The sequence below is a fragment of the Celeribacter sp. HF31 genome (genome assembly GCF_011806455.1).
GTDB lineage: Bacteria > Pseudomonadota > Alphaproteobacteria > Rhodobacterales > Rhodobacteraceae > Celeribacter.
This window is the reverse complement of the sequence record NZ_JAATOT010000003.1, coordinates 1-222,114: the sequence shown is the minus strand read 5'-3', so window position 1 is coordinate 222,114 and position 222,114 is coordinate 1. Positions and strand designations below refer to the sequence as shown.

The 222,114-nt window shown below is 59.9% G+C and carries 228 protein-coding genes, 1 tRNA gene and 3 pseudogenes (1 of these 232 only partly in view); 130 read left to right on the top strand and 102 right to left on the bottom strand.

What is annotated here, in order from left to right; all coding sequences use genetic code 11:
- From HCZ23_RS07305 to HCZ23_RS07275, 7 genes are all read right to left on the bottom strand, one after another.
- Positions 1-2,183, bottom strand: the 5' portion of a protein-coding gene (locus HCZ23_RS07305) for a M10 family metallopeptidase C-terminal domain-containing protein (protein WP_167601065.1). Its footprint begins 427 nt before the window's first position; 2,183 of the gene's 2,610 nt are visible here — the first part of the coding sequence; it begins with the start codon at positions 2,181-2,183; its stop codon lies beyond the left edge, outside the window.
- 231 nt (positions 2,184-2,414) lie between these two features.
- Positions 2,415-2,834: a hypothetical protein gene (locus HCZ23_RS07300; RefSeq protein WP_167601064.1), complete on the bottom strand. Its 420-nt coding sequence runs from the start codon at positions 2,832-2,834 to the stop codon at positions 2,415-2,417.
- A gap of 37 nt (positions 2,835-2,871) precedes the next feature.
- On the bottom strand, positions 2,872-3,777 hold the full coding sequence (locus tag HCZ23_RS07295) for a rhodanese-related sulfurtransferase (protein ID WP_167601063.1): 906 nt from the start codon (positions 3,775-3,777) through the stop codon (positions 2,872-2,874).
- Between the two features lie 60 nt (positions 3,778-3,837).
- Positions 3,838-4,761 (bottom strand): ornithine cyclodeaminase family protein, encoded by a 924-nt coding sequence (locus HCZ23_RS07290; protein ID WP_167601062.1) that lies wholly within the window; start codon positions 4,759-4,761, stop codon positions 3,838-3,840.
- Positions 4,762-4,787: 26 nt separating this feature from the next.
- Entirely contained in the window at positions 4,788-6,047 is a 1,260-nt protein-coding gene (locus HCZ23_RS07285) for an FAD-dependent oxidoreductase (protein WP_167601061.1), read from the bottom strand.
- A gap of 3 nt (positions 6,048-6,050) precedes the next feature.
- Positions 6,051-6,659 (bottom strand): helix-turn-helix domain-containing protein, encoded by a 609-nt coding sequence (locus HCZ23_RS07280; RefSeq protein WP_167601060.1) that lies wholly within the window; start codon positions 6,657-6,659, stop codon positions 6,051-6,053.
- A 72-nt stretch (positions 6,660-6,731) separates the two neighbouring features.
- Positions 6,732-7,346 carry a TetR/AcrR family transcriptional regulator gene (locus HCZ23_RS07275; RefSeq protein ID WP_167601059.1) on the bottom strand — a complete coding sequence of 205 codons (615 nt, stop codon included), beginning with the start codon at positions 7,344-7,346 and terminating at the stop codon, positions 6,732-6,734.
- Positions 7,347-7,455: 109 nt separating this feature from the next.
- On the opposite strand from HCZ23_RS07275, the gene HCZ23_RS07270 reads away from it, so the two are divergent.
- The 3 genes from HCZ23_RS07270 to HCZ23_RS07260 all read left to right on the top strand — a co-directional run bounded on the left by HCZ23_RS07270 (position 7,456) and on the right by HCZ23_RS07260 (position 9,515).
- On the top strand, positions 7,456-8,133 hold the full coding sequence (locus tag HCZ23_RS07270; protein WP_167601058.1) for a PspA/IM30 family protein: 678 nt from the start codon (positions 7,456-7,458) through the stop codon (positions 8,131-8,133).
- Positions 8,134-8,189: 56 nt separating this feature from the next.
- Positions 8,190-8,474, top strand: coding sequence for a YiaA/YiaB family inner membrane protein (locus HCZ23_RS07265; protein WP_167601057.1), 285 nt, complete (start codon positions 8,190-8,192; stop codon positions 8,472-8,474).
- Between the two features lie 63 nt (positions 8,475-8,537).
- A complete protein-coding gene (locus HCZ23_RS07260) occupies positions 8,538-9,515 on the top strand; it encodes a DUF4105 domain-containing protein (protein ID WP_167601056.1) in 978 nt (325 codons plus the stop codon).
- A gap of 48 nt (positions 9,516-9,563) precedes the next feature.
- On the opposite strand, the gene HCZ23_RS07255 is transcribed toward HCZ23_RS07260, so the two are convergent.
- Complete coding sequence (locus tag HCZ23_RS07255) at positions 9,564-9,893, bottom strand: hypothetical protein (protein WP_167601055.1); 330 nt, start codon at positions 9,891-9,893, stop codon at positions 9,564-9,566.
- A gap of 411 nt (positions 9,894-10,304) precedes the next feature.
- Here HCZ23_RS07255 and HCZ23_RS07250 point away from each other — a divergent pair, with 411 nt between their 5' ends.
- The 8 genes from HCZ23_RS07250 (at position 10,305) to HCZ23_RS07215 (ending at position 19,693) form a co-directional block, all read left to right on the top strand.
- Entirely contained in the window at positions 10,305-12,020 is a 1,716-nt protein-coding gene (locus HCZ23_RS07250) for a glycerol-3-phosphate dehydrogenase/oxidase (protein WP_167601054.1), read from the top strand.
- Positions 12,017-13,510, top strand: a complete 1,494-nt coding sequence (locus tag HCZ23_RS07245; RefSeq protein ID WP_167601053.1) for an FGGY-family carbohydrate kinase — start codon at positions 12,017-12,019, stop codon at positions 13,508-13,510. The genes HCZ23_RS07250 and HCZ23_RS07245 overlap by 4 nt, the downstream gene beginning before the upstream one ends.
- A gap of 47 nt (positions 13,511-13,557) precedes the next feature.
- Positions 13,558-14,844: a sugar ABC transporter substrate-binding protein gene (locus HCZ23_RS07240; RefSeq protein ID WP_167601052.1), complete on the top strand. Its 1,287-nt coding sequence runs from the start codon at positions 13,558-13,560 to the stop codon at positions 14,842-14,844.
- 99 nt (positions 14,845-14,943) lie between these two features.
- Positions 14,944-15,816, top strand: coding sequence for a carbohydrate ABC transporter permease (locus tag HCZ23_RS07235; protein ID WP_167601051.1), 873 nt, complete (start codon positions 14,944-14,946; stop codon positions 15,814-15,816).
- Positions 15,804-16,619, top strand: a complete 816-nt coding sequence (locus HCZ23_RS07230) for a carbohydrate ABC transporter permease (protein WP_167601050.1) — start codon at positions 15,804-15,806, stop codon at positions 16,617-16,619. Before HCZ23_RS07235 ends, HCZ23_RS07230 begins: the two co-directional genes overlap by 13 nt.
- 9 nt (positions 16,620-16,628) lie before the next feature.
- Positions 16,629-17,708, top strand: a complete 1,080-nt coding sequence (locus HCZ23_RS07225; protein WP_167601049.1) for an ABC transporter ATP-binding protein — start codon at positions 16,629-16,631, stop codon at positions 17,706-17,708.
- A 3-nt stretch (positions 17,709-17,711) separates the two neighbouring features.
- Complete coding sequence (locus tag HCZ23_RS07220) at positions 17,712-18,719, top strand: hypothetical protein (RefSeq protein WP_167601048.1); 1,008 nt, start codon at positions 17,712-17,714, stop codon at positions 18,717-18,719.
- A 35-nt stretch (positions 18,720-18,754) separates the two neighbouring features.
- Positions 18,755-19,693, top strand: a complete 939-nt coding sequence (locus HCZ23_RS07215) for a sugar-binding transcriptional regulator (protein ID WP_167601047.1) — start codon at positions 18,755-18,757, stop codon at positions 19,691-19,693.
- A 320-nt stretch (positions 19,694-20,013) separates the two neighbouring features.
- On the opposite strand, the pseudogene HCZ23_RS07210 reads toward HCZ23_RS07215, so the two are convergent.
- From HCZ23_RS07210 to HCZ23_RS07190, 5 genes and pseudogenes are all read right to left on the bottom strand, one after another.
- A pseudogene (locus tag HCZ23_RS07210) lies at positions 20,014-20,115 on the bottom strand (integrase core domain-containing protein); the annotation flags it as partial.
- Positions 20,116-20,261: 146 nt separating this feature from the next.
- Positions 20,262-20,891, bottom strand: coding sequence for a nucleoside/nucleotide kinase family protein (locus HCZ23_RS07205; RefSeq protein WP_167601046.1), 630 nt, complete (start codon positions 20,889-20,891; stop codon positions 20,262-20,264).
- Complete coding sequence (locus HCZ23_RS07200; RefSeq protein ID WP_167601045.1) at positions 20,888-21,688, bottom strand: ATP-binding cassette domain-containing protein; 801 nt, start codon at positions 21,686-21,688, stop codon at positions 20,888-20,890. Before HCZ23_RS07200 ends, HCZ23_RS07205 begins: the two co-directional genes overlap by 4 nt.
- Positions 21,664-22,746, bottom strand: coding sequence for an ABC transporter permease (locus HCZ23_RS07195; RefSeq protein WP_167601381.1), 1,083 nt, complete (start codon positions 22,744-22,746; stop codon positions 21,664-21,666). The genes HCZ23_RS07200 and HCZ23_RS07195 overlap by 25 nt, the downstream gene beginning before the upstream one ends.
- Positions 22,747-22,860: 114 nt before the next feature.
- Entirely contained in the window at positions 22,861-23,871 is a 1,011-nt protein-coding gene (locus tag HCZ23_RS07190; protein ID WP_167601044.1) for a sugar ABC transporter substrate-binding protein, read from the bottom strand.
- A 160-nt stretch (positions 23,872-24,031) separates the two neighbouring features.
- Between HCZ23_RS07190 and HCZ23_RS07185 the strand changes: the two genes are divergently transcribed.
- Positions 24,032-25,243 (top strand): ROK family transcriptional regulator, encoded by a 1,212-nt coding sequence (locus HCZ23_RS07185; protein ID WP_254869996.1) that lies wholly within the window; start codon positions 24,032-24,034, stop codon positions 25,241-25,243.
- Between the two features lie 281 nt (positions 25,244-25,524).
- On the opposite strand, the gene HCZ23_RS07180 is transcribed toward HCZ23_RS07185, so the two are convergent.
- The 4 genes from HCZ23_RS07180 to HCZ23_RS07165 all read right to left on the bottom strand — a co-directional run bounded on the left by HCZ23_RS07180 (position 25,525) and on the right by HCZ23_RS07165 (position 29,139).
- Positions 25,525-27,294, bottom strand: a complete 1,770-nt coding sequence (locus HCZ23_RS07180; RefSeq protein ID WP_167601043.1) for a methyl-accepting chemotaxis protein — start codon at positions 27,292-27,294, stop codon at positions 25,525-25,527.
- Positions 27,295-27,331: 37 nt separating this feature from the next.
- Entirely contained in the window at positions 27,332-27,676 is a 345-nt protein-coding gene (locus tag HCZ23_RS07175) for a hypothetical protein (protein ID WP_167601042.1), read from the bottom strand.
- Between the two features lie 372 nt (positions 27,677-28,048).
- Positions 28,049-28,125, bottom strand: a tRNA-Pro gene (locus tag HCZ23_RS07170).
- 69 nt (positions 28,126-28,194) lie between these two features.
- Positions 28,195-29,139, bottom strand: a complete 945-nt coding sequence (locus HCZ23_RS07165; protein WP_167601041.1) for a DMT family transporter — start codon at positions 29,137-29,139, stop codon at positions 28,195-28,197.
- 107 nt (positions 29,140-29,246) lie between these two features.
- On the opposite strand from HCZ23_RS07165, the gene HCZ23_RS07160 reads away from it, so the two are divergent.
- Positions 29,247-29,525: a hypothetical protein gene (locus HCZ23_RS07160; RefSeq protein WP_167601040.1), complete on the top strand. Its 279-nt coding sequence runs from the start codon at positions 29,247-29,249 to the stop codon at positions 29,523-29,525.
- 55 nt (positions 29,526-29,580) lie between these two features.
- Here the strand turns inward: HCZ23_RS07160 and leuB are convergent, their stop codons facing one another.
- From leuB to HCZ23_RS07145, 3 genes are all read right to left on the bottom strand, one after another.
- Positions 29,581-30,684, bottom strand: a complete 1,104-nt coding sequence (gene leuB, locus HCZ23_RS07155) for a 3-isopropylmalate dehydrogenase (protein WP_167601039.1) — start codon at positions 30,682-30,684, stop codon at positions 29,581-29,583.
- Positions 30,685-30,746: 62 nt separating this feature from the next.
- The gene (locus HCZ23_RS07150; RefSeq protein ID WP_167600847.1) at positions 30,747-31,790 is read right to left on the bottom strand and encodes an endonuclease/exonuclease/phosphatase family protein; all 1,044 of its coding nucleotides are present in this window, start codon (positions 31,788-31,790) and stop codon (positions 30,747-30,749) included.
- The gene (locus HCZ23_RS07145) at positions 31,787-32,623 is read right to left on the bottom strand and encodes a hypothetical protein (protein WP_167601038.1); all 837 of its coding nucleotides are present in this window, start codon (positions 32,621-32,623) and stop codon (positions 31,787-31,789) included. Before HCZ23_RS07145 ends, HCZ23_RS07150 begins: the two co-directional genes overlap by 4 nt.
- A 485-nt stretch (positions 32,624-33,108) precedes the next feature.
- Here HCZ23_RS07145 and HCZ23_RS07140 point away from each other — a divergent pair, with 485 nt between their 5' ends.
- The 3 genes from HCZ23_RS07140 (at position 33,109) to HCZ23_RS07130 (ending at position 34,952) form a co-directional block, all read left to right on the top strand.
- Positions 33,109-33,762: a CoA transferase subunit A gene (locus HCZ23_RS07140; RefSeq protein ID WP_167601037.1), complete on the top strand. Its 654-nt coding sequence runs from the start codon at positions 33,109-33,111 to the stop codon at positions 33,760-33,762.
- Between the two features lie 11 nt (positions 33,763-33,773).
- Positions 33,774-34,430, top strand: a complete 657-nt coding sequence (locus tag HCZ23_RS07135) for a 3-oxoacid CoA-transferase subunit B (RefSeq protein ID WP_167601036.1) — start codon at positions 33,774-33,776, stop codon at positions 34,428-34,430.
- A 282-nt stretch (positions 34,431-34,712) separates the two neighbouring features.
- Positions 34,713-34,952 carry an EF-hand domain-containing protein gene (locus tag HCZ23_RS07130; RefSeq protein ID WP_167601035.1) on the top strand — a complete coding sequence of 80 codons (240 nt, stop codon included), beginning with the start codon at positions 34,713-34,715 and terminating at the stop codon, positions 34,950-34,952.
- Positions 34,953-34,992: 40 nt separating this feature from the next.
- On the opposite strand, the gene HCZ23_RS07125 is transcribed toward HCZ23_RS07130, so the two are convergent.
- The 3 genes from HCZ23_RS07125 to leuC form a co-directional block, all read right to left on the bottom strand.
- A complete protein-coding gene (locus HCZ23_RS07125) occupies positions 34,993-35,511 on the bottom strand; it encodes an HdeD family acid-resistance protein (protein ID WP_167601034.1) in 519 nt (172 codons plus the stop codon).
- 104 nt (positions 35,512-35,615) lie between these two features.
- The gene (gene leuD / locus HCZ23_RS07120) at positions 35,616-36,221 is read right to left on the bottom strand and encodes a 3-isopropylmalate dehydratase small subunit (RefSeq protein ID WP_167601033.1); all 606 of its coding nucleotides are present in this window, start codon (positions 36,219-36,221) and stop codon (positions 35,616-35,618) included.
- A 12-nt stretch (positions 36,222-36,233) separates the two neighbouring features.
- Positions 36,234-37,661, bottom strand: coding sequence for a 3-isopropylmalate dehydratase large subunit (gene leuC, locus HCZ23_RS07115; protein WP_167601032.1), 1,428 nt, complete (start codon positions 37,659-37,661; stop codon positions 36,234-36,236).
- Between the two features lie 258 nt (positions 37,662-37,919).
- Here leuC and HCZ23_RS07110 point away from each other — a divergent pair, with 258 nt between their 5' ends.
- The 7 genes from HCZ23_RS07110 to HCZ23_RS07080 all read left to right on the top strand — a co-directional run bounded on the left by HCZ23_RS07110 (position 37,920) and on the right by HCZ23_RS07080 (position 44,928).
- A complete protein-coding gene (locus HCZ23_RS07110; protein ID WP_368487307.1) occupies positions 37,920-39,236 on the top strand; it encodes a mechanosensitive ion channel family protein in 1,317 nt (438 codons plus the stop codon).
- A gap of 161 nt (positions 39,237-39,397) precedes the next feature.
- On the top strand, positions 39,398-39,802 hold the full coding sequence (gene rsfS, locus HCZ23_RS07105; protein WP_167601030.1) for a ribosome silencing factor: 405 nt from the start codon (positions 39,398-39,400) through the stop codon (positions 39,800-39,802).
- Positions 39,803-39,807: 5 nt separating this feature from the next.
- Positions 39,808-40,278: a 23S rRNA (pseudouridine(1915)-N(3))-methyltransferase RlmH gene (gene rlmH, locus HCZ23_RS07100; RefSeq protein ID WP_167601029.1), complete on the top strand. Its 471-nt coding sequence runs from the start codon at positions 39,808-39,810 to the stop codon at positions 40,276-40,278.
- Between the two features lie 104 nt (positions 40,279-40,382).
- Entirely contained in the window at positions 40,383-41,909 is a 1,527-nt protein-coding gene (gene gpmI, locus HCZ23_RS07095; RefSeq protein WP_167601028.1) for a 2,3-bisphosphoglycerate-independent phosphoglycerate mutase, read from the top strand.
- The gene (locus HCZ23_RS07090; protein ID WP_167601027.1) at positions 41,906-43,027 is read left to right on the top strand and encodes a murein hydrolase activator EnvC; all 1,122 of its coding nucleotides are present in this window, start codon (positions 41,906-41,908) and stop codon (positions 43,025-43,027) included. The genes gpmI and HCZ23_RS07090 overlap by 4 nt, the downstream gene beginning before the upstream one ends.
- A 45-nt stretch (positions 43,028-43,072) precedes the next feature.
- The gene (locus tag HCZ23_RS07085; protein WP_167601026.1) at positions 43,073-44,398 is read left to right on the top strand and encodes a S41 family peptidase; all 1,326 of its coding nucleotides are present in this window, start codon (positions 43,073-43,075) and stop codon (positions 44,396-44,398) included.
- Between the two features lie 50 nt (positions 44,399-44,448).
- Positions 44,449-44,928 (top strand): RNA pyrophosphohydrolase, encoded by a 480-nt coding sequence (locus HCZ23_RS07080; RefSeq protein WP_167601025.1) that lies wholly within the window; start codon positions 44,449-44,451, stop codon positions 44,926-44,928.
- A gap of 2 nt (positions 44,929-44,930) precedes the next feature.
- On the opposite strand, the gene HCZ23_RS07075 is transcribed toward HCZ23_RS07080, so the two are convergent.
- From HCZ23_RS07075 to dapE, 5 genes are all read right to left on the bottom strand, one after another.
- Positions 44,931-46,106 (bottom strand): lytic murein transglycosylase, encoded by a 1,176-nt coding sequence (locus HCZ23_RS07075; protein ID WP_254870029.1) that lies wholly within the window; start codon positions 46,104-46,106, stop codon positions 44,931-44,933.
- 176 nt (positions 46,107-46,282) lie between these two features.
- A complete protein-coding gene (gene rnr, locus HCZ23_RS07070) occupies positions 46,283-48,538 on the bottom strand; it encodes a ribonuclease R (protein WP_167601023.1) in 2,256 nt (751 codons plus the stop codon).
- Positions 48,539-48,600: 62 nt separating this feature from the next.
- The gene (locus HCZ23_RS07065) at positions 48,601-49,170 is read right to left on the bottom strand and encodes a TIGR04282 family arsenosugar biosynthesis glycosyltransferase (RefSeq protein WP_217703139.1); all 570 of its coding nucleotides are present in this window, start codon (positions 49,168-49,170) and stop codon (positions 48,601-48,603) included.
- A 17-nt stretch (positions 49,171-49,187) separates the two neighbouring features.
- Positions 49,188-49,613: a GNAT family N-acetyltransferase gene (locus HCZ23_RS07060; protein ID WP_167601021.1), complete on the bottom strand. Its 426-nt coding sequence runs from the start codon at positions 49,611-49,613 to the stop codon at positions 49,188-49,190.
- The gene (gene dapE, locus HCZ23_RS07055; RefSeq protein WP_167601020.1) at positions 49,610-50,755 is read right to left on the bottom strand and encodes a succinyl-diaminopimelate desuccinylase; all 1,146 of its coding nucleotides are present in this window, start codon (positions 50,753-50,755) and stop codon (positions 49,610-49,612) included. The genes HCZ23_RS07060 and dapE overlap by 4 nt, the downstream gene beginning before the upstream one ends.
- 336 nt (positions 50,756-51,091) lie before the next feature.
- Between dapE and HCZ23_RS07050 the strand changes: the two genes are divergently transcribed.
- Complete coding sequence (locus HCZ23_RS07050; RefSeq protein WP_167601019.1) at positions 51,092-52,168, top strand: hypothetical protein; 1,077 nt, start codon at positions 51,092-51,094, stop codon at positions 52,166-52,168.
- Between the two features lie 85 nt (positions 52,169-52,253).
- Entirely contained in the window at positions 52,254-53,306 is a 1,053-nt protein-coding gene (locus tag HCZ23_RS07045) for a transporter substrate-binding domain-containing protein (protein WP_167601018.1), read from the top strand.
- A gap of 32 nt (positions 53,307-53,338) precedes the next feature.
- Here the strand turns inward: HCZ23_RS07045 and HCZ23_RS07040 are convergent, their stop codons facing one another.
- Positions 53,339-53,689, bottom strand: coding sequence for a hypothetical protein (locus HCZ23_RS07040; protein ID WP_167601017.1), 351 nt, complete (start codon positions 53,687-53,689; stop codon positions 53,339-53,341).
- A gap of 116 nt (positions 53,690-53,805) precedes the next feature.
- Here HCZ23_RS07040 and HCZ23_RS07035 point away from each other — a divergent pair, with 116 nt between their 5' ends.
- Together HCZ23_RS07035 and HCZ23_RS07030 are read left to right on the top strand one after the other, a co-directional pair.
- Positions 53,806-55,011 (top strand): GTP-binding protein, encoded by a 1,206-nt coding sequence (locus HCZ23_RS07035; RefSeq protein WP_167601016.1) that lies wholly within the window; start codon positions 53,806-53,808, stop codon positions 55,009-55,011.
- Positions 55,008-55,277 (top strand): DUF6525 family protein, encoded by a 270-nt coding sequence (locus tag HCZ23_RS07030; protein WP_167601015.1) that lies wholly within the window; start codon positions 55,008-55,010, stop codon positions 55,275-55,277. Before HCZ23_RS07035 ends, HCZ23_RS07030 begins: the two co-directional genes overlap by 4 nt.
- Positions 55,278-55,296: 19 nt before the next feature.
- On the opposite strand, the gene HCZ23_RS07025 is transcribed toward HCZ23_RS07030, so the two are convergent.
- Both HCZ23_RS07025 and dapD read right to left on the bottom strand, forming a co-directional pair.
- On the bottom strand, positions 55,297-55,539 hold the full coding sequence (locus HCZ23_RS07025) for a GlsB/YeaQ/YmgE family stress response membrane protein (RefSeq protein WP_167601014.1): 243 nt from the start codon (positions 55,537-55,539) through the stop codon (positions 55,297-55,299).
- 88 nt (positions 55,540-55,627) lie between these two features.
- A complete protein-coding gene (dapD, locus tag HCZ23_RS07020; protein WP_167601013.1) occupies positions 55,628-56,455 on the bottom strand; it encodes a 2,3,4,5-tetrahydropyridine-2,6-dicarboxylate N-succinyltransferase in 828 nt (275 codons plus the stop codon).
- Positions 56,456-56,575: 120 nt separating this feature from the next.
- On the opposite strand from dapD, the gene HCZ23_RS07015 reads away from it, so the two are divergent.
- Positions 56,576-57,430 carry a TIGR00730 family Rossman fold protein gene (locus HCZ23_RS07015; protein ID WP_167601012.1) on the top strand — a complete coding sequence of 285 codons (855 nt, stop codon included), beginning with the start codon at positions 56,576-56,578 and terminating at the stop codon, positions 57,428-57,430.
- On the opposite strand, the gene HCZ23_RS07010 is transcribed toward HCZ23_RS07015, so the two are convergent.
- On the bottom strand, positions 57,427-57,615 hold the full coding sequence (locus tag HCZ23_RS07010) for a hypothetical protein (RefSeq protein ID WP_167601011.1): 189 nt from the start codon (positions 57,613-57,615) through the stop codon (positions 57,427-57,429). The two genes, HCZ23_RS07015 and HCZ23_RS07010, sit on opposite strands and share 4 nt — an antisense overlap.
- A gap of 13 nt (positions 57,616-57,628) precedes the next feature.
- The gene (locus tag HCZ23_RS07005) at positions 57,629-58,072 is read right to left on the bottom strand and encodes a hypothetical protein (RefSeq protein WP_167601010.1); all 444 of its coding nucleotides are present in this window, start codon (positions 58,070-58,072) and stop codon (positions 57,629-57,631) included.
- Positions 58,073-58,248: 176 nt separating this feature from the next.
- Here HCZ23_RS07005 and HCZ23_RS07000 point away from each other — a divergent pair, with 176 nt between their 5' ends.
- The gene (locus HCZ23_RS07000; RefSeq protein ID WP_167601009.1) at positions 58,249-59,040 is read left to right on the top strand and encodes a substrate-binding domain-containing protein; all 792 of its coding nucleotides are present in this window, start codon (positions 58,249-58,251) and stop codon (positions 59,038-59,040) included.
- Between the two features lie 34 nt (positions 59,041-59,074).
- On the opposite strand, the gene rlmN is transcribed toward HCZ23_RS07000, so the two are convergent.
- Complete coding sequence (gene rlmN / locus HCZ23_RS06995; RefSeq protein WP_167601008.1) at positions 59,075-60,265, bottom strand: 23S rRNA (adenine(2503)-C(2))-methyltransferase RlmN; 1,191 nt, start codon at positions 60,263-60,265, stop codon at positions 59,075-59,077.
- A gap of 113 nt (positions 60,266-60,378) precedes the next feature.
- The gene (locus HCZ23_RS06990) at positions 60,379-60,918 is read right to left on the bottom strand and encodes an invasion associated locus B family protein (RefSeq protein ID WP_167601007.1); all 540 of its coding nucleotides are present in this window, start codon (positions 60,916-60,918) and stop codon (positions 60,379-60,381) included.
- A 203-nt stretch (positions 60,919-61,121) separates the two neighbouring features.
- On the opposite strand from HCZ23_RS06990, the gene HCZ23_RS06985 reads away from it, so the two are divergent.
- The gene (locus HCZ23_RS06985; protein WP_167601379.1) at positions 61,122-62,153 is read left to right on the top strand and encodes an asparaginase; all 1,032 of its coding nucleotides are present in this window, start codon (positions 61,122-61,124) and stop codon (positions 62,151-62,153) included.
- Between the two features lie 6 nt (positions 62,154-62,159).
- Here HCZ23_RS06985 and HCZ23_RS06980 read toward each other — a convergent pair whose 3' ends face one another.
- Together HCZ23_RS06980 and serB are read right to left on the bottom strand one after the other, a co-directional pair.
- Positions 62,160-62,918, bottom strand: coding sequence for a TSUP family transporter (locus HCZ23_RS06980; protein WP_167601006.1), 759 nt, complete (start codon positions 62,916-62,918; stop codon positions 62,160-62,162).
- Positions 62,911-63,789: a phosphoserine phosphatase SerB gene (serB, locus tag HCZ23_RS06975; protein ID WP_167601005.1), complete on the bottom strand. Its 879-nt coding sequence runs from the start codon at positions 63,787-63,789 to the stop codon at positions 62,911-62,913. Before serB ends, HCZ23_RS06980 begins: the two co-directional genes overlap by 8 nt.
- Before the next feature lie 256 nt (positions 63,790-64,045).
- Between serB and HCZ23_RS06970 the strand changes: the two genes are divergently transcribed.
- The 7 genes and pseudogenes from HCZ23_RS06970 to HCZ23_RS06940 all read left to right on the top strand — a co-directional run bounded on the left by HCZ23_RS06970 (position 64,046) and on the right by HCZ23_RS06940 (position 72,636).
- On the top strand, positions 64,046-65,188 hold the full coding sequence (locus tag HCZ23_RS06970) for a phosphoserine transaminase (RefSeq protein ID WP_167601004.1): 1,143 nt from the start codon (positions 64,046-64,048) through the stop codon (positions 65,186-65,188).
- Positions 65,189-65,277: 89 nt separating this feature from the next.
- Positions 65,278-66,870 carry a phosphoglycerate dehydrogenase gene (gene serA, locus HCZ23_RS06965; RefSeq protein WP_167601003.1) on the top strand — a complete coding sequence of 531 codons (1,593 nt, stop codon included), beginning with the start codon at positions 65,278-65,280 and terminating at the stop codon, positions 66,868-66,870.
- A gap of 185 nt (positions 66,871-67,055) precedes the next feature.
- Positions 67,056-68,186 (top strand): S-(hydroxymethyl)glutathione dehydrogenase/class III alcohol dehydrogenase, encoded by a 1,131-nt coding sequence (locus tag HCZ23_RS06960; protein ID WP_167601002.1) that lies wholly within the window; start codon positions 67,056-67,058, stop codon positions 68,184-68,186.
- Positions 68,187-68,197: 11 nt separating this feature from the next.
- On the top strand, positions 68,198-69,037 hold the full coding sequence (gene fghA / locus HCZ23_RS06955) for an S-formylglutathione hydrolase (protein WP_167601001.1): 840 nt from the start codon (positions 68,198-68,200) through the stop codon (positions 69,035-69,037).
- Between the two features lie 12 nt (positions 69,038-69,049).
- On the top strand, positions 69,050-69,796 hold the full coding sequence (locus tag HCZ23_RS06950) for a metallophosphoesterase family protein (protein ID WP_167601000.1): 747 nt from the start codon (positions 69,050-69,052) through the stop codon (positions 69,794-69,796).
- A 109-nt stretch (positions 69,797-69,905) separates the two neighbouring features.
- A pseudogene (locus HCZ23_RS06945) lies at positions 69,906-70,347 on the top strand (acetyl-CoA C-acyltransferase); the annotation flags it as partial.
- 123 nt (positions 70,348-70,470) lie between these two features.
- The gene (locus HCZ23_RS06940; protein WP_167600999.1) at positions 70,471-72,636 is read left to right on the top strand and encodes an ATP-binding protein; all 2,166 of its coding nucleotides are present in this window, start codon (positions 70,471-70,473) and stop codon (positions 72,634-72,636) included.
- 5 nt (positions 72,637-72,641) lie between these two features.
- On the opposite strand, the gene recQ is transcribed toward HCZ23_RS06940, so the two are convergent.
- Together recQ and HCZ23_RS06930 are read right to left on the bottom strand one after the other, a co-directional pair.
- Positions 72,642-74,681, bottom strand: a complete 2,040-nt coding sequence (recQ, locus tag HCZ23_RS06935; protein WP_167600998.1) for a DNA helicase RecQ — start codon at positions 74,679-74,681, stop codon at positions 72,642-72,644.
- Positions 74,682-74,748: 67 nt separating this feature from the next.
- Entirely contained in the window at positions 74,749-75,039 is a 291-nt protein-coding gene (locus tag HCZ23_RS06930) for a YggT family protein (protein WP_167600997.1), read from the bottom strand.
- A 129-nt stretch (positions 75,040-75,168) separates the two neighbouring features.
- On the opposite strand from HCZ23_RS06930, the gene HCZ23_RS06925 reads away from it, so the two are divergent.
- The 8 genes from HCZ23_RS06925 (at position 75,169) to HCZ23_RS06890 (ending at position 81,677) form a co-directional block, all read left to right on the top strand.
- The gene (locus HCZ23_RS06925) at positions 75,169-75,702 is read left to right on the top strand and encodes an acyl-CoA thioesterase (RefSeq protein ID WP_167600996.1); all 534 of its coding nucleotides are present in this window, start codon (positions 75,169-75,171) and stop codon (positions 75,700-75,702) included.
- A 74-nt stretch (positions 75,703-75,776) separates the two neighbouring features.
- The gene (locus HCZ23_RS06920) at positions 75,777-77,159 is read left to right on the top strand and encodes an MFS transporter (RefSeq protein ID WP_167600995.1); all 1,383 of its coding nucleotides are present in this window, start codon (positions 75,777-75,779) and stop codon (positions 77,157-77,159) included.
- Entirely contained in the window at positions 77,152-78,054 is a 903-nt protein-coding gene (gene mepA / locus HCZ23_RS06915; RefSeq protein ID WP_175580879.1) for a penicillin-insensitive murein endopeptidase, read from the top strand. Before HCZ23_RS06920 ends, mepA begins: the two co-directional genes overlap by 8 nt.
- Positions 78,027-78,905, top strand: a complete 879-nt coding sequence (locus HCZ23_RS06910) for an esterase-like activity of phytase family protein (protein WP_167600994.1) — start codon at positions 78,027-78,029, stop codon at positions 78,903-78,905. Before mepA ends, HCZ23_RS06910 begins: the two co-directional genes overlap by 28 nt.
- Before the next feature lie 92 nt (positions 78,906-78,997).
- The gene (locus tag HCZ23_RS06905) at positions 78,998-79,639 is read left to right on the top strand and encodes a queuosine precursor transporter (protein WP_167600993.1); all 642 of its coding nucleotides are present in this window, start codon (positions 78,998-79,000) and stop codon (positions 79,637-79,639) included.
- 243 nt (positions 79,640-79,882) lie between these two features.
- Complete coding sequence (gene arfB, locus HCZ23_RS06900) at positions 79,883-80,299, top strand: alternative ribosome rescue aminoacyl-tRNA hydrolase ArfB (RefSeq protein WP_167600992.1); 417 nt, start codon at positions 79,883-79,885, stop codon at positions 80,297-80,299.
- A 483-nt stretch (positions 80,300-80,782) separates the two neighbouring features.
- On the top strand, positions 80,783-81,427 hold the full coding sequence (locus HCZ23_RS06895; RefSeq protein ID WP_167600991.1) for a helix-turn-helix domain-containing protein: 645 nt from the start codon (positions 80,783-80,785) through the stop codon (positions 81,425-81,427).
- Positions 81,414-81,677, top strand: a complete 264-nt coding sequence (locus tag HCZ23_RS06890) for a hypothetical protein (RefSeq protein WP_167600990.1) — start codon at positions 81,414-81,416, stop codon at positions 81,675-81,677. Before HCZ23_RS06895 ends, HCZ23_RS06890 begins: the two co-directional genes overlap by 14 nt.
- Here the strand turns inward: HCZ23_RS06890 and pncB are convergent.
- The 3 genes from pncB to pncA form a co-directional block, all read right to left on the bottom strand.
- Positions 81,674-82,966, bottom strand: coding sequence for a nicotinate phosphoribosyltransferase (gene pncB / locus HCZ23_RS06885; protein WP_167600989.1), 1,293 nt, complete (start codon positions 82,964-82,966; stop codon positions 81,674-81,676). The genes HCZ23_RS06890 and pncB overlap by 4 nt on opposite strands.
- A gap of 107 nt (positions 82,967-83,073) precedes the next feature.
- The gene (locus HCZ23_RS06880) at positions 83,074-84,333 is read right to left on the bottom strand and encodes a SulP family inorganic anion transporter (protein WP_167600988.1); all 1,260 of its coding nucleotides are present in this window, start codon (positions 84,331-84,333) and stop codon (positions 83,074-83,076) included.
- Positions 84,334-84,337: 4 nt separating this feature from the next.
- Positions 84,338-84,937 (bottom strand): bifunctional nicotinamidase/pyrazinamidase, encoded by a 600-nt coding sequence (gene pncA / locus HCZ23_RS06875; protein ID WP_167600987.1) that lies wholly within the window; start codon positions 84,935-84,937, stop codon positions 84,338-84,340.
- 200 nt (positions 84,938-85,137) lie between these two features.
- Here pncA and HCZ23_RS06870 point away from each other — a divergent pair, with 200 nt between their 5' ends.
- The 4 genes from HCZ23_RS06870 (at position 85,138) to HCZ23_RS06855 (ending at position 92,627) form a co-directional block, all read left to right on the top strand.
- Positions 85,138-85,659, top strand: a complete 522-nt coding sequence (locus HCZ23_RS06870; protein WP_167600986.1) for a hypothetical protein — start codon at positions 85,138-85,140, stop codon at positions 85,657-85,659.
- Positions 85,660-85,834: 175 nt separating this feature from the next.
- Positions 85,835-89,278, top strand: coding sequence for a DUF2126 domain-containing protein (locus tag HCZ23_RS06865; protein WP_167600985.1), 3,444 nt, complete (start codon positions 85,835-85,837; stop codon positions 89,276-89,278).
- Positions 89,279-89,300: 22 nt separating this feature from the next.
- On the top strand, positions 89,301-91,724 hold the full coding sequence (locus HCZ23_RS06860) for a circularly permuted type 2 ATP-grasp protein (protein WP_167600984.1): 2,424 nt from the start codon (positions 89,301-89,303) through the stop codon (positions 91,722-91,724).
- Between the two features lie 3 nt (positions 91,725-91,727).
- Positions 91,728-92,627, top strand: a complete 900-nt coding sequence (locus HCZ23_RS06855) for a transglutaminase family protein (RefSeq protein ID WP_167600983.1) — start codon at positions 91,728-91,730, stop codon at positions 92,625-92,627.
- Here the strand turns inward: HCZ23_RS06855 and HCZ23_RS06850 are convergent.
- Together HCZ23_RS06850 and ygiD are read right to left on the bottom strand one after the other, a co-directional pair.
- A pseudogene (locus HCZ23_RS06850) lies at positions 92,624-92,758 on the bottom strand (glutathione S-transferase family protein); the annotation flags it as partial. The gene HCZ23_RS06855 and the pseudogene HCZ23_RS06850 overlap by 4 nt on opposite strands.
- Before the next feature lie 156 nt (positions 92,759-92,914).
- On the bottom strand, positions 92,915-93,733 hold the full coding sequence (gene ygiD / locus HCZ23_RS06845; RefSeq protein WP_167600982.1) for a 4,5-DOPA dioxygenase extradiol: 819 nt from the start codon (positions 93,731-93,733) through the stop codon (positions 92,915-92,917).
- Positions 93,734-93,838: 105 nt separating this feature from the next.
- Between ygiD and HCZ23_RS06840 the strand changes: the two genes are divergently transcribed.
- The 13 genes from HCZ23_RS06840 (at position 93,839) to HCZ23_RS06780 (ending at position 109,028) form a co-directional block, all read left to right on the top strand.
- A complete protein-coding gene (locus HCZ23_RS06840; RefSeq protein WP_167600981.1) occupies positions 93,839-94,735 on the top strand; it encodes a LysR family transcriptional regulator in 897 nt (298 codons plus the stop codon).
- A gap of 115 nt (positions 94,736-94,850) precedes the next feature.
- Positions 94,851-96,767 carry an elongation factor G gene (locus tag HCZ23_RS06835; protein ID WP_167600980.1) on the top strand — a complete coding sequence of 639 codons (1,917 nt, stop codon included), beginning with the start codon at positions 94,851-94,853 and terminating at the stop codon, positions 96,765-96,767.
- A 154-nt stretch (positions 96,768-96,921) separates the two neighbouring features.
- Positions 96,922-98,088 (top strand): efflux RND transporter periplasmic adaptor subunit, encoded by a 1,167-nt coding sequence (locus tag HCZ23_RS06830; protein WP_167600979.1) that lies wholly within the window; start codon positions 96,922-96,924, stop codon positions 98,086-98,088.
- Between the two features lies 1 nt (position 98,089).
- Positions 98,090-100,036 (top strand): MacB family efflux pump subunit, encoded by a 1,947-nt coding sequence (locus tag HCZ23_RS06825; protein ID WP_167600978.1) that lies wholly within the window; start codon positions 98,090-98,092, stop codon positions 100,034-100,036.
- Between the two features lie 97 nt (positions 100,037-100,133).
- The gene (locus HCZ23_RS06820; RefSeq protein ID WP_254869983.1) at positions 100,134-100,814 is read left to right on the top strand and encodes a MotA/TolQ/ExbB proton channel family protein; all 681 of its coding nucleotides are present in this window, start codon (positions 100,134-100,136) and stop codon (positions 100,812-100,814) included.
- A 3-nt stretch (positions 100,815-100,817) separates the two neighbouring features.
- Positions 100,818-101,195 carry a biopolymer transporter ExbD gene (locus HCZ23_RS06815; protein ID WP_167600976.1) on the top strand — a complete coding sequence of 126 codons (378 nt, stop codon included), beginning with the start codon at positions 100,818-100,820 and terminating at the stop codon, positions 101,193-101,195.
- Complete coding sequence (locus HCZ23_RS06810) at positions 101,192-101,632, top strand: biopolymer transporter ExbD (protein WP_254869982.1); 441 nt, start codon at positions 101,192-101,194, stop codon at positions 101,630-101,632. The genes HCZ23_RS06815 and HCZ23_RS06810 overlap by 4 nt, the downstream gene beginning before the upstream one ends.
- On the top strand, positions 101,629-102,465 hold the full coding sequence (locus HCZ23_RS06805) for an energy transducer TonB (protein ID WP_167600974.1): 837 nt from the start codon (positions 101,629-101,631) through the stop codon (positions 102,463-102,465). Before HCZ23_RS06810 ends, HCZ23_RS06805 begins: the two co-directional genes overlap by 4 nt.
- A 93-nt stretch (positions 102,466-102,558) precedes the next feature.
- Positions 102,559-103,446, top strand: a complete 888-nt coding sequence (locus HCZ23_RS06800) for an NAD(P)-dependent oxidoreductase (RefSeq protein ID WP_167600973.1) — start codon at positions 102,559-102,561, stop codon at positions 103,444-103,446.
- Entirely contained in the window at positions 103,443-104,060 is a 618-nt protein-coding gene (locus tag HCZ23_RS06795) for a sugar transferase (protein ID WP_167600972.1), read from the top strand. The genes HCZ23_RS06800 and HCZ23_RS06795 overlap by 4 nt, the downstream gene beginning before the upstream one ends.
- 137 nt (positions 104,061-104,197) lie before the next feature.
- Positions 104,198-106,069, top strand: coding sequence for a nucleoside-diphosphate sugar epimerase/dehydratase (locus HCZ23_RS06790; RefSeq protein WP_254869980.1), 1,872 nt, complete (start codon positions 104,198-104,200; stop codon positions 106,067-106,069).
- Positions 106,070-106,176: 107 nt separating this feature from the next.
- Positions 106,177-108,318: a YjbH domain-containing protein gene (locus HCZ23_RS06785; protein ID WP_167600971.1), complete on the top strand. Its 2,142-nt coding sequence runs from the start codon at positions 106,177-106,179 to the stop codon at positions 108,316-108,318.
- A gap of 5 nt (positions 108,319-108,323) precedes the next feature.
- Positions 108,324-109,028 (top strand): YjbF family lipoprotein, encoded by a 705-nt coding sequence (locus HCZ23_RS06780; protein ID WP_167600970.1) that lies wholly within the window; start codon positions 108,324-108,326, stop codon positions 109,026-109,028.
- A 64-nt stretch (positions 109,029-109,092) separates the two neighbouring features.
- Here HCZ23_RS06780 and HCZ23_RS06775 read toward each other — a convergent pair whose 3' ends face one another.
- Positions 109,093-109,323, bottom strand: a complete 231-nt coding sequence (locus tag HCZ23_RS06775; protein WP_167600969.1) for a hypothetical protein — start codon at positions 109,321-109,323, stop codon at positions 109,093-109,095.
- Between the two features lie 470 nt (positions 109,324-109,793).
- Between HCZ23_RS06775 and HCZ23_RS06770 the strand changes: the two genes are divergently transcribed.
- The 6 genes from HCZ23_RS06770 to HCZ23_RS06745 all read left to right on the top strand — a co-directional run bounded on the left by HCZ23_RS06770 (position 109,794) and on the right by HCZ23_RS06745 (position 115,292).
- Positions 109,794-110,933 carry a capsular biosynthesis protein gene (locus tag HCZ23_RS06770; RefSeq protein ID WP_167600968.1) on the top strand — a complete coding sequence of 380 codons (1,140 nt, stop codon included), beginning with the start codon at positions 109,794-109,796 and terminating at the stop codon, positions 110,931-110,933.
- Positions 110,934-111,003: 70 nt separating this feature from the next.
- Positions 111,004-112,026, top strand: coding sequence for an aspartate-semialdehyde dehydrogenase (locus HCZ23_RS06765; protein WP_167600967.1), 1,023 nt, complete (start codon positions 111,004-111,006; stop codon positions 112,024-112,026).
- Positions 112,027-112,360: 334 nt separating this feature from the next.
- Positions 112,361-112,573 (top strand): hypothetical protein, encoded by a 213-nt coding sequence (locus HCZ23_RS06760; protein ID WP_167600966.1) that lies wholly within the window; start codon positions 112,361-112,363, stop codon positions 112,571-112,573.
- Positions 112,574-112,696: 123 nt separating this feature from the next.
- Positions 112,697-114,349 (top strand): DUF4139 domain-containing protein, encoded by a 1,653-nt coding sequence (locus HCZ23_RS06755; RefSeq protein ID WP_167600965.1) that lies wholly within the window; start codon positions 112,697-112,699, stop codon positions 114,347-114,349.
- 375 nt (positions 114,350-114,724) lie between these two features.
- The gene (locus HCZ23_RS06750; protein WP_167600964.1) at positions 114,725-114,949 is read left to right on the top strand and encodes a hypothetical protein; all 225 of its coding nucleotides are present in this window, start codon (positions 114,725-114,727) and stop codon (positions 114,947-114,949) included.
- A gap of 37 nt (positions 114,950-114,986) precedes the next feature.
- The gene (locus HCZ23_RS06745) at positions 114,987-115,292 is read left to right on the top strand and encodes a hypothetical protein (RefSeq protein WP_167600963.1); all 306 of its coding nucleotides are present in this window, start codon (positions 114,987-114,989) and stop codon (positions 115,290-115,292) included.
- A 14-nt stretch (positions 115,293-115,306) separates the two neighbouring features.
- On the opposite strand, the gene HCZ23_RS06740 is transcribed toward HCZ23_RS06745, so the two are convergent.
- Positions 115,307-115,954: a carbonic anhydrase gene (locus HCZ23_RS06740; RefSeq protein WP_167600962.1), complete on the bottom strand. Its 648-nt coding sequence runs from the start codon at positions 115,952-115,954 to the stop codon at positions 115,307-115,309.
- A 198-nt stretch (positions 115,955-116,152) separates the two neighbouring features.
- Between HCZ23_RS06740 and HCZ23_RS06735 the strand changes: the two genes are divergently transcribed.
- From HCZ23_RS06735 to HCZ23_RS06725, 3 genes are all read left to right on the top strand, one after another.
- Positions 116,153-116,497, top strand: a complete 345-nt coding sequence (locus tag HCZ23_RS06735) for a hypothetical protein (protein WP_321366864.1) — start codon at positions 116,153-116,155, stop codon at positions 116,495-116,497.
- Positions 116,498-116,608: 111 nt separating this feature from the next.
- Positions 116,609-117,991 (top strand): M17 family metallopeptidase, encoded by a 1,383-nt coding sequence (locus tag HCZ23_RS06730; protein WP_167600960.1) that lies wholly within the window; start codon positions 116,609-116,611, stop codon positions 117,989-117,991.
- The gene (locus tag HCZ23_RS06725) at positions 117,988-118,815 is read left to right on the top strand and encodes an NlpC/P60 family protein (protein ID WP_167600959.1); all 828 of its coding nucleotides are present in this window, start codon (positions 117,988-117,990) and stop codon (positions 118,813-118,815) included. The genes HCZ23_RS06730 and HCZ23_RS06725 overlap by 4 nt, the downstream gene beginning before the upstream one ends.
- Here the strand turns inward: HCZ23_RS06725 and HCZ23_RS06720 are convergent, their stop codons facing one another.
- The 3 genes from HCZ23_RS06720 to HCZ23_RS06710 all read right to left on the bottom strand — a co-directional run bounded on the left by HCZ23_RS06720 (position 118,816) and on the right by HCZ23_RS06710 (position 120,382).
- Entirely contained in the window at positions 118,816-119,172 is a 357-nt protein-coding gene (locus HCZ23_RS06720) for a DUF2794 domain-containing protein (RefSeq protein ID WP_167600958.1), read from the bottom strand.
- Between the two features lie 287 nt (positions 119,173-119,459).
- The gene (locus HCZ23_RS06715; protein WP_167600957.1) at positions 119,460-119,762 is read right to left on the bottom strand and encodes an I78 family peptidase inhibitor; all 303 of its coding nucleotides are present in this window, start codon (positions 119,760-119,762) and stop codon (positions 119,460-119,462) included.
- Positions 119,759-120,382, bottom strand: coding sequence for a TetR/AcrR family transcriptional regulator (locus tag HCZ23_RS06710; protein ID WP_167600956.1), 624 nt, complete (start codon positions 120,380-120,382; stop codon positions 119,759-119,761). Before HCZ23_RS06710 ends, HCZ23_RS06715 begins: the two co-directional genes overlap by 4 nt.
- A 265-nt stretch (positions 120,383-120,647) precedes the next feature.
- Between HCZ23_RS06710 and mbfA the strand changes: the two genes are divergently transcribed.
- The 3 genes from mbfA to HCZ23_RS06695 are packed head-to-tail and all read left to right on the top strand — an operon-like array spanning position 120,648 to position 122,744.
- On the top strand, positions 120,648-121,625 hold the full coding sequence (gene mbfA, locus HCZ23_RS06705; RefSeq protein ID WP_167600955.1) for an iron exporter MbfA: 978 nt from the start codon (positions 120,648-120,650) through the stop codon (positions 121,623-121,625).
- A gap of 43 nt (positions 121,626-121,668) precedes the next feature.
- A complete protein-coding gene (locus HCZ23_RS06700) occupies positions 121,669-122,127 on the top strand; it encodes a YaiI/YqxD family protein (RefSeq protein ID WP_167600954.1) in 459 nt (152 codons plus the stop codon).
- Entirely contained in the window at positions 122,124-122,744 is a 621-nt protein-coding gene (locus tag HCZ23_RS06695; RefSeq protein ID WP_167600953.1) for an HAD family phosphatase, read from the top strand. Before HCZ23_RS06700 ends, HCZ23_RS06695 begins: the two co-directional genes overlap by 4 nt.
- Here the strand turns inward: HCZ23_RS06695 and HCZ23_RS06690 are convergent.
- Entirely contained in the window at positions 122,736-123,989 is a 1,254-nt protein-coding gene (locus HCZ23_RS06690; protein ID WP_167600952.1) for an MFS transporter, read from the bottom strand. The genes HCZ23_RS06695 and HCZ23_RS06690 overlap by 9 nt on opposite strands.
- 111 nt (positions 123,990-124,100) lie before the next feature.
- On the opposite strand from HCZ23_RS06690, the gene zapE reads away from it, so the two are divergent.
- Positions 124,101-125,201, top strand: a complete 1,101-nt coding sequence (gene zapE / locus HCZ23_RS06685) for a cell division protein ZapE (protein ID WP_167600951.1) — start codon at positions 124,101-124,103, stop codon at positions 125,199-125,201.
- A 43-nt stretch (positions 125,202-125,244) separates the two neighbouring features.
- On the opposite strand, the gene HCZ23_RS06680 is transcribed toward zapE, so the two are convergent.
- The 4 genes from HCZ23_RS06680 to HCZ23_RS06665 all read right to left on the bottom strand — a co-directional run bounded on the left by HCZ23_RS06680 (position 125,245) and on the right by HCZ23_RS06665 (position 129,576).
- Entirely contained in the window at positions 125,245-126,273 is a 1,029-nt protein-coding gene (locus HCZ23_RS06680) for an LLM class flavin-dependent oxidoreductase (protein ID WP_167600950.1), read from the bottom strand.
- A gap of 78 nt (positions 126,274-126,351) precedes the next feature.
- A complete protein-coding gene (locus tag HCZ23_RS06675) occupies positions 126,352-127,626 on the bottom strand; it encodes a folylpolyglutamate synthase/dihydrofolate synthase family protein (RefSeq protein WP_175580878.1) in 1,275 nt (424 codons plus the stop codon).
- On the bottom strand, positions 127,623-128,579 hold the full coding sequence (accD, locus tag HCZ23_RS06670) for an acetyl-CoA carboxylase, carboxyltransferase subunit beta (protein ID WP_167600949.1): 957 nt from the start codon (positions 128,577-128,579) through the stop codon (positions 127,623-127,625). The genes HCZ23_RS06675 and accD overlap by 4 nt, the downstream gene beginning before the upstream one ends.
- An 85-nt stretch (positions 128,580-128,664) precedes the next feature.
- Complete coding sequence (locus HCZ23_RS06665) at positions 128,665-129,576, bottom strand: CPBP family intramembrane glutamic endopeptidase (protein ID WP_167600948.1); 912 nt, start codon at positions 129,574-129,576, stop codon at positions 128,665-128,667.
- 198 nt (positions 129,577-129,774) lie between these two features.
- On the opposite strand from HCZ23_RS06665, the gene HCZ23_RS06660 reads away from it, so the two are divergent.
- The 5 genes from HCZ23_RS06660 to HCZ23_RS06640 all read left to right on the top strand — a co-directional run bounded on the left by HCZ23_RS06660 (position 129,775) and on the right by HCZ23_RS06640 (position 134,944).
- Entirely contained in the window at positions 129,775-130,404 is a 630-nt protein-coding gene (locus HCZ23_RS06660) for a hypothetical protein (RefSeq protein ID WP_167600947.1), read from the top strand.
- A gap of 137 nt (positions 130,405-130,541) precedes the next feature.
- A complete protein-coding gene (locus HCZ23_RS06655) occupies positions 130,542-131,315 on the top strand; it encodes a DUF6478 family protein (protein WP_167600946.1) in 774 nt (257 codons plus the stop codon).
- A gap of 12 nt (positions 131,316-131,327) precedes the next feature.
- Positions 131,328-131,714 carry a hypothetical protein gene (locus HCZ23_RS06650; protein ID WP_167600945.1) on the top strand — a complete coding sequence of 129 codons (387 nt, stop codon included), beginning with the start codon at positions 131,328-131,330 and terminating at the stop codon, positions 131,712-131,714.
- 104 nt (positions 131,715-131,818) lie between these two features.
- Positions 131,819-133,837: an FAD-dependent oxidoreductase gene (locus tag HCZ23_RS06645; protein ID WP_167600944.1), complete on the top strand. Its 2,019-nt coding sequence runs from the start codon at positions 131,819-131,821 to the stop codon at positions 133,835-133,837.
- Between the two features lie 201 nt (positions 133,838-134,038).
- Positions 134,039-134,944, top strand: a complete 906-nt coding sequence (locus HCZ23_RS06640) for a LysR family transcriptional regulator (protein ID WP_167600943.1) — start codon at positions 134,039-134,041, stop codon at positions 134,942-134,944.
- Between the two features lie 29 nt (positions 134,945-134,973).
- Here HCZ23_RS06640 and HCZ23_RS06635 read toward each other — a convergent pair whose 3' ends face one another.
- From HCZ23_RS06635 to HCZ23_RS06625, 3 genes are read right to left on the bottom strand one after another with little or no spacing between them, the layout of a single operon-like run.
- Positions 134,974-135,915: an OmpA family protein gene (locus tag HCZ23_RS06635; RefSeq protein WP_167600942.1), complete on the bottom strand. Its 942-nt coding sequence runs from the start codon at positions 135,913-135,915 to the stop codon at positions 134,974-134,976.
- Positions 135,912-136,634: an N-acetyltransferase gene (locus HCZ23_RS06630; protein ID WP_167600941.1), complete on the bottom strand. Its 723-nt coding sequence runs from the start codon at positions 136,632-136,634 to the stop codon at positions 135,912-135,914. Before HCZ23_RS06630 ends, HCZ23_RS06635 begins: the two co-directional genes overlap by 4 nt.
- On the bottom strand, positions 136,621-137,361 hold the full coding sequence (locus HCZ23_RS06625) for a molybdopterin-binding protein (RefSeq protein ID WP_167600940.1): 741 nt from the start codon (positions 137,359-137,361) through the stop codon (positions 136,621-136,623). The genes HCZ23_RS06630 and HCZ23_RS06625 overlap by 14 nt, the downstream gene beginning before the upstream one ends.
- 48 nt (positions 137,362-137,409) lie before the next feature.
- Here HCZ23_RS06625 and sfsA point away from each other — a divergent pair, with 48 nt between their 5' ends.
- The 3 genes from sfsA to HCZ23_RS06610 all read left to right on the top strand — a co-directional run bounded on the left by sfsA (position 137,410) and on the right by HCZ23_RS06610 (position 140,284).
- The gene (gene sfsA / locus HCZ23_RS06620; RefSeq protein ID WP_167600939.1) at positions 137,410-138,102 is read left to right on the top strand and encodes a DNA/RNA nuclease SfsA; all 693 of its coding nucleotides are present in this window, start codon (positions 137,410-137,412) and stop codon (positions 138,100-138,102) included.
- Positions 138,103-138,168: 66 nt separating this feature from the next.
- Positions 138,169-139,011, top strand: coding sequence for a type I methionyl aminopeptidase (map, locus tag HCZ23_RS06615; RefSeq protein WP_167600938.1), 843 nt, complete (start codon positions 138,169-138,171; stop codon positions 139,009-139,011).
- Positions 139,012-139,198: 187 nt separating this feature from the next.
- Positions 139,199-140,284, top strand: coding sequence for a TRAP transporter substrate-binding protein (locus HCZ23_RS06610; RefSeq protein ID WP_167600937.1), 1,086 nt, complete (start codon positions 139,199-139,201; stop codon positions 140,282-140,284).
- Between the two features lie 71 nt (positions 140,285-140,355).
- Here the strand turns inward: HCZ23_RS06610 and HCZ23_RS06605 are convergent, their stop codons facing one another.
- The 3 genes from HCZ23_RS06605 to HCZ23_RS06595 are packed head-to-tail and all read right to left on the bottom strand — an operon-like array spanning position 140,356 to position 142,765.
- On the bottom strand, positions 140,356-141,003 hold the full coding sequence (locus tag HCZ23_RS06605) for an HAD family phosphatase (protein WP_167600936.1): 648 nt from the start codon (positions 141,001-141,003) through the stop codon (positions 140,356-140,358).
- Positions 141,000-141,560 (bottom strand): 16S rRNA (guanine(966)-N(2))-methyltransferase RsmD, encoded by a 561-nt coding sequence (gene rsmD, locus HCZ23_RS06600; RefSeq protein ID WP_167600935.1) that lies wholly within the window; start codon positions 141,558-141,560, stop codon positions 141,000-141,002. The genes HCZ23_RS06605 and rsmD overlap by 4 nt, the downstream gene beginning before the upstream one ends.
- The gene (locus HCZ23_RS06595) at positions 141,560-142,765 is read right to left on the bottom strand and encodes an NAD(P)/FAD-dependent oxidoreductase (RefSeq protein WP_167600934.1); all 1,206 of its coding nucleotides are present in this window, start codon (positions 142,763-142,765) and stop codon (positions 141,560-141,562) included. Before HCZ23_RS06595 ends, rsmD begins: the two co-directional genes overlap by 1 nt.
- Before the next feature lie 78 nt (positions 142,766-142,843).
- Between HCZ23_RS06595 and HCZ23_RS06590 the strand changes: the two genes are divergently transcribed.
- A complete protein-coding gene (locus tag HCZ23_RS06590; protein WP_167600933.1) occupies positions 142,844-143,332 on the top strand; it encodes a peroxiredoxin in 489 nt (162 codons plus the stop codon).
- Between the two features lie 50 nt (positions 143,333-143,382).
- On the opposite strand, the gene HCZ23_RS06585 is transcribed toward HCZ23_RS06590, so the two are convergent.
- Genes HCZ23_RS06585 through HCZ23_RS06555 form a run of 7 tightly spaced genes read right to left on the bottom strand, consistent with a single transcriptional unit; the run spans position 143,383 to position 150,041 of the window.
- A complete protein-coding gene (locus HCZ23_RS06585; protein WP_167600932.1) occupies positions 143,383-144,231 on the bottom strand; it encodes a mechanosensitive ion channel family protein in 849 nt (282 codons plus the stop codon).
- Complete coding sequence (locus HCZ23_RS06580; protein ID WP_167600931.1) at positions 144,224-144,526, bottom strand: 4a-hydroxytetrahydrobiopterin dehydratase; 303 nt, start codon at positions 144,524-144,526, stop codon at positions 144,224-144,226. Before HCZ23_RS06580 ends, HCZ23_RS06585 begins: the two co-directional genes overlap by 8 nt.
- Complete coding sequence (locus tag HCZ23_RS06575) at positions 144,519-145,697, bottom strand: GNAT family N-acetyltransferase (RefSeq protein ID WP_167600930.1); 1,179 nt, start codon at positions 145,695-145,697, stop codon at positions 144,519-144,521. Before HCZ23_RS06575 ends, HCZ23_RS06580 begins: the two co-directional genes overlap by 8 nt.
- 52 nt (positions 145,698-145,749) lie before the next feature.
- A complete protein-coding gene (locus tag HCZ23_RS06570) occupies positions 145,750-146,508 on the bottom strand; it encodes a glycerophosphodiester phosphodiesterase family protein (RefSeq protein WP_175580877.1) in 759 nt (252 codons plus the stop codon).
- Positions 146,508-146,966, bottom strand: coding sequence for a RidA family protein (locus HCZ23_RS06565; RefSeq protein ID WP_167600929.1), 459 nt, complete (start codon positions 146,964-146,966; stop codon positions 146,508-146,510). The genes HCZ23_RS06570 and HCZ23_RS06565 overlap by 1 nt, the downstream gene beginning before the upstream one ends.
- Before the next feature lie 25 nt (positions 146,967-146,991).
- A complete protein-coding gene (locus HCZ23_RS06560) occupies positions 146,992-148,305 on the bottom strand; it encodes an HlyD family type I secretion periplasmic adaptor subunit (protein WP_167600928.1) in 1,314 nt (437 codons plus the stop codon).
- Positions 148,302-150,041 (bottom strand): type I secretion system permease/ATPase, encoded by a 1,740-nt coding sequence (locus HCZ23_RS06555; protein WP_167600927.1) that lies wholly within the window; start codon positions 150,039-150,041, stop codon positions 148,302-148,304. The genes HCZ23_RS06560 and HCZ23_RS06555 overlap by 4 nt, the downstream gene beginning before the upstream one ends.
- 227 nt (positions 150,042-150,268) lie before the next feature.
- Between HCZ23_RS06555 and HCZ23_RS06550 the strand changes: the two genes are divergently transcribed.
- Complete coding sequence (locus HCZ23_RS06550; protein WP_167600926.1) at positions 150,269-151,045, top strand: VacJ family lipoprotein; 777 nt, start codon at positions 150,269-150,271, stop codon at positions 151,043-151,045.
- Entirely contained in the window at positions 151,038-151,622 is a 585-nt protein-coding gene (locus HCZ23_RS06545; RefSeq protein WP_167600925.1) for a phospholipid-binding protein MlaC, read from the top strand. Before HCZ23_RS06550 ends, HCZ23_RS06545 begins: the two co-directional genes overlap by 8 nt.
- Before the next feature lie 60 nt (positions 151,623-151,682).
- On the opposite strand, the gene HCZ23_RS06540 is transcribed toward HCZ23_RS06545, so the two are convergent.
- The 3 genes from HCZ23_RS06540 to HCZ23_RS06530 all read right to left on the bottom strand — a co-directional run bounded on the left by HCZ23_RS06540 (position 151,683) and on the right by HCZ23_RS06530 (position 155,336).
- Positions 151,683-152,252 carry a YbhB/YbcL family Raf kinase inhibitor-like protein gene (locus tag HCZ23_RS06540; RefSeq protein WP_167600924.1) on the bottom strand — a complete coding sequence of 190 codons (570 nt, stop codon included), beginning with the start codon at positions 152,250-152,252 and terminating at the stop codon, positions 151,683-151,685.
- A 92-nt stretch (positions 152,253-152,344) separates the two neighbouring features.
- Entirely contained in the window at positions 152,345-153,136 is a 792-nt protein-coding gene (locus HCZ23_RS06535) for an AraC family transcriptional regulator (RefSeq protein WP_167600923.1), read from the bottom strand.
- Between the two features lie 10 nt (positions 153,137-153,146).
- Positions 153,147-155,336: a transglycosylase domain-containing protein gene (locus tag HCZ23_RS06530; protein ID WP_167600922.1), complete on the bottom strand. Its 2,190-nt coding sequence runs from the start codon at positions 155,334-155,336 to the stop codon at positions 153,147-153,149.
- Between the two features lie 269 nt (positions 155,337-155,605).
- On the opposite strand from HCZ23_RS06530, the gene HCZ23_RS06525 reads away from it, so the two are divergent.
- From HCZ23_RS06525 to HCZ23_RS06515, 3 genes are all read left to right on the top strand, one after another.
- The gene (locus tag HCZ23_RS06525; protein WP_066604500.1) at positions 155,606-155,944 is read left to right on the top strand and encodes a P-II family nitrogen regulator; all 339 of its coding nucleotides are present in this window, start codon (positions 155,606-155,608) and stop codon (positions 155,942-155,944) included.
- 79 nt (positions 155,945-156,023) lie between these two features.
- The gene (locus HCZ23_RS06520) at positions 156,024-157,316 is read left to right on the top strand and encodes an ammonium transporter (RefSeq protein WP_254870028.1); all 1,293 of its coding nucleotides are present in this window, start codon (positions 156,024-156,026) and stop codon (positions 157,314-157,316) included.
- A 156-nt stretch (positions 157,317-157,472) separates the two neighbouring features.
- Positions 157,473-158,201 (top strand): hypothetical protein, encoded by a 729-nt coding sequence (locus HCZ23_RS06515; protein WP_254869977.1) that lies wholly within the window; start codon positions 157,473-157,475, stop codon positions 158,199-158,201.
- Between the two features lie 33 nt (positions 158,202-158,234).
- Here HCZ23_RS06515 and HCZ23_RS06510 read toward each other — a convergent pair whose 3' ends face one another.
- The 4 genes from HCZ23_RS06510 to smpB all read right to left on the bottom strand — a co-directional run bounded on the left by HCZ23_RS06510 (position 158,235) and on the right by smpB (position 161,426).
- The gene (locus HCZ23_RS06510) at positions 158,235-158,615 is read right to left on the bottom strand and encodes a rhodanese-like domain-containing protein (RefSeq protein ID WP_167600919.1); all 381 of its coding nucleotides are present in this window, start codon (positions 158,613-158,615) and stop codon (positions 158,235-158,237) included.
- A 161-nt stretch (positions 158,616-158,776) separates the two neighbouring features.
- Positions 158,777-159,961, bottom strand: coding sequence for an amino acid aminotransferase (locus tag HCZ23_RS06505; protein ID WP_167600918.1), 1,185 nt, complete (start codon positions 159,959-159,961; stop codon positions 158,777-158,779).
- Positions 159,961-160,815, bottom strand: a complete 855-nt coding sequence (gene sseA / locus HCZ23_RS06500; protein WP_167600917.1) for a 3-mercaptopyruvate sulfurtransferase — start codon at positions 160,813-160,815, stop codon at positions 159,961-159,963. The genes HCZ23_RS06505 and sseA overlap by 1 nt, the downstream gene beginning before the upstream one ends.
- 128 nt (positions 160,816-160,943) lie before the next feature.
- Positions 160,944-161,426, bottom strand: a complete 483-nt coding sequence (gene smpB, locus HCZ23_RS06495) for an SsrA-binding protein SmpB (protein WP_167600916.1) — start codon at positions 161,424-161,426, stop codon at positions 160,944-160,946.
- A 94-nt stretch (positions 161,427-161,520) separates the two neighbouring features.
- On the opposite strand from smpB, the gene HCZ23_RS06490 reads away from it, so the two are divergent.
- Positions 161,521-161,961 carry an ion channel gene (locus HCZ23_RS06490; protein WP_167600915.1) on the top strand — a complete coding sequence of 147 codons (441 nt, stop codon included), beginning with the start codon at positions 161,521-161,523 and terminating at the stop codon, positions 161,959-161,961.
- 50 nt (positions 161,962-162,011) lie between these two features.
- Here HCZ23_RS06490 and dapA read toward each other — a convergent pair whose 3' ends face one another.
- Positions 162,012-162,884, bottom strand: coding sequence for a 4-hydroxy-tetrahydrodipicolinate synthase (gene dapA, locus HCZ23_RS06485; RefSeq protein WP_167600914.1), 873 nt, complete (start codon positions 162,882-162,884; stop codon positions 162,012-162,014).
- Positions 162,885-163,056: 172 nt separating this feature from the next.
- On the opposite strand from dapA, the gene HCZ23_RS06480 reads away from it, so the two are divergent.
- A complete protein-coding gene (locus tag HCZ23_RS06480; protein WP_167600913.1) occupies positions 163,057-164,994 on the top strand; it encodes a lytic transglycosylase domain-containing protein in 1,938 nt (645 codons plus the stop codon).
- A 76-nt stretch (positions 164,995-165,070) separates the two neighbouring features.
- Here HCZ23_RS06480 and HCZ23_RS06475 read toward each other — a convergent pair whose 3' ends face one another.
- Both HCZ23_RS06475 and mnmD read right to left on the bottom strand, forming a co-directional pair.
- Positions 165,071-165,958, bottom strand: a complete 888-nt coding sequence (locus HCZ23_RS06475) for a DMT family transporter (RefSeq protein ID WP_167600912.1) — start codon at positions 165,956-165,958, stop codon at positions 165,071-165,073.
- On the bottom strand, positions 165,955-166,644 hold the full coding sequence (mnmD, locus tag HCZ23_RS06470) for a tRNA (5-methylaminomethyl-2-thiouridine)(34)-methyltransferase MnmD (protein ID WP_254869976.1): 690 nt from the start codon (positions 166,642-166,644) through the stop codon (positions 165,955-165,957). The genes HCZ23_RS06475 and mnmD overlap by 4 nt, the downstream gene beginning before the upstream one ends.
- 75 nt (positions 166,645-166,719) lie before the next feature.
- Here mnmD and HCZ23_RS06465 point away from each other — a divergent pair, with 75 nt between their 5' ends.
- The gene (locus tag HCZ23_RS06465; RefSeq protein ID WP_167600910.1) at positions 166,720-167,760 is read left to right on the top strand and encodes an FAD-binding oxidoreductase; all 1,041 of its coding nucleotides are present in this window, start codon (positions 166,720-166,722) and stop codon (positions 167,758-167,760) included.
- A complete protein-coding gene (locus HCZ23_RS06460) occupies positions 167,757-168,149 on the top strand; it encodes a VOC family protein (protein ID WP_167600909.1) in 393 nt (130 codons plus the stop codon). Before HCZ23_RS06465 ends, HCZ23_RS06460 begins: the two co-directional genes overlap by 4 nt.
- Here the strand turns inward: HCZ23_RS06460 and HCZ23_RS06455 are convergent.
- From HCZ23_RS06455 to HCZ23_RS06440, 4 genes are all read right to left on the bottom strand, one after another.
- A complete protein-coding gene (locus tag HCZ23_RS06455) occupies positions 168,135-168,677 on the bottom strand; it encodes an NADPH-dependent FMN reductase (protein ID WP_167600908.1) in 543 nt (180 codons plus the stop codon). The genes HCZ23_RS06460 and HCZ23_RS06455 overlap by 15 nt on opposite strands.
- A gap of 8 nt (positions 168,678-168,685) precedes the next feature.
- The gene (locus tag HCZ23_RS06450; RefSeq protein WP_167600907.1) at positions 168,686-169,402 is read right to left on the bottom strand and encodes an LrgB family protein; all 717 of its coding nucleotides are present in this window, start codon (positions 169,400-169,402) and stop codon (positions 168,686-168,688) included.
- Positions 169,399-169,761 carry a CidA/LrgA family protein gene (locus HCZ23_RS06445; protein WP_167600906.1) on the bottom strand — a complete coding sequence of 121 codons (363 nt, stop codon included), beginning with the start codon at positions 169,759-169,761 and terminating at the stop codon, positions 169,399-169,401. Before HCZ23_RS06445 ends, HCZ23_RS06450 begins: the two co-directional genes overlap by 4 nt.
- A gap of 152 nt (positions 169,762-169,913) precedes the next feature.
- Positions 169,914-171,116, bottom strand: a complete 1,203-nt coding sequence (locus HCZ23_RS06440; protein WP_167600905.1) for a hypothetical protein — start codon at positions 171,114-171,116, stop codon at positions 169,914-169,916.
- Between the two features lie 333 nt (positions 171,117-171,449).
- On the opposite strand from HCZ23_RS06440, the gene HCZ23_RS06435 reads away from it, so the two are divergent.
- The 4 genes from HCZ23_RS06435 to smc all read left to right on the top strand — a co-directional run bounded on the left by HCZ23_RS06435 (position 171,450) and on the right by smc (position 176,592).
- A complete protein-coding gene (locus HCZ23_RS06435) occupies positions 171,450-172,298 on the top strand; it encodes an MOSC domain-containing protein (protein ID WP_167600904.1) in 849 nt (282 codons plus the stop codon).
- A 66-nt stretch (positions 172,299-172,364) separates the two neighbouring features.
- Positions 172,365-172,736, top strand: coding sequence for a hypothetical protein (locus tag HCZ23_RS06430; protein ID WP_167600903.1), 372 nt, complete (start codon positions 172,365-172,367; stop codon positions 172,734-172,736).
- A gap of 98 nt (positions 172,737-172,834) precedes the next feature.
- Positions 172,835-172,987: a hypothetical protein gene (locus tag HCZ23_RS06425; protein ID WP_167600902.1), complete on the top strand. Its 153-nt coding sequence runs from the start codon at positions 172,835-172,837 to the stop codon at positions 172,985-172,987.
- Positions 172,988-173,136: 149 nt separating this feature from the next.
- Positions 173,137-176,592: a chromosome segregation protein SMC gene (gene smc, locus HCZ23_RS06420; protein WP_167600901.1), complete on the top strand. Its 3,456-nt coding sequence runs from the start codon at positions 173,137-173,139 to the stop codon at positions 176,590-176,592.
- Here smc and HCZ23_RS06415 read toward each other — a convergent pair.
- The 4 genes from HCZ23_RS06415 to HCZ23_RS06400 all read right to left on the bottom strand — a co-directional run bounded on the left by HCZ23_RS06415 (position 176,589) and on the right by HCZ23_RS06400 (position 180,608).
- Positions 176,589-177,392 (bottom strand): siderophore-interacting protein, encoded by an 804-nt coding sequence (locus HCZ23_RS06415; RefSeq protein WP_167600900.1) that lies wholly within the window; start codon positions 177,390-177,392, stop codon positions 176,589-176,591. The two genes, smc and HCZ23_RS06415, sit on opposite strands and share 4 nt — an antisense overlap.
- A gap of 126 nt (positions 177,393-177,518) precedes the next feature.
- Entirely contained in the window at positions 177,519-178,691 is a 1,173-nt protein-coding gene (locus HCZ23_RS06410; RefSeq protein ID WP_167600899.1) for a lytic murein transglycosylase, read from the bottom strand.
- 52 nt (positions 178,692-178,743) lie between these two features.
- The gene (cbiB, locus tag HCZ23_RS06405) at positions 178,744-179,691 is read right to left on the bottom strand and encodes an adenosylcobinamide-phosphate synthase CbiB (protein WP_254869975.1); all 948 of its coding nucleotides are present in this window, start codon (positions 179,689-179,691) and stop codon (positions 178,744-178,746) included.
- A complete protein-coding gene (locus HCZ23_RS06400; RefSeq protein WP_167600898.1) occupies positions 179,664-180,608 on the bottom strand; it encodes a threonine-phosphate decarboxylase in 945 nt (314 codons plus the stop codon). Before HCZ23_RS06400 ends, cbiB begins: the two co-directional genes overlap by 28 nt.
- 219 nt (positions 180,609-180,827) lie before the next feature.
- Here HCZ23_RS06400 and HCZ23_RS06395 point away from each other — a divergent pair, with 219 nt between their 5' ends.
- The gene (locus tag HCZ23_RS06395; RefSeq protein ID WP_167600897.1) at positions 180,828-181,193 is read left to right on the top strand and encodes a response regulator transcription factor; all 366 of its coding nucleotides are present in this window, start codon (positions 180,828-180,830) and stop codon (positions 181,191-181,193) included.
- 34 nt (positions 181,194-181,227) lie between these two features.
- On the opposite strand, the gene HCZ23_RS06390 is transcribed toward HCZ23_RS06395, so the two are convergent.
- The gene (locus tag HCZ23_RS06390) at positions 181,228-182,202 is read right to left on the bottom strand and encodes a glutathione S-transferase family protein (protein ID WP_167600896.1); all 975 of its coding nucleotides are present in this window, start codon (positions 182,200-182,202) and stop codon (positions 181,228-181,230) included.
- A 277-nt stretch (positions 182,203-182,479) separates the two neighbouring features.
- Here HCZ23_RS06390 and HCZ23_RS06385 point away from each other — a divergent pair, with 277 nt between their 5' ends.
- Positions 182,480-182,827: a hypothetical protein gene (locus tag HCZ23_RS06385; protein WP_167600895.1), complete on the top strand. Its 348-nt coding sequence runs from the start codon at positions 182,480-182,482 to the stop codon at positions 182,825-182,827.
- A 2-nt stretch (positions 182,828-182,829) separates the two neighbouring features.
- Here HCZ23_RS06385 and HCZ23_RS06380 read toward each other — a convergent pair whose 3' ends face one another.
- The gene (locus HCZ23_RS06380) at positions 182,830-184,008 is read right to left on the bottom strand and encodes a MalY/PatB family protein (RefSeq protein WP_167600894.1); all 1,179 of its coding nucleotides are present in this window, start codon (positions 184,006-184,008) and stop codon (positions 182,830-182,832) included.
- A gap of 136 nt (positions 184,009-184,144) precedes the next feature.
- Here HCZ23_RS06380 and def (HCZ23_RS06375) point away from each other — a divergent pair, with 136 nt between their 5' ends.
- The 7 genes from def (HCZ23_RS06375) to HCZ23_RS06345 are packed head-to-tail and all read left to right on the top strand — an operon-like array spanning position 184,145 to position 187,197.
- Positions 184,145-184,666 (top strand): peptide deformylase, encoded by a 522-nt coding sequence (gene def / locus HCZ23_RS06375; protein WP_167600893.1) that lies wholly within the window; start codon positions 184,145-184,147, stop codon positions 184,664-184,666.
- A complete protein-coding gene (gene def, locus HCZ23_RS06370) occupies positions 184,666-185,157 on the top strand; it encodes a peptide deformylase (protein ID WP_167600892.1) in 492 nt (163 codons plus the stop codon). Before def (HCZ23_RS06375) ends, def (HCZ23_RS06370) begins: the two co-directional genes overlap by 1 nt.
- Positions 185,154-185,669 carry a peptide deformylase gene (gene def, locus HCZ23_RS06365; protein ID WP_167600891.1) on the top strand — a complete coding sequence of 172 codons (516 nt, stop codon included), beginning with the start codon at positions 185,154-185,156 and terminating at the stop codon, positions 185,667-185,669. Before def (HCZ23_RS06370) ends, def (HCZ23_RS06365) begins: the two co-directional genes overlap by 4 nt.
- Positions 185,666-186,571, top strand: coding sequence for a methionyl-tRNA formyltransferase (gene fmt / locus HCZ23_RS06360; RefSeq protein WP_167600890.1), 906 nt, complete (start codon positions 185,666-185,668; stop codon positions 186,569-186,571). Before def (HCZ23_RS06365) ends, fmt begins: the two co-directional genes overlap by 4 nt.
- Positions 186,572-186,580: 9 nt before the next feature.
- Entirely contained in the window at positions 186,581-186,820 is a 240-nt protein-coding gene (locus HCZ23_RS06355; protein ID WP_167600889.1) for a hypothetical protein, read from the top strand.
- A 3-nt stretch (positions 186,821-186,823) separates the two neighbouring features.
- Positions 186,824-187,063 (top strand): GlsB/YeaQ/YmgE family stress response membrane protein, encoded by a 240-nt coding sequence (locus tag HCZ23_RS06350; RefSeq protein ID WP_167600888.1) that lies wholly within the window; start codon positions 186,824-186,826, stop codon positions 187,061-187,063.
- Positions 187,060-187,197 (top strand): hypothetical protein, encoded by a 138-nt coding sequence (locus HCZ23_RS06345; protein WP_167600887.1) that lies wholly within the window; start codon positions 187,060-187,062, stop codon positions 187,195-187,197. Before HCZ23_RS06350 ends, HCZ23_RS06345 begins: the two co-directional genes overlap by 4 nt.
- A gap of 4 nt (positions 187,198-187,201) precedes the next feature.
- On the opposite strand, the gene HCZ23_RS06340 is transcribed toward HCZ23_RS06345, so the two are convergent.
- The 5 genes from HCZ23_RS06340 to HCZ23_RS06320 form a co-directional block, all read right to left on the bottom strand.
- Complete coding sequence (locus tag HCZ23_RS06340; protein WP_167600886.1) at positions 187,202-187,825, bottom strand: trimeric intracellular cation channel family protein; 624 nt, start codon at positions 187,823-187,825, stop codon at positions 187,202-187,204.
- A complete protein-coding gene (rnhA, locus tag HCZ23_RS06335) occupies positions 187,822-188,283 on the bottom strand; it encodes a ribonuclease HI (protein ID WP_167600885.1) in 462 nt (153 codons plus the stop codon). Before rnhA ends, HCZ23_RS06340 begins: the two co-directional genes overlap by 4 nt.
- Positions 188,276-188,869, bottom strand: a complete 594-nt coding sequence (locus tag HCZ23_RS06330) for a trans-aconitate 2-methyltransferase (RefSeq protein ID WP_167600884.1) — start codon at positions 188,867-188,869, stop codon at positions 188,276-188,278. The genes rnhA and HCZ23_RS06330 overlap by 8 nt, the downstream gene beginning before the upstream one ends.
- Positions 188,866-189,828 carry a 4-hydroxy-3-methylbut-2-enyl diphosphate reductase gene (ispH, locus tag HCZ23_RS06325; RefSeq protein ID WP_167600883.1) on the bottom strand — a complete coding sequence of 321 codons (963 nt, stop codon included), beginning with the start codon at positions 189,826-189,828 and terminating at the stop codon, positions 188,866-188,868. The genes HCZ23_RS06330 and ispH overlap by 4 nt, the downstream gene beginning before the upstream one ends.
- Positions 189,829-189,928: 100 nt before the next feature.
- Positions 189,929-190,489, bottom strand: coding sequence for an NYN domain-containing protein (locus tag HCZ23_RS06320; protein WP_167600882.1), 561 nt, complete (start codon positions 190,487-190,489; stop codon positions 189,929-189,931).
- 180 nt (positions 190,490-190,669) lie between these two features.
- Between HCZ23_RS06320 and folK the strand changes: the two genes are divergently transcribed.
- The 11 genes from folK to recO all read left to right on the top strand — a co-directional run bounded on the left by folK (position 190,670) and on the right by recO (position 199,458).
- Positions 190,670-191,248 (top strand): 2-amino-4-hydroxy-6-hydroxymethyldihydropteridine diphosphokinase, encoded by a 579-nt coding sequence (gene folK, locus HCZ23_RS06315; RefSeq protein WP_167600881.1) that lies wholly within the window; start codon positions 190,670-190,672, stop codon positions 191,246-191,248.
- Positions 191,249-191,350: 102 nt separating this feature from the next.
- Entirely contained in the window at positions 191,351-191,704 is a 354-nt protein-coding gene (gene rpoZ, locus HCZ23_RS06310; protein ID WP_167600880.1) for a DNA-directed RNA polymerase subunit omega, read from the top strand.
- Between the two features lie 57 nt (positions 191,705-191,761).
- The gene (locus HCZ23_RS06305) at positions 191,762-193,879 is read left to right on the top strand and encodes a bifunctional (p)ppGpp synthetase/guanosine-3',5'-bis(diphosphate) 3'-pyrophosphohydrolase (RefSeq protein WP_167600879.1); all 2,118 of its coding nucleotides are present in this window, start codon (positions 191,762-191,764) and stop codon (positions 193,877-193,879) included.
- 18 nt (positions 193,880-193,897) lie between these two features.
- Positions 193,898-194,548: a DUF2062 domain-containing protein gene (locus HCZ23_RS06300; RefSeq protein ID WP_167600878.1), complete on the top strand. Its 651-nt coding sequence runs from the start codon at positions 193,898-193,900 to the stop codon at positions 194,546-194,548.
- A 109-nt stretch (positions 194,549-194,657) separates the two neighbouring features.
- Positions 194,658-195,401 (top strand): pyridoxine 5'-phosphate synthase, encoded by a 744-nt coding sequence (locus tag HCZ23_RS06295; RefSeq protein ID WP_167600877.1) that lies wholly within the window; start codon positions 194,658-194,660, stop codon positions 195,399-195,401.
- 18 nt (positions 195,402-195,419) lie between these two features.
- A complete protein-coding gene (gene acpS / locus HCZ23_RS06290) occupies positions 195,420-195,824 on the top strand; it encodes a holo-ACP synthase (RefSeq protein WP_167600876.1) in 405 nt (134 codons plus the stop codon).
- A 122-nt stretch (positions 195,825-195,946) separates the two neighbouring features.
- Complete coding sequence (lepB, locus tag HCZ23_RS06285; protein WP_167600875.1) at positions 195,947-196,729, top strand: signal peptidase I; 783 nt, start codon at positions 195,947-195,949, stop codon at positions 196,727-196,729.
- A complete protein-coding gene (gene rnc, locus HCZ23_RS06280) occupies positions 196,726-197,415 on the top strand; it encodes a ribonuclease III (protein ID WP_167600874.1) in 690 nt (229 codons plus the stop codon). The genes lepB and rnc overlap by 4 nt, the downstream gene beginning before the upstream one ends.
- The gene (gene era / locus HCZ23_RS06275; RefSeq protein ID WP_167600873.1) at positions 197,408-198,322 is read left to right on the top strand and encodes a GTPase Era; all 915 of its coding nucleotides are present in this window, start codon (positions 197,408-197,410) and stop codon (positions 198,320-198,322) included. Before rnc ends, era begins: the two co-directional genes overlap by 8 nt.
- The gene (locus tag HCZ23_RS06270) at positions 198,319-198,654 is read left to right on the top strand and encodes a DUF1491 family protein (protein WP_167601373.1); all 336 of its coding nucleotides are present in this window, start codon (positions 198,319-198,321) and stop codon (positions 198,652-198,654) included. The genes era and HCZ23_RS06270 overlap by 4 nt, the downstream gene beginning before the upstream one ends.
- A 60-nt stretch (positions 198,655-198,714) precedes the next feature.
- Positions 198,715-199,458 carry a DNA repair protein RecO gene (gene recO / locus HCZ23_RS06265; protein ID WP_167600872.1) on the top strand — a complete coding sequence of 248 codons (744 nt, stop codon included), beginning with the start codon at positions 198,715-198,717 and terminating at the stop codon, positions 199,456-199,458.
- A gap of 18 nt (positions 199,459-199,476) precedes the next feature.
- Here recO and HCZ23_RS06260 read toward each other — a convergent pair whose 3' ends face one another.
- Complete coding sequence (locus HCZ23_RS06260; protein WP_167600871.1) at positions 199,477-201,150, bottom strand: acyl-CoA dehydrogenase family protein; 1,674 nt, start codon at positions 201,148-201,150, stop codon at positions 199,477-199,479.
- A gap of 215 nt (positions 201,151-201,365) precedes the next feature.
- On the opposite strand from HCZ23_RS06260, the gene HCZ23_RS06255 reads away from it, so the two are divergent.
- Positions 201,366-202,130, top strand: a complete 765-nt coding sequence (locus HCZ23_RS06255; protein ID WP_167600870.1) for a sulfite exporter TauE/SafE family protein — start codon at positions 201,366-201,368, stop codon at positions 202,128-202,130.
- Here HCZ23_RS06255 and HCZ23_RS06250 read toward each other — a convergent pair.
- Together HCZ23_RS06250 and HCZ23_RS06245 are read right to left on the bottom strand one after the other, a co-directional pair.
- Positions 202,122-202,460 carry a c-type cytochrome gene (locus HCZ23_RS06250; RefSeq protein ID WP_167600869.1) on the bottom strand — a complete coding sequence of 113 codons (339 nt, stop codon included), beginning with the start codon at positions 202,458-202,460 and terminating at the stop codon, positions 202,122-202,124. The two genes, HCZ23_RS06255 and HCZ23_RS06250, sit on opposite strands and share 9 nt — an antisense overlap.
- A gap of 102 nt (positions 202,461-202,562) precedes the next feature.
- Complete coding sequence (locus HCZ23_RS06245; RefSeq protein ID WP_167600868.1) at positions 202,563-204,161, bottom strand: phosphoenolpyruvate carboxykinase; 1,599 nt, start codon at positions 204,159-204,161, stop codon at positions 202,563-202,565.
- A gap of 380 nt (positions 204,162-204,541) precedes the next feature.
- On the opposite strand from HCZ23_RS06245, the gene HCZ23_RS06240 reads away from it, so the two are divergent.
- The 7 genes from HCZ23_RS06240 to HCZ23_RS06210 are packed head-to-tail and all read left to right on the top strand — an operon-like array spanning position 204,542 to position 209,921.
- Positions 204,542-205,243, top strand: coding sequence for a response regulator transcription factor (locus HCZ23_RS06240; protein ID WP_167600867.1), 702 nt, complete (start codon positions 204,542-204,544; stop codon positions 205,241-205,243).
- Positions 205,243-206,967 (top strand): sensor histidine kinase, encoded by a 1,725-nt coding sequence (locus HCZ23_RS06235; protein ID WP_167600866.1) that lies wholly within the window; start codon positions 205,243-205,245, stop codon positions 206,965-206,967. Before HCZ23_RS06240 ends, HCZ23_RS06235 begins: the two co-directional genes overlap by 1 nt.
- The gene (locus HCZ23_RS06230) at positions 206,964-207,398 is read left to right on the top strand and encodes an HPr kinase/phosphatase C-terminal domain-containing protein (protein ID WP_167600865.1); all 435 of its coding nucleotides are present in this window, start codon (positions 206,964-206,966) and stop codon (positions 207,396-207,398) included. Before HCZ23_RS06235 ends, HCZ23_RS06230 begins: the two co-directional genes overlap by 4 nt.
- Positions 207,389-208,300, top strand: coding sequence for an RNase adapter RapZ (rapZ, locus tag HCZ23_RS06225; protein WP_254869971.1), 912 nt, complete (start codon positions 207,389-207,391; stop codon positions 208,298-208,300). Before HCZ23_RS06230 ends, rapZ begins: the two co-directional genes overlap by 10 nt.
- A 14-nt stretch (positions 208,301-208,314) precedes the next feature.
- Positions 208,315-208,707 (top strand): PTS fructose transporter subunit IIA, encoded by a 393-nt coding sequence (locus tag HCZ23_RS06220; RefSeq protein WP_167600864.1) that lies wholly within the window; start codon positions 208,315-208,317, stop codon positions 208,705-208,707.
- A gap of 46 nt (positions 208,708-208,753) precedes the next feature.
- The gene (locus tag HCZ23_RS06215; RefSeq protein WP_254869970.1) at positions 208,754-209,017 is read left to right on the top strand and encodes an HPr family phosphocarrier protein; all 264 of its coding nucleotides are present in this window, start codon (positions 208,754-208,756) and stop codon (positions 209,015-209,017) included.
- 34 nt (positions 209,018-209,051) lie between these two features.
- Positions 209,052-209,921, top strand: coding sequence for a lysophospholipid acyltransferase family protein (locus HCZ23_RS06210; protein WP_368487306.1), 870 nt, complete (start codon positions 209,052-209,054; stop codon positions 209,919-209,921).
- A gap of 60 nt (positions 209,922-209,981) precedes the next feature.
- Here the strand turns inward: HCZ23_RS06210 and HCZ23_RS06205 are convergent, their stop codons facing one another.
- Positions 209,982-210,857: a 3-hydroxybutyryl-CoA dehydrogenase gene (locus tag HCZ23_RS06205; RefSeq protein ID WP_167600861.1), complete on the bottom strand. Its 876-nt coding sequence runs from the start codon at positions 210,855-210,857 to the stop codon at positions 209,982-209,984.
- Positions 210,858-211,037: 180 nt separating this feature from the next.
- Between HCZ23_RS06205 and HCZ23_RS06200 the strand changes: the two genes are divergently transcribed.
- Entirely contained in the window at positions 211,038-211,865 is an 828-nt protein-coding gene (locus HCZ23_RS06200; protein ID WP_167600860.1) for a DUF6473 family protein, read from the top strand.
- A 65-nt stretch (positions 211,866-211,930) separates the two neighbouring features.
- Here the strand turns inward: HCZ23_RS06200 and HCZ23_RS06195 are convergent, their stop codons facing one another.
- The 6 genes from HCZ23_RS06195 to HCZ23_RS17970 all read right to left on the bottom strand — a co-directional run bounded on the left by HCZ23_RS06195 (position 211,931) and on the right by HCZ23_RS17970 (position 216,170).
- On the bottom strand, positions 211,931-212,851 hold the full coding sequence (locus HCZ23_RS06195) for an electron transfer flavoprotein subunit alpha/FixB family protein (protein WP_167600859.1): 921 nt from the start codon (positions 212,849-212,851) through the stop codon (positions 211,931-211,933).
- A complete protein-coding gene (locus tag HCZ23_RS06190; protein ID WP_167600858.1) occupies positions 212,851-213,603 on the bottom strand; it encodes an electron transfer flavoprotein subunit beta/FixA family protein in 753 nt (250 codons plus the stop codon). Before HCZ23_RS06190 ends, HCZ23_RS06195 begins: the two co-directional genes overlap by 1 nt.
- A gap of 184 nt (positions 213,604-213,787) precedes the next feature.
- A complete protein-coding gene (locus tag HCZ23_RS06185) occupies positions 213,788-214,366 on the bottom strand; it encodes a cob(I)yrinic acid a,c-diamide adenosyltransferase (RefSeq protein ID WP_167600857.1) in 579 nt (192 codons plus the stop codon).
- 1 nt (position 214,367) lies between these two features.
- Positions 214,368-214,571, bottom strand: a complete 204-nt coding sequence (locus HCZ23_RS06180) for a twin transmembrane helix small protein (RefSeq protein WP_167600856.1) — start codon at positions 214,569-214,571, stop codon at positions 214,368-214,370.
- A 75-nt stretch (positions 214,572-214,646) separates the two neighbouring features.
- The gene (locus HCZ23_RS06175) at positions 214,647-215,474 is read right to left on the bottom strand and encodes an SDR family NAD(P)-dependent oxidoreductase (RefSeq protein WP_167600855.1); all 828 of its coding nucleotides are present in this window, start codon (positions 215,472-215,474) and stop codon (positions 214,647-214,649) included.
- Between the two features lie 93 nt (positions 215,475-215,567).
- Positions 215,568-216,170, bottom strand: coding sequence for an SH3 domain-containing protein (locus tag HCZ23_RS17970; RefSeq protein ID WP_254869967.1), 603 nt, complete (start codon positions 216,168-216,170; stop codon positions 215,568-215,570).
- A gap of 174 nt (positions 216,171-216,344) precedes the next feature.
- Between HCZ23_RS17970 and HCZ23_RS06165 the strand changes: the two genes are divergently transcribed.
- The 4 genes from HCZ23_RS06165 (at position 216,345) to HCZ23_RS06150 (ending at position 221,947) form a co-directional block, all read left to right on the top strand.
- Complete coding sequence (locus HCZ23_RS06165) at positions 216,345-218,702, top strand: DNA topoisomerase IV subunit A (protein ID WP_167601370.1); 2,358 nt, start codon at positions 216,345-216,347, stop codon at positions 218,700-218,702.
- Positions 218,703-218,773: 71 nt separating this feature from the next.
- Complete coding sequence (locus HCZ23_RS06160) at positions 218,774-220,024, top strand: YjgN family protein (protein ID WP_167600854.1); 1,251 nt, start codon at positions 218,774-218,776, stop codon at positions 220,022-220,024.
- Positions 220,021-221,223 (top strand): M48 family metallopeptidase, encoded by a 1,203-nt coding sequence (locus HCZ23_RS06155; RefSeq protein ID WP_167600853.1) that lies wholly within the window; start codon positions 220,021-220,023, stop codon positions 221,221-221,223. The genes HCZ23_RS06160 and HCZ23_RS06155 overlap by 4 nt, the downstream gene beginning before the upstream one ends.
- 70 nt (positions 221,224-221,293) lie before the next feature.
- On the top strand, positions 221,294-221,947 hold the full coding sequence (locus HCZ23_RS06150; RefSeq protein ID WP_167600852.1) for a hypothetical protein: 654 nt from the start codon (positions 221,294-221,296) through the stop codon (positions 221,945-221,947).
- The last annotated feature ends 167 nt before the right edge of the window (positions 221,948-222,114 follow it).

Here is a 222,114-nt window from a genome sequence, read left to right as displayed (position 1 = left end):
TAGAGACGGTCCCCTTCGGTGCCTCCGTCAAGTTGATCGATACCCGCGTCACCGCTTAGGATGTCCGCACCAGAGTCTCCGGACAGGGTGTCGTTGTCGTTGCCGCCATAAAGATAGTCGGCATCCTCACCACCAGAGAGCGTATCGTCACCGTCCTGACCATAGAGACGATCTACACCCGCCTCACCGTTGATCGAATCCGAACCGGTTCCACCCCAAAGGCGGTCATATCCGGCGCCGCCGAACATGATGTCGTTGCCATCTTCGCCAGACGCGCGGTCGGAGCCGTCGCCGCCGTAGATATAATCCCGTCCGGCCCCGCCAAAGATCGTGTCGTTGCCGTCCTGACCGTAGAGGCGATCCGTGGAACCGTTGCCGTAGATCGTATCGTTTTCCGTCCCGCCATAGACGTAGTCGTTGCCGTCTCCGCCATAGAGTTCGTCGTCACCGGCATCACCCGACACACGGTCGTCGCCGGTCCCCCCGGACATCCAATCCGCACCATTGCCGCCGTACATGATGTCATCATCAGATTCGCCATACATGCTGTCGTTGTCGTCTTGGCCATAGAGACGGTCATTCCCTTGGCCCCCGACGATCAGGTCGTTGCCATCGCCGCCGTAGATGCGATCCCAGCCATCTTCGCCGCGCAATTCGTCCATCGCCGATCCGCCGGAAATGATATCACCACCCGTGCCACCATAAACCGTGTCCCCGTCGATGTCGGAAGAGCCATTGAAACGGTCTGCGCCGTCGCCGAGATAAACGATATCGGAGCCGCCTTCGCCATCGACGATGTCGTCTCCATCCAGTGCTCGGATCGTGTCATTCCCGGCACCGCCGTAAATCTCGTTGTTGGCCGAATTGCCGGTGATGTCGTCGTTTCCTGAGCCCGCATAGAGATTCTCGACCACAGTGCCGACCATGATGCCGACATTGCCGATCAGACCATCCACGTCAGAGAATGTGCCGTCCTGCATGTCGATCCGGTCATCCGAGGTGGAGATGCTCAAGTTGAGCGTATCGGTCCCGTCGGCATCGTAGATCGTAAAGGCAATTGGGTCGCCGGAGTAGACGGTATTCGTCCCATTTTCCCAGTCGTTGAACAGATCACCGAGATAGTTGGTGAGATTGGTGCCGACGCCCCAAATGGTGTCGCCAGACGTCACTGAGCCCGCGCCGGCGGCCCCATAGAGGTTCTGAATGGCGCGGATGTCGGCCATCATCGTCGTGACGAGATAGGCCAGACTGGCGGACACATTCGTATTTTCGCTTTGCGAGAAATACGACATGATCGACATTTGCCAGCTGTCATTGGCAAAATCTGCGTCTGAGGGGAAGTTTGCGGATCCGTTGTAGGCGGACTGGTGCCCCAGACCCAGAGCATGACCGATCTCGTGGATATATGTCTGAAACCCATAGGTGCCGATTTCATCGCCCATGGAGGAATTCACCCAGCCACTGGTGATCACGACGTCGGAAGAATTGATTGTATTTCCGCTCAGATCCGAGGTGGAATAGGCGCTCAGGGATGTCGAATTGCCATTGTCATCATTGTAGAACATGATGTCTGCGCCGGTTGAGGTCGTGACGGAGAAGGAGACATCCGCAACCATTTCCCACGATTCAAGCGCTGCGAGGGCAAGGTCCCGCTCAGTCGCGTTCAGGTCACTGATATTGACCGTGATCACATTCGAGCTGGAGGTGTTAAACGACCGCCAGTCCCCGCCATAGCTGCCCCAAAAGCCATCGGTCAGATAATCTGCCAACTCGTCGAGCGAGCCCTCCGCAACGGGTTCGGCCGTCTCCACATCAATCGTATAAGCGCCATAGCTTGAACCATCTAAGTAAGCCGCGCCGCCAATGTAATATGTGCCGCTCGATGTCGCGGTAAAGGTGATTTCCGAGTAATAGTCTGGACCACCGTCATCGTTCTCGGTCACCAGATTTCCGGATGCATTATAAAGATAGAGATAGGTGTCCGGCAGTGTGCCGGATCCGTCCATTGAAATAGTGTAGGTCTCACCAGCGGTCAGGTTGATCTCGACCCAATCCACGTCACTGTTGGAGGACAATGTGCCGGAAAACGTATCCCCGACGCTCATGGTGTAGTTTGTATTCGTTCCCGCGGCTGCATCCGACCCTTCGGTGATCGTCGCATAGGTCGCGTTGTCTTCATACACGCAGTCATCGTCAGTCGGCCTAAAAGCCTCGCAAATTCCACACATAAATTTTCCCTCAATTACTCCGCACAAGCAGTACGCCGTTATACCATCGGTCGATTCCCACACCCCACATGCGATGAATAAACCTGCCTGAATTAATAAGTGCTTCTTTCTTTTCTGGCGAGATATTAAACGGACAATTTAAATGTTTTTGAATGTGTAAGTCTTATCTGCGCAACGGGGCAGGTTTCATTCGAAAAGCGATGCAAAGCTGCGTTCGAAAAAACGTTTGTAAAGTCCTGCGGTGTTTCCGCCCGCTCGGTCCATGATGGACAACTCTCGCGTTTCTGAAATGCCACCGCCATCGGTGGGCTCATAGTCCATGGACATGACGATGCCGAGGGGCGTTTCTCTCAAGGTGACGTCGAGGCGGGCCTGTGCCCGCTGATCTGTCAGGGCAAACCCGTTTGGCAGAACATGCTCAAGGGCCTCTCTGGCCAAGTCACAGGTGGAGGCTTCTGTTGTCTGCTCTGCGGAACATGTGAATTGAATATTGCGTTGAGATTGGCTCATGGCCTGCCCCCTTTCACTGACAAGGAAAACCTGTGCGAGTGCGAGAGCTGCAACCAAACTCACATATTTCAGCGTTTGAAATACCGATTTCGACACAGCGTCCTCCGGTCGTTTCACTTGGATCAATGCGTGTCTACGCACCAAAGTGTTTTTCGCCCCGCGCCTTCGACAGTGCAATCTGTTTCTGGCGTTCCCGGAACCGCTCCTTGCGGTCCTCATCCGTTTCATCGATGCACTGATGACAGGACACGCCGTCCTCGTATTCCGGGCGCAGCTTGTCCTCAGGCAGGATCGGACGGCGGCAGGCGTGACACAGCTCATGCGGTCCTTCGGTCAACCCGTGCCCGATGGACACGCGCTGGTCAAAGACAAAACACTCGCCCTCCCACAGGCTCTCGTCCTGCGGCATCTCTTCGAGATATTTCAGGATACCGCCTTTGAGGTGGTAGACCTCTTCGATGCCTTGCCCCAACAGAAAATTCGTCGATTTCTCGCAACGGATACCGCCGGTGCAGAACATCGCGATGCGTTTGTTGTGGAACCGCTCCTTGTTCTCTTCCCACCATTGCGGGAACTCGCGAAAGCTCTTGGTCTTCGGGTCGATGGCGTCCTTGAAGGTGCCGATCTGCACCTCGTAATCGTTGCGCGTGTCGATGATCGCGACGTCATCCGCCGAAATCAATTCGTTCCATTCTTCGGGGCTGCAATAGTGTCCAACCCGGGCTTTCGGGTCGACATCGGGCTGCCCCATGGTGACGATCTCTTTCTTGAGCCGCACTTTCATCCGGTTGAACGGCTGCTCGGCGGCGGTCGAGAGTTTATACTCGAAATCATCACAGCCCGGCAGGCTACGGATATGCGCAACGAGGCGCTCAATCGCGGCGGGCGTGGGGCCTGCCACCGTGCCGTTGATCCCCTCTTTCGCCAGCAAAAGCGATCCGGTGATGCCCTCGGCCAGACAAAGATCCAACAGACCCGACCGCAGGGCGGCGGGGTCTTCGAAGCGGGTGAAGTGATAGAGCGCACAGACTGTAAACATGCGCTGTTCGATACGCCTGCGCGCCAGATCAGGCAAGCCCTCTCTGCATTCGTGGGCGGATCACCTGAGCACGCGATCCGCCGCCAAAAGGGCTGCGGACAGATCCTCGATTGCGGAGCCGACACCTTTGAACAGGGTGATCTCCTCTGCGCTTTGCCGTGGCAAAAGATCGTCGCGACAGAGCCCCTCCAATGTGCCTGCAATGTCGCTTTCCCGGATGACGCCCGTCGCCAGCGGGATGGCGATATCGCCGCTCTCGACCTTGGCATGCTCGGTGTCGATATAAATCCTGGCGCGTCGCATCACCTCATCGTCGGCTTCGCGCATTGCGGGCGTGAAAGAGCCGATGAGATCGACATGCTGACCGGGTTTAAGCCATGCGCCCTTGAGGATCGGCTCACGCGCGAGCGTGGCGCAAGAGATGATATCCGCCGCAGACACCGCACGCTCAAGATCGGCGGCGGCTTTTGCCTTATAGCCTTGCGCGACAAACCGCTGCGCCAAAGCTTCGGCGGCGGCGAGATTGCGGGCCCAGACCGTGATCTCCTCAATCGGCAGCGCGGCGTGATAGGCGCCGGCCAGATTGGCGGCGACGGCTCCGGCCCCCACGATCAGCAATTTGCGGCTGTCCGGACGCGCGAGGCGTTTCGCCGCAAGGGCAGAGGCCGCCGCCGTGCGCCGCGCCGTCAATTCCGCCCCATCCAACATCAACCTATGCACCCCGGTTTCGCGGTCGAACAAAATATAGGACGACACCACGGCAGGCAGCCCGCGCGCGCCATTGCCGGGATGCACATTGACGATCTTGACGCCGCCCCAGCCCTCGGATTGCCAGGCGGGCATGAGCAACAGCATATCGTCCCCCATCGCATGATGATGCCGCAAGGGCACCTCCGCCCCGGTTTTGAACCCCTTGTCCAAGGCGTCGAGCAGCCCGTCGAACGGCAACGCCTCGCGGGTCTCTTCGGCACTCAATACTTTCATCTGTCTCTCCATTCGGTCTTTAAGGTTCAAAGCGCGGCGAGCCATTTCGCTGTCGCGGACACATCGCTCAGCACAGGTGTTTCATCCGTCATCGCCTGCGCCAAAAGCTCCGCACTGCCGAGGCTCATGGTCCAGCCCAACTGCCCGTGCCCCGCATTGATCCAAAGGTTGTCATAGGCGCGCACACGCCCGAGATAGGGCGGCCCGGCGGGCGTGGTCGGACGCAGCCCGGCCCAAAACTCCGGGTGATCCAGATCGACGCCCTTTCCAAAATTCCGCTGCACGTACTCTTTCAAAAGCGTGATCCGCTTTTCCGGTAGCGAAAGATCCCGCCCGGCAAATTCTGCAATCGCGGTCACCCGCAGCCGGTCGCCGAAATTCGAAACGGCCAGCAATTCGGTCTCATCCACAAAGGGCAGTTGCGGCACGGCACCCGGATCGGTGATGCGCCAAGTGCCGGAATAGCCTTTGACCGGATAGATATTCGGCACAAACCCCAGGCTTCGGGTCACATCCGGCGTCTCCACCCCGGTGGCCAGCACCACGTCTGTGCACTCCATCGGCCCGGCGTCGGTCTCTACGGCAGAAATCCGTTGGTTTTTGCAGGTAAACCCCGTGACCTTGGTGTCATAGCGAAACGCGATGCCCTCGCGATCAAGCCATGCCCCGGTGCGCGCGCTGAACAGATGGCAATCGCCCACGGAATCGATATGGCTGCGCAACCCGCCCGCCAGTCGATCCCTCATTCCGGCAAGGCCCGGCTCAAGCTCGATCAGGGCTAGAGCGTCGAGAACCTCGATCTCCTGACCAGAGCCGATCTTGGCGGCATAGCTTTGAAACTGGGGCGTGTCCTGAAACAGATAAAGCGCCCCGTCGTGCCGCGTCTCACCCGGCAGTCCCATCGCCGTTTCGGCGGGCAAAAGCATGTCTCGGCTCATACGCGCGAGGCGTTGCAGCTTGCGGGTATTGGCGGCGCTGGCGCGTGATGTGCACTGTGTCAGAAATTCCATCCCCCAACGCCACAGCGCCGGGTCGAAGAGTTTTGAAATTTTCACCGAAGGCTCACGGCCCAGGGCTGCGCGCATCATGGCCGGGAGAGCGGCGGGTTCGGCCCAAGCCTTGGCATGGCCGACCGCCATCAGCCCGGCATTGCCGCGCGAACAGAATTCGGCGGGGCCGGAGAGGCGGTCGATCACAGTGACCTTCTTGCCGCGCAGCATCAGCGCCCGCGCGGTCATGATGCCCACGGCGCCTGCGCCAATGACGATGGTTCTGTCTTGTTGCATCGCTCAGGCCCCAGAGGTGCTGATCCAAAGCACCACGGCAGGCGTGTCGCTCAGGCTGATCAACGCATGCCCCATGGCGCTGTCAAAGGCAAAGCTGTCGCCGGGCTGCAAATCGACGGGGGCGTAATGTTCGGTAAAGACCCGTAACTGGCCGGATTGGACAAGGATTTGCTCTTGGCCCATGTGGCGTTGCAGCGTGTCAAACTCGGACAGATCGCGGGCAAGAATTTCGGCACGAAACACCAGCGCCTGTTTCGCCACAACGTCGTCGCACAGCAGCTCCAGCCGGTAATGCGGCGTTTCGACAAGGCGCCCCTGTCCTTTGCGGGTCAGCGACCGCCAGCCGGACAGAGAGGAGGTCTGGCCCGAGTTGAAAAACGCATTCAAGCTGAGCCCCAGCCCGGCACACAATTTCTCAAGCGTCTCGAAGGTTGGCGACAGCTGGCCGTTTTCAATCCGCGACAGGGTCGAAACCGACAGCCCGCTTTGCGCGGCGAGTTTCGCCAGTGTCAGAGCCTTGTCTTGTCTCAGCCGTTTGAGCGTGTCGGACAGCGGCTCGCGGGGAGGGGGATCGGACGGGGTGTCCGTCGTGCGCAGCTCAGATGTCCACATCGCGACTCTCTTTAGTATGTCAGATGTGGTGATTTATTGCATATACGCAAAATTTATCAAGTGGTCCTATCCCTAGTCTTTGGTCATCTGCGCGGCTCCGGCCGTCAGCGTTTCCACAAGACCGGCAATTTCGGATTTCAGCGCCTCCATCGGCACGCCGACAAAGCGCCCCTGCAAAGCGAGGTAGACCACGCCATGGACCGCGGCGAAGGTGGTGCGGGTGCGCAAGATTAGGGCCTCACGCGTCATGTCCGGGCGCAGTTTCGCAAGATGCGGTGCAATGACTTCGACGAGGACCGCATGTTCCTGTTTGTGCCACTCCGGAATGTCCTGACCTTCGGGCAGCCGGTGTTCGAAAAGCGAGAGCCATAGCGGTTGATGCGCGATGGCGAAGTCGGCGTAGCGCAGGGCCAGGGCTTGCAACGCGTGTTGCGGCGTATCGCCGGCCTTGCTGACCGCGTCGGTCAGGGTTGCGCCCAACTCCGTGAGGGTGCGCGAATTCACCTCGATCACCAACATGTCGAGATCCTCGACCACAGTATAGAGCGAGCCCAGGGCACATCCTGCCCGTGCGGTCACGGCCCGAGCCTTTAACCCCGCCAAGCCATGTTCGATGATTTCCGCTTCTGCGGCGTCGATCAGGCGCTTTTTCAACTCGGCTTTTTTGGCTTCGCGTGCGGTGCTCATCATATCCCCTTAAAATTTTTTTTGAACGATGTTCATTTTTGTCTTGAACAACGTTCATGATTGCTGCATACAGACTTCATGAACAACGTTCATAAAGAAGGAGCTTACGATGTTCAAGATGTTTACGACCCTCGTCCGGGCCCGCACGCATGACGCGGCAGAAGCCATTGAAGACGCCAATGCGCTGACCATCCTGCGCCAGCAATTGCGCGACGCCGCAGATGGGCTTCAGGGTGCAAAGCGCGCGGTGGCCGTGGTGATCGCCTACGCCGAGCGCGAGAAAAACAACGCTACCAAGATTGCCGGGCAGATCAATGACCTCGAACTGCGCGCCGTCGAAGCACTGCGCCAGGATCGCGAAGACCTTGCCACCGAGGCCGCATCCGCGATTGCCGAGTTGGAAGCCGAAGCCGCTGCCTCGGCGCGGGCCACGGCCCACTATGATGCGGAAATCCGCCGTCTGCGCGAACAGGTGAGCCTCTCCGAGCAGCGCCTGCGGGCCCTGCAACGCGGCAAGCAAATCGCCGATGCGGCTGCCCGCACGCAAAAACTGCGCGGCACCATGCCGGACGGCGTCGTGTCGAGCCTGCGCGAAGCCGAAGCCACCTTGGAGCGTCTGCAATCTCGTCAAGATCACGCCGAAGCCGTCGATGTCGCCCTGCGTGACCTGACCACGGGCCCGTCCGCAGAGGGCACAGTCGCCCGCCTCGCCGCCGCTGGCTGCGGTGCGCCGCTGCGCCCCGAAGCCGCCCATGTGCTTGATCGCCTGCGCGCAAAAACCGCCTGATCCCGACCCATTTGTCAAAACCAACCGAACACACCAAAATTCAAAGGAGACCTAAAATGTCGAAATCTTATACCCCCAAAGTGTCCAACGCCTGGAACCTCTTCACCTATTTCAACTTTTCCATCGCGGCCCTGATGATGGCCGGCGGCATCTGGTCGCTGGAGGCAAGTTTCTCCGCGAAAGGCTATTACGCCATGGCAGCGCTGATGCTGGTCTATTCGACGGCCTCGATCACAAAGGCCTTGCGCGATAAAGAGGAAGGCGAGCGCATCTACAACAAACTCGAAGATGCCCGCACCGAACGCCTTTTGGCCGAAGCTCGCGGCGATACCGACGTGTGATCTCTCGGGCGGCCGCGAAAGTTGCGGGCCGCCTGCCAATCTCTTTGCTATGCGAGTTTTCCCATGATCCGTTCGATGAAATATCTGGCCCATGTCCTCTTTGTTCTGATTATTCTGGCTGGCACGGCCTGGAGTGCGACCGCGCTTTGGTTGCATCTTACCGGCGGGCTGCGGGTCGTGGCACTCGTTGCCCTGATCGCGATGGCTCTCACGGCGCTCACTCTGCGGTTTAAACGGTCGCGCCGCTCGGGCTGGGCCATATTGGCGCTGGGCGGGCTCGCGGTGGCGGGGTGGTATCAAACCATCACACCGGAGCAATCGCGCGACTGGGCGATGGATGTGTCCAAAGGCGTGCGGGCCGATGTCGAGGGCGATCACGTCCGGCTGGCAAATATCCGGGATTTCGAGTGGCAGAGCAAAACCGAGGCCACGCCGCGTTGGATCACGGAAGACTACGATCTGAACGATCTTGAGACGGTCGATATGATCACCTCCGTCTGGGACAATCCCGACATCGCCCATCTCTTGGTGAGTTTCGGCTTTGCCTCTGGTGAAAACGTGGTGTTTTCCGTCGAGATTCGTCGCGAGGCAGATGAAGAATTCAACGAGCTCGGTGGGTTTTTCCGTCAATTCGAGCTTGTTCTGATCGCCGCGACCGAGCGTGACATCGTCAAGCTGCGCACCAATTACCGCAAGGAGCAGGTGCGACTCTACCCGGTCCAACTGAGCGCAGAGCAGCGTCGGACCATGTTCCTGTCCTATGTCGACCTGGCGCAACGCCTTGAAGAAAAGCCGGCCTTTTACAACACGATCACCGCCAATTGCACGACGAGCGTCTGGGCCTTGGCGCTGGCTCTGAAACCCGACCTGCCGATGGATGAACGTCTGATCCTCTCCGGGCGTCTGCCGGATTACCTGACCGATCTGGGCGTGATCGATGCCGCCCCGGCCGAGGAGCGCGACCAAGAGGCATTGATCACGCCGCTGGCGCAGAACGACACCAGCGGCGCACCGTTCTCATCCGTCATTCGTCGCAAATGACATGGGGACATGGTTCGGCTACGCGGTTCAGGACCGCATCTCGAAACCTCATGCCGCGTGACCCTGCAATTCCGCCTTGAGGGAAGGTACGACCAATGATTGCAATGTCTTACACCAGTCGGGCCCGAGATCGCTTGGGTCCGGAGCTGGGGCAATCACCCGGTGTTTTACATTCATCTGAGACCGCAAGGCGGTCATCCAAACCTCTGGATCATGGCCTTTGACGAAGGCCCCGCCCGCCCCGCTTTCACGCAACCCGTCGTCTTCTGCCAGTGTCTTGAGCGTCGCCTCTTCCGGCCCGATGGCCCCGATCACACGGCATCGCCTTTGCGCGGCAGGCAGGTTGAGGAAGGGGTCAAGAGAGACAGATGAGCGCATGGATCTCACCAGGGCGAAAAACGAGGTCTACATTGTCGACTGAGCGAAATCCTCCGAACAGTTTCGAAACATAACTGAGATGATATGAAGTCATTCCGCCCTCGTGAAAACACCGGAAAACGTCCCTTTTCGTCTCGCAAGTTTAGCAAAATGTTTGCCTCTGCTGATGAATGCTTTTGCCCCCAGCGCAGTCCCTGCGCGGATCTCAGCTATACCTCACCCCCAGCGCCAAGACCGCGATAGCCCATCCAAACACTTGGGGTCACGCTGTGACGCCTTGAAGGTCAGAGTTGTGGAACAACGTCCATCGGCATGCAAAAGCCGGGCGCGCCGCCATATACGACCTTTGTAGAATGTTTATATTTATAAAAGATACTTTACAAAAGTAAAAAAACTAAACTACATGTTTATATGACCACAGAAACGCACCCCATCACCGATCCACTCCGGAACCATGGTTTTCGCGCTCGAAATCTTCGGGCGTTGAAAGCCATCGAGGACCCGGACGTGCTCATTTTGGGCGGAGGTGTGAACGGTGTCGCCACGCTGCGGGATTTGGCGTTGAACGGCGTGTCATGCGTGTTGATTGATGCAGGTGACTTTTGCGCCGGCGCCAGTGGCGCCTCGAGCCGCATGGCGCATGGCGGGCTGCGGTATCTGGAAGGGCGCGAATTTCGCCTGGTGGCTGAAAGTGCGAGGGAACGCAATCGGCTCATCGCCAATGCGGGCCATATCGTCAAAACGCTCAAGATCACGGTGCCCTTGTCGCACTGGCTCACGGGGTTGGCGCGGGCAGGTTTCAGATTTATGGGTCTCTCAAAGCGTAGTGGCCCTCTCTCGCTTGTGGCGCTCGAAGGCGCCTTGCGGATCTACGAAGCCTTCGGACGGCGCGAGCATCCTTTGCCAGATCACGAGACGCTGCTGAAAAGGGATCGCTTTCCCAGCGGGTTACCCACGGGTACGAAAGCCGTGGTCTCCTATTACGACGGTCAAATCACCCAGCCGGAGGGGCTGATCTTCGAAATGCTTGGCGAGGCTTTAGATCAAGAAGCCGAGGTCGTCGCACTTAATCATGTGTGCTGGAACCTGGCGCAGGATCAGATCGTCATCGAAGACCGGTTCGGGCCGGCGCGTTTCGCCCTGCGTCCCAAGGTGATCGTCAATGCGACGGGCGCCTGGATTGATCGGACAAATGCAGAGCTGGGTGGGCGCACGCAGTATCTTCGCGGCATCAAGGGGGCGCATCTTGTGCTCGACAATGCCGATTTGCATCGCCGGATGAATGGCAATGCCTATTACTTTGATGACGGCACAGGAAGGATGGTCATCACCTTGCCCGTGGGGGACAATGTTCTGGTGGGGACCACCGAAGTCGAAACCCCAAACCCCGATGATCAGGCGGTGTCGGGCGATGAGATTGCCTATCTGCTCACCGCGATCAATGGGCTCTTCTCCGACATCGAGGTGCGCCACGATCAGATCGTGTCGATGACCACTGGCATCCGCCCCTTGCGACGCAGCGAAGGCAGCGGTTCGGCCACCAGCGCGGCCCGCGATCATGCGCTGGAAGAGGATCGTTTCTCTGACAGCTTGCCGCCCGTTCTGTCACTGGTTGGCGGCAAATGGACCACGTTTCGGGCGTTTGGCGAAGAAACGGCGGATCGGGTGTTGGCACTCCTCGGACGTACGCGGCAGGTGTCCACGGCGACGCGACAGTATCCGGGAGCCGCACCCTGCACTGCGCAGGAGCTGGTGCGTGAAAGAGAAATCGACGCGGAGCTGGCCCACCGCCTGTTACACCGCTACGGCGCACTGGCGCGAGATGTCGCGGGGCTCTGCACGGGTGCAGATGCTTTGGCACTGCGGCAGGCGTCCGACATTTGCCGCGGCGAAATCCGTTACGCGATCCGGCGGCGTGGCGCGCTGACGCTCGAGGATCTGATCCTGCGCCGGACGCGGCTGAGCTTCGGTCATGGGTTGTCTGCCGACACCTTGCCGGAATTGGCGGATATCCTGTCCGAGGAAACCGGACGCGGGCGCGACAGCCTGAACGCAGAGATTGACGCCGTGCTCTCCGATCCGCGACTGATGGGCGCGAGGATCACCAAACGGGAGGGCGCAGCATGAGAAACGCAGGGATCATCGCCATCGACGCCGGCGGCACGACGGTCAAGGTGGTGGCCTATGACCTGTCCGGCACCGAGATCGCGGCGGAAACGGCGGATGTCGAGAACATCCATCACGGCGACGGGCGGGTCGAGCGCGATCTGGCGCCCTTCTGGGCGGGCATCGTGTCCGCGCTGCGCCGGGTCGTTGCGGATTGCGCCGGGCGCGAGATTCTTGGTGTGGGCTGTACCGGCTTTGGCAACGGGATTTTCCTTTTGGACGAGAGAGGCCAGGCGACGCGCCCCGGCATCGTCTCCGTCGATCACCGCGCCCAGCCGCTGGTCGACCGGCTTTCCGCTGAAGGCCGCGCTGAGGCGATCTCGGGCCTCACAGGCACGCGTCTTTGGGGCGGGCAGACGATGATGGTCTTTGCCCATCTTGCGCGCACGGAACCCGAGGTTCTGGCGCGCACCCGCTGGGCGTTGTGCTGCAAGGATGCGATCCGGTTCAAACTCACCGGCGCTGCGCTGACCGATCCGACGGATGCCGGGGGCGGTGGTTTGATGAGCCTCGCGACCGGAACCTATGCCGAGGAGGTGCTTGAAGACTTGGGCTTGGCGCCGCATCGCCACCGCTTGCCAGACATCGCTCCGAGCGACAGCGTGGCCGGGCGGATCAGTGCCGAAGCGGCCCGCGAGACCGGCCTGCCGGAGGGTATTCCCGTCGCGGGCTCCATGATGGATGTCGCCGCCTGTTCGTTGGGGGCGGGGGCCATGGGGCCGGATATCCTGACCATGATCGCCGGCACCTGGTCGATCAACAGCCTGGAAACGTCGACCGCCGAGATCACCGGCGCGCCGATCCTGAATTTTCGCTACGGCGCCTCCGGCACGCGGCTCATTGCCGAGGGCAGCCCCTGTTCGGCGGCCAATCTCGGCTGGTATCTCGACCGGGCGCTGGGCGGGCGGGTCACGATCGAAGAGGCCAACAAGCTGGTCAAAACAAGCCCGGTCGCCGCGCGCCGCTGTCAGTTCCTGCCCTATGTGTTCGGCCCCGATCCCAAACGCGGCGGGTTTCTGGACCTCGGCGCTGGCGATGACACGGGCACCATGCTGCGCGCGATTTACGAAGGCGTCGCCTTTCAGGCCAGACGCCATGCCGAGGATGCCGTGACCCTGTCGGGGCGCCAGTTCCCGCCGGTCATCCGGCTTGCGGGCGGGGCCGCGAAATCACCCGTCTGGACCCAGATTTTCGCCGACATTTGCCAGCGCCCCGTGGAGGCGGTGCGTGCGGGCGAAGTGGGCGCTCTGGGGGCGGCGATCTGTGCGGCGGTGGCGGCCGGGGCTTATGGCGATCTGGGAGAGGCCACGCAGGCGATGACCCATGTCGCCCGGCACCACGATCCCGATCCGGCGCTTGCCGCCGTTTATGAAGAGAGATTTGCGCGCTTTTGTCACCTCGATGCAGGTGTCACCGCGCTGATGGAGGAGACGCCCCAGTCAGGGGCATGAACCGCGAAGGTCCATCAAGGATCACGCATATCTAGGGAGGAAGACCAATGAAAAGGACATCTTTGCTGCTTGGCACGGCGCTCTGCGCGCTGGCGGCTCAAGCCCAGGCACAACAAACTCAGGCACAAGAGGCCTGCAAGGGCGCGGTGCCGACGCTCAACGTGATCGGACAGGGCATGCCCGCCGTCACAGCGCTGGATGCGCATCTGTCGGAATTCAATGAAAAATGGGACACAGAAGTAAAGATCACGCTTCTGGGGGAGAACGAGCGTCGCGCCAAAGCGCGTCTCGATGCCTCGACGGGTGCCGGGTCCTATCAGGTGCTTTATATCGACGAGGCGAACCTCGCCGAATATGTCAGCGCCGATTGGATTTACCCGCTCGCAGATGTCGTGCCCGAAAGCTATGACATCGCGGATTTCCGCACCGATCTGAGCAATGTTGCGACCGTGGATGGCACGCAGTATTTCGCGCCCTTCGTGGGCGGCGGTGACGTGATGATGGTGCGCACGGATCTGTTGGAAGCTGCCGGTCTTGATGTGCCGAGCACCCTCGATGAGCTGGTCGAAGCGGTCAAGGTGCTCGATGCCGCCGACAACGGCGCGCATGGTTGGGCCGCGCGGGGTCAGCGCGGGTCTGGCATGAACGTCTGGCGTTGGACGCCGTTTTTCCGCGCCATGGGCGGCGAATGGCTCGACGGCGATATGCCCGCCTTCAACAGCGAAGCGGGCGTCGAGGCGACCGAGCTTTACACCGATCTGATGTCCTACGGTCCGCCGGGTGTGGGCACCTTCAACTGGTCCGATGCGGTCGAAGCGTTTCGCGGCGGTCAGGTCGCGATCCTGATCGAATCCGACGTGTTCGGGCCGTGGATGGAAGACCCGTCCAAATCGACCGTCGTCGGCAAAGTGGGCTACGCGCCGCCGCCCGATCCGCTCCCGTCCGCTGGCTGGGCGCATGGCTGGGCCGTGTCGAAAGCAGGTGCAGCGGACGATTGCGCCAAAACCATTGCGGGCGATTTCGTCGGCTGGGCCACGTCGAAAGAGATGGAGCAACAGCGGCTTGAGGCCGGGATTGCCTCCGACATTGGCCGCACCTCGACGCTTGAGAGCGAGGCCTATCAATCTCTGGTTCCCGCGGAATATGTCGAAGCCATGCTGGCGACCGGTCCGAAAACCGATCTCCTGATCATGAAAAGCCCGGCCTGGCCGGAGATCGGCGACACGCTTGGTCTGGCGCTGGAAGAGGTCTTCACCGGCACCCGCGACGACATCGCGGCCACGCTCGATGAAGCGGCCTTCTTCGCCGAAGACAGCCTGATGCGGCTCAAGTAACCGCAGCCTTCCGGCGCGCCCCGCCTTTTTGTGGGCCAACGAAGACAGGGCGCGCCGGTCCCTCCCCTTTTCTCGCTTTCCGACGTCGAAGGACGCCCTATGAAACGCAAAACATTCGTCACCCTCTCTCTGGTGCCTGCCATCGGCATACTGGCCTCGCTTGCGCTTGTGTCCGTGGCCGGCGCGGTTTGGTTCGCGCTGATGAACCGCACGCTGCGCAGCTCGGACTATGAGTTCGTCGGCGCCTACAACTTTCTGCGCCTGTTGCGGGACAAACGATTTTTCAACGCGCTGGAAATCTCCGCCATCTGGGAGGTCGTGACCGTCACCGGGACATTGGTTCTGGCTGTCCTTCTGGCGGTGCTGATCTATGAGACGGTGAAAAAACCGCTCTGGCGCAACCTGATCTGTTTCGCCTTTCTGGTGCCGGTGCTTCTGCCGCGCGTGGCGGCCGCCTTCATCTGGCGCTTTCTCTATTCGCCCTCTCTGGGGCTGATCAACTACCTCTGCGGTCTTGTGGGGATTGGTCCGGTCGAGTTTCTGGCCGATCCGTCTCTGGCGCTCATCTCGGTCGCCATCGTCGACATCTGGCAATGGGGGCTGTTCTTCACCGTCATCTTGCTGAAGCTGATGGAAACCCTGCCGCGCGATCCGATCGAGGCCGCCATGCTCGACAATGCGCGCACTTGGGAAATCCACGCTTATGTCACCCTGCCGATGCTCAAGGCGCCGATCATTTCGCTGGCCCTGGTCAAGGCGGTCGAAAGCCTGCGCTCCTTTGATCTGATCTTTGTCATGACGGGCGGCGGGCCTGGCACCGCGACGGAAACGCTTGATCTCTATGCCTATCAAATGGGGATCAATATGGGCGGACGGATTTCCTATGCCTCGGCCATGTCGATCCTGTTGCTCATCGTCACCACCGTCGTCTTCACCATCATCTGGAAAGCGGGGAAAAAATGGGCCGCCTGATATCCGTCACACTCACCCGCGCGCTTTTGGCTTTGCTGATCGTCGTGGCCCTCGGGCCGATCCTCTGGACGGTTCTGGGCGCCTTCAAGGAGCTGCGCGACATCGTCACCCCGGTGCCGAAGCTTTTGTTCTCTCCGACGCTTGAGAACTTTGCCACGATCCTGCGCAATCCGACCATTCGCGACGGGCTTTTGCACTCTGTGATTGTCGTCTCGGCCTCTGTGATCATCGGGGCGGCACTCGGTATTCCCGCGGCCTATACGCTGGCGCGTCATGCCCGGAACTGGGGCGACGATGTGCAGTTCTTTGTGCTCTCGCTGCGGTTTATGCCGCCGGTGGCCATCGCGATCCCGTTCATCGTCATCTATCTCGATCTCGGCATCTACGACACGCTCTTTGGCCTCATCCTCGTCTATCTGATCACCACGATCTCGACGGTGATCTGGCTGTCTGTGCCGGCGTTTGAGCGCGTGCCGCTCAACATCGAGGAAGCGGCGGCGATGGAAGGATGTTCCCCCTTCGAGATCTTCTGGCGGTTTGCATTGCCGGTGGCGTCCCCCTCCCTCTTCGGCGCGCTGGTCTTCACCTTCGTGCTGGTCTGGAACGAGCTTTTGCTGGCGCTCACACTCGCGGCACAGAACGCCACCCTTCCGGTGGTCGCGGCCTCCATCACCTCGCTTGGCAAAGAGGTCCCCTGGGGCGTCATCAATGCCGCGACCGTTCTGCTCGTGGTGCCGCCGCTCGTCTTCATCGGCCTTCTGATGGGCCTTCTCAACACCTCGGTCCAAAGCGGCCGGAAATAGGACAGATCAATGGCCAATATTTCTTGTACCGACATCGTCAAATCCTATGGCGCGTACCCCGTGATCGAGGGCATGAACCTCTCTATCCCCGATCATGAATTCGTCGTCTTTCTCGGCCCGTCTGGCTGTGGCAAATCCACGATGCTGCGCATGGTTGCGGGGCTCGAGGACGTCACCGGTGGGCGGATTGAGATCGGCGGCACGGATGTCACCGACCTGCCGCCCGGCGAGCGTGGTGTCGCCATGGTGTTTCAAAGCTATGCGCTCTATCCGCATATGAGCGTCGCCGACAACATCACCTTCGGGCTACGTCGTCAGGGCATTCCCAAGTCGGAGATTGCTCCGCGTCTCGAACAAGTCGCCGAGATGCTGGGCCTCGCGCCCTATCTCGACCGGCGCCCGAAAAACCTCTCCGGCGGTCAGCAACAGCGCGTCGCCATGGCGCGCGCGATGATCAAGACGCCCAAGGTGTTCCTCTTTGACGAGCCGCTGTCCAATCTTGACGCCAAGCTGCGCGAAAAGCTGCGGACGGAAATCCGCAAGATGCACCTTCAGCTCAAGACCACGACCATTTTCGTCACCCACGATCAGCTTGAGGCCATGACCATCGCCGACCGCATCGTGTTGATGCGTGATGGCAAGATCGAACAGATGGGCACGCCGGACGAGATTTTCGAACGCCCTGCCTCACGGTTCGTGGCGGATTTCATCGGCACGCCGGCAATGAATTTCCTGCATGCCACCATGGAAGAGGGCCACGTGGCGCGGGCAGGGGGGATTGCGATCACCCTTGATCCCGAGGCGTTTCCCTCCCTGAAACCGGGGCAAAAGGTCGAGCTGGGCCTGCGTCCGGCGAGTATGGATCTCTGTGAGCCGGGGGTGGAAAACGCCGTCACGGGGACTGTTGTGTTGGTCGAAAACATGGGTGCAGAGGGTCAGGTTATCACCGAAGTCGAAGGCGAGGAAATGTCCTTTGTCACCCAGCGCTTCCGCCGTCTGTCGCAAAACGACACCGTCCATTTCGCGATCCGCCGGGATAAGGTCCATGTTTTCGACCCGAACACCGGACAGAGCCTGAGAGGAGTGTGAGGCATGAGCAAGCTGCGTTACATCGACAAGCTCGCCCGCATCCGCAAAGGGGCTTACCGTAAAGGCGACTATATGATCGCCGATGCCAAGGACACCGAAGTCACCGGCGGCGTGCCCGCTCTGGGACTGGCGCGCGATGCCGCAGGGCGTCCCACCGGCCCCCGTACACGGCCTCAGTTTCTGGACGAGGTGCGGCAGATCATCCAACAGGACGTCGTCGACATCATGCTCACCGCTGCTGGCACGATGGATCTGTTGCAGACGGAAGGCGCCTTTGCCAACGCCGCCGTTCAGCCCGCCTTTCGTGGCAATGAGACCACCTGTGTCTGGGGCAACCTGCGCGGGGCGGCGCATAACCTTTACCCCTCGCGGCCCTATCGCGGAGCCGATCTGGAGTTTGCGCCCGCAAACCTCTGTCTCTATTCGCTGACTTTCAACAACGACACGGAGGCCGATACCCGCGCGCTTGAGGCCTATGCGGCCTTCCGGCGCGAGGCGCGGGCGGCAGGGGTTCAGCATTTCCTCGAAGTGTTCAATCCGAACATGCCCGATGCGGTCGCGCCCGAACACCTCGGCGCTTTTGTGAACGACAATATCATCCGCCTTCTGGCCAGCCTGACCCGCGCGGAACGCCCCGAGTTCCTCAAGGTCGCTTACAATGGTCCCGAGGCCATGGCGGAACTCGCCGCACATGACCCGTCGATGGTCGTGGGCGTGCTGGGCGGCGCGGGCGCGACCCACCGCGACACTTTCGAACTGGTGGCCCAATCCGAGCGCCACGGCGCGCGGCTGGCGCTCTTCGGGCGCAAGATCAACCAAGCCGAACATCAGACCACGCTCATCTCCTGGATGCGGCGTGTCGCGGATGGCGATGTCACGCCCGCCGAGGCGGTGCGCGGCTATCACGGCGATCTTGCGAAGGCGGGTCTGACGCCGGACCGGGCATTGGAGGAGGATCTGGCGATCACCGCCGATGTGCTCCGCTTTGACGCCCTCGAAGACGCGGTGTAGGGTCGCATACCTGTTTTTCAAAGGAGTTCCCGGAGATGGTGCGTGCCAACCACCCGACCGACCGCACCGTTGCCGAAGCGGCTTGGCTTTATTACATCAAGGGGCTCAATCAGGCCGAGATTGCCAAGAAAATGGGGCTGTCGCGGCCCACGGTGATCACCTATCTGCGATTGGCGCGCGAACGTCAGATCGTGGGGGTGAAAATCTCCGGCACGCATTTTCGGGTGAACGATCTGGCGGATCGGTTGTGCGAGATCTACGGCCTCGAGGGCGCGCATGTGGTGCCCGAAGAGGAAAATGCCGCCGAGACGATGCTTCAGGTCTGCGACGCCGCGGCACAGCTTTTGCCCGATTTCGTCGAGGCCGGGGAAACTTTGGGGGTGAGCTGGGGGCAAACGGTCTCTTTCGTGTCCGAACGCGTGCCGTGGTGGCCGGTGGACGGGCTGGTGGTGCGTCAGTTGATCGGTTCTTTGGCCAACCCGCTGTTGCCGACCTGCGAAAGCTGCACCACCGAGATCGCGCGCCGCCTGTCGGCCCAATGCATCAACCTCAACGCCCCTGCCGTGTGTTCCGAGGCGTCTTTGGCGGAGCGATTGCGCCAGGAACCGATCATCTCAGAGCAGATCAGGCTCCTGGGCGATTGCACCAAGGCGATCTATTCGCTCAGCCCCTGCACCGAGAATACCCATGTGGTTCAGTTCAATATCGCCACGCCGGCAGATGTGGCGGAGTATGTGTCGAAAGGCGCCGTGGGGATCATCGCAGGCCGGTTCGTCGATGCGCAGGGCGAGCCTGTGCTCGGAGAGCTGGACCGTCGTATGATCAGTGCCGACCATGCGCTGCTTCGGAACATGTCGGGGCTTTTGGTTGTGAGCGGACTGGAGAAATTGGACGCGACACGCGCGGCCCTTCGCGGGGGCTACGCCTCGCAGGTCGTCCTGAACGAGGCTTTGGCTGTCAAGTTGGCCGATTAGAGGCACAGGCCCGCAAAGAGCGGGAGCTTATGGCGGTGGGCATGTCGGCACAAAAAGCCTATGTCGACAGCCAATACGCGCTGTTCCGCGCCTGGAACGACGCATGGGCGTAATCATGCCCTGAGCGCCTGACTCTACTCCGACAGACAAAGGCGGGCGCTCAGAACGCCCCGCCCCCGCGCACCGATGCCTCTGACGTCAGATGCAACAGGCGCAGCGGTCACGTCGCGATTACTGCTTTTTGAATCGGCGCTGATCCGCCCCACTTGAGTGGTCCAATTTGATTGTTCGTGCATGATCGGCCTTTGGTCCATCTGGATGATGGTTTCGGGGGCCGGTGGGCGGTAGCCCAGAGCACTGTGGGGGCGTTTCGTGTTGACGTGTTTCCTCCATTCTTCGATCAGGATTTGAGCACCGCGCAGCATAGTCCAGGACCCAAGGTCAGCAGTGCGGGACAAACAAGTCATTTATCCCTCCCGCTTAGGGCACCATTGATCACATTGGGCATCAGCATAGGCCGGAAAACAGATTTTTGCCGAAAATTGCTAGAGTGTACGCTTCGCGGCAGTTAAGCCGTGATGATGACGTCGGCCGACAATGAGTGCGCGGCGATCAACTCCGCATTTCTCAGATCATTTCCCTCCGCACGGGTGATCGCCTGATTTAGCGTCAAACCGTAAGCCAACCACCGGTCCACAAGACGCTCCCGCAGAATTGGGATTGGAACATCAAGCTGAACTGATAAGTCCCAACAGTCCTTCAGGTCACGCCAACCGGGTGCATCCAGCAAGAGGTAGTTGCCTTCGACAATCACGCTGTCACAGTCGTCCGAAAGCATACCTGCCCCTGCGATAGAGATATCGCGTTCACGATCAAAGACTGGAAAGAATACGGTATCCGCGGAGCGAAGAGTCTTTATCAGCCGGAACAACCCATCGACATCAAATGTTTCCGGTGCTCCTTTGCGTGGCAGAAGGCCTTGCGAGATCAGAATTTGATTGTCGAGGTGAAAGCCATCCATCGGTACAACCGATGTGCGGCAACCTGCCTCTGTCATAAGTTCGGCCAGAATGTTCGACAGGGTCGATTTTCCTGAAGCAGGTTGACCGACAAGAGCAATAAGCCGACGCTTTCCGGCACGAGGCACCGCCAGAATACGATCCAAGAGTGCCTCGGCGGTTTCTTTTGGGTCATTCATGCGGCGTCCTGAGCCGGGGGTTCTTTCGCCCCGGTCATGAAGGCGACCGCATCGGACATTGTATAATCCTTGGGGTCGATGGTGCAGAGGCGCTTGCCCAGACGGTGAATGTGAATGCGGTCTGCAACCTCAAACACATGAGGCATGTTGTGGCTGATCAGGATGATCGGGATACCACGGGCCCGCACGTCCTGGATCAGCTCCAGAACCTTGCGGCTTTCCTTGACCCCCAAAGCCGCCGTGGGTTCATCCATGATAATGAACTTGGTGGCAAAGGCGGCTGCGCGGGCCACCGCGACGCCTTGGCGTTGCCCCCCCGAAAGCGTCTCGACCGGCTGCTTGATCGACTGGACGGTCATGAGACCAAGCTCGGTCAGCTTTTCGCGTGCGAACTTTTCCATGGCGGGCTTGTCCAGCATCCGAAGGATTTTCCCCATCCAGCCTTCTTTGCGGATTTCCCGACCGGTGAACATGTTGTCGGCAATCGAAAGCGCTGGTGAAAGAGCGAGGTTCTGATAGACGATCTCGATCCCCATATCCCGCGCCTCGATGGGCGAATTGAACTTCACCGGCTTGCCTTCGATCAGTATCTCGCCTTCGTCAGGGATGGTGGCGCCGCAGATCGCTTTGACGATCGAGGATTTGCCGGCGCCGTTGTCCCCGATGACGGCCAGGACTTCACCCGGGCGCAGTTCAAAGTCTGAGTGGTCGATGGCGGTCACGTGGCCATAGCGCTTTACGATACCGCGAGCTTGTACAACTGGAGTGGTCATTATGCCGAAACCCTTCTGATCCATTGGTCGATTGCGACCGCGATGATGATGAGCCAGCCGATGGCGAAGACCTGCCAAAGGACATCGACACCGGACATGCGCAAGCCAGAGCGGAACACGCCCACAATAAGCGCACCGAACAAAGCGCCGAGAATGGAGCCGCGCCCACCAAAGAGAGAGATGCCGCCGATCACCACGGCAGTGATCGAGTCGAGGTTGCCTTCATAAAAGGACTGAGGCGAGATCGAGCCAACGCGACCGATGGATGCCCAGCCTGCCAGAGCGCATACAAAACCTGACAGCCCATAGACGGAAAGCAACGTGCGATCTGTGCGGATGCCCGACAGATCGGCGGCCTCCTTGTCATCGCCAATGGCGTAGACATGACGGCCCCAGGCTGTCTTGTTCAGCATGTACCAAAGCACGACAAAGATGGCGATCATCAGCACGGCGCTCAGGGTAATCCTTGCACCGCCGATGTTGAACGTCGCCCCGAAGAATTTCAGGAAAGGTGCTTCAGTGTCGATATCCTGCCCTCTGATGGATTGCGCGCCCGAGAGCCACAACAACAGCGCATAGAAGATCGACCAAGTGCCCAAGGTGGTGATGAAAGGCGGCAGCTTGACCCGCGTGATGAACCAGCCGTTCATCAGGCCAGCACCAACGCCACCTGCAAGGCCGGCCAGTATGGCAATGCCTGAGGGAACACCGGCAAATACCGCCAGATTGCCCATGACGACCGACATCAGCACCATGATCGCGGCAACCGAAAGGTCGATGCCCGCGGTCAAAATGATCAGAGATTGGGCCGCGGCAAGGATACCGATGATAGAAACCTGCTGAAGGATCAGGCTTAGGTTAAAGGCCGAGAAGAATTTTCCGCCCGCAATAATGCCGAAGGCGACGAGGCTTATGACCAGAACAATAACTGGCACAAGCGTCGGATTGTTGTGAAGCAGGTGCTGAATGCGGTCCAGTAACGTGTGGTGTTTGACTTCGAACGCAGCGACTTTGGCATCGCTCTTATCCAAAGTTTGTTCGAAATCTTGGCCCTTTTGGGCCGGCGTCATTGGTTCAGACATGTTTCTCTCCCATACCGACAAACGTAGCGGCAGCGTCAGATTCCGTCAAAAGGTGATAAGGTGAAGCGGGGCGGCAGGGCGCATTGACGCCCCGCCAGAGGGTTTACCTCAGGATCAACCCCAGCACTTTTTCAGGCCTTCGGCCGAAGTGATGGAGGGCACGCCATCGACAGGTTCATCGGTGATCAGTTCCACCCCGGTGTTGAAGAAATCCAAGCCTTCGCTGTTTTGTGGCTTTTCACCGGTTTCAGCAAAGGTCTTGATTGCTTCTATGCCTTTAGACGCCATCAGCAGCGGGAACTGCATCGAAGTTGCGCCAATCACGCCTCCTGCGATATCGTTCACGCCGGGGCAGCCACCGTCAACGGATACGATCAGAACATCCTTTTCCTTACCAAAGGACTTAAGCGCCTCATATGCACCCGCAGCCGCAGGTTCGTTGATGGTGTAGACAAGGTTGATGTCTGGATCGATCTGCAACAGGTTTTCCATCGCCGTACGACCCCCTTCAGACGAGCCGTCAGTCACGTCATTCCCAACGATGCGCGGATCATCTTCGTCACCAATGTCCGTCGGATCTTTGATGTCGATGCCAAACCCTTGCAAGAAACCGTTGTCGCGCTGGTAGTCGACAGAAATTTCCGACGCATTCAGGTCCAGCAGGGCGATTTTTGCGTTGGCTGCATCCGCACCCATTTTCGCCCTGGCCCATTCGCCAATCAAAACGCCCGCCTTGAAGTTGTCCGTGGCGAATGTCGCATCGGCGGCGTCAATGGGTTCGAAAGCGGTGTCCAATGCGATCACCAGCGCACCGGCTTCGCGTGCTTGCGTGATGACAGGAACCAACGCGCGGCTGTCTGTCGGAGTGATCAGGATGCCTTTTGCACCGGATGCGATGCAGGTTTCAACGGCGGCGACTTGGGTTTCAACGTCGCCGTCATACTTGCCTGCATAAGTCGAAAGCTTAATGCCGCCAGCTTGTGCCGCCTCCGTCGCGCCTTCCTTCATCTTCACAAAGAAGGGATTGGTATCGGTCTTTGTGATTAGGCAGGCATTGGTCTCCGCATAGGCTGCGCCGGCCATCACTGTCAGGGCCAAAGCCGAGGTGGTCACTAGAGTTTTCATGTTTTCCTCCCACAAGAAACTTTTTGAGTTCTGGATAAGGCTCCTCCCTGATCCAGTCCTGCCCCCAAAAAACCCGATTCCGCTGCCCGTGTCAATTAGTAAGGAAACTTTACTAACTAATGAGTTTGGGATTATCTTTTATTTCACTCGGGAGGCAACTATGTTCCAAACCATGGATGGAGAAAGCATCAGAAAGCAAATTGCGGGCGTGAACCAAAGTGGTGTTCGCGACCACAATGAGCGTCTGATACTCTCTCTTCTTCAGCGTCATCGTGCAGTCCCCGCAGCCGATTTGGCGCGTCGGACCGGGCTGTCCAAACCCACGGTGTCAACCATCCTGCGAGACCTTGAAGAAGATGGTCTGATACGGCGCGGCGCTCCTGTGCGAGGTAAGGTAGGAAAGCCTTCGATCCCGATTGAATTGGAACCGGACGGCGTTCTTTCGATCGGTCTGAAGATCGGGCGTCGAAGTGCCGATCTTTTGCTGCTCGACATTTGCGGGAACGTTCGGGAGCAGCTTCACACGACCTATGACTATCCAATGCCGGATGCTGTGTTCGATTTTCTAAAAGAAGGGTTGGAGACGCTTCTTGGAAACCTGTCTGCAAAGTTGCGAGGCCGCGTATGTGGCATTGGGATCGGGACCCCTTTCGAACTTTGGAAATGGCACGACCTCGTTGGCCTCTCCGCCGAGAAGTTCCGGTCATGGAAGGACATTCATTTCGCCGCCGAAGTCGGAGTTTTCAGCGACCTTCCAGTCTTCGTCGTCAACGACGCGACAGCGGCTTGCCATGCTGAACACTTATACGGTCACGGGCACGAGTTCCGAGACTACGCCTACTTTTTTATTGGCTCATTCGTCGGCGGCGGAGTGGTCTTGAACGGAACGGTATTTGAGGGCAACCAGGGCAACGCCGGAGCGCTGGGGTCGATGCGCAGCACAGGCCCGCTCGGTGAGGCGCAGCAATTGATCGACGTGGCCTCAATCCATCTCTTAGAAGCGCGCGTAACCGAATCCGGTATGGATCCCTCTGCTCTTTGGCAACAGCCCCAGGATTGGAGCAGCCTGTCCCGACACGTTGAGCCTTGGATCGGCCAAACCGCACAGGAGTTGGCCAAGGCGTCTTTGTCGATTTGTTCAGTTATTGATTTCGAAGCGGTGCTGATCGACGGAGCTTTCCCTTCAGATGTGCGCGACCAACTGGTCGAAAGAACCCGGCGCTATCTGGTCAATCAGGATAAGAGGGGTTTGATCGAACCCCAGATAGTAGCCGGAGAAGTTGGCCACAATGCGCGCGGTATTGGCGCAGCCAGCAGCCCGATATTCTCACAGTTCCTTTTGAACACCAACGCTGGTCTTTCGGCGATGTAGTCACCAAAGCAGATCTTTGCGAACGACACAGTAGATCACGACAAGGCGCCGGCTCCTTCTGAGAGCAAGGACCGCTCAAAGCCCTTTGCCCCATTTCGAAACTCGCGCCGCATCAGTCACTCTGGGCTCTTTTCTGCCGTTCTCCGCTTTGCGGCACCATGAGCTCTCGACCCGGACATGGTCTAGACAAACGGCCCAGAACTGCTGGTGGTCTAGGGAGTGAAAGCCGTACTCCCGCGTCCTCAAAGCAGACGTGGAGGGGCATTTCCACGCCACATCCCCTAAGCAACTTTGGCCTGATGCCCTCCCGCATCCGCAGCAGCCCCCAAAGAAAACTTGGTAATTAGAGATTTCAGCCGGTCTGCTTCGTTTCGCAAAATTTGCAGCGCTGCGGTCGTTTCTTCCGTCATCGCGGCGTTCTGTTGCATCGTCCGGTCAAGCTCCGAGACTGAGGAGTTTACTTCGCGAATGCCGATTGCCTGCTCTTGCGACGACGTTGCGATGGCATCGACGTGGCCCGCAATGTCGGTGACCGCCGAGATAATGTCGGCCAAAGCGGTGCCCGCGGTTCCGACCAATCGGACGCCTTTTTCGACTTGGCTGTTCGAGTTTGAGATGAGCGTGTCAATCTCACGGGACGCATCAGCGGACCGTTGCGCGAGGGCGCGCACCTCGGAGGCCACAACGGCAAACCCACGTCCTGACTCACCTGCTCGGGCCGCTTCGACTCCGGCGTTCAGTGCCAACAGGTTTGTCTGGAATGCGATGTCGTTGATGACGCTGATGATCTTGGTGATCTGTCCCGATGACTCCTCAATCTCGGTCATCGCGTTGGTGGCCTCGGTAACGACATTGGTGCTTTCGTTTGCTTTTGAGTTCGCCACAGTTGCTACCTGGTTGGCTTGTTTCGCACGATCCGCGGCTCCGCGCACGGACTCGGCCAATTGATCGGCGGCCGACGAGGTTTCTTCCAAGGTTGCCGCGGATTTCTCCGTACGGCGCGCCAGGTCATCTGATGCCGCCACCACTTCGCGTGAGCTGCTGTTGATCGTCTCAACGCTCGTGGCGATGTCCAGAATGAGATCTGAGAGACTTGCCACGGTCGCATTGAAATCCATGCGCAAAGACTCGTAGGCCGTGGGGAATGCTTGATCCAAAGAGGTCGTCAAATCACCTTGGGAGAGCCGCTTCATCCCGGTTGCGAGGGCGTCTACGACCGTTTTCTGCTCCTCAATCTGACTGCGTCGGAGGGCTTCTTCCCGCTCATGCTCCGCCTCGCGTGCACGCATCTGCTCTTGATCGCGCGCTCGTTTCTCCTCTGCGGCTTTTTCCCTTTCAAGACGAATCGCCTCTTTTTGCTCCAACTCGAGCTGTTCGCGCTTCGTGGCTTCGTCACGTAGGCGCTTCTCCTCTTGCTCAAGAGCCTCGCGCGACGCCATTTCATTGCGGAGTTTGACGACCATGCTTGAGGACTTCGCGAACAGACGCGCCACGGTGACCGAAATGGCCAACCCGGATACAGTCACAATCGTGGCCATTGCTACGTGCGTGGCAAGATGCAACCATGAGAACTCCGCCGACGGCCAAATCAACAACGGCGCCAAAACGTTCAGGCCGAGGTGATGAACGACCGTTACGGCGTTGATGACGAACAATGTCCGCCAGCAGAAATAGGCCAGCAAAATTGAATTAAGGACGAAGTAGATCATGTGGGCATCGAGGATGAACTCGCCCGAGGCGTAGTGGGACGCCGCGTAGATCAGGTTCATCCAGTTGGCGAGCATGCTGCCCGCGATTGTGACGCGGGTATGCACCGCACCGGGCGCCTTTTTGTGCGCGTAGGTCGAGATCGCCGCCAAAGAGCTGTTAATGACTAGAATGTGAACCCAGTAGTCAGACCAGCCCGCAGCGATCGCCGTCACACATGCCGTCATCCCCCAAAGGTAGATGAGATACCAACGCGAGGCCATTCTTCGCAGTTTGTCGAGATCATCTGATTGTGCCAAACGCGCGTCGTTGAACGCGCCGAGTACATTTGAGAAAAGTGACATTTGAGATGATCCTACTTTGTGATTACCAATCAACGTGTTATCGGCACAGCGTGCGCGCCACAGAGTTCAGGGCGAGGAGAGCGCCACTGGTTCGAAATCTGTCCAAGGCGTCGTCGGTTCGAGGGATAACGACGGCGAAAGTTCCGTTAGAATCGACATCCACGATGTGGACATTCAGCGAAGCCGCGCCCAAGAACACATTCGACCTGTCCCAATTAGGCGGAAACACAAGGGCGACGGGCTCTCCGGCCACGCCCACACCTGCAAAGAACGTCATCCAGGCCGTCGAAAACAGCCCCACGGCGCAAACGGCGAGTGGGGGAAACCAATTGATCCACGCCAATCCCGCGCGGTCATTCATATGGACGGATTCCATTTTCATGGCCGTACTGTGGCGCAAAAAGTTTAACCACTGATTGACCCAAGGTCAGCTGGTCGGCTTGACCCCATACCGCTTTCAATTTGCCCAGATCATTTGACCGAGCCAAGCGCCAACATCATAGATTGAGCTCGGTACTCTTTATGAGACGCGTAGCGACATTGTCGGCTCTTTCATGGGCAGCTTGCGAATGATGCTGCTGCCGCGAACCACCGCTTCCCGCCCTACTTGCAAAAAAGCTTCACAAGGGGTTGAGCTTATAAGATGCTTGAACCCCGAAATCATCTGTCGAGGAAAGGTGCCTGTTTTATGAGCCAGAGGCAGAACTATGGGGGGCAAAGTGGCAAAACTATGGGGCGTACCCCAGTTTTAAATTGGTCGGAGCGAGAGGATTCGAACCTCCGGCCCCTGCCTCCCGAAGACAGTGCTCTACCAGGCTGAGCTACGCTCCGACCGTGACGGGCGGAATATAGCGACAGGCGGGGTTTGGCAAGAGCCAATTCATGCTTTTGAGACCCATATCAGCGAAGTTTTCCGCGGCGAACAAAGGGCGAGATGCGGAAAGAGGCTGCCGAGGAGGCACGCGAGCGGGTTCTGAGCACCGGAGTATTCTCGGAATGTCCGCCACTGGCTTCCCGGAAGACGATGTAGAGGCCCGAGAGAATGATGATTCCCGCACCTGCGATGGTCGGCATGTCGACCTTTTCGCCAAAGATGAAATAGCCGAAAATCGTGGCCCAGATGATCTGGGAATATTGCATCGGCGCGACGATGGCGGCCTCTGAGGCGCGGTAGGCGAGGATCAGGACAACGCCGCCGGTGAAGCCCAAAAGCGACACGAGGCCCACAGAGCCCAAATCCATCAAAGGGAAAGGGCGGTAGAAAAAGGACATCGCCAATCCCATGACGACGAAATTGGCGATCAAAGGATAGAGCATGAGGACGGCGGTGCGTTCCTCGCGGCCGACTTTGCGCACGACGACGGAGGCGAAGGCGCCAAAGCCTGCGCAGGACAGCGCCGCCATATGCCCCAGCGTGAATTCGGTGGCGCCGGGGCGCAAGACGATGATGACGCCGATCAGGCCGACAATGACCGCCGCCCAACGGTGAAAGCCGACATGTTCGCCCAGAACCGGGATCGACAGGATGGTGATGATCAAAGGCGTGGCAAAGATCAGCGCGTAGACCTGGGCCAGGGGCAGAACGGAGAAGGCATAAAAGGCCGAGGCCGTGTTCACCATGGCCGCAATAGTACGAAACAGCGTCCACCAGGGATGAACGGGGCGCAAATGACCCTCGGTCCGGTCGCGGATCAACATGAACATCACCAGAGGAAACGAGAACAGCGTCGAGAAAAAGATGATCTGGAAGGGCGCATAGGAACCGCCCAGGAATTTGATCACCACGTCATGGGTCGAGAAGACCGCAAAGGCGGCAAGGGCATAGAAGGCTCCGGTGATATTCATGCGCTGTCCTGTCTGTTTCGCCGTTCACGGTAGCACGTGGGGCAGAGCTTTCAACGGCGGAGCGGCAAAGCCTTGTGTCCTGTGGCATGCGCCCCCATGTGAAGCCCATGTATTACACACAGAAATCCGCAACCTGCTGCTATTGTGGGTCGAAAACGGTTTTGACGCTGGGCGGCACGACCCGGCACGAGTTGAAATGCTCGGCTTGCGGCGCGCCCTTGTCGCGGATGAAGGCGCTGCATAAGACGCAGGAGCCTGTCAAAGGGAAAAAGGACTTTCAGGCAAAGCTGCCGCGTCCGAAGAAGAGCAAGAAGAAAAAGAAACGCAAATCCACGGCGCATCGTCTGTTCGACATGGCCGAGGATATATTCGACATTTTCGACTGATGACATAAAAGGGCGCCTCGCTGGAGACGCCCTTTTGCATAAGATGTCGCGAAGTTTAGAGCGAGGCGTCCAGAGCGGCGAGGATCGCGTCGCCCATGCCGGTGGTGGACACCGGGGTGACACCTTCGTCCGCCAAAAGATCGCCGGTGCGGACGCCATCGGCGAGCACTTTCTCAATCGCTTGCTCGAGACGGGTCGCCTCATCCCCTTCGTTGAAGGAGTAGCGCAGCGCCATGGCGAAGGACAGGATGCAGGCGATCGGGTTCGCCTTGCCTTGACCCGCGATGTCCGGCGCGGAGCCGTGCACCGGCTCATACATGGCTTTCGGACGACCATTTTCCATCGGCGCGCCGAGGGAGGCGGAGGGCAGCATGCCCAAAGACCCGGTGAGCATCGCGGCACAGTCGGAGAGGATGTCACCGAAGAGGTTGTCGGTCACGATCACGTCGAACTGCTTCGGCGCACGAACCAGCTGCATCGCGCCGTTGTCGGCATACATGTGCGACAGCTCGACCTCGGGGTAATCGGCGGAGACTTCGGTGACCACATCGCGCCACAGGATGCCGGCCTCCATCACGTTGGCCTTTTCCATCGAACAGAGCTTCTTGTTGCGCTTCATGGCCAGCTCAAAGGCGGCGATGGCGACGCGACGGATCTCGGACTCGGTGTAACGCTGGGTGTTGATGCCGATGCGCTCGCCGTCGACGGTGGTGATGCCGCGCGGCTCACCGAAATAGACGCCGGAGGTCAGCTCACGCACGATCATGATGTCGAGACCGGCGACGATGTCTTTTTTAAGCGAGGAGAAATCGGCCAGCGCGTCAAAGCACTGCGCCGGACGCAGGTTGGCGAACAGATCCATTTCCTTGCGCAGACGCAACAGGCCGCGTTCCGGTTTCACGGAGAAATCAAGCACGTCGTATTTCGGACCACCCACGGCACCGAGGAGAACGGCATCGACCTCTTGCGCCTTCGCCATGGTCTCATCCGCGAGCGGAACACCATGTTTGTCATAGGCTGCACCCCCCACGAGATCCATGGTCACATCGAATTTCAGGCCACGCTTGTCGCCGAACCAATCGATGATCCGGATGACTTCGGCCATCACTTCGGGGCCAATGCCGTCACCGGGGAGAATGAGAAGAGAAGGCGTGCTCATGGTCGCGTCCAGTCCTTGGTTTTTTAAGGTTGAAAGCGGCGTAACGACTGCTTGCCGCCTCGTCAAGGAATGGGAGCGATATCAACCCAGACAAGCCCGTGGCGAAAGTCGTTTTCTTTCAACTCCGCTTGGGACCATGCGACACCGGCGTCGATGATCGTCAGCTCTGAAGAGGGCAAAACATAGTCCACACGCAGGTTGCCGGGCAGAGGGTCTGTCCAGTCGGCGGTGTCCAAAGCAGGATCGCCGAGGTGGTCGGGATTGGCCTCTGGTCCGTTGTCAGAGCGGGGCTTTGTGTCCTGAAAGCGCGGGTCTGAGAGCAGCTCTTGCATCACCTCGCGCCGTCCGTCGCCGTCCACGGGATCGAGATTGCTGTCACCTAAGAGAATGAACGCGCCTTCGGGCGGCGGAACCGGCAGGGCGTCATCGAGGTAGAGCGACCAGAACCGCGTCTCATCCGCATTGCGGCGCCCGTTGCGATCCTCATCACCGTCGAACACCGGCGAGGTGGCGGCGTAGGCAAAGAGGTGCAAGGGGGCGTCATTCCAAAGCACAGGGACATCCCAATGGGCATGCGAGGACAGGCGCAGCACGTCCACATCCTCAGCATCGAAATACCCCTCCGGCAGAGACGGGTCGGGCAGATCCCGCCACAATATTTCGGAGAAATCCCGGATGTCCTCGGTCATGATCGGCAAGCGCGACAGGAGCGCCAGACCGCCTTGGCCGGTGAACTCGCCGTAAGACTGGGCATCCTCGGGTTCACCCAAACGCCCGTCCTTGTCGAGGTCGCGGCCGGTCGGCCGACCCGAATTGCCGAGCCGCGTGAAATGATAGGGATAGCCAAGTTGTCCTGCCAAAGCCCTGAGCGCATGACCGTCGAGATCGGTGTCGAAACTGGTGAGCAAAAGCACATCCGGTGAGAGCGCGTCGATGTGCTGGATTGCGGCGAGCACTTGCGGATCGTCGCCGTCCAAGATGTCGCGAAGCAACAACCCCGGGCCTTTGCGCGTCAACTCGACCGTCCATGTGGCCACACGCAGAGGTGCTTCAGCGGCCAAAGAGACGGGCAACAGGCAGAGAATGAGAATGGCGAGTCGGATCACGCCGGCAGATGATCGAGATCGACGCGGGCGTAGGTCTGGCGACGTTTTTCCGCAATCATCGAGGCGATCCGCCCCATGGCGATGCCCCGCATGAAAAGAGATGACGGCAGGAATGCCCATGCTGCAACGGCCCAGATCATGGATTGGTCGGTGGTGACGCCGAGGCCCCCAAAGAGGCTTGAGGCCGATTTTAACACCGCAGGGATGAGGAAGGGCAACAAAAACCCGACCACGATGTTGAATCGCGCGTCACGTTTCAGCCGCTCGACAACGTCGCCTCCTGCGGTCGGGTCAAAAGTCGGCAGGTTGATCCAGACATTGAAGGACCCGGACCGAGACGGCCAATGTCCGACCCGCAGCGCAATCAGGAAAATCGACAGCGCCAAAAGCGAAATCAGATAGCTCATCCCGGCCGCTTCGCGCATGAGTTCAAGTTCTTGCGCGGAGCTGCCTTCCGGCATCGCGAGGATCATCAGGCGCACGGGCGAATAGGGGAAGTCGAGCACATAGCCGATCAACGCGCCGATGGCGGTGACGAATTCGGTGACGATGGTGGGGCTGTCGGTGCCGCGTGCGATCAGGGAAAGCAGCACGATGGTCATGAAAAGCGAGGTGAAGCGCACCCGGTTGAACGGTGGCGCGTCCCGGAATTCCACGAGGCCCGGATAGGCGGAGACATATTCGAAAAAGGTCAGAGCTGCGCCGAAAAAGGCGACGAGGGCCACGACCTGTGCGGCATCGTTGGACACGTTCGGCAATAGCATGGACGGCATGATGATCAGAACGACCACCAAGACTGCACGCAAAAGTGCTCCCAGCACGCGATGAACCACTGCCCATTTCCCTTCAAACTGGTTGAGTGCGATACGACGCCGCGCTCTTGTCCCATTTTGATCCCGCCAATTATGACGGATTGCCTCAATCTTGCCCAACTTTTGCCTTCTTTCGTATCTGCCAGCAAGGAATGGTTAAGGTTAACTGCTGAATTTGGGCGGTTTCGTGGACAAAGCGGTGCGATTTTGCATCATTGTGGACTGCGCTTGTGGCGCATTCGGGGCGGGCTACCATATCTAGGGCACTTTCCCGCAGACCTCCCGCCTTCGTGAAACAGAGGCCTTGCCCAGGTTCTTGACCCAAAGCATGGAAATGCTCACGGTTTCGTGATTAAAACGTTTCTGCTTAAACCTGAAACCGGGTGTGAGCAGAAACGCAGTGCAACGTCGAGGCGGAGCGTGCGTTTCGACTTTATGGGATAGATCAAGTTAAAGTCGAAACGCTTTACCTCCCCGGCAACAGAGCAAGCCTTGGAGGAGAAGTCATGCATCTGGCCATATCAATCGATGAAGCGGTCGATCTTATCCCGGATGGCGCCACCGTCATGTTATCGGGCTTCATGGGCGTCGGCGTCCCGGATGGGATCGTCCATGCGCTGGCGGAGGCAGGCAAAAAGGACCTCACGCTGATTTCCAATGACACGGCGCGCGACACGACTGGTCCCGGTCCGCTCTTTGCCGCGAAATGCGTGCGCAAACTGATTTGTAGCCATATGGGCCTCAACACCATCGTGCAGGCGCAATTCGCCTCGGGCGCGTTGGAGGTGGAACTGGTGCCGCAGGGCACGCTGGTCGAACGCATCCGTGCGGCGGGTGTCGGGCTTGGTGGGATTTTGACGCCGACGGGCGTGGGCACAAAGGTCGCAGAGGGCAAGGAGATCATCGAGGTCGATGGCAAATCCTTCCTGCTGGAAAAACCGCTCACGGCCGATTTCGCTCTGATCGCGGCGCGGAGTTGCGATTATGTCGGCAATCTCGCCTACATGCTCACCGCCACGAATTTCAATCCGATCATGGCGCTCGCGGGCAAAACGGTGATCTGCGAACCCGAAGAGATCGTGCCTGTCGGGATGATTCCGCCCGATCTGGTCAAAACTCCCGGCGTGCTCGTGGATCACGTCATCAAGACCTCGGCATAGGAGCGACAATCATGGACCCGAAAATCCTCATTGCGCGTCGTGTGGCGCAGGAAATTACCCCCCGGAGCCTTGTGAATCTCGGCATCGGCATCCCGACTTTGGTATCGGATTATCTCGACGAAGACATGGGCGTGTTCTTTCAGGCCGAAAATGGCGCCGTGGGCATGGGGCATCGCCCGCCCGAGGGTATGACGGACCGCCACCTCACCGATGCGGGGGGACGGTTCGTGTCTTTCGTGCCGGGGGCGTCGACCATCGACTCGGCCTTTTCCTTTGGGCTGATCCGCGGCGGGCATCTTGATCTGACGGTGCTGGGCGCGCTTCAGGTCGATGAAAAAGGGCATCTGGCGAATTGGATGATCCCCGGTCATTACACCCCCGGCATGGGCGGCGCGATGGATCTGGTCACCGGCGCAAAAAAGGTGATCATCGCGATGCAGCACACGGCGAAAGGCGCGCCCAAGATCGTGCCGGAATGTACCCTGCCGCTGACGTCGCAACGACGGGTCGATTTGATCGTCACGGAACTGGCCGTTTTGAAACCCGAAGATGATGGGCTGCATCTCATTGAACGCGCGCCCAATGTGCCGCTCGACGTGATCCTTGAGATGACGGAGGCCAAGCTTATTCACGGGACTGACGTGCCGGAGATGCAGATCGGCTGTTGACGCGACAGGCACACTTGCGAACGGATCAAGGGGGGCCATGGGCCCCTCTTTGTACTTCTGGCGTCTTGCCGCCGATTTTCGGCTTCAAAACCCGCCTATGTGCCGCAATCCGCCCAAAAATGCGCGACATTCCGCAGTTGTATGGCGGGGCTATGCGCAAGATCTTTGCAATATTTTCAGTGCCTTGCGGTGTTTCATTTTGGGCGTATCTCTCGGGTCAACGGCCCACGGTCGTTCTGAATAGCCCGATACGGGCACAGCAAAACCGAAAGGAACTATGACATGAAACCGATTGCTTTGACCCTTGGTGCACTGACCCTCATGGCCGCTCCGGCTTTCGCTCAGGGCACGCTGATGGATTCGGACGGGAATGGCACCTACTCGATGGAGGAGATGCTGATGGTCTATCCCAACCTGACGGACGATGCCTTTGCCGCGATTGATGCCGATGGCGATGGCGAGCTGACCATCGAAGACCTGGCAACCGCCCAGACGGACGGCCTGCTCCCGACTATGGAATAAGGACCACGGATGCGGCGGCCCGGATGGGTCGCCGTTTTCATCACGACCGGAACTTGCGCAGGAAAAGACCAAATCCGACCAAAGCCGCGCCATCGACCAAAAGCTCAATTCCCAGAAGCAGCCCCAAAAGCGACAGCGAAATCGCGGCGAAATTCCCAAGGATATAGCCGCCCAAAAGCACCGTCACGGCGCCCGACAGCAAGAGCATCCAAAACAGCCGACTTTCCCGCATCCGCCAGGACATCAAAAGCCGGACCACCCCGGAGATCAGCAGGAAGAACGTGATGACGAGGGTCAGAGAGACCGTGCCGTCCATCGGATTGGCCACGAAACTGATGCCGATCATCAGGCTGATCAGACCCCAGATCATTGAAAATACGCGGTTCTCATGATCGAGGCCCGAAAACCCGGCCCAAAGCTTGGCCGCGCCCGCGAGGATAAACAACGTGCCGAGCAAAACGGTGATCGCAAGCGAGGTCGCAACCGCATTGCCGAGCGCCAGAAGGCCGAAGATGAAGGTCAAAACGCCAATCGCGACCCATGTTTTCCAGTTCGGCATGATGCTCTCCTTCTGCGGTACAGGCTAGATATAAGTGCTTATGGCCAAAATAAAACGGCGCGCACGCGGCGCGCCATTTCAATTTTTGCGTGATCAGGCAAGGCTCAGACCCAGGGACGTTCCTGTGCCATCTTGCCTTCAAAGGCGTCGATGTCTTTGACATGCGCCATGGTCAGGCCGATGTCGTCGAGACCTTCGAGCAGGCAGTGTTTCTTGAACGCATCCACTTCGAACGGGAAGCTTTCGCCGTCCGAGGTGGTCACGGTCTGGGCCTCCAGATCGACGACCATACGGGCGTTCGAGCCTTTCTCGGCGTCCTTCATCAACACATCCACAACCTCTTGCGGCATCACGATCGGCAGGATGCCGTTCTTGAAGCAGTTGTTGTAGAAAATGTCGGCAAACGACGTGGAGATCACGCATTTGATGCCGAAATCCGCAATCGCCCACGGCGCGTGTTCACGCGAGGAGCCACAACCAAAGTTGTCGCCCGCCACAAGAATTTGCGTGTCGCGATATTGCGGTTTGTTCAGGACGAAATCGGGGATTTCATTGCCCTGACGGTCATAGCGCATCTCGTCGAAGAGGTTCACACCAAGGCCAGAGCGCTTGATGGTTTTCAAAAACACCTTGGGGATGATCATATCCGTGTCGATGTTCACCAGCGGCATGGGCGCCGCGATGCCGGTCAGTTTTTCGAACTTTTCCATTGTAGCGGCTCCTTAGGCGGTCTCGGTTTCAGTCATCAGCTCACGCACATCGGTCAGGTGACCGGTGACGGCGGCGGCGGCGGCCATGGCGGGCGACACGAGGTGCGTACGCCCCTTATAGCCCTGACGTCCCTCGAAGTTGCGGTTCGAGGTGGAGGCACAGCGCTCGCCCTCGGACAGCTGATCGGGGTTCATGGCAAGGCACATGGAACACCCGGCCAGACGCCACTCAAACCCGGCCTCTTTGAAGATGTCCGCGAGTCCTTCCTCTTCGGCTTGCGCACGGACAAGACCCGATCCCGGCACGACCATGGCGCGCATGCCGTCCTTGATCTTCTTGCCTTTGAGGATCGCAGCCGCAGCCCGCAGATCTTCGATCCGACCGTTGGTGCAGGACCCGATGAAGACGGTGTCGATCTGGATGTCGGTCAGTTTCTGACCGGCCTCCAAACCCATGTATTCGATGGAGCGTTTCGCCGCGTCTACCTTGCCGCCTTTGAAGCTCTCCGGCGAAGGCACAACAGCGGAGATCGGCAGAACGTCCTCAGGCGAGGTGCCCCAAGTCACAACGGGCTCGATCTCTTCGCCTTTCAGCGTCACGACCTTGTCGAAATGCGCGCCTTCGTCGGTGTAAAGCGTCTTCCACCAGTTGAGAGCGGCCTCGAACTGCGCACCTTTCGGGGCGTGCGGGCGGCCTTTGACATATTCGAACGTGGTTTCGTCCGGCGCGATGAGACCGGCGCGGGCGCCGCCTTCGATCGCCATGTTACAGACGGTCATGCGGCCTTCCATCGACAGATCGCGGATCGCTTCGCCGCAATACTCGATGACATAGCCGGTGCCGCCAGCGGTGCCGGTTTCGCCGATCACGGCCAGGGTGATGTCCTTTGCGGTCACGCCGGGGCGCAGCTTGCCTGTGATTTCCACCTTCATATTCTTGGACTTCTTCTGGATCAGCGTTTGCGTTGCCAGAACGTGTTCCACCTCGGAGGTGCCGATGCCGTGGGCCAGCGCGCCGAACGCGCCGTGAGTCGCGGTATGAGAGTCGCCGCAGACCACGGTCATGCCGGGCAGGGTCCAGCCCTGTTCCGGGCCGACGATGTGCACGATGCCCTGACGGACGTCAGAGACCGGGTAGTAGTTCACGCCGAATTCTTTCGCGTTTTTGTCGAGCGCTTCGACCTGAATGCGGCTCTCTTCGTTGGCGATCACACCGGACACGCGGTCCAAAGTGGTCGGCACGTTGTGATCCGGCACGGCAATGGTTTTTTCCGGCGCGCGCACTTTGCGACCCGCCATGCGCAGGCCTTCAAAGGCCTGCGGGGAGGTCACTTCGTGGACGAGGTGGCGGTCGATGTAGAGCAGGCAGGTGCCATCCTCTTGCTCATGGGCCACATGGGCGTCCCAGATTTTATCATAGAGTGTCTTCGGGGCGGTCATTTCGCTCTCCCGTGGATGTGCTGTGAAATTGGAAGTTTTGGATCAGGCGCGCGGACACGCCGAAAGGTCCGACATCAAAGTCGGGCTAGGACGGATTGCATTGCGCCGTGGAAACGCCACGGCAACCATGCACGGTCTGCGATCTCAAACATACGTTCCATGGCGCTGACATATAGCTTGCCCGCGAGTCTCGCAAGAGAGATGCGCTTGCGGCCACGCGCCCGGCCATGCAAAGCTGAAAGAAAACGGGAGAACAGCGTGGATCCGACACAGATCAGCACCCTTTTGGGCGAGACGGGCAGTGATGTGCTGACCTTTCTTGAGGGGCTGCTCCGGCGCTGGAACCTCTATCAAATCGGGATATCTCTGGTTGCGCTGAGCATCGCCATTCTTTCGGGGCGCTATTTGCGGGCGCGGATGCGCGACTGGATGCGCGGTCTCGAAGGGCGTCCGAAATGGCAGCTCCGCTGGCTTTTGGCGATTGAAAAGCGGCTGGTGCTGATCGTCTGGGCGGTGCTGCTTTGGGGCATCTTTGCTGTGATGCATGAGGTGACCTGGCCCTCGCGCTCCTATCTGATCGCGATTCTGGCCAGAATCGTCTCGGCCTGGGTCGTGGTCGAGCTGGTCGTGCAGCTGGTGAAAAATCGCGCGCTGCGGCGCCTTTTACGCTGGGGGCTTTGGGCCTATGTGACGCTCTATTTCTTCGGCGGTATCGAGGGCGCGGCAGAGTTTCTCGACTCCGTGGCGATCACCTTCGGCAGCTTCCGTCTCTCGGCGCTTGCCGTGCTCAAGGCGCTGGTCGTCACGGGTGTTCTCTTTACTCTGGCCAAGCTGGTGTCGCGGCAAACTTCGACCCAAATCCGGCGCAATGAGGACATTTCGCCCTCGATGAAAGAGCTGATCATCAAGGTGGTGCAGCTCGCGCTGTTCGGTTCAGCGTTTTTCATCGGCCTCAAGGCTGTCGGCTTCGATCTCACGGGTCTTGCCGTGCTTTCCGGCGCGATTGGGGTCGGTTTGGGCTTTGGTCTGCAAAAAGTGGTGTCGAACCTCGTGTCCGGTGTGATCATCCTCTTGGACAAGTCGATCAAGCCGGGCGATGTGATCTCTCTGGGCGACACCTTCGGCTGGATCAACGCGCTGGGCGCGCGCTATGCCTCGATCACCACGCGGGACGGCAAAGAGTACCTGATCCCGAATGAGGACCTGATCACCGGGCAGGTGGTGAACTGGTCGCACACGAATGATTTTGTGCGGCTCGACATCTATTTCGGTACTGCTTACGGCGACGATCCGCATCTGGTGCGCAAGGTGGCGATTGAGGCGGCGCAGACGGTAGACCGCGTGCTCAAGACCAAGCCGCCCGTGTGCCACATCGTGGGGTTTGGCGACAGTTCCGTCGATTACATCTTGCGGTTCTGGATCACGGACCCGACGGACGGGCTCACCAATGTGCGCGGCAATGTCTACCTCGCCCTGTGGGATGCGTTCAAAGCCCATGAGATTTCGATCCCCTTCCCGCAACGCGAGGTGCGCGTGCTGGATGGCTCGACCCTTGTGACGAAGGCGTTGGACTGAACGTCGCCCAGCGAATTCGCCAAACATTGAGATTTCGCCAGAGCGATGCTATCTTTGATCCATGCCCAGTGCCGGGGCCGACCGGCGCGTATCCCAAGGAGGACTATGTCCTGTCTCACGTACAGAGCGCGGCAGACAGCGCCGCAACCCCGGAGGCGCCCATGACGAATACGTCGGGAGCCATGCCGGTGAAGATCGGAGGCGAGCAACTGCTCGATTTCGTTACCTCTTTCCTTGATCAAGACAAAGCCGAGGACCTCGTGTCCATCGACCTCTCGGGCAAATCCGAAGTGGCCGATTACATGGTCATCTGTTCGGGTCGTTCGACGCGTCAGGTGTCCGCGATGGCGGAAAAACTGTCCGATACGCTGAAACAGCAGTTCGGCATTTTCTCGCGCGTCGAAGGCAAGGAACAGGGCGACTGGGTGCTGATCGACGCAGGCGATGTGATTATTCACATCTTCCGTCCGGAAGTGCGCGATTTCTACCAGCTCGAAAAAATGTGGATGTCCCCGGAAGAGGCCAAAGAGGCGCTCAAGGGCAAAGCCACCGAAGTGTCGACCTAAAGCTGATGCGCGTTCACATTTGCGCCGTGGGCCGGCTGCGTGCCGGTCCTGAGGCGGCGCTGATCGACGATTATACCACCCGGTTCGACCGCACCGGGCGCGCCTTGGGCCTCGGCCCTCTGACCATCTCGGAAGTCGAGGACAAGAAAGGCGGCGGCATGAAGGCCGAAGCCGATCTGTTGCAGCGCGCCCTGCCCAAAGGGGCCGTCATCGTCACGATGGACGAGCGCGGAAAGATTGTGTCTTCGCCCGAATTTTCCAACAAACTGGCGGAATGGCGCGATGCCGGGCGCTCTGATGTGGCCTTTGTGATCGGCGGCGCGGACGGCATCGACCCGAGCCTGCGGGCACAGGCGGATTTCTCGATCTCTCTGGGCAAAATGGTCTGGCCGCATATGCTGGCCCGGGCGATGCTGACCGAACAGCTTTATCGCGCTGCCTCTATTCTGGCCGGATCGCCCTATCATCGGGTCTGATCTGAGTATTTTTGCTGCAATGAAGCGCAAAGCGGTTCAAACGCACGCGGTGGCGCGTTAGATAGGGGCGAAGAGGTCGTTCTCTTATTGTAAAGGAGCCCGCCATGGCCGCGCCGAAACCCGTTGTTCTTTGCATTCTCGATGGTTGGGGAATTGGCCCGACGCCGGAGGCCAACGCGCCGGTTCTGGCGAACACGCCGAATTTCGATCGGCTGATGGCGGAGTGTCCGAACAACACGCTGATCACTTTCGGGCCGGATGTGGGTCTGCCGACGGGACAGATGGGCAACTCCGAAGTGGGTCACACCAACATCGGTGCGGGGCGCGTTGTCGCGATGGATTTGGGGCAGATCGATCTGGCCATCGAAGATGGCTCTTTCTTTAAAAACGAGGCCATTGTGCGCTTTGCCAAGACCGTCAAAGAGGCGGGCGGCACGGCGCATCTTATGGGGGTGATCTCTGACGGTGGCGTGCATGGGCATATCGAACATACGCTGGCCGCCGCGCAGGCGATCACCGATCTCGGCGTGCCGGTTGTGATCCATGCGATCACCGACGGGCGTGACGTGGCGCCGCAATCCGCCGCCAAGTTTATGGCCGATTTCGCGAGCCGCCTGCCGGAATTTGCCACCATCGGCACCGTGATCGGGCGCTATTATGCGATGGACCGCGACAACCGCTGGGAGCGCGTGTCGCAGGCCTATGAAGCCATCGTCAAAGGCATCGGCGTGGAACGCGCTGCGACGGCGCTTGAGGCGGTGGAAAACTCCTACGCGCGCGGTGACACGGACGAGTTCGTGAAAGCCACCGTGATCGGGAGCTATGACGGCATCGTCGATGGTGACGGCTTTTTCTGCAACAATTTCCGGGCCGACCGGGCGCGCGAAATTCTCCGCGCGATTGGCGAACCGGAGTTCGCGGATTTCGATACTGGCCCGCGTCCGACATATTCGGAGATTTTGGGCATGGTGGAATATTCCACCGGCCACAACGCCTATATGCAGACCGCCTACCCGCCGCGCGACATCAAGAACACGCTGGGCGAATGGGTCGCGAAACACGGGTTGAAACAGTTCCGCCTGGCCGAGACCGAGAAATATCCGCATGTGACCTTTTTCCTCAATGGCGGCAAGGAAGTGCCGGAGGAGGGTGAAGATCGCTTCATGCCGAAATCCCCGAAGGTGGCGACCTATGATCTTCAGCCGGAGATGAGCGAGCCGGAAGTGGCGGAGAAATTCGTTTGGGCGATTGATGAGGGCTACGACCTGATCGTCACCAATTTCGCCAACCCCGATATGGTCGGGCACACTGGCATTTTGGAGGCTGCCATGGCCGCCTGTGAGGCAGTGGATGATGGTCTGGGCAAGGTGATCGCTGAACTGGAAAAGGTCGGCGGTGCGATGTTGGTGATCGCCGATCACGGCAATTGTGAGACCATGGTCGATCCGGTGACCGGCGGGCCGCACACAGCGCATACCACGAACCCGGTGCCGGTGATCCTGTTTGGCGGACCCGAAGGCGTGTCGCTGCGCGATGGCGGACGTCTGGCCGATGTAGCGCCGACGATCCTTGAGCTGATGGGGCTGCCGCAGCCGGAGGAGATGACGGGTGTGAGTCTCATCGTCAAATGAAAGCCCTGATCGCAGCCTTTGCCTTGGTGCTGGCCACGCCGGTCATGGCCCAGGAAAGTCCGGCGGCTCTGGCTGAATTGGCGGTCGCGCAATTCAACGATGCGCATAGCCGCTTGGAGGCCGCCTCGTCCGCGCCGGATAGGGTCAAGGCTCTGACAGGCGTCGTGCGCGCCTACGAAGATGGTCTCGAAGCCATGCGTTCGGGTCTCAGACAGGTGTCTTTGCGTGAAGATGAATTGTCGCGCGAGTTCGCCGATGAAAGTGGGCAATACGCTCAGCTTTTGGGGGTGCTGATCGGCATGAAGCCGGACGCCTCGCCCGAGGCGCTGGTGCATCCGAGCGGCCCTCTGGGGCAGGCGCGCGCCGGGATGTTGGTGGCCTCCGTTGCGCCCTCGGTTCAGGCCGAGGTCGAAGACATGCGCATCCGCCTCGAAGAGGTGCAAATCCTGCGAGAGTTGCAAAGCGAGGCTTTGGAGACGCTGTCGCGCGGGCTGCAAGAGGTGCAACAGGCGCGCACAGACCTGTCGCAGGCGATGTCGGATCGCACCGATCTGCCGCGCCGCTTCACCATGGACCCCGAACGGATCAAGACGCTGATCGACAGCTCGGAAACGCTCGAAGCCTTTGCCTCGGGTTTGGCCGTGATGGATGTGGTGGATGGGATTGCGCCGATGCCAGCGATGGAGCCGGGCACATGGTCCGCGCCCGTGCCGGGGCGACCGCTGCGGGGCTATAACGAGGCCGATGCGGCGGGGGTGAAACGCCCCGGCTGGCTCTGGGCCACGCGGCCCTTGTCGTTGGTGACCACGCCCTGGCCCGCCACCGTGCGCTACAAGGGACCGTTTCTCGACTACGGAAACGTGATCATCCTTGAGCCCGGAAATGATCTATTGCTCATTCTGGCCGGGCTCGATGAGGTCTATGGTGATGTCGGTGCGGTCATTCCCGCCGGGACGGCCGTGGGTCTCATGGGGGGCGCATCCCCTGATCTCGACGACTTTGTCAAAAATGCCGCCCAAGGCACTGGCGCGGGTCTGTCGGAGACGCTTTATATAGAGGTAAGAGAGGGCGGTCAGCCCGTGAACCCGGAACGGTGGTTCGCTGGCGGCCCGCTTTGAGACGATCCAGAACTTGCAGATGTGGGTTCGTGAGAGAGGAAAGAGATGAAAAAATACATGATGGCTGGCGTGGCTGGCATCCTTGCAGGCACGCTGATCTCGACCCAGTTCGCGGGGCCGCTTCTGGCGCAGGAGGCGGAGAAATCGTCGAACGTCTATGAACAGCTCGACCTGTTCGGCGATGTGTTCGAACGCATCCGTGCGCAATATGTCGAAGAGGTCGATGCCGAAGATCTGGTCGAGGCGGCCATTGACGGCATGCTCTCCTCGCTGGATCCGCACTCGTCTTACCTGTCGCCGAAAGACGCCGAAGACATGCGGGTGCAGACCTCCGGTTCCTTTGGTGGTCTTGGCATTGAGGTCACGCAGGAAGAGGGCTTTGTCAAAGTCGTCGCGCCCATGGATGGCACGCCCGCGGATATCGCCGGCATCGAAGCCGGGGATTTCATCACCGGTGTGGACGGGCAAAGCGTTCTGGGCATGACTTTGGACGAGACCGTGGAGCTGATGCGCGGGCCGGTGGGCTCCGAGATCATCATCACCGTGGTGCGCGAGGGCGTCGAAGAGCCGTTTGATGTGTCGATCATCCGCGACACGATCAAACTCACCGCCGTGCGCTCGCGTGTCGAGGATCATTCCATCGTGCTGCGCGTCACCACGTTTAATGACCAGACTTATCCGAACCTGGAAAGCGGGTTGAAAGAAGGGATCGAAGAGCTGGGCGGCATCGACAATGTCGATGGCATCATCGTCGATCTGCGCAACAACCCGGGTGGTCTTTTGGATCAGGCGATCAAAGTGTCGGACGCTTTCCTCGATGAGGGCGAAATCGTCTCGACCCGTGGTCGTTCCCCCGAAGAAAGCACCCGTGTCAACGCGACGGCGGGCGATTTGGCTGAAGGCAAGCCGATTGTCGTGCTGATCAACGGCGGCTCTGCCTCGGCGTCCGAGATTGTGTCCGGTGCGTTGCAGGACCATCACCGGGCGGTCGTGGTTGGCACGAAATCTTTCGGCAAGGGCTCGGTTCAGACCGTGATGCCTCTGCGTTCTGACGGCGCGATGCGTCTGACCACGGCGCGCTATTATACGCCGTCGGGTCGTTCCATTCAGGCGCTGGGCATTTCGCCGGACATCGTCGTGCAACAGCCGCCGCGTCAACCGGAATCCGCTGAGGCCGAGGACACGCCGCAATTCCGGTCCGAAGCGGACCTGCGCGGGGCGCTGGACAATGACAGCCTGACCGAGGACGAGCGCGCCAAGATCGAAGAGGAACGTGCCGCCGCCGAAGAGGCCGCGAAGCTGCGCGATGAGGACTTCCAATTGGCCTATGCGATCGACCTTTTGAAAGGCCTGTCGAAAATCGGCAACTGATCATATGAGGGGCGCTTGGAGGCGCCCCTTTTTAAAAGTAAAGAAGACCCATGAGCACAGATTTCTCCACGCTTCCCTATCGCCCCTGCGTGGGCGTCATGTTGTTGAACGACAAAGGCCAGGTCTTTGTCGGCGAGCGCATCGACACGCCCGGCGCCTGGCAAATGCCGCAAGGCGGGATTGATCCGGGCGAGATGCCGCAAGAGGCGGCTTTGCGAGAATTGTGGGAAGAAATCGGTCTGACCGCCGATCAGGTCGAGGTGGTGGCGCAGACCTCGGATTGGTTGACCTACGATTTGCCGGATCACCTTTTGGGAAGGGTCTGGAAGGGCAAATATCGCGGCCAGAAACAGCTTTGGTTCGTGCTGCGCCTCACGGGGCCGGAAACGGCGATCAATATCGAGACGGATCACCCGGAGTTCGGTCAGTGGAAATGGTCGACTTCGGCGGAATTGGTCTCTGATATCGTGCCGTTCAAACGCGATATTTACGAGGCATTGGTGGCCGAATTCTCCGGCCACCTTGCTTGATTTTATCGAAGCTGTTTCAGCAATTCCTGTGACGGATAGCCGTCGGGGGTGACCCCGATGGAATTTTGAAACGCACGGATCGCATTGATCGTGTTCGGCCCGATGATGCCGTCCACCTTGTCGTCTAGAAAGCCTTTGCGGGTCAAAATCCGCTGCATTTTCTTCTTTTCATCGAAGGACAGCGGTTGATACCCACGCGGCCAGGAAGCCTGAATCGCCGGCCCGCCCTTGAGGCGATCCGACAGGTGGCCGACGCCGATCACATAGGCATCCGCTTTGTTGTACCGCTCGATCACCGCGAAGTTGTCAAAGATCATGAAAGCGGCCCCGGCGGAGCCTGCGGGCAAGAGGATCGAAGCGCGGCCATAGTTCGGCACAGCCTTGCCATCGACCCCAACCACGCCCAAAGCGGCCCAATCCGCAGGGCTGCGCATGTTGTCGCGGCGCGCGGAACTATAGTCGAATCCACGCGGAAGACGCACTTCGACACCCCAGGGCTGACCTTTGTTCCAGCCATGCCGCGCCAGATAGGCGGCGGTGGAGGCCAGTGCATCCGTCGGGTCATTCGACCAGATGTCACGCTTGCCGTCGCCATCGCCATCGACCGCGAATGCCTCAAAGGACGTCGGGATGAACTGGGTGTGGCCCATGGCGCCCGCCCAGCTGCCCTTCATATTGCGCGGATGGGTGTCGCCCTTTTGCAGGATTTTCAGCGCTGCGATCAATTGCGCCTCAAAGAACTTTCCACGCCGCCCGTCATAGGCCAGCGTCGCCATCGCCTCGATCACATTGATGTCGCCGCGATGTTCGCCATAGGCGCTCTCAAGGCCCCAGATCGCCGCTACGACATATTTATCGACGCCATAATGGCGTTCGATCGCGTCCAACGTGCGAGCGTGTTGGCGCATGGCTTTCTGACCGTTGGAGACGCGGGTGGGGGAGGCGGCGCTGTCGAGATAGTCCCAGATTTGTTTGGTAAACTCGGATTGCCGACGATCTTTCGCAATCACATCGGCGTTGTAGTGAACCCCCCGAAACGCCTGCGTGAGGACGGTTTCTGAGATGCCCTCGCGCCGCGCGCGCTGTTTGAAATTCGCGATCCAAGTCTCGAATCCGGCCTGAGATGCCACGTTTTGCACCAAATGAGCTCCTGGAAGTTGGGGCGCGGAGTCGATCATAGGCCCCGAGGTTTGCGCCGACATTGAGGACAGGCCAAGCCCAAAGACAATACCCGTGGCACTGAGAACGAAAGAACGCATACTGACTGCTCCATTTTAATTTTGTCTCAGGCTAAACTGAATCGGCCTGTGGCTTGAACAGGACAAATCGCGGGCGGCAAATTTCCGCTGCGCATCTATTTCCTGCGGCGCTGTACCTTTTTCTGAATCTTGGCTTTTTTCGCTTTGTTCTTGTTGTATTTGCGGGCCACGGGCCGGCCTTTGGCGCGACGTGGGCCACGCGGCAACATGGCGCCATCGACGGACAGAAGTTCAAGCTCCAGCCCCCCGGTCACAGGCACGGCCTCGGCGATCCGCACGGTGACCTTTTGCCCGATGGAAATCACGATGCCGGTGTCAGCGCCCATGAGCGTCTGTTCTTCCGGGTCGAAATGGAAAAACTCCGCCCCCATGGTGCGCACGGGCACCAACCCATCGGCGCCGGTTTCATCCAGTTTCACGAAGGCGCCGAATTTTTGAATGCCGGAAATATGCCCGGTCATCTCGTTGCCAACGCGCTCGCTCAGATAGGCGGCAAGGTAGCGATCATTGGTGTCGCGTTCCGCCGTCATCGAACGCCGCTCGGTCTCGGAGATGTGTTTTGCGGTGGATTCGAGCCTGTCGATCTCTTCCGCAGACAGCCCATCCTTGCCCCAGCCATGCGCCGAAATCAGTGCACGGTGCACGATCAGATCGGCGTAACGTCGGATTGGCGAAGTGAAATGCGCATAGGACCGCAAAGCCAGCCCGAAGTGACCGTAGTTCTCCGGGTGGTAATAGGCCTGTGTCATCGAGCGCAGGGTCGAAATATTGATCAGCTCGTCATGATCGGTGCCCTCGGCCTGTGCCAAGAGCCTGTTGAGATGCGAGGTGTGGATCACCTGCCCCTTCGCGAGCGTAAAGCCGGAAGACTGGGCCACCTCGCGCAACGCATCCATTTTCTCGTCCGACGGCTCTTCGTGCACGCGGTACAAAAGCGGGCGGTTGCGGTGGAACAGTTCCTCGGCGGCGGCCACATTGGCCAGCACCATGAACTCTTCGATCAGCTTATGCGCATCATAGCGCTCAGCCAAAGCCACAGAACTCACGCGACCATCTTCGCCCAGCACGATTTTGCGCTCGGGAAGATCCAAATCCAGCGGCTGACGCGCTTTTCGTGCGCGTTTGAGGGCCTCATAGGCCTCGAACAGCGGCGTGATCACCTCGTCCATCAGCGGGCCACAGGCGTCGTTGATTTGACCGTCACGGGCGGCCTGAACTTCGGCGTAGTTCAAAGAGGCGGCGGATTTCATCAAGCCGCGCATGAAACGATGCGATAGCTTTTTGCCATCCGCGTCGATGACCATGCGCACAGCAAGGCAGGCGCGCGGCACACCTTCGTGCAGCGAGCACAGATCGCCAGAAAGACGATCCGGCAGCATCGGCACGACACGGTCCGGGAAATAGGTCGAATTGCCTCGGTTCCAGGCCTCACGATCCAGCGCCGATCCGGGCGTCACGTAATGCGCCACATCGGCGATGGCGACCCAAAGGATGAAGCCCCCTTCATTCTTCGGATCAGGGTCGAATTCGGCCCAAACCGCGTCATCGTGGTCCCGCGCATCCGCCGGGTCGATGGTCACGAGAGGCAGGTCACGAAGGTCTTCGCGCCCCTTCAGCCCCGCAGGTCTGGCTTTGTCGGCTTCAGCGATCACCTCATCTGGGAAATCGTCCGGGATGCCATGTTGATGAATCGCGATGAGGGACACAGCCTTGGGCTCTGACGGGTCACCCAGGCGGGTGACGATCCGCGCTTGCGGTAAGCCCATCCGGTTCTTGGGGCCCGCCTGTTCGGCCTCAACCAGCTCGCCGTCCTTGGCACCATAGTCGTTGCCGGACCGCACGAGAAAATCTTTGTCACTTCCCTTGTCGATGGGGACAACGCGCCCGCCCTCGGCGTCTTTGCGATAGATTCCGAGGATCTTGCGTGGATTAGAGCCTATTTTGCGGATCAGACGGGCCACATATTGATGGTCCTCGCCTTTGACCTCTTGCAGTTTGGCGAGGATACGTTCGCCTTCCCCAAGCGCGGGATCGCTTTCACGCAAAGACAGTAACACGCGAGGTTCCGGGCCGTCTCCCGTCCACTCCAGAGGACGCGCAAACAGATCGCCATCCCGGTCCGGGGCCAAAACAGCCAGCACCGACACAGGCGGCAGTTTGTCCGGGTCCCGATAGGTCTTGCGCTGTTTGCGAAGATGTCCCTCGTCCTCAAGCTCCTTGAGAACGCGTTTCAAATCGATCCGCGCAGCACCTTTGATGCCGAAAGCCTTGGCAATATCGCGTTTCGCGGTTTGGGTCGGGTTGTCGGAAATCCATTGGAGGATTTCGTCCTTGGTCGGGATCCTGCTCATAGGTCGATTCTACCATGAGCCGATGCGCCTCACCACTGGCAAAGCACGCCGTCGCGCGGATTTCACATACGGGCCAACCATCGCGCGTAATCTGCGCCGGTGTCTATGTCTGAAAGCGTCTCTAATTCAGCCCAATTCAGGGATTTGGCTGAGGCAATCGTGTCTGCTTTGGCCCATTCTGTAGACCAGCGGACGTGATCCAGAAAACCAGCCGGTTGTTGCGCAGGATGACGTAAGCCGATCAGCCAATATCCACCATCCGTGGCCGGGCCGAGACAGGCGGAATGTGACCCTAATGCAGCGAAAGCTGAGGCAATGTGAGCCTTCTCGATGCCTGGAATATCAGAGCCGATGAGACAAGTCGGGCGTGGCGCCATCTGGCGCAAGGTACGGGCCATGCGTTGACCAAGGTCACCTCTTCCTTGTGGAATGCGGGGCAGCTGTCTTGGCCAGTATGAACTCTGCAATCCTTCGCGATCAGGCGCGACGGCAAGAACGAGGTCCCATCGTGGATCACTCAGGTTGCGGAGTGTGCGCAGAGCCTGATGCCGATACCACCAAGTCGCCTGAATAAGACCCAAATCCCACGCAAGACGGGTTTTAACCCGACCTGAACGTGGTTCCTTCACCATGACGATCAGGCAGGGTTTCACAAGGGCAACACCATATCCCGATGCGGGATGCCGCCGTCGAGATATTCCTCGCCGATGACGTGAAACCCGAAGCGTTCATAAAACCCGATCGCATGGGTTTGCGCACCGAGCTTGGCCTGCGTCAGATGAGGGCGTTGTCGGAGGTCTTCGAGGCAGGCCTCGATCAAACGTGCTCCAAGACCCGTCCCGCGTTGCGATTTTTCGACACAAACCCGGCCGATTTTGCCGATTTCGCCGACCTCATAGACGCGCGCAGTGCCGACCGGCGTACCGCTTTCATCAGAGGCGAGAAAATGTGTGGAAACGGGATCCAGGTCGTCGAGCTCGTCTTCCACAGGAACCTTTTGTTCCTCGACAAAAACGGTCATCCTGAGATCGAGACAGGCTTGGAAATCCTCGGTTTTGGAAATGGTAATGGTCATGCGAAATAGTCACTCATCAAGCGGGAATAGACATTCTTGAGCGCATTGATGTGCTCGACGTCCACATGCTCGTCGACCTTATGCATGGTCTTGCCAACCAGCCCGAATTCGACCACAGGGCAGTGGTTTTTAATAAAGCGCGCATCTGATGTGCCGCCGGTCGTCGACAGGATCGGGGTCACACCCGTTTCTGTGGCAACGGCATTCGCGACCAGATCGACAAACGCCCCGGGCGGCGTCAAAAAGCTTTCGCCCGAAATCTGGAACTGCACATCGATCTCGATGCCGGTGCGCTCAGTGGTCGCCTTGGCTTTCGCACGCATCCAATCGCTGAGAGAGGCGCCGGTATGCGCATCGTTGAAGCGGATGTTGACGGTGGACTGGGCCTGCGCGGGCACGACGTTGGTGGCGGCATTGCCAACATCAAAGGTCGTGACTTCGAGGTTGGAGGGGTCGAAATGCTCCGTGCCCTGATCGAGGCTATGCGCCGACAGCTCTGCCATGAGGCTTGCCAGAACGGGGACAGGATTCTCGGTCTGCTGCGGGTATGCCACATGCCCCTGCGTTCCGCGGGCGGTGAAATAGCCGGTGATCGACCCGCGCCGCCCGATCTTCATCATTTCGCCCATGGTGTTCGGACAGGTCGGCTCGCCAACGATACAGTCGCTCATCGTTTCACCCGTCTCGGCCATATAGTCCAAAAGCGCAGTGGTGCCGTCTGTCGCATCTCCCTCTTCATCGCCAGTTATGGTGATGATGATTGCAGTGTCTTTGGGCTGGGTTCGGGTCGTATAATCGCAGGCAGCCGCCACGAAAGCGGCGACCCCAGACTTCATATCCGTCGCCCCCCGACCCCAAAGTTTGCCGTCCTTGATCTCGCCACCAAAGGGATCGCAGGTCCAGGCCGCCTCGTCCCCGACGGGGACCACATCCGTGTGACCGTTAAAGCCCAACGTGCGGGGAGCGGCCTTGTCGCCCCAGCGGGCAAAAAGGTTTGGCGTGCCGTTGCGGTCGACCCGGGTGCAGTCAAACCCCGCCTCGGTCAAAGTTTTTTCGAGCAACTCAAGCGCACCGCCTTCAATCGGGGTGACACTTGGGCAACGGATGAGGGCGGCGGTCAATGCGACGGGATCTAGGGGCATGAGGCGTCCTTTGGGCAGTGTTTCCCCGTAGAGTTAACGAGGCCGGTGCCGGGGGGCAATGCGAAGGTTGTGGCGTGACGGCGACATCACAGTGTCGGACCCTGTGCAGATGTGAGGAAATGTTTAACAAACGAGCAAAAATGTGCTTACTCATCTGCAAAACAATGTGAGGCAGGCGATCAGAGCGACATCGGGTCAACCCGGGCGATCTTTTCTCCACGTAATGAGTGTGATGTGCATCTCGGCCGTTTTGCCGTGGCGGCACCTATGTCTGTTGAGTGTGGAGAGCTGCCTTGAGGGACGGTTGGGTCGTATGTGACCCTTTCGGAGGCGGAGATGAGCTGGTTAGGGGCCGGAGCGGCGGATCGACATCCTGTGTACAATCCCGATGGATTGCACAACGGGCCTTCGCGCGCTTATGTGCCTTGCCGCGTGATGCCTCGAGGCAGTCTGCTTTTGGAGGCGTCCCTCCCGGATCAGTTCAACCAGCCGCTCGATCTCATCGAATATGAACGCCACGACCGATTTCGGCGCAGTTTGCACATGGTTTTGGGCCCGAATGGCAAGCTTTGGGTCGCTATTGAAGCTGGCCAGGCGCTTTCCGTGCTCTCTCTGGACCTGTCGACCTGGTCCAAGGACACGCCTATTCGGATCAGCTATAGCTGGGATCTGTCCAAACAGCACGCTTGGCTTGGGGCGGAGCATCTCGAGACCGGTGAATTGAAAACGGTGACGGGCAACTGTGCGGCTTTGTATGAGGAGGACCTGGCGCGTGTCCTTTTCGCCGTTGATCAAACTGCACTGGCCCGCGACGTGCACTGTATTGCCTTCGCGGACCACATCGAACCTCTAGGCTACTCAGAGGGCATCGGCGCGGGAGCGCTGGTTGAGACCGCTATCGGACCCCAGTCGATCGAGACACTAAAGACAGGCGCTGAGATTGTGACGTCTTCCGGCACAAAGACACGGCTTTTGGCTGGAATTGTCTCTTATATGCCCGCTATCGGCAGTCTTGCGCCTTTGCGAGTCCGGCGTCCTTTTCAGAACCTCAAGCAAACGCTCGATCTTACGCCGCGTTGCGAAATCCTGACCGAAGGCGTCGATGCGGCCTATCTTTTCGGGGTGGAACATGTGGCCGTGAAACCCATGCATCTTGTGCCGTTTCTGCCGTCCGCGAACCGGAGACTTGGTCTCATGTCGAAACGCTATAGGCTTGTGCTGGAAGAGCCGCAGCCGTTTCGCGTCGCTGGAATTTCGGTATGCGCCGCCGGTCATCGTCACGACAGCGCGACCCACGGTCTGACACGGCTCGCGCATCTGCCCTACGACAGTCTGCCCAGAAATGACACGACGGCCACCATGACGCTTTTGAGGCACGAAGCCGTTGCACTTATGTCACCTCGTTATCTCTGACATCCACTGCAAGCGTCCTCCTTTGATCGACGATTGAAAGCGCCCTGCGGCCTATGCCATATGCGCTGATAGATGGGGGAATCTGATGAAACATGTTTTTCGCGCTTTGGCGATGCTCTTCGTTCTGTTCGGCCCTTACATGGCCGCGGCTCAAGATCACCGGGTCATGACCGTCACCCGTGTGCCGTTTTCGATGGAAGTCGATGGCGAGCAAACGGGGTTCTCCATGGATTTGTGGGACGCCCTGGCCGAGGATCTCGGGTGGACCTACAGCATCTCGCGCGTCGACAGTTTTGCAGAGATGTTGGGAGCTATTGAGACCGGCGAGGCGGATGCCGCCATTGCGAATATTTCGATCACTTCGAACCGTGAATTGGTCATGGATTTCACCCAGCCGATTTTCGAGGCCGGGCTTCAGATCATGACGCGCGCAGATGGGGGCGAGGTCACAATTTGGTCTGCGATCCTCTCAAAAGACATGCTTTTGTACATTGCCGGTGCCTTCGCCCTGCTGTTTGGCGGTGGCATGTTGATGTGGTATTTCGAGAAGCATCACCAAGAGTATTTCGACATGCCAGCACGCAAAGCGATGTTCCCGGCTTTTTGGTGGGCACTGAACCTCGTCGTGAATGGCGGCTTCGAAGAGCGTCAGCCACGTTCCCCTTTGGGGCGCGTTTTCGGCGTTTTTCTGGTGATTTCGTCTCTGTTTCTGGTCTCCGTCTTTGTCGCCCGCATCACCGCCGTGCTGACGGTCGAAGCAATCCAATCCAACGTGTCCGGCATTGGCGATCTTTACGGCAAATCCATTGGCACCGTCGCCAATTCAACGGCGGCCGACTTCCTTCTGCGTCGCGATCTCAGTTTCGCGGATTATGCCAACCCGGGCGATCTGATCGAGGCTTTCGAGAGCGGCGATATCGATGCGGTTGTCTTCGACGCGCCCATTTTGGCCTATTATGTAAACCATGAGGGCCGGGGTGTGGGGCGTATGGTGGGGCCGATTTTCTTGCCGGAAAACTATGGCATCGCTTTGCCGACCAGCTCGCCCTATGCTGATCAGATCAATCACAGCCTGTTGAAGCTTCGCGAAAACGGGACCTATGACACGATTTATCGCAAATGGTTTGGCGCCAAATAGGCTCTAGTCCAGCGCGATAGGCACCAAACGCCTTAGTGACGGGTGCCGGTGTCATCCTCGAAAAACGGCGTCATCTGTGCGACGATCACCGAGTTCTCATCGAGAGCGCGCTGCATCAGCTCTTTTTCCTCATCGGAAATCTCGTGGCCCTCTTCGAGCCGCTCTTCGAGTGTGCCGTAGCCCGTGACATCCAGCGGCGCAACGTCGGCCTGTTTCAGGATCGCGACGGTTTCGCGCACGGCTTCGGCCTCGTCCACGCCTGAGGCGTAGATCATCAACGCCCCACCCGTGGCGCCTTTGGGCAGGCCGTCGCCCTCCTTGCGGCCGATCTCGACCAGGAGCGTGTAGACTTTTTGGCGGGAGGGTTTGGATGCTTTCGACATGCCTCTCCTTTGCGGAGGGCGCGGGCAAAAGTCAAGCGGGGCTTCTCAAACCGGATTGACGTTATGTTATTACATATCTAAAACTCACCTCCGTCTCTCCACGAAGGAACTTACCTATGTCCGAACGCTTGCCCGTCACCGTCCTCTCCGGCTTTCTCGGCTCCGGGAAAACCACTTTGCTCAATCGCCTCCTAAACAATCGCGCCGGTCTGCGCGTGGCGGTGATCGTCAACGATATGTCCGAGGTGAACATCGACGCCGATCTCGTGCGCCAAGGCGGTGCCGATCTGTCCCGAACCGAAGAAACGCTGGTCGAAATGAGCAATGGCTGTATCTGTTGCACGCTCCGGGATGATCTTCTGACCGAGGTGCGCCGCCTCGCCGAGGCAAACAAATACGATTACCTGCTGATCGAATCGACCGGCATCGCGGAGCCGCTGCCTGTGGCCGCGACCTTTGAATTCCGGGACGAACATGGCGAAAGCCTCGATGACATCGCCCGCCTCGACACGATGGTGACCGTCGTAGACACGGTGAATATGCTGAATGACTATTCCAGCCACGATTTTCTCGAGGATCGCGGCGAGGTGGCGGGCGAGGGCGATCAGCGTCGCATCGTCGATCTGTTGGTCGATCAGATCGAATTTGCCGATGTCATCGTGCTCAACAAGGTCACGGATGCCGGTCCCGACAAGGTTCTCGCCGCGCGCAAGATCGTTGCAGCTCTCAACCCCGACGCAAAGGTGATCGAAACCGATTTCTCCGAGGTCGCCACAGAGGAGGTGCTTGGCACCGGGCTCTTTGATTTCGACCACGCCCATGAGCACCCGCTCTGGGCCAAGGAGCTCTACGGTTTCGCCAATCACGTCCCGGAAACCGATGAATACGATGTGACGTCCTTCGTCTATCGAGCACGCCGTCCCTTTGATCCGACCGCGATCGAGACAGTTCTGAACGGCGATTTGCCCGGCGTCATTCGCGCGAAAGGCCATTTCTGGATGGCCACGCGGCCCGAATGGGCGGCAGAATTCTCCATGGCGGGCGCGCTCAGCACAATCAAGCCTTTGGGCAATTGGTGGGCCGCCGTGCCGGAGAAATTTTGGCCCAATCACCCCGAAGGCCGGGCGCAGATTGCCGAAGTTTGGGTCGATGGATTCGGCGACCGCCGCCAGGAGATCGTCTTTATCGGCTCGGGCATGGATGAGGCTCTGATCCGGGCGAAACTCAATTCCGCTTTGATCGGTCCCGAGGATAAAATCGACCCTAATCTGGCCCAAACCCTCAAAGATCCTTTCCCGAAATGGGGCCGGGCAGCCGCATGAGCAATCTCAATACCTCCCTGCGCAAACGCAGGCGGTCGAGCGATCCGATGCGAGAGTTCGACCACCTGCCGCGCACGCTGCGGCTTTGGCTGGCCGAGGCCGCTTTGCCGTGGTCGCCACGCTCCGTGCGCAGGCTCTGGTCGAAGGCCTTGAAGCAAAGCGGGGGCTGCGAGGCCCGTGCCTTGGCGCGTCTCTCGGAGATTGAAGCCAAGCGCCTGACACATGACGCGCCCCGGGTGTGGGGCGCGCGTTTTCCTCAGGTTTAAAAATCAATCCCGGCGCGGCTTACCGCAGGCGCCGGGCCAGCCAGATCAGAAGGCTCGCGCCGAAAATCCCGACGATAAGCTGCGGCACCCAGCTGTTCGCGGCATAGATGCCGACGAGCGACAGGATCAGGTTGAGCACAAAGGCGCCAACGATTCCCAATAGAATATTGGCCAGAAGGCCCGTGTCGGCCTTCATGAAGCTGCTGGCGATCCAGCCCGCAAGCCCGCCGACGATGATTGATGCGATCAGTCCAAGTCCCATGGTTCCCTCCATTTCGGTACATCTCTTAACGAAAACGGGCGCCGAAAGGTTCCCCTCACGACGCCCGTAAATCTCAAAGCGCTGAAACTCAGTCGCGCAGCAGCTCGTTGATACCGGTTTTGGAGCGGGTCTTGGCGTCCACACGTTTCACGATCACCGCACAATAGAGGCTCACGCCATTCTTCGACGGCATGCTGCCCGCGACGACGACGGAGTAGGGCGGCACTTCGCCGTACATCACTTCGCCGGTTTCGCGGTCGACGATCTTGGTGGATTGGCCGAGATAGACGCCCATGCCCAGGACGGAGCCTTCGCGGACGATCACGCCCTCGGCCACTTCGGCCCGCGCACCGATGAAGCAGTTGTCTTCGATGATCACCGGACCGGCTTGCAGCGGCTCAAGCACACCACCGATGCCCGCACCACCCGAAAGGTGTACGTTCTTGCCGATCTGGGCGCAGGAGCCAACGGTGGCCCAGGTGTCGACCATGGTGCCGGTGTCGACGTGTGCGCCGAGGTTCACGAAGGACGGCATCAACACGACACCCGGCGCGATGTAGGCGGATTTGCGGACCACGGCGTTCGGCACGGCGCGGAACCCGGCCTCTTTGAACTCGGCAGTGCCCCAGCCTTTGAATTTGCTGTCGACCTTGTCCCACCAGCCGGAGCCTTGCGGGCCGCCGTCATGCAATTCCATGTCCTTGATGCGGAAGCCCAGAAGCACGGCTTTCTTGGCCCATTGATTCACATGCCAGCTGCCGTCACCCTGTTTCTCGGCAACGCGCAGCTCACCTTTGTCGAGTGCATTGAGCGTGGCCTCGATGGCTTCGCGGGTTTCGCCGCCGGTTGCAGGGGTGATCGTATCGCGCGCGTCCCACGCGGCTTCGATGGCGGCTTCGAGCTGTGCATTCGACATGTTGGTCTCCGAGGTCATCGTGGAATATATGGTCCCGCAGGCTATAATCGCTCAAACCCGCCCGCGCAACGCGCGAGAGAGCACAGGCGGCGAGACAAAACGACATAAGGCAGGATCAAGATGACCGAGACGAAACATACCGACCGCCGCCACCCTCTTCGCGACAGCCGGGTCGATCGCGATGCGGCGCAACATATCCCCGACACACCGCAAACCCGCTCGCCGTCGTACAAACTTGCCTTCACCGACGGTGATTTCATGTTTCGGGACGAATTGCGGCCGGTGCGGTTGCAGTTGGAGCTGTTGAAGCCGGAGATTCTGATGGAGGAATTCGGGGTCGAAAGCACCATCGTGCTCTTCGGCGGCGCCCGCATTCCGGCGCCCGACAAAAAGGAGACGGCGAAGACCAAGACCTTGGCCGAGCTGTCGAAATACTACGATGAGGCACGCGAATTTTCGCGGATCATGACCGCGCGCAACAATGGCCATAAGGACAACATCATCGTCACCGGCGGTGGTCCTGGCGTGATGGAGGCAGGAAACCGTGGTGCGCGCGATGCGGGCGGGATTTCCATCGGCCTCAACATCGTCTTGCCGCATGAGCAGGCGCCGAACGAATATGTGACGCCGGAGCTGTGTTTCAACTTCCACTATTTTGCCATTCGCAAGATGCATTTTCTGATGCGCGCGAAGGCCATCGTGGTGTTCCCCGGCGGCTTTGGGACGCTCGATGAGATGTTCGAAAGCCTGACGCTCATTCAAACCGGCCGGATGAATCGCGTGCCGTTTTTGTTGTTCGGCAAAGCGTTTTGGCAAAACATCATCAATTGGGAGGCACTGGCCGAAGCGGGGACAATCTCTCCCAAAGACCTCGATCTGTTCAAATTCGTGGAAACCGCCGAAGAGGCCGTGCAGGCAATTGACGACTGGCCGAACCAAGGCCCGCGCGAGGAAATTGACGGGCGCGAGGCCTAAGCCTCCTGCACTTCGGAGGCCTCAACTTCGGTCTCCGAGGTGCGCTGAGATGACATCATCTGCTGCATGTAGCGATCCAGCGCCATCTCTTGAACGATAGCGCCCATGGTCCGGCCTTCGGTCCGGGCCAGAAGGTGCATCATCTCGACGGTGGTTTTCGGCAAGAGCAGGGTGAGTTTTTCCATCGGGGACCTCGGATCAGAAGGGAAGGGGTTTTTGCGCCAGATGGCGGGTGACAAGATGATGGTGCGCGTGGCCCGGAAAGGGCGTGCCAAAGCGTTTCATCAGGGCGGAATAGGGCTGACCAAGATCGGAGGCCTTGCACAGCCGATCCCCTTCAACGGTCTGAAGGATCAAGCCACCACCGCGTTCTGCCAGCTCATAGCCTTTGGCGCGCAGGGTCTCTTGCAGGTCGCTCCACCCCGTCGCATAGGCGAAGTCATGAGCCAGATAGGCCTGCAACGCATGAGGTTTTCGAGGGCCTTTATAGCCGAACGCGCCCTCTAACGGGCGCGCGGCCTCATCCAACCTGTCGCTCAGCCTGTCGCGAATGAACGCCCCGATCGGCTGACCCGCGCGGGCCGCCGCCCGCTCGATGCGGGACCCAAGGTCGTCTTCGAATCTGATTGTTATCCAGTCCATGTTCGGCATGTTGGGCCGTTAAGGTTAAAACGCCGTTACCATGTTTGAAGGCACCTCGTCCCCTCTGCCTTGGGCCTGTTTCACGCCTCTGTGACGAGAGCGGAGGGAATATGTTTTCGCCTTTCCCTGTATCTCCTCTGCGCACCCCGCGCGGATTTCAGATATTGGAGACACCCATGCGTATGACCCTTTTCACCCTCGCGCTCTTGGGCGCGGCCCCCAGCCTCGCTCAAAGCACTACGCTTTATGACCCCGCGATCACCCACGCGCCGCAGGACGGCGTGGTGAAACTCTACGGCGCGGGTGGTCCGCACACGGCGTTCCAAAAGGTCGCGGATGTCTGGATGGAGAAAACCGGCCAGAAGATCGAGATCATCGCCGGGCCGGAAAGCAAATGGTCGCCCATGGCGCAGGCCGATGCCGATATCCTCTGGGGCACCTCGGAACAGTCGATGACGGCCTTTCTGGAGACCTATAAGACGTTCTCGTCGGATCAGGTCGAGCCGATCTATATTCGTCCGACGGTGATTGCGGTGAAACATGGCAACCCGAAAGGCATCACCGGGTTCGATGATCTGCTCGCCCCCGGCATGAAGATCGTCGTGACCGAAGGCGCAGGCGTTTACAACACCTCTGGCACGGGCACTTGGGAGGATGTCGCCGGGCGCCTTGGCAAGCTCGAAGACATCACCGTGTTTCGTAAGAATATCGTGAGCTATGCCAAAGGCTCCGGTGCGAGTTTCCGGGCTTTCATGTCGGAGGATGCCGATGCCTGGATCACCTGGCCGAACTGGCCCGCGACGCATGACGAATTGGATCAGATCGACCTCAGCCCGGAGCGCACCGTTTGGCGCGATGTGAACGTGGCGCTGTCGCCCATGGCGGATCCGCAAGCGGCGGAGTTTCTCGCTTTTCTGATCACTGACGAGGCGCAGGCGCTGATGGCGACTGAAGGCTGGCAGCGCTAAAAGAAAAGGGCCGGTTCAGCGCCGGCCCTATTTCTCAGACCGCCTGACCAGCGTCCTTGAGGATTTCCTTGCGCGATTTGCGCGCGCGTTCGGTCGCGGATTTGAGCTGACCACAGGCGGCCATGATGTCCTCGCCGCGGGTCTTGCGAATGGGGGAGGCGTAGCCAGCTTCCATCAGGATCGTCGCAAAGGCCCGGATGCGATTGTTGGAGCTGCGGCGATAGTTCGAGCCGGGCCATTCGTTGAAGGGGATCAGGTTGATCTTGGCCGGAATTTCGTAATCTTTCAGGTATTTGACCAGACGGCGCGCATCGTCATCCGTGTCGTTCACCCCGTCGATCATCACATATTCAAAGGTGATGCGCTCTGAATTGGTCGCGCGCGGATAGGCGGCGAGGGCCTCCAGAAGCGGCTCAATCTTCCACTTCTTGTTGATCGGGACAAGAATGTCGCGCGTGTCGTTTTCCGTCGCGTGGAAGGACACGGCCAGCAAACATCCGATCTCTTCGGCGGTGCGCTTGATCTCCGGCACGATACCGGAGGTTGAGAGCGTGATCCGGCGACGGCCAAGCTGAATGCCCTCGCCATCCATGACGATTTTCATCGCGTCGCGCACGTTCTCGAAATTGTACAGAGGCTCGCCCATGCCCATCAGAACGATGTTGGACAAGAGCCGCGTCTCATCCTTGGGTGCACCTTTTTCCGGCCATTCACCCAGGTCGTCACGCGCCATCATCACTTGGCCGACGATCTCCGCCGCCGTCAGGTTGCGCACCAGTTTCTGCGTGCCGGTGTGACAGAAGGAACAGGTCAGAGTACAGCCCACCTGCGAGGACACACAAAGCGTGCCGCGCCCGTCCTCGGGGATATAGACCACCTCGACCTCATGGCCGCCCGCGATCCGCACGAGGTATTTGCGGGTGCCATCGGTCGAAACCAGTTTGGACACCACTTCAGGAACGCGAATTTCAAACTTTTCGGCAAGCTCGGCCCGAAAGGATTTAGAGAGATTCGTCATCGCCTCAAAATCGCGCACACCCCACTGATAGATCCACTGCCAAATCTGGCCCATGCGCATCTTGGCCTGTTTCTCCGGCGTGCCGTTGTCGATCAGGGTCTGACGGAAGGCATCGCGTGTCAGGCCGACAAGATTGATCTTGTCAGAGGGCTCATCTTTGCGCGGAAAGGTCAGGACATCCTGCGTGATCGGTGCGCTGGGTTTCATCATTCAACTCTTATATGCGGGATTTAAAGGCGGCTTTTACAGGATTCTAAGGGTAAAATCCATACGAAAAGGCCCCGCACGAGCAGGGCCTCTTATCACATTCTTTGTGAGCGTTACTTGCCGCAGCGGCTCGCGGCCTCTTCGACAGAGGCGGTGAAGCCCAAAAGCGAGAAGGTGTCTTTGGTGATCGTGCCGCGCGAGGAGTTGCCGGTCAGCGTCGCGGTCGCGCCGCGCTTCATCGCTGCGATGATCTTGGCGTCATCCTCGGGCGTGACGGCCCAAGCGGTCTCGTCGTCCGAATTGGTGAAAAGCGTGAACTCCGTGCCGCCGATTTCCATCGTCACGTTGGAGCCGGGTTCGAACGGATAGCCGCCCAGGAACGACACCTGACCGTTGACGCCATTGCCCGGACCATAGGTCACGAAGAGCAAAATCTCAGAGCGCGTCACCGATTTCGGGCGACCCGAGCTGTCGGTGTTCAGTGTCTCTTTCGGCACGGAAACCGCCCAGCAGGTCTTGTTCGGCTGGCTTTCCTCATAGACATACCAATCGGTGTTCGACCCGACCTGATTGGTGCTTTCCTGCGCGAATGCCGGACCTGTCAGACCCAAAAGGGCTGTTGCAAACAGGGTCTGTTTCACGAAAAATCTCATTGAACTCTCGCTGCCTCTCAACTTTCGGTCGATTGCGACCATTTCAGGCCTGTCTTGACCACATCTTCCGCTGTCTATAGCCGCGGTTTTGAGAAGGGGTCAGGCCAAATTCCATCATCTGCGGGCACAGTAACGCAATTCCGCCGATTTGGGAAAGACCCTTGGCAGAAATTCGCTGAAACGTGAAAGGATCGAAAATGGGAATGACACAAGAGATGGTCGAGGTCTGGCGCGGTCCCATTTTGGAGAGCCGACACACGGGCTTTGCCGTAATCTGTGATGCCCGAGGCGAGGTGATCGAGGGCTGGGGCGATCTCGACACCGTGATCCTGCCGCGCTCGTCGGTGAAGATGATTCAGGCGCTGCCTCTTGTGACCTCCGGGGCCGCCGATGCAAAGGGATTGACCGAGGAACAGCTCGCGCTGTCCTGCGCGTCGCATCAGGGCGCAGCCATCCATACGGCACGTGTGGCGGCCTGGCTCAAAGATCTTGATTTGACACAAGACGACCTGATTTGCGGCCCGCAAGAGCCATGGGACATTCCGACGCGAGATGCGCAGATCAAGGCGGATGCAGGCAAATGCCGCATCCATAACAATTGCTCCGGCAAACATTGCGGCTTTCTGACCCTGACCCAATTCCTCGGTGTAGGCCCTGACTATGTCGACCCGGATCATCCTGTGCAAAAAGCCGCTTTGGAGGCGTTTGAGACGGTCACGGGCGAAACCTCCCCCGGCTTTGGCATCGACGGCTGTTCGGCGCCGAATTTCGCCACCACCGTGCGGGGGCTTGGACGGGCCATGGGCTATTTCGCGGGCGCGCGCGAAGGCGGCGATGCGATGGAGCGCGCGGCTTTTCGTCTCGCGAAAGCGATGCGCACGCATCCCGATCTTGTCGCTGGAGAGGGCCGCGCCTGCACGGAGCTGATGCGCGCCGCCAAAGGCAAGGTGACGATCAAGACCGGGGCCGAAGGCGTCTTTACCGCCATCCTGCCAGAGCAAAAGCTTGGTGTGGCGCTCAAAATTGCTGACGGGGCAACGCGTGCCTCGGAATGTGCCATCACCGCGATCTTGGTCAAACTCGGGGCGCTTGATGCAAATGATCCTCTGGTGAAAAAACGCCTCAATCCCGATGTGCCAAATTTTGCGGGACTCAACACGGGCGAGGTCAAACCGGCGGAGGGCTTCCCAGGACCGTCTTTGGGCCCATCTTTTGATCCGTCTTTTTCGGGGTGAAAATGCTCAAAACCACTCGGAAATGAGCTTGAGCGCCAAAGCCGTGGAGGCAATCACCAACACAGGCTTGATCAGCTTGGCTCCGACCTTCGTGGCCAGTGTGGACCCCACATAGGCGCCCGCGATCTGAGCGATCCCCATGGCAAGGCCGAGCATCCAGAGGGGCTTGGCGACCAAAACAAACCCGACAAGCCCACCGATATTCGAGGCGAAATTCAACAGTTTGGTGTGCGCCGTGGCCTTGAGAATGCCGTAGCCCGCAAGGCTCACGAACCCCAGCATGAAAAACGCGCCGGTGCCTGGCCCCAAAAGCCCGTCGTAAAACCCGATGAAGGGCACGAAGGTTGAGGCAAACACCAGTGGCGTGATGCGCCGGGTCCGGTCCATGTCGTTGAGGCCGGGTTTGAAGGCAAAGAACAGTGCGATGGCAATGAGTAGGACGGGCAGGCCGAGACGGATCACATCGGTTGGCAGAGAGCTGGCCAAAAGCGCGCCGAGCATGGCGCCGACAAAGGACAAAGCGGCCGGGCCGATCTGTTTGCGCAGGTCCACATGTCCGGCGCGGGCGTAATTGATTGCGGCCATGCCCGCGCCAAAGAGGCCTTGCACCTTGTTGGTCGCCAGAGCCTGCACTGGCGGGATGCCTGCAATCATGAGGGCAGGGACGGTGATCAGCCCACCACCGCCCGCGATGCTATCGACGAAACCGGCGATGAAGCCGGCCGCCATGAGAATCAGCAGGAGATCAAGCGAGACCTCAAACATGCGCGAAATCGGACCGCGCGTAGCCCTGAACGAACAGAAGCGCGGAGAGATCGCCGTGGTTGATCCTGATCTCGCATTCGGCGGCGACGGAGGGTTTCGCATGAAGCGCCACGCCTGCCCCCGCGAGTTTCAACATGCCGAGATCATTGGCGCCGTCACCGACCGCCATCACATCCGAATGCGCCAGACCAAGCCGCGCGGTGATCTCTTCGAGCGCGGCGACCTTGGCTTCGCGTCCAAGGATCGGCAGGCCCGGTTTGCCGACCAGTTCACCATTCTCGACCAGCAAGGTGTTGGCCCGGTTCTCATCGAATCCAAGCGCCTCTGCGACATAGCCGGTGAAGGCGGTAAAGCCGCCCGAGACCAGCGCGCAATAGGCGCCGTCACGCTTCATGGTGGCAAGCAGCTCCTTGCCGCCGGGCATGAAGGTAATCCGCTCGTCGATGACCTTTTGGATGACGCTTTCCGGCAGGCCTTTCAAAAGCCCGACGCGTTCGGTCAGCGCCCCTTCGAAATCCAGCTCGCCATTCATCGCCTTCGCCGTGATCTCTTTAACGCGCTCACCGACGCCCGCGACATCGGCCAGCTCGTCGATGCATTCCTGCTGGATCATGGTCGAATCCATATCGGCCAAGAGCATCTTTTTGCGGCGCGCTTCAGTTGGCACGACGATCAGGTCGATGCCCTGTGTTTGCAGACCTTCCCAGACATCCCAGTGATTCGACGGCACGGACTCGACGCTGAACTCGGCGGCCTCGCCCAGAGACAGCCATTTGAGATCGCCCCCGCCCCAGGCCGAGCGCAACGCGTCGGCGGTGGTCAGATTGAGCGCCGGCGCGGCGGGGTTTGTGAGAAGGATACAGGTGAACATAAGGGGCCTCCGTTTGTCGCCTGTCTACGCAATGACATGCCGGGTTTCCAGCGCTATGAGGTCTGGTTTTGAGGGTTTTCCGAGGCGGGTCCGAAGTTTCCAATCGGAAACGATCCAGCGCATCTGCGACGTATGTCGGATAAAAATGCGACATATTTTTTCGAATTCATATTGCTGAGCGCCGAGAAAGCCACTAATTCGATCCGCGGGACACCTCTCCCCAACGAGAGGCATTTATCTGGAAGGATAGCACATCATGGCTACCAAGCACCCGCAGGCGCGCCCTGCGAACCCGCGTTTTTCGTCCGGCCCTTGCGCCAAAATCCCCACATTCTCTCTCGATCTGCTGGCTGACGCGCCCCTGGGCCGTTCGCACCGTGCCAAAATTGGCAAGGACAAGCTGAAAGCCGCGATCGAGACGACCCGCGACATTCTTGGCATCCCCGCCGATTATAAAATCGGCATCGTGCCCGCCTCCGACACCGGCGCCGTTGAAATGGCCATGTGGTCCCTTCTGGGTGCCCGCAAGGCCACGATGGTCGCCTGGGAATCCTTCGGTTCCGGCTGGGTCACCGATGTTGTCAAACAGCTCAAGATCGACGCCGATGTGAAAACCGCCGATTACGGTCAGATCGTCGATTTCGCTGAGATCGACTTTGACACTGACGTGGTCTTCACCTGGAACGGCACCACCTCCGGCGTGCGCGTGCCCAATGGCGATGCGATCCCGGCGGGCCGCGAAGGTCTGACCATCTGTGACGCGACCTCTGCCGCCTTCGCGATGGACCTGCCCTGGGACAAGCTCGATGTCACCACTTTCTCCTGGCAGAAGGTGATGGGCGGCGAAGCGGCCCACGGCATGATCGTGCTCTCGCCCCGCGCGGTTGAGCGTCTGGAAAGCTACACGCCCGCATGGCCGTTGCCGAAAATCTTCCGCATGACCAAAGGCGGCAAGCTGATCGACGGCATCTTTACCGGTGCGACGATCAACACGCCCTCGATGCTTGCGGTCGAGGATTACCTCGTCGCACTTGAGTGGGCGCAAAAGATCGGCGGCCTGCCGAAGCTGATCGAGCGCTCGACCACCAATGCGAAAGTGCTCTGGGATTTCTGTGATCGGAACGATTGGATCGCCAACCTCGCCGAAGACGAGGCCACCCGGTCGAACACCTCCGTGTGTCTGAAGTTCACCGATGACCGCATCAAGGACGGTGCTGCTTTTGCGAAAGCCGTGGCCAAGAAACTCGAAGATTACAACGTTGCTTATGACGTTGGGGCCTACCGCGATGCGCCCGCCGGTCTGCGGGTCTGGTGTGGTGCGACCATCGAAGCTTCTGATGTCGAGGCGCTGACGCTTTGGCTCAAATGGGCCTTCGAAGAGTGCATTGCTGAGCAATAATACCGCGCAACTCGCGCTTACGGACTTCAACGGGCGGCGGTCTGCCGCCCGGTTTTCCCACAGAATTCTCATATGACAGGAGCCCTCAAATGGCCCCCAAAGTTCTCGTCTCCGACAAACTCTCGGAAACCGCCGTTCAAATCTTTCGTGACCGTGGCATCGAGGTCGATTTCATGCCCGATCTCGGCAAAGACAAAGACAAACTCGCCGAGGTGATCGGCAAATATGACGGTCTCGCGATCCGGTCGGCCACCAAGGTGACGCCCTCGCTGCTTGAGCATGCCGACAACCTGAAAGTCGTGGGTCGTGCGGGCATTGGCACCGACAACGTCGACAAGGAAGCCGCGTCGAAAAAAGGCGTGATCGTGATGAACACGCCGTTTGGCAACATGATCACCACCGCCGAACACGCCATCGCGATGATGTTCGCGGTCGCCCGTCAAATCCCCGAAGCCTCCGCCTCGACGCATGCGGGCAAATGGGAGAAATCCAAATTCATGGGCACCGAGCTGACCGCCAAGACCCTTGGCGTGATCGGCGCGGGCAATATCGGCGGCATCGTATGTAACCGTGCGCTGGGCCTGAAGATGAAAGTGGTCGCCTACGATCCGTTCCTCTCGGAAGAGCGTGCAACTGAGATCGGTGTGGAGAAAGTCGAGCTGGACGAGCTTCTGAAGCGCGCCGATTTCATCACCCTGCACGTGCCGCTGACGGATTCGACCCGCAACATCCTCTCGAAAGAAAACCTCGAGAAGACCAAGAAAGGTGTGCGGATCATCAACTGTGCCCGGGGTGGTCTTGTCGATGAGAACGCGCTGGCCGAGCTGTTGAAATCCGGTCACGTCGCGGGCGCCGCTTTCGACGTCTTCGCCGAAGAGCCCGCCAAAGAAAACGTGCTCTTTAACCTGCCGAACGTGGTCTGCACCCCGCACCTGGGCGCCTCCACCACGGAAGCTCAGGAAAACGTGGCGCTGCAAGTGGCCGAGCAAATGTCCAACTACCTCTTGGACGGTGCAGTTGAGAATGCGCTCAACATGCCGTCGATGACCGCCGAAGAAGCCAAGGTCATGGGGCCCTGGGTGCAACTTGCCGAAAACCTCGGCGCGTTCATCGGCCAGGTCACCGAAGAGGCGATCGAAGACATCAAGATCACCTATGACGGTGTCGCCTCCGAGATGAACCTCAAGGCGCTGGAATGTGCCGTGATCGCAGGTATCATGCAGGCGGTGAACCCGGATGTGAACATGGTCTCCGCGCCGCTCATCGCGAAAGAACGTGGAATCCAGATCTCGAAAACCACCCAGGATGCGTCCGGTGTGTTCGACGGTTACATCAAGCTCGACATCCAAACTGTCGAGAAATACCGCACCATCGCGGGCACGGTGTTCTCCGACGGCAAGCCGCGTTTCATCCAGATCAAGGGCATCACCATCGACGCCGAGGTGGGCGAGCACATGCTCTACACCACCAACAAGGACGTACCGGGCATCATCGGGAAACTCGGGACTCTGCTGGCCGAGCACGAGGAAAACATCGCGAACTTCACTTTGGGTCGCACCTCTGCCGGGGGTGACGCTATTGCGATGACGCTTCTCGATACGCCGCTGAAGGCCGAAACCGTGAAGGCGCTAAAGGACTCCGGGCTGTTCCAGCGGGTCAATCCGCTGCACTTCAAAGCCTGATATTCGGGTGACTGAGCGCCCACGGGCGCGCGTCTGATCGCACAGGCGTCTTTGACAAAATTATCAGACGGGCCGCTGGACAAATCAGCGGCCCTTCTTCTTTTTATGCCCTACCGCAGCGTCATGACGCTATTGTACCCAGACAAAGACACGGGGCCGAGGCCCCTTTAGGGAGAAAAGACCCCATGAGAACGAAAGCCGCTGTGGCCCTTGAGGCCGGGAAACCCCTTGAAATCATGGAAGTAAACCTCGAAGGCCCGAAAAAGGGCGAGGTTCTGATCGAGGTGAAGGCCACCGGCCTGTGCCACACCGACGAGTTCACCCGGTCTGGTGCAGACCCCGAGGGCCTCTTCCCCTGTATCCTCGGTCACGAGGGCGCAGGCGTCGTTTTGGAAGTCGGTGAAGGCGTCACCACGCTGAAACCGGGCGATCACGTGATCCCGCTTTACACGCCGGAATGTCGCGAATGCCCGTCCTGCCTCTCCGGCAAAACGAACCTCTGCACCGCGATCCGCAACACCCAAGGCCAGGGCCTGATGCCCGATGGCACCACGCGGTTTTCGATGCTCGATGGCACGCCGATCTACCACTACATGGGCTGCTCGACCTTCGCGAACCACACCGTCATGCCGGAGATTGCTCTGGCGAAAGTGCGTGACGATGCGCCGTTTGACAAGATCTGCTACATCGGCTGTGGCGTGACCACCGGCATCGGCGCCGTGATCAACACCGCGGGCGTCGAAATCGGTTCGACCGCCGCCGTGTTCGGTCTGGGCGGCATTGGCCTCAATGTCATTCAGGGCCTGCGCATGGCGGGCGCGGACATGATCATCGGTGTCGATTTGAACGACGACAAAGCGGAAATGGCGAAGAAATTCGGCATGACCCATTTCATCAACCCGACGAAGATCGAAGGCACCGTGGTCGAAGAGATCGTGAACCTCACCAAGCGCGGCGCGGATCAGATCGGCGGCGTGGACTATTCCTTCGATGCGACCGGCAACGTCAAAGTCATGCGCGACGCTCTGGAATGTTCGCACCGTGGTTGGGGCGTCTCCGTCGTGATCGGCGTGGCACCGTCCGGGGCCGAGATTTCCACCCGTCCGTTCCAACTGGTGACCGGCCGCGTTTGGAAAGGCACGGCATTCGGGGGCGCCAAAGGCCGCACGGACGTGCCGAAATTCGTCGATTGGTACATGGACGGCAAGATCGAAATCGACCCGATGATCACCCACAAACTTAGCCTCGAAGAGATCAACCACGGGTTCGATCTCATGCATGAGGGCAAATCCATCCGCGCTGTCGTGGAATTCTGAGGGGAACTGTGATGCAGGTCAAATCCACCAACCGAAGCCATGGCGGCACCCAGGGTGTCTACACCCACAGCTCGACGGCGACCGGAACCGAGATGGAATTTTCCGTCTTCGTGCCGGATCACGCCGAGGGCGAGGTGCTTCCCGTGGTGTTCTATCTCTCGGGTCTGACGTGCACACAGGCCAACGTCACCGAAAAAGGCGAGTTCCGCGCGGCCTGCGCGGAGCTCGGCCTCATCTTCGTCGCGCCTGACACATCGCCCCGTGGCGAAGGCGTGCCGGACGACGCTGAAGGGGCCTATGATTTCGGTCTGGGTGCCGGGTTCTACGTGAATGCCACCGAAGAGCCTTTCGGCAAAAACTACCGGATGCGGGAGTATATCGAAGCGGAACTGCCGGCGCTGATCGGCGCGGAGTTCCCGGCGGATATGTCGCGTGTCTCGATCATGGGCCACTCGATGGGCGGCCATGGTGCCTTGACCATCGCGCTCAGAAATCCTGAGAAATACAAATCCGTCTCGGCCTTCTCGCCGATCGTCAGCCCGCTGAATTGCCCCTGGGGTGAAAAGGCCCTGACCGGCTATATTGGGTCTGACAAATCGAGCTGGCGCGACTACGACGCCTGCGCCTTGATCGAGGATGGCGCGCGTGTGCCGGAGATCCTCGTCGATCAGGGCACGGCGGATAATTTCCTCGAAGGTCAGCTCAAGCCGGAGCTTTTGACACAGGTTTGTGAAAAAAACGGACAGCCCCTAACACTTCGCATGCAAGAGGGCTATGACCATAGCTATTACTTCATCTCCACCTTCATGCGCGACCACCTCGAATGGCATGCGATCCGCATGAAATCCTGACAGGAGGCACCCTTGCGCATTTACGCCATCGGCGACATTCACGGCCAACTCGACATGCTCAAAGCCGCCCACGCGCGGATCGAGGCAGATAAGGCAAGGGTCGGCGATCCCGACGCGCGCGTCATCCACTTGGGCGACTACGTGGATCGCGGGCCGGACAGCGCAGGGGTGATCCAATATCTGATGGATGGCATGGCGGCGGGCAAACCGTGGCGGGCCATTCGCGGCAATCACGACCGGATGTTCACCCGTTTCGTGCGCCATGGCATCGCCCATGACAACGCGCATATCAAATCCGGCAAAAGCTGGCTTCACCCGGCTTTGGGCGGTCCGACGACCTTGGCCTCCTATGGCGTCGAGGCGGTGGATGGCGAGTTTGAGATCGCGCATATGCAGGCGAAAAAGGCGGTGCCTGAGGCGCACCTCGATTTTGTCGAAAACCTGCCGCTGACTTACGCTTGGGGGGACTATCTTTTCGTGCATGCCGGCATCCGTCCGCGGGTCGCCATCGAGCACCAAAGCGAAGAGGACCTCATCTGGATCAGAGAAGGTTGGCTCGATTATCGTGGCCCGCTGCCCTTCACGGTCGTCCACGGTCACACGGCTTTGGATGAGGCGACGCATTTCGGCAACCGGATCGACATCGATTCGGGCGCGGGCTACGGGCGACCTCTCTCCGTGTTGGTGATCGAGAACAGCCACGAAGAGATCGTCACCGAAACCGGCCGCGCGCATCTGACCCACGCCAACCCCGGTTGAGGCGCAGCGTTCTACCTTTCTCTGATCTCACGCTCGGTTACGCTCGCGCCAAAGATCAGAGGAGGAACACATGTCCGACATCGTCATTCTGGGCGGCGCCCGTACCGCCATCGTGCCCGTCGAGGTCAAAGTGAAACGCGATCTCGTGGGCTTTGACACGGATGAGCACCCGAAGCCCACCACATTGGAGGGCCTCGGCAAACTCCGCCCGGCCTTTGAAAAAGACGGCACGGTGACGGCGGGCAATGCCTCTGGTCTCAACGATGGTGTCGCAGCTTTGGCGCTGGCACGGCGTGAGGCGGCTGGTCTGAAACCCAAATTTCGCATCCTCGGCTATACCCATTGCTGTCAATCGCGCGCTTGGGCGCGACACGGATAAAGTAAACCCGAATGGCGGCACCATCGCGCTTGGCCATCCTGTCGGTGCGACCGGCGCCATTCTGGTGGTGAAGACCATGTATGAGCTGGAGCGCACGGGCGGGCGCTATGGTCTCATCACCATGTGCATCGGCGGCGGTCAGGGCATTGCTCTGGCGATTGAGTGGCTCTGAACGGCCTTTCGGACAATTTTCCGCCAATTTTCATGGCTTGATTAAGATTCTTTTCACCCTGTTCGGGGCATTCTGGCCGAAATCTTGGGTCAGAAGGCCCGGGCCGGATAGGAAGAGGTCCCCATGTCACTGTCGGATACGCTGTCTCAGGAACGTCGCGCCCGCCTCGCTGCGGAACGGTTGTTGGAACTCAAACAGGCGGAACTGTTCGAGGCCAATCGCAAACTGTCGAAACACGCGCGCTCCCTGTCCGATGAGATCATCGTCAAACGCGAAGAGACCGAAGTGCTGCGCGATGAAAACATCCGCACCAAGGAGGATCTGGAAAAGGCCACTGTCGCGGTGCATATCGCCGAGCGGCGGCTTTGGGATTCGATTGAAACCATTCAGGACGGGTTTGCCGTCTTTGATCCTTCCGACATCATGATTGCCGCCAATCCCGCCTATCTGCGCGTCTTCGATGGGCTCGAAGACGTCCGGCCGGGCATCTCCTATCCCGAAATCGTGCGTCTGGCGGTCGAAGAGGGGATCATCGACATCGGGGAACTGACCAGAGAGGTCTTTATCGAACAGGCGGTCACGCGCTGGCATGCGCCGGTGCGCGAACCGCAGACGGTGCGGCTTTGGAACAACCAATTCGTGAAACTGGTGGATCGTCGCTCGTCGGATGGCGATATGGTGTCGCTCGGCCTCAACATCACTTCGACGATCCGCTACGAAGAGCGCCTGAAAAAAGCCCGGACTAAAGCCGAGGCCGCGAACCGCGCCAAATCCGCCTTCCTGGCCAATATGAGCCACGAAATTCGCACGCCGATGAACGGCATGGTGGGCATGGCAGACCTTTTGGCCGAGACCGATCTGAACGACGAACAGACGCTTTATGTCGAGACGATCAAATCCTCGGGCGAGGCGCTTTTGAGCCTGATCAACGACGTTTTGGACTACTCCAAGATCGAGGCGTCGAAGCTCTCTCTTCATCCGGAAGTCTTTGATCTAGAACGTTGTATTCAGGATGTGATGGTGCTGTTGCAGCCTTCCGCCGCGCAAAAAGGCGTCGATCTGATCATTGATTACGACATGTTCATGCCGACCAATTTCATCGGCGATCCGGGCCGCATGCGGCAGGTTCTGACCAACCTCGTCGGCAATGCGGTCAAGTTCACCCATACTGGCCATGTGATCGTGCGGGTCGTTGGCTTGCCCGAAGACGGGGGCAAACGTCACCGCGTGCACGTGTCTGTTGAGGACAGTGGCATCGGCATCGCCACCGATATGATCGAGCACATCTTCGGCGAGTTCAATCAGGTCGAGGACGAGCGCAACCGCAAGTTCGAGGGCACGGGTCTCGGCCTCGCCATCACCCGCCAACTGGTTCAACTCATGGGCGGTGAGATTTGGGTCGATAGCGAAGAGGGTGTCGGCTCCTGTTTCGGGTTCCACATCACGATGGATGTGGTCGAAGAGGCGCAACACCTCACCCTGCCGTCCTGGATGCACAAGGCGGCCCTGGTCGATCACATCAATGCCAATTCGCTCATTCTCGAAAAACAACTGACGGCGCTGGGGTTCGAGGTCTCCCCCTTTGCCTCCGCAGAAGAGCTTTTGGCCTCGCCACTCGATGCGCAGGTCTATCTGATCGACAACAAGCTACCGAACACGGATATCGCCAAGGTCATCGCCACGATGCGCGCGCGCGGTGTTACGGCGCCGGTGCTCTTGATGACCTCTGGCCCGACCTCCGCCGACCGACTTGACATCGAGGACGCGACGAGCCTGCAGAAACCGCTGTTGCGTGCCGATCTCTGGCGTACCTTGTCGGCGTTGATCCCGGTCGAGTCGGTCGAAGCGCATGAGACAGAGGGGCGCCGGATGCGGATTCTGGCCGCCGAGGACAACAAAACGAACCAGCTGGTCTTTGGTAAAATGCTCAAGTCCCTCGACATTGAATTGCGCTTCGCGAACAACGGGCGCGAGGCGGTGGAGCTCTATCAGGGCTTCCAACCCGATCTGATTTTCATGGATATTTCCATGCCTGAGGTCGATGGCAAAGAGGCCACCCGACAAATCCGCGCGCTCGAGATCGACACCGGTACGCATCTTCCGATCGTGGCGCTGACGGCGCATGCCATGGCGGGGGACGAACAGGAAATACTGGCCGCTGGCCTTGATCACTATATGACGAAACCGCTGCGCAAGGCGGCGATTATTGATCGTATCCTTCAGGAACATCCGCAGGGCTGTCGCCCGATCCAACCCGAAGAGCCGGCGAAGGTCATGGCCGGCGAGTGACTCGCTCAAGCGGCGCGAATTGCTTCAATCATCGCCGGACCAAACCGTTCGGCGGATCTGTCGCCGACGATGCGGGCGAAGCTGCTCATATCCGACGGGCGCAGTTTGACGATCTTGGTGATCTGCGAGGCGGTCAGGCTCATCGGTTTCAGCGTGCCGCAATTCCCGCGCGCCAGATCGTTGTGAATGCCTTGCAACAGGTCAAACAAATCACCGCCTCCGGAACTTGCTAATTTGCGCCGCGCGGGGTGCATTTCCGGCACGGGCGCACCGAGGATGACAGAGAGAAACAGATCGCCGAAGCGTTCGAGTTTCTTCGCGCCAACCCCACCGATCCGCCCCATCTCATCAAGCGTTTGCGGGCGCTTTTCGGCCATTTCGATCAAGGTCCGGTCGGCAAAAACCACATAGGCGGGCACGCGGGCCTCTTCGGCCAATGCACGACGTTTTGCCTTGAGCGCGGACAGGAGCGGCGCGTCTTCCTCGGAGACCAGCGCCTTGGCGACCGGACCTTTGCGCGCTTTCGCCAAAGTATCCTTGCGCAGCGTCATCTCCGCCTCACCCCTAAGGATCGGCATCGCCGGTTCGGTCATGAACAGCGCGCCGTGACGCTCGGGGTCGGGGCGTAGCAGATCCGCGCCCATCATCTGACGGAAAATCGCGTTCCACTGGCGCTTGTCATAATCCTTGCCGATGCCAAACACTGACAGTTGGTCATGGTTCCACTGCCGCACCTTGTCGGTCATCTTGCCAGTCAAAACGTCGATGAGATGCCCGGCACCAAAGCCCTGGTCACAGCGCAGCACCGCAGAGAGCGCCTTGCGCACCGCCGTGGTGCCGTCGAACAGCTCCGGCGGGCTGTCACACAGATCGCAATTGCCACAGGGCAGGGCCTCTTCGCCAAAGAATTTCAAAAGTGTCTGACGCCGACAGACCTGCGCCTCGGCCAACCCCAAGAGCGCATTCAAACGCGCATGATCCGCGGCACGGCGTTCGGGCGGCGCGAGGCTTTCGTCGATCTGGGTGCGACGAAACCGGATGTCGTCGGGGCCAAAGAGGGTCAGCGTTTCGGCGGGCGCCCCGTCACGGCCCGCGCGCCCGATCTCCTGATAATAGCCCTCGACGCTTTTCGGCAGATCGGCATGGGCGACCCAGCGGATGTCCGGTTTGTCGATTCCCATGCCAAAGGCGATGGTGGCGACGACGATCAGCTCGTCCTCCTGTTGAAACCGCCGCTCGACCTCGCGCCGACGCTCTGGCTCCATGCCACCGTGATAGGCGAGCGCCAGATGACCCGCATCGGAGAGTGCCTTGGCGAGGCTTTCGGTCTTGGCGCGCGTGCCGCAATAGACGATGCCGGATTGCCCTTTGCGGGCCGCCGCGAAATCGAGGATTTGACGCCGCGGGCTGTCTTTGACGGCAAAGGCGAGATGGATGTTCGGGCGATCGAAGCCGCGCAGAAAGCTTTCGGGTGGGGTGCCGTCGAAGAGACGCGTGACGATTTCGGCTTGGGTTTCTTCATCGGCGGTGGCGGTGAAAGCCGCGAGCGGCACATTCAACGCGCGCTTCAGATCGCCGATGCGCAAATAATCGGGCCGGAAATCGTGGCCCCATTGCGAGACACAATGTGCCTCGTCGACCGCAATCAAAGACACATTCGCCCGGCGCAGCATCGGCAAAGTGCCGCCCGAAGCCAGCCGTTCGGGCGCCATGTAGAGAAGTTTCAGCTCGCCATTGGAGAGCGCGGCAAAAACCGCGTCGTTTTCCTCTTCGGTGTTGCCGGAGGTCAGCGCGCCCGCGGCGACACCGGCGGCCTGCAGCCCCTGCACCTGATCGCGCATCAACGCAATCAGCGGCGAGATCACCACGGTCAACCCGTCGCGCACCAAAGCAGGAAGTTGAAAACACAATGATTTGCCGCCGCCCGTCGGCATGATGGCGAGCACATCGCGGCCCGCGACAACAGCCTCCACGATCTCCGCCTGGCCGGGACGGAAATCGTCAAATCCGAAAACGGAGGATAAAAGCGCCTGTGTTGTGCTCATTCTGTCTGCTCATTGTGATTGGCGACAGATTCGCACGCGGGGGCGTGAGGCTCAAGGGCGTTTCGCTTTAGAAGTGGATGTAGCCCGCAATGAGAATGCGGATGATCATCAGTCCGACAAAGGCAACAAGGGGTGCCAAATCCAAACCGCCCATCGGGGGCAAGATGTTCCGGATCGGACGGTAAACCGGTTCGAGGAGACGCGTGAGGCCAGTCCAGATTTGGTACACCAGAGGCTGGCGCGTGTTCAGGACCTGGAAATTAATCAGCCAGCTCATGATGATATGAGCAATCATCACATAGTAAACCACACCTGTGATCAAAAGCAGGATTGCTTGAATTGGAAAAGGAGCGTTCATGGTTCACTTTCTCTGTTTCTCGGGTCGTAGTCTCACCTAAGGTCTCAATCCCCGTCACGCAAGCCCGAGACGGTTTGTGCCGCAACGTCCGGTCTTGACCTTTGCGCCCGCAGCAACACACTGACGCGCATGTATCCATTTGTCCGCATGTTCTACCAAGCGTGGAAAAACCGCAACGCACCGAAACTCGGCCTCTTCGAGTCGCATCACTCCCGGCATGTCTGCATGCCGTGGGACATTGACCTGTGGCTTGAGCTGAATAACGGCAGAACCTTAACAATCTTTGATCTTGGTCGCGTGCCGATGTCGATTCGCAATGGCACAGCCAAGGTCGCGAAAGACGGCGGATATAGCATGGCGGTGGCGGGGGCCTCCGTACGCTATCGGCGCCGGGTGACGACGTTTCAAACCGTCGATATGGTCACCACGCCCATCGGGTTTGACGATAAGTTTCTTTATATCGAGCAATCCATGTGGGATCAGACAGGCGAATGCTGCAACCATATCCTCCTGAGGGGGGCGGTGATCAAGAAACGCAAGTTGGTGCCGCCGAAAGAGCTGTTCGATCTGATGGATCCAACGTTGGAAAGTCCCGAACTGCCTGCATGGGTGCAAAACTGGATTGCGGCGGATGACACGCGTCCGTGGCCGCCAACACGGTAATCCTGCAATAAGCGTTGCGCAGGTGACGCTTTCTCTGTTCTATCGCCACAACTGAGGCGAGAGGGACAGGGACCATGGCAGAGCCAAGCCATCGCAAGCGCATTTGGGGCTGGATGATGTACGATTGGGCGACGCAGCCTTTTCATACGCTGATCCTGACCTTCATTTTCGGGCCTTATTTTGCCGAACAAGTGATCGCCTATCTGACCGCTGGCGGTATGGATGCAGCGCATGCCAAGGCCGAAGCGCAGTCGATCTGGGGCTACGGTTTGACCGTTGCGGGGCTGACGATTGCAATCTTTGCGCCGATCCTGGGCTCGATCGCCGATGAAAACAAACGCCGGATGCCGTGGATTTGGCTCTTTTCATCGCTCTATGTGATCGGGTCTGCGGGGCTTTGGCTGGCCTCTCCCGTCGATTTTCCAACCCTGTGGGTTCTGATCTTCTTCGGATTGGGCCTGATTGGGGTCGAATTCACCACGATTTTCACCAATGCGCTTTTGCCCGCGTTGGGCACGCGCGAGGAGATCGGTAAAATCTCCGGCAATGGCTGGGCCTGGGGCTATGTCGGGGGCATCATCGCGTTGGTGATCATGCTTTTGCTCTTTGCGGAAAACGCCTCGGGTGTGACGCTTTTGGGCTCAGCGCCTTTGTTCGGGCTTGACCCGGAGACACGCGAAGGCACGCGGTTTGTCGGTCCTTTCGTGGCGCTGTGGTTTGTGATCTCCATGGTGCCGTTTTTCCTCTGGGTGCGCGAGCCAAAGGTGAAAAGCCTGCCGATGGGCCGCGCGGTGCGTAAAGGGATGAGCGATCTGATCATGACCCTGAAAACCCTGCCGTCGCGCCGCTCGCTTTTCGCCTATCTCGGGGCTTCGATGTTCTACCGCGATGCGCTCAATGGCGTGTTCACCTTTGGCGGCATCTATGCGCTGGGCGCGCTGGAATGGAGCGTCGTGCAGATCGGCGTCTTCGGCATTCTCGCCGCCTTCACCGGTGCGGTGTTCACCTATTTCGGCGGTATCGCGGATCAGAAATTCGGCCCGAAACCGGTGATCATTTTCTGTATCCTCGTGCTGGTCTCCGTCTGCCTCGTGATCCTGACGATCACCCGCGAAAGCGTGTTGTTCATGGTGGTCGAAGCCGGAAGCAAGCTGCCGGATATTGCGTTTTACATCTGCGGCGCGGTGTTGGGCGCGGTCTCTGGCGTGATCCAATCCGCCTCGCGTACGATGATGGTGCGTCAGGCCGACCCCGAGCGCATGACCGAAGCCTTCGGCCTCTTCGCGCTTTCTGGAAAAGCGACGACATTTCTGGCGCCTGCGCTGATCGCTTTGGTCTCCGATCTGAGCAATTCCCAGCGCCTCGGCATCACTCCGCTTATCGCCCTTTTCATTTTGGGGCTGGTGCTGCTAGCTTGGGTTCATCCCGAGGGCACAAGGAGTTCTGAGGATGCGTAAATGGGTAAGCTTGGCTTTGGCCGCAACACTCGCCGCCTGTATAGGTGGCGGGGACAGCAATCCGGCCCCCAAGGTTTCTGTGTCCTCCTCGGATCACCGTCCGGCCAAAGAGTTGTTTGGCCCTGTCGCGGTGCCCTCCTCGCAAAACCCTGAATCCTTTGGCAGTTATTCCAAAGGCTGTCTTGCGGGCGCTGTCGCTTTGCCGGAAAACGGCCCGACCTGGCAAGCCATGCGCCTGTCGCGCAATCGCAACTGGGGCCAGCCGGTTCTGGTCGATTTTCTCGAAGATCTGTCGCGCAAAGCCGCCGCCCAGCCCGGCTGGAACGGGCTTTATATCGGCGACATGAGCCAGCCGCGTGGCGGTCCGATGTCGTCGGGGCATGCGAGCCACCAGATCGGTTTGGACGCCGATATCTGGATGCTGCCTGCGACGCGGCTCGATCTGAGCCGGGCAGAACGTGAAAGCCTGTCGTCGATTTCCATGCGCCGCGCGGCGGGCGCCTATGTGAATGATAGCTGGACACGCCAGCACCACGAGATCCTCAAAGCCGCCGCCTCCGACCCGCGTGTGGCGCGGATTTTCGTTTTCCCCGGCGCCAAGGTGCAGATGTGCAAGGACGAAAAAGGCGATAAAAGCTGGCTTCGTAAGATTCGCCCCTGGTGGGGGCATCATTATCATTTCCATGTGCGCCTGAACTGTCCGAGGGGCGATAAGACCTGTGTCGATCAGGCCCCGCCGCCGCCCGGAGATGGCTGTGCGGATGCGCAGGAGTGGGTGAACAACATCCTCAATCCGCCGCCGCCGGACCCGACCGCCAAACCGGCGAAACCCAAGCCTCCCGTCACTCTTGCGAGTTTGCCCGCTCAATGCTCCGCCGTCTTGTCCTCGCGCTGATCGCGAGCCTGTCCTTTGATCCGGCGTTTGCTGCTGAGGCACGCTACCTGGGGTCCTACTCATGGGTGTCTGACAATGACCTCGTGGGCGGGCTTTCAGGGCTTGAGTTGTCGGAAGACGGAACGCAATTCGTTGCCCTGTCAGACCGTGCCCATTATTTCATGGGGCATCTGACGCGTGGCAAAGAGGGGGTGGTCTCGGCCGTTTCGCTCGACGCTGCAGTTGCGCTGGTCTCAGAGGATGGTGGCCCTTTGCCGCGCTACAGCGACGATTCCGAAGGTATCGCGATTGCCAAAAACGGCCAAGCCTATGTGAGTTTTGAATCTAACCACAGGGTGGCGCAACTTGATCTGGAGACGGGGCGTTTGGTGGATCTGCCCAAGCATCCCGATTTCGCAAGCCTGCAAAACAACTCCTCGCTCGAGGCGCTGGCTGTCGATGACGTTGGCACGATCTACACGCTGCCGGAGCGCTCGGGGGCCGTGGGGCGTCCCTTTCCCTTGTATCGTTTCATGAACGGGGAATGGGACAACACATGGTCCATCCCACGCGATCAGGACACGGATTTCTTGCCTGTCGGCCTCGACATCGGGCCGGACGGGCGTCTCTACCTTTTGGAGCGCTGGTTCATGGGGCTGGGCTTTGCCTCCCGTGTGCGGCGCTTTGATCTTGGGCCCGATGGACCTGAGAATGAGGTCACGTTGTTGCGCACTTTGACCGCGACCCATGACAACCTTGAAGGCATTGCCGTCTGGGCCGATGACGACGGCATTCGCCTCACCATGGTCTCGGACGACAATTTCCGTTTCTTCCAGCGCACCGAATTCGTCGATTACCGGGTCATCGAATAACGCTTGATTTGTCACCCGGCCAAGGTTAGACCGCCGCGTCGCCCCATAATGGGGCCGAGTTGCCGTCACCTTCGATAAAAAACGGGTACATCATGAAACAGCTTCTTCTTGGCATTCTTGCCATGGCCGCCATTGTTGTGGCTTCCAACATCCTCGTTCAGTTCCTGCTCTTCGATGGGCTTCTGACCTGGGGTGCCTTCACCTATCCTTTCGCCTTCCTCGTCACCGATGTGATGAACCGCGTCTATGGCGTCAAATCCGCGCGCAAAGTCATCTTCGCGGGCTTTGTCGCGGGCATCGTCTGTTCCCTCATCGGCACGCAGATCACGCTCCAAGGCGATGGCTACACCTATCAGGCCGTCGCTCTGCGTGTTGCCGTGGGCTCCGCCACTGCCTTTTTGATCGCCCAGCTTGTCGACGTCTTCGTCTTTGACCGGATGCGCGAAGGGTCGTGGTGGAAAGCGCCCTTTACCTCGTCGCTCATCGGCTCTGCGCTCGATACCGCGATTTTCTTCACCATCGCGTTTTCGCAAAGCATCACGGTCTTTGGCGAGAATGCCGACATGGAAGTGTCCTGGGCCTGGGACGCCGTGCCCTTCCTCATGGTTGGCCATCCGGTTCCGCTCTGGATTTCGCTCGCCGTGGCCGATTGGGGTGTAAAATTCGCTCTCGCATTGATCGCTCTCGTGCCTTTCCGCCTAATTGTTGGGCGCCTCTCGGCACGTATGGTATAAATTTACTTGCTATATACCAAATCTGTGCCACCATAAACCTATCGGCAATTCATCGAAAGGAGGTGGTCCAGTGTCTAGAGTGATGTTGGAGAGCGAGGTCAAGACAGTCGGGGGGGCCGCCACCTAGAGGAAAAATCTAGTGTGAAACACTCCTGATTGGGTGTCCTAACTGACCCCATCTCCTGAGATCTCGGAGGGCTGCTCTATCTGGCAGCCCTTTTCCTTTTGCGGTATCTGTTCATCATGCCCCTGACCGTCACAGATCAAATCACCCTCGCCGATTGGGAACTGACCGAGCAGTTCGTCCGCTCGTCCGGTCCCGGCGGGCAGAACGTGAACAAGGTCTCGACGGCGGTTGAACTCCGCTTTGAGGCCGCCCGCTCGCCGAACCTGCCGGAACCCGTGAAGAACCGCCTGAGGCGTCTGGCCGGACGCCGCTGGACCAAGGAAGGCGCCGTCGTCATTCAGGTCGAAGAAACCCGCTCGCAAGCGCGAAACCGAGAGATCGCGCGGGAACGGCTGGTGGAATTGATCCTGAAAGCTACGGAAAAGCCGAAACGCCGGATCAAGACGAAACCGACGAAGGGCAGCGTGGAACGGCGTATCAAGGCGAAGAAGGAGCGGGGGGAGGTTAAGAAACTTCGAGGCCGAGTTGATTAATCATTGATAAATTGCGCTCGCGGAAAGATATTTTTGTAGCGATATGCGCAACATACAACGAATTGATTATTAACCGGATTGACATATATGTCCAATAAGAGTGATTCTGATCAAAATTGGAGGCTTGCCTCCACAGAGCTCGTAGTAAAGGCTGAAGATGCGGCACTTGAAAGCTTTGTTGAATTTGGAAAACGAGATTCCCGCGCCGCGGGATTACTCCTTCGGAGGTTCAAAGATGCGTTTTCAGACTTGGACGGAAATAGCACGTTACTTTATGGTCCAACCAATGGCTGCACGATGCACCTTATCCCATCGTGGCGAACGATTCAGCGCGATGAATGTGCTGCTTTGGTTTGTCTTCTACGGGACTACGACCTCGCTGCGGTATTGTTTCACCCGCCAGAATCCGTCCCAACGCTTAACACAATTAAAGCCGACGCAGAGCGCTTCCTTTGCAATGTGTTAAAATAGGAAACTGAAACCATGGCATTCACTGGTAAATTCCTCGAAAAACTCGAAAGAGAACTAAGTCATCGTGCACCTGAAGTCTTAGAGAGTGAAAAAGAATTTTCAGAAATCAACCAGATTTCGACGCAAGTAAGGAACACTCTCCAAAACTTAAGAAAATTCCAACGCCTTTCACTCAAGGAGATCGGTGAGCGTGTTGGTATATCCGCCTCCGGTGTATCTAAATTGGAAAACGGAACTGGAGATATAGGATTGCAGTCAATTTGCCGCTACGCGCGGGCAGTAAACTGCGATGTTAAACTGACTTTTACTAGACGCAGCGATGATGATTTAGATGACAACCCATGGTCCGCAATTATTACGCTTGCCGATCTGAATTCTGATGACGACACCTCATTTGGTGAAGTGGATATTCAACGACTAAGGAATTTCGCCATGCTTCAGGGTGCCCACTATGAGGCAGTAAAAAGCGCGAGCGATGAAATATCTCAGCATATCAGTAAAATTGAGAGATTTCATGAAGTTATAATGCAAATCGCAGAAGAAACATACGGGATAGAAGACAGTGAAAATTGGGATGTTAGTTTCACTTCTGTAGCAGCACCCATAGCTCTAGATCTACCAATCGACGACGAAGAGTTCCAAGATGAAGATGGCTGATTTTTTTGGGCTGCTCGCGGGCATACTGCTATTCATCCCTCCATTTCTCGATCAAGTTGGCCGCTTAGGGGAAAGAACAATTAGTAATTATGGTAAAAAAGGAAGATCAATTAAAAAATTTTCCAAAGAGTTGCTTAATATCAAAAAGTTAAAGCGCGACAGATTTAGTTCTCGCGATTTCCTTTTCATGATGCTTGGCGGTTTGTCACTGATAATATCATACGGCATCTCGCTCACCAGCCCCCCCTAAACCACAACATCCATCGCCTCCTGCTCCCCAACCCCAAACACCCGCTTATAGCGCTCGACCTCTTCCACCGGCCCCATCGCTTTCTTCGGGTTATCAGACAGTTTCACCGTCGGATTGCCATTGGCCGAAATCGCCTTGCACACCAGTGAGAACGGCGCCAGTGCGTCGTCTGGGGTCAGGCCACGGAAGTCGTTGGTTAAGAGAGTGCCCCAGCCGAAGGACGTTTTCACCCGGCCGTGGAACTGGTTGTGCAGTTCGATGATCTTGTCGGTGTCCAGCCCGTCGGAGAAGATGACGAGCTTTTGGGTCGGGTCTTCGCCACGCGATTTCCACCAGTCAATCGCGACCTCCGCACCTGTCGCGGGATCGCCAGAGTCGATGCGAATGCCGGTCCAGCCCGCAAGCCAATCGGGGGCGCGGTCGAGAAAGCCCTTGGTGCCGTATGTGTCCGGCAGGATGATCCGCAGGTTGCCCTCGTGTTCGTCCTGCCAATCGCGCAGCACGTCATAGGGTGCGGCGGCCAAGGCGGCGTCGTCTTCGGCCAATGCGGAATAGACCATCGGCAATTCATGCGCATTGGTGCCGACGGCCTCCAGATCGCGCATCATGGCGATGTGGCAATTGGAGGTGCCGGTGAATTTGTCGCCCAACCCCTCGACCATGGCCTGAACGCACCAATCCTGCCAGAGGTAGGAGTGCCGCCGCCGGGTGCCGAAGTCAGCGATCTTGAGGCCATCAAGCGGCTGGAGCTGTTTCACCTTTTCCCAAAGCTTGGTCATCGCGCGGGCATAGAGCACCTGAAGCTCGAATTTCTTCATGGGCCCAAGCACGGCGCGCGAGCGCAGCTCCATCAGGATCGACAGCGCGGGAATTTCCCAGAGCATCACCTCGGGCCAACTGCCCTCAAAGGTCAGCTCATATTGCCCGTCATGTTTTTCGAGCTGATAGGCCGGAAGGCGCAGGTTTTCGAACCACTCCATGAAATCCGGCCGGAACATCTGGCGTTTGCCGTAAAACGTGTTGCCGCGCATCCAGGTGCTCTCGCCCCGTTTCAGAGACAGGGAGCGCACATGATCAAGCTGTTCACGCAACTCACCCTCGTCGATCATCTCGGCCAGGCGAATATCTTTCGAGCGGTTGATGAGGGAGAAGGTGACCGTGGTGTCCGGGCGATTGCGGAACACCGACTGGCACATCAGCAGCTTGTAGAAATCCGTGTCGATCAGGGAGCGGACGATCGGGTCGATCTTCCATTTGTGATTGTAGACGCGGGTGGCGATATCGACCATGTTAGCGGTCCCTCTTTAGATGACCGCCTCGTTAAAGCAGGGGAAATAAGGGTTTGGCAAGGAAAAGGCGCAAGAAAACTCTTTGTGATCACAAGTGCTCCGGCGAGCTATTTATCTCGCGGCGTCCAGTCCGGGTCATCCGCGTCGCGGCGGGACAGACGCAGGGCCAGACCAAGCGCAATGCCTGTGCCGATGGCGACGGTGAGGTCTGTGATCACAGTCAAGACGAGGGTGATCAGCAAAAGCACCAAGTCGGAGCGCCGCCCGCGCAAGTATTCCCCCCAACGATGCGGTTCGGACATGTTCCAAGCGGTCAAAAGCAAAAGCCCTGACAAAGCCGGAAGCGCAAGATAGCCCGCCAGCGGCGCGGCCAGCATCATGATCGCCAAAAGTGTCAGGGCGTGCACGATCCCGGCGACGGGCGTCTTGCCGCCTGCGCGCACATTGGTGGCGGTGCGGGCAATGGCGCCTGTGGCGGGCAGGCCGCCAAACAGAGAAGAGCCGATATTGGCCCACCCTTGCGCCATCAGCTCCGCATTGGAGCGATGGTGACCGCCAATCATCCGATCTGCCACCATGGCCGACAGAAGGGATTCCACACCCGCAAGAAAGGCGATGACGAGCGCGGAGGGCAACAGTTCTCGCAGGGTTGCAAAACTCAGCTCTGGCAGATGCGGCGCGGGCAGGCTTTGCGGCAAGTCGCCAAATCGCGACCGGATGGTCTCGACCGGCAGATCGAAGAGAGCCACTGCGGCCGACGTCAGCGCAACGGCCACGATCAGCCCGGGCAGACGCGGAAAGGCCCGGCGCAGGGCGACGATCAGCACCATGGTGGCAAGGCCGATGACGAGAGAGGCGGGGTTAAACTCAGGCAGGGCGGCTATCAACGCCGGGATTTTTTCCAGAAAATCGGCGGGGAAAGGTCCCGGAAGACCGAAAAGATCGGCAAGCTGGCTGGTCCCGATGATCACGCCGATGCCGATGGTAAATCCGTTGATTACCGCTTCGGGCACATGGCGCACCAACTGCCCGGCGCGAAACAGCCCGGCAATGATGAGCACAATCCCGGCGAGGAAGGTTGCGGTGACCAGACCGGCATAGCCATGTGTGGCGATCACGCCCGCGACAACAACGATGAACGCACCAGTGGGCCCGCCGATCTGCACCCGGCTGCCACCCAAAGCGGAGATCAGAAATCCCGCAACAATAGCGGTGATAAAGCCCACCGCAGGCGCAGCCCCCGAAGCGATGGCGATCGCGATAGAGAGCGGCAGGGCGACCAAAGCGACGGTGATCCCCGCGAACAGGTCAGAGCCGAACTCGGCCCGCGTGTAGGTTTTCAGTGTGGTGAAAAGTTTGGGTGTCATGGTCCTAAAGGACCTCGACCCCGGCGGCCTTCATCCCCTCAATCGCCGCCGCGAGAGAGCCGTCCATGTCGATGGCGCGGCACAGATCGGTACGTACGGTGACGTTGAAGCCGAGTTTGGCGGCATCCACGGCGGAGAAATTCACACAGAAATCCGTCGCCAGTCCGATCATCGTGAGCGTGTCGATCCCACGGGTGCGCAGGTAGCCTTCAAGCCCGGTCGGCGTCACATGATCATTCTCGAAAAACGCGGAATAGCTATCGATCCGCGGGTTAAAGCCCTTTCGGATGATCAGATCGCCTTTGGTCACAAGGTCCTTGTGGAACGCGGCACCGTCAGTGCCCTGAATGCAATGATCCGGCCAGAGCACCTGCGTGCCATAGGGCATTTCGGTGGTGGAATAGGGCGCCGCACCGTGGGTGCTTGCGAAGGAGCTGTGGCCCGAAGGGTGCCAGTCCTGCGTCAGGATCACGGAGGCGAAGTCCCCCATAAGCGCATTGACCCCTGGCACGATCTCATCTCCGCCCGCCACGGCCAGCGCGCCGCCGGGGCAGAAATCATTTTGGATGTCGATGACGATGAGGGCTTCGTTGGCTGCGCGCATGGGAGGTCTCCTTTGCCCAAGAGGTAGCGCGGTGGCGCGTTTCGGGCAAGATGGTGGGCGCCTGTGAGGGACATTCAGCATTTCCGCCAAAACGACGCGGGTGTTCAACGCTTTCTTAGGGTTTGCCTGCTCTACTGACGTGTGAGCCGATTGGGGTCGGTGGTTTGAGGCTAGAAAGCCTCATCACGTGGGGTGATATCATGACAGTCTTAAAATTTCTGCGCACGCGGTCCGCGTGTGCGCCGGAGACGTGCGATCTGCGTCGTCCGGTTCTCTCGATATGTTTCGGCGTTATGCTCGCTGTGGGTGGCGTCGGGGCACAGGCGGCTCAGCCGGGATCGCAGCAACCCGGTGCGACAATCGTCATTTCCAACGACTATGGCGGCAGCGTGCGCAAACGCACGGCGGAAGTTCAGCAAATTAATCGCCTGGGCCAGAGTGTGGAAATCCGGGGCAGTGTCTGTATGTCCAGTTGCACGATGTTTCTCGGGGCCAAATCCGTCTGCGTCATGCCGGAGACGTCCTTTGCCTTTCATGGGCCGTATCGGTTTTTCTCCAAACTCACGTCTCTGGAATTCGACCAATGGTCGCGCGTGATCGCCAATCATTATCCGTCCTTCCTGCGCAACTGGTACATGCAGACCGGGCGCTATCGCGGCAGCAACCCGGCTCGCATCAAAGGCAGCGAGTTGATCCGTCACGGCGTCGCACGCTGCCGATAACGGTGCCGCTAACACGGAGCGGGCAAAGGGAGGCCCATGGCGGATGATGAAAAAACGGGCGATCTGCCCGAAGATAGGCCGCATTTGTGAGGGTGCGGCCGTTTTGCCCGTGAAGCTCTGAAACAGCCTCTATAACCTGCATCTGAAAATCAGGGAAAAGGGCGCAGTCAGACACATGGCGATTTACGCATCGATCCACCACGTCACGCATTACAAATACGACCGCAACGTCGAACTTGGGCCGCAAATCATCCGCCTGCGCCCGGCGCCACATTCGCGCACGCGGGTGATTTCTCATGCGCTCAAGGTCACGCCCGCGGGTCATTTCGTGAACCACCAGCAAGACCCTTATGGCAACTGGCAATCGCGCTTTGTCTTCCCGGAGCCGGTCCGCGAATTCAAGATCGAGGTCGATCTGGTCGCCGACATGACCGTCTACAACCCCTTCGATTTCTTCGTCGAAGAAAGCGCCGAACATTGGCCGTTCGAATATCCGCCGGAGTTGAAAGACGATCTGGTGATTTATCGCACGCCTGAACCCGAAGGCCCGCTTTTGGCACAATTTGTGGGGTCGATTGATTTCAAGGAAACCCGCACGGTCGATTTTCTCGTCGGCCTTAACGCCCGGATTTCCGATTATGTCGATTACACGATCCGGATGGAGCCGGGGGTGCAGACGCCGGATGAAACCCTTGAGAAGAAATCCGGGTCTTGCCGAGACAGCTCGTGGTTGCTCGTTCAGGTGCTGCGTCACTTGGGCTTTGCTGCCCGTTTTGTCTCTGGCTATCTCATTCAGCTTAAACCCGATCTCGAGGCCCTCGATGGGCCGTCCGGCACGGATCACGATTTCACCGATCTGCACGCCTGGTGCGAGGTCTTCCTTCCTGGCGCAGGCTGGATCGGGCTTGATCCGACCTCCGGGCTTTTGACCGGCGAAAGCCATATTCCGCTGGCCGCCACGCCGCATTACCAAAACGCCGCACCGATTGCCGGCGGGTTCTCTTCGGTCGGCACGCCCGAGGTCAGTTTCGATTTCGACATGCAGATCAAGCGCGTCGCCGAACATCCCCGGATCACCAAGCCGTTTTCCGAGGAAAGCTGGGACAGGCTCAACGCTCTGGGTCATAAGGTGGACGAGGCTCTCAAAGAGGGCGACGTGCGTCTGACCATGGGCGGCGAGCCGACGTTTGTGTCCATCGACGACTTTGAGAGCGACGAATGGAACACCGCCGCTGTCGGCCCACAAAAACGCGCGCTGGCCGATGAGTTGATCCGACGCCTGCGCAATCGCTTCGCGCCGGGCGGGTTCCTGCATTACGGGCAGGGCAAATGGTATCCGGGCGAAAGCCTGCCGCGCTGGACCTTCTCTCTCTATTGGCGCCATGACGGCAAACCCGTCTGGAAAAATCCCGATCTGATTGCCAAAGAAGAAGTGCCGACCCGTGCGGGTGCCAAAGAGGCGGGCGATTTCATGACCCGTTTCGCCAAGAACCTTGGCGTCGATCCGGTCTGCGCCCAGCCCGCCTATGAGGATCCCGGCGAGTGGATTTTGAAAGAATCCCTTCTGCCGGAAAACGTGACACCAGAGAATTCCAAGCTCAAGAATCCCGAGGATCGCGCACGCTATGCCCGCGTGTTTGAACGTGGACTGACGGAGGCCTCTGGCTATGTGCTGCCGATTCAGCGGTGGCAATCGAAAGCCGGATCGCGTTGGTTGTCCGAGGTCTGGAAAACCCGGCGCGGGCATCTCTTTCTTGTTCCCGGGGATAGCCCGGTGGGCTTTCGCCTGCCGCTCGGTGCTTTGCCGCATATCCCGCCAGCCTCTTTTCCCTATTCCTATCCCGCCGATCCGATGATCGACCATGCGCCCTTGCCGGACTTTCATGCCGAAGTGACGGAACGCCGCAAAAAGATAGAAGAGGAAATCGCGAGACTTGCGGCTGAAGAAGCAGCGGCAGAAGCAAAAGAGGCGAAAGAAAAGGCAGATATTCTGCCTGAAATATCAAAAGAACACACGCAACCAGTTTCTGAAGGGCAACGCGACGAGACCGAGCGTCAGGCGCTGATCGGGCAGGGCATTGATCCCTCCAAAAGCGAGGTGCGCACCGCCATTGCGGTTGAGCCGCGCGATGGACGCCTGTGCCTGTTCATGCCGCCCTGCGAGACGCTCGAAGATTACCTCGAACTCCTGACAACGGCCGAAGAAACCGCTGCCGAGCTTGGTCTGCCGATCCATGTGGAGGGCTACTCTCCCCCCGAAGATCCGCGCTTGAATGTGATCCGCGTTGCTCCCGATCCCGGCGTGATCGAGGTGAACATCCACCCGGCGCATAGCTGGGACGACTGTGTGGCGACCACCGAAGCGATCTATGACGAGGCGCGCCAGTCACGTCTGGGCGCCGACAAATTCATGATCGACGGGCGGCATACCGGCACCGGCGGCGGCAATCACGTTGTGGTCGGCGGCGCGACCCCGTCCGACAGCCCCTTCCTGCGTCGACCGGATTTGCTCAAGTCGCTGATCCTGATCTGGCAGCGTCACCCATCCTTGTCCTATCTGTTCTCCGGTCTCTTTATCGGTCCGACGTCTCAAGCCCCGCGCATCGATGAGGCGCGTCACGACACGCTCTATGAGCTGGAAATTGCCCTGTCGCAGATCAAACCTCCCTCGGAGGCGGACGTTCCTCCGGCTTGGCTCGTCGATCGGCTGCTCAGAAACATGCTCACCGATGTGACGGGAAACACCCACCGCGCGGAGATTTGCATCGACAAACTTTTCTCCCCCGATGGCCCGACCGGGCGTCTGGGGTTGGTCGAATTCCGCGGTTTCGAGATGCCGCCGGACCCGCGCATGTCTCTGGCGCAGCAACTCCTCCTGCGCGCCATCATCGCGCGGTGCTGGAACGCGCCGGTCGAGGGCAAGCCGGTGCGTTGGGGCACGGTGCTGCACGACCGGTTCATGTTGCCGCATTACCTGTGGGAAGACCTGCTGTCTCTGCTCGCGGACCTCAAACACCACGGCTTCGAGATGGACCCGGAGTGGTTCAAGGCGCAGGCCGAATTCCGCTTCCCCTTCTGCGGTCAGATCGAAGCGGAAGGCGTGCATCTTGAGGTCCGCCAAGCGCTTGAGCCCTGGCATGTGCTGGGCGAAACCGGCGCGATTGGTGGCACGGTGCGCTATACGGACAGTTCGGTCGAGCGGCTTCAGGTCAAGATGACGACGCTGCATCAGGATCGCTACCGCATCATGTGCAATCGTCGCCCGATGCCTCTGGCCAAAACCCAAACGTCTGGCGTTTCCGTCGCCGGTGTAAGGTTCAAAGCCTGGCAACCGCCAGAGGCGCTGCACCCGGTTTTGCCGGTCAATGCGCCCTTGCATTTCGACATCTATGACGACTGGACGGGGCGGCCCATCGCCGGTTGCACCTACCATGTGGCGCACCCCGGCGGGCGGAATTACGACACCTTCCCGGTCAATGGCAACGAGGCCGAAGCCCGGCGTCTGGCGCGGTTCGAACCCTATGGTCACACCCCCGGAAGCTATACGCCCGGAACCGAAGTGCCGCATCCGGAGTTCCCCTTGACGCTTGACCTCAGACGGCCCATTGGGCTTGTCTGAACGCGACCAAGGACAATGACACATGCCGCAGCGCCTGATCTCAGGCTCCGCCCAACCGGACCTCTTTGCGGAGTATGAGCAAAGGCCGGATGTGGCCGACGAGCTTTTTGACGCCACGGGCCAGATGCGGCCCGTCTGGCGGCGCTTTGTCGATCGGTTCTCTCGGCTTTCACCCGAGGAAATCCGCGCACGTTTTGAGCGCGGCGATCAATATTTGCGCGATGCGGGGGTGTTCTACCGGCAATACTCCAACGATCCGCTGACCGAACGCGCCTGGCCGCTGAGCCATATCCCGGTCATCCTGCATGAGCTGGAGTGGGAGCACATCTGTGCTGGCCTGTCCCAACGCGCCGACCTGTTGGAACGCGTCATGGCCGATCTCTATGGCCCTGCGCAATTGGTCAGTGAAGGGCATCTGCCCGCCGAGTTGATCGCCCGCTCGCCGCAATGGCTGCGCCCGATGGTGGGGGTTCAGCCGAAGGGCGGTCATTACCTGCATTTTCTGGCCTTCGAGATCGGGCGCTCTCCCGATGGCTCGTGGTTCGTTCTGGGCGACCGCACGCAGGCGCCCTCGGGGGCGGGCTTTGCGCTTGAAAACCGCATGGCGACGGGGCGGATTTTTCCCGAGCGGTTCCCGCGCGCGCATATCCACAAACTCGCGGGCTTCTTCAGCGCGTTTCGCGATGCGATGGAGGACCTCGCGAGTGCATCCTTCAAACATCCGCATGTCGCCGGGATCATGACGCCGGGGCCGTCGAACGACACTTACTACGAACACACCTATATCGCGCGTTACCTGGGCATGATGCTGCTCGAAGGGGAGGACATCGTGGTCGAAAACGGTGAGGCCATGGTGCGGACCATCGAGGGGCTGAGGCCTCTGGGCATGCTGTGGCGCCGGATCGATGCGAGCTTTGCCGATCCGCTGGAATTCAACGCGCGCTCTCAGATCGGCACGCCCGGTCTGATGGAAGCGGTGCGGATGGGACATCTGGCGATGGCCAATGCTTTGGGCTCCGGCGTGTTGGAAATGCGCGCGATGATGGCGTTTCTGCCGCGGATCAGCAAGGTTTTGATGAGCGAGCAGCTCAAGCTGCCCAATATCGCGACCTGGTGGTGCGGTGGTGGGACGGAACGTGCATATGTGCGCGACAATGCCCAGAATATGCTGATCAGCCCGGCGCATGCGGTGGACCTGCCTTTCGATCTCGGGGCCACCACAGCGCTGGGCGGCGAGTTCCGTGGCACGGCGATGGGCTCGATCGCCGAATGGCTCGACCGCGAAGGCGACAAACTGGTGGGCCAGGAAGCGGTGACGCTTTCCACGACACCGGCATGGGAGGACAATTCGGAAGGGGGCGGCACCTTGGTGCCGCGTCCGATGACGGTCCGGGTCTTTGCCGCGCGTACGCCGACCGGCTGGCAATTCATGAAAGGCGGCTATGCCCGGATTGGCCGCTCCGGCGATGCCACGGCTCTGGCGATGCAACGCGGCGGGTCCGTGGCGGACGTCTGGGTCGTTTCCGACCGGCCTTTGCCGAAAACTGGACCTCGACAAGAGGAGAGCGTCTCCTACCTGCGGACAAGCCCCGGCCTTTTGCCGTCGCGTGCGGCGGATAATCTCTATTGGCTCGGTCGCTACGTGGAGCGGTTCGAAGACGCGGCGCGTCTTGTGCGGGCCTATCACCTGCGGCTGGCGGCGACGGACAACCGCAACGATCCGCGCCTCAAAGCGCTGCGCGGCTACCTTATGGGGTTTGGCATCGACCTGAAACAGACCTTGCCGGAGGCCCTCATCGAGCGGATCATCGCGGCACGCGGCTGTGCCACCAAGGTCCGCGACCGGTTTTCCTCGGACGGCCTGTCGGCGCTCAACGATCTGTTGCAAACCGCGATGCGCATGACGGCGACGGCGCAGCCGGGGGATGATTGCGCGCGCGCCACCTCCGTCTTGATCCGCAAGATCGCGGGGATCACCGGGCTTGTCCATGAGAACATGTATCGCTTTGCGGGTTGGCGGTTTCTGAGCCTTGGGCGGGCCTTGGAGCGGGCCGATGCCATGGCGGCTCTGCTGGCGCAATTCGCCGATGCCAATGCGCCCGAGGGCTCGCTCGATCTGGCGGTCGAAGTGGGCGACTCGATCATCACCCACCAACGCCGCTACCGGGTGGAAACCAGCCGCAATGCCGTGGTCGATCTTTTGGCATTGGATGCCGACAACCCGCGCGCGATCCTGTTCCTGATCCGAGAGATGCGCAAACATGCCGAGGCCCTGCCACATGCAGAGGTGCATGGTCGCCCGTCCGAATTGCTGCGCGCGATCCTGCCGCTTGAGGCGCGGCTGGCCTGTGCCCGTCCCGAAGAGGTGACGACGGAGTATCTCTTGGGCGTGCGGGCCGATCTGGCGAAAGTGTCGGATCTGGTCTCTACGATCTATCTGAGGTGAGCGATGCTGTATGATCTCAGCCTGACCATTGACTATAGCTATGATGCCGCCTCGGACCGGACGCGCAATATCTTGCGGCTTTTGCCCTCGAATGTTGCGGGGGTGCAGCAGGTGCGTCAAAGGTTGCTGACCATCCTGCCGCGCCCCGACGAGCGCCGCGATGGCTGGGATTTTTTCGGCAATGAGATGAGCATGGTGGCCTGGCATCATCCGATTGACGCCATTTCGATGCAGCTCACCGCCCAGATCGAGCGCTTTGAACCCGCGTCTCTGTTCGATCTCTCTCCGCCTCTGGAAGAGTTGCGGGCCGAAATTCTCGCATTGAAATCGCTGGCTCCTGATGCGCCGCATCATTTCCTTGCCGCCTCGCCGCGCGTGGCTCTGTCGCCGAAGATCACCGACTATGGCTGGGACTGTCTCAGGGATGCGGGCGAGGGGGCGACGGCGCTCAAAGCCGTCGAAGCGGTCGGTCGCGCGCTCAATCGCGACATGCGGTTCGACCCGAAGGCCACGGATGTCGACACGCCGCCCGAGGTGGCGTTCGAGAACCGGCACGGGGTCTGTCAGGATTTCGCCCATATCATGATCGCCGCACTCAGAGGCATCGGCATTCCGGCGGGCTATGTCTCGGGCTTTCTGCGCACCTTCCCGCCGCCGGGGCAACCACGCCTGGAGGGCGCGGATGCCATGCATGCCTGGGTCCGGGCCTGGGTCGGCAAACAGGTGGGCTGGATTGAATTCGACCCGACGAACGATCAATTCGCCGGGACGGATTATATCACCATCGGGCATGGCCGGGATTACGGCGATGTCGCGCCTGTCAAAGGCGCTGTGCGGTCGGCTGGTGGGCACAGGACCCAACAGGCCGTCGACGTCATTCCGCTCGAAGATGCGCCCGCTTAAACGGACGCAATCAGCGCCTCGATATGCGCCGGACCCGTCGGTTGGATGCGGTTCGGATTGAGCGCCTTGATCGAGTAATAGCCCCGCGTGAGATGATCCATATTCACAGTTTCGGCCACGCCCGCGACGGCTTCGTCATAGGCCTCTCCGGTCGGCCCCGCCGCGCCATCCGGTGTGTCCAGTTGCGAAAGCTCGACACTTGCCGAACGAAACGGCCTTTGGCATCGGATTTATGTACCGGGTCCCAGCTTTAGAACCATGTTCCGTCACCACGCGTGTCGAACTCCTTAGTAGTAAATGAAGCTGCGCATAGAGACCGAGCCGATGTCGATCGAGTCGTTCATGAACACCAAGTCGTCTTTCGCGTCGGACGCGCCCGCGATGGTCAGCGCCGGAAGGTAGTGATCCACCGAAGGGTGCGCCATTTTCAACAGGTTGCCGAGACTGGCACGATCCGTGATCGTTTTATGGTCGCGGGCCTGAAGGCGGTCGGTGAACAGCCCATCGAACTCCAGCGCCCAGTCATAGGGCGTCGCGCCATAGCGCATGGCGCGCAGGTTGTGCACGATGTTGCCGGAGCCGAGGATCAAGACACCCCGGGTGCGCAGATCGGCCAGCGCCAGTCCGATCTCGAGGTGATGCTCAAAATCCTTGGTCATGTCGATCGACAGCTGGAACACTGGCACATCCGCATCCGGGTAAAGGAATTTCAGCACCGACCAGGCGCCATGATCCAGGCCCCAGGTGTCATCGCCTTCGGCGTGGTGGCTGGCCAAAAGGCTGATCACCTCCTGGGCCACCTCGGGCGCGCCGGGGGCGGGGTATTGCTGGGCGAACAACTCGTCCGGGAAGCCGTAGAAATCGTGGATCGTCTTCGGCATTTTGGAGACGTTCACCAAGGTCGAGCCACGCGTCATCCAATGCGCGGAGACCACGAGAATGGCCTGCGGCTGGGGCAGGGACTCGCCCAGTTTCTTCCAGCTGCGGGAATAGTCGTTGTCCTCGATGGCGTTCATCGGGCTGCCATGGCCCAGAAAGACAACCGGCATCCGGTCGGAAGATTTGAGGCTGTCTTTGAGCCGTTGAAGTTGCAGGGCAATGCTCATGGCCGTCTCCTTTCCTGCGTTGAGTTTACTATGGGGCTTGTTGCGGTGAGGCGAAATGGAGAAGATATGGAATAACCTTCTTCATTTTGTTCCAAATGGTGTCTTATGGATTTGATCGACGGCTTGCGGGTGTTTGTGGCAACGGCGGAAACCGGGTCCTTCACGGGGGCGGCCGAACGGCTTGGTATGTCCAACCGCCTGACCTCGAAATATGTCGCCGAGCTTGAAGAGCGCCTCGGTGTGCGCCTGTTGCAACGCACCACGCGCAGGGTCGGGCTGACCGCCTCGGGCGAAGATCTTTTGGCCCGCGCCCCCGCTTTGCTCGACGAGATGGACGACATGCTGAGCGCTGTCACCGAAGACACGCGGGGCTTCTCCGGCACGCTGCGCATCTCCGCGCCGGTGACCTTTGGCGAGGTCTATGTGAAAGACCTGCTCAGCCGTTTCGCGGCGCCGCATCCCGATCTGGTGCTGGATTTGCGGCTGAGCGATACCTATGTCGATCTCGCCTCCGACGGCATTGATCTGGCCTTTCGCATCGGCACGCCGGAGGTCTCCGCGCTCAAATCCCGCAAGATCGGCGAGCTGCAATCCGTCGTGGTCGCCTCGCCCGAGTATCTTGCGCAGCATGAGGCGCCGACACATCCCGATGACCTGCAAAACCACATCTGCATCATCGACAGCAACCGGCGGGCCCCATCGCGTTGGGGCTTTGTCCATGAAGGCCGTGAGCTGACCGTGCAGGTGCCCTCGCGCTTTATCGTCAACAGCGCCCGCGTCACCCGCGATCTGGCGCGGCGCGGCGAAGGCATCGCCTTTTGCCCGCCGTTCATCTTGGGCGACGATCTGGAAACGGGGCGGCTGGTGCAGCTTTTGCCGGAGTTCAAAGGCGTCACCCATCCGATCAGCATCGTCTATCTCGAAGGCCGCACCTTGCCTCGTAAGGTGCGCGCCTTGATTGAGTTTGCCGTCAAAGACTATCGGGAAGGGGCGAAATTGTGACAAAACCCCGCGCAACTTGACCTGAGCCAAGGTCACGCCGCGCGGGCTTTCTATAGTGACTCCCGGACAGCGCCCGAAAAACGTGGCGTTTGCAACAGATCGGGAGACAGATGTCATGAAAACCGTCACCATCCTTGGGCCGTCACAATCCGGCAAATCATCCCTCGCTGCGGCGCTCGCCGGGCTGGATGCGGGCAAGTCCCAAAGCCTGCGCCTGTTCGGCGAATCCGCAGTGACCCGGTTCAACTATCTCGATCAAGACTGGGCGATGCTCGATTGTCCCGGCGGCGCCGAGGGCCTCGCGCAGGCAGGCTCTGCGCTGGCTGTCAGTGACGCCGCCGTGCTCTGCGTGCCCGCCGAAGCCGAGGCCGCCGTTCTGGCCGCGCCTTACCTGCGGCTTCTGGAGGCCTCCGGTCTGCCGACGATGATTTTCATCAACAAGATCGACGCCGCCACCGACCGCACCGCCGAGATCGCCGCCGCTCTGCAAACCTATTCCGCGCACGGCATCGTGCTGCGCGAGGTGCCGATCCGCGAAGGCGGTGAAATCACCGGCATGGTCGATCTGATTTCCGAACGCGCCTGGGCCTTTAAAGAGGGAGAACGCTCCGCTCTGGTGGAAATGCCCGACAGCGCCCGCGCCCGCGAAGAGGAAGCCCGCGCCGAGCTTTTGGAACATCTCTCCGATTTCGACGATCACCTGTTGGAGGAGTTGATCGAAGACCAAAAACCCATGTCAGATGAGCTCTACGATGTCGCCACCAAGGTGCTGCAACATCACGACCTCATCCCGGCTTTCTTGGGCTCCGCCGCACAGGCCAACGGGCTGACGCGTCTGATGAAAAGCCTGCGCCACGAGGTGCCGGGCGTTGAAGCTCTCACGGATCGCTTTGGCGAAACGCCAGTGGCCGTCGGCATCTTTGCCGATCAGATCAAGCATCTTGGCAAGACGGTGCTGATCCGCGCCGTGGGCGAGACGCTGAAATCCGGCTCCGATCTCATGGGCGCGGCGATTGGGTCGCTTGTCGACATCGACACGAAAACGCCCGTCGCGGACCTGGCGCCCGGCGAGGTTGCTTTGACGGTGAAAACCGATCACCTCGCGCTGCGTGCGCCGATCTATGGTGCTGATGGCGCGATTGATACGCCGGATTGGGCCGTGCCGCACAAGCCGAAAAACCGTGTGCTCCTGAGCCCGGAAAACGAACGCGATGAAGCGCGGTTGTCGACGGCGCTGGGCAAGCTGGCAGAGATTGATCCGGGGCTGGCGGTCGTGCAGGATCCGCTCTCCGGCAAAACCATCCTCGCCACCCAAGGCCAGCTTCACGAGCGTCGCGTGATCGAAAAGCTCGCGGAGGTCTTCGGTGTCGCGGTCGCCACACAACCGATCCCGCCTGCCCTGCGCGAGACCATTCAAACCTCGGGCGGCACCCATTATCGTCACCGCAAACAATCCGGCGGCGCAGGCCAATTCGCCGATGTGGTCATCGACGTGGCGCCTCTGGCCCGTGGCGCAGGGTTTGTATTCGAAGAAGTCGTCAAAGGCGGCGCCGTGCCGCGCAATTACATGTCGGCGGTCGAGGCGGGCGTGCGAGATGCACTGGCCGAGGGGCCGAATGGATTGCCGGTCGTGGACGTCAAAGTGACGCTCACAGATGGCAAACATCACGCTGTCGATAGCTCCGACTACGCTTTCCGCACGGCGGCGAAGGCGGCGGTGCGCGAGGCTCTGGCAGGCTGTAAACCCGTGGTGCTGCAACCCATCGACAAGATCGCGATCCATGTGCCGAGTGTCTATTCCGGCGGGCTGATGCCGCTGATCACCGGGCTCAAGGGGCAGGTTCTGGGCTTTGATGCGCACCCCGAGGCCTCCGGTTGGGATGTCTTCAATGCGCTCCTGCCCGCGACCGCTGAGGCCGAGCTGTTCCGTGCGTTGGGCGGAGCCACACGCGGCACGGCTTGGTATGAAGCCGAGCTGGATCACTACGAGGAAACCTATGAACCCGTGGCGCAATTGCTCGCCGTGGAATGATCACAGACTGACATAGGAAGACTTTGCGAGATGCCGTCGGGTCATGCGCCCGGCGGCATTTTGACGTCTGGTCGCGACGGAAGGGCGACTTACATCCGTATCATTGCTCTGATCTCTGATGTTGTCGGGCCGTTCGTGCCATGAAAGGATTTCCATGAAAATGCCGTTTCGTCTCTTAGGTTTGGCCCTCGTTGTCGTGGCCGGATTTGTCGGCTGGACGCAATTTTCCGGCGAGGATGATACCGTCATTCCGCAAACCGCGCGTGCGACGAGGGCGACGGTGCAGGAGACCGTGCTGGCCTCCGGCGTGATCGAGGCCAGCCAATTGGTCAGCGTCGGCGCGCGCACCTCTGGCCAGATCGAGGAACTGGCCGTGAGTTTGGGGGAGGCGGTGGCTGCGGGCGATCTGATCGCGCAGATCGACAGTGAAGATCAGCAAAACGAGCTTTTGCAGGCGCAGGCGGAGCTTGCCAATATTGAGGCCCAGATCGCCGCGAAACGCGCCAATATCAAACAGGCCGAGCTGAGCCTGACACGGGTCACCAGCCTGCATGCACAAAATTACGCCTCGCAAGAGGATGTCGAAGCGGCCGAGGCAACGCTTGAGGTCTACACCGCCGAACTCGACGCTCTGAACGCGCAGAAATCCAGTGCCGAGGTCAAGGTCTCCGCCGCCCAGATCGCGCTGGACCGCACGAAAGTCACCGCGCCCATTGCCGGGACGGTGGTGGCCGTGGTGGTCGATGCGGGTCAGACGGTGAACGCCAGCATGGATGCGCCGACCATCGTCAAACTCGCCAATCTCGACAAGATGATCGTCAAGGCGGAGATTTCCGAGGCCGATGTGGTGCATGTCGCACCGGGCCAAAATGTGCGGTTCTCCATTCTGGGTGAGCCGAACAAGGCGTTTGAGGCCACCGTGCGTGACGTCGAACCGGCGCCCTCCGAAATTGAGGACAGCGACACGATCAGCACGGATGAGGCGATCTATTACAACGGGCGGCTGGAGGTCGAAAACCCCGATCACCTGTTGCGGATCGGCATGACGACAGAGGTCTCGATCGTGTTGGACGAGGCGGTGGATGTGTTGACCGTGCCCTCTTCGGCGCTCAGCAGCACGCCTGAGGGCTATTATATGGTCGAGATTTACGACGCGGAACACAACACGCGCGAAGCCCGTCAGGTCGAGGTCGGTCTGAACAACAAGGTCACGGCAGAGATCGTCTCTGGTCTGAACGAAGGCGATCTGGTGGTCACCGGAGGCGCCGTCCTCGCAACCTCTTCCGACAGCCCGCGTATGGGTCCGGGAAGGATGTTCTAAGATGACAGAGCCGCTTATTTCCGCCCGTGGCATCAGCCGGTCGTTTCAGGCGGGCGACGAAACCATCACCGTCCTGCGTGACGTCGATATCGACATTTATCCCGGCGAAATGGTCGCCATCATCGGCACCTCCGGCTCCGGCAAATCGACGCTGATGAACATTCTCGGCTGCCTCGATCGCGCCAGCGCCGGGCAGTATGAATTCAACGGCAAGGATGTGAGCGATCTTGAGCCTGATGAGTTGGCGCAGCTCCGGCGCGAGCATTTCGGGTTCATCTTTCAGCGCTATCAATTGCTCTCCGATCTCGATGCGGTCGGCAATGTCGAGGTGCCCGCGATCTACGCCGGTGCCAGCCGATCTGCGCGCCGCGATCATGCCAAAGCGCTCTTGGAACAATTGGGCCTCGACACACGTCTCGATCACAAGCCGTCCGAATTGTCAGGCGGTCAGCAACAGCGGGTCTCCGTTGCCCGCGCCCTGATGAACGGTGGCGAGGTGATCCTCGCGGATGAACCCACCGGCGCGCTGGATACCAAAAGCGGCGAGGACCTGATCAATCTGCTGTTGGAGTTGAACGCCAAGGGGCACACCATCGTCATGGTCACCCACGACCCGAATGTCGCGGCGCACGCGCATCGGATCGTCGAGATCAGCGACGGTCGGATCATTTCCGACACGCGCAAAGAGGACACCTCCGCTCCAACCGCCCAATGGTCACGCCAGAGCGCGGATCATGGCGGTTTCGGCGCCGGTTTGCGCCGGTTGGTCGAGGCGTTCAATATTTCGCTCAAGGCCATGCTGGCCCATCGCACGCGGTCCTTCCTGACCATGCTCGGCATCATCATCGGAATCGCCTCCGTGGTGCTGGTCGTGGCTCTGGGCAACGGATCACAGGAAAAAGTGCTGGAAAACATCTCGTCCTTGGGCACCAACACGATCACCGTGCGGGCGGGGTCGGGGTTTGGCGCCCGCGACCAAGGGCGGATCGAAACCCTCGTGCCGTCGGATGTGGCGGCTTTGGCGCTTTTGGATCTGGCGGACAGCGTGTCCCCCGCGGTATCTTCCTCGGCCACCGTGCGCTATCGCAACACCGAAGCCTCCGCCGCGATCAACGGGGTGTCAGGCGATTATTTCCAGGTGCATGCCTATGAAACCGTCTCTGGCTCCGTCTTCTCATCGGAAGATGTCGACAGCTACGCCCAAGTCGCCGTGATCGACGCCGACACGCAAGAGACCTTTTTTGGCGCAAATTCCGATCCCTTGGGCGAGGTGCTGCTTTTGGGTCATGTGCCCGTGCGGATCATCGGTATTGTGCAATCGACGGGCGCCACATTCGGGCCCTCGTCGCTCAACGTCTGGGTGCCCTATACCACGTCGATGGCGCGGGTCTCCGGTCAGGACAATCTCGACAGCATCGGCGTGCGCGTGGCGGATGATTACGACATGACGCTGGCCGAGGCGGAGATTTCCGCGCTGTTGATCTCGCGCCACGGGACCAAGGATTTCTTTCTGTCGAACACCGATACGATCCGCGAAACCATCACCTCGACGACGGAGACGCTGACCTATCTGGTGGCGATGATCGCGGTGATTTCGCTGGTTGTGGGGGGCATTGGCGTGATGAACATCATGCTGGTTTCCGTCACCGAGCGGACCAAGGAAATCGGCGTACGCATCGCCATTGGGGCGCGGCGGTCCGACATCGTGAGCCAGTTCCTGATCGAGGCGGTGATGGTCTGTTTCGTGGGTGGCATTTTGGGCATCCTCGGTGCGCTGACGGGCGGCTATCTGATTGAGGAATTCGCCTCCAGCATAAGGCTCAGTTTTTCGACCACTGCAATTGTCGTGGCCTTCCTGTCCTCGACCCTCATCGGCATCACCTTCGGGTTTCTGCCTGCGCGCAACGCGGCGCGGCTCGATCCGGTGGTGGCCTTGAGCCGGGAATGAGGGGAGAAAACTTGACTAAAAAAATAAGATAATTTATCCGAGGGCCAAACGCCAGCTGAATGGATCAGCCAGCTGCACGCATAGTATGGTGACTGACATGGATGATTCGGCTCTTTTCTCTTCTTTGTTCTCGTTCCTCGCCCAAGGCGGCCCATCGATCTGGGCCATTGCGGCGCTGTCGGTGATCACCCTTGCGCTGATCTTCTGGAAGGTCTGGGACCTGGCCTATCTGGGCGCATGGCGCAGCCGGGCGGTCAGTGAACGCGCCCTGGAGCTTTGGGCCGATGGAGACAGCCATGCTGCGCGTGACGTGTTGGCCGGACGCAAGGGTTTGCGCTCGCGGTTCCTGCGCGAGGCCTTCGAGGCGCATGAAAACGCCGCCTTTGACGATACAGCAGCAGAGGCCGAGACCACGCGTCTCGCCAAAAAAGACCTCGAACGCACTCGCGCCGGCTTGCGTCCACTTGAGTTGATCGCCACGATTGCGCCGCTTTTGGGTCTGTTGGGCACCGTTTTGGGCATGATCACCGCCTTCCAAACCCTGCAAGACGCCGGTGCCAAGGCCGATCCGGCGATGCTCGCGGGCGGCATTTGGGAAGCCCTTCTGACCACCGCTGCCGGTATGGCCGTCGCCATCCCCGCCTCCATCGCCTTCACCGGGTTCGAGGCCGTGGCCGACCGTCTGCGCCACGAGTTGGAAGACATGGCGACCCGCGTGTTCCTGCGCCCTCGTGCGCCCAAGGGCACCCGCATGAGCGTCGCGCAAGCGGCGGAGTGAGCCATGGATTTCGGCGCACCCCGGCGCAAACATCGGATGTCGCTCACGCCGATGATCGACGTCGTGTTCCTGCTTTTGGTCTTTTTCATGCTGGCCTCGCAATTCGGCACGCCTGCGCAGGTCTCGTTGAATCTCGGGGGCGGCGCGTCGAGCGGCTACACGGGACCCGCGCGCTTGATCCGCGTGGGCGATGAGTCCTTGCAACTGAACGGCACAGCACGGAGCGAAGGCGACATCCTCGCGGCACTTCCCGGTTTGATGGACGGCCCTGACGACATGATCATCCTGCGCGCGGGCGAAGAGGTGCCGTTGCAACGGGTGATCGAGGTGATGGAATGGCTCGGCACCGAGGGCTACAGCAATCTCGTGCTGGTGGAATGAGCAGCATGGATTTTTCCGACAAACCCCGCCCGTCACCTGCCGAGAGCGTTGTTCCGATGATCAACGTGGTCTTTCTCTTGCTGATCTTTTTCCTGATGACCGCCCAAATCGCGCCGCCTGCGCCCATCGAGGTGGACCTGCCTGACGCTGGTGTCGAGGCGGAGGTGGAGGCCGCTTTGCCGCTGTTCCTCGGGAGCGATGGTCTTTTGGCGTTTCAGGACGCGCAGGGCACGGAAGAGGCACTTATTGCCTTGGAGATTGAGCGCCTGAAACTCTGCGCCGATGGTGACTGTGACGGCAGCACGGGGCCGAGCATTGCGCTTCACGCCGACCGTGAGGTGCCCGCCAAAGATGTCGCGGCGCTTTTGCCGAAGCTCTCGGCGCTTGGCTTTTCGCAGGTGGAACTGGTCACCAGCCCGAGCGGAGGCGCGCCATGAAACGGGTTTTCACGGGGCTTTTGTTCCTGGCGCTCGCGGTCGGCGCGCATCTGGCCGTGGCGGCGATCAGCCTTGCGGATCACGCGGCGGGAACCGAGGCGGCCGGTGCGGGAGGGGAGGCGCATCTGACGCTGCAAGCCTCTGATGTGGCCTTGGCCGCCATGGTCGACAAATGGGAAACCCCTGTGGAGCAACCGATCGAGCGGCTTGAGAAGCCGCGTCCGGAGGCGCCGGTGATGCCGGAGCACCCCCAAGTGGACCTGCCGGAGATCGATCTCGCGCCGTCGCAAAAGGCCTTGCCCCTGCCGATACAGCCACAGGCCAGCTCCCAAAGCTTTGCCGAACCCAAAGCGCCGACCACCCCTCCGCCGCCAAAACCGCCTGCGCCCCCGAAAAAGGTGGAACCGCCCAAGGCGCAACCGGCAGAGGCGACCCAGCAGGCGCGCGCAGGCAGCGAGCGCACCAGCAATGCGACGCGGGCCGCAGGCGCCGGTGGGGGCGTCCAGGCCGGGCAGGCGCAGAGCGCGCAAGCGGCGGGCCTGTCGAAAGCCGCGCGCCAATCGGCGCTGAGCAAATGGCAGTCTGTCGTTCGCTCCCGGATCGAACGCCGCAAACGCGCGCCGCGCCGGGGCGGCTCCGGCACCGTGACCCTGCTGATCAAAGTTGCGCATAGCGGAGCCTTGCAAAGCGTCAGCGTGTCGAAAAGCTCGGGCAATGCGACGTTGGACAATGCGGCCATCGCGGCGGTGCGTAGCGCCAGACTTCCAGCCGCGCCTGCCGAAGTGCCGGACCCGGTCTTCAATCTCATGCTGCCGATGCGATTTGACGGCTGAGCTGTCTGCCGACCCGTGAGGCAAATCTCTGATTTCACCAGACTCTCAAACGGGTTAGCATGAGGATGCCTGTCGCATCTGGAGTGTCTTGTCATGTCTGGGACCCAGCTCGCTTTCCTTGGAGCCTCTGGCCGTATCGGTCAGGTGTTGCGCATGGCCGAGGGGCTCTCGCAAGAGCGCCAGATGGTGTGGCAGTTTCGAGATGCCGTACCTGTGGCGACGAAGGGGTTCATCTGGTCCGACTTTTCCGATCCTATCTCTCTCATCGCAGCCCATCGAAAGACACACTTCCGTGCCGTTCTGGTCTTTAGCGGCGTGGCGCGAACTGGGGCGAAAAGCGATCCGGTCGCGATGGAGGCCAATGTCACACTTGTCGATCAAGTGATCAGTGCGGCGGCGCGGGCGGGGATACCGCGTGTCCTTTTGGCCTCCTCCTCCGCCGTTTACGGCGCTGGGAAAGGGCATCCGTTCCGCGAGACCGATCCGCTTGATCCGATCAATGCCTATGGTGCCGCAAAAGTCGCGATGGAGGAGATGGCGCTGCGGCGTGCGGATGAAGACGGGCTTGAGATTTGCGCGCTGCGGATCGGCAATGTCGCGGGGGCGGATATGCTTTTGGGCAATGCCATGACGCGTGCAGATGCGGAGGTGCCTCTGACGCTGGATGTCTTTCCGGATGGCGCCGGTCCGCGTCGATCCTACATTGGACCTCGAAAATTGCTATGTGTCCTCAAAGCCTTGTCAAATTTTGAAGGTCGTTTGCCCACCTGTCTCAACGTGGCAGGAACGCAGCCTGTCGAGATGAATGCCCTGCTCGGTGCGGCTCAGGTGCCTTGGCAAGACAGGCCGCATACCGATCCCGGGCATCAGAACATCGCGCTCGACTGTTCTGCCCTGGCCGAAGCCTGCCCGGGGGTTGACCTCAGCGCCTCTGCGGAGGACATCATAGCCGACTGGCAAAGCTGTCTGGAGCGGGAATGACACGCGGCAAACGTCTCTTCGATATCGTATTGGCGCTGCTGCTCGGGACGATGCTTTTGCCGGTGATGATCGTCATTGCGGTGCTTGTACTGTTCCGAGACGGGCGTCCGATCCTGTTCCGTTCCGAGCGCATGCAGACGCCTGAGCGGGCCTTTCAGCTGATCAAATTTCGCACCATGACGGTGAGTGCCGCCGATCACGGCGTGTCCGGCGGCAACAAAGACCACCGGATCACGCGCACGGGCGCCATGCTGCGACGGACCCGTTTTGATGAACTGCCGCAGCTTTGGAATATCCTCAAAGGCGATATGTCCTTTGTCGGACCGCGCCCGCCTCTTCGCTTTTACGTTGAAAAGTTCCCGGAGGTTTATGGTCTGGTTTTGCGCAATCGACCGGGGGTCACAGGGCTTGCTTCTCTGGTTTTTCATGAACATGAGGCGCGGATCCTGGCGCCGTGCCAGAGTGCGGCGGAGACCGATCGTGTCTATAGTGACCGATGTGTACCCCGAAAAGCACGCCTTGATCTGATCTATCAGAAAAGTTCAAATCTTTGTTTTGATGTGGAAATTATTTTAAAAACTGTGGTGGGTGCCCTGCGCAAAGTGAAAAAGTGAGCGTGGTTCTGCCGAACCGGGCGATACAGTTGCAAAAAGCGAAGACTATGGCTGGACTTCTCCTTAGTGCCTATTTTAGGGTTGAGGTGTGAGGGGCGGGATCACACTTTTCGAGCGAGTTGCCTTTGTACAGAAAAATGCTGATCGTAGGACTGACGTCCTTGCCCAATAAAGTCATCCGGGCCACCCTTTTGGCCGCTGACATTTCGATCATTGCTCTGGCTTTGTCGCTCACGAACATCTTCCTGCATGGCACCAAACTGACGCAATGGTCGAACGCGACGCTTTGGACATATCCTGTCGTCTTGCTGATCGGTGCCGCTTTGGTGTTTGGGCTTCGGTTGCATCGTATCAAACTTGTGATGCTCAATTCGACCGACATTCTGAATATCGCACGTGCCAGCTTCGCTTTGGCGATGACATTGTTGGTGACCCTGTTGGTGCTTCAGGGCGCACAGGCTTTCGAAACCGTGCTGATCTTCGGCACCTTCGCCTTTTCCGGCATGGTGAGCGCGCGCGCCATCGCGGTGGCGGTTCTGGGCCATCTGCGTGAACATATGCGCAAACGGAAAGCCGTCGCGATTTTTGGTGCGGGTGCTGCAGGGGTTCAGCTTGCTTCGGCACTCAGCCAATCCATGGACATGCGCGTTGTGGCGTTTTTTGATGACAATCCAACGATGCATGGCATGGAGATTGGAGGAATTCCGGTGCTTTCGCCCTCGGATTTTGTCGGCGAAGTGTTCCGCAACTCCATTGCCAAATTGATGATCGCGCTTCCGGATACGGCACGACAACGGCGCAACGCCATCGTCGAGATGTGTGAGCGCGCCGAGATTGAGGTGCAAATCCTGCCGTCTTTCATCGAGCTCCTGGCCGACCGTGGCAACGCGAAACTGCGCACGGTGGAGCCGCATGAGGTTTTGGGGCGCGGCAAGGTCGATCTGGAAACCCCCGAGGTCGCCAAAAGCTATGCCGGACGTGTCGTCATGGTCACCGGCGCCGGAGGCTCTATCGGATCAGAACTTTGCCGACAGCTGTTGAATTGCCGTCCGGCCAAAATCGTCCTGTTCGAACGCAGCGAATTCAACCTCTATTCCGTTGACAACGATCTGCGGGAGCGCGCGGCCAAGCACAATATTCCGATCAAAGCCTGTCTCGGCTCGGTGACCAATGCCAACCGTTTGCGTCATGTGATGCGCAACGAGGGAGTGGAGATCGTCATCCACGCCGCCGCCTACAAACATGTGCCTCTCGTCGAAGGCAACGAGATTGAAGGCGCGCGCAACAATATCATCGGGACAAAGACCCTCGCGGATGTGGTCGTCGAAGAGAAAGTCGAACGCTTTATCCTTGTCTCCACCGACAAAGCCGTGCGACCCAGCAGCGTGATGGGCGCCACGAAACGGATCGCGGAACTGGTCATCCAGGATATCCAGACCCGCGCGCCCGCCACGAAATTCGCGATGGTGCGCTTTGGCAATGTTCTGGGCTCATCGGGATCGGTGCTGCCGTTGTTCCAGTCCCAGATTGAGGCAGGCGGTCCGGTGACCGTGACGCATCCCGATGTGCGCCGCTATTTCATGACCGTGTCCGAGGCTTCCCGCCTCGTGCTTTTGGCCGGGGCCTATGCCGAGGGCGGTGACGTCTTTGTGCTCGACATGGGTGAGCCGCAGAAAATCATGAATTTGGCGCGCAAGCTGATCCATCTCTCCGGGCGCCGCGTGTACAATCCAGCAACCGGTGAAGGCGATATCGAGATTAAGATCACCGGATTGCGTCCCGGCGAGAAGCTTTGCGAAGAACTGTTCGTCACGCTGGATAACCTCTGCAAAACGCCGCATGCAAAAATCCTGCGGGCGGAGGAAGAGATGCTGAGCCAGATCGAAGTCGCGGGGATGCTGCGCGAAATCCAGGCCGCGATCGATGTCGGAAACGCGGAGATGCTGCGCAAGGTCGTCAAAGACCGACTGAAGGGATACCCGGCACCGCAGGTGCAGCGCGAGGCATAAACCCCACATCGAACCACGGAACGGCGTTTCCGGAAAATCTATGATTCAGTTTCGACGCGAAACACTTTAGTCTGCGTCGAAACAGTAAGGCGGTGGGGAGCCGAGTAATGGTCAAGAGGAAACGAGCGGCACGGCGGGACTCGACGCAATGGTTTGGCGTTGGTGTCGTTGCAGCTGGCTCTTTGAGTGTGCTTTGTGCTGCGCCGGCAGTGGCCCAAGACGCGAAGGACACGCATTACGGCTTCTACGGAAACCCCGGTCTGCTCGATATGCCAACGGCGGAAGTGGCGCCCGATGGTCAGTTGAGCCTGTCGCACAATCGTTTCGGCCCGATGCGCCGTTCCACGCTGACCTTCCAGATCACGCCGAAAATGAGCGGCAGTTTCAGCTACACCGGCACCGACGATTTGACGGATAGTTTCGACATCTACTGGGATCGGACCTTCGATCTGTCCTATCAGATTGTCGATGAGGGCACATTGCGTCCCGCCATCGCGGTGGGGCTGCGTGACTTCATCGGAACGGGGCTTCTGAGTAGCGAATATGTCGTCGCGACGAAATCCATCGGCGCACGGCTGAAAGTCACGGGCGGTCTGGGCTGGGGACGACTGGCCTCTGAGAATTCCCTTGGCCTGTCCTTTGGCGAGCGTGATGAGACGGTGGTTGAAACGGGTGGCACGTTGAATTCCGGGCAATGGTTCCGTGGCCCCGTGGGCACCTTTGGCGGCTTGAGCTATGACATCACCGACAAGCTGACGCTTCTGGCCGAATATTCGTCGGACGCCTATGTCGCAGAGACCGAGCGCGGCATTCTCGACCACGCCTCGCCCTACAATGTCGGGCTGTCCTATGCGATCCACCCGAATATCTCGATGACCATGGCCTACATGTACGGCGACTCGATCGGGTTTGGCATCTCGGGCCATCTCAATCCAAACAACCCGGCCTATGCAGGCGGGATCGAGACCGCGCCTCTACCGGTGAAACAACGCCCGAGCCGGTCTGCCGATGCCTTGGGCTGGTCCGGCGCCTGGATCGAGGACGGGCGCGATGCGCCGGGCATTCGAAAGGCACTTGCCGGGGCGATGGCCAAAGAGGGACTGACGCTTGAGGCGATGTCTTTGACCGCCACCAGAGCCGAGATCGAATTCCGTAACACGCGCTATCCGGCGCACGCCCAGGCGCTTGGGCGTCTGTCACGGATTGCGACGCGCGCTTTTCCGCCGTCGGTCGAGACCTTTGTCTTCACCGAAGTGGTCAAGGGCATGCCGGTGCAATCCACCGTGATCCCGCGCCGGGCCATCGAACAGCTCGAATTCGAACCCGCCGGCGAGATGCTCGCCGCCACGCAGTTTGTCGATCCGCGCGCTTTGCCCTCCGATCCGATGGTGCCTGCCGAGGGCGCCTATCCTGATTTCAACTGGAGTGTGAGCCCCTATCTGAGCGCCACGCTGTTCGATCCGGATAGCCCGATCCGCGCCGATTTGGGGCTGCGGGGCAACCTGTCTTATGAATTTGTCCCGGGGCTGTCGCTGACGAGCACCGCGTCGCTGAAGATGACGGGCAATGTCGATGATTTGGAAACCGACAGCGACGATGATGCCTTGCCGCCCGTGCGCTCGAATGCAGCGCAATATTCCAACCAGTTCCAGCTCAACTCTCTGGCCGCCAACTGGTACGCGCATCCGGCCGAGAACATGTTCACCCGTGTCTCCGTGGGCTATCTGGAGCGCATGTTCGGCGGTGTCGCTGGTGAAGTGCTTTGGAAAAAGCCGGAAAATGCTTATGCCATCGGGGCCGAGGTGGCCTATGTCAAGCAACGCGATTACGAGGACCTGTTCGGGTTTCAGGACTATGACGTGGTGACAGGCCATATCTCCGGCTACATGGATTTCGGCAACGGCTTCCACGGCCAGCTCGATGTCGGCCGTTATCTGGCCGAGGACTGGGGCGCGACGCTGACGCTTGACCGCGAATTCAACAACGGCTGGCGTGTTGGCGCCTATGCGACGCTGACCGATGTGCCCTTTGAGGATTTCGGCGAGGGTTCCTTTGACAAAGGCATCCGGATTTCCATGCCGGTCGATTGGTTCATCGGCACCCCGACCGCCGAGACCCGCGACCTCAATCTGAATTCGCTGTCACGCGATGGCGGCGCGCGGCTCGATCTGTCCGGTCGCCTCTATGAGCGCGTGCGCGATGCGGGCCAGGCCGAGGTCGAGGATCGCTGGGGTCGCTTCTGGAGATGAGATATATGTTGACTGCCACGCGTCTGCGCAAAGCTGTTATGGGCCTTCTGGTGGTGTCGGGGCTTGTGCTGTCGGCCTGTGGCAACGATGTCGCCACGGATCGCACCAAGGCAACCCTGGATGAGGTGGGGACGCTGATCAAATCCGCCTTTGGCCGGAATAAGACCGCGACCGGTCCGGGCGACCCGAATGTCATGATCGCCAATGCGCTCAGAGAGTTCGAGGGTGCGCCTTTGATGTTCGTGCTGCGCGAAAAGACCGGCGCCTATGGAATGGCCTCGATTTACGGTCAGAATGGCCGCGTGACGACCTGGGTCACGCGCGATGTTGTGAGTATGAGTCTGGATCGTCCGATGCTGACCGCGACGCGGGGCTTTGGCAACGATCTGATGTCTGTCGAAGATGGCGGCGCCGCCGGGCTGATCGCCGCGCGTCAGGCGGGAAGTGTTCAGAAAACCTATCGCTTTCTCGACGGGCAGGACCGTACCAGCCGCTTGATCCTGAGCTGTTCCATCGTTCCGGGCGAAACCCAGACGGTGGAGAGCGGGGTCATCTCGACCTCGACCCGTGTCATGCGGGAAACCTGTCGCAAGGATGCGTTCAAATTCACCAACACCTATTGGATCGACGCGCAGGGCCGCATGGTCCAATCCGTGCAATGGGCCGGGGCCGAGAACGGCCAGCTTGTGTTGCGTCGGGTCAGATGGTGAGGGGCTCAAATGAAAACGGCGGCTGAAGAGCCGCCGTTTCAATCAGAAAATTCCGAGCTGAAGCTTAGTTCTGCGTGGGGGCGGTGTCGTCCGAAGAATCGGAATCGAGCGCCAGGGCGATTGCAGCTGCGCCGAGCAGGAGCAGGAGCGCATTGCCACCCATGGAGCCAGCAGAGGAGCTAGAGCCTTCTTGAACGACGACGGGGGCGTCGATGATCGGCTCTTCATAGCCGCCAGCGAAAGAAGCGGAAGCGGTCGCGAGAGCGAGCGCAGAAGCGAGGACAACTTTTTTCATCTTTAAGTATCTCCATTACGACAGATGCACTCGACCTTCACGGCCAAGTTCACGTCCAATCTCGCATATGTGTTCGGGGCTGAAAACCCTTTAAGTTGTATTCGAGGTATGGCGCTTCGGGTTTTCCCCAAATCGTGGCTATTTGGCGTCACACGTCATCATATGGGCCATCCTGTGGCTGAGGCTCGGCGAGATGCCGCGCATAATCCGTGGAAAACATAATAATATTTAGTTTTACCATCGCGATTGGTGGAGAATCATTCCCTAAAGATTTCACCCTTTCTGGCCTTGGGGCAGATGCCGTAGGGCGCGTGTCGAAACCCCGCCACGCGCTGAAAGCGCAGTGCAACATATAGACCGAATGTGCGCTTCACATGAAATCTGTGATTCAGATTTCACGCGAAACACTTTAGATCGGTCTCCGTGATGCAGATCACGAGAGGCAGGGAAAAGACAACAGGCGGGCTGCGATGATCACCTATCTCAAAGGGTTTTCGAAGAAGAAAGACAGCTTCATGTCGTCGGTGGCGGCGGTCGGTGGTGGCGCCCGTGTGCTTTGGACGATCCCTTGGTCCTTGCGTGGGTTCCCCGAGACGCTTGAGCGTGTCGAGCGGGCGTTGTCCGTGGCCAAGAAACAGCCCAAGGGCGCCATGGGACGTGGTCTCAAGCGGCTGCTTCTAAGATTGCAATACAACGGATCGCGTCGTTATTTCCTGCGGCATCCGGACACGATTGCGATGTGCTGGAATGGCGTCACCGGGTCGCGGCGGCTGTTCATGGAGGGCGCGCGCGATGCCGGAGTGCCCACGCTTTACGCCGAGCTTGCCCCTTTTCCGGGCCGGATGCAGCTGGACCACACGGGCGTCAATGCGCTTGGGTCCTTGCCGCGCGATCCCCGGTTTTACATCTCTTGGGCCGAGGGTCGGCCAGACCGGCAGGGCGAGGGCTGGCGGGCTTTGGGCGATAACCTCACGGCGCGGATCTCGCGGCGCTCCGACGTGGGTCAGAAATCCGGTGCGGATTTGGCGCAGGAAAATTTCATCTTTGTGCCGCTGCAAGTGCCGAACGACAGCCAGATCACCCTGTTTTCCGGCTGGGTACGTTCGGTCGAAAACATGATCGATATGTTGGCGCTGGCTGCACCCGCTTTGCCGGAAGGCTGGCACATTCGGATCAAGGAACACCCCTCCGCCAAGACCTCTCTGGCCGATGCGCTGAACCGCGCAGTCGAGATTTCCGGTCATCGCCTCCGCATCGACAATGACTCCGACACCTTTGATCAGGTCCGCGCCAGCCGTGCCGTTTTGACCATCAATTCCTCGGTCGGGCTCCAGGCGTTTTTCTACGACAAACCGGCGATCACTCTGGGTGAGGCCTTTTTCGCGCTGCCGGGGCTTGTGCGTCCGGTTGATGGCATCGAAGCGCTGCAGGAGACCCTGTCCGAGGCAGAATCGCTTGGTTTCGATCCGACCTTGCGCGCCGCTTTCATGAATTATCTTGATGAGGTGCATTTCCCGAACGTGTCCATCGACGAGGATGGCCGCGTCACGGTCGATGAATCTGCCGCAAAGGCGTGCATTCAGGCCGCTCGTGGCGCGATGGGACATTAAGCCTCTTTTCTCCAAAGCCCCTTTCTAGTAAGGGTCCGCGCCAGTCACTTAGGACTAAGAGGAGACCCAAATGGGCTATAAAGTCGTCGTCGTGGGCGCCACGGGCAATGTGGGCCGCGAAATGCTGAACATCCTCGCTGAACGCGAGTTTCCTGTTGATGAGATCGCCGCTCTTGCGTCGCGCAAATCTCTCGGCACCGAAGTGAGCTTTGGCGACACCACCCTGACCACCAAGGACCTCGACACTTTCGATTTCTCCGGTTGGGATATGGCCCTCTTTGCGGTCGGCTCCGACGCCACCAAGGTCTACGCACCGAAAGCGGCGGCGGCGGGCTGTGTCGTGATCGACAACTCGTCCCTCTACCGTTACGACCCGGAAATCCCGCTGATCGTGCCGGAAGTGAACCCGGACGCGATCGAGATGTACAAGAATAAGAACATCATCGCGAACCCGAACTGTTCCACCGCACAGATGGTCGTGGCGCTCAAGCCGCTGCATGACCGTGCGAAGATCAAACGCGTTGTGGTCTCCACCTACCAGTCCGTGTCGGGCGCCGGCAAAGAGGGCATCGACGAGCTTTGGGACCAGACCAAGGGCATGTATGTCCCGGGTCAGGAAGTGGCCGCGTCGAAATTCACCAAACAGATCGCTTTCAACGTGATCCCGCATATCGACGTCTTCATGGACTCGGGCGACACGAAAGAAGAGTGGAAGATGATCGCCGAGACGAAGAAGATCGTCGACTCCTCGATCAAGGTCACCGCGACCTGCGTGCGCGTGCCGGTCTTTGTCGGTCACTCCGAGTCGATCAACATCGAGTTCGAAGAGTTCCTCGACGAGGATGAAGCCCGCGAAATCCTGCGCACTGCGCCGGGCATTCTCGTGGTCGACAAGCGTGAAAACGGCGGTTACGTGACCCCGGTCGAATGCGTTGGCGACTTCGCGACCTTCATTTCCCGCATCCGTCAGGACGTGACCATCGAGAACGGCCTGAACCTCTGGTGCGTCTCCGACAACCTGCGCAAAGGCGCGGCGCTGAACGCGGTGCAGATCGCGGAATTGCTGGGCCGTCGGGTGCTCAAAAAAGGCTGAGACGCTCAAACAGGCTTACTAAACTCTTAACGAAAGGGCGCTTGCGGGTGCCCTTTTTTGTTGGCGCGATTCGCCTCTATCGGGCCATTTCGGGGCGAACTGGCGGCTTTCCTGTCGCAATTGCCGAAAAGGGCAGGTCGCAAACGCACCGAAATCACGCGAAAAACATTGTTTTTTAAACGTGCAATACTCTGAAATTTAGGGGAATTCCGCGGCTTCTCAGGGGGAGAGACGGCATTAACTTTAAACTTTATTCATCCGGGCGGCGCAACTGTGGCGCTGCTATGTTTACCCTCGGCCTGACAGCAGAGCCATGCAACGAAGGGGTAGGGTGATGTTTCGAGTGAAAATCGATCTCGGCGCGATGCGTCATCACGACATCAAAACAACGGACGCGGGGACACCAGAGCGATCCACGGAGCGTTTGGGAGACTGGGCGGAGGAATTGGCCAAACCCGCCCCACAGCTCACCCGCGAAGATCTGTGCAAGACCTTCCATGAGAAGTTTCAGGACGGTTCCCGCCGCGAAACCAAGACTGTCGCCTGACCGTGAGGCGGGGGATCGGCGAGGTTTCGCCGCGCGGCTGATCAGGGGCGGCTGGGGCCCGAATTCCCCTTGCACAGGTCGGCCCCGCATTGGACCTTTCCTCCGACCTTTAAGGAGGAAATCATGTTCCCGAACTTTACCACGCGCTCCATTCTGACCCTCACCTGTCTCGCAGGAAGCGCCCTGATCACGCTGCCCGCCTATGCGGAACGCTTTGAGGCGCGCAGCCTTGTGACAGAGGCGACGCTCTATCCCGCAGGCGCGATGATCACGCGCGAGGCGACCGTCTCTCTGCCCGAAGGCCAGCACGAGATCGTCTTCGCTGACATCCCCATGAGCCATTCCTATGAGCAGGTCGTGCAGGGCATGCAAATTCGTGTCGACGGCGGTGCGCTTGGGCCCGTGGCCTATGGTATCGCGGAGATCTCCAAAGCGCTGCTCATCCGTTCGGAGGCGGAGAAAGCCGCCTTGGCACGTGTCGAAGAACTGGAGGACGAGATCGACGACCGGCGCGCAGAGATTGCGCAAATCGGGTTCGAGGCCGAGGCCGCCAAAGACACGCTCGCCTATCTCGCACGGCTGTCTGACGGGAGCGATGCGGAGCAAAGCGCGGCCACGGCACGGATGATCCGCGAAGAATCCCTTGCCGCCCGCCTTGCGCAGCAGGACGCGGAGCGTCGGGCCAATGCCGCGGAAGAGGCCATGGAAGACCTTGAGGCTGAGCTGGCGGAGGCCACGAAGGCGCTCGAGCTTTTGGTGCCCTCCGACGAGAACCGCATCTCCATCACCCTGCCGGTGACCATGGAGCAGGCCGGCGATGTCGAGATCAGCTTTACCTACATGTCCAATGAGGCCGCCTGGGAGCCGCGGTATACCGCGCGGCTGAACACGGACGACACCTCCCTTTCGCTCACGCGTTCGGTCGTGGCCATGCAGGACACCGGCGAACCATGGACCGATGTCGCGCTCACCTTTGCCACGGACGATCCGACCCGCCGCAGTTTCCCGAGTGAGGTCTATCCGCTGATCCGCCGTGTCTATGACCCGCGGCCGGTCGAGCCGCTGATGCGGAATATGGCGGATACGGCGATGGAGGAGGGCTATGCAGAGCCGGTGATGGAAGCGCCCGCGATGGTGCAGAAGATGAACACCACCCTGTCCGGCCTGAGCCAGACCTATAGCTACCCGACGCCTGCGACGCTCTATTCGGGCGAGGATGCGGTGGAATTTGCTCTGGCCACCGTCGATCTGTCGCCGGAGATTTTCGTGCGCGCCGTGCCGCTGCATGAGGAGGTGGGGTATTTGATGGCGTCCTTCGCCAATGAGACCGGCGAGATGTTGGTGCCTGGTTCGGTGCAGTTGATCCGCGACGGGGTGAGCCTTGGGGAGGCGAGGCTCGATACTATGGTCGATGGCGCCGAGGCGGAGCTGGCCTTTGGACCGGTGGATGGCATCACGGTCGAGCGTGTGCTGTTGACCCGCAACGAAGGCGACCGTGGCGTGATTTCCAAATCCAACGAGACGGAAACGGAATGGCGGATCGAGGTCGCGAACCTGACTGCGCGCAACTGGCCGATCGAGGTTCTGGACCGCATCTCCGTGTCTGAACAGGACGAGTTGAAAGTGGATTGGTCGGCGTCTCCCTCGCCGGATGTCGAGGGTGTGGACGACAAACGCGGGGTGCTGGCGTGGCATTTCGACCTTGAGGCGGGCGACAGCCAGGAGATCAGCCTAAGCGAAAATCTGCGTTGGCCGGAGGGCAAGATGCTGCAATGAGCGCTGCCATCCGTCAGGTGTGATCTACAATTTATGCGAGTGCCCGGAGCGCGTCCGGGCCCCCGCGATTCGGAAATTTTAAGGCCATGTTAAGCCTGTCACAAAGCTGCCGCAGGAGGGTCAGATCGCCGCCACGGGTCTCAAGGCAAATTAACCAGATCTTGAGCGACGCTGAGAATTTTAACTTTTGAAATCCGCCTCTTATCGGGGCGGTATCTCTTTGACTCTTAAGACTTATTGTTTGTGCATCTGCGAGAAAAATCGCAAATGTCTCAAATTGTTTCCATGCACCATTTCCGCCAACCGACCACCCGTGTTCCCATGATCTCAAGGGTTCCGGGGGTTTGGAACGATGCGCGACGAAAGGACGGAAACATGATCAAGCTGATGAGAACCGCTGGCCAACCTGTCGAGGCCAAAGGTGGGCTCCTTTTCAACTGGGACGTGCCAGCCGCCGATGCCGCAGGCCGCCCGGCCAACCACAATCTGACCCGCGAAGCACGACGCTCGAACGTCATTCTTCTGGGGGGACACCACTCCGAACCGGATTATCGTCCAGACCTCGGCGCGCGTGTGTCGCACCTCGCCAAAGCCGCCTGAACGCACCGGATCTCACGACATTTGAAAGGACAAACCCATGACCGATTATCTCGAAAAAGCCCGCCAAGGCCGCATCATCGCGCTGAACCTGCATCAAAGCGGGGCCGTGATGTTCTTTCCGGAAGAACTGGACGAATCCGTCGCAACGGCTCGGCCCAGTAGCCATCACATCATCACGCAGGTGAGCAAACCGATGTTCTTGCGCTCGGCCTCTGTGACCTCCGGCGCCATGATCAATGCGCCGCGCATGGAAGATGTCGCCAATACGCCGCTCATTCTGACCGAAGAGCACGCCGTGTCGACAGAGGACGCCGTTGAAAACGTCCTCCGCATGGTGGCCTGATTTCACACCGGATTTTAGACCGGCAAGAACGTCTTCGTTTCGGGATCGTACTGATGCAAATCACCCTCGCCAATATCCGTCCAGAGCCCGTGAAGGGTGAGATCGCCCTTCTCGACCGCCTCGCGGACAAAGGGGAAGGTCATCAGGTTCTCGAGCGAAACGAGGATGGATTCTTTCTCGAGGGCGCGTTTGCGCTGATCTTCCGGAATTTGCAGGACGCGTTCGTAACCTGGACGCAGGATGTCCATCCAGCGACCGACAAAGGAGGATTTTTCCTCCAGCTCCGGCGCCTTGCCTGAGCACATGTCGTAACAGCCCTGCACACCGCCACAGTTGGAGTGACCCAGAATGACGATATGGGCAACCTTCAGCGCGGTGACGGCATATTCCACCGCCGCGGATGTCCCGTGGTGGTCGCCGTCGTCCGTGAAGGGCGGCACGAGGTTGGCGATGTTGCGGTGAATGAAGAATTCGCCCTGATCCGCGCCGAAAATGGATGTCACATGAACTCGCGAGTCGCAGCAGGAAATGATGAAGGCCCGGGGACGCTGTCCCTCATCGGCCAAACGGCGATACCAGGACTTGTTTTCGGAAAACGTCGTTGCTTTCCAGCCTTGATAGCGTTGCACCATGTAGTTCGGGAGAGGCTTTGCGTATTTCATCGCTGCGTAACTCACTTTGTGGAGGTCAGGGACAATCGCGGAGAATGTAATGAGAGTTTTCGAGGAATTCGAGTGAAAAACCTGTTCCGATTAAACCTTTTCTTGAGGCTGATCGGGCAAAGTCAACACATAGCGCGTGGGGCGCATTAAAATTGGGGTATTGATATGGTGGTGGCAAGGTTGCGACCTGATGGGTCTGTGAAAGTCGACCGGGATCGTTTGGATCAGCTTTATGATCAACTGGGGACTTCCGGAGCGGACGGGGTTGTCTCCCGCGCGATGGAGGAACTGGCGGTTCGGCTGTCGAAGGTCGAAAGCAGCTATAAGAAAGGCGATTTCGAGGAGATGCAGCGGGCTGCACGCTCGATGATCGCCATTTCGGAACAGATCGGCATGGTCACCTTTGCGCAGGTGGCCGAGGACGTGAAAACGCTGGCGCTGACGGAGGACAGCACCGCCTTGGCGGCCTGTGTCGCGCGCCTGATGCGGATCGGGGAGAATTCCCTCCTGGCGGTTTGGGACCTCCAGGGCGCCTCGCTTTAGGAGCGATCAAAAAGAATTGGTTCATGTCGCATCAAAAGGTGCTGTGAACCAGCTTGCAGGTGGCATCGGATGGGCTAATCTTGGGGCAATCCTCAAGAAAGGCCCTATTCGATGCCACTTTCCTTTGCCGCACCCGGCAGCGCGACCCTTCCGCTTTATCTGATCACACCAGACCAACTCGACGACACGCTGTCCGGTCTTGAGGCCACGCAGGCTGATTGGATCAAGGCACAGGGGTTTACGGCCTCTTCGGGAAGCGTTTGCACCTATCCGGGGGCATCGGGCATTGCGGGTGCCGTGGCGGGGCTTGGCGCCGAACAGGATCGGTCGCGCGGGCGATTCGCCTTGGGGGCCGTGCGGAAATCGCTGCCCAAAGGTGTCTATCACTTGGAAACGGACCTTACAGGGGCGGCGCTGGACGAACAGCTTCTGGGCTGGCTCTTTTCGGGCTATATCTTTGATAAATATGCCAAGAAATCTGTGCCTGAGGGCGAACTTGTTGCGCCCGAGGGGGCCGATGTCGCACGGCTTGAGGCCATCGCCGCAGGCGAAGCACTCACCCGTGATCTGATCAACACCCCCGCCAATGACATGGGACCTGCGGAGTTGGAAGCCGCCGCTGTCGCATTGGCGAAAGACCATGCGGCGGAGATTTCCGTCACCAAGGGCGAAGACCTTTTGACGCAGAATTTTCCGATGATCCACGCCGTCGGTCGCGCCTCTCCACGTGCGCCGCGGCTGATCGACATGCGCTGGGGCACGTCTGGGCCGGTGCTGACGCTTGTTGGCAAAGGCGTGTGTTTCGACACCGGCGGGCTGAATCTGAAACCGGGCGCCTCCATGGGGCTGATGAAAAAGGACATGGGCGGTGCGGCCACGGTTTTGGGGCTGGCGAAAATGATCATGGCGCTGGAGCTGCCGCTGCAATTGCGCGTGCTGATCCCTGCCGTGGAAAATGCCGTCGATGGCTCCGCCTTCCGCCCGCAAGACATCCTGACCTCGCGCAAAGGTCTGACGGTCGAGGTCAACAACACCGATGCTGAAGGGCGTCTGGTGCTGGCCGATGCTCTGGCGCTGGCGGATGAAAGCCCGAGCGATCTGGTGATCTCGATGGCGACGCTGACGGGGGCGGCGCGGGTGGCGCTGGGCCCCGATATTCCGCCGTTTTTTGCAACCGATGATACGGACGCCAGCGTGTTGTCAAAGGCTGCGATGACGGTGGCCGATCCGGTCTGGCAACTGCCCTATTGGGAGCCCTACGAGCCGATGATTGAGCCGGGGATTGCCGATCTCGACAACGCGCCCTCGGGCGGTATGGCGGGGGCTATTACCGCCGCCTTGTTCCTGCGCCGTTTTGTGACGGAGACCCCGCGCTACATGCATTTCGACATTTACGGTTGGAACCCCTCGGCCAAACCGGCGCGTCCGAAAGGCGGTGTGGGGCAAGGCGCGCGGGCCATCCTTGCGGCGCTGCCGGAGCTGTTGAAGCTGTGAGCGATCGTCGCCTGACCCCCGCCAACGCGCGTGTGGCTCTGGACGGGTTTGCCCATTCCGGGCAGACCGTCGTGACGCCCGAACGTGCGACGATTTCCACCCCTATCGCGGCTCTACGTGCCAGCCCCGCCGGCAAACGCGACCGGCAATTGCTTTGGGGGGAGGCCTTCGATGTGCTGGACCGGCACGAAGGCTGGGCCTTTGGCGTCGCCCTGCGCGATGGCTATGTTGGCTATGTCGAAGAAAGCAAGCTCGGCCCGGATCAGACGCCGACGCATCTGATTTCGGTGCGCGCCACGCATCTCTACCCGACCGACTCGTTCAAAGCCGAAGAGCGCACCAGCCTGTCTTTCGGTTCCCGCATTCGGGTCGTGGATGAGCGCCACAAATTCATGGAAGTGGCCTATGGCGATGACGGGGAGACAGCTTTCGTCCCCAAACCCCACATCCGTCCCATCGAACGGCCTTTCACCGATCCCGTCACCATCGCGCAGCTGTTCTTTGGCACGCCTTACCTTTGGGGCGGCAATTCCGCCTTCGGGATTGATTGTTCGGGGTTGGTTCAGGCGGGGCTTTTGGCCTGTGGCATTGCCTGTCCGGGCGACAGTGATCTGCAACAAAGTCTCGGTACAGAGGCCTCAGGCGGATATCAGCGTGGCGATTTGTTGTTCTGGAAAGGCCATGTCGCGATGTGTGTGGATGACGAGGTTCTGCTCCATGCCAATGCGCATCACATGGCGGTGGCCTATGAGCCGATCGCGCGCGCGATTGCCAGGATCGAGGCGCAGGGCGACGGGCCGGTCATCGCCCATCGCAGGCTGTGATTATTCGACCGCACGGATCAGCTTGCGATCAAACACTCGCAGCACCGTGCGCAAGTCCGCGCCGCGCTTGAGGATCTGCCCATCCATGCCAATCACGGCATACATCCCCTGTTTGCCGCGCAGCTTGGGACGCTTTTCGATGCGATACAAAGGATGCTCGGCGGTGCGGCGAAACACGGCGAAAACGGCGACCTCTTTGAGAAAGGACATGCCGTAATCGCGCCACTCGCCTGCGGCGACCATCCGTCCATAAAGTCCCATGATTGCGCCAAGCTCATGGCGATCGAAAACGACCTTGTCAGGGGCTTGCGGGCTCTGCGGTTGGCCCGGAAAGGGCGTCGGCGTTTGTATGGTCATACCTTAAGAGTGGGACCAATCGTGCGGTAAATCAAGAAAACTCCACCACATCGTGAAAACTGCCTTATTCCGGGCACAAAATGGTCCATGATTTTTCTTTTTTGGTTCCTCATTTGGCCCGGATCGACAGGCAAAACAGTTGTCAGAGCGAGAACGCTTTGCCCCGGTGTCGCGGTTTAACAGCCCCCACCCAGTTCGCGACGCCGGGGATCTCGCTCTAAACCAACTTGTAAGGCCGAGGCAGACGACTGTCTCGGCTTTTCCTTTGTCTGAATGTCAGTGTGGCCTCAGCCGCACCAGACGCGGGCGATGCGCCCGTCGCGTCCGATGTCGATGTTGGTTCTGTCCGGCCGATAATCTTCGGTGATGGCCATGCCGGGGCGGATCACTCGGACGGGGTCGGGGATGTCGATGGCCTCAAGCGCCGTGGGCATTTCCCCGATCAAGGGTGTGACCATATCTATGGCGCAGCTCAGGTCGCTGGGTTTCGGCAGGGCGGGGTCACGTTCGCCGGCGGCAGGTGCCTCCTCGTTGCAAGCCGTAAGGGTGCAAAGGGAGAGAGCGAGAAGTCGCAGAGGAGTCTTGATCATGCTCGGGTTCCATATCGGGCCAGAAATAGGGCAACAGCGCTGTCGATGATCCTGTCCCTCTCCGCCTCATCCACAGTAAGGCGCCCTTGAAACAGATGAGCGGGCAGCAGGTGCACCTTGCACAGTTCTGCGAATTGTTCGGCGGCCAGCTCGGGATCGTCAATGGTCAGAACCCCTTGGGCGCACCAACTGGCAAGATATTGCGACAACCTTTCCTTCAACAATCCCGGCCCGCTGTCATAGAATTTCTGCCCGATCTCTGGGAACCGCGCACTTTCGGCGACGGCGATGCGAAATACGGCGATGCCGAAATCCGACAAAACGAAATCGAGAATTTTGCGCCCGGCCGCAGGGAGAATAACCTCTGGCGGATCGGTGACGTCCAGCCGCTCTTCATGCGCGTCGGCTTGTCTGCGGGTTTCCAGCGCTGCGATTTCCAGGAACAGCACCCGTTTGTCGGGGAAATAGCTATAGAGCGTTGCTTTCGACACGCCGGCCTCACGCGCGATATCATCGACCGAGGCGCCCTCATAGCCATCGCGTAGAAACACGGTGCGCGCCCCTTCAATGACCTGATCGAATTTGCGCCCTTTTTTGATGATGAGGCTGCTGTGTGGCATGATCAGCTCTTTCTGTGGCGCGATTTTTAAATATGTTCACCGCGATCTTAACCCATGAAAAGGCCATAAAAAAGGCAGGCCTACGATCTATAGGCCCACCCAGTGCTCGACAGGGATGTCGAAATCGACCACGAGGGCCTTTTTTGAAACTAAACAGAATGGTTTAGTTGTGCAAGTGCAGAATTTCGCGTTTCATGGGCGCAATAGCAGTTGCAGTGAGCGCCTGCACGGATTAATTTAGAACCATTCTAAATCAGAGGTGCCCATGTTCCCTGCCATCGCCAATCGCAAACGCTTCTCGGATCTCAGCGAACAGGAAATCATCGCTCTGGCGATTTCCTCAGAGGAAGACGACGCGCGGATTTATCGGCAATATGCCGAACACCTGCGCACGGACTTCCCGGACAGCGCCAAGATTTTCGATGGTATGGCCGAAGAGGAAGACGGGCATCGGGAGGCACTGATCTCCCTCCACAAACGCCGGTTCGGAGATGTGATCCCGCTCATTCGTCGCGAACATGTCGCGGGGTATTACACGCGCAATCCCGTCTGGCTGATCGGCAACCTCGGCCTTGAGCGTATTCGCGAGGAAGCCCACGCGATGGAGCAGGGCGCCGAGGCCTTTTACCGCAAGGCCGCGGAGCGCACACAGGACGCCGACACGCGTGCCCTTCTCGGTCGTCTGGCGGCGGCGGAGGCCGGGCACGATCGGCGTGCGGGTGAGCTTGAGGACGAGCACCTCACCGATGAGACCCGCAGCGAAGAGGAAAAGACCGCGCATCGTCAGTTCGTCCTGACCTGGGTGCAGCCGGGTCTGGCGGGCTTGATGGACGGCTCGGTGTCCACCCTCGCGCCGATCTTCGCCACGGCTTTCGCAACGCAGGACACCCATACGACCTTCCTCGTGGGCTTGGCGGCCTCCGTGGGCGCCGGGATTTCCATGGGCTTTACCGAGGCCGCATCGGACGATGGCGAACTGTCCGGCCGTGGCTCGCCAATGAAGCGCGGCATTGCCTCTGGCGTGATGACGACCCTGGGGGGCTTGGGGCACGCGTTGCCCTATCTGATCCCGCATTTCTGGACCGCGACATTCATCGCCATGGCGGTGGTGTTCATCGAGCTTTGGTCGATTGCCTGGATTCAAAAGAGATACATGAACACGCCCTTCATGCGCGCGGCATTTCAGGTTGTGTTCGGCGGCGCTCTGGTGTTCGCTGCGGGGGTGCTCATTGGCGGAGGCTGATTGAGTATTTTTGCCAAGAAAAAGCCAGCCAAAGACGGACCCCGTGACCAAGATTTATGTCGATGCCGATGCCTGCCCCGTGAAAGCCGAGGTGGAAAAGGTCGCCACGCGGCATCAAATCCAATGTCTGTTTGTCTGTAACGGCGGGCTGCGTCCGTCGCAAAATCCCTATGTCGAAATGGTCTTTGTGCCCGATGGGCCGGACATTGCCGACATGTGGATTGCGGAACGGGCGGGGCGCGGCGATGTGGTCGTGACTGGCGACATTCCCTTGGCTGCGAAAACGGTCGAGGCGGGCGCGCGCACGCTCAAACACGATGGCGAGGCGTTCACGCCGTCCAATATCGGTAATGCTCTGGCGACGCGGGATTTGATGTATGACCTGCGCGCGGCAGACCCGTTTCGCCAAGGCGGCGGTAAACCGTTCTCAAAGGCGGATCGCTCGCGTTTTCTCGATGCTTTGGAGCGCGCCGTGCAGGGCGCCAAAAGGGATGCAATATGACCATAGAGGCGGTGATTTTCGACATCGGCAATGTGTTGATCGAATGGCAGCCGGAACGGCATTACGATGCGGTGATCGGCGAAGCGCGTCGTAAGGCGATGTTCGAGACGGTCGATCTGCATGCGATGAACGATCTGGTCGATCAGGGCCATGATTTCCGCAAGACGATTGAGGCCTGTGCCACGCAATATCCTGAGTTCAAAGACGAAATCCTGATGTGGTATTTCGACTGGATTAAAATGGCGACGCCTGCGATCCCCGGATCGGTCAAGATTTTGCGGGCTCTGCGCGCCAAAGGTGTGCCGGTGTTTGCCCTGACGAATTTCGGGATCGAAAGCTTTGAATACGCCGAAACGCAGTACCCGTTTCTGACGGAATTTGATCGGCGTTATGTTTCCGGGCGGATGGGATGTGTCAAACCGCAATCTATCATCTACGAGATGGTTGAGGCCGATTGTAAAATCGCGCCGGAGCGCCTGTTGTTCACCGATGACCGGCAGGACAATATCGACATGGCCGCCTCGCGCGGATGGCAGACGCATCTGTTCGAGGGGCCGGAGGGCTGGGCCGCACGGTTGATCTCTGAGGGGCTTTTGACGGCGGAAGACTTAGCCTAACGCGTGCTCCGCACGTTGCCCCAAGGGGATTTCCTTGACCGGCAAATGCACGATAGCGGAGAAAGCCCCGATGCCAACGCCGACCCACCAAACCATGGTGTAATCGCCGTAGAGATCGTAAAGCCGCCCGCCGAGCCACACGCCCAAGAACGCGCCCAATTGGTGAGAAAAGAACACAATCCCATAAAGCGTGCCCATGTAGCGCAGCCCATAGATATGCGCGACGAGTCCTGAGGTCAGCGGCACGGTGGCCAGCCACAAGGCGCCCATGACGACAGAGAACACCAGCACCGATGTGGGGGTGATCGGGAAGGCGATAAAGGCGGCGGCGGCCAGAGTGCGCCCCAAGTAAATACCGGCAAGCAGGTATTTCTTGGAAAACCGATTGCCGAGGAAGCCCGCCAACAAGGTTCCGCCAATGTTTGCAAGGCCGATCAGCGAAATCGAGATCGCCCCAAGCGCGGAGGTCGTCGAGACGCCCAGAGAAGCCAGGGTGCCAGAGGGATCAATCGCGCCGCACATCTCGGTCACCAGCGCCGGGAAATGCGCGGTGATGAAGGCAAGCTGATAGCCGCAGGAGAAGAAGCCCAGGAAAATCAACGTGTAGGTCGGATCACGAAAGGCCTTGCCGAGAATGGCGCCAAGGCTTTCTTCCAACTCGGCTTTGCTGGCAACATCCGGGCTGCGCATCATCGGCAGGACGGCGAGGGAGGCCAGAACGGAGGCGGCGAACAGCAGGAACACGTTCTGCCAAGACATGAAGCTCAACAGCCACTCGGCCAGAGGCGCACCAAACACCTGCCCCGCAGAGCCCGCGGCGGTGGCAATGGCCAGTGACATCGAGCGATTTTCGTCCGAGGACGCCCTGCCCACGACAGCCAAAATCACGCCAAAGCCGGTGCCCGCGATGCCAAAGCCCACAAGCGTTTCGTAGAATTGATGCGCCAGAGGCGACACCGCCATAGAGGACAAAACAAGCCCGGCTGCATAGATCACGGCGCCCAGAATGATCGCCTTGCGATCCCCGATGCGCTCGGCCAAGGCGCCGAAAATCGGCTGGCCGATGCCCCAAAACAGGTTCTGGATCGCAATCGCCAGAGAAAACTCGGCGCGGGGCCAGTTGAACTCTGTTGCAATCGGGATCTGAAACACGCCGAAGGACGCGCGGATCGCAAAGCTGATGACAATGACGACACAGCCGGCGATGAGGACGGGCGTGATGAGGGGTGCGCGTGCTTGGGACATCGTGGTCTCCTTTGCCACAGGTTTCGGCAAAATTGCGCTTGGCGTCAATCGAATGATCGAGATGGTGCACATCATCTTTCCTTATGCGTTGGCGCGCAGTAGGAACGGGGCATGACTACGCTGATGGATATCTACGCGGCCCGTGTGGCCGAAGGCACGCTGCGCGCCGACCCGGCGCAAGAGGCGGTTTTGCCGATGCTCGAGCGGGTGCGCTCCGATCTTGCTAACCTGCCGACGAAGAAGGGGCTTTTGTCCCTGATCGGTGGCCGCAAAAAGCCCGAAGCCGTGCGCGGGCTTTATCTTTGGGGCGGGGTCGGGCGTGGCAAATCCATGCTGATGGACCTGTTCTACGAACACTCCCCGGTGCCCGCGCGCCGGGTGCATTTCCATGCCTTCATGCAAGAGGTGCAAGCCGGGATCGAAACGGCGCGCAAGGCCGGAACCTCGGACGCCATCGCACCCGTTGTCGACAAGATTTCGCATGAGATCAAACTCTTGTGCTTTGATGAAATGCAGATCACGGACATCGCCGATGCGATGATCGTGGGGCGGCTGTTCGAGGGGCTGTTTGCCAATGGGGTGACCGTTGTCACGACCTCGAACCGCGTGCCGGATGATCTTTACAAGGACGGGCTGAATCGCCAGCTCTTCCTGCCCTTCATCGAGATTTTGAAACAAAAGCTCGAGGTGCATCACCTGCATTCGCCGGTGGATTATCGCCAGGGCCGTCTGACCGGCACACCGGTGTATTTCCACCCGGTGACGGGCGATGTGCGCGCGACGATTGACGACATCTGGAATGATCTCACGGGCGGCGCGACGGAGAGCCTGACGCTGAAGGTCAAAGGCCGCGATGTGGTTCTGCCGAAGTTTCACAACGGCATCGCACGGGCGACGTTTTGGGACCTTTGCGGCCAGATGTTCGGGCCGGGGGATTACTTGGTGATCGCCGATGCTGTGAAACTTTTGATCCTCGAAGACATCCCGCGTCTGACGCGGGGCAATTTCAACGAGGCGAAGCGATTCGTGACCCTGATCGACGCGCTTTACGAGGCCAAGGTGCGCACGGTCTGCACCGCCGTCGATGAGCCGGAGCGGCTTTATATCGAAGGCGCGGGGGCATTTGAGTTCGAGCGCACCGCGTCGCGGTTGCGGGAAATGCAGGATGCCACTTGGGGTGAGGAGCGCCCGGAAATCAGTCCGGGGGACTGATTTCAGCGACGAACGGGCGGAGCCCCAGGAAGTGAAGGGCTGATCAGCCCTCCGCCAAAATCTCCCGCACGCGCGGTGCGACTTCTTCGCCGTAGAGGCGGATCGTGTCCATGATCGCGTCATGGCTCACGGGACCGGCGGAATATTTCAGGTCGAACCGATCCAGCCCCAGAACAGAGACCGTGGCGGCGATTTTCTGGGCGACCGTCTCGGGCGAACCGACGAAGAGCGCGCCGTGGTCCACCTCATGCTCAAAGGCTTCGCGTGTCAGTGGCGGCCAGCCGCGGCTGCGACCGATGCGCTGATGCATGATCCGGTAGCCGTCGAAATAGCGATCGCGGGCCTCGGCGTCCGTCCTGGCGATATGCCCCGGCGAATGCGCGCCAATCGGCAACATCGGCGCATTCATCTGTTTGCGCACATCGCGATAGAGATCGGCAAAGGGTTTGAACCGCGCCGGGCTGCCGCCGATGATCGCGAGTGCCATGGAGGCATCGTTGCTCGCCGCGCGCACCACTGATTGCGGGGTGCCGCCAACACCGAGCCAAACGGGGATCGGGCGTTCGGGACGGGGATAGACCGCCTGCTGTTTCAACGCGGTGCGGTGACGCCCGGACCAGCTGACTTTGTCTTGGGTAGTCAAAAGCTTGAACAGCTCGAATTTCTCTTCGAACAGCATTTCGTAATCCGAGAGATCAAAGCCGAAGAGCGGAAAACTTTCGGTGAAGGACCCACGCCCCAGCGTGATCTCGGCGCGTCCGTTCGAGATGGCTTGCAGGGTCGAAAAGCGCTGGAACACGCGTATCGGATCGTCGGAGGAGAGAACCGTGACGGCGGAGGTCAGTTTGACACGCGAGGTCTGCGCGGCGATGGCGGAAAGCACCGGTTCGATGGCGGAGACGGCGAAATCCGGGCGGTGATGTTCGCCTAGGCCAAAGACATCGAGGCCGACCTGATCGGTCAAAACGCCTTCCGCGATGACGTTGCGGATGACCTGACCCTGCGGCAGGTCATTGCCGTTTTCGTCCCATGTGACGTCGCCAAACGTGTCTACGCCGAATTCCAAAGCCATGTTCTGTCTCCTTAAACTTGGAGACAGAGATACGATGCGCGCGCCCGAACGCAAACACGCGCGGGCGCACAGAAGCTGTTAGCCGTTGCTTTGAAGCACATGCCCCGCGAGGTAGAGCGATCCGCAAATCAGGATGCGCGCCTCCGGATGGTCCGCGACGATGCCTTGGATCGCGGAGAGCACGCTCTCGGCCTCTAAGGTGTCAAAGCCTTCGGCGCGGGCGAATTCGGCGGTCTCATGCGCCGACAACGTGGCCTGAGAATCCGGGATCGACACGGCGACCAATTGTTCCGTATGACCTTTGAGTGCACGCAGATAGCCACCGACGTCTTTCGTGCTGAGCATGCCACAGATCATATAGGTTGGGCGTTTGGGCAGACGATCCAGTGCCTCGGCCAGAGCCACACCTGCCGCCGGGTTGTGCCCACCATCGAGCCAAATCTCGGCCTGAGGGGCGGCGTCGATTAGCGGGCCGGTTTTCAGGCGCTGCATCCGTGCGGGCCAAAAGGCGTCGGTGAGGGCGGCCTCAAGCGCGGCCTCATCGTAGCCCATGTGACGCAAAGCGGCGATGGCGGCGCCGGCGTTGAGAATTTGGTGATGCCCCAAAAGACGCGGCAAGGGCAGATCGCGCAGGCCGGTTTCGTCCTGGAAAATCAGACGCCCGCGTTCTTCCCAAACGTGCCATTCCTGGCCATACCGCAGCAAAGGCGCGCCGAGGCGGGCGGCGGTGGCTTCGATCACCTCCAAGGCCTCGTCCGGCTGCGGGCCGACAACGCAGGGCACGCCACGTTTGATGATCCCGGCCTTCTCCCCCGCAATCTCGGTCAATGTTTCACCAAGGAATTGCGTGTGGTCGATGGAGATCGGCGTGATGATCGTGATCTCGGGGCTGTCGATCACATTGGTGGCGTCGAGACGCCCGCCAAGACCCACTTCCAACAGGGTGTAATCGGCAGGCACACGCGACATGGCGAGGAGGCCAGCCACGGTGGTGATCTCGAAATAGGTGATCGGTTCGCCACCATTGGCGCGCTCGCATTCTTCGAGCACCTCCATCAGGTCCGGCTCAGAAATCAGCTCTCCGGCCAGACGAATACGCTCATGAAACCGCGCCAAATGCGGCGAGGTATAGGCGTGAACGCTTTTGCCCGCCGCCTCAAGACCCGCGCGGATCATCGCCTGAGTGGAGCCCTTGCCATTGGTGCCCGCGATGTGGATCACCGGCGGCAATTTGCGTTCCGGATGATCCAGAGCGTCAAGAAGGCGCCAGACACGATCAAGGACAAGATCAATGATCTTGGGGTGCAGGGACATCAACCGCTCAAGGATGACGTCGGAATTTTGGGCGGTCACTTTTGCGCGTCCTTGTTGGCGTCTTTGGCAGCGGGCGCTTCAGTTTTGGCCGGTTCTGCGGTCTCTTCCGCTTTCGGCGCAGGCAATTCGCCCGCGACCGCCGGGGGCATGCCGCCCAGCATCCGCAGAATGGTGACCAGCTCGTCCTTCATCTTTGTGCGATGGGTGACGCGGTCGAGCATGCCGTGATCCAAAAGGTACTCGGCGCGCTGGAAGCCTTCGGGCAGTTTCTCGCGGATCGTCTGTTCGATCACGCGCGGACCCGCGAAACAGATCAGCGCATTGGGTTCGGCAATCTGCACATCGCCCAGCATCGCATAAGAGGCCGTCACACCGCCCGTGGTCGGGTGGGTGAGCACCACGATATAGGGCAGACCCGCCTCTTTGAGCATTTCAATCGCCACAGTGGTGCGCGGCATTTGCATCAGAGACAGAATCCCCTCCTGCATCCGTGCCCCACCGGCGGCGGAGAACATGATGAAGGGGCGTTTGAGCTCAATCGCGCGCTCGACACCTTTGATGAAAGCGTTGCCGACATACATGCCCATGGAACCGCCCATGAAGGAGAAATCCTGCGCGGCGGCGACGACAGGCGTGCGACCGATCTCGCCCTCGGCGACCAACATGGCTTCTTTCTCGCCTGTGGATTTCTGGGCCGCTTTCATGCGGTCGGGGTATTTCTTTTGGTCGCGGAATTTCAGAGGGTCTTCAATCGGTTCGGGAACCTTGACCTCGGAGAAAATGCCGCCATCGAACATCGCCTTGAACCGCGCGCGCGGCGTGATGTGCATGTGATGGTCGCAGTTGGTGCAGACGTTCTGGTTCTCCGCCAATTCGCGGTGGAACAGCATAGTGCCGCACTCCGGGCATTTCGTCCAAAGATTGTCCGGCGTGTCATGTTTCGAGAAGAGTGAATTGATCTTCGGGCGGACGTAGTTCGAGATCCAGTTCATGCGCGGGCCTTTGGACTTTACGTGACGGGGCGTTACTTGGGCGTTACTTCTGGCCCCAGATAAGCCTCTTGTGGGCGAATTGCAATCAACGCCTGATCGCGAGGCGGGCGATAAGCCAGCTGGTGAGGAGAAGCAGCGCCTGGAACACCATGACCTTCGGATCGGCCAGAAGCACGGAAGGGTCCTCGGTCTGCACGAAGAGCGCGAAACCCGACATCATGTCCTGTTGCGCCGACAAGAGGATCGGGCCGACGTTGTTGACCAGATGAAGTGCGACGGCGGGGCCAATGGTGCCGGAGCGCATCGTCAGATCGCCCGCCAAAATCCCGAATGCCATGGCCCAGAGCACCGGGAAAAGCGCCGCCACGCCCTCGGCCTGACCATTCAGATGCAAGAGCCCGAATAGAACGGCGGAGGCCACGAGGCCCAGCGGATAGGACCCGGTCGCCCCCGCGATCTGGCTTTGCAGATAGCCACGAAACAAAAGCTCCTCGGCGGTGACCTGAACCATCAGCCCCAAAAGCGCGAAAGGCAGCCAAAACAGCCAGACCCGCGGCTCAAGGTTTGCGACAACCTCCGTGTCGCCATCCCAGGGCAGGAAAAAGATCAAAACGGTAAAGCCGGCGATCCATTTCAGCGTGGTGAAGAACTGTGCCCGCATCAGCGCGCCGGGTCCGGTGAGGTCGCGCAGGCTCCGGGCATGCAGCCATTTCGCGATCAGGATCGTGCCAAAGGCCAGCGGCAGAAAGCCGGTGAAGACGGTGAACATCCCACCGGGCGTGGCCCCAACCGCAAGCCCACGGTCGCCGAACTGAAAGGGCGCGAGATTGGGGGCGAGGACACCGATCAGCGCAAAGACCAAGGGCATCAGGATGACGCCCGCCAGAAGACCGCAGAGGATCGCCACACCCGCGCGCCAAAGCTCGGGGCGCCGCATCGCGGAGGCGATGATCGGCGCATAGGGGTGATGTGGCGGGTGAGGAAGGCGATCGGACATGAGGCTCTCGGGAAAGGGTTTCTTGAGCGATACCACGGGCATGAGGGTAGGGGAAGCGATCCGCCAAGCGCGGGAATTCGCCGATTGACACATCTCTGTGACGTCGGGTGGCTTGGAAGCCGGACGGCCCCCCTGTATGCCATGCCGGAATCGTCTCCCGTGGTGGGGGCAGGTGTTGCGTGAAAAGGGACAGGTCCGATGAAAAAGATGGTTTGGGTGATCTTGGCGCCGGTTCTTGCCCTGGTCCTGTCGGCCTGTACCTTGGAGACCCCCGGCACCGGCCCGCGTCCGCCGAGTGCGGTGACCCTGCCGGTTTCCGGCCTGTCTGTTGCGGGGCCTTCTGGTTTTTGCATTGACCCGGGATCGGTACGGGATGGCCAGACTGGTGGGTTTGTCCTGTTGGGCAGCTGCACGGGCCTCAGCGGCGGCAACAATCCCGGTCTCAAGGGCAAAACCGCGGTTCTGACCCTTTCGATCTCTGCGCCGCTGTCGCAAAGCGAAAGTTTCGATGCGCCGAGTGTCGAGGCCTTCTTTGCCTCTGAGACCGGGCGCAAGGCCCTGTCACGCAGCGGTTCGGCCCGCACCGTGACCTTGATCGAAAGCGATGTCGAAGGCGGGCGGCTTTGGCTTCATGCCCGCGATAGCGCGCCCAATATGTTGGCTGGGCAGGGCGATGAATATTGGCGTGCGCTCTTTGTCCTCAAGGGCCGTTTGGTGACCGTGACGGCGACGCCCTTTGATGAGGCGCCGATGTCGGAGGCGGGTCTGCGCAAGCTTCTGGAGCGCTTTGTTTCCGATCTGGAGCGCCGCAATCCCGGAATGCTTTGACGGACAGCTTGAAAATACTGTTGCTCAAATGGAACCAAACTCTGGATTCTTCTCGCGTTTGTTGAGTAGAAACCTTTGTCGGACATAGTAAGAGACAAACAGGCTAAGGCTCTGAAGAGTTTAAAAAAGGTTTTGGAATGCGGCGGCGCCTCAGAAATCTGATTGAAAAACGGTTCAATTCCATCGCGATCCGGCGCTGGGCGCGACGGGCGACGATGGCGGAGCAGCTGAGCCTGCCCGCTTTGCGTCGTCTGCGTGGACAGGCGCGATCCTTGCGTTGGGAGATTGATCGGTTTCTCTTTGTCGCCGACGGGCGTCTCGCTTTGCCTTTGATCGGATCGAACGCGATGCAATTGCCGCTCTACACCGATTGGTCGCACCGCCCTGAGCTGTGGCGTGGCCCGATCACGCCGCAAGGCGCCTCTGCCGTGCCGAACAAGGCGCTGATCGGCTCCGAGGCGACGCTGTATCACGATTGTCAAATTTCCGAACTGACCTATCGTCAGGTCCGCAACACGTCCGAAGAGGACCTCGCGCCCTTTGGTCTGCGCCTTGAGGTTTTCCGTTTTGACGGCTCTTTCCTGTCGTTGTCCATCGAGGTGCCGGATGAGATCTGTGACGGGCTCTCGCGCCGCCATCTGGTGCGCTTAGACTATGCAGTGGACATGGAAAAAGGGCTGGAGATTTTCGCCCGGCTCAATGTCAAACACGGTCCCAACATGGAACAGGTGGTGCGCGAACTGCCGCTCCACACCGAAGAAGGCCATGTGGATTTCGATCTCGCCTACACCAAGCTCAACGAGAAGCGGGTGGAAAAGCTTTGGATCGATCTGATTTTCGAAGGCCCCGAGATGAATCAGGTGTTCATCCGGGATTTGACCCTGTCGCGCCGTCCGCGCGCGGAATTGTGAGGGATTTGAGCGATGGATGAGGTGACACTGGTCAAAACGCGGCTTCAGGCGGGGATTTGGGAGGGCGAACTGCATGTGCCCGACACTGTGTCCACCTTGCCGGAAATCGAAGTGACCTATCTCGATCAGCCGGTGCAAGGCCATACGCTGGCCGAAGACCCCGAGCGCGACGGCGTCTGGTTCTTTCGCTTTGCCGTGCCTTCCGAACTGATCAACGACGGGGTTCAGACCTTTGTGATGACGGATCGCGACACGGGAAGGGTGCTCAATTCACTGTCGATGATCGCGGGGGAGGGGCTTTCCGAGGACATTCGCGCGGAAATGGATCTGTTGCGCCACGAGCTGGATCTGTTGAAACGCGCCTTCCGTCGGCATTGCCTTGAGACCGGCGCGAATTGATGTCGTCTTGATCTGACGCCGCGTTTCGGGTGACATCCTGCCTGCGCCTGCGCATTTTGGCGACCAAGGTTGGCGCTCAAATGGCGCTCAGGGAGGCACATGACATGACCCACTATCCGCATCTTTTGGCCCCGCTCGATCTGGGCTTTACCACTTTGCGCAATCGGACCCTGATGGGGTCGATGCACACAGGGCTCGAAGAGCGCGGCGATTGGGAGGCGGTCGCGGCCTTTTACGCCGCGCGGGCCAAGGGCGGCGCGGGCCTCATCGTCACCGGCGGCATGGCGCCCAATGTCGAAGGCGGCGTGTTCCCCGGCGCTGCGGGTCTGTTCACCGATCAGGACATCGCCAACCATCGCAAAGTCACCGACCGCGTCCATGCCGAGGGCGGCAAAATCGCGATGCAGATTCTCAATGCTGGCCGCTATGCTTACGGTCCGAATTGCATCGCCCCTTCCGCGATCAAATCGCCGATTTCGCCGTTCAAACCGACCGAGCTGGACGCGGCGGGCATCGAAAAACAGATCGCCGATTACGCCACCGCCGCGGCCCGCGCCAAAGAGGCGGGGTATGACGGTGTCGAGGTCATGGGCTCCGAAGGCTATCTGATCAACCAGTTCCTCGTCACCCACACCAACCGGCGTGAGGACGAGTGGGGCGGCTCCTATGAAAACCGCATGCGCTTTGCCATCGAGGTGGTGAAACGTTGCCGCGCGGCTGTCGGGCCGGACTTCATCATCATCTACCGCATTTCGATGATCGACCTGATTCCGAATGGCTCGACCTGGGACGAAGTCGTGCAGCTGGCGAAAGAGATCGAAAAGGCCGGGGCGACGATTCTCAACTCCGGCATCGGCTGGCACGAAGCGCGCGTGCCGACAATTGCCACCTCCGTGCCCCGTGCCGCCTTCACAGATGTGACCAAACGCATGATGGGCGAGGTCTCGATCCCTGTCATCACCTCGAACCGCATCAACCATCCGCAGGTCGCCGAGGATGTGCTCTCTGAGGGCTGCGCCGATATGGTGTCCATGGCGCGGCCTTTCCTCGCGGATCCCGATTTCGTCGCCAAGGCCAGCGTCGGAAAGGCCCAAGAGATCGCGCCCTGTATCGCCTGTAACCAGGCCTGTCTCGACCACACCTTCTCCGGCAAGCTCACCTCTTGTCTGGTGAATCCGCGCGCCTGTCATGAGACCGAATTGAAGTACACGCCGACCGAGACGCCGAAATCCATCGCCGTTGTCGGCGCCGGTCCCGCCGGTCTCATGGCCGCGCTCGTCGCCGATCAGCGAGGGCACAATGTGACCCTGTTCGACAAATGCGGCGATCTTGGTGGCCAGCTCAACATGGCCAAACAAGTACCGGGCAAAGAGGAATTCTTCGGCCTCGTCGATTGGTTCAAAACCAGCGTCGCCGGATCCGACATCACCCAGCGTCTCGACACGGAGGTCACGCCGGACATGCTGGATGGCTTCGATGAGATCATCCTCGCCACCGGCGTCACCCCGCGCAATCCGGAAATCCCCGGCCAAGAGGATCACGGCAATGTCGTCACCTATGTCGACATCCTGCGCGGCATGCGCACCGCTGGACCGCGCGCGATCGTCATTGGGGCGGGCGGCATCGGCTTCGATGTGGCGGAGTATCTGACCACGGCTGTCAGCCCGACGCTCAATCTGACCGAATGGAAAGAGGAATGGGGCATCACCGATCCGGTACAGGATCGCGGAGGCCTGTCGCCGCAAGGTCCGCAACCGGAACCGCCCGCGCGTCAGGTGACGCTCTTGCAACGTAAATCCGAAAAGCCGGGCAAACGTCTGGGCAAAACCACCGGCTGGATTCACCGCGCCGCCCTTCAGATGAAGGCGGTCAAGATGATGGGCGGTGTTACCTATGATCGGATCACACCCGAGGGCCTCTGGATCACCAAGGACAATGAACCGCAATTGATTGAGGCGGACACCATCGTGCTCTGCACCGGGCAACTCTCTGAGCGCAGCCTCGCTGATGCCTTGGAAACAGCGGGCAAATCCTGTCACGTGATCGGTGGCGCCGATGTGGCGGCGGAGCTGGATGCCAAACGCGCCATCGACCAAGGGGCGCGCCTCGCCGCAAACCTCTAACCCGTTTCCTTTGTTGCATAAAATACTCCCGCCGGAGGCAAAACCCGGCGGGGCACGTCGCGTCTTTCCCGATTGTTTCCGCGTTTCCTGAGGGCATACGATCCCGGAAAGACCACGCTATTGTCCCCCGCCTTCCCCATTCTTGCCCGATTTGAGCGGGATACCTGTCTCATGAGGGGCCAAGAACGTAGGTATGATTAAATGGACCGACTGACTGAAATGGAAGCCTTTGCCACGGTCGTGGATCAGGGCGGTTTCACGGATGCAGCCAAGAAGATGGGGATTTCCAAATCCGCCGTTTCCAAGCATGTTTCTGCGCTTGAGGCCCGGCTCGGCGCTCGTCTTCTCAATCGGACCACCCGCCGCGTGTCCCCGACCGAAATCGGTCTGGCCTATTACGACCGCGCGCGCCGTGTTTTGAATGACGCAGGCGAGGCGGATGCCCTCGTCACCTCGATGCAATCCGCGCCCTCGGGCCTGTTGCGCATCTCTGTTGCGACTGATTTTGGCGTGAACCATCTGTCGCCGGTGCTGGGCGAATTCCTGTCGGAATTTCCGGACATCACCGTGAACATGGTTTTGAACAATCGCTATGTCGAGTTGATTTCCGAAGGCTTCGACATGGCCGTGCGCATCGGCGAGTTGGAAGACAGCACCCTGCGCGCCCGCAAGCTGACGGAAACCACCAAACGTATGGTCGGTGCGCCGTCGTATTTCCAAAAATACGGCCGCCCGCAGAAGATCGACGATCTGAACGAGCACAAGCTTTTGCACTATTCGAACCAATCGAATGGCGCCGTCTGGAAACTCACCGCGCCGTCGGGCGAAAAACGTCAGGTGCGCACCGCCGGATGGTTGACGGTAAATGATGGGCAATCCTTGCTGAACGCCTGTATTTCCGGTCTCGGCATCGCTTACCTGCCGTCCTTTTTGTACGCCGATGCGATGGAACAGGGGTTGATCGAAGAGGCGATCCCCGATCTGCCCGCCGAGACCCAAGGCATCTACGCCGTCTATCCGCCGGGGCGCTTTACCCAGCCGAAAGTGCGCGCCTTCATTGATTTCCTGGTCCATTCCTTTGCCGAAAAAGGCCCGGACAAGTGGTAAGGCACTAAACGAATTCTCGTGGAAGAGACTTACTGGGTCGAGGCGATCACCGCTTCGACCCTTCTGTTTTGCTCGCGCCCCTCAGGCGTGGCGTTCGAGACGCGTGGCGCCAGATAACCGATGCCATCGGCGCTGATTTGGCCGGTGGGCACGCCGTAGGTCGTGATCAGCCGCTGTCGCACCGCTTGCGCGCGCTGGCGCGACAGGCCGGTGTTGCTGTCGAGGGAGCCGACATTGTCCGTGTGGCCGACCAAAACAATCCGCATCTCTGGACGCGTCGTGAGATAATTCGCCAGGTTTTGCAGCGAGGCAAACGGCCCCTCGCCCAGCGTCGCGGAACCGGTGTCAAAGGCCAGATCGTCCAAGACAACACGTCCACGCGCCTCCAACCGGGAGGCCAAATCTCCCGACGCGGCGGGACGAAGCGATTGGGTCAGATCGGTCGAACTGGGTGTCGTCAACTCAAGAGGCGGCGCGTCGGAGGGCGTCACGGTGCTGATCTGAACAAAGCCCGCGCCCGGAGCATGGCTGGTTAAAATCGCCACGACTCGCCCGTCGGCATGTTCGGCGACCAGATATTGATAATCGCTCAGGTCCAGATGCATCGCGGGTTCCGGCAGGACGTCGAGTTGATAGCGAAAATCGAACCCGCCACAGTCTTTGTCGGCGCAGGCGAAGAGGATTTGAAACCCCTCGGCCTCCAACTGGCGGCGCAGCGGTGCGATCAGTTGATAGCTGGTCAGCGAAGTCCCCGTGACACGGTAAGCGACCCGTTCAACGTCGCCGTCGGCCATGATCCGGGGGGTGTCTTCGTCCTGATAGGCGCCGGTCGGAAAGGGCTCGGCGGAGGCCAACTCGCTTTGCCGTGCGGTCACGGAGGCCGCCCCGGGCAGGTCGAGCGCCGAGGCGCCAGAGGACACCCCAAGACAGGCAGAGATCAGGCAAAAGGCGAGGCGTGGGGTCAGTTTCATGGGTGTCCGGTCAAGTTTTTCGTTCTGTAGTGGTACTGGCCCACCTCTTCCATTCCAAGCGCAGAATAGAGTGCAAGAGCCGCCGTGTTCGCCCGCGTGACCTGAAGCGCAAGGCTGTCGGCCCCATGCGCCCGTGCCCAATCGGCAGCGATGGACATCATGGCGCTGGCGAGACCTTGGCGTCGCGCGGGCAGGGCAGTCTCCAGCGCGTGGATCACGGCGATACGGTCGTGAATGGCGACAAACCCGGTGCCCGCAGGCGTGTCGCCTAAGCGTCCGAGCAGGGTGCATTTCGGCTCGGGTGTGCGCAGCATGATCTCGATCCGCGAAGGCCCGATGCCGCCTTCCGCCCAAATTTCCTTCTGAATCGCGGTGGGCGGCCAAGCGACGTAGCCGTCTTCCGCCTGCGCCGGGGCAAAGCGATCCAAGGGGGCTATGAGGCAGGCCACGGGATCGAACATCCGATAGCCACGCGCACCGAGCACGGTGTCAAACGCCTCTTCGCCGCCGCGAATTTGGAACAGGGCGTTGCGTTCGTCCTTGGCAAAACGGGCTTCGGTCTCGTCCAGAGCCGTGTCGGTCAGTGCGCCATCAAGCGTCGCCGCCGACACACGGCTGCCACCGCCCGCCCCATCGCGATAAGTAAACGGCCCAAGGCTTTCGCGCGCCAAAGGCGGCCAAGTTGCCTCGAAGGCCTGAAAGAGCTCAGGCCTGTTCATTGGCGGGGAAGATCGCGGCCAGCTCCAGAATGGCGGCATCGACCATCGCGCCGTCCTGTCCCCGGATCACGATATTGGTGCCAAAGGCGCCGTCGCGGTTGAACGGGTAGGAGCCCATCGAGAGCGCGGGATATTTCGCGGCCAGCATGCCCAGAGGCTCAGCCACGGCGCTTTCCGGTCTGTCAATGCGATAGGTCTGCGACAACAAAGGCTTGCCGCCGGTGAGTGTCGGCAAAAGCCCCGCGACCATGGCGACAAAGACACTCGGCACACCGGCCATGACATGGACATTCTCAAGCGAAAACCCCGGCGCGATGGAGACGGGATTTTCGATCAATGTGGCGCCCTCGGGGATGCGGGCCATGCGCATCCGGGCTTCGTTGAACTCGACGCCGCGGGCTTCGTAATGCGCGGTCAAAAGCGCGCGGGCATCGTCGCGCACATCAATCGTGCGGCCAAACGCGGCGGCGATGCAATCGGCGGTGATGTCGTCATGCGTCGGCCCGATGCCGCCAGAGGTGAACACTTGGGTGTATTTCGAAGACAGGGTCTGAACCGCCTCGACAATCGCGTCGCGGTCGTCGGAGACCACGCGCGCTTCCTTGAGATCAATGCCCACACGGGTCAATTCACCGGCGAGGTGATACATATTCGCATCGCGGGTGCGACCCGAAAGAATTTCGTCCCCGATGATGAGAATGGCGGCGGTGGGATTGTGATCGGTCATGTCTCGCCCTCCTTGAGCGGTTCTTGTTTAGGGTATAGGCCTCTCACCATGCGCTTTCAAACTGATCTGATCCCCGCCACGCTTTTGCGCCGCTATAAACGCTTTCTCGCGGACATTCGTCTCGAACACGGGCGCGAGGTGACGGCGCATTGTCCGAACCCCGGGTCCATGATGGGGCTCTCCGATCCGGGCACGCGCGTCTGGGTCGAACCCAATGACGATCCAAAGAAAAAGCTCAAATTCGGGCTGCGGATTGTCGAGTTGGAGGGTGCGCGCGTGGTGGTCGATACGGGCATTGCGAACCGTGTTGTGAAAGAAGCGCTTGAGGCCGGTCAGGTGCCGGGGCTTCTGGGCGATGTGCGGGCCGAGGTGAAATACGGCGAAAACTCACGTGCGGATTTTCTGGTGACACAGAATGACAGGAACATCTGGGTCGAGGTGAAATCCGTGACGCTGTCGCGCGAAACCGGATTGGCCGAATTCCCGGACGCCAAAACTGCGCGCGGCGCCAAACACCTCGCCGTTCTGGCCGATCAGGTGGCGAAAGGCGACCGCGCCGTGATGCTCTATCTCGTGTCGCGCGATGATTGCGACCGGTTTCACCCCGCCGCCGACATCGACCCGACCTATGCGTCAGCTGAGGCGGCAGCGCGGGCGGCGGGTGTCGAGATCATGGTCTTCCCCGTCGAAATTACGCCGCAGCAGGTCGTTTTTGTGCCCCGCCTTTTGCATCAGATGTAATCCTCCGGCACTGGCCCTTTGCGCGCAAAGCCCTTATATCGGGTCGAAAGACAACGGAGTGGACCCTTGGACGAGACGCATCGCGGCCGCATCACCAAAGACGGAATTCGGATTTACGAGGACGCCGATTTTGCCGGCATGCATGCCGCCGGTCAGGTCGCGGCACAAATCCTCGATGAGGTCGGCCCTCTGGTCGTGCCCGGTGCAACGACCGAAGAGATCGATGCTTTCATCGAACGCCGCGTGACGGAACTTGGGACTACTTCTGCGACCATCGGTTACAAAGGCTACAAACACGCGTCGTGCATTTCCACCAACCATGTGGTCTGTCACGGCATCCCCGGCGCGAAAATTCCGGGGCATAAGGATGACACGCTGTTGGACGGCGACATCATCAACATCGACGTGACGGTGATCAAGGACGGGTGGTTCGGCGACACCAGCCGGATGTATTTCGTCGGTCAGCCGAAAAAATTCGCCGAACGCCTGGTGCAGGTGACCCATGATTGCCTGATGTATGGCATCGAACAGGTGAAGCCCGGCAACACCTTTGACGACATCGCGCGCGCGATCCAAGAACATGCGCATAAGAACCGCATGTCCGTGGTGCGCGATTTCTGTGGCCACGGTCTGGGCCGGGTGTTCCACGCGCCTCCCAACGTGCTGCACTATGTGCCGCATCGCCGTCCGGGCGACGCCGCGCCGGTGCTCGAAGAGGGTATGTTCTTCACCATCGAGCCGATGATCAATCTGGGTCGCCCCGAGACGAAAGTGCTGGGCGACGACTGGACCGCGATCACCAAGGACAAGAAATTGTCCGCCCAGTTTGAGCACTCGATCGGGGTGACGGCGACCGGGTGTGAGATCTTCACACCCTCTCCGGGAAACATCTATTTTCCGACATATTGAGAAAAACGCCAAAGCGGAGACTGAAAAGTTCTCCGCTTTTTCTTTAAGAAACAAGGCCCTGACTGAATGGTCAGATAAAAGATGGGTCGCGCCTGTTGCGAATGACTTGCAACTAGACTAGCAAATCTCCACGTCAAAATGGCCGCGATCCACCGGGTCGCACTCACAGCCCGAAGGAGGCTTGCCCATGAACCACCTCTTGAAATCCGCCGCTCTCGCAGCTCTGGTCACCGCGACCGGAACCCTGTCCGCGGCCGCGCAGGAGGTCACCCTCCGGTTCCAGCATTTCGTATCCCCGAAAGCCGGTTCCGCCACCTATTTCATGGAGCCTTGGGCCCGCAAAGTCGAGAAAGACAGCGGTGGGCGCATCAAGGTCGAGATCTACCCGCTGATGCAACTCGGCGGCAAAGCCCCGGACCAATACGACCTGATCCGTGATGGTGCCATCGACGGCGGCTGGATCATTCCGGGCTATCAGCCGGGCCGCTTCCCGGAGACCGAGGCGATCGAACTGCCGTTCCTCTCGCTCAAATCGGCTGAGCTGTCTTCCATGGCGGCGTGGGAATTCACCCAGGAGCACCTTCTGGACGATTTCTCCGACATACATATCCTGGCCGCGCACACCCATGGTGAGGGTCTTGTGCACAAGAAAGGCGAGCCGATCCGCAAGGTTGAGGATTTCGAAGGTCTGAAACTCCGCGCCCCGACCCGCACCTCGACGCTGCTGCTCGAAAAAATGGGGGCCACACCCGTTGGCTTGCCGGTTCCGGCCTTCCCCGAGGCGCTGTCGAAAGGCGTGCTCGACGGCGGCATCATCACCTTTGCCATGTCGCCGTCCTTGAAGCTCGACGAGCTGACCGACGCGGAAACCGACGTGGCGGGGGATCGGTCGTTCTACAACCTCTATTTCCTCTGGGCGATGAACAAGGCGAAATACGACAGCCTGCCGGATGATCTGAAAGAGGTGATCGACCGCAACTCCGGCCTGATGGCCTCGCGTTGGTCCGGCATCGCCTATGACATGGGCGACGACGACGGTGTGAAAGTCATCGAAGCGAGCGACAATGCGGTCAACGTGCTGAGCGAAGAAGAAACCGCGAAGATCACCGCCTTGGGCGATGAGGTCGTGGCCGACTGGATCGCCGAGATGGACAAGAAAGGTTTCGATGGTGAAAAGCTGGTGGCCGATGTGAAAGCGGCCATGGAGCATGCGCAGGATGAGGCCCCTTGGGTCGATGCGCAGGGCGCAGCTTACAAGATCACCACGGAATAAAATCTGTGATCATTTGAGAAAAGGCCGCCTTTGGGCGGCCTTTTTGTTTGAGTATTTGTCTGCAATGAAGATTAGAGGCCGAGACGGGCGGGCAGGTCATGCATGTCGGAAAGATGCTCGGCACCCTCTTTGATCAGCCGCGCGCCGTTACCATGAGTGTCAAAGCCAAAACAGCGCATCCCGGCCCGACGGGCGGCGATACAGCCGGAGGGGCTGTCGTCGATCACCACGCAGTCTTCGGGGGATACGCCAAGCTGTTCGGCGGCGATCAGGAAGAGCCCCGGTTCGGGTTTCGCGGTGCCATAGGTGTGCGCAGAGTGAATGCGACCTTTGAGGCGGGCAAAGACCGCAGGATGCGCGCCCAGCGTCACGTCCATCTTTTCCATCGGTCCGTTGGAGCCGACCGCGTAGGGAATGCCAGCGGCGTCCAGCACATCGAAGGCGGCCTCAACGCCAGGGATCAGCGGGACGCCAGTGCGCAGCATCTCGAAAACGCGAGGGTAGACCTCGACCTGCCAATCGTCGGGCAGGGTGGCGCCTGCGGCGCGCGCACGCTCGCCCACGCGCGCCATGGTGCCGCCGACATATTTGGTCTCCAACTCATGCAATGTGATGTCGAGGCCAAAGCGCGCGAAGTCCTTTTGCAGGAACTCCAAAAGCGGCGGCTCGCTATCGACGATCACCCCGTCACAATCGAAAATCACGGCTTTGGGTGTCATTTCGGCTCCAGAAAATTGATTTTTGTGTCGCCATATTTGCGCGTGTCCAGAAGGGTCAGCGCGTCGGGCGGCGTGATCTCGGCGCTGTCTTCCCAGACCACGAGCGCACGTTGTGTCAGCCAATTCCCGGCAATCGCGGCGGCAATGGCCACCTCGCCCAAGCCTTTGGCATAGGGTGGATCGAGGAAAATCAGATCATAGGGTTCGGACGGGTTCATTGGCAGACGTGTGGCATCCATCCGCATCAGATCACAGCGGTCCTCGGCGCGGCATTTCCCGATGTTCTCGGTGATCAGGCTCTGCGCCTTGCGCCCGTCATCGACAAAGGTGACACAGTCCGCCCCACGCGACAGGGCCTCAAGGCCGAGCGCGCCGGTGCCTGCAAAGAGGTCAAGCACCCGCGCGTCCTCGACCGCATCGCCGTATTTGCCAGCGGTCAAAACGGAAAACAGGCTCTCGCGCACGCGGTCCGTGGTCGGGCGCAGATGCGCGCCCGCGTCGCCTTTTCCGACAGAGGCCAGCGCCAGCCCGCGATATTCTCCGGCAATGATCCGCATCAGCCGCGCATCAGTGCTTTGAGATCGGTGGCGGGATCGGCCACCTTGTCGGGATCGGCGGTCTTGCCGCTCTCAATGAGGCGTTTGGCGACCATATAGCCACGCGGATCGTTCATCGCGTCGATGGCGATCAACTGGCCGTCCTTGTAATACCAATGCGAATGCGTGCCTTCGCCCTCGCGGATCACGACCCGGTCGTGACCGTTGAAGAGCCCGGCGATTTGCAGTTTGACGTCATATTGATCCGACCAGAACCACGGCTTCGGCACATAGGTGACAGCTTGGCCGAGCATGTTTTTCGCGACCACCATGCCCTGATCAATCGCATTGCCGACGGATTCGAGACGCATCTGTACGCCGTCATGCGGGAAAGAGGCGCAATCACCCGCCGCAAAAATATCGGGGTTTGAGGTGGCGCCATAGAGATCGGTCTTGATGCCGTTTTCCAGCGTGAGGCCCGCCAGTTCGGCCAATTCTGTGCCGGGGGTGATGCCGACGCCGACGATGACGAAATCCACGTCGAGCGTGCTGCCGTCGGTGAGTTCAGCGGTTTGCGCGCGATCCTCGCCGGTAAGTTTCACAAGCCCCACGCCCTCGCGCAGATCGACGCCATGGGCCTGATGCAACGCACGGAAATAGTCGGAGGTCTCGACGGAGGCGACGCGTTGCAAAATCCGGTCGGCCATCTCGACCAGCGTGACCTTGAGCCCCTTCTTGGCGGCGACCGCTGCGGCCTCCAATCCGATGTAACCGCCGCCGACGATCAGCACAGAGGCGCCTTCGCGAAACTCGGGTTCGATCGCATCGGCGTCCGCGAGCGTGCGCATGGTGTACACCCCGCCGAGATTGCCGCCGATGGTGGCAGGCAACAGGCGCGGCGCGGAGCCGGTGGTCAAAGCCAGCTTGTCATAAGTGAGAACCTCGTCACCAATGGAGACGGTCTTCGCCGCCGGATCAATGCCGGTCACCTTGCAGCCCATCCGCAGCGTGATGTTCTCATCCGCGTAATAGCTCTCGGGGCGTAGGAACAGCCGATCCAGCTCCATCTCGCCCAAAAGATAGGCCTTGGACAGAGGCGGACGCTGATAGGGCGGCACGGGTTCTTCACCGATCAGAGTGATCTCGCCCTCGAACCCCTGCCCGCGCAGGGTGGTGACGATGCTCTGCCCGGCCTGCCCGGCCCCGATGACGATAAAGTGGCTCATGCTCTTTCCTCTGGTCGCGAAACGCCCTGACCCTATATCGTCCAAAGACAGAATGACAACGCACAGAGGAACACAAAGATGACGATTGCAACAGGAGACAGCCTGCCGGGTGGCACGGTGCTTGAAATGACGGCAGAAGGCCCGGCGGGAGTTGAACTTTCTGAGAAGTTCAAGGGCCGCAAAGTTGTGCTTTTCGGGCTGCCGGGGGCCTACACGGGTGTCTGCACCACGGCACATGTGCCGAGTTTCATTCGCACCATGCCGAAGTTCAAAGACAAGGGCGTCGATGAGGTGATTTGCGTCTCCGTCAACGATCCCTTTGTGATGGGGGCCTGGGCCAAGGACACTGGGGCGGAGGAGGCCGGGATCACCATGTTGGGTGATGCGGAAGGCGCGTTCATCAAGGCGCTGGGTCTCGATTTCACCGCACCGCCTGCGGGTCTGATCAACCGTTCGAAACGCTTCGCGCTTTATGCCGAGGACGGGGTGGTCAAGGTGCTCGAAATCGAAAGCAGCCCGGGCGAATGCACGATTTCTGCCGGTGAATCTCTGGTTGAGAAGATCTAAAAAGAACGCCCGGGAGATGATCCCGGGCGTTTCGTTTATTCAGGTTTTGTTTACTCTGCGGCGTTGAGCAACGTGCGCGTCGGGAAGGGAATATCCACCCCGGCCTCATCCAGCGCCTCTTTGACCTGACGTTTCATATCTGCCTGATATTGAAAGAAATCGCCGGATTTGACCCAGACCCGGACCAGAAAATCGACGGAGAAATCGCCGAGATTGTTGACTTGGATAAAGGGCTCCGGGTCGCTCAGGGAGCGCGCATCCGACATGATCGTTTTGCGGATCACCTCTTCGGCGGTCTTCAGGTTCGCACCATAGCCCACACCAAAGGTCCATTCGGCGCGACGCGTCTGGTTGGTGGAGTAATTGGTGATGATATTGCCCCAAACCTGCGAATTCGGGACGATGACCTGCACGTTGGACAGGTCCGCCAGCTCGGTGAAGTTCAGAGAAATGTCTTTCACCGTGCCCATCTTGTCGGAGACTTCGACGAAATCGCCGATTTTAAAGGGACGGAACAGGATGATCATCACACCCGCTGCGATGTTCGACAGCGTGCCTTGCAGAGCCAGACCGATGGCAAGACCGGCGGCACCGATGACGGCGACGATGGAGGTGGTCTGAATGCCGAAGGTGTTGAGGATGATCAGAACGGTGAAGGCCAGCACCGCATAGCGCGCGATATTGGCGAGGAAATTGAACAGCGTGTCGTCGAGGCGTTCGTATTTCAGCCCGATGGCACGGATGCGCCGCCCGATCCAGCCAGAGATCATCATACCGATGATCAAAAGCAGCAGCGCGCCCACAATCGACCCGGCAATCCCGGCGAGGAATTCAAGCGACAGGTAATCGCCGACGGTCTGACCGTTGTAAATTTCGTAGTTCAGGAGCTGTTCAAACATGTGCGGCGGCCTCGTCCATTTTTTCTGCCAAATTTATGTCTTTCTGGGTCAGCCCACCGGCGTCATGGGTCGAAAGCGTCACTTCGACCGTGCGGTAGACATTGCGCCAATCCGGGTGGTGATCGCGTTTCTCGGCCCAAAGTGCAACCCGTGTCATAAACCCGAAGGCCTCGTTAAAGTTCCGAAACTCATAGTGTTTCTCGATACCTGTGCCATCGTCCGTCTCTGTCCAGCCGCGTGTAAGTAACGGCGCGAGGGCCTCAGTTCGTGCGGTGCCTTGTAAGGTCTCAGTCATGATCGTCCTCCTCAGGAGTGGATTTGAACGGGCCGTAGGATGTGAGCACCTCGACCTCTTCAGCGACGGCGGCGCGTTCGGCCTCAAGATAGTCTGCCACGGCACCGGCAAATCCCGGATCGCGCATCCAATGCAGCGAATGTGTCGTGTTGGGCATATAGCCGCGTGCGAGTTTGTGCTCGCCCTGCGCGCCCGCCTCGACCCTTTTGAGGCCTTGGGCGATGGCGTAGTCGATGGCCTGATAGTAGCAAATCTCGAAATGCAGGCTCGGGTGATATTCGGTGCAGCCCCAATAGCGCCCGAACAATCGATCCCGCCCGATGAAATTCAACGCGCCCGCAATCGGCATGCCGTCGATCTGCGCCAAAACCAGCAAGACGTCATCGCGCATGGTCTCATGCAGCTCATCGAAAAACGCCCGTGTCAGATAGGGCGAGCCCCATTTGCGGCTGCCGGTATCCTGATAAAAGGTCCAAAACGCATCCCAATGGTCCGGGCGAATGTCATCGCCGGTAAGCTGAATGATCTCACCGCCAAAGCCCTGCGCCTGCGCGCGTTCCTTGCGGATGTTCTTGCGTTTGCGCGACGACAGAACGGCGAGAAACTCATCGAAGGTGGCATAGTCTGCGTTGTCCCAATGAAACTGTTGTCCGGTGCGGTGCAAAAGCCCCATGGCCTCGCCTGCGGCCACTTCGTCCTCGGTGCAAAAGGTCAGGTGCAGCGACGACAGTGTGTTCTGATCCGCCACCTCGACCGCACCCTGAACCAATGCGGCCTGGCCGATGTCTTCGAACCCCGGCCGGGTCAAAAGCCTGCGACCTGTCACCGGCGTAAAAGGCACCGCGATCTGGAGTTTCGGATAGTATCGCCCGCCCGCGCGCTCATAGGCATCGGCCCAGCCGTGGTCGAAAACATATTCGCCCTGGCTGTGGCTTTTGGCGTACATCGGCGCGACGGCGATCACCTGGTCGCCCGCGCGGGCCACAAGATAGCTGGGCTGCCAACCCGTGCCGGGACCGACCGAGCCGGAATTTTCCAAAGCCATCAGGAACCGATGCGTCACGAAGGGATCTTCGGGCCGTCCAACTCGGGGTGCTGCACAAGCATCCCAGTCCTCCGGCGCAATCGCACCGAGGCTGTTCATCAGGCTGATCTCGATCTGGTCGGTCATAAAGGTCCTGCGCGCGACGTCTCGTTAGAAACTGGCACGCAGGGTCTTGGCGTCAAGTCGGCAGGTAGCCTTCAAAGGTGATATTTTCCGCAATCTTGCGTGCCTCCGCCTCGTCTTCCGGGTTTCGGATCGTCCAGCACAGAATATGGGCACCCGCGTCTTTCAGCTCGGCGACCCGAGGTGCGTCGAGGTTTGACCACTGGTGGCTGATGAAGGACGCGCCGACACGGTCATAATCCGCGATGAGCCCCAAGACCTCGCGGCGGTCGGCGGGGATGAGTTTCGCGCCTTCGTCTTCCCAATTCGCAGTGGTGATGCCGCGCGGGATATGAGGGCAAAGCTCCGCCAGAACCGCGACCGAATGCGGGTTGAAGGACATGAGTGCGACAGGCCCCCCATACCCCTCAAGTGCTTTGGCCGCAGCCACTTCCAAAGCACCGACACTCGGTCCCATCGCGCCGTCCTGATCCTTCACTTCAATCAAAAGCGGCACACGACCGGCGACGTGATCCAGCACCTGTTTCAGCGTCGGCACCCCGACCTCGCCGGTTTTGAACCGAAGCGTAGAAAGGGCCTCGGAGCTCTGTTGCGCAAAGGCGCCGTGGCCCTCGGTCAGGCGATTGAGCGCATAGTCGTGAAACACCATCGCCACCCCGTCCGAGGACAATTGCAGGTCGATCTCGATGCCAAAGCCCCGCGCGATCGCCGCATCTATGGCGGCGATGTTGTTCTCCGCGCGGGCGATGTTGTCATCGTGCAAGGCGCGATGCGCAATGGGCGCCTTTAGAAAGGCCTCAGGCAGAGAGGGCATCAGGCGAGCTCGAAAATCGCTTCGATCTCGACCGCGACGCCCAGCGGAAGGCTGGCGGCGGAGACCGCGGAACGGGCGTGACGGCCCATGTCGCCCATCACCTGGACCATCAGGTCAGAGGCACCGTTGATCACCTTCGGCTGCTCGGTGAACTCCGCCGTCGAATTGACGAAACCCACGAGTTTCACCAGTCGTTTCACCTTGGAGAAATCTCCCTCAACGGCGGTATTCGCCTGCGCCAAAAGGGCCAGCGCACAGCTTTGAGCGGCTTTTGCGCCCTCTTCCGTGGCCATGTCTGCGCCCAGCTTGCCACAGATTAGCCCATCCGGACCGTTGGAGATTTGCCCGGAGATGAAGAGCTGATTGCCGCTGATCACATAGGGCACGTAATTGGCCGCCGGCGCGGGCGCGGCAGGCAGGGTGTGGCCAAGCTCGGAGAGTTTTGCGGAGAGATCCATGGGGAGGGTCCTTTATCGTGGGGCGTTATTTCTCGCGGAAGGCGCGTGTGAAATAATCCGTAAGGGGTTTTGTCAAATAGGCCAAGGGCGAGCGTTCGCCCGTGGACATATAGGCTTCGACCGGCATGCCGGGAATGAGAACGGTCCCCTCGGGCAGACGTGCACGCTGGGCTTCGGGAAGGTGAATGTCGGCGCGATAATAACTCGCGCCGCTCGCCTCGTCGACAAAGGCATCGGCCGAGACGCGCATCACCTGACCCTCAAGTTCGGGCGTGGTGCGCCGGTCAAAGGTCGTGAACCGCAGGCGCACGGGTTGGCCGGGGTAGACCTGATCGACATGTGTCGGGCTGACCCTTGCCATGATGATGAGCGGGCGATCCTGAGGCACGATGTAGAGCGCGGGCTGTGCGGGCGGGATCACCGCACCGGGGCCAAAGACGGAGAGGCCATAGACCACGCCCGCCACAGGCGCGCGAATGTCGAGCCGGGCCAGACGCGCCCGCAGGCCCGAAATCTGTTCGCGCAGACGGCTGACGCTGGCTTGAATGTCGCGCAGCTCTGTGATGGCAGATTCGCGGCGATCGCTGCTGGCCTTGAGGATGTTCAGCTCGATCTCTGTGATTTGCACCTGAGCTTGTGCTTCGGAGGTCTCCAGCCGACCGATTTCGGCGGCATATTGCACGGCGTCGCGGCGGATACCTATGACGCGGCTTTGCTGGGTCAAACCACGTTCGAGCAATTCGGTTTGCGCGGCAAGATCCTCTTCGATCAGTGACAATTGCTCGGAGAGCGCCGCCTTTTGTGCCGCGAGGCCCTCGATCTGAACTTCGATCTGGCTGCGCTGTTTGTTGAGCTGTTCGATCTCGGCTCTGGCCGTGTCCTGACGCGCTTGGAATAGGTCTTTTTGACCGGCCACGGACCGTGCGACCTGAGGGTCTTCGGCCATGCGGCTGATCAACTCTTGCGGCAACATGATCGTCGTCGCGCCGTCGCGTTCGGCCTCAAGCCGCGCCGCACGGGCCAGAAGTTCGAAAAGCTGGGTTTCCTGAAGCGAGATTTCGTTGAGGTAATCCTCCGACGACAACTCGATCAACAGGGCGCCTTTTTCGACCATCTCGCCTTCGCTGACATGTACGGCGGCCACTTCGCCGCCATCGCGATGGGCGACGGCCTGGCGGTTCTGTTCGACCTGGAGCTGACCGGTGGCCACCACCGCGCCGTCGATGCTTGCGAATATGGCCCAGCCGCCAAAGCCGCCGAACAACAGCGCCATGCAGATCAGTCCAAACCAGATCGCCCGGCGTGCAGACCATTTGGGATCTTGGGAATGTGCAGTCATTGGATGCCCCCCTGACCCGCGTCCTTGCGCAGGATCTCCTTGGAGTTCTTGACCATCTCGCCCAGCACCTGATCGCGGGGTCCAAAGGCGCGCCGCAGCCCGCCGTCCAGAACCAAGAGCTTTTCGCATTCCTGAATTGCAGAAGGCCGATGCGCCATGATCAACACCGCGCCACCTTCGTCCTTGTGACGTCGGATCGCGGCGTTCAGGGCGATGGAGCCCGCGTTGTCCAGATTAGAGTTCGGTTCATCGAGAATGACGATCACCGGATTGCCGTAAAACGCCCGCGCCAGCCCGATCCTTTGCAATTGCCCGCCGGACAACAACCCGCCCGCGGAGGCGACCGGCGTGTCATAGCCGTCGGGCAGGGACAGGATCAGATCATGCGCATCCGCCTTTTTCGCGGCAGAGATCACGGCCTCCGCATCGGGGGTGAGCGCCAGCTTGGCAATGTTTTCGGCGATGGTGCCGTCGAAAAGCTGCACCTGTTGCGGCAGGTAGCCGATGTAGCTGCCAAGGGCTTCGCCAGCGTAATGCTCCAGTTTCGCACCATCCAGCCGGATCGCGCCACTGGACGGCGGCCAAACGCCGGTGAGGGCGCGGGCAAGTGTGGATTTTCCGGCCCCAGAGGGTCCGATCACACCCAAGGCTTCGCCGGGCGACAGATCGAAACTGATCATCCGCAAAGAGGCTTGTTGTTGACCCGGGGGCACAACAGAAACCTGTTGCACGGTCAAAGCGGCTTTCGGTCTTGGCAATTCGGTGCGGGTGACATCGGCCGGGTTTTTGCCCAGCAATTCGGCCAGATCGCCCCAGCCACGTTGGGCATGCTGGAACAGGTTCCATTGACCGATCAAAAGATCGACGGGCTGAAGCGCGCGCCCAAGCAGGATGGAGCTCGCGATCATCGCGCCCGGGCTGACCTGACGCTCCAACACCAGCCAGGCCCCGAGCGCCAGCATCGCCGATTGCAAAAACAGCCGCAGGGCGCGAGAGGCGGCGGTGAACCTATGGGTGGTGTCCTCGCTGGCCACGGATGTCTCCAGGGCGGTCTCGCGCGCTTTCAGCCAGCGACGATAGGCGGCCTCTTTCATGCCCAAAGCCGCGAGTGCTTCGGCGGCGGTGGTCATCCGGCTGGCGGTTTGGGCGGCCCCGCTCTCGGCACGGATCACGGCGTCTTGCATCGGTTTCGCAGCAGAACGATGCAACAGCGCAACGCCCACGAGGATGGCGCCGCCCCCGACGGCCAGAAGACCGAGATAGGGGTGAAACAGGGCGATGCCAAACAGGAAAAGCGGCGTGAAGGGCAGGTCGAAAAGCGCGGCCAGCGCCGGAGAGCCGAAGAATCGCCGAATCGCAGTGAGATTGTCCATGCCGCGGATCGTGCGGCTTTCGCGGGGATTGCGGGCGGCCTGCGCCATGGTGGCGTGAAACACGCGGGTCTCGAGACGGCTTTGAAACCGTGCGGCAATGCGCGACAGGATGTGCGCACGCGTGCCGTCCAAAAGCCCCATCATCAGATAGAGAAACGCGACGATAGAGAAGAGCGCGACCAAAGTCGCCACCGAACCAGACCCCAGCACGCGGTCGTAGACCTGAAGCATGAACAATGGTCCGGTGAGCATCAACATATTGATGCAAATGGAAAATATACCCGATGCCCAAAACAGGCCACGCGACTCTTTTCGGGCGCTGGATAGCTCTCTTTGGCCGAGGCGGATGTCTTCCTGTGTCATGTCGGTGTCTTAACTCGGTCGTGTCTGATATGGCAGGGATGCCTGTCGCACCCGGTGTGGGCCAGAAGCGATCTGTTGAAACAATGTCACAGGATAAATATCAGAGTGTGTGTTAATATTGGGCTTCCGTTTCAGGAATACTATCTCGCGGTATAGCCATGGAGATGACGCCTGTCACCTGGTCCTGCCCGATTTGCCTTGATGCCTTAGCCCGAAGGTTTGCTGCCATGTTTCCATCTTTCTCCGTGCGGGGTCTGCCCGCCCTTGCCGCTGTTTCGGGGCTTGTTGTTTTGTCGGGGTGCGCCACGCCGGGGCCGGACGGGATTGCCGATCCTTACGAGGAGGTGAACCGCGGCTGGCATGACACCAACATCGCGCTCGACAAGGCGGTGATCAAACCGGTGTCGACGGCCTATGGCACGGTGGTGCCAGATCCCCTGCGCAAAGGCTTTTCCAATGTCTCCGACACGCTGGGCATTCCGGGCACCGTCGTGAATGACGTGTTGCAACTGCGCTTTGGCGATGCGTTGCACAACACGGCGCGTTTTGCGGTGAACGCCACGGTCGGGATTGGCGGGCTTTTCGATCCGGCGACCGAGATGGGGCTCGAAGAGCGCGACTCCGACTTTGGCGAGACGCTTCACACCTGGGGCGTGGGCGAAGGTGCCTATGTCGTCTTGCCGCTTTATGGCCCTTCGACGGAGCGCGATTCCCTCGGGCTTCTGGTCGATATTGCCCTCGATCCCGTCGGCAACCTCTTGGGCAGCCCGGAGAAAAGCTACAAGACCGGGCTGAAAGTCGCCGACCTTGCCGACACACGATATCGTTACTCCGATCTCTATGAATCTGTGATTTACGACAGTGCCGACAGCTACGCCCAGATGCGTTTGACCTATCTCGACAACCGTCGCTTTGAATTGGGAACGCCGATTGTCACCGGTGGCGGTCAGGCCGCGGATCAGGGCGCAGCCCCCTATGATATTTACGAGGACTTCTATGAGTGATTTCGCTTTCTCGCGCCGGTCGGTTCTTGCCGCTCTGGGCGCCTCTCTGATCCTGCCGCAGGCCGCGCTGGCCTTTTCGTCGGCTCAGGCGGAGGCGCTGATCGGCAAGGCCGTGGATGACATCAACGCCATCATCAATTCGGGCAAATCCGAAGCCGCCATGTATGTGGATTTCGAGCGCGTGCTGGTGCGCTATGCCGATATGCCGAACATCGCGCGCTCCGTGCTTGGCCCGCCTGCGCGCTCGGCCTCCGCTGGGCAACTCAACGCTTTCACCAAAGCGTTCCAGACCTATATCGCCCGCAAATACGGCTCGCGCTTCCGCGAATTCATCGGTGGCAAGGTTCAGGTCAACAGCACGCAGCAGATCAACTCTGTCTATGACGTGCGCTGCACCGCGATCCTGCGCGGCGAGCCGCCGTTTGCGATCTCCTTCATCGTGCATGATCGTGCAGGCAAATTTATCGACCTGCAGATCGAAGGGATTTCGCTTTTGAAATCCGAGCGCGCCGAGATCGGTACGATGCTCGACAGGGCCGGTGGCAATATCGACGCGCTGACGGCGGCGCTGCGCTAAGCGTTTCGAAGCTCTGAGTGAGAATAGGGCTGCGGATCGTGCCGCAGCCCTTTTTCGTGCTTAACGGGTGTAGACCGCTGTCAATTTCGCGGTCGCGATGGTCTGGCTGTTGATCATGTACCCGGCAATGGCGTTGGTCGCACCGTCCGGCAGATCGAGCTTTGCCGACAGCGCGTGCAGGGTGAAGATGTAGCGATGCACCTCTCCCGGCGGCGGGCAGGCGCCACCAAAGCCCAGGCTGCCATAATCATTGCGCAGTTCCATAGCGCCTTCGGGCATCGCGTCCGTGCCGCTCGCGCCGGCCGACACCTCGGTCACGTCCACCGGAATGTTCACGACACCCCAATGCCACCATCCCGAGCCGGTCGGCGCATCCGGGTCATAAGCGGTGAGCGCCAGACTTTCGGTGCCCTCCGGCAGGCCGGACCAGGCAAGATCGGGAGAGCGATTGCCGCCGGTGCAGCCGAAGCCCTCGAAGACCTGTTCGGCGCTCAACTGCATCCCCTCGGCCATGCTTTGGCTGGTCAGTTGAAAGCCTTCGGCGGCGAGGGCGCCAGAGAGGGCGACGCTCAGGATGAAGGCGGAGAGGGCGGTTGCGCCAAAGTGCGTGATGGGGAGGGTGAAAGACATGTGTCATCCTTTTCAAATCAGTGATGGGATGACTTTAGTCACTGGAGAAGAGGCGCGCTTTCGAGGGGCGGGCAAAAACTATCGGCAAACGATCAAGCTTCGATCATTCGGATGGATTTCGGCGGGATGCCAAAGCGTTTCTTGAAAGCGTCCGAGAAATGCGAGGGCGTTTTGAAACCGCACTCGAGCGCGATCTCGGAGATCGGCTGGCCAGTGGTCTGAAGCAACCCCAACCCACGTTCCAGCCGGGTGTTCAGCAGGATGCCGGAAAACCCATGCCCGGATTTGGCCAGCCAACGGCGCAGCGTCGCCTCCGACATGCCAAGATCACGCGCCACCTCGGGTGCGCGCCAGTCGTGGCTCAGATCGCGTTCGATCAGCTCGCGCACCCGCGCTTGCGGCGTGTCTTCCCCCAAAAGCGGCAGCACGACGCCTTGGTGTTTCAACCAAATGAGCGGCTCCAACAGGCGATGTCTGCGGATTTCCGGCGGCAGGTTGGTGGTTGCGAGCGTTTCTTTCAAAAGACTCAGCACGGCCTGCGGCTGATGCGAGGTCGCGCGCAGGATCTGAATGCCCGCCTTGCGGTGCAGCACCGGGGTCTGCGTGAAGACCTCTTCGATCAGGTCGTCGGAGAAATTCACCCCCTCCGCCTGATAGTGCCGATCCGCGAGGGGGCGGTTTTCCATTGTCAAAACGACGCCGGGCGGAAAGATCATCACATCTCCTTCGCGCCCCTCGATCTCGCCACGCACCGGGCATGTGACGACCTTCGATCCGCTGCGGATGAAAATCAGAAAGGGACGGCGGAAATAGAGATCTGTGAACCGCGCCGCCGTCGCCTGGCTGACCGGGGCGATGGACACGTCGCAATCAGACCTGTCCATCGTCCTGCTCTCAGTTGCCATTGCCGAAAATCGCCCCCAACAGGTCGAGCAACACATTGTCGGCCTTGTCATTGCCGCGCTGACCGTTGCCCGAGGGCTGGGCGCGCTGCACTGTCGGCGGGCTCGCGGGGCGGATCATCGGCAGCGGTTTCGGCTCCATGCCCTCTTGCACCTGCGCCATGGTCCGTTGCCAAATCTCCGCCGGAAGACCGCCACCCGTCACGCCGGTCAAAGGCGAGTTGTCATCGTAGCCCATCCAGACGCCCGCAACGTAATCTGCGGTGAAGCCCATGAACCAGGCATCGCGCGCGGCCTGCGTCGTGCCGGTCTTGCCCGCAACCTCGACGCCCGGGATTTGCGCCCGCGCGCCGGTGCCGCCTTGGACCGCGTTATACATCATATAGATGAGCTGCTGCGCGCTGTCCGGCGTGATGACACGTTCACCAAGCCCGCCTTCCTGGCCCATCAGGGCTGTGTTGTCGCCTTTGAGACGCAGGGATTTCAACCCGTACGGCGTCACGGAGGAGCCGCCATTGAGAATGCCCGCATAGGCGCCGGTCATCTCCAAAAGCGTGGTTTCCGAGACACCCAGCGCCAGCGCGGGCCCTTGCGCCAAATCGCTCTCGATCCCGAACATCGAGGCCACGGTGCGCACATTCTCAAGCCCCGCATCCATCGCCAGCTCGACCGCCGGGATGTTGTAGCTGTGCTTCAATGCATCTGTGACGGTCACGAGGCCGTGGAATTTGCGATCATAGTTCTGCGGCGACCACGGGCCGGAGCCGGGGATGTCCAGCGTGATCGGCTCGTCCATAATGGGATCGTCATAGGACCAGCCCATGTCCAGAGCGGTCGCATAGACGAAGGGTTTGAACGACGACCCCGGCTGGCGTTTCGCCTGTGTCGCGCGGTTGAAGGCGCCCGAGACCTTGAGCTTGCGCCCGCCCACCATCGCACGGACAGCGCCGTCGGCGGACATCACGACGATGGCGGCCTGTGCCTCAGACCCCTCACGCACCTTATTCTCGAAAATCCAGGTCAGCGCGTCTTCAGCGGCACTTTGGATGCGTTGGTCAAAGGTGGTTTCGATCACCACGTCTTCGGTCGTGTCGCGGGTCAGGAAATCCGGGCCAGCGCCCATCACCCAATCTGCGAAATATCCGCCCGCGCGTTTCTCTGCGGTTTCCGACAGCTCGGCGGGATGGGCCTTGGCATAGGCGCGCTCCTCGTCGGAGATGTAGCCCTGTTGGTTCATCAGCAGCAAAACGATGCCTGCGCGCTCTTGTGAGCGTTCAAGGTTGTTCGTCGGCGCATAGCGTGTCGGTGCGGTCAAAAGACCGGCGAGCATGGCTGCCTCAGCGATATTCACTTCGGCGGCGGATTTGCCGAAATAGCGCTGCGCGGCAGCTTCAAAGCCATTCGCGCCGGCGCCGAGATAGGCCCGGTTCATATAGATCGAGAGAATCTCATCCTTGGAATAGCGGGCCTCCATCGCCATGGCGTAGACGGCCTCTTTGGCTTTGCGCGCGATCGAGCCTTCGCGGCAATCGGCCTCATATTCCGTCTGGTTCTTCCACTTTTCCGGATCATAGGGCACGCCAAGGCACAAAAGCTTTGCGGTCTGCTGTGTCAGGGTCGAGCCGCCGTGGCCCGACAGGGGGCCGCGGCCTTCGGAGAGGTTGATCTTGACCGCAGAGGCCACACCGCGCGGTGAGACGCCGAAGTGGCGGTAGAAGCGTTTGTCCTCGGTCGCAACAATTGCCTCTTTCAGATAGGGCGACACGGTGTCCGCCGTGATCTGGCCGCCGAATTGTTCGCCACGCCAGGCAAACACAGAGCTGTTGCGATCCAAAAGCGTGACCGATCCCCGCGCACGCCCATCGAGAAGCGCCGAGTAAGGCGGCAGCGTGGAATAGATGTAAAAAACGGCAATGCCCAAAACGACGGCAAAGGCCAGTGCGCCGCGTGAGAACGCCAGCCAGATCAACCGACCGACCCAACGCATCGTCCCGCCCAGAAGACGCACAATCGGATTCGACGACCGCTTGCGGGCCGAAGCCCGCTTGGGTTTGCGCGCAGAGGTTTTTTTGCGGAACAGAGGCTTTTTCGCCTTTTTTTCCGGCTTTTTCTTGGCTTTCGTGCCGTTGGGATAGCGCCGATCTGCGACCAGTTTCCGCTTTCCGCCGTTGGATCCTGTCATGTTTTGCTCGATTTTTGCCAGGTTTTGATTGCCGAGAACTCTAATCAGTCGTGGCGCGAATGTTGAGGGGAAACGAGTCGCGCTCACCTCTTTATTTTATGCTTATTTTTTGACCTATGTGCACAAAATGTATAATTTTTAGGCGCAAGTGCTTGAAAATGACTCACGACAGGCAGTCCCATCGCTTGTGAAGGAACTCTTAACGTCGTTTTGCTGAGCCGTGGTCGCACCAGCAGTGGCGCCACCCGCTCAAACGGAAGGGGAAAAACGTGAAACTCATTATTGCTGCAATCAAGCCGTTCAAGCTTGAAGAAGTCCGCGAAGCGCTGACCGGGATCGGCGTTCGGGGCATGATGGTGACGGAGATCAAGGGCTTTGGCTCTCAGTCCGGTCACACCGAGATCTACCGCGGTGCGGAATACGCCGTGAATTTCGTGCCGAAGGTGAAACTTGAGATCGTCGTGGCCGATGCCATGGCAGAGCAAGTTGTCGAAACCATCGCAACCACCGCCAAGACCGACAAGATCGGCGACGGCAAGATTTTTGTCCTCGACGTGGAAGGCGCGACGCGCGTCCGTACCGGCGAGACCAACGACGACGCGATCTAATCGCGCATACCCGAGACGAAAGGGACTGAAACCTATGAAACTCACCAAGCTCATTCCGGCCACTGCGCTCGCGACCGCGATGCCGCTTATGGCCTTTGCGCAGGACGCTGAAGAAGCCGTTGCTGCCGCCGTGCCGACCGATGTCGTCTTTATCATGAACACCGTGCTGTTCCTCGTGGGCGGCTTCCTCGTGTTCTTCATGGCCGCTGGTTTTGCCATGCTCGAAGCGGGCCTCGTGCGCTCCAAGAACGTGGCGATGCAGCTCACCAAAAACGTGGCCCTCTTTGGCCTCGCCTCGATCTTCTACTACCTGATCGGCTATAACCTGATGTACCCGCTGGGCACCTGGTCGGTTGATGGCATCCTCTCCGGCGTCTTCGGCCCGGGCGTGCTTGAAGCCGTTGGTGTGACCGCCGATGCTGTGGACGACTATTCCTACGCCTCCACCGGCTCCGACTTCTTCTTCCAGCTGATGTTCTGTGGTGCGACCGCCTCCATCGTGTCCGGTACGCTTGCTGAGCGCATCAAACTGTGGCCGTTCCTGATCTTCACGATCATCCTGACCTCCATCATCTACCCGATTTCTGCCTCCTGGAAATGGGGCGGCGGTTTCCTCGACGAAGCTGGGTTCCTCGACTTCGCCGGTTCCACCGTTGTGCACTCCGTGGGTGGCTGGGCTGCTCTGGCTGGCGCTCTCATCCTCGGCCCGCGTATCGGCAAATACAAAGACGGCAAAGTCACCGCTTTCCCGGGCTCCAACCTGACGCTCGCCACTCTGGGTACGTTCATCCTGTGGCTCGGTTGGTTCGGCTTCAACGGCGGTTCCCAGCTCGCTATGGGCTCCGTGGGTGACGTGGCTGACGTGTCCCGTATCTTCGCCAACACCAACACCGCAGCTGCCGGTGGTGCGATCGCCGCTCTGATCGTGACCCAGCTGGTCTACGGCAAAGTCGATCTGACCATGGTGCTCAACGGCGCTCTGGCTGGCCTCGTGTCCATCACCGCAGAACCGCTCACCCCGACCCTGGGTGCAGCCACCCTGATCGGTATGGTCGGCGGCGTGATCGTGGTCTTCGCTGTGCCGTTCCTCGACAAGCTGAAAATCGATGACGTTGTCGGTGCGATCCCGGTCCACCTTATCTGCGGCATCTGGGGCACCATCGCTGTCGTCTTCACCAACTCCGACGCCACCATCGGCGCTCAGCTCTACGGTATCGCTGTGGTCGGTGTGTTCACCTTCGTTGTCTCCGCCATCGTGTGGTTCATCCTGAAGGCGATCATGGGCATCCGCGTCTCCGAAGAAGAAGAGATGATGGGCCTCGACAAAGCCGAGCTGGGCATGGAAGCCTACCCGGAATTCTACAAAGGCTGATCCCTTCCTCAGTCTGAACATCTTGAGCCCGGGCGCGCAATCGCCCGGGCTTTTCTCTGTCGGAAACCATTTCTCAACCATAACGCCCTATGCCTGATCTCGAGTTTCAGAACCCCCGAGGTCTCGATGTTGCGCAAGAAGTGCGGTCTTCTTTTTATGCTGTTGCTCTGGCCATATGTGCTGGCGGCTGAGCCCCTGTCGCTTTTGCGGCCCAGTGGGCAGGGTTGGGATTTGGAACGTCAGCCCCTGATCGCAACGGCACCTCAGCCTTTGGTCAATGCGTCCCTTGGTGGCGCCACGGCCATGGGGCCAAGCCTCTTTGCCGGACGTGCCGAGGGCAGTTTTTTCGAACCCTTAGCGCCGCGTCCCGAAGCCCGCGCCAAAATTCGGCGACTGTCTCGCGCGCCCGCCGATATTGCCCTGATCCGCGCCATGATCGGACGCGCCGAAAGTCCGCGCGATGGCTATGACGCCGTGCAACATGGGGCCAAGCGCAAGCCCGGCAAGAAACCGTCGCAGATGTCGCTGGGCGAGATTTTCAAATGGATCGAGGACACGCCGGGCCAGCCCCATGCCATCGGTTACTATCAATTCATCCCCTCGACTTTGGGGCGTCTGGTGATGGAGCTTGATCTGGGGCCGGAGGTGATTTTCACCCCGGCGGTGCAGGACCGGCTGGCCAATATCTTGCTGGCGGATGCGGGGATTTACGAGCTGCGCGCGGGGCAGATCACCCGGCATCAGTTCATGAACAATCTGGCCAAAATCTGGGCCGGTCTGCCGACCTCGTCGGGCAAATCGCATTACCACGGCTATGCCGGGAACAAGGCGACGGTGAGCTGGGCCGAGTTTGACCGGGAAATGGCGAAGGCCTTCCCGAGTTGAAAAGGGCGCCCTGAGGCGCCCTTTTGAGGTCATTTAGGAGGCGGGTACGGTCTTCGGCGCACCGGTCGCCATATCGGTGCCGGTGTAGGCCTTGCCTTCGGTTTTCCAGGCGCCAAAGCCACCTTCCATATGGGCCACCGGGCTGATGCCCGCAGCGGCACAGGCGGCGGCCACTTTACCAGAACGCACCCCCGAACCGCAGTGGAACACGATGCGCTTGCCCTCCTGCGACGGCAGTTTTTCGGCGGAGAAGAAAGACAGCGGCAACAGGAGCGCGCCGGGGATATGCTCGAACGCATATTCTTGCGGGGTGCGCACGTCGATCAGGGCGATCTCATTGGCGTCAAAGGCTTTTTCCACCTCATCCACAGTCCATGTTTCAAAGCTCAGCCCATCTACGGTCTCGGTTTTCATAGCGTTTCCTCTGGAGGTTTATCTGTGCATAGACATATGCGAATAAGATATGTTTTAAAGTCATCTTTTCGTGACGCGCCCATCGTTGGATGCGACATCTTCAAACTAGCACGAAAAAAGCGCGCCGAAGCGCGCTTTTGATCCGTAACTTTCATGAGAACTTATTTGCAGGTCTTCGCCACGGCCTCGGCCAAAAGCGGCACGGTTTCTGCGTTCAGCCCGGCGATGTTCATCCGCGAGTCGCCCACCATGTAGATACCGAAATCTTCGCGGATTTTCAGAACCTCTTCCGGCGTCGCACCGATGCGGGAGAACATGCCGCGGTGGCGCGCGATGAAATCGAAACGATCCGAATTGGTCAGGCGTTTCAACTCATCGGCAAGCTGTTGACGCAGCCCCAACATGCCCAGACGCACCTCTTCCAGCTCTGCCATCCAGTCGGCTTTCAGCGCCTCGTCGGTGAGGATCATCGTCACCAGACGCGCGCCGTGATCCGGCGGGAAGGAGTAGTTCTGACGGTTCAGGAAATTGAGCGTGCCCTGAGTCACGGGCGTCTGCTCGGCTTTCTCGGAGATCGCCATGAGGCAGCCGGTGCGCTCACGGTAGATGCCGAAGTTTTTCGAACACGACGACGCGATCAGAAGCTCCGGCAGTTTGGAGGCCAAAAGACGGGTCGCCGCCGCGTCTTCTTCAAGCCCGTCGCCAAAGCCCTGATAGGCGATGTCCACCATCGCGGTGGCGCCTTTCTCGGCGATCAGATCGGCGACGAGACCGTATTGCTCCAGCGTCAGGTTCGCGCCCGTCGGGTTGTGACAGCAGCCATGCAGCAAGACCACATCGCCCGCTTTCACCGCCTTCAGGCTCTCCATCATCGCGTCGAAATCGACGGTACAGGAGGCCTCGTCGAAATAGGCATACTCGGCGTGGTTCAGACCCATAAACTTGATGATCGAGACGTGGTTCGGCCAGGTCGGGTTCGAGGTCCAGATCGTGGTCTCGGGATCGACCAGCTTGGCCAGCTCAAGCGCCTGACGCACAGCACCCGTGCCACCCGGCGTCGCAATCGCGCCAACGCGAGAATGATCCACGCTGTCGCCCAGCACCAGCGTCTTGATCGCCGCGCCAAAGGCCGGATCGCCGGAAAGTGCTGTGTATTTCTTGGTGGTCTCGACCTCCCAAAGCTGCTTTTCCGCCGCTTTGATCGCACGCATCACCGGGGTCTCACCCTCGGCATTCTTGTAGATGCCGACGCCCAGGTCGATCTTCGTGTCGCGCGGATCGTTTTGATACAGCGCCATGAGTTCGAGGATTTTGTCCGCCGGTTGGGCTTTCAGATTGCTCAGCATTACGTGTCTCCAGTCGCGACTTTCAGGTCGCCATACATGCCCCATTCCGCCCAGGATCCGTCGTAAAGCGAGAACGGCACGCCAAGACGGGTGAGCGCGAGGCCCAAGATTGCGGCACTCGCCCCTGACCCGCAGGTGGTGATGGCCGGTTTGCTCAAATCGACGCCCGCAGCCTCGAAAATGGCGCGCAGCTCGTCGTTGGATTTCATCGTCCCGTCGGGGTTCAGCACCTCTTGGAACGGCACATTGCGGGAATTCGGGATGTGACCGGAGGCGAGACCCGGACGGGGTTCGGGCTCTTCGCCACGGAACCGCCCACGCGAGCGCGCGTCGATGATCACGTAATCCCCGAGCTTGGCGGAGGCCGCGACCTGGGTCACGTCGCGCACCAATTCGGGGCGGATCTCGGTGATCATGTGGCGGTCGCGAATGGTCGGCGGCTGATCGGTGACGGGATGCCCCTCGGCCTTCCATTTCGGAAGGCCGCCATCGAGGACGGCGACATTGTCCTGGCCGAAATATTTGAACATCCACCACACGCGCGGCGCGGAGAACATGCCGGAGGTGTCATAGACCACCACCTGATGCCCGTCGCCAATGCCAAGCGCCCGCATCCGGGACATGAATTTCTCGACGGGCGGCAACATATGCGGCAAGTCAGACCGCAGATCGGCCACCTCGTCGATATCGACAAACCGCGCACCGGGAATGTGTTCGCGCTCATACTCATCGAGACAATCGCGCTCATCCGCCGGCATATACCAACTGGCGTCGATGAGGCGAAGCTCCGGCGCTTTGAGGTGCTCGGCCAGCCAGTCGGTCGAGACGAGCGTTTTGGGATCGCTATAGGGCATGATCAGACCTTATGCTGAGCTTTCGGGTTCTGCCTTAGCGCTCTCTCAAGGCGCGCGCAAGCATCGCCCGCCGCACATCCGGCTTGCGGCGCAATAAAGTAACGGAGAGAGGGCGGGGACGTGAAAATTCAGCCGCCGTGGCGCAGCAGGCGCTGTTTCTGACGGCCCCAATCGCGCTTGGCCTCCGTCTGGCGTTTGTCGACGGTTTTCTTACCCTTGGCGATGCCGAGTTTGATTTTGACCCGGCCTTTATGGTTGAAATACATCACCAAAGGCACAAGCGTCATGCCCTCGCGACCCGTCGCCTGCCAAAGCTTCGACAGCTCGCGGCGTGACACCAAAAGCTTGCGTTTGCGGCGTTCCTCATGCGGGAACATGGCCTGCTCATAGGGCGCGATGTACGAATTCGTCAGCCAAAGCTCGCCATTGTCGACCGACGCATAGCTTTCGGCGATGTTCGATTGGCCGGTGCGCAGCGATTTGACCTCGGAACCGGTGAGCATAACTCCGCATTCAATGTCATCCTCGATGGCATAGTCGTAGCGAGCCCGCCGGTTTTCGGCGATGACCTTGTAGTTCTTTTCTTCGGGCGTTTGTTTTTTCTTGGCCATGATGTGTGCTCAGATAGGTGTTTGTGGACGATCTGTCCACTGGCCCCGTGTCTGGAATTCTGGCAAAACATCCGGAAATCTCTTCGAGGCACTTATGTTCATCCAGATTTTTGTCGGCTCAACCCTGATCCTCCTGTCGGTCTTCGTGGCGGCCTTGGGGTTTCTGGTCATGGAACTGACGCTGCAACGCGCGCATGGCTGGCTGATCCGCGAACCGCATCGGCCTAAGCTTGCGGTGGTGCTCTTTGGCGCGGTGATTGCGGTCTTGTGGATGATCACGGCGGGGGTCTGGATCTGGGCCATCGCTTTTCGCCTCTTGGGCCTCTTCGCGCATTTCGAGGAGGCTTTGTATTTCTCGCTTGTGGCCTTCACGACGCTTGGGTTTGGCGATTTGTTGCTGCCGGAAAACTGGCGTTTGCTTGGCGGGTTTGCCGCGACGAACGGGCTTTTGAACATCGGGATGATGACTGCGCTTTTGATGGAGGTGCTGCGCCATGTGCGGCGCAACCAATTGGAAAGTCGGCATTCACGATAAAAAAAAGGGCCCCGAACGGAGCCCTTTCTCAAAGCCGATCTGTGCGAACCTTAGAGCAGGCCAGCATGCTCCATCGCCGATTTGATCGCGGCCTTGGTGTCGTCCGACAAAGGCGTCAGCGGCAGGCGCACGTCGTCAGAGCACAGCCCCAGCAAGGACATCGCATATTTCGCACCACAGACACCCGGCTCCAAGAAGATCGCCAGGTGCAGCGGCATCAGTTTGTCAGTGATCCGCAGCGCTTTCGCGTAATCGCCAAGCGCGCAGGCGGCCTGCATTTCGGCGCAGAGCTTCGGCGCGACATTGGCCGTCACGGAGATACAGCCGATACCGCCATGCGCGTTGAACCCCAGCGCGGTCGCATCTTCGCCCGACAGCTGACAGAACTCCGGCCCACAGGCCATGCGGGTTTTCGGCACGCGGGACAGGTCACCGGTGGCATCCTTGACACCCACGATGCGCGGCAGTTTCGACAGCTGCGCCATGGTCTCCGTGGTCATGTCGATCACCGAACGGCCCGGGATGTTGTAGATCACGATCGGCAATTCGGCGGCGTCATGCATCGCGGTGAAATGTGCGATCAGGCCTTTTTGCGTCGGCTTGTTGTAATAGGGCGTCACGACCAGCGCCGCATCTGCCCCCACTTTGGCCGCATGTTTGATCAGGCGAATGCCCTCGGCGGTGTTGTTCGACCCGGCACCTGCGATGACCGGCACGCGACCGGCGGCGGTTTCCACCACGATTTCGATCACTTTTTCATGCTCGGCATGGCTGAGTGTCGGGCTTTCGCCGGTGGTGCCGACGGGAACGAGGCCCGCAGAGCCTTCTTCGATATGCCACTCGACCAGACGTTTGAGCGTATCGACATCCAGCTCGCCGTTCTTAAACGGCGTCACCAGTGCAGGAATGGATCCTTTGAACATCGTACGCTCCTTTTCGTTTCTCTTGGTCGATGGGCCTGAGTCGGCCTTGAAAGGTCCGGCGGAAACTAGCCGCCTTCGCGCCCGTTCACAAGAATCTGTGTTGCCGCATATTTCGAAGCCGTTACTTTGGTCTGCAAGACCAGAGCAGCTCTCATAAGAACAAGACCAGATCATGCCCAAAACGCCCTCCGCAAAAGCAGTCTATGCTTTTGTATTCGCTTTGCTTTCTCCATTTTCCATGGCCGCGTCTCCCGAATCGGATGCGCTGACGCGGGCCTATGAGGCGCGCGCCCAAGGGGACTGGGATCTGGCCCGTCAGGAGGCGCAGGGCATCGGGCGTGACCTCATCGAATGGGATTACCTGCGGGCCGGGCGCGGCAGCTTTGAGGCGTACCGCGATTTCTTGAAACGCAACGCCGATTGGCCGGGCCTGCCGCTTTTGGCGGAAAAAGGCGAGGCGGTGATCCCTAACGATGCCGACCCTAAGGCGGTCATCGATTACCTGACGGCCTATCCGCCACAAACCGGTCGTGGTGCGCTGCGGTTGATCTCGGCCTTTGAGGCGCGGAACATGTCGGCGGATGCGCAGGCGCAGGCGGTTCTGACTTGGAACACCCTGCCGATGGGGGCCGAGGAGGAAACAGTCCTGTTGTCGCGCTATGGATCGATCCTGACGAAACACCATGTGGCGCGCGCTGAGATGCTGTTGTGGCGGGAGCGGTTCGACGACGCCTTGCGGATGGTGCCGAACCTGCCGACTGGCTGGGACAAACTCATCGTGGCCGCGCGCAAACTGGTCAAGGACGAAGCGGGCGTCGATGACGCGATCTCCGCCGTCCCGGAGGCCTTGGCGGATCATCCGATCTTGGCGCATGCCCGGTTCGAATGGCGGGTGCGGCGCGGGCGCAACGAAGACGCCACCACGCTTTTGCTGCAACACTCCACGGCTGATGGCCTGGGAGAACCGGTGGAATGGGGCAACCGTCGCCGGATGCTCGCGCGGCAGATGATGCGCGACGGCAAGGGCAAGATCGCCTATTCCGTCGCCTCGCGCCATGGTTTGACGCCCGAACAGGATCACTACGCCGATCTCGAATGGCTGTCGGGCTATATCGCGCTGCGCTATCTGGATGACGCCGGGCTGGCTTTGGACCATTTCAACCGTTTCCGCATGGCGGTCGGTACGCCGATCTCATTGGGCCGCGCAGGCTATTGGGAGGGCCGCGCGCTTGAGGCCATGGGCGCCCGCGACGATGCGGCAGCGGCCTATGCCTTTGGCGCGCAATTCCAGACGGCATTCTACGGGTTGTTGTCGGCGGAGAAAATCGGCCTGCCTTTAGACCCGGCGCTCACGGGAGAAATGCGGTTTGCGGATTACAAACAGGCGAGCTTCATGGGGTCGTCGGTTTTGAAGGCGGCTCTCCTTTTGGAAGAGGCCGGAGAGACGCCGCTTGCCGCACGGTTCCTGCGTCACCTGGGCGAAAGCCTGACCCCGCAAGAGCTTGGTCAACTTGGCGATCTGGCTTTGGATCACGATCCTTACCTGGCTGTTCTCGTGGCGAAATTCGCCGCCGATCAGGGGATCGTGTTGAACCGTGCTTACTACCCGCTGCACGCTTTGGCTGAGGCCGATCTGCCGGTGGAGCCGGAGCTGGCCATGGCGATTGCCCGCCGCGAAAGCGAATTCTACCCAAGGGCGCAGTCGCATGTCGGGGCGCGTGGTCTGATGCAGCTCATGCCGCGCACAGGTGAGGCCATGGCGGAGAAGGTCGGGATTGAAACCTATTCCGACAGCCTGCTCTTCGATCCGATCATCAACACCCGGTTGGGCTCGGCCTATCTGGCGCAATTGATCGAAGAGTTTGGCGACAACATCCCGCTCGTCGCCGTGGGCTATAACGCGGGTCCGACGCGGGCGCGGGATTGGATCAAACGCTACGGCGACCCGCGCACGGGCGAAGTGGACCCCGTGGATTGGATTGAACACCTGCCGTTTCGCGAGACCCAGAATTACGTCATGCGCGTCGCGGAGAGTATCCCTGTCTATCGTGCGCGACTGCACGGAGAAACGGGGCCCGTCCATATGATGGACATGCTGTCAGGTCGTTGAGGTTAATGGCCTGTCATATTTCGACGGCAAACCCTTAACGCACTGTCACAAAAGACGCTGGAGACTGTCACAGTCTTTAACGAGATCTTACCCGCGTGCGGCGGGCGACTTGCTGCGCGCGCAGGAAGGTGAACACCCCGGCGCCGACGACAATGGTGGCCCCGATCACCACATTGGCCCGGATCACATCGCCGAACACCAGAATGCCCAGCACGGCGGAAAACGGCAGTTGCAGATAAGCAAAGGGCTGAATCGCCGAGGCCTCGGACAGCTCATAGGCCTTGATCAACATGTAATGCCCGGTGATCGAGGTGACGCACAGAAGAGCCATCCAAAGCCAGTCCGAGGGCAGCATCGGTTCCCAATACCAAGCGCCGATCAAGGATGTGACGATCATGCCGGAAATGCCCGTGTAGAAGAAGGTGACATTCGATCCATCGAAGCGCGACACATAGCGATTGAGCAACCCGTAGAGCGCAAAGCCCAGAGCAGAGGCCATCGGGAAAATGGCATTGAAGGAAAACACACCGCTGCCGGGGCGAATGATGATCAGGATGCCGACAAAACCGATCGCGACCAAAAGCCAGCGCCGCCAGCCGATCCGCTCGCCCAGAATGGGACCGGAGAGGGCCGTGATCAGCAAGGGATAGACGGAGAAAATCGCAGGACCATCGACCAATCCCATCCGCACGAAGGCGGTGACCATGACCAGAATTTCAAAGGCCAAAAGCGCGCCGCGAAAGAACTGTAATTTCGGACGCTCGGAGCGCAAGGCCTTGGCAATCCCGCCCTGGCGCATCGACAGGGCGACGACGAAAGCGGCAAAGGCCCAGTAGCGGATCATCACGATCATGAAGACGTTGTAATCGCCCGCCAGATGCCGCGAGATGCCGTCCTGCATCGCAAAGATGAAGGTGGCGCCGATCATCAAAAGGGTGCCCAGCGTGGCGTTGTCGCGGCTCATGATTTAGTGCCTCTGCTCATGTGGCGTTTGCGGCCAAAGCCGGGGATGCGTTCGACGGTAAAACCGGCGTCGGTCAATTTCTGACGCACATGTCCCGCCGCCGTGTAGGTCGCGAAGGTGCCGCCTTTTGCGGTGTGACGCCCGACCTCACGCATCAGCTCTTCGCCCCAAAGTTCGGGGTTCTTGGCGGGCGAAAACCCGTCGAGGAACCAGGCGTCAGCCTGACCGTCCCAAGCGGCAAGTGTCTCACGCGCATCGCCGATTTTCACATCCACGTCGATCTGACCCAGTCGAAATTGCCGCAGCCCCTGCGCCCAGGCGTCAAGAAACGGCCCGGCACTCGTGGCGGCTTCGGGGAATGCGTCGAGGGCCGTGCGAATGTCGGCAGTCTCCATCGGGAAGGCCTCGAACGAGGTGAACCGCACGACGCCGGGCCCGTCCCACATGAGCGCCAAAGCCAACATGTTGAGCCCTGTGCCAAACCCCAGTTCCGCCACATGAAACCCGTCCCGCAACTGCGCAGGCAGATCATTGCCCGACAGGAAAACATGTCGCGTTTCCTCCAACCCGTTGCCGAGCGAGAAATAGGGATCGTCGAATTGCGTCGAAACGGGAATTTGCCCGTCGCGCCATTCGATTTGCGCGGCTTGTAGGGCCGTCTGTGGGGCAGTCTGGTCGTTGGTCATGGGATGGCTTATGAGAGGGCGGGTCCGGCAGACCATGCTTTGGGCCGGTATCACTTGCAACGGGTAAATGCGCATATGGGCAGAGCAGAAATCACGATCTATGGCGCAGGCGCCTTTGGCCTGTCCTGTGGCTATGAGGCGGCGAAGCGCGGCGCAAAGGTCCGGGTGATCGATCCTCATGGCGTCGGGCATGGCTCATCTGGTGGGATCGTCGGCGCGCTGGCGCCGCACACGCCGGAGCGTTGGAATGCCAAGAAGGAGTTTCAGTTTCAGAGCCTGATACTGGCGCGCACACATTGGCCGGAGGTCGAGGCGACAGGCGGCGTGTCCTCGGGCTATGGCAATCTGGGGCGGGTGCAGGCGATCAAAGATGAGCGTCAGTTGCAACTGGCCCGTGAACGTGAAGATCAGGCGAAAGACCTGTGGCAAGGCAAGGCCGAGTGGCGTGTCGTGACACAGGGCGAGACGGGCTATTGGGCGCCGCTCAGCCCGACCGGCTATCTCATCCAAGACACGCTTTCGGCCCGGCTGAACCCGTGGCGGGCGTGCCAAGCACTGGCCACCGCAATCACGGCGCTGGGCGGTGAGGTCGTGCGCGAAGGGTCGCAGGAGGGCGCGGTGATCCATGCCTCGGGCTGGTGGGGGCTGAAAGCGCTTAACGCGGCCTTTGGCAAAGAGGTCGGCAATGGCGTGAAAGGACAGGCGATCCTGCTTGATCTGTCGCTGCCCGAGGCGCCGCAGCTTTATGGCGAGAGCCTGCATGTCATTCCGCACGCGGATGGCACGACGGCGATTGGGTCGACCTCGGAGCGTGAGTTTGAGGACCCAGAGACGACCGACGCGCAATGCGACGCGCTTTTGGAACGGGCGATTGCGGCGGTGCCGATGCTGGCGGATGTGAAGGAAATCAGGCGCTGGGCCGGGGTGCGACCGCGCGCCAAATCCCGCGCGCCGATGCTGGGCGCCTGGCCCGACCGTGCCGGACATTTTATCGCCAATGGCGGGTTCAAGATCGGCTACGGCATGGCACCGCTCGCGGCGCAGGTTTTGATTGACCTCGTGCTGGAGGGGCGCGACGCTATTCCTGAGGAGTTCCGCGTGGAGGCGAGTCTATGAAAGTGACCTCTCTCGATCATCTCGTGCTGACCGTGGCCGATATTTCCGCGACGGTGTCGTTTTACACAGAGGCGCTGGGGATGGAGGTCGAGACGTTTCACCCTGCTGACGCTTCAACGCGCTATGCGCTCACATTCGGGGCGCAGAAGATTAACCTGCACCAGGTGGGCAGCGAGTTCGATCCGAAGGCCGCGCATGTGCAGGCGGGCTCGGGGGATCTATGTTTCCTCACCGAGATGCCTGTGGCCGACTGGATGCGGCATCTCGAGGGCATTGGCATTGGGGTCGAAGAGGGCCCGGTCAGTCGCACGGGCGCAACGGGGCCTTTGCTGTCGATTTATCTGCGCGATCCGGATGGCAATCTGATCGAAGTTTCAAACCGGCTTTGAGGCGGCCTCGCGCAAAGCTGTCATCAGCTTTTCAAGCCCTGCAATCGTGCGCTCATTGATGAGCCGCCCTTGGTCGTCGAAGGCGTTCGAGCTGTCCGCGACCAAGACCTCCGGCGCTTGCAGGATATGCGCGTTGAAAGGCGTCATGGCCCATCGCAAACTATATTGCGACCGCTCGCCACCCGCGCGCCCCGCTGCCGCCGACATGATCGCAACGGGTTTGTGTTCCCAAGGTTTCACCCCCGTGCGGCTGATCCAGTCGAGCGCGTTTTTCAACAGGCCGGGGATCATCTTGTTATATTCGGGTGTCGCGATCACCACGGCATTGGCGTCGCGGATTTGCTCGGCCAAGGTGGTGACCTCGGGCGGCATGCCTTCGGCTTCCAGATCGGCGTCGTAAAGCGGCAGGCGCAGGTTGGCGCGGGTGAAATCACAGGGCCCGAACAGGCGCACAGCCTCATGCATGAGCTTTGTGTTGGTCGACTGCGCCCGCAGAGCGCCGGAGATGCCGAGAAGCTTCAAGGTCATGATTGCTCCTAGAAAAACAGGTGAACGAAGAGCGGCGCGACAAGGGCGGTGAGGATGGCGTTCAACACCATGCCGATGCCTGCGAAGGCCCCCGCCGTGCCATGGACCTGAAAGGCCCGCGCTGTGCCGATGCCATGGGCGGCGACGCCGGTGGCAAAGCCGCGCCCGCGATAGTCACGGATGCGCAGGGCGTTGAGCAAAGGCGTGGTCACCACCGCGCCAATGACCCCGGTGATCAGCACCAGCGCCACGGTGAGCGTCGGCAAGCCGCCGATGGCTTCGGACACCCCGATGGCGACCGGAGAGGTGGCGGCCTTTGGCACCAGGGAAAGCAACAATTCGCCGCGCAACCCGCAGGCGTACCCAATGGCGACGGCGGAGGCCATGGAGACGGTGCCACCCACAACCAAAGCGGCCAGCATCGGCACGGCGGCGGCCTTGACGCGCTGCCAGTTCTGCCAAAGCGGCACGGCGAGGGCGACAGTGGCCGGGCCCAACATGAAATGCACGAATTGCGCGCCCTCGAAAAAAGTTGCGTAACTGGTGTCCGTGAGTTCCAGCAGAGCAGAGAGCAGGACCATCGAGATCAAGACGGGGTTCACCACGGGTTTATTGCCCGACAGGTTGAAACAGCCCAGCCCGATCAGATAGGCGAAAAACGTGACGGTGAGCCACAACAGCGGCCCTTCGGAGAGGTAGCTCCAGATGTTCAGAATCTCGTTCATTCCGGGGTTTCGTCGGGGACGCCTCTTAAGCGGTTCACATATTTGAAGGTCAAAGCTCCCGCTGCGATGGAGAGGACCGTGGAGCCGACAAGGGCGGTCGCAAGAGGCAGACCGATGTCTGAAATCTGATCGAGATATTGCACCACGCCGACGCCCGCAGGCACGAAGAGCAACGACAGATGCGAGAGAAATCCGGTGGCGGTTTTCTCGATCGCTTGCCCGATGCGAGGTTGTAGCAACAGAAGCGCAGCCAAGAGGATCATGCCGATGACTGGGCCAGGGAGGTTCAGGGACAGCGTCCGGGCGAGAATTTCGCCGACCAGCTGGAAGCCGAGAAAAAGTCCGAAATGAAAGATCATGCCGCTGCCGCACCTCGCTTTTGATCGCTATCGGGCCTGAAGCCACGAGGGGCGAGTTTACTATGTAGAGGCGGGGCCGCAAGCAAAGATGCGTTCATGAAAAACGCGCGCCATGTTGAGGCCATGACGCGCGCTCAATGTGTGAAGCTGGCTTATTCCGCGGGAACGGCTTCGGCGCTTGAGCGGCTAAAATGCTGCGCGTTGAGGCGGACCACGAGGGCAACCATGGCGACTTGGAACGCAATTGCGATGGCGGTGATCGCCCAATAGGTGACGCTGAACTTGGCAATCACACCGGCCTGCACCAGCCCCGAATTCACGAAGAACTGGATCAGCACAGACAGGGCAACCCCCGGACAGACGAGCGCATAAGACCCCGCCGAAGTTTTCGTCCCAAAGACGAAATCCTTGAAATAGCCCTGACGTTTCAACACCACGAGGCCGAGGCCTAGAAAGACGACCTGAAGCGACAGCATGCGGGCCAGGAACATCATCGTGCTGGCTGGGTCGGAATGGCCGTCAAAGGTGTGCAAACCATGGTTTTGCCGCATGAAGAGGATCGAGAGAATCGTCACGATCGGGATCACAATCAAAAGCGTGGGGCCGGATTCTTCGTGGGTGCCGTAATGCAGCATCGAGTTGAACGCCGTGGTCAACGCCAAGAGGGAGTAGATCAAGGCGGCGACGGCAAAGAAGGTCGAGAGCACGAGGGCGGTCGCAACCACCCAAGGCACATGCGACATGGCGGCAGGGGCGGCAAAACCGACGCCGACCATGGAGAGCGCGAAAGCCGGGAGCATCTGGGCGAAGGAGTTGTGCGAGGTCACATCGAACACGCCGCCTTTGGACAAAACGCGGCCCAGAAAATCGCCAATGATCGACAGGGCGATCCAGCCGATGACACCAAAAGCGATCATCGCGAAGGGAAAGAGATATTCCACAATGCTCCAGAGGTTCGGCACGAACACCAGCCCCGCGATGAACAGCCCGTTCACCGACATGGCGAGCGCCAAAGGCATCGCCAAAAGCGTGGATTCAGCGTTGGAGTTGCGCAATTGCGTGTAGCGCTCGGTTTTCTTCAGTGCTGCGTACTGGCTCAGGTTCCAGATCAGCAGTTTGAGGTTGAGAAAGACGAACACGGCAATGCCCGCGATGGCCACCGCAAGGCCTAGGCGCATCGGCAGGCTGCCGGTGCCCCATGCCGCCAGAATGTCTTCAAACACCGGAACGGGACGCCCTGGATGCGGCACCCAGAACATCAGATACATAAAGAAGGTGACAGAGAGTCCCCCCGCACCCAAGGAGGCGAGGAAATACGTGGGCACGTAATGGTCGGCCGCGCGTGAAGGTTTCATTTCAGGTCTCCTAATCATATTCGTTTTGTTGAATATAATTGGGGTAAAACCTATATCTTTGATACATGTCAAAACGTCGCGTGACACCAGCTCCATCGACACTTGGCAGGTTTTAACGCATCGCCAATAGCGTTTCTGCTTAAACCTGAAACCGGAATTGAATAGAAACGCAGTGCAACGTCTAAGAGGAGCGGGCGTTTCGACTTTATGTGATAGATCAAGTTCATGTCGAAACGCCTTAGGCAAAGACCGGGCCTGTCTTTTGAGCCAACTGCTCTTTTCGTACCGAATCGTTTAGTACGAGGCAGTTCTTGAAATCTGTTCGGGGGGACAATGAAACTGGCGCGCATCACCACCTACCCAGTGAAAAGTCTGACCGGTACGGATCACGCCGCCGTCAAGGTTCAGGGCTTTGGGATCGCCGGCGACCGGCGCTGGGCCGTGGTTTATCCAAATGGCAAGGTGGCGACGCGGCGTGAACTGCCGCAAATGGCGCATTTGAACGCGGTCGACACGGAGACCGGCGTCTCGATTTCCTTTGAAGGCAGCCGCCTCGATGTCCCGTACCCCAGCGGCGCTGCCGTGTCTGTCCGGGTGTTTTCGACCGAAGTCGATGCCGTCGAGGACGCTGGAAACTACGCCTCTCATTTCTTGTCCTCTGCACTCGAACGCGAGGTGCGGCTGGTCTATTTTCCCGATCATGCGCGCCGACCGGTGGATCGCATCTATGCGCCCGACGGCCACTACACCGCCCTGTCCGATGGCTTTCCGCTGTTGTTGACGACGCAGGCCTCATTGGCCGAGCTGAACGCAGAACTGGCCTCGCCGGTCGAAATGCGCCGCTTCCGCCCCAATGTCGTGATTGCGGGGGATATCGAGCCCTGGAGCGAGGACACCTGGCGTGTGTTGCGCATCGGGTCGACCGTGCTTCGGATCGTCAAACCCTGTGACCGCTGTGTGATGACAACCCAAGACCCGCAAACCGGCGAGCAAACCCATCCGCATGAGCCCTTGGCCACACTGCGCCGCATTCACCGATCCGTGTCGGGCAAGATCATCTTCGGTCAGAACATGGTGGTCGAGGAAGAGGGCAATATGGTGCTGGGCGATGAGGTCGAGGTGCTGGAGACCGGGCCGTCGAATCTGCTCGATCCGAAACGCGGCGGGATGCAGTCGTTTTAGCTGATGAGGTTGCGGGTCTGAGGTGATGTTAATCCTTGGTTAACCAAGCTGGCGCAGTCTCGCGTCATGAAACACCGTCTTACGCCTCTTGTTCTCGCCCTTATGCTGCCCGCCTGCATGGCCGACAGCCCCGCGTTGGGCTATTCCCGCGCGGCGTTTTCCACCGTCGAGGTCGACGGCAACAGCTACCGCGTCTACACCGAAGAGACCCGCAATTGCGTCGAGGTCCATCGCGTCAACATGGTCTTCCCGCCGCCCTCGCGCCGCATGATCCTGTTGCAAATGGAAACCGCCGCGATGCAGGTCACCCAGTGCAAGCTCAAGAAAGGCACCTTCATCGGCGATCAGGCGATGTCGAAAGCCCAGCTGGATTGCTCCGACGGACCGGGCGCCAAGGATTGGGTGCCGGGCACCTGCAACACGATGCCTTGGCGTTGAGAAAGCTCTCCTGAGAGAGGTCTCCGTGCCGCGCGACAGGGCTTGCCCAGGCTGCGATTTCAAGGCATCACAAGGACCAACTCTCATGAGGTATCCCGATGGATTATTCGAAAATGGGCGGCGCGAAAAAGCCCTCCGCAGCGCCAAAACATGGTGAACACAAGCGTCAGGCGCCGGGCGGGAAAGCCGCACCCAAAGCCGAACTTTTGGCCCGGATGAAAGCCGCGGCTGTTAAGAAGACCGAGAAATAAGGTTCCCGTCTCGCGTGGTATGCGGCGTGCAAATGCGATATTTTGTGGATAACTTGTCGGTTTTCCCCATATCTCGCGTCTTCCCCGTTGACTCACGTCCACCCCTCCCAAAGACTTTTCCTTCATAGGAATCAGAAAAGAGTCTTCGTTTGCGTTTCACCCGTCTGCGTCTCAATGGCTTCAAAAGCTTTGTGGACCCCACCGATCTCATGATCGCGGATGGGCTGACGGGCGTTGTCGGCCCGAACGGCTGTGGCAAATCGAATCTTCTGGAGGCGCTGCGCTGGGTGATGGGTGAAAACCGCCCCAAAGCCATGCGCGGCGCGGGCATGGAAGATGTGATCTTCGCCGGGGCCTCGACGCGGCCTGCGCGCAATTTCGCCGAAGTCTGTCTGATGATCGACAACTCGGAGCGCCTCGCACCGGCGGGGTTCAACGAGAGCGACTCGGTCGAGATCATCCGCCGCATCACCCGCGACGCAGGCTCCGCTTATAAGGTGAACACGAAAGACGTGCGGGCGCGCGACGTCTCCATGCTCTTTGCCGACGCCTCCACCGGCGCGCATTCGCCCGCGCTGGTGCGTCAGGGTCAAATCTCAGAGCTGATCAACGCCAAACCCAAAGCGCGTCGTCGCATCTTGGAGGAAGCCGCCGGGATTTCGGGCCTCTATCAGCGCCGTCACGAGGCTGAGTTGAAACTCAAAGGCGCGGAAACCAACCTCGCCCGCGTCGATGATGTGATCGAACAGCTTGCCAGCCAATTGGCCTCGCTCGCCCGTCAGGCCCGCCAGGCCGCGCGCTACCGCGAAATCGGCACGGAGCTGCGCCACGCCGAGGGGCTTTTGCACTATCGCCGTTGGCGCGATGCCGATCTGGCCCGCGCCGAGGCCGAAGACGTGCTGCGCAGCCGTTTGAAACAGGCGTCTGAGGCCGAGCGTCTCGCCCGCGACGCCGCGAAACAGCGCGAAAAACTCGAAGAGGCCCTGCCGCCCCTGCGCGAGGAAGAGGCAATTGCGGCGGCTGTCTTGCAGCGTCTCACCGTGTCCCGTGACCAACTGTCAGATGAGGAACGCCGCGCCCGCGAGATGATCGAAACCCTGTCGCGCCGCATCGACCAACTGGTTGCCGACATGGCGCGCGAAGAACAGCTCAACAAGGATGCAGGCGAAACCATCACGCGTCTGGAATGGGAACAACGCGAGCTGATCAAAGCCGCCGAAGGTCATGAGCCGAAGCTGTTGGAAGCCTCCGCCGAGGCCTCGGAAGCCAGCCAGATTCTGGCGGATCGTGAAACCACGCTGACCGAAATGACCGAAGACGTCGCCCGTCTCGCGGCCCGTCATCAATCGGCGACGCGTCTGGTCGAGGACAACCGCAAGACATTGGACCGCGCACGTGGCGAGGCGGATCGGGCGCGCGAGGCCGTTGAAGTCGCGCGCGAAACGCTGGCGCAGTCCGCGGAGGCTTTGGAAGAGGCCGAAGCTGGACAGGAAGAAGCCGTGGCCCGCACCGAAGAGGCCGAGGCGATGTTGATCGAGGCCGACGAGGCCCGAACAGAGGCGCAATCGCGCGAGGCGTTGGCCCGTGCCGCGCGGTCCGAGGCCGAGGGCGAGGTCGGCGCGCTGAAGGCGGAAGTGGCGGCCTTGGCCAAAATGCTCGACCGCGACCAGATCGGCGGCGCGCAGCTTTTGGATTTGGTGAAAGTCAAATCAGGATATGAAAAAGCGCTCGGGGCGGCGCTTTCTGATGATTTAAGACAGCCTTCGATTGAAAGTTATCAGGCCTCCGGTTGGGTCACTTTGCCGGAGTACCCGGACGATCAGGACCTGCCCAATGGGGTGGAGGCGCTCGAGGATTACGTCACTGCACCGCCGGTTCTGGGGCGACGTCTGGCGCAGATCGGGTTGGTACGCGCCGAAGATGGCGCACGGTTGCAGGCCGATCTCGAACCGGGCCAGCGCCTGGTTTCGATCGAAGGCGACATGTGGCGTTGGGACGGCTATCGTGCGGGCGCCGAGGATGCGCCCTCGGCCGCCGCGCTGCGTTTGCAACAGCTCAACCGGCTTGAAGACCTGAAACAGGAACTCGTCGCGGCAGAGGCCAAGGCGGGCGGCGCGGCGCAGGCGCATGAACACCTGAAGGCGGAATTGGCCCGCCTGACAGAAGCCGACCGCATGGCCCGCGAAGCGCGTCGCGATGCCGATCGCGCGATGTCCGAAGCGGCGCGGATGCTGTCACGGGTTGAGAACGAAAAAACCTTGGCCGAAGGCAAGGTCGAGAACCTCGGCCTCGCCGTGTCCCGTCACGAGGAAGAGGCGCGGGGGGCGGAGCAGCGTCTGCGCGAGGCGGAAAAAACGATGAAGGGGCTGCCGGATTTGCAGGCTGCGCGCTCGGACATCGAAGAGGTGAAACTTGCGGTCGAGGCGGCGCGGATCACCATGATGACGAAACGCTCGTCGCATGATGAAATTCGCCGCGAAGGTGAGGCCCGCACGCGTCGTTCGCAGGAAGTCACCAAGGAATTGTCCGGCTGGCGGCACCGTCTGGAAACCGCGGGCAAACGGATTGCCGAGCTTCAGGAGCGCAAGGAAGCAACCGAGGAAGAGCTTTACGAGGCCGCCGCCCAGCCCGAGGAAATCGCGGAAAAACGCGAGGCCTTGATGGCGCAGATCGAGGAGGCGGAGCATCGTCGGAAACGCGCGTCTGACGGTTTGGCCGTGGCCGAAGAGGGGCTGCGCGAGGCGGTTCATGCGGAGCGCGAGGCGGAGCGTTTGGCGTCGGAGGCGCGCGAAACGCGGGCTGCGTCAGAGGCCCGTCGCGATGCGGCGAAAGAAACCGTCGAGGCGGCGCTTGAGCGTATCCGTGAGGAGTTGGAAACCACGCCCGCAAAGCTTTTGGAAGAGCTGGACATCGACCCGGAGAAAATCCCCTCGCATGAGGTGATCGAGGTCGATGTGAACCGGTTGAAACGGCTGCGCGATAGCCTAGGCGCAGTGAATCTCAGGGCCGAGGAAGATGCGAAAGAGGTGCGTGAGGAACACGATACCCTTTTGAAAGAAAAGCAGGATTTGGAAGAAGCGATCAAGACGCTGCGCTCCGGGATTGCCTCTTTGAACCGTGAGGGACGGGAGCGTTTGCTGACGGCCTTCGAGCAGGTGAACAGCAATTTCTCCATGCTCTTCACGCATCTGTTCGGCGGTGGCGAAGCGCGGCTCATGATGGTCGAAAGCGACGATCCGCTGGAGGCGGGGCTTGAGATTATGTGTCAGCCGCCGGGCAAGAAATTGTCGACCCTGTCGCTCTTGTCGGGGGGCGAACAGACGCTCACCGCGCTGGCGCTGATCTTTGCCGTGTTCATGGCGAACCCGGCGCCGATCTGTGTGCTGGACGAGGTCGACGCACCGCTGGACGACGCCAACGTGACGCGGTTCTGCGATATGCTCGACGAAATGACCCAGCGCACGGATACGCGGTTTTTGGTCATCACCCACCACGCCGTGACGATGGCCCGCATGGACCGCCTGTTCGGCGTGACCATGCAGGAACAAGGTGTCTCGCAGCTGGTGTCCGTGGACCTGAAAAAGGCCGAGGCGCTGGTCGCTTAACCGCGTCCCATGCCTTTTCCATTGCCTTTGCCCATGCCGCCACCATGGCCACCTGCGGGGGCGTCGAGATCCTTGATGGAGGCTTCGGCCTCGCCATTGATCCAATAGCCCGCCGCTTTCAGCCATTGCAGCGGATGACCCATCTCCAGCACAGCCTCGCGCAATTGCTTGGCAATCCCGGCTTCGGTGGCGATCCAGACAAAGGTGTTTGGCGTCAACGTGATCTGCGGCAGAGCGTCCAAGAAGGGCTGAGCCTCGGTCGCTTGATCCAGCGGGCGATGCACCCAATGGGTCGTCACGTCGGCAGTGCTTTCAATCACTTGCTCATCTTCGGCGCCCGGCACGGCGGCGATCATCGTGACCTTTACGCCGGCTGGCAGTTCTTCGAGTTTACGACCCATGGCAGGGAGCGCGGTTTCGTCGCCGATCAACACCCAATGGGCGATCTCGCCTTCGATCAGACGCGAGCCACGCGGGCCTGCGACCTGAACCGTATCCCCGGATTTCACATCGCGCGCCCAGCTTGCCGCCGGGCCCTCGCCGTGATCGGCGAAGTCGATGATCAATTCTTGCGCTTCGGTGTCAAAGCGGCGCGGGGTGTAGTCGCGTTTGGCGGGCTCATCGCCCGTGGGCACGAAGACCTTGAGGTGATCGTCAAACGACCCGCTGGCAAAATCCGCCAGATCGGTCCCGCTCAATGTGATGCGGATCATATGCGGGGTCAGGCGTTCGGTGCTGGCCACGGTGAGGTCGCGGAATTTCAGCTCATGCCGCATGCGGCGGATGGTGGGGGCAGTCATGGCGAGTCACTTTCACTGGTTATTCAGATGCTTGCGAAAAACAAACTATTTTACTCAGAAAATGCAAGCCTCCGCGAGGACACAGGTCCTGTGCATCCCGGACATCTGCCCCCAAGAGCCCTTGGTTTACAGGCGCGACAAAAGCGCAGGCGTTGGCCAGGCATCCGCCGGCAAGCCCAGTTTTTCCTGAACGCTTTGAACCGCTTCACGGGTTTTCTCGCCCAGAATGCCGTCCACGCCCCCCACATCGTAGCCCATGTTCACGAGCTTTTGTTGCAGCTGTTTCATCTGCGCGCCCGAAAGCCCGGCATCCGGGTTGCCCGCGTTATAGACCGGCGCACCTTCGAGGCGGGTGGCGAAATAGGCGGCGGTGGTCACATAGACAAAGCTCTTGTTCCACTCGAACAGCACCTCGAAATTCGGATAGGCGAGGAAGGCCGGACCATTGCGGCCCATCGGCAAAAGCACTGAGGCCTGAAGATTGCCATTGCGGAACGATCCGCTGCGAGGTTTGACGCCGAGACGTTCCCAATCGCGCACGGACATTTTGTGGTTCAGGCCCGTTTGCGACCAGTCGAGGGTCGAGGGCAGGGTGATTTCCTGCAACCACGGTTCATTCGCGCGCCAGCCCAGATGCCGCAGCATTTTGGCACCGGACATCAACGCATCGGGGGCGGAGGTTTTGAGCCGCACATGACCGTCGCCGTCGCCATCGACACCGTTTTCAAGGATGTCTTTCGGCAGCATCTGAACCATACCGATTTCACCAGCCCAAGCGCCCTGCGTGGTTGCCGGGTCGAAATCGCCATGCTCGAACAGGGTGAGTGCTGCGAAGACCTGCGGCTGGAACAACTCGGGGCGGCGGCAATCGTGGCTCAGGGTCATCAGCGCGTTCAGCGTGTTGAAATTGCCCTGCACCTGGCCGTAATCGGTCTCCAGCGCCCAAAAGGCCAAAAGCACACCGCGAGAGACGCCATAGTCACGCTCGATCCGGTCGAAAACGCTTTTGTATTTCGAAGCATTTGCGGCGCCGTTCTGAATCCGGTTTTGGCTGATCAGAGCGCGGGAAAAGTCGATGAATGTCTTTTGAAACACGCCCTGCGCACGGTCGGCCTTGATGACGGCGGGGGTGTGGCGGACGGAGGCAAAGAACCGGTCGACATTGGCCTGCGCATGACCTTGGCTCACGGCGGATTTCTTCATCTGATTGACAAAGCTTGAGAAATTTCCGCCACAGGACACATCCGCAACAGCGGGGGAGGCGAGAGAGAGGGCGAGCACAAGGCCGAGAGAACGCATGAGGTTACCTTTTAAAGTCAGATTTCGGGGTAAGATAGCGGGGCAGAGCGTGTCAGGCAAATGACAGGAAAGCGAGGCAGAACAAAACGATGGACCATGCTCGCCACAGCTGGACGCAGGCGGCGTCAATGTCCCCGACGGTGGCTTCGCGGCCATAGCGATTGACCCATGGGTAGTCGCGCAGTTCGCCATGATAGGCCCGCGGACCGGAGAGGGCGACTCCAAGTTTGCGCGACAGGGCGGCCTCTGGCCAACCGGCGTTGGGGGAGCGATGGCGGCGGGCGTCGGTATAGAACTCTTGCCAGAGCGAAAGCTTTGCCGCGTGTGATCCACGCATGTTCCGCCACGGAAACAGCAAGAGCGCGGTGAGGCGGGCAGGGATCAGATTGAGCAGATCATCTAAACGCGCGGCGGCCCAACCAAAATCGCGATACTTCTCGGTGCGATAGCCGATCATGCTGTCGGCGGTGTTGGTGATTTTATAGACCAGAATGCCGGGAAGACCGAAGAGCAAGAACCAGAAGGCGGGCGCGATCACACCGTCGGAGAAATTCTCCGCCGCAGATTCGATGGCACCGCGTGCGACGGCGGGGGTGTCCATTTCGGACGTGTCCCGTCCGACGATCATCGACACGGCATGACGTCCCGCCGCAAGCGAGGTCTCGAGCCCGCGCGCGACCGCCTTGACGTGATCGACCAGCGACCTCTGGGCGAGAAGAATGGCGCCCAGCACAATCTCGACCAGCGGGATGTGGCGCAGTACAATTCCAAGTGCTGCGGCACCGATCACCAAAGCCGTCATCACGAGGACGCCCTTGGCTTTACGCCGGGCACCTTGATTGAACCGCCGATCCGCCCAGCCGATCAATCGACCCATCAGGACGGCCGGATGCGGTATCCGGTTCCAAAGCCATTTCGGTTCCCCGAACATCGCGTCGAGCGCCAGAGCGAGAAAGAGCGCGGCGGCGGTGTTCAAAGTGCGGCCTCCAACTGATCCCATTTGTCTTCTGGCGGGAGGCCAAGACGCATCCAAGTGTCGGAATATGGAAAGATACGCGACCAGACGCGGCCTTTGGCGAGCTGGTCTTGAAAGGCACGCGCATTGGGAACCTCGTAGAGACGAAAGAGGGACGTGCCTCCAATAATTTTAGCACCTTTATTTGCTATAATTCCGTCTAATTTATCTGATTTGTGTTTTAATGTGATATTCGTCGCTGCGAACCATGCGCCGTCATTCAATGCCGCCGTGCCAACCGACAGGGCGGGGCCGGACACGGCCCATGGGCCGATCAGGGCAGACAAGCGGTCGATCAGCTCCGGCGCGCCGATGGCAAACCCGAGGCGCAGCCCGGCCTGCCCCCAGAATTTGCCAAAGCTCTTGAGCACGATGGTGCGCCCGTCCGAAACGCGCTCGATCAGGCTCGCCTCCGGCATCACATCGCAAAAGCTTTCGTCGATGATCACATAGGATGCGGTCAACGCATCTTGCCGCCACAGACGTCCGTCGGGATTGTTCGGATGAACGATCACCTGCACGTCCGCGCTCGGATCGGGTTGGTTCGATACAGTCCACCCCTGCGCGCCGAAAGCTCCTGCATGCTCATTATAGGTTGGCGTCTGAATCTCGACCCTCCCAACAGGCCAAAGCGCAGGCAGGCGTGCGATGAGACTTGAGGCGCCGGGGGCGGCGAGGATGGCGGCCCCACGCGGCACGTTCCAGAAGGCGCGAGCGGCCTGGATCAGCGCATCCTGGGCGGCGGCATCCGGCAGTGAGGACCAGGCGCTTTGTGGAATGTTGCCGATGGGGTAAGGTGTCGGATTGATGCCGGTCGAGAGATCGATCCAGTCAGATTTCTCGCCGCCATATCGGGCGACAGCGGCGTCCAAACCGCCACCATGATCGCGATGTTTGCTCATAAGCCCTCCGCTCAGGGGAGCTTGGGCCGCCCCTGTTCACATGTGTTTCGACGGGCCAGCCCGGGAGTGCAAGTTAAAATCTTAGCTTTTCTGCTGTGGGGTGCGACTCCGACGCGATTGACCATTAAGTTAAAGGTCCGTTACTTTGACCTATCGAATCCACTTCCCTCGTCAGAGAGATATGAACGGATCGCGGTATGGGCCGTGGTCAGAGAGCGCATGCAAGTATTGATCGTCGAAAGCAGCCCCGAGCTTGGGCAGATCTGGAAACGTCACCTGGAGCGGCAGAGGATGGAGGTGTCGCTCGTTCAGGACCAGGACGAAGCGATTGCCGCTCTGCAGCAAAGCGCTCCGGAGTTGATCGTGCTCGATCTCGTGCTGGAAGAGGGGTCGGCTTTTGCGGTCGCCGATTATGCCAATTATCGCCACCCGGAAACGCGGGTGATTTTCACCACGAATTCGAGCTTTTTCTCGGACGGGTCGATTTTCCAGCATTCGGCGAATGCCTGTGCCTTTGTGCCGAAACAGGTCGATCCCGACGATCTGAGTGCCATGGTGGCGCATTACGGGAAAGCGGCGTCCTGAGACGCCGCTTGTTAAGGTCTTTTCATCACGCCTGTTAACCACGCTTGTGCGGCGCGTCGAAATCAATCTCCGGACTGATCGGCAGGATGCGATTGGGGTTGATCATGTCATGGCTGTAGAAATAGTGCCGCATGATATGATCGAAATGCGTGGTCTCGCGGACGCCGGGCATTTGGTAAAGCTCGCGCGTATAGGCCCAGAGGTTGGGGTAATCCTTCAACATGCGTTTGTTGCACTTGAAATGCGTGTGATAGACTTTGTCAAACCGGATAAGCGTGGTGAACAGGCGCCAATCGGCCTCGGTCAAAGGGGCGCCCAAGAGGTAGCGACGTTCTGACAGGACCTCCTCGAGCGCATCCAAGCTGTCGAACAGCGGGTGGATGGCTTCGTCATAGGCGGCCTGCGTGGTGGCAAAGCCAGCTTTGTAGACGCCATTGTTGATCGGCTCATAGACGCGGGCATTCATCGCCTCGATATCGTCGCGCAGCTCTTCAGGCCAGAAATCCAGCGTGTTGCCGGTGATCGCATCAAAGGCCGAATTGAACATGCGAATGATCTCTGACGATTCGTTGGAGACGATCGTGGCGGTTTTCTTGTCCCAGAGGATCGGCACGGTGACGCGCCCTGAGACCTTCGGGTCAGCCTCAAGATAGACCTCGCGCAGAAAGCGTTTGCCCAGCAGTGTGTCCCCGGTTGCGCCCTCGAAATCCGTGCCAAAGGTCCAGCCGTCTTTCAACATGTCGGGATGGACGACGGAGATCGTGATATGATCCTCAAGCCCCTTTAAAGCCCGAAAAATCAAGGTCCTATGCGCCCAAGGACAAGCGTAGGAGACAAACAGGTGATAGCGCCCGCTCTCGGCGGCGAAGTCCCCGGTGCCACTTGGGCCGGGGTGCCCGTCCGGGGTCACCCAGTTGCGAAACCCCGCTGTGGTGCGTTCGAATTTTCCGCCGGACTTGGTCGTGTCATACCAGCCGTCGTGCCATGTTCCGTCCTGCAAATAGCCCATATGACCCTCTGTCCTCCGCTTGTGGTGACATGGAGGTAGCCGCTTTGCATTCGCGCGCAAACAGGCGTCAGGGCGCATAGATGGTGCGCAATCACACACATCTCCATGACTCCCTTGAGAATACTAAAAGAATTGCGGCAATCGGGTGACTCTCGGGGGCGATCTTGGAGCATGTCGAAACGGTTAACTTGACCGAAACCATGTTTGCGCCAAACTTTGAAAGACCACATATGCTGCGCAGCATTCTGGTGAGAAGAAGACAGTGGGGGAGGCCACCATGACTGATTTTTTGCCCAAAGAGGTGCTTGAAGGTCTTGAGCTGGCCCGCAAGCGTGACCTCAAACGCCGCTCGCGACTGCGGGTCAAGGTTGGCGATGCGACCTATCCGATCCTGCGCACGTGGGACACTGGTTTTGCACTTGATCGCGACAACACCGAGCATCTGCGTGGTTTGGTCGATGTTTTTGACGGCACGCGTCACCTCTATCAGGCGCTGATCGTGGCGACGAAAGACGACGGGCATGAGATGAGCTTTGAGTTCAAACGCTCGACCGTGGCCAGCGACAAGCCGCCTCTGGATTACGACCGGCCCGATGACGCGCCGATCGCCTTGTTGCCGCGTTAACCTTACTGCAGGTCGTTGAACGCCTCTTTGAGACGGGTGCAGGCCGTCTCGACCATGCTGCGCGGCGTGGCGAGGTTGAAGCGCAGGTAAAGCTCCCCGCCCTTGCCAAATGTCGGCCCATGGTTCGGCGCGATGCGCGCGGATTTTTCCACCCGTGCAGTGAATTCTTCGGCGCTCATGCCGGTGCCGGAAAAATCGACCCAAGCCAAATAGGTGGCCTCCAACGGCATTGAAGCCAACCCGGGAATCTCCGCAATCGCCGCATCGAAAATCTGCCGGTTGCCATCGAGATAGGCGACCAACTCATCGACCCAAGCGGCCCCTTCGGGGCTATAGGCGGCGGTGGCCATTTCGACGCCAAAGGAGTTGGGCGAAATCCCAAGAGCGGCCATCCGTGCCGCAAACTTGCCGCGCAGCTTGGCGTCCGGGATGATGACATTGCCGGAATGTGTACCCGCGATGTTAAAGGTCTTCGTGGTCGCGGTCATCATGATCAGCCGGTCTTCGATCCCGTCGATCAGCGCCATCGGCGTATGGCTGTGTCCGGGCATCACCAGATCGTGGTGAATCTCGTCCGACACAAGAATGAGGTCGTGACGCGTGCAGAACGCGGCCACTGCCTCCAACTCGTCCCGGCTCCAGACCCGACCGCCCGGATTGTGCGGCGAACAGAAGACCAGCATGGTCTCCTTGCCGGTCATCTGCGCCTCCCAGGCGTCGAAATCCATGACATATTTGCCACCCTCAAGCGCCAGAGGACATTCGACCACCTCGCGCCCGGCGGCTTTGATCACCCGGCTGAAAGCATGGTAAACGGGGGTCATCAGGACTACGCCATCGCCCGGTTGCGTGTAGGTGTCGACACAGAGCGCCGTGCCATTCACCAGCCCATGCGTGGTGAAAATCCACTCCGGGCTGACTTCCCAACCGTGGCGGTTTTTCATCCACCACTGGATGGCCGCCAGATAATCGCTCTCATCGCCCAGATACCCGTAAATACCGTGTGCGGCCATTTTCTCCACGGCGGACTGCACCACGGCAGGCGGTCGGAAATCCATATCCGCGACCCACATCGCAATCCCATCCTCGGAAGGCACGCCGTAGATGTCCTCCATCTTGTCCCATTTCGCGCAATGGGTGCCAAAACGGGGGATGATCGGGTCGAACAGCGGATGGGTCATGCAAAGCTCCTTTGAAGGTCCGCCGCGAGCCTAATCCCGCCTTGGGGCGAAAGAAAACCGCAATCCTGCAAAAGGGGCTGCGCGATTTCAGCGCTGTACAGTTGCGCGGCCCCCTTGGTTTGACTAAATGCAAGGCATGACACTGAAACCGATCCTCATTCACCCCGATCCGCGGCTCAAAAAGCACTGCGATCCTGTCACCGAGTTTGACAAGGAGCTTGCGAAGCTGGCCGACGACATGTTGGAAACCATGTATGACGCGCCGGGCATCGGCTTGGCCGCGCCGCAGGTCGGCGTGATCCAGCGTATGCTGGTGATGGATTGCGCCAAGGAGGCGGACGGCACGCCGGAGCCGATGGTTCTGATCAACCCCGAGGTGACGTGGAAAAGCGACGAGCGCAATGTCTACGAAGAGGGCTGTCTGTCGATCCCCGGTCAATATGCCGATGTCGAGCGCCCGAAGATGGTGCGCGTGAGCTGGCAGGACGTCGAAGGCAAGGCGCATGAGCAAGAGTTTGACGAGCTCTGGGCGACCTGCGTGCAGCATGAGATCGACCATTTGGACGGCGTGCTGTTCATCGACTACCTCAAGCCGCTCAAGCGCCAGATGATCACCCGCAAGATGCAAAAGCTCAAACGCGAGAAGGCCCGTCTCTGATGGCGCTGCGCGAGATCCTGCTCTGGCCGGACGCGCGGCTGAGCACGGCTTGCGCGCCGGTGGAAGAGATCACCGACGACATTCGCACGCTGGTCGCGGATATGTTCGAGACGATGTATGATGCCCCCGGTCGGGGTTTGGCCGGGCCGCAAGTGGGCGCGATGCTGCGGCTCTTCGTGATGGATGCGACGTGGAAAGAGGGCGAAAAATCGCCGCTGGTCGCGATCAATCCCGAGATCAAGGCCCTCTCTGACGAGACCTGTGAAATGGACGAAGGCTGTCTCTCGATCCCGGAGATCACCGCCACCGTGACGCGGCCCGTGGGCATAACGCTCTCATGGACCGATCTCGACGGGCAGCGCCACACAGGCGAAATGATCGGCGCCGAGGCCCGCATCGCCCAGCACGAATACGACCATCTCGACGGGCTTGTGCATTTCGACCGGCTCGATGCGAAAACCCGCGCCCGTCTCGAGGAGATTTACGCATGACCCATACGCCCACAGAACGCCCTTTTGTGGCCTACCCGGACAAGCGCCTGAAAACCGCTGTGCCGCCGGTCACCGAGATCACCGAGGAGATCCGCACCATCTGGGCCGATATGGTCGAGACAATGGATGCCATGCCGGGCTATGGCTTGGCTGGTCCGCAGATCGGCGTGATGCAGCAATTGGCCGTTGTCGATTGTTCTGAAGAGCGCGGCAAGGCGGTTTTGATGGCGAACCCCGAAGTGCTCCATGCCTCCGTGCAATTGCGTGAACACGAAGAGGCCTCGCCCAACCTGCCCGGCATGTCCGCCGTGATCTCTCGCCCGCGCGCCGTCACCGTGCGGTTTCTCAATGAGGCGGGCGAGGTGGAAGAACGCGATTTCGTCGGGCTTTGGGCGACTTCGGTGCAGCACCAGATCGACCACCTGAACGGCAAGATGTATTTCGACAACTTGAAGCCGGTGAAACGTCAGATGTTCCTGAAGAAGGCCAAGAAGATGGGAGCCATGAAATGAGAGTAATCTTCATGGGCAGCCCCGATTTTTCCGTGCCTGTGCTGGACGCGCTGGTCGAGGCGGGGCATGAAATTGCCTGCGTCTATTGCCAGCCGCCGCGTCCGGCGGGGCGGGGCAAGAAAGACCGCCCGACACCCGTGCAAGCCCGCGCCGAGGAGCTTGGACTGCCGGTGCGCCATCCGGTGAATTTCAAAGACCCGGCGGATGTGGCGGCGTTTCAGGACCTGAATGCCGAGATCGCCGTGGTCGTGGCCTACGGGCTGTTGCTGCCGCAGAGTATCCTCGACGCGCCCAAGCGTGGTTGCCTCAACATCCACGCCTCGCTTTTGCCACGTTGGCGCGGCGCGGCGCCGATCCATCGCGCGATCCTCGAAGGCGACAATGAAACCGGCGTCTGCATTATGCAGATGGAGGCAGGCCTCGACACCGGCCCCGTATTGTTGCGCCAGGAAACCGAGATCACGGCAGAGGACACCACGGCGCTCCTGCATGATCGCCTGTCCGAGATGGGCGCCGATGCCATCACCGTGGCGCTCGACACGCTGGATCAACTCGTCCCGGAGCTCCAGCCGGAGGATGGCGTGACCTACGCGCGTAAGATCGACAAGGCCGAGGCAAAGATCGACTGGACCCGCCCCGCCACTGAGATTGACCGACAAATCCGGGGGCTTTCGCCCTTTCCCGGTGCCTGGGGCACGCTCAACAGCGAGCGCATCAAGTTCCACATGTCCCGCGTGACGGGGGCCACGGGCAGCCCCGGCGAGGTGGTGGACGACTTCACAATCGCTTGCGGGGACCACGCGGTCGAAATTCTCACCGCGCAGCGTGAGGGCAAACGTGCTATGCCTGTTGCAGAGATTTTGAAAGGGCTGGATCTGCCGAAGGGCAGCCGGTTCGACTAGGGGCGCGTTATGTTTCCAATCCTGATCGGCACGGTCGTCATCGCGGGCATCGTTGGCTACCTCTGTGAAAAGACGGGCTTCACCCGCAACGGCATCCTGCCCTCGATCATCATCTGTGTCGGCGGGGCGTTTCTGGCCTATTTCGTCAAACTGATGTTTGGCGTCGGCTTCGGCTCTCCGGGGCTGAATGCCATCGTGTCCTCGCTGGGCGCGCTGATCATCGTGCCGACTCACTGGCGGAGGCGCTGATCCATGCCGGTTCTGTTTCTCATCATCGTCGGAGCCGCCGCTGGGTTCATCGCGACCCGCGTGATGGATTTGAAAACCGACCTGATCACCACCGTGGTGATCGGCATGTTGGGCGCGTTGATCGGCGGATTGGTGCTGCGCTTTCTCTTGATGCTCTCCGGCGTGGCGGCGGGATTCGTCGGTGCTGTGCTTGGCGCGATGCTGTTGATCTGGGCGTGGAAAGCGATCAGGGGGCGCAGATGATCTGGCTCCTGTCCATTCCCGGCATGATCGCGCGTATTATGTTTGGCATTGGCCTCTGGCTGATGTTCCGCCCTGGAGGGTGGTTCGTCGCCTGCTGTCTCGCGGTGGCGGCAACGTGGTACATCAAAACGTAAGACTTCAGTTCTTGGGTGGGCGTGATTTGTAGACCGGCAGGGACCAGCCCCAGGCAAGACTTCCGGCGCGCAGCGTGAATGTCACAATGGCACATATAATAAATTCGAAAAGACGCGGAATCTCAAATTGAGACGCTATGAGAAGCGCCAGAGGTCCGGCCAAAGCCGCCGAGGCGTAAAGCTCGCCATGCTTCAGGATCAGAGGCACTTCGTTACAAACGACGTCCCGCATCATGCCGCCAAAACACCCGGTTGCGACCCCCATGAGGGCCACGATCACCGGCGGTTGCCCGAGCTTGAGCGCGACACCGGCGCCCGCCGCCACGGCGACCGAAAGCGCCACAGCATCGGCCCATAGGAGGGCTTTCTGACGGCTCTCGAACAGATGTGCGGTCAAGAACACCACAGCCGACACAAGGCACGCGATAACGATGTAGGTCGGGTCTTCGATCCAAAACACCGCATCGCGATTGAGCAACAGGTCGCGCAACGTCCCGCCACCCACGGCGGTCAGACAGGCGACGAAGGCGAAGCCCACAAGATCGAGCTGAGCACGGGAGGCGGCCAATGCGCCGGAAATCGCAAAGACGATGACCGAGGCGTAATCGAGGGCCGCCAGAGGCGTCATGTGGCACCCTTTTTGAACGGCGCCATACCGGCGCGGGCCAGCTCATCGGCGCGTTCGTTTTCGGGGTGCCCGGCGTGGCCTTTGACCCATTCCCAGGTCACATCATGCCGCTTTTGCGCCTCATCAATGCGTTGCCACAGATCAACATTCTTCACAGGTTTCTTCGCGGCGGTCTTCCAACCGTTGCGTTTCCAGCCGTGGATCCAGCCGGTGACACCGTTTTTCACATAGGCGCTGTCGGTGACGATGGTGATAGACGTCGGGCGTCCGAGCGTTTCAAGAGCAGAGATCGCCGCGAGCAATTCCATCCGGTTGTTCGTGGTCTCCGCCTCGCCGCCCTTAAGCTCGCGCTCTTTGACGACCGTGTCGCCGTCCTTTGCCTGCAACAAGGCGCCCCAGCCGCCCGGGCCGGGATTTCCGGAGCAGGCTCCGTCGGTATATGCGTAGAATTCAGCCATGACAAAGCAGGGTGATATAGTGCCCGGCGGTGCCGTCAAGCCCCACGCCGTCAAACAGGTGTTTCTCCATGATCTTGAAGTCCGCTGCACTGAGCAGGTCCTCAAGTTCGGCTTCACCATAATAGGTGTAATAGCGCCCGATCTTATCCGGTCCCGCGCCTGTGCCGAGCTTCATTGCAATGTGAAACACACCGCTTGGCGTCAAAGCGCGGTGAATGCGGGCGAGCAGATCGGGCAGGTCGGAACGTTCAGCGTGCAGCAAGCTGAAATTGGCCCAAATGCCATCGAATGCGGCCTCGTTGGTCAGGTCCTCAAACCGGGCGAGACGTGTGGTGACGCCGCCATGCTGCGCAGCGAGGGTCAGCATTTCCGAAGAGCCGTCCCAAGCCTCGACACGGAATCCCTGTGCCGCGAACCAGCTCGCGTACTGGCCGGGTCCACAGCCCAGATCGAGGATATGCGCCTGTTTTGGCAGAGCGGCGACAAAGGACTGCGCCTGCGGCAATTCATAAAGCTCGGCATTGCGCGCAGCGTAAGCGCTGGCCTGCGCATCGTAGATCGGAAGGGTGCGATCCGCGTCGCTCATGCTGGTTCCCGAAGCACGCGGGGCACTTTGAATTCGACGTTTTCCTGCGCGGTTTCCACCAGCTCTACGGTGACGTCAAAACGGGCGCGGAAGGCGTCGATCACCTCATTGACTAGGACCTCTGGGGCCGATGCACCGGCGGTGATGCCCACGGAAGAAATGCCCTCGAGCGCGCGCCAGTCGATGTCGGGGGCGCGTTGGACGAGTTGCGAATAAGCGCAGCCATTGGCTTTGCCGACCTCGACCAAACGTTTGCTATTTGAACTATTCGGCGCTCCAATGACCAAAAGAGCGTCAATATTTGACGAAATGGCTTTCACTGCCGCCTGCCGGTTGGTCGTGGCGTAACAGATGTCTTCTTTGTGCGGGCCGACGATGTTCGGGAAGCGCGCACGCAGAGCGGCGATCACATCGACCGTGTCATCGACCGACAATGTGGTCTGGGTGATAAAGGCCAGACGCTCCGGGTCGCGCACCTCAAGTCCCGGGACATCATCGGGGGTTTCGACCAGCAAAACCTCGCCCTCAGGGAGCTGTCCCATTGTACCAATGGTCTCCGGGTGACCGGCATGGCCGATCATGATCATCTGTAGCCCGTTCTCAAAATGCCGCTCCGCCTCAATGTGGACCTTGGAGACCAGCGGGCAGGTGGCGTCGACATAGACCATCTCGCGCTTGGCGGCCTCGGCGGGCACGGCTTTCGGCACACCATGGGCGGAAAAGATCACCGGGCGGTCGTCGGGGCAGTCTTCCAACTCTTCGACAAACACCGCACCTTTCTCTTTCAGCCCGTCGACCACGAATTTGTTGTGCACGATTTCGTGGCGGACATAGACGGGCGGTCCCCATTTCTCGATCGCCATTTCGACGATCTTGATCGCGCGGTCGACACCGGCGCAGAACCCGCGCGGGGCTGCGAGATAGAGCATAAGAGGGGGTTTGGGGGTGGTTTCGGTCATGGCGCGCTCCTGATCCGTTCCAGAGGTAGCGGTGAACGCGCGTGAGTTCAATGACCCGAAAAGCAAAAGCCCCCACCGAGACGGCGGGGGCTTTCATAACTCAGTTGTCGTAGCTGTCATCGTCGCGCGGTTCGCGCGGCGGACGCCCGAGCACGTCTTTGAGATCGTTCAGCTCAATGAAATTATCGGCCTGACGACGCAGCTCATCGGCGATCATCGGGGGTTGGGTGCGGATCGAGGAGACGACAGAAACGCGCACGCCCTGACGTTGCAGGCTTTCGACCAGCGGACGGAAATCGCCGTCGCCGGAGAAGAGCACGATGTGATCGACATGCGGCGCCAATTCCATCGCATCGACGGCAAGCTCGATGTCCATGTTGCCCTTGATCTTGCGCCGCCCCATGGAGTCGGTGAACTCCTTGGCCGGTTTGGTGACCATGGTGAACCCGTTGTAATTCAGCCAATCGACCAGCGGGCGGATCGGCGAATAGTCATCGTTTTCAAGCAGGGCGGTGTAGTAGAACGCACGCAGCAATTTGCCACGGCGCATGAATTCCTGTCGGAGCAGTTTGTAATCGATGTCGAACCCGAGCGATTTTGCCGCTGCGTAAAGATTCGACCCGTCGATGAACAAAGCAAGGCGCTCATCTTTATAAAACATATAAAGGTCCTTTATATTTTGTTTTTTTGGACAGCCCCCACAGCAATATCCGAAGGGACAGTCAGTTGTTCTTGGCTTTCTGTCCTGCTCAATAGTATGAAATGCGTCAAAGCTGAACTTGCCGAAAAAGATAGGGCGGACCATAGCGTGGCGCGAGAGACTCCTTCGTACTGGGCGAAAATGCGCGCATGGATCGCGTTTGGCGCCAATTTGCCCTCTGAAACCGGCACGCCGATGGAGACTTTGCAGGCGGCGTTGCATGCGTTGTCGGCAAAGGGCGTGACGGTCACGCAGTTGAGCCAGATTTACGAGACCCCCTGTTTCCCCGCGGGGGCTGGGCCGGATTACGTGAACTTCGCGGCGGAAGTGATCTACGATGGCCCGCCTGAGGCGCTTTTGCTGGTGTTGCACGAGATTGAGGCGGAACTGGGCCGGGTGCGCAAGACCCGCTGGGCCGGACGGCCGATTGATTTGGATCTTTTGGCCTATGCGGATGAGGTGCGCCCCGACGCGCGCTCGGTCCAGGCCTGGATTGATCTGCCGCTGTCTGAACAAACGGTGCGTGCGCCTGATCAGCTTATTCTGCCGCACCCGCGCATTCAGGACCGGGCCTTTATGCTGATTCCCTTTGCCGATCTGGCGCCTGACTGGCGGCATCCGCTTTTGGGTCAAACCATATCTGAGATGCTTGCCGCCCGGCCTGAGAGCGAGAAAACCGAGGTAAAACCCATGTCCGGGGTTGAAATCCGCGTGAATTAAGGGGAAAGGGCGCTTGTCAATAGGGGGCTGAGCCCCTAAATAGAGCCTTTGAACAAATGCGTCCTGACGCATTCTATGTCTGTCCAAACGATTGGAGATCCCATGGCCCGCGTGACCGTTGAAGATTGCGTCGACAAGGTTCCGAACCGCTTCGAGCTCGTGATGCTCGCCGCCCACCGTGCGCGCGAAGTTGCCGCGGGCTCGCCGCTGACCGTGGATCGTGACAACGACAAGAACCCGGTTGTGGCGCTGCGTGAAATCGCCGAAGAGACCCAATCCGCAGACGCGCTGCGCGAGCGGATGATCGAAAGCCATCAGACCCAGATCGAGGTCGATGAGCCGGAAGACGATCAAATGGCTCTGTTGATGGGTCAAGAGGCCGACAAACCGGCCGAGGACGATATGTCCGAAGAGAAACTGCTGCGCGCGCTGATGGAAGCGCAGGGGCAAAATTAAGATGCGGGGCCGCATGGTTTTCATGGTGGCCCCCATTCACGGAGTTCGCGGACCAAAATGATCGACGTCGAAGACCTGATCGCGCTGGTCCGCAACTACAACCCCAAGACAAATGCCGATCTGATCCGCGAGGCCTATGCCTACGGACGCGAGATGCATGAGGGGCAGTTTCGTCGCTCCGGCGAACCCTATTTCACCCATCCCGTTGCCGTCGCCGCCATCCTGACCGAACAGTCTCTGGACGATGCGACGATCATCACGGCTTTGCTCCATGACACGATCGAGGACACCCGCGCCTCTTACCAAGAGGTCGCGCGCAAGTTCGGCGAAGAGATCGCGGAGCTCGTGGACGGGGTGACGAAACTCACCAACCTGCAACTGTCGTCGACAGAGACCAAACAGGCGGAGAACTTCCGTAAGCTGTTCATGGCGATGTCGAAAGACCTGCGGGTGATCCTCGTGAAACTCGCCGACCGTCTGCACAACATGCGGACGATCAAGTCGATGCGCCCGGAGAAACAGCTCCAAAAAGCGCGCGAGACCATGGACATCTATGCGCCCTTGGCGGGGCGTATGGGGATGCAGTGGATGCGCGAGGAGTTGGAGGATTTGTCCTTCCGCGTCATCAACCCCGAGGCGCGCAATTCGATCATCCGCCGCTTTATCTTGCTGCAACGCGAAACCGGCGATGTGATCCACAAGATCACCAACGACATCCGCACGGAGCTGGACCGAGAAGGCATCGAGGCCGACGTCTTCGGGCGCGCCAAGAAACCTTATTCGATCTGGCGCAAGATGGAGGAGAAACAGCAAAGTTTCTCCCGTCTGTCAGATATTTACGGCTTCCGCGTTATCACGAAGACCGAGATGGATTGCTACCGCGTGTTGGGCGTGATTCACCAGCGCTGGCGCGCGGTGCCGACCCGGTTCAAGGACTATATCAGCCAGCCGAAATCCAACGGCTATCGCTCGATCCACACCACGGTCTCGGGGCGGGACGGAAAACGCGTCGAGGTGCAAATCCGCACGCGGCAAATGCACGAAGTCGCGGAATCCGGCGTTGCGGCGCATTGGTCCTATCGCGACGGCGTGCGCGCGCAGAACCCCTTTGCGGTCGATCCGACGAAATGGCTGGCGCAGCTCACCGAGCGGTTCGAGAACGCCGAGGATCACTCCGAATTCCTCGAACACGTCAAGCTGGAGATGTATTCCGACAAGGTCTTCACCTTCACGCCGAAAGGCGAGGTGGTGTCGCTGCCGAAAGGTGGCACGCCGTTGGATTACGCCTATGCGATCCATACGCGCATCGGTGACAGCTGTGTCGGCGCCAAGGTGGACGGCATCCGCGTGCCGCTTTGGACCCGGTTGAAAAACGGTCAGAGCGTGGAAATTCTCACCGCCGAAGGCCAGCGCCCGCAGGCGACCTGGCTCGACATTGTGGTGACGGGCCGCGCCAAGGCGGCGATCCGCAAATCTTTGCGCGAAGAGAACCGCGAACGCTTTGTCAAACTGGGGCGTGAACTGGCCCGCGTGGCCTTCGAACATGTCGGCAAAAAGGCTTCTGAAAAGGCGCTGGCGACGGCGGCGAAACAGATGTCTCTGGCCGACACCGAGGCGCTTTTGGCGCGTCTGGGCTCGGCGGAACTTACTGCTTCCGATGTGGTCAAGGCGGTCTACCCGGAGCTTGTGCGCGAAAGCGGGGCGATTGACGCGAAACGCGCGGTGCTTGGACTTTCCGAGGGCGAGACCTATAATCGTGCCAAATGCTGTCAGCCGGTGCCGGGCGAACGGATCGTCGGCATCACCTATCGCGGCAAGGGCGTGGTGATCCACGCGATCGATTGCCCGTCGCTCGAAGAGCTTGAGGCGGAAACGGATCGCTGGGTCGATCTGCAATGGCACGCCGGGCCGCACGCACCGCAATATACCGTGTCTTTGGATTTGACGATTTCCAACGATCCGGGGGTTTTGGGCCGCATCTGCACGCTTATCGCGGAGCAAAAGGCCAATATCTCGGACCTGAATTTCGTCGATCGTAAGCCCGACTTTTACCGTTTGATCGTAGATGTGGACCTGCGCGACGTGGAACATCTGCATGCGGTGATGCTGGCGCTTGAGGCCGAAAGCGAAGTGGCACGGGTGCGCAGATACAGGAATTTGGACAGACGCCCCTGATGGGGCCAAGAGGATGATGTGGTCTTCAAACGCCGGGAAAAGCTAAAGCCACTTCAATGGCTTGCGCAATCCCTCTGGCCCAAACGCGGCTGGGGGCGGGCGGCACAGTATCTCAAACATCGCCTTCACCGTCTGCCTGACACCCCTCATAAAATTGCGCGCGGCGTCTTTGCCGGCGTCTTCGCGGTCTTCACGCCCTTTTTCGGCCTGCATTTCGTCATCGCCTTTCTGCTCGCCAAGCTGATGCGGGGCAATGTTATCGCCGCGCTTTTGGCGACCTTTGTCGGCAACCCGCTGACCTATGTGCCGATTGGCGTGATCTCGATGAAAATGGGCCACTTCCTGCTCGGCACGACGTTCGATCACCACCATGAGCGCAGTTTTACGGGCAAGTTTTTCGACGCAGCCGATGATTTCTGGCGCAATTTTCTGGCGCTGTTCACGGATCGCGATGCCAATTGGGATGCGCTGATCCGGTTCTGGCATGAGATTTTCTTGCCCTATCTGGTCGGTGGCATCATTCCTGGGATCATCGCGGGCACCGTGGCTTATTACGTCATTCTGCCGATGGTGACGGTCTATCAAAACCGGCGCCGCGGCAAGCTCAAGGCCAAGCTCGAAGAGTTGCGGCGCAAGAAACAGGCGCAAAAAGCGGCTCAGAAACCGTAACCGGGCAGCCCCGCACAGGTCTTGATCGCGCCCATCAGGATTTGTCGGTTTTCTTTCGCGACCCGCAGGTTATTGTCCGCGCCAAACGATTTTGATTGGGAACGAAACCATGACCCAGAAACTCCGCCTCGGTATGAACATCGATCACGTCGCCACCGTGCGCAACGCGCGCGGCTCGGCCTACCCGGACCCGGTGCGGGCCGCGAAACTGGCCGAAGAGGCGGGGGCGGACGGCATCACCGCGCACCTGCGCGAAGATCGCCGCCACATCACGGATGCGGACATCGAGGCGCTGGTCGCGAACCTCTCCGTGCCGTTGAATTTCGAGATGGCCGCCACGGACGAGATGCAGGCGATTGCTTTGCGTCACAAACCTCACGCGGTCTGCATCGTGCCGGAAAAGCGCGAAGAGCGGACCACCGAAGGCGGGCTTGAAGTGGCGCGCGAGGAAAACCGTCTGGCCCATTTCATTGCGCCCTTGCGCGACGCCGGGTCACGCGTGTCTATCTTCATCGCCGCTGATCGACCGCAGATCGAGGCCGCGCATCGTATCGGTGCCGCCGTCGTCGAATTGCACACAGGGGCCTATTGCGATCTGCATGCGGATGGCAAATTTGCCGAACGTGACGACGAGTTGAAACGCCTCACCGAGATGGCGGCTTTTGCGCACTCTCTGGGGCTTGAGGTCCACGCCGGCCACGGGCTGACCTATGACACCGTGCAACCTATCGCGGCGCTGCCTGAGATTGCCGAGTTGAACATTGGGCATTTCTTGATCGGCGAAGCCATTTTCCGCGGCATTATCCCGGCCATTCAGGAAATGCGCCGTTTGATGGATGAAGCGCGCGGATAACGCAGTCTGGAGCCTGACATGATCCTCGGCATCGGCACAGATCTTGCGAATATCGACCGGATCACCGGCACGTTGGAACGTTTTGGTGCGCGGTTCAAAAACCGTGTTTTCACAGAGGTCGAACAGGCCAAGGCCGAGCGTCGCCGCGACGTTGCGGGGACTTACGCGAAACGCTGGGCTGCGAAGGAAGCCTGTTCCAAGGCTCTGGGCACCGGCCTCGCCATGGGGATTTCGTGGAAAGACATGGCGGTCAAGAACCTCGCCACCGGACAGCCGGTGATGGAGGTCACGGGCTGGGCCAAAGAGCGGCTCGAGGAGATGACGCCGCCGGGCCATGAGGCGATCATCCATGTGACGCTGACCGACGATCACCCCTGGGCGCAGGCCTTTGTGGTGATAGAAGCCCGCCCGAAGGACAAATAAGGCGAGTTTGCACAGTCTAAGCGGTGTAAAACCCCGCCTTCACGGGCGTTTGCCTTGACTCCCTGCCGCGCGCCTTTCATATCCCGCTAAAGCGTAAAACCGTTTCCCCAAAGGACGAGAAGATGAGCAGTGCCAAGGACAGCCTGACCGAAACCATCAAAACAGTGGTCTATGCCCTGCTGATCGCCGGGATTTTCCGCACGCTGTTCTTCCAGCCGTTCTTTATCCCGTCGTCCTCGATGAAAGACACGCTGTTGATCGGCGATTTTCTTTTCGTCAACAAGATGAGCTACGGCTATTCGCAATGGTCTTGCCCGAAGATCGTGAATTTCCTCTGCCCGATCTCTGGTCGCATCCTCGGCTCTGAGCCGGAGCGTGGCGACATCGTGGTGTTCGAACACCCGACCGAGCACCGCACTTTTGTCAAACGCCTGATCGGCCTGCCGGGCGACCGCATCCAGATGCGCGATGGCGTGATCTTCCTCAATGGGGAAGAGGTCCCGCAGACTCCCGATGGTGCGTTCGTCGAGACCTATGAAAAACAAGGCGCCGCCGGGCGTCCTCCAGCCTGCACAAATACGCCCGGCGAAGGCGGCGACTGTGTCAAAGAGAAATATATCGAGACCCTGCCGGGCGGGCGTCAGCATTCGATCCTGAATATCCGCACCACGGGCGTCGACAACACACAGGTCTATACGGTGCCCGCGAACAACTATTTCTTTATGGGCGACAACCGCGACAATTCCGCCGACAGCCGTATCCCGGCGGAACGGGGCGGCGTGGGCTACGTGCCTGAGGAATATATCGTCGGCAAGGTCAGCAATGTGATTTTCTCGGCCGCCGGCAAACACCTCGTCTATTTCTGGACCTGGCGCAAAGACCGTTTCTTTAAGGCGGTGCAGTGAAGATTTCCGCAGATATAAGCGCGTTTCAGACGCGGCTCGGGCATGAGTTCTCTCAGCCTGAATTGCTTCTGCGCGCGCTCACCCATAGTTCGATCTCGTCCGCGACCCGCCCCGACAACCAGCGCCTCGAATTCCTGGGCGACCGGGTTCTTGGTTTGACGATGGCGGAGGCTTTGTTCGAGAAAGACAAATCGGCCTCAGAGGGTCAGTTGGCGCCGCGTTTCAACGCGCTGGTGCGCAAGGAAACCTGTGCCGACGTGGCCCGCCAGATCGACCTTGGTGCCGTCTTGAAACTGGGCCGCTCGGAGATGATGTCGGGTGGGCGGCGCAAAGAAGCTCTGCTGGCCGACGCCATGGAGGCGGTGATTGCCGCCGTTTATCGCGACGCAGGCTTTGATGTGGCCAAAGCGCTCGTGCGCAGGCTCTGGGGTAAACGCATCGACCGGGTCGAAGACGACGCCCGCGACGCCAAAACCGCGCTTCAGGAATGGGCACAGGCCCGCGGTCAGAAACCGCCGAAATATTCCGAAGTGGCCCGCAAGGGCCCCGATCATGCGCCGATCTTCACCATCGAAGTGACGCTCGAAAGTGGCGAGGCGGAGCGCTCGGAAGCGAATTCCAAACGTCAGGCCGAACAAGCTGCCGCCAAGGCGCTTTTGCTCAAACTGGAGGCCAAAAATGGCTGAAACGACACGCGCAGGTTTTGTGGCCCTGATCGGTGAACCCAACGCCGGAAAATCCACGTTGTTGAACCGTATGGTCGGCGCGAAAGTATCGATCGTGACCCATAAGGTGCAAACCACCCGCGCCCGCATTCGCGGTGTGGCGATGGAAGGCGACAGCCAGATCGTCTTTGTCGACACGCCGGGGATTTTCAAACCCAAACGTCGGCTGGACCGCGCCATGGTCTCTGCCGCCTGGGGCGGGGCCGCAGATGCCGATGTCGTCGTGCTTTTGATCGAGGCGCATAAGGGCGTCACCGAGGGCGTCGAGGCGATTTTGGCCGCACTTGACGAGCATTCGAACCCGAAACAGAAAGTCGCGCTGGCGATCAACAAGATCGACATGGTGGACGTCGAGAAACTTCTCGCGATCACCAAGGATATGAACGAACGCCGCAACTTTGTTGAGACCTTCATGATCTCGGCTGAGAAGGGCAAAGGCGTCGATGACCTGCGCAAATGGCTCGCCCGCGAGCTGCCGGAGGGGCCGTGGCTCTACCCCGAGGATCAGATCGCAGATCTGCCGATGCGCATGATTGCCGCCGAGATCACCCGCGAGAAGCTGACGCTCAATCTGCATCAGGAACTGCCCTACCAGCTCACCGTTGAGACCGAGCAATGGGAAGAGCGCAAGGACGGCTCTGCCCGTGTGGATCAGGTGATTTACGTGGCGCGGGATGGGCATAAAGGCATCATCCTCGGCAAGCGCGGCGAGACGATCAAACGCATTTCGCGTGCGGCACGTGAGGAATTGGCGGAGTTTCTGGGCCGCAAGGTGCACCTTTTCTTGCAGATCAAAGTGCGTCCGAACTGGCTCGAAGAGGCCGAGCGCTACGGCGAAATGGGGCTCGATTTCAAAGACGGCAACTGATGGCGCGGCTGACGGCGGATGTCTGGGTCTCGGCCTATCTGACGCGGCTCAGACTGGCCGATATTCCGGCCTTTGTCGTCAAGAAAGGCGACGCGACCGCGGGCGCCGTGATGGTCAAACTCAACACGTTGGACGGGCAAGCCAAGGCGTTTCAACGCGAGTTCAACCTGATGGAAGACCGCCGCGACTGGGCTGTGCTTGCCGAAGGCGCGGAGCGCGATGTGGATGCCTCTCTGGCCAAACAACGCAGCTTTGATCCCGATCTCTGGATCATCGAAGTTGAGGACCGTCAGGGCCGCACGTTGTTGGATGAGCCGGGCTTATCCGATTGACGCTGCACCTATGGCGGGTCAGGGTCGTGTGAGTATTTTCAGCTACGATGAAGCAGGCGCATGATCGAGTGGCGCGATGAAGGGGTGGTCCTTTCCGTCCGAAAACATGGCGAGACCTCGGTGATTGTCGAGGTGTTTACCCCCGATCACGGCCGTCATGCGGGCGTGGTGCGGGGCGGAATCTCGCGCAAGATGACGCCGCATTTGCAGCCGGGCGGGCAGGTTGCCGTGACCTGGAAAGCGCGGATCGAAGATCATCTCGGAAGTTTCACCTTCGAACCGGTGAAAAGCCGCGCGCATGTGCTGGGTGATCCCATGGCGCTCGCGGGGATGACGGCGATGACCGCGATGCTCTCGCAGCTTTTGCCGGAGCGCGAGGCGCATGGCTATCTTTATGTCGACAGTCTGGCGCTGTTCGATCGGATCGGCTCCGACCCGATGTGGCCCTTGGCCTATCTGCATTGGGAGGTGTCGTTGTTGGAGGAGCTGGGCTTTGGCCTCGATCTCTCTTCCTGCGCGGTGACCGGATCGCCTGACGATCTGATTTACGTCTCGCCCAAGACGGGCCGCGCCGTGTCGCGGAAGGGCGCGGGGGAGTGGGCGGATCGGCTCTTGCCCTTGCCGCAATGTCTGTTGGGACAATCATCGCTGGATTTTGCCGAGATCGGGCAGGGTCTCAAGACGACGGGGCATTTTCTGGCAAAGATCACGGCAGAGCTGTCCGATCGGGACTTGCCCGCCGCGCGGGATCGCTTCGTGGACCGGGTCGCAAAAAAGGCGGCGCAGGAGGCACCGCCTTTTTGAGCTTTAGGGCGTATTGGTTTAGCCGAGCAAACGGCGCGCAATCACCTGGGCCTGAATTTCACCAGCGCCTTCGAAGATGTTCAGAATCCGCGCGTCGCAGAGGATGCGGGAAATCTGATATTCCAAAGCAAAGCCGTTGCCGCCATGGATTTGCAGCGCATTGTCGGCGGCGGCCCAGGCGACGCGCGCGCCCAAGAGTTTCGCCATCCCGGCCTCAAGGTCACAGCGGTGGCCATGGTCCTTTTCCCACGCGGAGAAATAGGTGAGCTGACGCGCCACCATGATCTCGACCGCCATCATCGCGAGCTTGCCGGAGACGCGCGGGAATTCGATCAGGCTCTTGCCGAATTGCTTGCGATCTTCGGCATATTGCATGCCGACCTCGAGCGCGTTTTGCGCAACGCCGATGGCGCGCGCGGCGGTCTGAATGCGGGCAGACTCGAAGGTCTCCATGAGCTGTTTGAAGCCCTTGCCTTCCTCGCCACCCAGTAGGTTCTCGGCCTTCACCTTGAACCCGTCAAAGCCGATCTCATATTCCTTCATGCCGCGATAGCCCAAGACCTCGATCTCACCGCCAGACATGCCCGGAGTGGGGAAGGGATTTTCGTCATCTCCCGGCGTTTTCTCCGCCAGGAACATCGACAGGCCTTTGTAATCCGTGGTGTCCGGGTCGGTGCGGGCCAGAAGCGTCATCACATGGGTGCGCGCGGCGTGGGTGATCCAGGTCTTGTTGCCGGTCACCGTATAGGTCTCGCCCTCTTTCACCGCGCGGGTGCGCAGGCTCCCAAGGTCCGAGCCGGTGTTCGGTTCGGTGAAGACAGCAGTGGGCAGAATTTCGGCAGAGGACAGTTTCGGCAGCCACTGTTCCTTTTGCGCCTCGGTGCCGCCGCCAAGGATCAGCTCGGCCGCGATCTCCGAGCGTGTGCCCAGAGAACCGACGCCGATGTAGCCACGGGACAGCTCTTCGGAGACCACGACCATGGCCGCTTTCGGGAAGCCAAAGCCGCCGTATTCCTCGGGGATCGTCAGGCCAAAGACGCCCAGTTCGGCCAGTTCCTCGATGATTTCCATCGGGATGAGTTCATCTTTGAGGTGCCATTCATGGGCGAAGGGTACGACTTTTTCGTCAGCGAAACGGCGGAATTGATCGCGGATCATTTCCAATTCGTCGTCGAGGCCCGAAGCGCCAAAGGTTGCATGGCCGGAATTGTTACGCATCAGCTCGACAAGCCGCGTGCGCGCGCCGGTGGAATTGCCGTCGAGCATGAGCTTGACCACTTCGGAATGGCTCGGCTGGACAAGGCCCAGACCCAGATCGGAGAGACGACACATCTCGCCCTGGTTCATCGGGATGCCGCCGTAAATCTGGCTCAGGTATTCACCGAAAGCGATCTGGTGGATGAGCTGCTCCATCTCGCCGAACTTGCCGTCTGCCGTCAGGGCTTCGGCCCATTTTTGCATCTGGCGCAGGCTTTCGACATAGGTTGCAAGCCACGCGAGCCCGTGCGCGGCGGTTTGATTGGCCTCGATCTTCTTGCCGGAGACGCGCTCGCCGTCGAGGAATTCGGAGCGCAAGGCGGCGCGTGCCCGGTCCAGAATCGCCTCTGCCGGGGCCACAGCCGCGCCGGTGAGGGCCAGAAGATCAGGCAAAATCGGGTTCGGCATTGTCATCTCCTGTTGGTCAAGCGCCATGGGATTCTCTCCTCCATAGGATCTCGTGAGGGTCTCGGACTTGTCTAATCCTTTCGCAGTCGCAGCGCAATAATATTTTCAAATATAGTTTTCATAAGACTTAAAGTGTCGCAGGGATAATCTTCGCGCGACTGGCGCCGAGAAAGAAAAGCTCTGGACCCATGGGGAGCCTCCTTTCTCCTATACGCGAGAAAAACAGCCCTTTATCAGAGGGTATGACTTTCGAAAGCCTTCTGACCCTGCCGCAAATCATCGCTGCCGTTGCGATCACGCTCTTGGCGGGATTTGTCAAAGGTGCGACCGGCTTTGCCATGCCGATGATCATGATCTCTGGGCTGGGGTCTTTTCTGGCACCCGAAGTGGCGCTTGCCGGGCTGATCTTTTCGACGGTCGTCTCCAACGTCTGGCAGGCGCTCCGGGGCGGTGCGGCGGAGGCCGTCGAGGCCGCGAAACAATACAGGCTCTATATCGGCGCGCTGCTCGTGATGATCGTGCTCTCCGCGCAGCTCGTCGTGATCCTGCCGCAATCGGTGGTGTTTTTGAGCCTCGGGATCATCGTGATCGTGCTGGCGAGCTATCTTTTGGTGGGGCGCGCCCTGCATATCCCGGACCATCATCGCGGGTTTTACGATCTGGGTCTCGGCGCGATTTCCGGTGTGATCGGCGGCGTGGCGGGCATCTGGGGGCCGTTGACGGTGGCCTATCTGACCGCCGTGGACACGCCTAAGAAATTGCAGATCAAGATCACCGGTGTGATCTTTGGCGCAGGCGCGATCACGCTTTTGCTGGCACATCTGCGTTCTGGCGTGCTGAATGCCCAGACCATCCCGCTCTCCGCCGCATTACTGGCGCCTGCGCTCATTGGTATGATCCTGGGCCAGCGGGTGCAGGACCGGTTGGATCAAAAGAAATTCAAACGTGCGACGCTGTTTGTGCTCTTGGTGGCGGGAGCCAATCTGGTCCGGCGCGGGCTATTTTGAGCCCCGCTGTCGCTCGGCGAGAAGGCGCAATTTGATCTCGGCCACCTTGGGTGCCAGAGACATGAGATAAGCCGCGACGGCCTCCGGTTCGCCCTCATAAAGCTCGACAGGCTCCATCTGATCCGTTCCGCGAATGGCTTGCGTGACGTCGCTCAGAATCGCGCCTTGGATGTCTGGCCCATTGCCGCCCAAGGCCTCTTCGCCATGACAGGCCATGCAGAAATCGGTGAAGACCTCTTCGCCAAAGCCGATCAGCGCGGGGTCGGTAAAATCGACCTCCTGCGCGAGGGCCGGGGTCGAGAGGAGCGTGAAAATCAGAGCATATTTCATGGGAACAGAATGCCAGAGCGGCGTGACATCTGAATGACGCGCAAAAGAAAACGCCCCGGACCATCTGGGCCGGGGCGTCACTTCGTGAGGTGAGGAAAGGCCTTAGCCGATGGCGGCGGCCTTCACGTCCTCATCAATGTAGGGCAGGTACTGTTCGAAGTTCTCTTTGAACATATGGACCAGTTTCTCAGCCTGCGCATCGAAGGCCTCTTTGTCGGCCCAGGTGCGGCGCGGGTCCAGGAGCACATCGGCCACGCCCGGCACGGAGACCGGAACGTCGAAGCCGAAGTTGTCGTCCTTGCGGAATTCGACCTCGGCCAGCGTGCCTTCAAGCGCGGCGTGCAGCAGGTTGCGGGTCGCCTTGATCGGCATCCGCGAGCCGGTGCCAAATGCGCCACCGGTCCAACCGGTGTTAACGAGCCAGCAGGTTGCACCATGTTTCGCGATCTTCTCACGCAGCAGGTTGCCATAGGCTTCCGGGCGACGCGGCATGAAGGGCGCGCCAAAGCAGGTGGAGAAGGTCGGGATCGGTTCCACGACGCCCACTTCGGTGCCCGGGGTCTTCGAGGTGAAGCCGGAGAGGAAGTGGTACATCGCCTGAGCGGGCGTCAGGCGCGCGATCGGAGGCAGAACGCCAAACGCATCACAGGTCAGAAGAATGATGTTCTTCGGATGACCGCCCATCGCCGTCTCAGAGGCGTTGGAGATGTAGTGCAGCGGGTAAGCGCAGCGCATGTTCTCGGTCAGGGAGCTGTCTTCGAAATCCAGATCCTTGGTGTGCTCGTCATAGACCATGTTCTCGATCACGGTGCCGAATTTCGACGTGGTCGCGTAGATTTCCGGCTCTGCCTCGGCGGAGAGGTTGATGGTCTTGGCGTAGCAGCCACCTTCGAAGTTGAAAGTGCCCTTGTCGGACCAGCCATGTTCGTCATCGCCGATCAGCACGCGGGACGGGTCGGCGGAGAGCGTGGTCTTGCCGGTGCCGGAGAGACCAAAGAAGATCGCGGTGTCGACAGGATTGTCCGGCGCGTGGTTGGCGGAGCAGTGCATCGCCATGATGCCTTTGCCCGGAAGGATGTAGTTCAGCAGGGTGAACACGCCCTTCTTGTTTTCGCCCGCATATTCGGTGTTGCCGATCAGGATCAGCTTTTTCTCGAAGTTCAGCGCGACAACCGTTTCGGAACGACAGCCGTGTTTCTCCGGATCCGCCTTGAAGGACGGGCAGTTGATGACCGTGAAGTCCGCGGTGAAATCGTCGAGAGCCTTGAGATCCGGGCGACGCAGCATGGTGCGGCAAAAGAGGCCATGCCAGGCCAGCTCGGTGATCATGCGCACGTCAAGCTGGTTGGCCGGGTCGGCGCCGCCGTAAAGGTCCTGAACGTAGAAATCCTTGCCCTTCATGTGCTCGAGCATATCGGCGTGCAGAACGTCGAATTTCGCGGGGTCCATCGGGGTGTTGTTTTCCCACCAGATGGTGTCTTCGACATCTGCGGTACGAACGACGAATTTGTCTTTCGGGGACCGGCCGGTGTGCTTGCCGGTGCTCACCAGGAAAGAACCGCCTTTGCCAAGTGCGCCTTCGCCCCGCTTGATGGCTTCTTCGATGAGGGCCGGCTCGAGAAGGTTGTAATAGACATTGCCAAGTCCGGTAATGCCTTGGTCTTCAAGGGTGAAAGCCGGGTTCACGCGTCCGGTTGTCATATGCAAACTCCCTCGCCGTGTCCTTGCCGGCGTCTTTGGATATAGAATTCTGTACCGCGAAAGGGCCATTCGCGGATGGGCAACACATGTGCCAACGGAGTTGCTATATCACGCTTGCGCTGCGCGTAAACAGGCGCGAGATCAAAGGTTAGCGCAACCACTTGTGGGGTAGCGCAAACACTCGCTGAGGGGCGGTCCGCAAAGCCAATCTGCATAAGGGATAAGCACGAAGGTGAGACATATTAGCCATTCCTTGAAACTTTCAGGTTTCTATGGCTTTAACCCCGGACCCTGATTCGTGGTTTCGCTTGATTTGAGCTGTCGAAACACGGAAGATAGCACAAAAAATGAACCAGTTGAGCAGTTGAAGGAAACCGACTATGTCCCGTATCGCCTTGGTAGACGACGACCGGAATATCCTGACTTCCGTATCCATGACGCTTGAGGCCGAAGGGTTCGAGGTTGAAACCTATAATGACGGCCAGTCGGCTCTGGATGCGTTCAACAAACGCCTTCCCGACATGGCGGTCTTCGACATCAAGATGCCGCGCATGGACGGCATGGATCTGTTGCAGCGTGTGCGTCAGAAAACCAACATGCCGGTGATTTTTCTGACCTCGAAAGACGATGAGATCGACGAGGTGCTGGGCCTGCGTATGGGCGCTGACGATTACGTCAAGAAACCGTTTTCGCAGCGTCTTCTGGTCGAACGCATCCGTGCGCTTTTGCGCCGCCAAGAGGCGATTGCGGGCATCGACGTGGCCGAAACCGAAGATACCAAGGTGCTGGTCCGCGGCGAGTTGGAAATGGATCCGCTGCGCCATGCGGTGAAATGGAAGGGTCTCGATGTCACCCTGACCGTGACCGAATTCCTGTTGCTTCAGGCGCTCGCTCAACGTCCGGGCTTTGTGAAATCGCGCGATCAGTTGATGGATGTGGCCTATGACGATCAGGTCTATGTCGACGACCGCACCATCGACAGCCACATCAAGCGCCTGCGCAAGAAAATGCGCTCCGTCGATGGGGATTTCTCGGCCATCGAAACGCTTTACGGCATCGGGTACAGGTATAACGAGGAGTAATGACCCTGGCTTCCGGTATGGATCGTTCGGGCAAGTCCAGCTCCGAGAACGCGGATGTCGTTCTCGGTGACGATTGGATTGCGCCGCGCACCGCTGATGTGGAGCTGCGTGAAAAGCGGCGGCGCCGCAGTTTCATCGCGGTGAACCGCTCACCTCTGGCGCAGAAGATCATCACCTTCAACCTCGTCGCGATCATCCTCATGGTCGCGGGTATCCTCTACCTCAATCCGTTCCGAGACAGTCTCGTGCTGCAACGTGAAAGTGCCATGGTGACGGAGGCGGCGCTGGTTGCCGATATGCTTGAGGTGACGGCCGGGGCAGATGGGCAGCTTAGTGTCAGCGACGGTTCCGACGATGTGTCAAACGTGCTCCAGGTGCTGGAAATGCCTCTGCGCGACAATGTGTATATCTACGATCGGGCCGGGGTTCTCATCGCCTCGACCGAGGGCATGCCACGGGCTGCGCCAACGAATGTCGCCGGGCTGCGCGAGGAAGGTCGCTCGACCGTCATCTCCGACTTCCTGAACAAAATCTGGTCGGCGATCACCTTTGCCAAGGGCAACGGTCAGGAGAGCTTTGAGGATTACGAAGAGCATGTCGCGGGACTTGCCGCGCTTGCGCTGAATGACGAAATCCACGTCAACACCAGCGTGAATGCCGAAGGTTCCACGGTCTTTACGGTGGCCGCGCCCATCACCCTGGATGAGACCGGAGAGACCATCGGTGTGATCGGGCTTGTCTCCGCCAAGGGCGAGATCGACGACCTGGTTCGTGTCGAGCGCGAACAAATCCTGCAAGTCTTCGTCATCGCCATTCTGGTCTCAATCGGGTTGAGCCTTGTGCTGGCTTCAACGATCGCCAACCCGCTGGCCGATCTGGCCGCCGCCGCGGAAATTGGCCGCGACAAGAACAGCCGCAAAGTGGCGCCGGGCCGGGTGCGTATCCCTGATCTCTCGGGCCGTCCGGATGAGATCGGCCGCCTGTCCTCGGCGCTTCGTGGCATGGTCTCCGCGCTTTACGACCGGATCGACGCCAACGAACAGTTTGCCGCCGACGTGGCGCATGAGATCAAGAACCCGCTGGCGTCTTTGCGCTCTGCGGTGGGGTCACTACGGATGATCAAGAAGGAAGAGCATCGCATCAAGCTGCTCGATGTGATTGAGCATGATGTGCGCCGCCTGGATCGTCTTGTCTCCGACATCTCCAATGCCTCGCGCCTCGACAGTGAGTTGGTCAAGGAAGAGGAAGAAGAATTCAACCTCATCCAGATGCTGACGAACCTGATCGACTACCTGTCGCAGGAATCGCAGGAAAAAGGCGTCGAATTCATCGCGGACATGCCGGACAAGCCGATCATGATTTCGGGGCTCGAAGCGCGTCTGGCGCAGGTGTTTGTCAACCTGATCACCAATGCGATCTCGTTTTGTGAGGATGGCGACGCCATTCGGGTCTGGGTCCGCAAGCGGGATCACCGTGTGCTGATCGTGGTCGAAGACACCGGGCCGGGTATCCCGGAAGAGGCGCTGACGAAAATCTTCAAACGCTTCTATTCGGAGCGTCCCGAAGGCCAGTTCGGCAACAACTCCGGTCTTGGCCTTGCGATCTCGAAACAGATCATTGAGGCGCATGGCGGTGTGATCTGGGCCGAGAACATTCGCCCGACCGATGCAGACATCACCTCCGATCCGCTGGGCGCCCGTTTCGTCGTGGGTTTGCCGGTGTGAGCCCCGCGCAGGAGGAGGTGAACCTTCATGCCTCCTGTGTTGCGCTGGATTCCGACAGCGGGCTCTTGATCATCGGGCCGTCGGGCAGTGGGAAATCGACCCTGTCGCTCACGATGATGGCTTTGGGCGCCAGGCTGGTGTCCGACGACCGCACCATTCTGACACGCGATGCGGATGATCTCATGGCGACAGCGCCTGAAACGCTCTCCGGGATGATCGAAGCGCGCGGGGTCGGGCTGTTGACAGCAGAGTGTCTATCGCACACCCGATTGCGCGCTGTGGTCGACTTGGCACAGGTCGAAACAGAGCGCTTGCCACCCCGGCGCGAAAAGGCTCTCATCGGGGTCTCGATTCCCCTGTTCTACCGGGTCGACGGGCCGCAATTCGCCCCCGCCCTGATCCAATGGCTCAAAGGAGGCCGATGCGCGTGACCTCGCCCGCAGAGATGTCGATCCCGCAATCGAAATCCCCCCACCGCGTGGTTCTGGTGACCGGACCGTCGGGCGCGGGGCGCTCTACCGCGATCAATACGCTCGAAGATCTTGGCTATGAGGTCATCGACAACCTGCCGATCTCGATCCTGCCGCGGCTTTTGGAAGGTGGTGGACTGACCAAGCCTCTGGCGCTGGGCCTCGACGTGCGCAACCGCGATTTTTCGGTCAACGGGCTGATCGAGGTGATCGACGATCTGACCCGCGATCCGAACCACGAGGCGGAGGTGCTTTACCTCGATTGCGCGCCCGAGGTGCTGATCCGGCGCTATTCCGAAACCCGCCGTCGCCACCCTCTGGCGCCGGCTGAGACCGCGCAGGACGGGGTGGCGCGCGAGATCGACCTTTTGGTGCCGATCCGGGCGCGGGCCGACATTCTGATCGACACCTCGGAGATGACACCGCACCAGCTCCGCGACGAGATCGAACGCTGGTTCGCCGAAGGGCGCGAGGCGGATATGGCGCTCTCGGTCCACAGTTTTTCCTACAAACGCGGCATGCCGCGCGGCGTCGACATGGTGTTCGACGTGCGCTTTCTGTCCAACCCCTATTGGGACGAGAGTCTGCGGACCCTGAACGGCACGGATTCACGTGTTCAGGACTACGTGAAACGCGATCCGCGCTTTGAGGCGTTTTTCCAGAAAATTCTGGAGCTGACGCTGCTTTTGCTGCCCGCCTACCGCGATGAGGGTAAAAAGCACCTGTCAATCGCCTTTGGGTGTACTGGTGGGCAACACAGATCGGTGACGCTCGCGGAAATTCTATCCAAAGCCCTTGCAGAACATAATTGGCAAGTGTCAATAAGACACAGGGAACTTGAACGCCGCCAGAGCGGCCTCTGACCGGGGATGCTTACGTGATCGGAATTGTGATCGTCGCACATGGGGGACTGGCCCGCGAATATCTCGCGGCGGTTGAGCATGTTGTTGGCAAACAGGTGGGCATCGAAGCGATTTCGATCGAGCCGGATCATGACCGCTCGGCCAAACAGCGCGAGATTTGCGCCGCCGCCGACGATGTCGACAGCGGCGATGGTGTGGTCGTGGTGACCGATATGTTCGGCGGCAGCCCGTCGAACCTGTCGCTTTTGGCCTGTCACCACAACGACCGCCGGATCATCTACGGCGCGAACCTGCCGATGCTGATCAAGCTTGCGAAATCGCGGCACAAAACGGTTGCGGAGGCGGTCGGCAATGCGCTTGATGCCGGACGAAAATATATCGACAGTTTCGACGTCCACGGACGTTAAACGGGTCGGACAAGAATAAAGTCGAGGTGGGGAGATGGCGTCGGTTATGCGCACACATGAAATCGTGAATGTCAAAGGGCTGCACGCGCGCGCCTCGGCGAAACTCGTCGAAGTGGTCGAAGAATTTGACGCCAGCGCCGAGGTCTCCAAAGACGGGCTGAGCACATCTGGCGACAGCATTATGGGGCTTTTGATGTTGGCAGCTTCCAAAGGAACGACTATTGACGTCACAACGACCGGGCCCGAGGCGGCCGCGCTGGCGGATGCCATAGAGGCCCTGATCAAGGACAGATTTGGCGAGGATATGTAAAGTGTCTCACCCCCAAAAAGATGGGCAAGACGACGTGACGGACCTCCACGCTCCGAAACCTGGCGACGAGGATTTCGTCAAATACGACGCGCGGCGCCTGTCCTATGCGGGCACGTTTTCCGATCCCTCGAAAGTTCTGATCATCCGCACCATCGAATGGGTGACCGGAAAGCTGCCGCTTTTGCGCCGCATCCGCCGGTTCGAAAAAATGGGCACGCCGATGGGCCAGCCGTTCTTCAGCCAGGCGCTGGAGGTCATGGGCATCGAAGTGCAGACGCCCGAAGAGCAGATCGCCAAGATCCCAGCAACCGGCCCTCTGGTCGTGGTCGCGAACCACCCGCACGGCCTCGTGGACGGGCTCGTGATGGCGGAGTTGATCGGCAAGGTGCGCACGGATTACAAAATCCTGACGCGCTCGCTCTTGACCGGCATTCGCGAGATCGATCCTTTCATGTTGCCGGTGCCTTTCCCGCACGAACCAGACAGCCACCGCGCTTCGATCAAAATGCGTAACGAGGCGATGGAGACTTTGAAAGCGGGTGGCGTGATCATCCTCTTCCCGGCGGGTGCCGTGGCCTCGTCAGAGGGCTGGTGGGGGCCGGTGAAGGAAAAGCCGTGGAACCCGTTCACCGCCAAGATGGTGTTGAAATCCGGCGCGACTGTGCTGCCGATCTATTTCCCGGGGCGCAACACGCGGCTTTATCAGATCGCGGACAAGATCGCGGCGAGCTTCCGGCAGGGGCTTTTGCTGCATGAGATTGCGCATGCGCTGGACAAGCCGCAATCGCCGATCATCGGTGACCCGCTGACGCCGGACGACCTTAAGGACTGGCAGACGAAGACGCGCGAATTCATGGATTGGATGCGGTCTCATACGCTGGCTTTGGGCGGGCGCACGGATTAAAATCCAAACATGAAAAAGGGGCCCGCGCGGCCCCTTCTGTGTCTCTGATAGGCGCCCGATTTAGCGCGTCGGCACAGGCGTTTCGCCCCGGTAATCGTAAAAGCCCCGCTGGGTCTTGCGTCCGAGCCACCCGGCCTCGACATATTTCGTCAAAAGCGGGCAGGGGCGGTATTTCGTGTCGGCCAACCCATCATGCAGCACGTTCATGATCGCCAGACAGGTGTCGAGCCCGATGAAATCGGCCAATTCCAGCGGCCCCATCGGATGGTTCGCGCCCAGCTTCATCGACTCGTCGATGGATTTAACGGAGCCGACGCCCTCATAAAGCGTATAGACCGCCTCGTTGATCATCGGCATCAGGATGCGGTTGACGATGAAAGCCGGGAAATCCTCGGCGCTGGCGGCGGTTTTATCGAGTGATTCGACCACGCCCAAAAGCGTCTTGTAGGTCGCCTCATCGGTGGCGATGCCGCGAATAAGCTCGACGAGCTTCATCACCGGCACAGGATTCATGAAGTGGAACCCCATGAATTTTTCCGGCCGATCCGTGCGCGAGGCCAGCCGCGTGATCGAGATCGAAGAGGTGTTCGAGGTCAGGATCGTCTCGGGTTTCAGATGCGGCAAAAGCTGTTCGAAAATCGCGTTCTTGACGTCTTCGCGCTCGGTCGCCGCCTCGATCACCAGATCGGTCTGGCCCAGCTCTTCGAGATTGAGCGTGGTAGAGATTCGCGCAAGTGCCGCATCCCGTTCATTTTCGGAGATTTTCTCGCGCGACACCTGACGGTCCAGATTGCGGGTGACCGTGGCGATCCCCTTGTCCAAGGCCTCTTGCGCGATGTCGTTCATGACCACGTCATAGCCCGCCAAAGCGAAGACATGCGCGATGCCGTTGCCCATCTGACCGGCGCCGACGATACCGACTTTCCTGATCTCCATCTCGCACTCTCCTCGGATATATTTCGCGCTCAGCTTACGCGTCTCCACATACTGGGTTCAAGGGGCAAGGCAGGGGCGCTGACCTATAAAATTTTTAACGAATTGGCGATTTAGCGATTTCGAAACCTGTGTCTGCGACTCTCTGTGTTGGGTGAAATTTAAGAACCAGTGGGTGGACACATGGCTTACCAAAATATGGGCGAAGGCTCTTTAAACTATACGCCGTGCCGGTACGGCAAATCGAAACTTCTGTTCCGCGGACCGCAAAAAAATCTCGACGATCCCTATGTGGCCTTCCTGGGGGGGACGGAAACATATGGCAAATTCGTCGAAGTGCCGTTTCCAACGCTCGCTGAGGCGGGGCTCGGTGCGACGACAGTGAACCTCGGCTGTGTGAATGGTGGCGTGGACGTGTTTCTGAATGATGAAACCGTGGCGGATATCTGCAAGAAGGCCAAGGTGACGGTGCTGCAAATGCCCGGTGCGCATAACATGTCGAACCGGTTCTATGCGGTACATCCGCGCCGCAATGACCGTTTCCTGCGCGCCTCGACGCTGTTGCGAACGATCTATCGCGAGATCGACTTTACCGATTTCAACTTCACGCGGCATCTCCTGCAAACCTTGGAGGTCACCTCGGAGGAGAAATTCTTCATGGTGCGCCAGGAGCTGCGCGATGCTTGGGTGGCGCGGATGCGGACCATGGCGACCAAGCTGCAAGGCGATGTCGTGCTGCTGTGGCTCTCCGGCCATTCCCCGGATGACGAGGCCGCTTGCGATGCGATCGAGGGCGATCCGCTCTTTGTGAACCGCGAGATGATCGAAGAAATCCGACCCCTGGTCAAAGATGTGGTCGAGGTGGTCGTGAGCCAGGACGAGATCGACGCGGGCTACGAGATGATGGTCTATTCCGATCTCGACGCTCCTGCCGCGCGGGAAATGCTGGGCCCGATTGCCCATGCGAAAGCTTCCAAAGCTCTTCAGGATGCGCTTGCGCCTTATCTCTAAAGCAAGCCGGACAGCAAAAGGCCCGCCAAAATGGCGGGCCTTTTGTGTTTCATACCTTTGAAAGCTTAGAGCTTTTCGGTCAATTCCGGGACGGCATCGAAGAGATCCGCGACGAGGCCGAAGTCGGCGACCTGGAAGATCGGGGCTTCTTCGTCCTTGTTGATCGCGACGATCACTTTCGAATCCTTCATGCCGGCGAGGTGCTGGATCGCACCCGAGATGCCGCAGGCGATGTAAAGCTCAGGCGCCACGACCTTGCCGGTCTGGCCGACCTGCATGTCGTTGGGCGCATAGCCCGAGTCGACCGCAGCCCGCGACGCGCCGACAGCGGCGCCGAGCTTGTCGGCCAGTGCCTCGATGATCGCAAAGCTCTCCTCGGAGCCCACGCCACGACCACCCGACACGACGATCTTGGCGGAGGTCAGGTCCGGGCGGTCGCTTTCGACCACCTTGTCCTCGACGAAGGCCGACAGGCCCTTGTCGCCCGCGCCCGACACGGTCTCGACAGCGGCGGAGCCAGAGGTGCCCGCGGCGTCGAAGGTCGAGGTGCGGAAGGAGATGACTTTCGTCGCATCCGCGGATTTCACGGTCTGCACCGCGTTGCCCGCATAGACCGGACGTTTGAACGTGTCGGCGTCGACGACCTCGGTCACATCCGAGATCACCATCACGTCCAAAAGCGCGGCCACGCGCGGCAGAACGTTTTTGCCGGTGGTGGTCGCGGGCGCGATGATGTGGGAATAATCGCCCGCCAGCGAGACGATCAGATCGGCGAGGTTTTCGGCCAGGCCGTTGGCGTAAGCCGCGTCATCGGCGACCAGAACCTTGGACACGCCATCGAGTTTCGCGGCCGCGTCGCCCGCGGCTTGCGGGCCACAAACGAGCACGGTCACATCGCCCAGTTTGGCGCCAGCGGTGGCCGCCTTGGCAGTGGCATCAACAGCGAGCGCACCGCCCGCGACTTCGGCGAGAAGCAGAACAGCCATCAGACCAGACCTCCCTCTTTGAGTTTCGCGACAAGTTCATCGACGGAGCCGACCTTGATCCCGGCTTCGCGGGCGGCGGGCTCTTCGGTGGTGACCACCGTGAGACGCGGGCTCGTGTCGACGCCGTAGTCGGCGGCGGTTTTCTCATCCAGCGGCTTTTTCTTGGCCTTCATGATGTTCGGCAGCGACGCGTAGCGCGGCTCGTTGAGGCGCAGATCGGTCGTCACGATGGCCGGAAGCGGGGTGGAAATGGTCTGAAGACCGCCGTCGACCTCGCGGGTCACCACGGCTTTGCCGTCCGCAATTTCCATCTCGGAGGCAAAGGTCGCCTGACCCCACCCCAGAAGCGCGGCCAGCATCTGACCCGTCGCGTTCATGTCGTTGTCGATGGCCTGTTTGCCGAGGATCACCAGCTCGGGGGCTTCCTCTTCGACGACCTTGGCGAGGATTTTCGCCACCGCGAGCGGCTCGATGTCGACGCCCTGATCCTCTTCGATCAGGATGCCGCGATCGGCGCCCATGGCCAACGCGTTGCGGATCGTGTCGACAGATTTCTTCTCGCCGATGGAGACGATCACCACCTCGGAGGCCACACCGGCCTCTTTGAGACGAATGGCCGCTTCGACGGAAATCTCGTCGAACGGGTTCATCGACATCTTCACATTGGCAAGATCGACCCCCGTGCCGTCGGCTTTCACCTTGACCTTCACGTTGTAGTCAATCACCCGTTTGACAGGTACCAAAACCTTCATAGGCGTAAACTCCCTTATGACTGTGCCGCCCAAAGTTTTGGGGGGCGCTCAAGCTCTCCGCTGATGTGATTACCCGTTTGCGGACGCAGAAAACACCCCCAAAACGTCGCGTTTCGTCCCAAAGACGCAGCGTTTGAGAGAACATCTGCCGCCGTGTTCCGGTGTTTTTGCCATGCACGCAGGCTTAGCGATTGGCGCCCGGCACCCAAAGCACATCGGCTTTGCCGTCGTCATTGGCCATGCGTGCGGCGCAGAAAAGCCAATCCGAGAGCCGGTTGAGATATTTGATCGCCGCCGGGTTCACGTCCCCCGATTCTTCGGCATTCAAGGCCACGGCCAGCCGTTCGGCGCGGCGAGCCACTGTGCGGCCCATGTGAAGATGCGCGGACAACGCTGTGCCAGCGGGCAAGATAAAGCTGCGCAGCGGTTCGAGCACAGCGGTCATCGCGTCGATCTCGGCCTCCAAACGCGCGATCTGAGAGGGCACGGTGCGCAGGACCGGGTAGCCCGCTTCATCGTCCTTGTCCAAATTCGGGCGCGACAGGTCGGCGCCAAGATCGAAAAGGTCGTTCTGGATGCGCGACAGGGCCGCGTCCACCTCGTCCTCGGCATGCAGGCGCGCAAGGCCCAATGTGGCGTTGACCTCATCGACCGTGCCGTAAGCCTCGACTCGGGTGGCGTATTTCGGCGCGCGCGACATGTCGGAAAGTGAGGTCTCGCCAGCGTCGCCGGTGCGGGTGTAGATCTTGTTCAAAACAACCATGTCAGTTCCCTGATTTGCGCAGCGCCACGAAGATGACCACGAGGATCACCGCGCCCAATTGGGCGAGAATGCGGGCCTGCATGAGTTTGTTCGAGCGTTTCGCCCCTTCGGCACCACCGCGCCCAAACTGGCCGATGCCGAGCGCGAGAATGACGAGGACGAGGAGGCACGCCGCGCCAATGACATAGAGAAACGGATCGGACATGTGCATTTCCTCCCAAGGATTTATCTGACTGTGATAGCGCTTTTATATCTGCGACCCAAGTCGCGAATCTGGGCCTCAGCCCTTTGCCATCATCCATTCGCTGGCCCGTGCCGGCAAAAATCGCAAAGCAAGCGCGGAGAATGTGGTCACTTTCGTGACGTGATAGCGCGCTTTCGGGCGCGGGCTATTGAGCGCGCGCCGGAGCTTGGCGGTCACCGCATCGCATTGCAGCTCAAAGGGATCGGGCGATTTGTCGGTCGCATAGAGGCGATCCACCACGGGGCGATAGCGCGACGATTGATCGCTGTTTTCCCAGTCGATCCAACGGTCGAAATTCTTACGTGAATTCAGGCGGAAATCCGTGGCGATGGGGCCGGGTTGAATGATCGAGACGTGAATCTCCGTGTCGCGCAGCTCAAGGCGTGCTGCGGTCGAGAGCGCCTCAAGCGCATGTTTCGTCGCCGCATAAGAGCCGCGAAATTTGGTGGTGATGAACCCCATGACGGAGGAACATTGCACGATGCGACCGTGGCCACCCTGTTTGCGCATCACCTTGATCGCGCGTTGCGTCAGGTCGTGCCAACCAAAGAGATTGGCCTCGAAATTCTGGCGCAGGGCATCGACGGGCAGGTCCTCCACCAGCGCGGGGATCGCATAGGCGCCATTGTTAAAGAGCGCATTTAACGTGCCGCCGGTGCGTGACAGGGTCTCGTCAAAGGCAGCGGCGATGGAGGCCGGGTCCTCGTAATCGAGGCGAAAGCTCTCCAGGCCTTCCGCCCGAAGCCGCTCTGCATCCGCCTCTTGCCGACAGGTCGCAAAGACCCGCCAGCCCTCTTTTTGCAAGGCATGGGCGGCATGATAACCGATGCCGGAAGAGCAGCCGGTGATGAGGATGGAGCGCATGAAAAAAGCCTTTCCCGAGAGGATCGGGAAAGGCTTATCGCATGATCGACGACGAGGGAATCCACCAATCAGGCGAGATCGCAAAATTCGCGCTCAGTGCGAGACATCGGCCAAAAAGCGCGCGGCCATATAACCCTCGACCCCGTCGCCCTCGACGGAGATTTTGACCCAGCCGTTTTCCTCGGGTGAGATCACGCGAACGATTTCGGTGCGCACAACCTGGCCCATCACCGGATTGGCGGTCGAGGGGCCGGAGCGCACGTTGACGCGGGAGGCGGTGACTTCGCGCAGGATCATGTCGGTTGCGGTCTCGGCCGGGGCCATCACGGGATCGGCCAAAAGTGCCGCCATTTTTGCCGGATCGGCCACGGTTGTGGTCGCGATGGTGGGGGCAATGTCGGGGGTGCCGATCTGAGCGCTGGCCAATTGCACAAGGGGGTTGTCATTTTGAGGGGCGGCCGCCGGGGTCGGGGCGCGTTTGGCCTTCAACTCGGCCAGGGTCGGCACATAAGCGCCCTGACGTTTCACCTCAGAGCCAAAAGCGTCGGTGAACGTATCGGAGAGTTGCGCGAAGACAGAGGTTTTCTCGGCGCGGCGCAGATCAAGCGCGGCCTGTTCTTCCGGGCTCAAATCCCGCCCAAACACCATGAAAGAGGCCCATAGGCCAACGGCAGTCATCGCCAAAAGACGCAGCATCACACACCCCCGAATATCGTTACGGCTTCTAGTATATCCGATTCCTCAACTCTTGACGGGGAAACTTGTTCCAAAACTCCACCTAAAATCGGATCACCTTTCGACCGTCTGTGGACAAAATCCTGTGAGAGGGACGCTTGCCGGGGCGAAGGCGGACGGTTATTCATGCTCCTTATGAGCAGTGATTTGACCCAAGATCCCGAAAACGACGGCGCGCCTCCGGGCGAAAGCTTTGAACCTTTGCGCCGTGCGATCGGCGAGCGCTATTTGCAATATGCGCTCTCGACGATCATGCACCGGGCGCTGCCGGATGCGCGCGACGGGTTGAAGCCCGTGCATCGGCGCATCCTCTATGCGATGCGCGAACTGAGGCTCTCCGCGACAGGGGGGTTCCGCAAATCTGCGAAAATCTCCGGCGACGTGATGGGCAACTATCACCCGCATGGCGATGCCGCGATTTATGACGCGATGGCCCGATTGGCGCAGGATTTCAACGTGCGCTATCCGCTGGTCGACGGTCAGGGGAACTTTGGCAACATCGACGGCGACAACCCTGCGGCGTCCCGCTACACCGAAGCGCGGATGACCATCGCGGCGGAGGCCTTGCTCGAAGGTCTCAACGAGGATGCGGTCGATTACCGAGACAACTACGACGGCACGCTGCGCGAGCCTGAAGTGCTCCCCGCTGCGTTTCCCAACCTCTTGGCCAACGGCTCGTCGGGCATCGCGGTCGGTATGGCGACAAACATTCCGCCGCATAACATCGCCGAGCTGATCGACGCCTCGCTGCATATGATCAAGACGCCGGATGTGCGCGACGAGACCCTGCTCAATTACGTCAAAGGCCCGGATTTCCCGACGGGCGGCATCATCGTCGAGCCACGTGAAAGCATGGCGAAGACCTATGCCACGGGGCGGGGGTCCTTCCGCCTGCGCGCGAAATGGGAGGTCGAGGATCTGGGGCGGGGCGTCTGGCAGATCGTCGTGACCGAAATTCCCTACCAGGTTCAAAAATCGAAACTGATCGAGAAACTGGCCGAGCTGATCCAGACCAAGAAAGTGCCGATTCTGGCCGACGTGCGCGACGAGAGCGCCGAGGACATTCGCGTGATCCTTGAGCCCAAATCGAAGAACGTAGACCCGGATGTGTTGATGAACACGCTGTTCCGCAATTCGGACCTTGAGACGCGATTCTCTTTGAACATGAACGTTCTGATCGACGGGCGGACGCCGAAGGTGTGCTCGCTCAAAGAGGTGCTGCGAGCCTGGCTCGATCACCGTCGTGTTGTGTTGCAACGCCGCTCGCAGCACCGTCTGGAAAAGATCGACCACCGTCTTGAGGTGCTCGAAGGCTTCATCATTGCCTTCCTTAATCTCGACCGCGTGATCGACATCATCCGCTACGACGACGACCCGAAAGCCGCTTTGATGGCGGAGATTTGGGGCCGCGATGTGGCGCGTGCCATGTCGGAGAAAGATTACGTCAGCCCTCTGCCCGCTCCAGAGGGCCAAGGCGAATTGACCGAGGTGCAGGCCGAGGCGATCCTCAACATGCGCCTGCGGTCTCTGCGGCGTCTCGAAGAGATCGAGTTGATCCGCGAACGCGATGCTTTGCTCGAAGAGAAAGCCGGGTTGGTCGAGCTTTTGGGCTCGGAAGAACTGCAATGGGTTCGCATCTCAGACGAGTTGAAAGAGACCAAGAAGAAATTCGGCAAGGACTACGAATGCGGTCATCGTCTCACGCAATTCGCCGAGGCCACCGAGGTCGAAGACGTGCCGCTGGAAGCGATGATCGAGCGCGAGCCGATCACCGTCGTGCTGTCACAAATGGGTTGGATCCGCGCCATGTCGGGGCACATCGACCTGACCCGAGAACTGAAGTTCAAGGACGGCGACGGACCACGGTTCCTCTTCCACGCCGAGACCACGGACAAGCTGATCGTGATGGGGTCGAACGGACGGTTCTACACGCTGTCTTCGGCCAACCTGCCCGGCGGGCGGGGCATGGGGGAACCCGTGCGTTTGATGGTCGATCTGCCCAATGAGGTGGAGATCGTCGACATCTTCAAACACGATCCCGAAGGGCGTCTTTTGGTGGCGTCCAATGCGGGCAACGGCTTCCAGATCGCGGAAAAAGACATCGTGGCTCAAACGCGCAGCGGCAAGCAGGTGCTGAACGTCAAGGACGACGAAAAGGCCGTGATCGTGCACCGGATTTCGGGCGATCATGTGGCCATCGTGTCGCAGAACCGCCGCTTCCTCGTCTTCCCGCTCTCCGAGGTGCCCGAACTGGGCCGGGGCAAAGGCGTCCGTTTGCAGAAATACAACCAGGCCCGCGGCGCCCAGGGTATGTTGGAACTCGATGGCGGCCTGTCCGATCTGACCACCTTTAATTGGGAAGACGGCCTGAGCTGGACTATGGGCGGTGGCAACACGCGGACGGAAAAAGACCTGACGCAATGGCTCGGAAAACGTGCTGGCGTGGGCAAACAGCCGCCGCATGGCTTCCCGCGGGACAATAAATTCAGCTGATTTTAATCGGTCGCTGTTTGTCTGGCGTGGAACCGTCTTGAGTGGCCTGTGGGGGACATGTGGCGCAACTTTTGAAAACTGAATTCGAGGGCCGGGTCGGGCCGATTTTGAGCCTGTCTCTGTGGACCGCCACGCTGTCTGTTCTGACGCTCGGCTTTTATCGGTTCTGGATGAAAACCCGGCTTCGGCGGCATTTCTGGTCCGCCGTCCGCCCGGATGGCACGCCTTTGGAATATGTCGGCAAGGGGATCGAGAAATTCACCGGATTTCTCATCGCGCTCGTGATGCTGGCATTGCTGATCGGTGTGCTGGCGCTGGTGCTGGTTTACGCCTCCTACGCGGTGTTCCAGGACGAGGTCGAGGCCTATCTCGTCGCCGCCGTCATCGCCCTGCCTTTGATCTATTTCGCCTCCTATCGGGCCAAGCGCTATGTCTACGCCCGCACCCGCTGGCGGGGCATTCGCTTCGGGCTTGAACCGGCGGCGGGGAAATATGCGCTGGTTGCGATGGGGCATCTGTTTCTGACGCTGATCACGTTTGGGTTTCTCTGGCCGCGCATGACCTTCAAGCTGGAAAAATTCCGCACGGATCGGACGTTTTTCGGCGATCAGCGGATGCACCAAGGCGGGAAGTGGGCCGGGCTTGCGAAGTCGTTCCTGCCGACGTTGATGTGTCTCTGGCTCGCCTTCGGCATGATCGCCTATATGACATTTCAGCAAGTGACCACGACGGCGAAAGACAACAGCTTTCTTGAAGAGACCGAGACGCTACAGATGATCGCTTTCACGCCGCTCTTGCTCTTGGTCGGGTTGTTTTTCTATCTGCGCTATCGGGTTGTCGCCCTGCGCTATCTGGCCAATCACAAGACGGCGGGCGGTGTCGGGATGATCTCGCGCCTGTCGTTTCCGCGCATTTTGGGCATCAACATCGGCGGCTATCTTTTGACCAATATTTGCACGGGGCTGGCGATGCTGGTCGTCGGCGCCGTGGCCTCCGGGATTTTGATCCTGTTCTATCCGGGACTTGCGGATTTGGGCATATTTGCCTCGGGTGCGGTGAGCGAAGGCACCGCCGGTGAGGGAGACGGTCTGCCCTCCACCGGGCTGACCGTGGCCTTTGCGTTGTTTCTCTACATGGCGACGCTGTTGTTCTTTTCCGTGTTTCGTCAGACCTTTGTGCTCTTTCCAACCTGGCGCCACTATGCGCGGACCCTGTCTTTGACGGGGGGCGAACATCTGGCTCAGATCCAGCAACGTGACCGCGATCAGGCGGGGCAGGCCGAGGGCATGGCCGAGGCCTTCGATCTGGGGGCGGCGATATGACGATGACCACCCAAGTAAATCCCTGGGCCGCGGCTCCTGAAGGCGTGCGCTGCGAATTCGTGGATGGCAAGACGGCCAAACGCCATGATGTCTACGTGACGATGCCGCCTGGCGAGGGCGTCCTTGAGCTGAGCTATCTCGCAGAGCCGCGCGAGGACATGTGGGGCAAGGTCGTGTCCGGTGAAACCCTGCGCGTGACCTGGCCGATGTCACAGGTCCGCCATGTCGAAGGGCAGCAGAAGCTGCGCTGGGGCAAGGTGCCGATGGGCGTTTTTACCAATGTGATGTCCCCGACGGCGCGGCTTTACGTGCGCGATGGGGCGCTGTTGGCACAGATTAAAACCGCCGCGCCGAACCTGACACGGCGCGCGCCGGTGACCGGAAAGGGCCGCATCGCCGGATTGATTGCGGGGGCTCTCGCCTCCGTCCTCTTGATCGTCTTCGTGTTGATCCCGGCCATCGCCGATCAACTGGCGATGCGTTTGCCGGTCGATGGCGAGCGCGCATTGGGCGACAAGACCTATGAGCGCATCCGCGAAAGCTTTTCGCAAAACGACTATATTCCGATCCGCGAATGCACAAATGACGCGGGGCATGAGGCCCTGACACGGATGCAGCAAACGCTGATCGGCGCCTCAGATCTGGCTCCGGACGCGGTGCGGCTCACGGTGCTCGACTTCGATATGGTCAACGCCTTCGCTTTGCCAGGCGGGCGGATCGTCGTGATGCGCGGGCTGATCGACGAGGCCGGTGGCCCCGATGAGGTCGCCGCCGTCATCGCACATGAAATTGGCCATGTCGCCCATCGCGACCCCACGCGGCACGCCCTGCGCGGCGTGGGGACCTTTGGGGTGCTGTCTCTGGTCTTCGGCGATTTTGCTGGCGGCACCGTGGTGCTTCTGAGCGTCAACCAACTGGTGAATGCGCAATATAGCCAAGAGGCCGAAAGTGCCGCTGATGCCTATGCCCATGCGCTTTTGCCCAAGGTTGGCGTGTCGCCGGGCGCGCTTGCGCCCCTGTTCGAGCGGCTCAAAGAGAAGTACGGCGACAGCGAGGGCCTCGCCTCTCACCTGGCGTCTCACCCCAAGCTCGGCGATCGGGTGGATCGGGCGCATGCCGCCGCCGCAGGCTTTGACCAGGACACCCGGCCGATCCTCGCGGATGCGCAGTGGTCAGACCTGCGTGCGATCTGCGACTAAGGCGTAGCGTTGCACCTCGCTCAGTTTGCCGCTACCCCTAGGGGACCGAAAATCTAGGAGGTTTCCCCCCGTGCTGTCATTTACGCGTCGCGCTGTCCTTGGTCTCTCTCTTTTGGCTTTGACGGCCTGTAGTGATGCGAAGGTCATCACGGAGGACACCCCGCTGGTGGACCTCGGAGATTTTGCCTTTGGACATAACGTCGTGGTGGCGACGGACGCCCAGAAGGCGCCGTTTTCACGCACTGAGAGCGAGGACAATATCGAGGCCGCGATCAAGGAAGCGATGCAGGCGCGCTTTGGGCGTTACGATGGCGACAAGCTTTATCACATCGGGATCAAGGTCGATGCCTATGGCCTCGCCGCCCCCGGCATTCCGGTGGTGTTCACGCCGAAATCCGTGCTCGTGCTGTCGGTCAACATCTGGGACGATTCGAAAGGCGTGAAGCTGACCGAGAAACCCAAGCTCTTGACCGTCTTCGAAGGCACCTCCGGCGCAACCCTGATCGGTTCCGGTCTGGCGCGCACAAAAGAGGAACAGCTTGAGATTTTGAGCCGCAATGCCGCACTGAAAGTCGAGCGCTGGTTGCAGGAAAACGGCCAGTGGTTTGGCATCGAGCCGATTGCCTCCGACAGCTCGGATGCCGACGAGGCGAAGGCCGCGCTCGAAGTTCTGGCGCCCGAGGCCGCAGAAGAAGCCGCGCAACAGGCGACAAATAGCAACTGATGCTTGATTTTCCCGCGCGAAGCCACTACCTAGCCCGCGATGTTAATTTTGGGCCGCATGCAGGCCCCTTCAATCCAAGAGGCGCCTCGATATGGCTAAGGAAAAGTTTGAGCGTTCGAAACCGCACGTGAACATCGGCACGATCGGCCACGTTGACCACGGTAAAA

Excerpts from the sequence above, each read along its gene's own strand:
- HCZ23_RS07295 (WP_167601063.1), bottom strand. The coding sequence starts at position 3,777 with ATGTTTACAGTCTGTGCGCTCTATCACTTCACCCGCTTCGAAGACCCC.
- HCZ23_RS07290 (WP_167601062.1), bottom strand. The coding sequence starts at position 4,761 with ATGAAAGTATTGAGTGCCGAAGAGACCCGCGAGGCGTTGCCGTTCGAC.
- HCZ23_RS07285 (WP_167601061.1), bottom strand. The coding sequence starts at position 6,047 with ATGCAACAAGACAGAACCATCGTCATTGGCGCAGGCGCCGTGGGCATC.
- HCZ23_RS07280 (WP_167601060.1), bottom strand. The coding sequence starts at position 6,659 with ATGTGGACATCTGAGCTGCGCACGACGGACACCCCGTCCGATCCCCCT.
- HCZ23_RS07275 (WP_167601059.1), bottom strand. The coding sequence starts at position 7,346 with ATGAGCACCGCACGCGAAGCCAAAAAAGCCGAGTTGAAAAAGCGCCTG.
- HCZ23_RS07270 (WP_167601058.1), top strand. The coding sequence starts at position 7,456 with ATGTTCAAGATGTTTACGACCCTCGTCCGGGCCCGCACGCATGACGCG.
- HCZ23_RS07265 (WP_167601057.1), top strand. The coding sequence starts at position 8,190 with ATGTCGAAATCTTATACCCCCAAAGTGTCCAACGCCTGGAACCTCTTC.
- HCZ23_RS07260 (WP_167601056.1), top strand. The coding sequence starts at position 8,538 with ATGATCCGTTCGATGAAATATCTGGCCCATGTCCTCTTTGTTCTGATT.
- HCZ23_RS07255 (WP_167601055.1), bottom strand. The coding sequence starts at position 9,893 with ATGCGCTCATCTGTCTCTCTTGACCCCTTCCTCAACCTGCCTGCCGCG.
- HCZ23_RS07250 (WP_167601054.1), top strand. The coding sequence starts at position 10,305 with ATGACCACAGAAACGCACCCCATCACCGATCCACTCCGGAACCATGGT.
- HCZ23_RS07245 (WP_167601053.1), top strand. The coding sequence starts at position 12,017 with ATGAGAAACGCAGGGATCATCGCCATCGACGCCGGCGGCACGACGGTC.
- HCZ23_RS07240 (WP_167601052.1), top strand. The coding sequence starts at position 13,558 with ATGAAAAGGACATCTTTGCTGCTTGGCACGGCGCTCTGCGCGCTGGCG.
- HCZ23_RS07235 (WP_167601051.1), top strand. The coding sequence starts at position 14,944 with ATGAAACGCAAAACATTCGTCACCCTCTCTCTGGTGCCTGCCATCGGC.
- HCZ23_RS07230 (WP_167601050.1), top strand. The coding sequence starts at position 15,804 with ATGGGCCGCCTGATATCCGTCACACTCACCCGCGCGCTTTTGGCTTTG.
- HCZ23_RS07225 (WP_167601049.1), top strand. The coding sequence starts at position 16,629 with ATGGCCAATATTTCTTGTACCGACATCGTCAAATCCTATGGCGCGTAC.
- HCZ23_RS07220 (WP_167601048.1), top strand. The coding sequence starts at position 17,712 with ATGAGCAAGCTGCGTTACATCGACAAGCTCGCCCGCATCCGCAAAGGG.
- HCZ23_RS07215 (WP_167601047.1), top strand. The coding sequence starts at position 18,755 with ATGGTGCGTGCCAACCACCCGACCGACCGCACCGTTGCCGAAGCGGCT.
- HCZ23_RS07205 (WP_167601046.1), bottom strand. The coding sequence starts at position 20,891 with ATGAATGACCCAAAAGAAACCGCCGAGGCACTCTTGGATCGTATTCTG.
- HCZ23_RS07200 (WP_167601045.1), bottom strand. The coding sequence starts at position 21,688 with ATGGATCAGAAGGGTTTCGGCATAATGACCACTCCAGTTGTACAAGCT.
- HCZ23_RS07195 (WP_167601381.1), bottom strand. The coding sequence starts at position 22,746 with ATGTCTGAACCAATGACGCCGGCCCAAAAGGGCCAAGATTTCGAACAA.
- HCZ23_RS07190 (WP_167601044.1), bottom strand. The coding sequence starts at position 23,871 with ATGAAAACTCTAGTGACCACCTCGGCTTTGGCCCTGACAGTGATGGCC.
- HCZ23_RS07185 (WP_254869996.1), top strand. The coding sequence starts at position 24,032 with ATGTTCCAAACCATGGATGGAGAAAGCATCAGAAAGCAAATTGCGGGC.
- HCZ23_RS07180 (WP_167601043.1), bottom strand. The coding sequence starts at position 27,294 with ATGTCACTTTTCTCAAATGTACTCGGCGCGTTCAACGACGCGCGTTTG.
- HCZ23_RS07175 (WP_167601042.1), bottom strand. The coding sequence starts at position 27,676 with ATGAAAATGGAATCCGTCCATATGAATGACCGCGCGGGATTGGCGTGG.
- HCZ23_RS07165 (WP_167601041.1), bottom strand. The coding sequence starts at position 29,139 with ATGAATATCACCGGAGCCTTCTATGCCCTTGCCGCCTTTGCGGTCTTC.
- HCZ23_RS07160 (WP_167601040.1), top strand. The coding sequence starts at position 29,247 with ATGTATTACACACAGAAATCCGCAACCTGCTGCTATTGTGGGTCGAAA.
- leuB (WP_167601039.1), bottom strand. The coding sequence starts at position 30,684 with ATGAGCACGCCTTCTCTTCTCATTCTCCCCGGTGACGGCATTGGCCCC.
- HCZ23_RS07140 (WP_167601037.1), top strand. The coding sequence starts at position 33,109 with ATGCATCTGGCCATATCAATCGATGAAGCGGTCGATCTTATCCCGGAT.
- HCZ23_RS07135 (WP_167601036.1), top strand. The coding sequence starts at position 33,774 with ATGGACCCGAAAATCCTCATTGCGCGTCGTGTGGCGCAGGAAATTACC.
- HCZ23_RS07130 (WP_167601035.1), top strand. The coding sequence starts at position 34,713 with ATGAAACCGATTGCTTTGACCCTTGGTGCACTGACCCTCATGGCCGCT.
- HCZ23_RS07125 (WP_167601034.1), bottom strand. The coding sequence starts at position 35,511 with ATGCCGAACTGGAAAACATGGGTCGCGATTGGCGTTTTGACCTTCATC.
- leuD (WP_167601033.1), bottom strand. The coding sequence starts at position 36,221 with ATGGAAAAGTTCGAAAAACTGACCGGCATCGCGGCGCCCATGCCGCTG.
- leuC (WP_167601032.1), bottom strand. The coding sequence starts at position 37,661 with ATGACCGCCCCGAAGACACTCTATGATAAAATCTGGGACGCCCATGTG.
- rsfS (WP_167601030.1), top strand. The coding sequence starts at position 39,398 with ATGACGAATACGTCGGGAGCCATGCCGGTGAAGATCGGAGGCGAGCAA.
- rlmH (WP_167601029.1), top strand. The coding sequence starts at position 39,808 with ATGCGCGTTCACATTTGCGCCGTGGGCCGGCTGCGTGCCGGTCCTGAG.
- gpmI (WP_167601028.1), top strand. The coding sequence starts at position 40,383 with ATGGCCGCGCCGAAACCCGTTGTTCTTTGCATTCTCGATGGTTGGGGA.
- HCZ23_RS07090 (WP_167601027.1), top strand. The coding sequence starts at position 41,906 with ATGAAAGCCCTGATCGCAGCCTTTGCCTTGGTGCTGGCCACGCCGGTC.
- HCZ23_RS07085 (WP_167601026.1), top strand. The coding sequence starts at position 43,073 with ATGAAAAAATACATGATGGCTGGCGTGGCTGGCATCCTTGCAGGCACG.
- HCZ23_RS07080 (WP_167601025.1), top strand. The coding sequence starts at position 44,449 with ATGAGCACAGATTTCTCCACGCTTCCCTATCGCCCCTGCGTGGGCGTC.
- HCZ23_RS07075 (WP_254870029.1), bottom strand. The coding sequence starts at position 46,106 with ATGATCGACTCCGCGCCCCAACTTCCAGGAGCTCATTTGGTGCAAAAC.
- rnr (WP_167601023.1), bottom strand. The coding sequence starts at position 48,538 with ATGAGCAGGATCCCGACCAAGGACGAAATCCTCCAATGGATTTCCGAC.
- HCZ23_RS07065 (WP_217703139.1), bottom strand. The coding sequence starts at position 49,170 with ATGGTGAAGGAACCACGTTCAGGTCGGGTTAAAACCCGTCTTGCGTGG.
- HCZ23_RS07060 (WP_167601021.1), bottom strand. The coding sequence starts at position 49,613 with ATGACCATTACCATTTCCAAAACCGAGGATTTCCAAGCCTGTCTCGAT.
- dapE (WP_167601020.1), bottom strand. The coding sequence starts at position 50,755 with ATGCCCCTAGATCCCGTCGCATTGACCGCCGCCCTCATCCGTTGCCCA.
- HCZ23_RS07050 (WP_167601019.1), top strand. The coding sequence starts at position 51,092 with ATGAGCTGGTTAGGGGCCGGAGCGGCGGATCGACATCCTGTGTACAAT.
- HCZ23_RS07045 (WP_167601018.1), top strand. The coding sequence starts at position 52,254 with ATGAAACATGTTTTTCGCGCTTTGGCGATGCTCTTCGTTCTGTTCGGC.
- HCZ23_RS07040 (WP_167601017.1), bottom strand. The coding sequence starts at position 53,689 with ATGTCGAAAGCATCCAAACCCTCCCGCCAAAAAGTCTACACGCTCCTG.
- HCZ23_RS07035 (WP_167601016.1), top strand. The coding sequence starts at position 53,806 with ATGTCCGAACGCTTGCCCGTCACCGTCCTCTCCGGCTTTCTCGGCTCC.
- HCZ23_RS07030 (WP_167601015.1), top strand. The coding sequence starts at position 55,008 with ATGAGCAATCTCAATACCTCCCTGCGCAAACGCAGGCGGTCGAGCGAT.
- HCZ23_RS07025 (WP_167601014.1), bottom strand. The coding sequence starts at position 55,539 with ATGGGACTTGGACTGATCGCATCAATCATCGTCGGCGGGCTTGCGGGC.
- dapD (WP_167601013.1), bottom strand. The coding sequence starts at position 56,455 with ATGTCGAATGCACAGCTCGAAGCCGCCATCGAAGCCGCGTGGGACGCG.
- HCZ23_RS07015 (WP_167601012.1), top strand. The coding sequence starts at position 56,576 with ATGACCGAGACGAAACATACCGACCGCCGCCACCCTCTTCGCGACAGC.
- HCZ23_RS07010 (WP_167601011.1), bottom strand. The coding sequence starts at position 57,615 with ATGGAAAAACTCACCCTGCTCTTGCCGAAAACCACCGTCGAGATGATG.
- HCZ23_RS07005 (WP_167601010.1), bottom strand. The coding sequence starts at position 58,072 with ATGGACTGGATAACAATCAGATTCGAAGACGACCTTGGGTCCCGCATC.
- HCZ23_RS07000 (WP_167601009.1), top strand. The coding sequence starts at position 58,249 with ATGCGTATGACCCTTTTCACCCTCGCGCTCTTGGGCGCGGCCCCCAGC.
- rlmN (WP_167601008.1), bottom strand. The coding sequence starts at position 60,265 with ATGAAACCCAGCGCACCGATCACGCAGGATGTCCTGACCTTTCCGCGC.
- HCZ23_RS06990 (WP_167601007.1), bottom strand. The coding sequence starts at position 60,918 with ATGAGATTTTTCGTGAAACAGACCCTGTTTGCAACAGCCCTTTTGGGT.
- HCZ23_RS06985 (WP_167601379.1), top strand. The coding sequence starts at position 61,122 with ATGACACAAGAGATGGTCGAGGTCTGGCGCGGTCCCATTTTGGAGAGC.
- HCZ23_RS06980 (WP_167601006.1), bottom strand. The coding sequence starts at position 62,918 with ATGTTTGAGGTCTCGCTTGATCTCCTGCTGATTCTCATGGCGGCCGGC.
- serB (WP_167601005.1), bottom strand. The coding sequence starts at position 63,789 with ATGTTCACCTGTATCCTTCTCACAAACCCCGCCGCGCCGGCGCTCAAT.
- HCZ23_RS06970 (WP_167601004.1), top strand. The coding sequence starts at position 64,046 with ATGGCTACCAAGCACCCGCAGGCGCGCCCTGCGAACCCGCGTTTTTCG.
- serA (WP_167601003.1), top strand. The coding sequence starts at position 65,278 with ATGGCCCCCAAAGTTCTCGTCTCCGACAAACTCTCGGAAACCGCCGTT.
- HCZ23_RS06960 (WP_167601002.1), top strand. The coding sequence starts at position 67,056 with ATGAGAACGAAAGCCGCTGTGGCCCTTGAGGCCGGGAAACCCCTTGAA.
- fghA (WP_167601001.1), top strand. The coding sequence starts at position 68,198 with ATGCAGGTCAAATCCACCAACCGAAGCCATGGCGGCACCCAGGGTGTC.
- HCZ23_RS06940 (WP_167600999.1), top strand. The coding sequence starts at position 70,471 with ATGTCACTGTCGGATACGCTGTCTCAGGAACGTCGCGCCCGCCTCGCT.
- recQ (WP_167600998.1), bottom strand. The coding sequence starts at position 74,681 with ATGAGCACAACACAGGCGCTTTTATCCTCCGTTTTCGGATTTGACGAT.
- HCZ23_RS06930 (WP_167600997.1), bottom strand. The coding sequence starts at position 75,039 with ATGAACGCTCCTTTTCCAATTCAAGCAATCCTGCTTTTGATCACAGGT.
- HCZ23_RS06925 (WP_167600996.1), top strand. The coding sequence starts at position 75,169 with ATGTATCCATTTGTCCGCATGTTCTACCAAGCGTGGAAAAACCGCAAC.
- HCZ23_RS06920 (WP_167600995.1), top strand. The coding sequence starts at position 75,777 with ATGGCAGAGCCAAGCCATCGCAAGCGCATTTGGGGCTGGATGATGTAC.
- mepA (WP_175580879.1), top strand. The coding sequence starts at position 77,152 with ATGCGTAAATGGGTAAGCTTGGCTTTGGCCGCAACACTCGCCGCCTGT.
- HCZ23_RS06910 (WP_167600994.1), top strand. The coding sequence starts at position 78,027 with ATGCTCCGCCGTCTTGTCCTCGCGCTGATCGCGAGCCTGTCCTTTGAT.
- HCZ23_RS06905 (WP_167600993.1), top strand. The coding sequence starts at position 78,998 with ATGAAACAGCTTCTTCTTGGCATTCTTGCCATGGCCGCCATTGTTGTG.
- arfB (WP_167600992.1), top strand. The coding sequence starts at position 79,883 with ATGCCCCTGACCGTCACAGATCAAATCACCCTCGCCGATTGGGAACTG.
- HCZ23_RS06895 (WP_167600991.1), top strand. The coding sequence starts at position 80,783 with ATGGCATTCACTGGTAAATTCCTCGAAAAACTCGAAAGAGAACTAAGT.
- HCZ23_RS06890 (WP_167600990.1), top strand. The coding sequence starts at position 81,414 with ATGAAGATGGCTGATTTTTTTGGGCTGCTCGCGGGCATACTGCTATTC.
- pncB (WP_167600989.1), bottom strand. The coding sequence starts at position 82,966 with ATGGTCGATATCGCCACCCGCGTCTACAATCACAAATGGAAGATCGAC.
- HCZ23_RS06880 (WP_167600988.1), bottom strand. The coding sequence starts at position 84,333 with ATGACACCCAAACTTTTCACCACACTGAAAACCTACACGCGGGCCGAG.
- pncA (WP_167600987.1), bottom strand. The coding sequence starts at position 84,937 with ATGCGCGCAGCCAACGAAGCCCTCATCGTCATCGACATCCAAAATGAT.
- HCZ23_RS06870 (WP_167600986.1), top strand. The coding sequence starts at position 85,138 with ATGACAGTCTTAAAATTTCTGCGCACGCGGTCCGCGTGTGCGCCGGAG.
- HCZ23_RS06865 (WP_167600985.1), top strand. The coding sequence starts at position 85,835 with ATGGCGATTTACGCATCGATCCACCACGTCACGCATTACAAATACGAC.
- HCZ23_RS06860 (WP_167600984.1), top strand. The coding sequence starts at position 89,301 with ATGCCGCAGCGCCTGATCTCAGGCTCCGCCCAACCGGACCTCTTTGCG.
- HCZ23_RS06855 (WP_167600983.1), top strand. The coding sequence starts at position 91,728 with ATGCTGTATGATCTCAGCCTGACCATTGACTATAGCTATGATGCCGCC.
- ygiD (WP_167600982.1), bottom strand. The coding sequence starts at position 93,733 with ATGAGCATTGCCCTGCAACTTCAACGGCTCAAAGACAGCCTCAAATCT.
- HCZ23_RS06840 (WP_167600981.1), top strand. The coding sequence starts at position 93,839 with ATGGATTTGATCGACGGCTTGCGGGTGTTTGTGGCAACGGCGGAAACC.
- HCZ23_RS06835 (WP_167600980.1), top strand. The coding sequence starts at position 94,851 with ATGAAAACCGTCACCATCCTTGGGCCGTCACAATCCGGCAAATCATCC.
- HCZ23_RS06830 (WP_167600979.1), top strand. The coding sequence starts at position 96,922 with ATGAAAATGCCGTTTCGTCTCTTAGGTTTGGCCCTCGTTGTCGTGGCC.
- HCZ23_RS06825 (WP_167600978.1), top strand. The coding sequence starts at position 98,090 with ATGACAGAGCCGCTTATTTCCGCCCGTGGCATCAGCCGGTCGTTTCAG.
- HCZ23_RS06820 (WP_254869983.1), top strand. The coding sequence starts at position 100,134 with ATGGATGATTCGGCTCTTTTCTCTTCTTTGTTCTCGTTCCTCGCCCAA.
- HCZ23_RS06815 (WP_167600976.1), top strand. The coding sequence starts at position 100,818 with ATGGATTTCGGCGCACCCCGGCGCAAACATCGGATGTCGCTCACGCCG.
- HCZ23_RS06810 (WP_254869982.1), top strand. The coding sequence starts at position 101,192 with ATGAGCAGCATGGATTTTTCCGACAAACCCCGCCCGTCACCTGCCGAG.
- HCZ23_RS06805 (WP_167600974.1), top strand. The coding sequence starts at position 101,629 with ATGAAACGGGTTTTCACGGGGCTTTTGTTCCTGGCGCTCGCGGTCGGC.
- HCZ23_RS06800 (WP_167600973.1), top strand. The coding sequence starts at position 102,559 with ATGTCTGGGACCCAGCTCGCTTTCCTTGGAGCCTCTGGCCGTATCGGT.
- HCZ23_RS06795 (WP_167600972.1), top strand. The coding sequence starts at position 103,443 with ATGACACGCGGCAAACGTCTCTTCGATATCGTATTGGCGCTGCTGCTC.
- HCZ23_RS06790 (WP_254869980.1), top strand. The coding sequence starts at position 104,198 with ATGCTGATCGTAGGACTGACGTCCTTGCCCAATAAAGTCATCCGGGCC.
- HCZ23_RS06785 (WP_167600971.1), top strand. The coding sequence starts at position 106,177 with ATGGTCAAGAGGAAACGAGCGGCACGGCGGGACTCGACGCAATGGTTT.
- HCZ23_RS06780 (WP_167600970.1), top strand. The coding sequence starts at position 108,324 with ATGTTGACTGCCACGCGTCTGCGCAAAGCTGTTATGGGCCTTCTGGTG.
- HCZ23_RS06775 (WP_167600969.1), bottom strand. The coding sequence starts at position 109,323 with ATGAAAAAAGTTGTCCTCGCTTCTGCGCTCGCTCTCGCGACCGCTTCC.
- HCZ23_RS06770 (WP_167600968.1), top strand. The coding sequence starts at position 109,794 with ATGATCACCTATCTCAAAGGGTTTTCGAAGAAGAAAGACAGCTTCATG.
- HCZ23_RS06765 (WP_167600967.1), top strand. The coding sequence starts at position 111,004 with ATGGGCTATAAAGTCGTCGTCGTGGGCGCCACGGGCAATGTGGGCCGC.
- HCZ23_RS06760 (WP_167600966.1), top strand. The coding sequence starts at position 112,361 with ATGTTTCGAGTGAAAATCGATCTCGGCGCGATGCGTCATCACGACATC.
- HCZ23_RS06755 (WP_167600965.1), top strand. The coding sequence starts at position 112,697 with ATGTTCCCGAACTTTACCACGCGCTCCATTCTGACCCTCACCTGTCTC.
- HCZ23_RS06750 (WP_167600964.1), top strand. The coding sequence starts at position 114,725 with ATGATCAAGCTGATGAGAACCGCTGGCCAACCTGTCGAGGCCAAAGGT.
- HCZ23_RS06745 (WP_167600963.1), top strand. The coding sequence starts at position 114,987 with ATGACCGATTATCTCGAAAAAGCCCGCCAAGGCCGCATCATCGCGCTG.
- HCZ23_RS06740 (WP_167600962.1), bottom strand. The coding sequence starts at position 115,954 with ATGAAATACGCAAAGCCTCTCCCGAACTACATGGTGCAACGCTATCAA.
- HCZ23_RS06730 (WP_167600960.1), top strand. The coding sequence starts at position 116,609 with ATGCCACTTTCCTTTGCCGCACCCGGCAGCGCGACCCTTCCGCTTTAT.
- HCZ23_RS06720 (WP_167600958.1), bottom strand. The coding sequence starts at position 119,172 with ATGACCATACAAACGCCGACGCCCTTTCCGGGCCAACCGCAGAGCCCG.
- HCZ23_RS06715 (WP_167600957.1), bottom strand. The coding sequence starts at position 119,762 with ATGATCAAGACTCCTCTGCGACTTCTCGCTCTCTCCCTTTGCACCCTT.
- HCZ23_RS06710 (WP_167600956.1), bottom strand. The coding sequence starts at position 120,382 with ATGCCACACAGCAGCCTCATCATCAAAAAAGGGCGCAAATTCGATCAG.
- mbfA (WP_167600955.1), top strand. The coding sequence starts at position 120,648 with ATGTTCCCTGCCATCGCCAATCGCAAACGCTTCTCGGATCTCAGCGAA.
- HCZ23_RS06695 (WP_167600953.1), top strand. The coding sequence starts at position 122,124 with ATGACCATAGAGGCGGTGATTTTCGACATCGGCAATGTGTTGATCGAA.
- HCZ23_RS06690 (WP_167600952.1), bottom strand. The coding sequence starts at position 123,989 with ATGTCCCAAGCACGCGCACCCCTCATCACGCCCGTCCTCATCGCCGGC.
- zapE (WP_167600951.1), top strand. The coding sequence starts at position 124,101 with ATGACTACGCTGATGGATATCTACGCGGCCCGTGTGGCCGAAGGCACG.
- HCZ23_RS06680 (WP_167600950.1), bottom strand. The coding sequence starts at position 126,273 with ATGGCTTTGGAATTCGGCGTAGACACGTTTGGCGACGTCACATGGGAC.
- accD (WP_167600949.1), bottom strand. The coding sequence starts at position 128,579 with ATGAACTGGATCTCGAACTACGTCCGCCCGAAGATCAATTCACTCTTC.
- HCZ23_RS06665 (WP_167600948.1), bottom strand. The coding sequence starts at position 129,576 with ATGTCCGATCGCCTTCCTCACCCGCCACATCACCCCTATGCGCCGATC.
- HCZ23_RS06660 (WP_167600947.1), top strand. The coding sequence starts at position 129,775 with ATGAAAAAGATGGTTTGGGTGATCTTGGCGCCGGTTCTTGCCCTGGTC.
- HCZ23_RS06655 (WP_167600946.1), top strand. The coding sequence starts at position 130,542 with ATGCGGCGGCGCCTCAGAAATCTGATTGAAAAACGGTTCAATTCCATC.
- HCZ23_RS06650 (WP_167600945.1), top strand. The coding sequence starts at position 131,328 with ATGGATGAGGTGACACTGGTCAAAACGCGGCTTCAGGCGGGGATTTGG.
- HCZ23_RS06645 (WP_167600944.1), top strand. The coding sequence starts at position 131,819 with ATGACCCACTATCCGCATCTTTTGGCCCCGCTCGATCTGGGCTTTACC.
- HCZ23_RS06640 (WP_167600943.1), top strand. The coding sequence starts at position 134,039 with ATGGACCGACTGACTGAAATGGAAGCCTTTGCCACGGTCGTGGATCAG.
- HCZ23_RS06635 (WP_167600942.1), bottom strand. The coding sequence starts at position 135,915 with ATGAAACTGACCCCACGCCTCGCCTTTTGCCTGATCTCTGCCTGTCTT.
- HCZ23_RS06630 (WP_167600941.1), bottom strand. The coding sequence starts at position 136,634 with ATGAACAGGCCTGAGCTCTTTCAGGCCTTCGAGGCAACTTGGCCGCCT.
- HCZ23_RS06625 (WP_167600940.1), bottom strand. The coding sequence starts at position 137,361 with ATGACCGATCACAATCCCACCGCCGCCATTCTCATCATCGGGGACGAA.
- sfsA (WP_167600939.1), top strand. The coding sequence starts at position 137,410 with ATGCGCTTTCAAACTGATCTGATCCCCGCCACGCTTTTGCGCCGCTAT.
- HCZ23_RS06610 (WP_167600937.1), top strand. The coding sequence starts at position 139,199 with ATGAACCACCTCTTGAAATCCGCCGCTCTCGCAGCTCTGGTCACCGCG.
- HCZ23_RS06605 (WP_167600936.1), bottom strand. The coding sequence starts at position 141,003 with ATGACACCCAAAGCCGTGATTTTCGATTGTGACGGGGTGATCGTCGAT.
- rsmD (WP_167600935.1), bottom strand. The coding sequence starts at position 141,560 with ATGCGGATCATTGCCGGAGAATATCGCGGGCTGGCGCTGGCCTCTGTC.
- HCZ23_RS06595 (WP_167600934.1), bottom strand. The coding sequence starts at position 142,765 with ATGAGCCACTTTATCGTCATCGGGGCCGGGCAGGCCGGGCAGAGCATC.
- HCZ23_RS06590 (WP_167600933.1), top strand. The coding sequence starts at position 142,844 with ATGACGATTGCAACAGGAGACAGCCTGCCGGGTGGCACGGTGCTTGAA.
- HCZ23_RS06585 (WP_167600932.1), bottom strand. The coding sequence starts at position 144,231 with ATGTTTGAACAGCTCCTGAACTACGAAATTTACAACGGTCAGACCGTC.
- HCZ23_RS06580 (WP_167600931.1), bottom strand. The coding sequence starts at position 144,526 with ATGACTGAGACCTTACAAGGCACCGCACGAACTGAGGCCCTCGCGCCG.
- HCZ23_RS06575 (WP_167600930.1), bottom strand. The coding sequence starts at position 145,697 with ATGACCGACCAGATCGAGATCAGCCTGATGAACAGCCTCGGTGCGATT.
- HCZ23_RS06570 (WP_175580877.1), bottom strand. The coding sequence starts at position 146,508 with ATGCCCTCTCTGCCTGAGGCCTTTCTAAAGGCGCCCATTGCGCATCGC.
- HCZ23_RS06565 (WP_167600929.1), bottom strand. The coding sequence starts at position 146,966 with ATGGATCTCTCCGCAAAACTCTCCGAGCTTGGCCACACCCTGCCTGCC.
- HCZ23_RS06560 (WP_167600928.1), bottom strand. The coding sequence starts at position 148,305 with ATGACTGCACATTCCCAAGATCCCAAATGGTCTGCACGCCGGGCGATC.
- HCZ23_RS06555 (WP_167600927.1), bottom strand. The coding sequence starts at position 150,041 with ATGACACAGGAAGACATCCGCCTCGGCCAAAGAGAGCTATCCAGCGCC.
- HCZ23_RS06550 (WP_167600926.1), top strand. The coding sequence starts at position 150,269 with ATGTTTCCATCTTTCTCCGTGCGGGGTCTGCCCGCCCTTGCCGCTGTT.
- HCZ23_RS06545 (WP_167600925.1), top strand. The coding sequence starts at position 151,038 with ATGAGTGATTTCGCTTTCTCGCGCCGGTCGGTTCTTGCCGCTCTGGGC.
- HCZ23_RS06540 (WP_167600924.1), bottom strand. The coding sequence starts at position 152,252 with ATGTCTTTCACCCTCCCCATCACGCACTTTGGCGCAACCGCCCTCTCC.
- HCZ23_RS06535 (WP_167600923.1), bottom strand. The coding sequence starts at position 153,136 with ATGGACAGGTCTGATTGCGACGTGTCCATCGCCCCGGTCAGCCAGGCG.
- HCZ23_RS06530 (WP_167600922.1), bottom strand. The coding sequence starts at position 155,336 with ATGACAGGATCCAACGGCGGAAAGCGGAAACTGGTCGCAGATCGGCGC.
- HCZ23_RS06520 (WP_254870028.1), top strand. The coding sequence starts at position 156,024 with ATGCCGCTTATGGCCTTTGCGCAGGACGCTGAAGAAGCCGTTGCTGCC.
- HCZ23_RS06515 (WP_254869977.1), top strand. The coding sequence starts at position 157,473 with ATGCTGTTGCTCTGGCCATATGTGCTGGCGGCTGAGCCCCTGTCGCTT.
- HCZ23_RS06510 (WP_167600919.1), bottom strand. The coding sequence starts at position 158,615 with ATGAAAACCGAGACCGTAGATGGGCTGAGCTTTGAAACATGGACTGTG.
- HCZ23_RS06505 (WP_167600918.1), bottom strand. The coding sequence starts at position 159,961 with ATGCTGAGCAATCTGAAAGCCCAACCGGCGGACAAAATCCTCGAACTC.
- sseA (WP_167600917.1), bottom strand. The coding sequence starts at position 160,815 with ATGCCCTATAGCGATCCCAAAACGCTCGTCTCGACCGACTGGCTGGCC.
- smpB (WP_167600916.1), bottom strand. The coding sequence starts at position 161,426 with ATGGCCAAGAAAAAACAAACGCCCGAAGAAAAGAACTACAAGGTCATC.
- HCZ23_RS06490 (WP_167600915.1), top strand. The coding sequence starts at position 161,521 with ATGTTCATCCAGATTTTTGTCGGCTCAACCCTGATCCTCCTGTCGGTC.
- dapA (WP_167600914.1), bottom strand. The coding sequence starts at position 162,884 with ATGTTCAAAGGATCCATTCCTGCACTGGTGACGCCGTTTAAGAACGGC.
- HCZ23_RS06480 (WP_167600913.1), top strand. The coding sequence starts at position 163,057 with ATGCCCAAAACGCCCTCCGCAAAAGCAGTCTATGCTTTTGTATTCGCT.
- HCZ23_RS06475 (WP_167600912.1), bottom strand. The coding sequence starts at position 165,958 with ATGAGCCGCGACAACGCCACGCTGGGCACCCTTTTGATGATCGGCGCC.
- mnmD (WP_254869976.1), bottom strand. The coding sequence starts at position 166,644 with ATGACCAACGACCAGACTGCCCCACAGACGGCCCTACAAGCCGCGCAA.
- HCZ23_RS06465 (WP_167600910.1), top strand. The coding sequence starts at position 166,720 with ATGGGCAGAGCAGAAATCACGATCTATGGCGCAGGCGCCTTTGGCCTG.
- HCZ23_RS06460 (WP_167600909.1), top strand. The coding sequence starts at position 167,757 with ATGAAAGTGACCTCTCTCGATCATCTCGTGCTGACCGTGGCCGATATT.
- HCZ23_RS06455 (WP_167600908.1), bottom strand. The coding sequence starts at position 168,677 with ATGACCTTGAAGCTTCTCGGCATCTCCGGCGCTCTGCGGGCGCAGTCG.
- HCZ23_RS06450 (WP_167600907.1), bottom strand. The coding sequence starts at position 169,402 with ATGAACGAGATTCTGAACATCTGGAGCTACCTCTCCGAAGGGCCGCTG.
- HCZ23_RS06445 (WP_167600906.1), bottom strand. The coding sequence starts at position 169,761 with ATGATCTTTCATTTCGGACTTTTTCTCGGCTTCCAGCTGGTCGGCGAA.
- HCZ23_RS06440 (WP_167600905.1), bottom strand. The coding sequence starts at position 171,116 with ATGAAACCTTCACGCGCGGCCGACCATTACGTGCCCACGTATTTCCTC.
- HCZ23_RS06435 (WP_167600904.1), top strand. The coding sequence starts at position 171,450 with ATGAAACTGGCGCGCATCACCACCTACCCAGTGAAAAGTCTGACCGGT.
- HCZ23_RS06430 (WP_167600903.1), top strand. The coding sequence starts at position 172,365 with ATGAAACACCGTCTTACGCCTCTTGTTCTCGCCCTTATGCTGCCCGCC.
- HCZ23_RS06425 (WP_167600902.1), top strand. The coding sequence starts at position 172,835 with ATGGATTATTCGAAAATGGGCGGCGCGAAAAAGCCCTCCGCAGCGCCA.
- HCZ23_RS06415 (WP_167600900.1), bottom strand. The coding sequence starts at position 177,392 with ATGACTGCCCCCACCATCCGCCGCATGCGGCATGAGCTGAAATTCCGC.
- HCZ23_RS06410 (WP_167600899.1), bottom strand. The coding sequence starts at position 178,691 with ATGCGTTCTCTCGGCCTTGTGCTCGCCCTCTCTCTCGCCTCCCCCGCT.
- cbiB (WP_254869975.1), bottom strand. The coding sequence starts at position 179,691 with ATGGGATCAGTTGGAGGCCGCACTTTGAACACCGCCGCCGCGCTCTTT.
- HCZ23_RS06400 (WP_167600898.1), bottom strand. The coding sequence starts at position 180,608 with ATGAGCAAACATCGCGATCATGGTGGCGGTTTGGACGCCGCTGTCGCC.
- HCZ23_RS06395 (WP_167600897.1), top strand. The coding sequence starts at position 180,828 with ATGCAAGTATTGATCGTCGAAAGCAGCCCCGAGCTTGGGCAGATCTGG.
- HCZ23_RS06390 (WP_167600896.1), bottom strand. The coding sequence starts at position 182,202 with ATGGGCTATTTGCAGGACGGAACATGGCACGACGGCTGGTATGACACG.
- HCZ23_RS06385 (WP_167600895.1), top strand. The coding sequence starts at position 182,480 with ATGACTGATTTTTTGCCCAAAGAGGTGCTTGAAGGTCTTGAGCTGGCC.
- HCZ23_RS06380 (WP_167600894.1), bottom strand. The coding sequence starts at position 184,008 with ATGACCCATCCGCTGTTCGACCCGATCATCCCCCGTTTTGGCACCCAT.
- def (WP_167600893.1), top strand. The coding sequence starts at position 184,145 with ATGACACTGAAACCGATCCTCATTCACCCCGATCCGCGGCTCAAAAAG.
- def (WP_167600892.1), top strand. The coding sequence starts at position 184,666 with ATGGCGCTGCGCGAGATCCTGCTCTGGCCGGACGCGCGGCTGAGCACG.
- def (WP_167600891.1), top strand. The coding sequence starts at position 185,154 with ATGACCCATACGCCCACAGAACGCCCTTTTGTGGCCTACCCGGACAAG.
- fmt (WP_167600890.1), top strand. The coding sequence starts at position 185,666 with ATGAGAGTAATCTTCATGGGCAGCCCCGATTTTTCCGTGCCTGTGCTG.
- HCZ23_RS06355 (WP_167600889.1), top strand. The coding sequence starts at position 186,581 with ATGTTTCCAATCCTGATCGGCACGGTCGTCATCGCGGGCATCGTTGGC.
- HCZ23_RS06350 (WP_167600888.1), top strand. The coding sequence starts at position 186,824 with ATGCCGGTTCTGTTTCTCATCATCGTCGGAGCCGCCGCTGGGTTCATC.
- HCZ23_RS06345 (WP_167600887.1), top strand. The coding sequence starts at position 187,060 with ATGATCTGGCTCCTGTCCATTCCCGGCATGATCGCGCGTATTATGTTT.
- HCZ23_RS06340 (WP_167600886.1), bottom strand. The coding sequence starts at position 187,825 with ATGACGCCTCTGGCGGCCCTCGATTACGCCTCGGTCATCGTCTTTGCG.
- rnhA (WP_167600885.1), bottom strand. The coding sequence starts at position 188,283 with ATGGCTGAATTCTACGCATATACCGACGGAGCCTGCTCCGGAAATCCC.
- HCZ23_RS06330 (WP_167600884.1), bottom strand. The coding sequence starts at position 188,869 with ATGAGCGACGCGGATCGCACCCTTCCGATCTACGATGCGCAGGCCAGC.
- ispH (WP_167600883.1), bottom strand. The coding sequence starts at position 189,828 with ATGACCGAAACCACCCCCAAACCCCCTCTTATGCTCTATCTCGCAGCC.
- HCZ23_RS06320 (WP_167600882.1), bottom strand. The coding sequence starts at position 190,489 with ATGTTTTATAAAGATGAGCGCCTTGCTTTGTTCATCGACGGGTCGAAT.
- folK (WP_167600881.1), top strand. The coding sequence starts at position 190,670 with ATGCGCGCATGGATCGCGTTTGGCGCCAATTTGCCCTCTGAAACCGGC.
- rpoZ (WP_167600880.1), top strand. The coding sequence starts at position 191,351 with ATGGCCCGCGTGACCGTTGAAGATTGCGTCGACAAGGTTCCGAACCGC.
- HCZ23_RS06305 (WP_167600879.1), top strand. The coding sequence starts at position 191,762 with ATGATCGACGTCGAAGACCTGATCGCGCTGGTCCGCAACTACAACCCC.
- HCZ23_RS06295 (WP_167600877.1), top strand. The coding sequence starts at position 194,658 with ATGACCCAGAAACTCCGCCTCGGTATGAACATCGATCACGTCGCCACC.
- acpS (WP_167600876.1), top strand. The coding sequence starts at position 195,420 with ATGATCCTCGGCATCGGCACAGATCTTGCGAATATCGACCGGATCACC.
- lepB (WP_167600875.1), top strand. The coding sequence starts at position 195,947 with ATGAGCAGTGCCAAGGACAGCCTGACCGAAACCATCAAAACAGTGGTC.
- era (WP_167600873.1), top strand. The coding sequence starts at position 197,408 with ATGGCTGAAACGACACGCGCAGGTTTTGTGGCCCTGATCGGTGAACCC.
- recO (WP_167600872.1), top strand. The coding sequence starts at position 198,715 with ATGATCGAGTGGCGCGATGAAGGGGTGGTCCTTTCCGTCCGAAAACAT.
- HCZ23_RS06260 (WP_167600871.1), bottom strand. The coding sequence starts at position 201,150 with ATGGCGCTTGACCAACAGGAGATGACAATGCCGAACCCGATTTTGCCT.
- HCZ23_RS06255 (WP_167600870.1), top strand. The coding sequence starts at position 201,366 with ATGACTTTCGAAAGCCTTCTGACCCTGCCGCAAATCATCGCTGCCGTT.
- HCZ23_RS06250 (WP_167600869.1), bottom strand. The coding sequence starts at position 202,460 with ATGAAATATGCTCTGATTTTCACGCTCCTCTCGACCCCGGCCCTCGCG.
- HCZ23_RS06245 (WP_167600868.1), bottom strand. The coding sequence starts at position 204,161 with ATGACAACCGGACGCGTGAACCCGGCTTTCACCCTTGAAGACCAAGGC.
- HCZ23_RS06240 (WP_167600867.1), top strand. The coding sequence starts at position 204,542 with ATGTCCCGTATCGCCTTGGTAGACGACGACCGGAATATCCTGACTTCC.
- HCZ23_RS06235 (WP_167600866.1), top strand. The coding sequence starts at position 205,243 with ATGACCCTGGCTTCCGGTATGGATCGTTCGGGCAAGTCCAGCTCCGAG.
- rapZ (WP_254869971.1), top strand. The coding sequence starts at position 207,389 with ATGCGCGTGACCTCGCCCGCAGAGATGTCGATCCCGCAATCGAAATCC.
- HCZ23_RS06215 (WP_254869970.1), top strand. The coding sequence starts at position 208,754 with ATGCGCACACATGAAATCGTGAATGTCAAAGGGCTGCACGCGCGCGCC.
- HCZ23_RS06205 (WP_167600861.1), bottom strand. The coding sequence starts at position 210,857 with ATGGAGATCAGGAAAGTCGGTATCGTCGGCGCCGGTCAGATGGGCAAC.
- HCZ23_RS06200 (WP_167600860.1), top strand. The coding sequence starts at position 211,038 with ATGGCTTACCAAAATATGGGCGAAGGCTCTTTAAACTATACGCCGTGC.
- HCZ23_RS06195 (WP_167600859.1), bottom strand. The coding sequence starts at position 212,851 with ATGGCTGTTCTGCTTCTCGCCGAAGTCGCGGGCGGTGCGCTCGCTGTT.
- HCZ23_RS06190 (WP_167600858.1), bottom strand. The coding sequence starts at position 213,603 with ATGAAGGTTTTGGTACCTGTCAAACGGGTGATTGACTACAACGTGAAG.
- HCZ23_RS06185 (WP_167600857.1), bottom strand. The coding sequence starts at position 214,366 with ATGGTTGTTTTGAACAAGATCTACACCCGCACCGGCGACGCTGGCGAG.
- HCZ23_RS06180 (WP_167600856.1), bottom strand. The coding sequence starts at position 214,571 with ATGTCCGATCCGTTTCTCTATGTCATTGGCGCGGCGTGCCTCCTCGTC.
- HCZ23_RS06175 (WP_167600855.1), bottom strand. The coding sequence starts at position 215,474 with ATGCGCTCCATCCTCATCACCGGCTGCTCTTCCGGCATCGGTTATCAT.
- HCZ23_RS17970 (WP_254869967.1), bottom strand. The coding sequence starts at position 216,170 with ATGCTGCGTCTTTTGGCGATGACTGCCGTTGGCCTATGGGCCTCTTTC.
- HCZ23_RS06165 (WP_167601370.1), top strand. The coding sequence starts at position 216,345 with ATGAGCAGTGATTTGACCCAAGATCCCGAAAACGACGGCGCGCCTCCG.
- HCZ23_RS06155 (WP_167600853.1), top strand. The coding sequence starts at position 220,021 with ATGACGATGACCACCCAAGTAAATCCCTGGGCCGCGGCTCCTGAAGGC.